At 58.5% G+C, this 230,686-nt stretch carries 198 protein-coding genes, 2 tRNA genes, 5 pseudogenes and 2 riboswitches (1 of these 207 only partly in view); of the genes and pseudogenes, 95 read left to right on the top strand and 110 right to left on the bottom strand.

Features of this window, described 5'->3' with window-relative positions; translation table 11 throughout:
• Positions 1-11: 11 nt before the first annotated feature.
• The 14 genes from PSH64_RS17750 to PSH64_RS17685 all read right to left on the bottom strand — a co-directional run bounded on the left by PSH64_RS17750 (position 12) and on the right by PSH64_RS17685 (position 12,235).
• Positions 12-1,202, bottom strand: a complete 1,191-nt coding sequence (locus PSH64_RS17750; protein WP_305478002.1) for an STY4528 family pathogenicity island replication protein — start codon at positions 1,200-1,202, stop codon at positions 12-14.
• Positions 1,199-1,747, bottom strand: a complete 549-nt coding sequence (locus PSH64_RS17745; RefSeq protein WP_305478001.1) for a DUF2857 domain-containing protein — start codon at positions 1,745-1,747, stop codon at positions 1,199-1,201. Before PSH64_RS17745 ends, PSH64_RS17750 begins: the two co-directional genes overlap by 4 nt.
• Positions 1,744-3,330, bottom strand: coding sequence for a ParB family protein (locus tag PSH64_RS17740; protein WP_305478000.1), 1,587 nt, complete (start codon positions 3,328-3,330; stop codon positions 1,744-1,746). The genes PSH64_RS17745 and PSH64_RS17740 overlap by 4 nt, the downstream gene beginning before the upstream one ends.
• Before the next feature lie 14 nt (positions 3,331-3,344).
• On the bottom strand, positions 3,345-3,554 hold the full coding sequence (locus tag PSH64_RS17735; RefSeq protein ID WP_305477999.1) for a hypothetical protein: 210 nt from the start codon (positions 3,552-3,554) through the stop codon (positions 3,345-3,347).
• 84 nt (positions 3,555-3,638) lie between these two features.
• Entirely contained in the window at positions 3,639-4,481 is an 843-nt protein-coding gene (locus tag PSH64_RS17730; protein ID WP_305477998.1) for a ParA family protein, read from the bottom strand.
• Between the two features lie 4 nt (positions 4,482-4,485).
• Positions 4,486-4,716, bottom strand: coding sequence for an AlpA family transcriptional regulator (locus tag PSH64_RS17725; RefSeq protein ID WP_305477996.1), 231 nt, complete (start codon positions 4,714-4,716; stop codon positions 4,486-4,488).
• 112 nt (positions 4,717-4,828) lie between these two features.
• Positions 4,829-5,569, bottom strand: a complete 741-nt coding sequence (locus PSH64_RS17720; protein ID WP_305477995.1) for a hypothetical protein — start codon at positions 5,567-5,569, stop codon at positions 4,829-4,831.
• Between the two features lie 342 nt (positions 5,570-5,911).
• Entirely contained in the window at positions 5,912-6,895 is a 984-nt protein-coding gene (locus tag PSH64_RS17715; RefSeq protein WP_305477994.1) for a Gfo/Idh/MocA family protein, read from the bottom strand.
• Between the two features lie 21 nt (positions 6,896-6,916).
• Positions 6,917-7,981: an inositol 2-dehydrogenase gene (gene iolG, locus PSH64_RS17710; RefSeq protein ID WP_305477993.1), complete on the bottom strand. Its 1,065-nt coding sequence runs from the start codon at positions 7,979-7,981 to the stop codon at positions 6,917-6,919.
• A 432-nt stretch (positions 7,982-8,413) separates the two neighbouring features.
• Entirely contained in the window at positions 8,414-9,001 is a 588-nt protein-coding gene (locus PSH64_RS17705) for a TetR/AcrR family transcriptional regulator (RefSeq protein ID WP_305477992.1), read from the bottom strand.
• A complete protein-coding gene (locus PSH64_RS17700) occupies positions 8,988-9,836 on the bottom strand; it encodes a 3-hydroxyacyl-CoA dehydrogenase NAD-binding domain-containing protein (RefSeq protein ID WP_305477991.1) in 849 nt (282 codons plus the stop codon). The genes PSH64_RS17705 and PSH64_RS17700 overlap by 14 nt, the downstream gene beginning before the upstream one ends.
• A 37-nt stretch (positions 9,837-9,873) precedes the next feature.
• Complete coding sequence (locus PSH64_RS17695; RefSeq protein WP_305477990.1) at positions 9,874-10,401, bottom strand: cupin domain-containing protein; 528 nt, start codon at positions 10,399-10,401, stop codon at positions 9,874-9,876.
• Positions 10,402-10,467: 66 nt separating this feature from the next.
• A complete protein-coding gene (locus tag PSH64_RS17690; RefSeq protein WP_135844750.1) occupies positions 10,468-11,583 on the bottom strand; it encodes an alcohol dehydrogenase catalytic domain-containing protein in 1,116 nt (371 codons plus the stop codon).
• A 70-nt stretch (positions 11,584-11,653) separates the two neighbouring features.
• Positions 11,654-12,235 carry an amino acid synthesis family protein gene (locus tag PSH64_RS17685; RefSeq protein WP_305477989.1) on the bottom strand — a complete coding sequence of 194 codons (582 nt, stop codon included), beginning with the start codon at positions 12,233-12,235 and terminating at the stop codon, positions 11,654-11,656.
• A gap of 126 nt (positions 12,236-12,361) precedes the next feature.
• Between PSH64_RS17685 and PSH64_RS17680 the strand changes: the two genes are divergently transcribed.
• The 3 genes from PSH64_RS17680 (at position 12,362) to PSH64_RS17670 (ending at position 15,549) form a co-directional block, all read left to right on the top strand.
• Positions 12,362-13,213, top strand: a complete 852-nt coding sequence (locus PSH64_RS17680) for a fumarylacetoacetate hydrolase family protein (protein WP_135844752.1) — start codon at positions 12,362-12,364, stop codon at positions 13,211-13,213.
• A gap of 40 nt (positions 13,214-13,253) precedes the next feature.
• Positions 13,254-13,814, top strand: coding sequence for a VOC family protein (locus PSH64_RS17675; RefSeq protein WP_305477988.1), 561 nt, complete (start codon positions 13,254-13,256; stop codon positions 13,812-13,814).
• A gap of 88 nt (positions 13,815-13,902) precedes the next feature.
• Positions 13,903-15,549: a bifunctional 3-(3-hydroxy-phenyl)propionate/3-hydroxycinnamic acid hydroxylase gene (locus PSH64_RS17670; RefSeq protein WP_305477987.1), complete on the top strand. Its 1,647-nt coding sequence runs from the start codon at positions 13,903-13,905 to the stop codon at positions 15,547-15,549.
• Between the two features lie 123 nt (positions 15,550-15,672).
• Here PSH64_RS17670 and PSH64_RS17665 read toward each other — a convergent pair whose 3' ends face one another.
• Positions 15,673-16,359 carry a GntR family transcriptional regulator gene (locus PSH64_RS17665; protein WP_305477986.1) on the bottom strand — a complete coding sequence of 229 codons (687 nt, stop codon included), beginning with the start codon at positions 16,357-16,359 and terminating at the stop codon, positions 15,673-15,675.
• Positions 16,360-16,781: 422 nt separating this feature from the next.
• Here PSH64_RS17665 and PSH64_RS17660 point away from each other — a divergent pair, with 422 nt between their 5' ends.
• The 6 genes from PSH64_RS17660 (at position 16,782) to PSH64_RS17635 (ending at position 24,752) form a co-directional block, all read left to right on the top strand.
• Positions 16,782-18,434, top strand: a complete 1,653-nt coding sequence (locus PSH64_RS17660; RefSeq protein ID WP_305477985.1) for a DUF1302 domain-containing protein — start codon at positions 16,782-16,784, stop codon at positions 18,432-18,434.
• A gap of 24 nt (positions 18,435-18,458) precedes the next feature.
• Entirely contained in the window at positions 18,459-19,811 is a 1,353-nt protein-coding gene (locus tag PSH64_RS17655; protein WP_305477984.1) for a DUF1329 domain-containing protein, read from the top strand.
• Positions 19,812-19,899: 88 nt separating this feature from the next.
• A complete protein-coding gene (locus PSH64_RS17650; protein WP_305477983.1) occupies positions 19,900-21,000 on the top strand; it encodes a YCF48-related protein in 1,101 nt (366 codons plus the stop codon).
• On the top strand, positions 20,997-23,399 hold the full coding sequence (locus PSH64_RS17645) for an RND family transporter (protein ID WP_305477982.1): 2,403 nt from the start codon (positions 20,997-20,999) through the stop codon (positions 23,397-23,399). The genes PSH64_RS17650 and PSH64_RS17645 overlap by 4 nt, the downstream gene beginning before the upstream one ends.
• On the top strand, positions 23,400-23,987 hold the full coding sequence (locus PSH64_RS17640; protein ID WP_305477981.1) for an NADPH-dependent FMN reductase: 588 nt from the start codon (positions 23,400-23,402) through the stop codon (positions 23,985-23,987).
• Positions 23,988-24,752, top strand: coding sequence for a hydroxypyruvate isomerase family protein (locus PSH64_RS17635; RefSeq protein WP_305477980.1), 765 nt, complete (start codon positions 23,988-23,990; stop codon positions 24,750-24,752). It abuts the gene before it with no gap.
• Positions 24,753-24,915: 163 nt separating this feature from the next.
• On the opposite strand, the gene PSH64_RS17630 is transcribed toward PSH64_RS17635, so the two are convergent.
• From PSH64_RS17630 to glcD, 4 genes are read right to left on the bottom strand one after another with little or no spacing between them, the layout of a single operon-like run.
• On the bottom strand, positions 24,916-25,317 hold the full coding sequence (locus PSH64_RS17630) for a heme-binding protein (protein WP_305477979.1): 402 nt from the start codon (positions 25,315-25,317) through the stop codon (positions 24,916-24,918).
• Between the two features lie 20 nt (positions 25,318-25,337).
• Complete coding sequence (glcF, locus tag PSH64_RS17625) at positions 25,338-26,555, bottom strand: glycolate oxidase subunit GlcF (RefSeq protein WP_305477978.1); 1,218 nt, start codon at positions 26,553-26,555, stop codon at positions 25,338-25,340.
• 3 nt (positions 26,556-26,558) lie between these two features.
• Positions 26,559-27,623 (bottom strand): glycolate oxidase subunit GlcE, encoded by a 1,065-nt coding sequence (gene glcE, locus PSH64_RS17620; protein ID WP_305477977.1) that lies wholly within the window; start codon positions 27,621-27,623, stop codon positions 26,559-26,561.
• Entirely contained in the window at positions 27,623-29,122 is a 1,500-nt protein-coding gene (glcD, locus tag PSH64_RS17615; RefSeq protein WP_305477976.1) for a glycolate oxidase subunit GlcD, read from the bottom strand. Before glcD ends, glcE begins: the two co-directional genes overlap by 1 nt.
• Before the next feature lie 232 nt (positions 29,123-29,354).
• Between glcD and glcC the strand changes: the two genes are divergently transcribed.
• Complete coding sequence (glcC, locus tag PSH64_RS17610; protein ID WP_305477975.1) at positions 29,355-30,122, top strand: transcriptional regulator GlcC; 768 nt, start codon at positions 29,355-29,357, stop codon at positions 30,120-30,122.
• A 301-nt stretch (positions 30,123-30,423) separates the two neighbouring features.
• Here the strand turns inward: glcC and PSH64_RS17600 are convergent.
• From PSH64_RS17600 to gcl, 5 genes and pseudogenes are all read right to left on the bottom strand, one after another.
• A pseudogene (locus PSH64_RS17600) lies at positions 30,424-30,649 on the bottom strand (pyruvate kinase); the annotation flags it as partial.
• A complete protein-coding gene (locus PSH64_RS17595; RefSeq protein ID WP_305477974.1) occupies positions 30,639-31,919 on the bottom strand; it encodes a glycerate kinase in 1,281 nt (426 codons plus the stop codon). The pseudogene PSH64_RS17600 and the gene PSH64_RS17595, both read right to left, overlap by 11 nt.
• A 200-nt stretch (positions 31,920-32,119) precedes the next feature.
• On the bottom strand, positions 32,120-33,010 hold the full coding sequence (locus PSH64_RS17590; RefSeq protein WP_305477973.1) for a 2-hydroxy-3-oxopropionate reductase: 891 nt from the start codon (positions 33,008-33,010) through the stop codon (positions 32,120-32,122).
• A gap of 65 nt (positions 33,011-33,075) precedes the next feature.
• Complete coding sequence (gene hyi, locus PSH64_RS17585; RefSeq protein WP_305477972.1) at positions 33,076-33,858, bottom strand: hydroxypyruvate isomerase; 783 nt, start codon at positions 33,856-33,858, stop codon at positions 33,076-33,078.
• A 67-nt stretch (positions 33,859-33,925) separates the two neighbouring features.
• Positions 33,926-35,701: a glyoxylate carboligase gene (gene gcl / locus PSH64_RS17580; protein ID WP_305477971.1), complete on the bottom strand. Its 1,776-nt coding sequence runs from the start codon at positions 35,699-35,701 to the stop codon at positions 33,926-33,928.
• 112 nt (positions 35,702-35,813) lie between these two features.
• Between gcl and PSH64_RS17575 the strand changes: the two genes are divergently transcribed.
• Both PSH64_RS17575 and PSH64_RS17570 read left to right on the top strand, forming a co-directional pair.
• The gene (locus tag PSH64_RS17575; RefSeq protein ID WP_305477970.1) at positions 35,814-36,713 is read left to right on the top strand and encodes a LysR family transcriptional regulator; all 900 of its coding nucleotides are present in this window, start codon (positions 35,814-35,816) and stop codon (positions 36,711-36,713) included.
• A gap of 377 nt (positions 36,714-37,090) precedes the next feature.
• Positions 37,091-38,557, top strand: coding sequence for an APC family permease (locus PSH64_RS17570; protein WP_305477969.1), 1,467 nt, complete (start codon positions 37,091-37,093; stop codon positions 38,555-38,557).
• Between the two features lie 59 nt (positions 38,558-38,616).
• Here the strand turns inward: PSH64_RS17570 and PSH64_RS17565 are convergent, their stop codons facing one another.
• A complete protein-coding gene (locus PSH64_RS17565) occupies positions 38,617-39,510 on the bottom strand; it encodes a LysR family transcriptional regulator (protein ID WP_305477968.1) in 894 nt (297 codons plus the stop codon).
• Positions 39,511-39,835: 325 nt separating this feature from the next.
• Here PSH64_RS17565 and PSH64_RS17560 point away from each other — a divergent pair, with 325 nt between their 5' ends.
• The 21 genes from PSH64_RS17560 to PSH64_RS17460 all read left to right on the top strand — a co-directional run bounded on the left by PSH64_RS17560 (position 39,836) and on the right by PSH64_RS17460 (position 61,435).
• Positions 39,836-40,807, top strand: a complete 972-nt coding sequence (locus tag PSH64_RS17560) for a thiamine pyrophosphate-dependent dehydrogenase E1 component subunit alpha (RefSeq protein ID WP_305477967.1) — start codon at positions 39,836-39,838, stop codon at positions 40,805-40,807.
• Between the two features lie 11 nt (positions 40,808-40,818).
• Positions 40,819-41,820: an alpha-ketoacid dehydrogenase subunit beta gene (locus PSH64_RS17555; protein ID WP_305477966.1), complete on the top strand. Its 1,002-nt coding sequence runs from the start codon at positions 40,819-40,821 to the stop codon at positions 41,818-41,820.
• An 11-nt stretch (positions 41,821-41,831) separates the two neighbouring features.
• The gene (locus PSH64_RS17550) at positions 41,832-42,953 is read left to right on the top strand and encodes an acetoin dehydrogenase dihydrolipoyllysine-residue acetyltransferase subunit (RefSeq protein ID WP_305477965.1); all 1,122 of its coding nucleotides are present in this window, start codon (positions 41,832-41,834) and stop codon (positions 42,951-42,953) included.
• Between the two features lie 81 nt (positions 42,954-43,034).
• The gene (locus tag PSH64_RS17545) at positions 43,035-43,790 is read left to right on the top strand and encodes an SDR family NAD(P)-dependent oxidoreductase (RefSeq protein WP_305477964.1); all 756 of its coding nucleotides are present in this window, start codon (positions 43,035-43,037) and stop codon (positions 43,788-43,790) included.
• Positions 43,791-43,806: 16 nt separating this feature from the next.
• Positions 43,807-44,220, top strand: a complete 414-nt coding sequence (locus PSH64_RS17540; protein WP_305477963.1) for a heme-binding protein — start codon at positions 43,807-43,809, stop codon at positions 44,218-44,220.
• Between the two features lie 38 nt (positions 44,221-44,258).
• Positions 44,259-45,062 (top strand): putative hydro-lyase, encoded by an 804-nt coding sequence (locus PSH64_RS17535; protein ID WP_305477962.1) that lies wholly within the window; start codon positions 44,259-44,261, stop codon positions 45,060-45,062.
• A gap of 46 nt (positions 45,063-45,108) precedes the next feature.
• Positions 45,109-45,558, top strand: coding sequence for an OsmC family protein (locus PSH64_RS17530; protein WP_305477961.1), 450 nt, complete (start codon positions 45,109-45,111; stop codon positions 45,556-45,558).
• A gap of 36 nt (positions 45,559-45,594) precedes the next feature.
• Positions 45,595-45,888 carry a putative quinol monooxygenase gene (locus tag PSH64_RS17525; RefSeq protein WP_305477960.1) on the top strand — a complete coding sequence of 98 codons (294 nt, stop codon included), beginning with the start codon at positions 45,595-45,597 and terminating at the stop codon, positions 45,886-45,888.
• 53 nt (positions 45,889-45,941) lie between these two features.
• Positions 45,942-46,727 (top strand): LamB/YcsF family protein, encoded by a 786-nt coding sequence (locus PSH64_RS17520; protein WP_305477959.1) that lies wholly within the window; start codon positions 45,942-45,944, stop codon positions 46,725-46,727.
• Positions 46,720-48,318 carry an urea amidolyase family protein gene (locus PSH64_RS17515; protein WP_305477958.1) on the top strand — a complete coding sequence of 533 codons (1,599 nt, stop codon included), beginning with the start codon at positions 46,720-46,722 and terminating at the stop codon, positions 48,316-48,318. The genes PSH64_RS17520 and PSH64_RS17515 overlap by 8 nt, the downstream gene beginning before the upstream one ends.
• Positions 48,318-50,033 carry a biotin carboxylase N-terminal domain-containing protein gene (locus PSH64_RS17510; protein WP_305477957.1) on the top strand — a complete coding sequence of 572 codons (1,716 nt, stop codon included), beginning with the start codon at positions 48,318-48,320 and terminating at the stop codon, positions 50,031-50,033. Before PSH64_RS17515 ends, PSH64_RS17510 begins: the two co-directional genes overlap by 1 nt.
• Positions 50,034-50,145: 112 nt before the next feature.
• Positions 50,146-51,309: a Gfo/Idh/MocA family protein gene (locus PSH64_RS17505; RefSeq protein WP_305477956.1), complete on the top strand. Its 1,164-nt coding sequence runs from the start codon at positions 50,146-50,148 to the stop codon at positions 51,307-51,309.
• An 88-nt stretch (positions 51,310-51,397) separates the two neighbouring features.
• A complete protein-coding gene (locus PSH64_RS17500) occupies positions 51,398-52,372 on the top strand; it encodes a Gfo/Idh/MocA family protein (RefSeq protein WP_305477955.1) in 975 nt (324 codons plus the stop codon).
• A 96-nt stretch (positions 52,373-52,468) separates the two neighbouring features.
• Entirely contained in the window at positions 52,469-53,539 is a 1,071-nt protein-coding gene (locus PSH64_RS17495) for a Gfo/Idh/MocA family protein (RefSeq protein ID WP_305477954.1), read from the top strand.
• Between the two features lie 56 nt (positions 53,540-53,595).
• Entirely contained in the window at positions 53,596-54,717 is a 1,122-nt protein-coding gene (locus PSH64_RS17490) for a Re/Si-specific NAD(P)(+) transhydrogenase subunit alpha (RefSeq protein ID WP_305477953.1), read from the top strand.
• A 15-nt stretch (positions 54,718-54,732) separates the two neighbouring features.
• Complete coding sequence (locus PSH64_RS17485) at positions 54,733-55,056, top strand: NAD(P) transhydrogenase subunit alpha (RefSeq protein WP_003187010.1); 324 nt, start codon at positions 54,733-54,735, stop codon at positions 55,054-55,056.
• Positions 55,056-56,504, top strand: a complete 1,449-nt coding sequence (locus PSH64_RS17480; protein ID WP_305477952.1) for an NAD(P)(+) transhydrogenase (Re/Si-specific) subunit beta — start codon at positions 55,056-55,058, stop codon at positions 56,502-56,504. The genes PSH64_RS17485 and PSH64_RS17480 overlap by 1 nt, the downstream gene beginning before the upstream one ends.
• Positions 56,505-56,742: 238 nt before the next feature.
• Positions 56,743-57,516 (top strand): SDR family NAD(P)-dependent oxidoreductase, encoded by a 774-nt coding sequence (locus PSH64_RS17475; protein WP_305477951.1) that lies wholly within the window; start codon positions 56,743-56,745, stop codon positions 57,514-57,516.
• 54 nt (positions 57,517-57,570) lie between these two features.
• Entirely contained in the window at positions 57,571-58,458 is an 888-nt protein-coding gene (locus tag PSH64_RS17470; protein WP_305477950.1) for an alpha/beta fold hydrolase, read from the top strand.
• 92 nt (positions 58,459-58,550) lie between these two features.
• Positions 58,551-60,146, top strand: coding sequence for a cytosine permease (locus PSH64_RS17465; protein ID WP_305477949.1), 1,596 nt, complete (start codon positions 58,551-58,553; stop codon positions 60,144-60,146).
• Between the two features lie 122 nt (positions 60,147-60,268).
• Positions 60,269-61,435 (top strand): MFS transporter, encoded by a 1,167-nt coding sequence (locus PSH64_RS17460; RefSeq protein WP_305477948.1) that lies wholly within the window; start codon positions 60,269-60,271, stop codon positions 61,433-61,435.
• Between the two features lie 40 nt (positions 61,436-61,475).
• On the opposite strand, the gene PSH64_RS17455 is transcribed toward PSH64_RS17460, so the two are convergent.
• From PSH64_RS17455 to PSH64_RS17445, 4 genes are all read right to left on the bottom strand, one after another.
• Positions 61,476-62,225, bottom strand: coding sequence for an NUDIX domain-containing protein (locus PSH64_RS17455; RefSeq protein ID WP_305477947.1), 750 nt, complete (start codon positions 62,223-62,225; stop codon positions 61,476-61,478).
• A 1,031-nt stretch (positions 62,226-63,256) separates the two neighbouring features.
• Complete coding sequence (locus PSH64_RS30500) at positions 63,257-63,661, bottom strand: hypothetical protein (protein WP_370694450.1); 405 nt, start codon at positions 63,659-63,661, stop codon at positions 63,257-63,259.
• 106 nt (positions 63,662-63,767) lie between these two features.
• Positions 63,768-64,007 (bottom strand): AMP-binding protein, encoded by a 240-nt coding sequence (locus PSH64_RS30495; RefSeq protein ID WP_370694449.1) that lies wholly within the window; start codon positions 64,005-64,007, stop codon positions 63,768-63,770.
• Positions 64,008-64,016: 9 nt separating this feature from the next.
• The gene (locus tag PSH64_RS17445; RefSeq protein WP_305477946.1) at positions 64,017-65,513 is read right to left on the bottom strand and encodes a PLP-dependent aminotransferase family protein; all 1,497 of its coding nucleotides are present in this window, start codon (positions 65,511-65,513) and stop codon (positions 64,017-64,019) included.
• A gap of 131 nt (positions 65,514-65,644) precedes the next feature.
• Here PSH64_RS17445 and PSH64_RS17440 point away from each other — a divergent pair, with 131 nt between their 5' ends.
• The 10 genes and pseudogenes from PSH64_RS17440 to PSH64_RS30485 form a co-directional block, all read left to right on the top strand.
• Complete coding sequence (locus tag PSH64_RS17440) at positions 65,645-67,090, top strand: gamma-aminobutyraldehyde dehydrogenase (protein WP_305477945.1); 1,446 nt, start codon at positions 65,645-65,647, stop codon at positions 67,088-67,090.
• A gap of 145 nt (positions 67,091-67,235) precedes the next feature.
• A complete protein-coding gene (locus tag PSH64_RS17435; RefSeq protein WP_305477944.1) occupies positions 67,236-68,300 on the top strand; it encodes a phosphotransferase in 1,065 nt (354 codons plus the stop codon).
• A gap of 4 nt (positions 68,301-68,304) precedes the next feature.
• The gene (locus PSH64_RS17430) at positions 68,305-69,654 is read left to right on the top strand and encodes an aspartate aminotransferase family protein (RefSeq protein ID WP_305477943.1); all 1,350 of its coding nucleotides are present in this window, start codon (positions 68,305-68,307) and stop codon (positions 69,652-69,654) included.
• Entirely contained in the window at positions 69,651-70,097 is a 447-nt protein-coding gene (locus tag PSH64_RS17425; RefSeq protein WP_305477942.1) for a hypothetical protein, read from the top strand. The genes PSH64_RS17430 and PSH64_RS17425 overlap by 4 nt, the downstream gene beginning before the upstream one ends.
• Positions 70,098-70,174: 77 nt before the next feature.
• Positions 70,175-71,887, top strand: coding sequence for an NAD(P)/FAD-dependent oxidoreductase (locus PSH64_RS17420; RefSeq protein WP_305477941.1), 1,713 nt, complete (start codon positions 70,175-70,177; stop codon positions 71,885-71,887).
• A gap of 68 nt (positions 71,888-71,955) precedes the next feature.
• Entirely contained in the window at positions 71,956-73,431 is a 1,476-nt protein-coding gene (locus PSH64_RS17415; protein WP_305481181.1) for an NAD-dependent succinate-semialdehyde dehydrogenase, read from the top strand.
• 266 nt (positions 73,432-73,697) lie between these two features.
• Positions 73,698-75,212 carry an APC family permease gene (locus PSH64_RS17410; RefSeq protein WP_305477940.1) on the top strand — a complete coding sequence of 505 codons (1,515 nt, stop codon included), beginning with the start codon at positions 73,698-73,700 and terminating at the stop codon, positions 75,210-75,212.
• Positions 75,213-75,366: 154 nt separating this feature from the next.
• Positions 75,367-76,443 (top strand): tartrate dehydrogenase, encoded by a 1,077-nt coding sequence (locus tag PSH64_RS17405; protein ID WP_305477939.1) that lies wholly within the window; start codon positions 75,367-75,369, stop codon positions 76,441-76,443.
• Between the two features lie 148 nt (positions 76,444-76,591).
• Positions 76,592-77,806 (top strand): annotated as a pseudogene (locus tag PSH64_RS30490) (chemotaxis protein); the annotation flags it as partial.
• Between the two features lie 381 nt (positions 77,807-78,187).
• Positions 78,188-78,712 (top strand): annotated as a pseudogene (locus PSH64_RS30485) (methyl-accepting chemotaxis protein); the annotation flags it as partial.
• Between the two features lie 854 nt (positions 78,713-79,566).
• Here the strand turns inward: PSH64_RS30485 and PSH64_RS17395 are convergent.
• Positions 79,567-79,654, bottom strand: a tRNA-Ser gene (locus PSH64_RS17395).
• Between the two features lie 124 nt (positions 79,655-79,778).
• Between PSH64_RS17395 and PSH64_RS17390 the strand changes: the two genes are divergently transcribed.
• Positions 79,779-80,450, top strand: a complete 672-nt coding sequence (locus PSH64_RS17390; RefSeq protein WP_105341265.1) for a Bax inhibitor-1/YccA family protein — start codon at positions 79,779-79,781, stop codon at positions 80,448-80,450.
• Positions 80,451-80,596: 146 nt separating this feature from the next.
• Here the strand turns inward: PSH64_RS17390 and PSH64_RS17385 are convergent, their stop codons facing one another.
• Positions 80,597-81,034, bottom strand: a complete 438-nt coding sequence (locus tag PSH64_RS17385; RefSeq protein WP_105341263.1) for an Lrp/AsnC family transcriptional regulator — start codon at positions 81,032-81,034, stop codon at positions 80,597-80,599.
• Between the two features lie 135 nt (positions 81,035-81,169).
• Between PSH64_RS17385 and PSH64_RS17380 the strand changes: the two genes are divergently transcribed.
• Positions 81,170-82,063 (top strand): DMT family transporter, encoded by an 894-nt coding sequence (locus tag PSH64_RS17380; RefSeq protein ID WP_105341261.1) that lies wholly within the window; start codon positions 81,170-81,172, stop codon positions 82,061-82,063.
• A 7-nt stretch (positions 82,064-82,070) separates the two neighbouring features.
• Here PSH64_RS17380 and PSH64_RS17375 read toward each other — a convergent pair whose 3' ends face one another.
• Together PSH64_RS17375 and PSH64_RS17370 are read right to left on the bottom strand one after the other, a co-directional pair.
• Positions 82,071-83,090, bottom strand: coding sequence for an FUSC family protein (locus tag PSH64_RS17375; protein ID WP_305481179.1), 1,020 nt, complete (start codon positions 83,088-83,090; stop codon positions 82,071-82,073).
• An 87-nt stretch (positions 83,091-83,177) separates the two neighbouring features.
• Complete coding sequence (locus PSH64_RS17370; RefSeq protein WP_305477937.1) at positions 83,178-84,803, bottom strand: NADP-dependent glyceraldehyde-3-phosphate dehydrogenase; 1,626 nt, start codon at positions 84,801-84,803, stop codon at positions 83,178-83,180.
• Positions 84,804-85,018: 215 nt separating this feature from the next.
• Here PSH64_RS17370 and PSH64_RS17365 point away from each other — a divergent pair, with 215 nt between their 5' ends.
• Positions 85,019-85,906: a Dyp-type peroxidase gene (locus tag PSH64_RS17365; protein ID WP_305477936.1), complete on the top strand. Its 888-nt coding sequence runs from the start codon at positions 85,019-85,021 to the stop codon at positions 85,904-85,906.
• Between the two features lie 136 nt (positions 85,907-86,042).
• Here the strand turns inward: PSH64_RS17365 and PSH64_RS17360 are convergent, their stop codons facing one another.
• On the bottom strand, positions 86,043-86,780 hold the full coding sequence (locus PSH64_RS17360) for a TorF family putative porin (RefSeq protein WP_105341251.1): 738 nt from the start codon (positions 86,778-86,780) through the stop codon (positions 86,043-86,045).
• A 104-nt stretch (positions 86,781-86,884) separates the two neighbouring features.
• On the bottom strand, positions 86,885-88,627 hold the full coding sequence (locus PSH64_RS17355; protein WP_105341249.1) for an amidohydrolase: 1,743 nt from the start codon (positions 88,625-88,627) through the stop codon (positions 86,885-86,887).
• 104 nt (positions 88,628-88,731) lie between these two features.
• Here PSH64_RS17355 and PSH64_RS17350 point away from each other — a divergent pair, with 104 nt between their 5' ends.
• The 6 genes from PSH64_RS17350 (at position 88,732) to PSH64_RS17325 (ending at position 97,711) form a co-directional block, all read left to right on the top strand.
• Positions 88,732-89,649, top strand: coding sequence for a LysR family transcriptional regulator (locus PSH64_RS17350; RefSeq protein ID WP_305477935.1), 918 nt, complete (start codon positions 88,732-88,734; stop codon positions 89,647-89,649).
• Between the two features lie 38 nt (positions 89,650-89,687).
• Positions 89,688-90,305 (top strand): transcriptional repressor LexA, encoded by a 618-nt coding sequence (gene lexA, locus PSH64_RS17345; protein WP_105341247.1) that lies wholly within the window; start codon positions 89,688-89,690, stop codon positions 90,303-90,305.
• Positions 90,305-90,922, top strand: a complete 618-nt coding sequence (imuA, locus tag PSH64_RS17340; RefSeq protein ID WP_305477934.1) for a translesion DNA synthesis-associated protein ImuA — start codon at positions 90,305-90,307, stop codon at positions 90,920-90,922. The genes lexA and imuA overlap by 1 nt, the downstream gene beginning before the upstream one ends.
• A gap of 7 nt (positions 90,923-90,929) precedes the next feature.
• Positions 90,930-92,345: a DNA polymerase Y family protein gene (locus PSH64_RS17335; protein ID WP_305477933.1), complete on the top strand. Its 1,416-nt coding sequence runs from the start codon at positions 90,930-90,932 to the stop codon at positions 92,343-92,345.
• On the top strand, positions 92,321-95,419 hold the full coding sequence (locus PSH64_RS17330; RefSeq protein WP_305477932.1) for an error-prone DNA polymerase: 3,099 nt from the start codon (positions 92,321-92,323) through the stop codon (positions 95,417-95,419). Before PSH64_RS17335 ends, PSH64_RS17330 begins: the two co-directional genes overlap by 25 nt.
• A 180-nt stretch (positions 95,420-95,599) precedes the next feature.
• The gene (locus PSH64_RS17325; RefSeq protein WP_105341237.1) at positions 95,600-97,711 is read left to right on the top strand and encodes a PAS domain-containing sensor histidine kinase; all 2,112 of its coding nucleotides are present in this window, start codon (positions 95,600-95,602) and stop codon (positions 97,709-97,711) included.
• Positions 97,712-97,801: 90 nt separating this feature from the next.
• On the opposite strand, the gene PSH64_RS17320 is transcribed toward PSH64_RS17325, so the two are convergent.
• Positions 97,802-98,323 (bottom strand): DUF4142 domain-containing protein, encoded by a 522-nt coding sequence (locus PSH64_RS17320; RefSeq protein WP_105341235.1) that lies wholly within the window; start codon positions 98,321-98,323, stop codon positions 97,802-97,804.
• Between the two features lie 218 nt (positions 98,324-98,541).
• On the opposite strand from PSH64_RS17320, the gene PSH64_RS17315 reads away from it, so the two are divergent.
• Complete coding sequence (locus PSH64_RS17315; protein WP_105341233.1) at positions 98,542-98,784, top strand: hypothetical protein; 243 nt, start codon at positions 98,542-98,544, stop codon at positions 98,782-98,784.
• 110 nt (positions 98,785-98,894) lie between these two features.
• Positions 98,895-99,134: a hypothetical protein gene (locus PSH64_RS17310; protein WP_305477931.1), complete on the top strand. Its 240-nt coding sequence runs from the start codon at positions 98,895-98,897 to the stop codon at positions 99,132-99,134.
• Between the two features lie 151 nt (positions 99,135-99,285).
• Here the strand turns inward: PSH64_RS17310 and PSH64_RS17305 are convergent, their stop codons facing one another.
• From PSH64_RS17305 to PSH64_RS17275, 7 genes are all read right to left on the bottom strand, one after another.
• Positions 99,286-100,377 carry an SMP-30/gluconolactonase/LRE family protein gene (locus PSH64_RS17305; protein ID WP_305477930.1) on the bottom strand — a complete coding sequence of 364 codons (1,092 nt, stop codon included), beginning with the start codon at positions 100,375-100,377 and terminating at the stop codon, positions 99,286-99,288.
• Positions 100,374-101,519 (bottom strand): SRPBCC family protein, encoded by a 1,146-nt coding sequence (locus PSH64_RS17300; RefSeq protein ID WP_305477929.1) that lies wholly within the window; start codon positions 101,517-101,519, stop codon positions 100,374-100,376. Before PSH64_RS17300 ends, PSH64_RS17305 begins: the two co-directional genes overlap by 4 nt.
• A gap of 113 nt (positions 101,520-101,632) precedes the next feature.
• Entirely contained in the window at positions 101,633-102,496 is an 864-nt protein-coding gene (locus PSH64_RS17295) for a LysR family transcriptional regulator (RefSeq protein WP_105341563.1), read from the bottom strand.
• Positions 102,497-102,682: 186 nt separating this feature from the next.
• Entirely contained in the window at positions 102,683-104,401 is a 1,719-nt protein-coding gene (locus PSH64_RS17290) for a hydrogenase maturation protein (RefSeq protein ID WP_305477928.1), read from the bottom strand.
• A 190-nt stretch (positions 104,402-104,591) separates the two neighbouring features.
• Positions 104,592-106,439, bottom strand: a complete 1,848-nt coding sequence (locus PSH64_RS17285; RefSeq protein WP_305481178.1) for an amidohydrolase — start codon at positions 106,437-106,439, stop codon at positions 104,592-104,594.
• Between the two features lie 307 nt (positions 106,440-106,746).
• Positions 106,747-107,061, bottom strand: a complete 315-nt coding sequence (locus tag PSH64_RS17280; RefSeq protein ID WP_105341217.1) for an SCP2 sterol-binding domain-containing protein — start codon at positions 107,059-107,061, stop codon at positions 106,747-106,749.
• 64 nt (positions 107,062-107,125) lie between these two features.
• A complete protein-coding gene (locus tag PSH64_RS17275) occupies positions 107,126-107,836 on the bottom strand; it encodes a histidine phosphatase family protein (protein WP_105341215.1) in 711 nt (236 codons plus the stop codon).
• Positions 107,837-108,039: 203 nt separating this feature from the next.
• On the opposite strand from PSH64_RS17275, the gene sohB reads away from it, so the two are divergent.
• Both sohB and PSH64_RS17265 read left to right on the top strand, forming a co-directional pair.
• A complete protein-coding gene (gene sohB / locus PSH64_RS17270; protein ID WP_105341213.1) occupies positions 108,040-109,062 on the top strand; it encodes a protease SohB in 1,023 nt (340 codons plus the stop codon).
• Positions 109,063-109,249: 187 nt separating this feature from the next.
• Positions 109,250-113,080 (top strand): dermonecrotic toxin domain-containing protein, encoded by a 3,831-nt coding sequence (locus PSH64_RS17265; protein WP_305477927.1) that lies wholly within the window; start codon positions 109,250-109,252, stop codon positions 113,078-113,080.
• 42 nt (positions 113,081-113,122) lie between these two features.
• On the opposite strand, the gene PSH64_RS17260 is transcribed toward PSH64_RS17265, so the two are convergent.
• On the bottom strand, positions 113,123-113,617 hold the full coding sequence (locus PSH64_RS17260) for a DUF934 domain-containing protein (protein WP_105341208.1): 495 nt from the start codon (positions 113,615-113,617) through the stop codon (positions 113,123-113,125).
• Positions 113,601-115,259, bottom strand: a complete 1,659-nt coding sequence (locus PSH64_RS17255) for a nitrite/sulfite reductase (RefSeq protein WP_305477926.1) — start codon at positions 115,257-115,259, stop codon at positions 113,601-113,603. The genes PSH64_RS17260 and PSH64_RS17255 overlap by 17 nt, the downstream gene beginning before the upstream one ends.
• Before the next feature lie 522 nt (positions 115,260-115,781).
• Between PSH64_RS17255 and PSH64_RS17250 the strand changes: the two genes are divergently transcribed.
• Positions 115,782-116,867: an ABC transporter substrate-binding protein gene (locus PSH64_RS17250; protein WP_305477925.1), complete on the top strand. Its 1,086-nt coding sequence runs from the start codon at positions 115,782-115,784 to the stop codon at positions 116,865-116,867.
• 6 nt (positions 116,868-116,873) lie between these two features.
• Here PSH64_RS17250 and PSH64_RS17245 read toward each other — a convergent pair whose 3' ends face one another.
• The gene (locus PSH64_RS17245; RefSeq protein ID WP_105341202.1) at positions 116,874-117,104 is read right to left on the bottom strand and encodes a DUF2970 domain-containing protein; all 231 of its coding nucleotides are present in this window, start codon (positions 117,102-117,104) and stop codon (positions 116,874-116,876) included.
• Between the two features lie 197 nt (positions 117,105-117,301).
• Positions 117,302-121,012, bottom strand: coding sequence for a methionine synthase (gene metH / locus PSH64_RS17240; RefSeq protein ID WP_305477924.1), 3,711 nt, complete (start codon positions 121,010-121,012; stop codon positions 117,302-117,304).
• Positions 121,013-121,167: 155 nt separating this feature from the next.
• On the opposite strand from metH, the gene PSH64_RS17235 reads away from it, so the two are divergent.
• Both PSH64_RS17235 and nfuA read left to right on the top strand, forming a co-directional pair.
• Complete coding sequence (locus PSH64_RS17235) at positions 121,168-123,453, top strand: fatty acid cis/trans isomerase (protein ID WP_305477923.1); 2,286 nt, start codon at positions 121,168-121,170, stop codon at positions 123,451-123,453.
• 198 nt (positions 123,454-123,651) lie between these two features.
• A complete protein-coding gene (gene nfuA / locus PSH64_RS17230) occupies positions 123,652-124,236 on the top strand; it encodes a Fe-S biogenesis protein NfuA (protein ID WP_305477922.1) in 585 nt (194 codons plus the stop codon).
• Between the two features lie 170 nt (positions 124,237-124,406).
• Here nfuA and cobM read toward each other — a convergent pair whose 3' ends face one another.
• The 4 genes from cobM to PSH64_RS17210 all read right to left on the bottom strand — a co-directional run bounded on the left by cobM (position 124,407) and on the right by PSH64_RS17210 (position 126,553).
• A complete protein-coding gene (gene cobM, locus PSH64_RS17225; protein ID WP_105341192.1) occupies positions 124,407-125,153 on the bottom strand; it encodes a precorrin-4 C(11)-methyltransferase in 747 nt (248 codons plus the stop codon).
• A gap of 82 nt (positions 125,154-125,235) precedes the next feature.
• Positions 125,236-125,649: a cobalamin biosynthesis protein gene (locus tag PSH64_RS17220; protein WP_105341189.1), complete on the bottom strand. Its 414-nt coding sequence runs from the start codon at positions 125,647-125,649 to the stop codon at positions 125,236-125,238.
• The gene (locus PSH64_RS17215; protein ID WP_305477921.1) at positions 125,646-126,350 is read right to left on the bottom strand and encodes a CbtA family protein; all 705 of its coding nucleotides are present in this window, start codon (positions 126,348-126,350) and stop codon (positions 125,646-125,648) included. Before PSH64_RS17215 ends, PSH64_RS17220 begins: the two co-directional genes overlap by 4 nt.
• A gap of 11 nt (positions 126,351-126,361) precedes the next feature.
• Complete coding sequence (locus PSH64_RS17210; protein ID WP_105341184.1) at positions 126,362-126,553, bottom strand: CbtB-domain containing protein; 192 nt, start codon at positions 126,551-126,553, stop codon at positions 126,362-126,364.
• Positions 126,554-126,673: 120 nt separating this feature from the next.
• Positions 126,674-126,902: riboswitch (cobalamin riboswitch) on the bottom strand.
• 187 nt (positions 126,903-127,089) lie between these two features.
• A riboswitch (cobalamin riboswitch) is annotated at positions 127,090-127,304 on the top strand.
• Positions 127,305-127,405: 101 nt separating this feature from the next.
• Here PSH64_RS17210 and cobW point away from each other — a divergent pair.
• From cobW to PSH64_RS17185, 5 genes are all read left to right on the top strand, one after another.
• Positions 127,406-128,467 (top strand): cobalamin biosynthesis protein CobW, encoded by a 1,062-nt coding sequence (gene cobW / locus PSH64_RS17205; protein ID WP_105341181.1) that lies wholly within the window; start codon positions 127,406-127,408, stop codon positions 128,465-128,467.
• 3 nt (positions 128,468-128,470) lie between these two features.
• Positions 128,471-132,394, top strand: a complete 3,924-nt coding sequence (gene cobN, locus PSH64_RS17200; RefSeq protein ID WP_305477920.1) for a cobaltochelatase subunit CobN — start codon at positions 128,471-128,473, stop codon at positions 132,392-132,394.
• 161 nt (positions 132,395-132,555) lie between these two features.
• Positions 132,556-133,563, top strand: a complete 1,008-nt coding sequence (locus PSH64_RS17195; protein ID WP_305477919.1) for an ATP-binding protein — start codon at positions 132,556-132,558, stop codon at positions 133,561-133,563.
• A gap of 119 nt (positions 133,564-133,682) precedes the next feature.
• Positions 133,683-134,228 (top strand): VWA domain-containing protein, encoded by a 546-nt coding sequence (locus PSH64_RS17190; RefSeq protein WP_305477918.1) that lies wholly within the window; start codon positions 133,683-133,685, stop codon positions 134,226-134,228.
• 76 nt (positions 134,229-134,304) lie between these two features.
• A complete protein-coding gene (locus PSH64_RS17185) occupies positions 134,305-135,951 on the top strand; it encodes a phospholipase D-like domain-containing protein (RefSeq protein ID WP_305477917.1) in 1,647 nt (548 codons plus the stop codon).
• A 187-nt stretch (positions 135,952-136,138) separates the two neighbouring features.
• On the opposite strand, the gene PSH64_RS17180 is transcribed toward PSH64_RS17185, so the two are convergent.
• On the bottom strand, positions 136,139-136,591 hold the full coding sequence (locus PSH64_RS17180) for a co-chaperone YbbN (protein WP_305477916.1): 453 nt from the start codon (positions 136,589-136,591) through the stop codon (positions 136,139-136,141).
• Positions 136,592-136,933: 342 nt separating this feature from the next.
• Between PSH64_RS17180 and PSH64_RS17175 the strand changes: the two genes are divergently transcribed.
• The 8 genes from PSH64_RS17175 (at position 136,934) to PSH64_RS17140 (ending at position 143,635) form a co-directional block, all read left to right on the top strand.
• On the top strand, positions 136,934-137,782 hold the full coding sequence (locus PSH64_RS17175; RefSeq protein ID WP_305477915.1) for a transporter substrate-binding domain-containing protein: 849 nt from the start codon (positions 136,934-136,936) through the stop codon (positions 137,780-137,782).
• 52 nt (positions 137,783-137,834) lie between these two features.
• Positions 137,835-138,497 (top strand): amino acid ABC transporter permease, encoded by a 663-nt coding sequence (locus tag PSH64_RS17170; protein ID WP_105341167.1) that lies wholly within the window; start codon positions 137,835-137,837, stop codon positions 138,495-138,497.
• A 9-nt stretch (positions 138,498-138,506) separates the two neighbouring features.
• Positions 138,507-139,169 (top strand): amino acid ABC transporter permease, encoded by a 663-nt coding sequence (locus tag PSH64_RS17165; protein ID WP_105341165.1) that lies wholly within the window; start codon positions 138,507-138,509, stop codon positions 139,167-139,169.
• Positions 139,166-139,957 carry an amino acid ABC transporter ATP-binding protein gene (locus PSH64_RS17160; protein WP_105341163.1) on the top strand — a complete coding sequence of 264 codons (792 nt, stop codon included), beginning with the start codon at positions 139,166-139,168 and terminating at the stop codon, positions 139,955-139,957. The genes PSH64_RS17165 and PSH64_RS17160 overlap by 4 nt, the downstream gene beginning before the upstream one ends.
• Positions 139,958-139,987: 30 nt before the next feature.
• Positions 139,988-140,377, top strand: a complete 390-nt coding sequence (locus PSH64_RS17155) for a RidA family protein (RefSeq protein ID WP_305477914.1) — start codon at positions 139,988-139,990, stop codon at positions 140,375-140,377.
• A gap of 162 nt (positions 140,378-140,539) precedes the next feature.
• Positions 140,540-141,304: an IclR family transcriptional regulator gene (locus PSH64_RS17150; protein WP_305477913.1), complete on the top strand. Its 765-nt coding sequence runs from the start codon at positions 140,540-140,542 to the stop codon at positions 141,302-141,304.
• 39 nt (positions 141,305-141,343) lie between these two features.
• Entirely contained in the window at positions 141,344-142,561 is a 1,218-nt protein-coding gene (locus tag PSH64_RS17145; RefSeq protein WP_305477912.1) for an amino acid deaminase, read from the top strand.
• Positions 142,562-142,702: 141 nt separating this feature from the next.
• Positions 142,703-143,635: a sugar kinase gene (locus PSH64_RS17140; RefSeq protein WP_305477911.1), complete on the top strand. Its 933-nt coding sequence runs from the start codon at positions 142,703-142,705 to the stop codon at positions 143,633-143,635.
• 143 nt (positions 143,636-143,778) lie between these two features.
• On the opposite strand, the gene PSH64_RS17135 is transcribed toward PSH64_RS17140, so the two are convergent.
• Positions 143,779-144,054, bottom strand: a complete 276-nt coding sequence (locus PSH64_RS17135) for a peptidylprolyl isomerase (RefSeq protein ID WP_007933743.1) — start codon at positions 144,052-144,054, stop codon at positions 143,779-143,781.
• Positions 144,055-144,121: 67 nt separating this feature from the next.
• Positions 144,122-146,659, bottom strand: coding sequence for a PAS domain S-box protein (locus tag PSH64_RS17130; RefSeq protein ID WP_305477910.1), 2,538 nt, complete (start codon positions 146,657-146,659; stop codon positions 144,122-144,124).
• A 118-nt stretch (positions 146,660-146,777) separates the two neighbouring features.
• Between PSH64_RS17130 and PSH64_RS17125 the strand changes: the two genes are divergently transcribed.
• Positions 146,778-147,887, top strand: coding sequence for a PilT/PilU family type 4a pilus ATPase (locus tag PSH64_RS17125; protein WP_305477909.1), 1,110 nt, complete (start codon positions 146,778-146,780; stop codon positions 147,885-147,887).
• Between the two features lie 126 nt (positions 147,888-148,013).
• Here PSH64_RS17125 and PSH64_RS17120 read toward each other — a convergent pair whose 3' ends face one another.
• The 11 genes from PSH64_RS17120 to PSH64_RS17070 all read right to left on the bottom strand — a co-directional run bounded on the left by PSH64_RS17120 (position 148,014) and on the right by PSH64_RS17070 (position 162,605).
• Positions 148,014-149,969, bottom strand: a complete 1,956-nt coding sequence (locus PSH64_RS17120; RefSeq protein ID WP_305477908.1) for an acetoacetate--CoA ligase — start codon at positions 149,967-149,969, stop codon at positions 148,014-148,016.
• A gap of 219 nt (positions 149,970-150,188) precedes the next feature.
• Positions 150,189-150,962, bottom strand: a complete 774-nt coding sequence (gene hbdH / locus PSH64_RS17115; protein ID WP_105341149.1) for a 3-hydroxybutyrate dehydrogenase — start codon at positions 150,960-150,962, stop codon at positions 150,189-150,191.
• A 7-nt stretch (positions 150,963-150,969) separates the two neighbouring features.
• Positions 150,970-152,361 (bottom strand): GntP family permease, encoded by a 1,392-nt coding sequence (locus PSH64_RS17110; protein ID WP_105341146.1) that lies wholly within the window; start codon positions 152,359-152,361, stop codon positions 150,970-150,972.
• Positions 152,362-152,675: 314 nt separating this feature from the next.
• Positions 152,676-154,082 (bottom strand): sigma-54-dependent Fis family transcriptional regulator, encoded by a 1,407-nt coding sequence (locus tag PSH64_RS17105; protein WP_105341142.1) that lies wholly within the window; start codon positions 154,080-154,082, stop codon positions 152,676-152,678.
• A gap of 148 nt (positions 154,083-154,230) precedes the next feature.
• Positions 154,231-155,811, bottom strand: a complete 1,581-nt coding sequence (locus tag PSH64_RS17100; protein WP_105341139.1) for an ABC transporter ATP-binding protein — start codon at positions 155,809-155,811, stop codon at positions 154,231-154,233.
• 14 nt (positions 155,812-155,825) lie between these two features.
• The gene (locus PSH64_RS17095; RefSeq protein WP_181150647.1) at positions 155,826-156,848 is read right to left on the bottom strand and encodes an ABC transporter permease; all 1,023 of its coding nucleotides are present in this window, start codon (positions 156,846-156,848) and stop codon (positions 155,826-155,828) included.
• The gene (locus PSH64_RS17090; RefSeq protein ID WP_305477907.1) at positions 156,848-157,909 is read right to left on the bottom strand and encodes a microcin C ABC transporter permease YejB; all 1,062 of its coding nucleotides are present in this window, start codon (positions 157,907-157,909) and stop codon (positions 156,848-156,850) included. The genes PSH64_RS17095 and PSH64_RS17090 overlap by 1 nt, the downstream gene beginning before the upstream one ends.
• On the bottom strand, positions 157,909-159,777 hold the full coding sequence (locus tag PSH64_RS17085; protein WP_305477906.1) for an extracellular solute-binding protein: 1,869 nt from the start codon (positions 159,775-159,777) through the stop codon (positions 157,909-157,911). Before PSH64_RS17085 ends, PSH64_RS17090 begins: the two co-directional genes overlap by 1 nt.
• A 136-nt stretch (positions 159,778-159,913) precedes the next feature.
• The gene (locus PSH64_RS17080) at positions 159,914-160,195 is read right to left on the bottom strand and encodes a peptidylprolyl isomerase (RefSeq protein WP_007952068.1); all 282 of its coding nucleotides are present in this window, start codon (positions 160,193-160,195) and stop codon (positions 159,914-159,916) included.
• 95 nt (positions 160,196-160,290) lie between these two features.
• Complete coding sequence (locus PSH64_RS17075; RefSeq protein WP_105341132.1) at positions 160,291-161,172, bottom strand: triacylglycerol lipase; 882 nt, start codon at positions 161,170-161,172, stop codon at positions 160,291-160,293.
• A 344-nt stretch (positions 161,173-161,516) separates the two neighbouring features.
• Positions 161,517-162,605 (bottom strand): 3-deoxy-7-phosphoheptulonate synthase, encoded by a 1,089-nt coding sequence (locus PSH64_RS17070; RefSeq protein WP_105341130.1) that lies wholly within the window; start codon positions 162,603-162,605, stop codon positions 161,517-161,519.
• 624 nt (positions 162,606-163,229) lie between these two features.
• On the opposite strand from PSH64_RS17070, the gene PSH64_RS17065 reads away from it, so the two are divergent.
• From PSH64_RS17065 to PSH64_RS17040, 6 genes are all read left to right on the top strand, one after another.
• A complete protein-coding gene (locus tag PSH64_RS17065; RefSeq protein ID WP_105341129.1) occupies positions 163,230-163,988 on the top strand; it encodes a carbon-nitrogen hydrolase family protein in 759 nt (252 codons plus the stop codon).
• The gene (locus tag PSH64_RS17060; RefSeq protein ID WP_105341128.1) at positions 163,989-164,432 is read left to right on the top strand and encodes a GNAT family N-acetyltransferase; all 444 of its coding nucleotides are present in this window, start codon (positions 163,989-163,991) and stop codon (positions 164,430-164,432) included.
• A gap of 128 nt (positions 164,433-164,560) precedes the next feature.
• A complete protein-coding gene (gene uvrY / locus PSH64_RS17055) occupies positions 164,561-165,202 on the top strand; it encodes a UvrY/SirA/GacA family response regulator transcription factor (RefSeq protein WP_082157786.1) in 642 nt (213 codons plus the stop codon).
• Between the two features lie 2 nt (positions 165,203-165,204).
• Positions 165,205-167,028 carry an excinuclease ABC subunit UvrC gene (gene uvrC / locus PSH64_RS17050; RefSeq protein WP_007933764.1) on the top strand — a complete coding sequence of 608 codons (1,824 nt, stop codon included), beginning with the start codon at positions 165,205-165,207 and terminating at the stop codon, positions 167,026-167,028.
• Between the two features lie 33 nt (positions 167,029-167,061).
• Positions 167,062-167,622: a CDP-diacylglycerol--glycerol-3-phosphate 3-phosphatidyltransferase gene (gene pgsA / locus PSH64_RS17045; protein WP_007933765.1), complete on the top strand. Its 561-nt coding sequence runs from the start codon at positions 167,062-167,064 to the stop codon at positions 167,620-167,622.
• 63 nt (positions 167,623-167,685) lie between these two features.
• A tRNA-Gly gene (locus tag PSH64_RS17040) sits at positions 167,686-167,761 on the top strand.
• A 365-nt stretch (positions 167,762-168,126) separates the two neighbouring features.
• On the opposite strand, the gene PSH64_RS17035 is transcribed toward PSH64_RS17040, so the two are convergent.
• The 7 genes from PSH64_RS17035 to PSH64_RS17005 form a co-directional block, all read right to left on the bottom strand.
• Entirely contained in the window at positions 168,127-168,723 is a 597-nt protein-coding gene (locus PSH64_RS17035; RefSeq protein WP_105341127.1) for a sarcosine oxidase subunit gamma, read from the bottom strand.
• 3 nt (positions 168,724-168,726) lie between these two features.
• Positions 168,727-171,624, bottom strand: coding sequence for a 2Fe-2S iron-sulfur cluster-binding protein (locus PSH64_RS17030; RefSeq protein WP_305477905.1), 2,898 nt, complete (start codon positions 171,622-171,624; stop codon positions 168,727-168,729).
• Positions 171,621-171,923: a sarcosine oxidase subunit delta gene (locus PSH64_RS17025; RefSeq protein WP_305477904.1), complete on the bottom strand. Its 303-nt coding sequence runs from the start codon at positions 171,921-171,923 to the stop codon at positions 171,621-171,623. The genes PSH64_RS17030 and PSH64_RS17025 overlap by 4 nt, the downstream gene beginning before the upstream one ends.
• Before the next feature lie 13 nt (positions 171,924-171,936).
• On the bottom strand, positions 171,937-173,178 hold the full coding sequence (locus tag PSH64_RS17020; protein WP_018927681.1) for an FAD-dependent oxidoreductase: 1,242 nt from the start codon (positions 173,176-173,178) through the stop codon (positions 171,937-171,939).
• Entirely contained in the window at positions 173,160-174,065 is a 906-nt protein-coding gene (folD, locus tag PSH64_RS17015; RefSeq protein ID WP_305477903.1) for a bifunctional methylenetetrahydrofolate dehydrogenase/methenyltetrahydrofolate cyclohydrolase FolD, read from the bottom strand. The genes PSH64_RS17020 and folD overlap by 19 nt, the downstream gene beginning before the upstream one ends.
• On the bottom strand, positions 174,062-174,928 hold the full coding sequence (purU, locus tag PSH64_RS17010; protein WP_305477902.1) for a formyltetrahydrofolate deformylase: 867 nt from the start codon (positions 174,926-174,928) through the stop codon (positions 174,062-174,064). The genes folD and purU overlap by 4 nt, the downstream gene beginning before the upstream one ends.
• Before the next feature lie 241 nt (positions 174,929-175,169).
• A complete protein-coding gene (locus PSH64_RS17005) occupies positions 175,170-175,769 on the bottom strand; it encodes a helix-turn-helix domain-containing protein (protein WP_018927696.1) in 600 nt (199 codons plus the stop codon).
• Between the two features lie 282 nt (positions 175,770-176,051).
• On the opposite strand from PSH64_RS17005, the gene glnT reads away from it, so the two are divergent.
• From glnT to PSH64_RS16980, 5 genes are all read left to right on the top strand, one after another.
• The gene (gene glnT / locus PSH64_RS17000) at positions 176,052-177,386 is read left to right on the top strand and encodes a type III glutamate--ammonia ligase (RefSeq protein ID WP_105341119.1); all 1,335 of its coding nucleotides are present in this window, start codon (positions 176,052-176,054) and stop codon (positions 177,384-177,386) included.
• Positions 177,387-177,458: 72 nt separating this feature from the next.
• Positions 177,459-178,364 carry a glutamine amidotransferase family protein gene (locus PSH64_RS16995; protein WP_305477901.1) on the top strand — a complete coding sequence of 302 codons (906 nt, stop codon included), beginning with the start codon at positions 177,459-177,461 and terminating at the stop codon, positions 178,362-178,364.
• A gap of 11 nt (positions 178,365-178,375) precedes the next feature.
• Positions 178,376-179,059 (top strand): protein glxC, encoded by a 684-nt coding sequence (locus tag PSH64_RS16990; RefSeq protein WP_305477900.1) that lies wholly within the window; start codon positions 178,376-178,378, stop codon positions 179,057-179,059.
• Positions 179,060-179,079: 20 nt separating this feature from the next.
• The gene (locus PSH64_RS16985) at positions 179,080-180,420 is read left to right on the top strand and encodes an FMN-binding glutamate synthase family protein (protein ID WP_018927700.1); all 1,341 of its coding nucleotides are present in this window, start codon (positions 179,080-179,082) and stop codon (positions 180,418-180,420) included.
• Positions 180,421-180,687: 267 nt separating this feature from the next.
• A complete protein-coding gene (locus PSH64_RS16980) occupies positions 180,688-182,013 on the top strand; it encodes an ammonium transporter (RefSeq protein ID WP_305477899.1) in 1,326 nt (441 codons plus the stop codon).
• Positions 182,014-182,094: 81 nt separating this feature from the next.
• On the opposite strand, the gene PSH64_RS16975 is transcribed toward PSH64_RS16980, so the two are convergent.
• Positions 182,095-183,138 (bottom strand): LLM class flavin-dependent oxidoreductase, encoded by a 1,044-nt coding sequence (locus PSH64_RS16975; protein ID WP_018927702.1) that lies wholly within the window; start codon positions 183,136-183,138, stop codon positions 182,095-182,097.
• A gap of 35 nt (positions 183,139-183,173) precedes the next feature.
• Entirely contained in the window at positions 183,174-183,659 is a 486-nt protein-coding gene (locus PSH64_RS16970; protein WP_018927703.1) for a flavin reductase family protein, read from the bottom strand.
• Between the two features lie 324 nt (positions 183,660-183,983).
• Here PSH64_RS16970 and PSH64_RS16965 point away from each other — a divergent pair, with 324 nt between their 5' ends.
• The gene (locus PSH64_RS16965) at positions 183,984-185,390 is read left to right on the top strand and encodes a cytosine permease (RefSeq protein ID WP_305477898.1); all 1,407 of its coding nucleotides are present in this window, start codon (positions 183,984-183,986) and stop codon (positions 185,388-185,390) included.
• Positions 185,391-185,439: 49 nt separating this feature from the next.
• Here PSH64_RS16965 and PSH64_RS16960 read toward each other — a convergent pair whose 3' ends face one another.
• The 6 genes from PSH64_RS16960 to ribBA all read right to left on the bottom strand — a co-directional run bounded on the left by PSH64_RS16960 (position 185,440) and on the right by ribBA (position 191,977).
• A complete protein-coding gene (locus tag PSH64_RS16960; RefSeq protein ID WP_305477897.1) occupies positions 185,440-186,411 on the bottom strand; it encodes a TerC family protein in 972 nt (323 codons plus the stop codon).
• A 221-nt stretch (positions 186,412-186,632) separates the two neighbouring features.
• The gene (locus tag PSH64_RS16955) at positions 186,633-187,787 is read right to left on the bottom strand and encodes an ABC transporter ATP-binding protein (RefSeq protein WP_305477896.1); all 1,155 of its coding nucleotides are present in this window, start codon (positions 187,785-187,787) and stop codon (positions 186,633-186,635) included.
• A 17-nt stretch (positions 187,788-187,804) separates the two neighbouring features.
• Entirely contained in the window at positions 187,805-188,614 is an 810-nt protein-coding gene (locus PSH64_RS16950) for an ABC transporter permease (RefSeq protein ID WP_305477895.1), read from the bottom strand.
• 6 nt (positions 188,615-188,620) lie between these two features.
• Positions 188,621-189,565: an ABC transporter permease gene (locus PSH64_RS16945; protein WP_032833935.1), complete on the bottom strand. Its 945-nt coding sequence runs from the start codon at positions 189,563-189,565 to the stop codon at positions 188,621-188,623.
• The gene (locus PSH64_RS16940; protein WP_018927709.1) at positions 189,562-190,587 is read right to left on the bottom strand and encodes an ABC transporter substrate-binding protein; all 1,026 of its coding nucleotides are present in this window, start codon (positions 190,585-190,587) and stop codon (positions 189,562-189,564) included. Before PSH64_RS16940 ends, PSH64_RS16945 begins: the two co-directional genes overlap by 4 nt.
• A gap of 280 nt (positions 190,588-190,867) precedes the next feature.
• Positions 190,868-191,977 carry a bifunctional 3,4-dihydroxy-2-butanone-4-phosphate synthase/GTP cyclohydrolase II gene (ribBA, locus tag PSH64_RS16935; protein WP_018927710.1) on the bottom strand — a complete coding sequence of 370 codons (1,110 nt, stop codon included), beginning with the start codon at positions 191,975-191,977 and terminating at the stop codon, positions 190,868-190,870.
• Between the two features lie 71 nt (positions 191,978-192,048).
• Between ribBA and PSH64_RS16930 the strand changes: the two genes are divergently transcribed.
• A complete protein-coding gene (locus tag PSH64_RS16930; protein ID WP_018927711.1) occupies positions 192,049-192,342 on the top strand; it encodes a DUF1330 domain-containing protein in 294 nt (97 codons plus the stop codon).
• 6 nt (positions 192,343-192,348) lie between these two features.
• Here the strand turns inward: PSH64_RS16930 and PSH64_RS16925 are convergent, their stop codons facing one another.
• The 8 genes from PSH64_RS16925 to PSH64_RS16890 all read right to left on the bottom strand — a co-directional run bounded on the left by PSH64_RS16925 (position 192,349) and on the right by PSH64_RS16890 (position 199,129).
• Positions 192,349-192,912, bottom strand: coding sequence for an NUDIX hydrolase (locus tag PSH64_RS16925; protein ID WP_018927712.1), 564 nt, complete (start codon positions 192,910-192,912; stop codon positions 192,349-192,351).
• A gap of 2 nt (positions 192,913-192,914) precedes the next feature.
• On the bottom strand, positions 192,915-193,667 hold the full coding sequence (locus PSH64_RS16920; RefSeq protein WP_018927713.1) for a GntR family transcriptional regulator: 753 nt from the start codon (positions 193,665-193,667) through the stop codon (positions 192,915-192,917).
• Between the two features lie 86 nt (positions 193,668-193,753).
• The gene (locus tag PSH64_RS16915) at positions 193,754-194,143 is read right to left on the bottom strand and encodes a carboxymuconolactone decarboxylase family protein (protein WP_008059553.1); all 390 of its coding nucleotides are present in this window, start codon (positions 194,141-194,143) and stop codon (positions 193,754-193,756) included.
• Positions 194,140-195,615, bottom strand: a complete 1,476-nt coding sequence (locus PSH64_RS16910; RefSeq protein WP_305477894.1) for an NAD-dependent succinate-semialdehyde dehydrogenase — start codon at positions 195,613-195,615, stop codon at positions 194,140-194,142. The genes PSH64_RS16915 and PSH64_RS16910 overlap by 4 nt, the downstream gene beginning before the upstream one ends.
• A gap of 70 nt (positions 195,616-195,685) precedes the next feature.
• Positions 195,686-196,171 carry a flavin reductase family protein gene (locus PSH64_RS16905; RefSeq protein WP_018927715.1) on the bottom strand — a complete coding sequence of 162 codons (486 nt, stop codon included), beginning with the start codon at positions 196,169-196,171 and terminating at the stop codon, positions 195,686-195,688.
• A gap of 12 nt (positions 196,172-196,183) precedes the next feature.
• Positions 196,184-197,665 (bottom strand): aldehyde dehydrogenase, encoded by a 1,482-nt coding sequence (locus PSH64_RS16900; protein ID WP_192351099.1) that lies wholly within the window; start codon positions 197,663-197,665, stop codon positions 196,184-196,186.
• The gene (locus PSH64_RS16895; RefSeq protein WP_305477893.1) at positions 197,662-198,495 is read right to left on the bottom strand and encodes an alpha/beta fold hydrolase; all 834 of its coding nucleotides are present in this window, start codon (positions 198,493-198,495) and stop codon (positions 197,662-197,664) included. Before PSH64_RS16895 ends, PSH64_RS16900 begins: the two co-directional genes overlap by 4 nt.
• A 43-nt stretch (positions 198,496-198,538) precedes the next feature.
• Positions 198,539-199,129, bottom strand: coding sequence for an amino acid synthesis family protein (locus tag PSH64_RS16890; protein WP_018927718.1), 591 nt, complete (start codon positions 199,127-199,129; stop codon positions 198,539-198,541).
• 366 nt (positions 199,130-199,495) lie between these two features.
• Between PSH64_RS16890 and PSH64_RS30480 the strand changes: the two genes are divergently transcribed.
• Positions 199,496-199,957, top strand: coding sequence for a hypothetical protein (locus tag PSH64_RS30480; RefSeq protein WP_370694448.1), 462 nt, complete (start codon positions 199,496-199,498; stop codon positions 199,955-199,957).
• A gap of 443 nt (positions 199,958-200,400) precedes the next feature.
• Here the strand turns inward: PSH64_RS30480 and PSH64_RS30475 are convergent.
• A pseudogene (locus tag PSH64_RS30475) lies at positions 200,401-200,571 on the bottom strand (type II toxin-antitoxin system RelE/ParE family toxin); the annotation flags it as partial.
• 18 nt (positions 200,572-200,589) lie between these two features.
• A complete protein-coding gene (locus PSH64_RS16880) occupies positions 200,590-201,795 on the bottom strand; it encodes an MFS transporter (protein WP_105341106.1) in 1,206 nt (401 codons plus the stop codon).
• Positions 201,796-201,949: 154 nt separating this feature from the next.
• Here PSH64_RS16880 and PSH64_RS16875 point away from each other — a divergent pair, with 154 nt between their 5' ends.
• Positions 201,950-202,876 (top strand): LysR family transcriptional regulator, encoded by a 927-nt coding sequence (locus PSH64_RS16875; RefSeq protein WP_105341104.1) that lies wholly within the window; start codon positions 201,950-201,952, stop codon positions 202,874-202,876.
• Between the two features lie 198 nt (positions 202,877-203,074).
• Here the strand turns inward: PSH64_RS16875 and PSH64_RS16870 are convergent, their stop codons facing one another.
• Positions 203,075-204,562, bottom strand: coding sequence for an aldehyde dehydrogenase family protein (locus PSH64_RS16870; protein WP_305477892.1), 1,488 nt, complete (start codon positions 204,560-204,562; stop codon positions 203,075-203,077).
• Between the two features lie 275 nt (positions 204,563-204,837).
• Between PSH64_RS16870 and PSH64_RS16865 the strand changes: the two genes are divergently transcribed.
• Both PSH64_RS16865 and PSH64_RS16860 read left to right on the top strand, forming a co-directional pair.
• The gene (locus PSH64_RS16865; RefSeq protein ID WP_105341101.1) at positions 204,838-206,007 is read left to right on the top strand and encodes a p-hydroxyphenylacetate 3-hydroxylase oxygenase component; all 1,170 of its coding nucleotides are present in this window, start codon (positions 204,838-204,840) and stop codon (positions 206,005-206,007) included.
• 58 nt (positions 206,008-206,065) lie between these two features.
• Entirely contained in the window at positions 206,066-207,022 is a 957-nt protein-coding gene (locus PSH64_RS16860; protein ID WP_305477891.1) for a p-hydroxyphenylacetate 3-hydroxylase reductase component, read from the top strand.
• Positions 207,023-207,128: 106 nt separating this feature from the next.
• Here PSH64_RS16860 and PSH64_RS16855 read toward each other — a convergent pair whose 3' ends face one another.
• From PSH64_RS16855 to PSH64_RS16840, 4 genes are all read right to left on the bottom strand, one after another.
• Entirely contained in the window at positions 207,129-208,235 is a 1,107-nt protein-coding gene (locus PSH64_RS16855; protein ID WP_145314534.1) for a class II histone deacetylase, read from the bottom strand.
• A 35-nt stretch (positions 208,236-208,270) separates the two neighbouring features.
• Positions 208,271-209,434, bottom strand: coding sequence for an MFS transporter (locus PSH64_RS16850; protein ID WP_305477890.1), 1,164 nt, complete (start codon positions 209,432-209,434; stop codon positions 208,271-208,273).
• Positions 209,435-209,456: 22 nt separating this feature from the next.
• Positions 209,457-210,338: a transporter gene (locus PSH64_RS16845; protein WP_181150646.1), complete on the bottom strand. Its 882-nt coding sequence runs from the start codon at positions 210,336-210,338 to the stop codon at positions 209,457-209,459.
• 128 nt (positions 210,339-210,466) lie between these two features.
• The gene (locus PSH64_RS16840; protein WP_105341097.1) at positions 210,467-211,444 is read right to left on the bottom strand and encodes a helix-turn-helix transcriptional regulator; all 978 of its coding nucleotides are present in this window, start codon (positions 211,442-211,444) and stop codon (positions 210,467-210,469) included.
• Between the two features lie 265 nt (positions 211,445-211,709).
• On the opposite strand from PSH64_RS16840, the gene PSH64_RS16835 reads away from it, so the two are divergent.
• On the top strand, positions 211,710-212,615 hold the full coding sequence (locus PSH64_RS16835; RefSeq protein ID WP_305477889.1) for a methyl-accepting chemotaxis protein: 906 nt from the start codon (positions 211,710-211,712) through the stop codon (positions 212,613-212,615).
• 40 nt (positions 212,616-212,655) lie between these two features.
• Here PSH64_RS16835 and PSH64_RS16830 read toward each other — a convergent pair whose 3' ends face one another.
• The gene (locus PSH64_RS16830) at positions 212,656-213,984 is read right to left on the bottom strand and encodes a hypothetical protein (RefSeq protein WP_305477888.1); all 1,329 of its coding nucleotides are present in this window, start codon (positions 213,982-213,984) and stop codon (positions 212,656-212,658) included.
• Positions 213,985-214,289: 305 nt separating this feature from the next.
• Between PSH64_RS16830 and PSH64_RS16825 the strand changes: the two genes are divergently transcribed.
• The 3 genes from PSH64_RS16825 (at position 214,290) to feaR (ending at position 217,427) form a co-directional block, all read left to right on the top strand.
• The gene (locus tag PSH64_RS16825; protein WP_105341093.1) at positions 214,290-215,789 is read left to right on the top strand and encodes an APC family permease; all 1,500 of its coding nucleotides are present in this window, start codon (positions 214,290-214,292) and stop codon (positions 215,787-215,789) included.
• Positions 215,770-216,354 carry a DUF3156 family protein gene (locus PSH64_RS16820; RefSeq protein WP_105341092.1) on the top strand — a complete coding sequence of 195 codons (585 nt, stop codon included), beginning with the start codon at positions 215,770-215,772 and terminating at the stop codon, positions 216,352-216,354. Before PSH64_RS16825 ends, PSH64_RS16820 begins: the two co-directional genes overlap by 20 nt.
• Before the next feature lie 110 nt (positions 216,355-216,464).
• Positions 216,465-217,427: a transcriptional regulator FeaR gene (feaR, locus tag PSH64_RS16815; protein ID WP_105341091.1), complete on the top strand. Its 963-nt coding sequence runs from the start codon at positions 216,465-216,467 to the stop codon at positions 217,425-217,427.
• Between the two features lie 65 nt (positions 217,428-217,492).
• Here feaR and PSH64_RS16810 read toward each other — a convergent pair whose 3' ends face one another.
• The 6 genes from PSH64_RS16810 to PSH64_RS16785 all read right to left on the bottom strand — a co-directional run bounded on the left by PSH64_RS16810 (position 217,493) and on the right by PSH64_RS16785 (position 222,398).
• On the bottom strand, positions 217,493-218,275 hold the full coding sequence (locus PSH64_RS16810; RefSeq protein ID WP_105341090.1) for an SDR family oxidoreductase: 783 nt from the start codon (positions 218,273-218,275) through the stop codon (positions 217,493-217,495).
• Positions 218,268-219,068: an SDR family NAD(P)-dependent oxidoreductase gene (locus tag PSH64_RS16805; protein WP_105341089.1), complete on the bottom strand. Its 801-nt coding sequence runs from the start codon at positions 219,066-219,068 to the stop codon at positions 218,268-218,270. The genes PSH64_RS16810 and PSH64_RS16805 overlap by 8 nt, the downstream gene beginning before the upstream one ends.
• Positions 219,061-219,882, bottom strand: a complete 822-nt coding sequence (locus tag PSH64_RS16800; protein WP_105341088.1) for a molybdenum cofactor biosynthesis F family protein — start codon at positions 219,880-219,882, stop codon at positions 219,061-219,063. The genes PSH64_RS16805 and PSH64_RS16800 overlap by 8 nt, the downstream gene beginning before the upstream one ends.
• Positions 219,883-219,967: 85 nt before the next feature.
• The gene (locus PSH64_RS16795; protein ID WP_105341087.1) at positions 219,968-220,627 is read right to left on the bottom strand and encodes a helix-turn-helix transcriptional regulator; all 660 of its coding nucleotides are present in this window, start codon (positions 220,625-220,627) and stop codon (positions 219,968-219,970) included.
• A 54-nt stretch (positions 220,628-220,681) separates the two neighbouring features.
• Positions 220,682-221,047, bottom strand: a complete 366-nt coding sequence (locus tag PSH64_RS16790) for a cupin domain-containing protein (protein ID WP_105341086.1) — start codon at positions 221,045-221,047, stop codon at positions 220,682-220,684.
• Between the two features lie 52 nt (positions 221,048-221,099).
• Complete coding sequence (locus tag PSH64_RS16785) at positions 221,100-222,398, bottom strand: FAD-binding oxidoreductase (RefSeq protein ID WP_305477887.1); 1,299 nt, start codon at positions 222,396-222,398, stop codon at positions 221,100-221,102.
• A gap of 233 nt (positions 222,399-222,631) precedes the next feature.
• Between PSH64_RS16785 and hpaR the strand changes: the two are divergent.
• Positions 222,632-223,054, top strand: a pseudogene (gene hpaR, locus PSH64_RS16780) (homoprotocatechuate degradation operon regulator HpaR).
• Positions 223,055-223,215: 161 nt separating this feature from the next.
• Here the strand turns inward: hpaR and PSH64_RS16775 are convergent.
• The 8 genes from PSH64_RS16775 to PSH64_RS16740 all read right to left on the bottom strand — a co-directional run.
• The gene (locus PSH64_RS16775; RefSeq protein WP_305477886.1) at positions 223,216-224,670 is read right to left on the bottom strand and encodes an NAD-dependent succinate-semialdehyde dehydrogenase; all 1,455 of its coding nucleotides are present in this window, start codon (positions 224,668-224,670) and stop codon (positions 223,216-223,218) included.
• Positions 224,671-224,687: 17 nt separating this feature from the next.
• The gene (gene hpaI, locus PSH64_RS16770) at positions 224,688-225,488 is read right to left on the bottom strand and encodes a 4-hydroxy-2-oxoheptanedioate aldolase (RefSeq protein WP_145314521.1); all 801 of its coding nucleotides are present in this window, start codon (positions 225,486-225,488) and stop codon (positions 224,688-224,690) included.
• Between the two features lie 18 nt (positions 225,489-225,506).
• Positions 225,507-226,310, bottom strand: a complete 804-nt coding sequence (gene hpaH / locus PSH64_RS16765; RefSeq protein WP_305477885.1) for a 2-oxo-hept-4-ene-1,7-dioate hydratase — start codon at positions 226,308-226,310, stop codon at positions 225,507-225,509.
• 12 nt (positions 226,311-226,322) lie between these two features.
• Positions 226,323-227,627 carry an MFS transporter gene (locus tag PSH64_RS16760; RefSeq protein ID WP_305477884.1) on the bottom strand — a complete coding sequence of 435 codons (1,305 nt, stop codon included), beginning with the start codon at positions 227,625-227,627 and terminating at the stop codon, positions 226,323-226,325.
• A 49-nt stretch (positions 227,628-227,676) separates the two neighbouring features.
• Entirely contained in the window at positions 227,677-228,069 is a 393-nt protein-coding gene (locus PSH64_RS16755) for a 5-carboxymethyl-2-hydroxymuconate isomerase (protein WP_305477883.1), read from the bottom strand.
• 49 nt (positions 228,070-228,118) lie between these two features.
• Positions 228,119-228,976: a 3,4-dihydroxyphenylacetate 2,3-dioxygenase gene (gene hpaD, locus PSH64_RS16750; RefSeq protein ID WP_105341078.1), complete on the bottom strand. Its 858-nt coding sequence runs from the start codon at positions 228,974-228,976 to the stop codon at positions 228,119-228,121.
• A gap of 108 nt (positions 228,977-229,084) precedes the next feature.
• Positions 229,085-230,545 carry a 5-carboxymethyl-2-hydroxymuconate semialdehyde dehydrogenase gene (gene hpaE, locus PSH64_RS16745; RefSeq protein ID WP_305477882.1) on the bottom strand — a complete coding sequence of 487 codons (1,461 nt, stop codon included), beginning with the start codon at positions 230,543-230,545 and terminating at the stop codon, positions 229,085-229,087.
• Positions 230,546-230,550: 5 nt separating this feature from the next.
• Positions 230,551-230,686: the 3' portion of a fumarylacetoacetate hydrolase family protein gene (locus tag PSH64_RS16740; protein WP_105341076.1), read on the bottom strand. It continues 635 nt past the right edge of the window; the window shows 136 of its 771 coding nt (coding positions 636-771); its start codon lies beyond the right edge, outside the window — the gene reads right to left on this strand; its stop codon occupies positions 230,551-230,553.

Here is a 230,686-nt window from a genome sequence, read left to right as displayed (position 1 = left end):
TGGCATCAAATCTACTGAGGTCCAGGACGTTTGCTGCGCAGTTGGCGCAGCTCATTCAGGCACGCTTGGGCGAGGGCGGAAGCGGGTTCGCCCTGTTGTCGGGACGGGCGCGAGGGGGCCGTTGGATGCAGCTCTGCAACGGGTGGACGTTCTGTCTGACTTGCCCAAGGATGAAAGTCGCCTTTCAGTGCACGCTGGATCAGGCCCATCAGATAGGCTGCTGGCTTGCGGACACTTCCTGTCGTACAGCGTGCACCCGCTTCGTTGAGTACCGCCTGACGATCCACTGGACTGAGCTTGTTCAGCGCCACGGCGACGGCCTGACGTTCACTTGGGCTTAGGTGCAACGGAGTGGGCCAGTTCAGGTTATCCACCACTGGGGTCGTGCGCGGTACAGTACAAGTACTTTCTTTTAATACAGTACAGGCGGCGTTCGGATTCCGAACGGTGCCGGAAACACTGGCATTCAAGCCCGGTTCGGAATCCGAACGAGGGTCTGCACGATTCCGAACGAGGTGATCGCCACCCAGTTCGGAATCGTGCATCGCGTCATCGGCTGCCTGATCCAATTCTTGCTGTATCCAGTGTTCGCCCCAACTGTCGAGCCGCGTGGGGAGCTGACCTAAATCAATACGGGTGTCCTGACGAATTTCTTCCACAGCATGCTGGGCGACGATGCGCACCGCCTTGGTAGCATGAGCGAGGGAATGTCCGACCAGTTCCAAATAGTCCTGATCTAGCTCCATGGCTTCGACGGGGGTTAACGGCTCATCGTGCAGGACATACAGCGAACCTTGAAGACGCCCGCTGACCTGATCGCGGCCGCGACTCACCAAGCTGAGCCAGCGAGTGAGCCTGAGCATCGTCAACACGCGCGCAATGGTTTCACGGGAGGCTAACGTGCCATAGGGCACGCTCGACAGGTAAGGCTGCAAATCCTCATAGCGTGGTGTGACCACGCCCTGACCTTGCAGCATGAGTCGAAACACCTGCCAGGCATTACGCTCCAATGGCGTCAGGCGATTATCCAACAGCAGCCGACGCGGCACGACTTCGTGTGACTGACCACTGAACAGAAAGCCAGCCTGCAACGCCTGGTTGGAGGGTTGTTCGGTTGTAGGGTATGCGGGCCAGCGTTCACTCAACTGCTGGGTGCATTGCTGCAGGACACGCTGCCAGCGATTGGAAGGGGCGGTGTTCATGTTCCGTTGCTGTACTGGTCGATCTGCTGCCAAACGATGGTCAAGCTGATCTGTTGCTCCTCCGCCAGCATCATCATGGCGTCGAGCTGATCCTCGGTCCCGTCTTGAGCACGTAGTTGGCACCAACGCTGCCAGAGCGCATGCTCCTGTGCTTCACTCAAATGCTGAGGGCGGCCCTTACGGGTTTCTATCTTGAGCAGACGTCGGCGCAGCGCGGTTTCCGAATGTGCCAAACCGAAGCACTGATACATGATGGTGCTGCTGGCGCCGAGCTTGAGCGCTCGGTTGATCAAGCGATCGTTCTGTTCGTCGCGTTCGGCTTGTTCGATCAACCGATGCAGCACCGGCGAGTCAATCTTGACCTCAACCCAGGGGACGGTGGCATGGGCCAGGCGTGACAGCGTGGTGGGCGGTAAGGATTGCAACAGATAGATGTCGTCCTCGCCCAGTCCGAGTGCCTTACAGCGTTGCAGATTACCCAGGCGTAGTTCATGCAGCACCTGGGTCAGCATGGCTTGGTTGAGCACATTGAAGGACAGGCTCATGGCAGCTCCCTCGGTGTGTTGTCTACCGGGGGAAGCGTTAAGTCGATCAGGCGGCGGGCCAGGCGGATCAGGCGATAGAGTTTGATTAACAGATTGTCGGGCAGTCGCTCCAATCCTACGTCCACGGCGGGACGATCTGCCAGAGGGAGTTGATAGATCCCCAGCAACAACTGACCGAACAGGGCCGAAGGGAGTTGCTTGCGATCCTCCCAGTTCACGTCGTCTTGAGCGCGCAAGAGGGCCAGGAGCAGTAGGTGAACGCCGGTCGCACGAGGCGCTGCAAGATCAAGTTGCTCGATGTTCAAGGTGAAGCCCAAGCCATACTTCTGGTCGATGATGCTTTCGGGATGTCCGGCATAGACCGCCATTTCCCGTGCCAGTCCGGCAATGGCTAAACGCAGTTGTTCGGGGGTATCCAGTGTTGGTGCGATGATCCAGATGTCGTTGATCGAGCAGGTTTCAACGGTTGCTGTTACTTCAGTAGCAGTGTCGCGATCAATCTGTTCGCGAATCTGTTGAACACGCGACGGAGGGCTGATAGCTGATACGACATTCGTTTCGGGCGGTGTGAGCAGTTCCTCTCGCGCTGTTTCGGTCTGGGTTCTGGCCTCGCTTGATTTATGACGAGACTCGGAGGAGGGAGATCCGGCCGCGGCTTCATTAACACTCGGCAGATGGCTGTTCTCCGAGGGCGTGGTGACGACAACGCCTGACGTCGAGATGACCCGTTGGGTATCGCTTAGCTCCAGGGCCAACATGCGGTAGGACTGTCCGAGTAAGCGGCTCATGCGTTCGAGCAGTTCATCCTGGATTTGCTGAAGATCGAAGGACTCAGGGTCGGTATCGAAGTCGCCCAGAGTACCGAGCCAAAACTCGGTAAACGCAACGGTGACTGTTGGATAACGGTTCCAGGTTCGTTCTGCCTGGCTACGCAGAGCGATCAGGCGTTCGATCTGGGGCTTGCCCAATCCGGCATACAGGGTTTGTGGAATGGCGGGTAGTAGGTGTTCAAGGGTGTCGAGCATTCGGCTGATGTGCGACTGCGAAATGGGATAGCCTCCGGCGGCAAGACGTCGTGCCAGCTCTCGTTGCGAGAGCACAGCGCCATCTGGTTCGAGCATGGTTTTGAGTTTGGCCACCGCTAGAGCACGTTCGATGAAGGTTAGTTGGCCGTGCAGATCGCTTTCGGCTAGATGGCCGAGTAGGGCGTTGAGTTCATTGGTCCAAGGTCGGAACAGGCAATGAATGCGGAAGAAGCGCTCGTCGCGAGTTTCCTGCCACAGCTCGCCGAGAATCGCCAAGCGCGTATTACCGCCGTTGCGGATGATGAAAGAGGTTTCTCCCGGGCGGCGAGTAACCGGCGGCGGTTGATCCAGCCCGCGTTCACGGATCGAGGCCTTGATATCGTCATACAGCGGATTACGGATAAAGCGCGGGTTGTGTTCGTAGGGCCGCAACTGTTCCAGGGTGACCAGCATCGGTGTGTCAATGACTGGATCGGACAGCCGCTCCAGTTCTGTACTCCGAGGGAAGTGGTCCTGGTGCAGCTTGTCGGTGATCTCCTCCTGACTGAGCTTCTTCATCGGAACCGCCTCAGTTAACGCCGGTTACGCAAATGGTCACCGACCTCGAACTTGACGATCTCGGCAGTACCCGAGCCGTCGAAGTGTCGGGACAGTTCTGCGAGGAACCACCCCATGGCCGAGCGTCCACCCTGCAGGCGAAAGACCACGGTGCAGTACTCCTCGTAAGGTGGGTGCTGTGGGCGAATGGATGGCTGAACGAGGATGGGAAGCTGATCCAACATAAAAGACTCCTTGCCAAACACTGTTGGCCTCAAGGTCGAACAAACAAAATGACTGGGCGAGAAATACGGGCTTATCGATTCGTCTCATCGAGCCTCCGCGTATCGGCTCAACGTAGAGATCGCTTCGCGCCATTCCGGAAACAACTCGATGGCCAGCGCTTGCATGGTTTCCAGCGCTGAGGGCGAGCGTCGTTCGCGCGACCGATGGGCCTCGATTCGGTGGACGGGTAGACCGAGTGAAGCGGCATTGAGATACGCCACGCGATCTGGAACTACGGTGTCTAGAACCAAGATGTTGGTCGCCCCAGCGAAGGTCTCGCACAGGCCATGGATGATCATTCGGGTGTCTACCCGGATGCTATTTACCTGGTTCAGCAGCAGTCGCAACGGTGGCGGCGTAATACCCAGGTGAAGAAATGATTCGAGGTCACTGAACAGCCTCAAAGTGCCGCGGCGTAGTTCGCGGGCGGCGAGCATTTCCGGTGTGATGGGGGAGAGGGCGATATCGCAGGCGAGGATGGCCATCTCCAGTAGCACGCTACGTGCACCTTGGGTGTCGATCAAAAGCAGGTCATAACGGGGGCGGAAATCGTCGAGCAAATTGCGCAGCCGTAATCTGCCGTCAGGGGCGTGCAGCAGTAATGTACTCAACTGGCCCTGAGCATCGTTGGAGATGATCAGGTCGAGCCCTGCAATCACGGTCCTGGAAATAATCTGTGCAGACGTTGTTAAGTTGAGTGCAATAAGCTCGTAAACGCCAGCAACAGCTTTCTGGCTCAAGGCGTAATAGCTGGAGAGGGTGGGTTGGCTATCCAGATCGAGTAGTAGGACACGTAGACCAGCATCCGCCAGCAGACCGCCGAGATTGGCGGCTACTGTGGTTTTGCCTACGCCACCTTTCGTTGAAACCACCGATAGCACATGCATGGCATCAGGCCTGTTGGCCTAAGCGCTCAACTACCCACTGCTCGATTTCCAGCGAGTCCCAGCCAACCGCACGCAACCCTATGCGTTTGGCTTGAGGGAATTTGCCTTCCTTCATCAGGTTATAGATGTGTGCACGCTTGAAGCCGGTTTTACGCTCCACCTCCTCACGCCGCATGATACGACGTTCGAGCGGCGGTTGGAGCAAGTCTGTAATAGGTGAAAGCTGATTGGACATGATGGTCACTCCTGGCGTCGATTGGCGCGTGATAGGACGTGACGTAAATTGAATAGCAGAAATGGAAGGGAGTCACTGCGCCGCAATTAGGGGGATTGCAGCGCAATACGACTCAGTGCTTGGAGAGGCTGCGCTTGGCAGCGGCGAATTTCTCGTCCAGGGTACGTTTAGAAACGCCAGGGAGCTCTTTATTGTGAGCAATTAGGGCATCGACTATCGCGGATTGTGACCTGAAAACCGAGTGAGGCTTACCGGAAGGGGAATGACCTAACAGTAGATTCAGCATCGCACCAATTATATGAAGATAAGCGGTTTCACTACGGTCGCTGACTTTTCTGTTGCTATTGAGCATAAGTCGAATATTTTCTTTCTCCAATCCGATAGCCTCAAGCTCTGTAGTCAGCGCTTGATAAGCAGTACTTATATTCTTTACTTGTAATTGGAGGGCTTCTCTGTCAGCTTGCAGTGCGAGGTAAGTCCCAACATTTATGCTGTCTAATTGATTCTGTTTTGGGTCGAAAAGGAAGGACGGTTTTTGCTCAGGATAGTACTGTGACATCCACATTCGAAGATCGGTGTGACGTACAGTTAATTGCGATATATCGACCGGAGTGCCACGAGAAACCGTTAGGCCTAGGCAGCCGTAAGGCAGTTCACCATGCTGAACCGCGTCGATAACTCTCTCTGTATTGGTATGCAGGCACGGCCATTGTGGAAATGTCGTCCGTAGAATTGCCAAATCGGTCCACTCTGACTGGAGAATTTGCGCTTCATAATCCATTAGAAGACACCAGCGTAGCGCTACCTCTACAGGCCGATAAAAAATTTTACTGTGACGATTGAAAGCAAGCATCTGCCGATGACCTCCATAGTCAAATAGACAAAGTCCCTCCGCAATGCTTTCCGAGTCAATGTGCAACCAGTCATGACAATGCTGCATGCCTGCACGGGGAGGTCCGTATCATCCCTCATATTTTTAATGTTTAAGAGCTTTTTGTCTGATTATCATCCAAATTAAATGAATTAATGTTCGATTGCCCATATATATGCGGTGATGTTGGTAGGTTTAGGAGTGAACAGTCGGTAGGGGGCGTTACCGTATATCGGGAAGTAGCAAGTGTCACCCTATCTACGAGGCGAACGGAAACGGAGAGAAAAACCAATTCTCCGTTTCTTTTGTGAAAAATGAAGGTGATCACGCGAAATGATCATCAACATTAATGTAAGAAATTTTTATCGATTGGCGTAATGCTATCGAATCACGCGCTACATCCATAATCACCGCAGCATCCAGCGCATCATCCATTGTAGATAGTGGAGTTCTCTTATTGGTGAGACACTCTTCCAGGAAAAATTTCTGAATCTGATAGAAACTATCCCAATATGTTCCGTCATCCCAGAATGGCAGCTTCGCGTCGCCGAACTTGGTGGTGTCCCAATGGACGACGGAGGACCCGTTTTTCCCGATGATCTTGAAGTAGACAGACCAGGGGTCGCGACTACGGTCATCAGCTGAAAAGCTTCCCCATAGATTCGCAATTGTCCCGTTAGGGTATTCAGCGACGATCATCAATTGATCATGGGCTTGTGGGTCATCAAAATGAACGTTGGAGCCGGTAGCAAAAATTCTCGCTGGACGCCCTAAGAAGTACAGCATGCAGTAGACGTGGTGTACCATCAATTCATTCATGGTAAGATCGGGCGATCCGATTTCTGCTGGATGGCGCTTATTATATATTGCCCAAAAATTCAGGATTTCGCCCAAGTGTCCGGCGTCGATATGAGCCCGGACCCGTCGCATTGATTCGGCGTATATATAATTATGTGACGGCATGCAAACCCTGCCTGCTTCCCGGGCTAATTGCCTCAGTTCCTGAATTTGCTCTGGTCTTTCGCAAACAGGTTTCTCTATCAGAACATGCTTCTTTGCTAACAGCGCTTGCTTTGCGAAAGGAAAATGAGATGCTGCATTGGTGCAAATTATTACAGCGTCAATGGTCTCGTCTGTGAGCAGTATCTCCGGAGACGCATAAAGGCGCCCCCCAAATCGCTCTTTGAAAAGCTCTGCTCTTTCGGCGGTTCTACCCCAGCCTCCCACATATGCGTCAGGATCAAGCTCTTTCAACGCTGTAAGATGGAGTTCGGCTACATTTCCTAGTCCAATAATCCCAATTTTCATAGCTGTTCCTAATATAGTTAGCTAGTAGCTAATATCGACCGGTTGGCCGACCGCAAAGGATTCAGTGGCGGCGTCTGCGATAAGCTGAGCAATTAGCCCATCCTCTGCATTCGGTATGGGAGAAGTGCCTGTAGAAATGCATGAAACAAAATGTTCCATTTCGGCGAGATACGCGGGGCCGAACCGCTCGAGAAAGAATGGCTTCGCCACAGCCTTGGTAAAGCCCAGGGCCGTCGCACTTTCCACTTGGTTCTCATGCACATTTGTCACTCTCAGCATACCCTTGGCACCATGTACTTCTAGTCGTTGGTCATAACCGTAACTAGCGCGCCGCGAGTTAGATATCTGGCAGATTTTTCCTGATTTGGTCATCAGCAATGCAACCGCAGTATCCACATCATGCAGCTCTTTGATACTTGGGTCGATCAACGCAGCACCGGTTGCGAAAACCTGGGTAGGATTTTCGTTTAGTAGGAATCTAGCTAAGTCAAAGTCATGAATCATCATGTCTCTGAAAATGCCACCGGAGCCTTTAAGATAATCTCTTGTAGGAGGTAATGGATCTCGGGAAATGATCGACACGGATTCCAATTCACCAATTTCGCCAGCAGCGAGACGTTTTTGAAGCGTCCCGAAGTGTGGATCGAAGCGCTGGTTGAATGCTGTCATGAAAGGGATCCCTGCTGCAGCGATCTTAGCAATGCACTGCCGAACCGTATAAGAAGACATATCGATAGGCTTTTCACAGAAAATCGGCTTCCCCGCATCCGCCACAGCGTGAATGAACTCGAAGTGCGTGGGCGAGGGCGTCGCAATGACTATTGCGTCGATATCACTTGCGCCAATTAGGGTCTGAATCGAACGTGCTTCGACATTGAACCGGTTGGCACATGCTTCAGCAGCGGCGGGAATGGCATCGGCTACTGCAATCAGCTTGGCAGACGGAATCTGCACAATGTTTGCAGCGTGCACGTTTCCAATCCGACCGCATCCTAAAATCCCTATTCTGATCATGAAAAAATCTCTTATTGTTTTTTGTTTTTGAGACGGATAGCTAACCAAGACTGGCAGCGAGAGCTCGTCCAAACAACCCCTTGCCGATCGTACTTTTAGATGGGCGCTGAAAACTAAATTTTATCAGCTGGTTTTTGGCGATTTGCGGTGAAGGAGCCGAACGATAATCGGCTAGACGTTGGTCTCATTAAATCCTGAATGACGCGGATTTACGTAGGGTGCTGACGTGAGTGAGTCAGTGCGTTTTTGTTAGTCATATATCTTGATGCGTTAAAAAACAGGATTTAAATAACCGTTGGGCAGTTGATGTGCGTATGTTGGCGCTTCTCTGCAGAGCTTAGCAGTTGTTTTTCTCATGGCGCGCCAGTATTACCTCGAATTGCGAAAATACGTACGCTGTTTCACATAACTCACCTAGAGTGGACAATAAACGAGCAATAAGCGTGTTTGAGTGAATGGCCTTCCATGTTAAGCGGTATTTAATTCAACGAGCAACAGCAGGAATTATTCGGATGGCTGCCTTGAGCATTCGCGGAGTGCTCCCGTGACAAGTTGCTCAACAAGAAGTATGCACGCCTCGTCACCTAACTGGAGATCATTTAGCCAGTCCGGTAGGCAATTGAGAAATTTTATAATCACATGCACAGCCATCGAGCCCGTATCTTTGGCAAGGAAAGTACCGTTGAATACTGCGGCAATAAATGCGCTTTCATATAGCTTGCGCTTGTGGACGATCCGTTGCTGCTGAGCGTCATCTAGATAGACGAAGCCATGTAGCGCCAGTCGAAAGAACTGCGGGCGCCGACGGTGCAAGCGCAGATGTGCAACGATAAGACTCGACAGAGAACGAACTTGAGCAGCTCCTTGCCTCGCTGGTTGAACAAGTAGATAGAGCTCTTCATAAATTTCCTCTATTAGATCGAATAACAATGCTTGCTTGCTTGGGAAGTGGTTGTACAGTGAGCCGGGAGCAAGGCCTACATGGCGAGCCAATTCCCGCATGCTAACTTGACCGAATCCTTTGTGGATAAAAAGCTCTAAAGCTTGAGCACGTATAGTGTCGTACCCCCTATGAGCTTCAGCTGTAGACATGAAAGCCTCGTCCCGATTTTTTGCCCAAGAAGCCAGCGCTGACAAACTCCCTAAGTAAAGGTGCAGCACGGTATTTCGGGTCACCAAAACCGGTTTGCAAGCTTTCCAGAATGGCCAGCACGGTATCCAATCCAATCAGGTCGGCCAATGCCAAAGGTCCGATCGGCTGATTGCACCCCAAGCGCATGCTGGCATCGATTGCTTGAGCGTCGCCATTTTCCTGAAGGACGAAGATGGCTTCGTTGATCATCGGAATGAGGATTCTGTTGACTATGAACCCAGGGCGATTTTGAGTGTGGATAGCGGTTTTGCCCAGCTGTTCGACCAATGCCTGGGCGATGGAACAGGTCGCGTCGCTGGTCTGCAAGCCACGGATTAACTCCACCAAGTCCATAACGGGCACCGGGTTGAAGAAATGAATACCCATGAAACGTTCCGGATGGCTGATGCTGGTTGCTAGTTCTGTGATCGACAGCGATGAGGTGTTGCTGGCGATCAGGCAGTCCGGACAAACATGGGCAGCGATCTGTTGCAGGATCGAGCGCTTGAGGGCAAGGTTTTCCGTTGCTGCTTCAATCACCATATCCATGTCGTTCAAATCGATGTAATGAGTCGAGGTGTGGATACGTTGCAGCGTGTCGGTGGCTTGCTCGCAGGTGAGAGTCCCTTTGCTCACTTGTTGGTCCAAATTCTTCTGCATTACGTGCAGGCCTCGCTCGAGTGCCTGTTCGCTGATATCGATGAGCAATAGGTTGTGGCCGGCTGCCGCGCACGTCTGAGCGATTCCACTGCCCATCGTGCCTGCGCCGATCACTGCAATGTGACGCAGGGTCATGTAGATATCCTAGATTCAGCGTTCGGGAAAATGTTGGTTAGTCGCGTTTCGCACCGATCATCACAAACAGTGCTCGGGCGACTTGATCGCTTTTGTTACGCCAGGCGTGACGGGTTCCACGCTGGATGACAACCTCACCGGGCCGGATCAGTTTCTGTTCGCCATTGTCCAGTTCCAACCAGAGCTCGCCCTGAAGCAGGATGCCGTAGTCGATGGTAGGCGTCGTATGCATGCCCGGATGATCCGGTTCGAAGCATTCGAACAAGCCGGGCAGGGCGCTGCCCAGTTCCTCGATCATCTGTCCGACATCCGTCGGGTTCTGCATCACCATGTCCGGCGGAAAATCATAGATTGCCAGACTGGTTTCGCCCGGCTGGGGTATCAGGGAAGGGTGCCCCAGGGTGGGGTCCTGCTGCGCGCCGGCCGTTGAGCCGGTGGACCACAGGTGCGCCATGGCATGGCCGGGAATGGACTCAAAGGCGCAAGACCGCGGGGCCGCGTCATCGCTGATGAATACGGATTGGCCTGAGGCATCCAGGCCGGTGACGACTCTTCTAATTTTCATAGCATTCCCTGAATCAGTGGCGGGCCTTAGCGTGCCCGCCGTTGTGTTGAACCTGTCTGGTTGATGTCAGGGGCAGATGACGTAGTTACTGAAGCCACCATGACGATTTTCAATGCCGGTTATTGCGCCGTTGACGTCTTCCAGGCTAAAGGCGGTGTTTTCGAAGAATGAAAGATCCAGTGTCCCGGATTCCACCATGTCCGCCATGGCTTGTCCTTGTCCTGTAGTGAACCAGGCCGAGCCACTGATCTGGATGTCGTTGTCCATGATCCAGTGCAGATCGATGGGGACCTCACCTGCGATAGCACCGATATTGACCAGATGCCCGCCGCGGTGAATGGACTTGAGGGCTTGGGTCAGGGTCTCGTGTGGTGCCCCTGGGCCCAGGGCATCGATAACCACATCGACGCCTTCACCGTGGGTGACTTCACTGACCCATTCATTGGTGGGTATCGTGCCCAACGTGTGAATTTCAATCCGGCCTGGTGCGGCGAGGTCTTTCACCCGCTGGAAGAGCTCCTGGTTACGAGCCGTGCCGAGGATCTTGCGAGCGCCCATGGCCAGCGCCAGCGCGACGGCACCCAAGCCGAGCGTGCCACTGATGCCATTGATCAGCAGGGTGGTGCCGGGCCCGACATTGGCCTTGAGCATTGCCTTGTAGGCGGTACCCAGGTAGCCCAGTCGCGCGGCCGTCTCGAAACTGAGGTTCTCGGGCAGTTTCACCAGACTGTATTGTGGAGCAGGGATGTACTCGCAAAGGCCACCGTAGGGATAGTCTTCGAACATGCGCGGGCTTTTTGACGTGAAACCGAAATAGCCATTGAAGGTGTAGGCGGTGCAAGCAATGGTGTTGCCCGCTCGACAAGCCCGGCAGGAACCACAGTGGCGGCCCGGATTGACATAGACCCGGTCACCGACCTTGAAGTCGTAGACCTGTTCGCCTATAGCCTCGATGACCCCCGTGGGGTCGAGGCCGAAAGTCGCCGGCAGTTTCGGTAATGGGTTCTGGGGGAACCATTTGACCCAGTTGGTCAGAATGTTGTGAAGGTTCGGGACGATCCCGCACGCCTTGACCTTGACCAGCACCTCGGTCGGGCGAATCTCGGGGACGGGCATTTGCTCGATGACCATGGGTTTACCGCCTTCATACAGACGTGCGGCGCGCATAGTTTTTGCAGTCATGATGTTCTCCAACACACATATTGTTTTTGTAGTGGTATGTAACCCTGCAGCACGCTTCAAATCGTCGCCCCTAACGCAGCCCGTCTTCGCCCTTCACCTCGCTGGCAGCCAGACCACCGAGTCGCGCATGAATCCGTCCGCCCGTGGCCATGGCCAGGCCAAAAGCGATTTCGCCGCGACGAGGGCCGTCCCATACGGTCATTTCAGCCACGCCGAAGTGGCTGCGAACATAGGCCGCCTGGATGTGCCCGAGCGGGATCATCACCCGGCAACCAGGGCCGCCGATGGTCTTCGCCGCCGGCACGATCGCCTTCGGATTGCCGAGCGCTTCACGCATTGCCCAGCCACCGGCTTCGTGCCAGACCGCACCGTGTTCCAACTCGCCGTCTTCACCGACGATTGCACCTTTGCCATAGGCCTGCACGTGTTGGGCACCGCCCAGCGCGAGGATCAGCCGCTGGGACAGCTCTGCACCCAGCCCTCTCAATTCCTGCATGAACGGCAGCAGGTCTTCTACATATTGACCCGCGTAAGGGTTGGCGACCACGGCGGTGGCGACCGCAATCCTCAGTGGGACCGACGAGCGAGGCCCGCCTTCGTGGAACACTTCTTCGATGTCCAGTTTTACCTTACGAACCATCACAAGCGACATGCCTAACCTCCAGAACCGTGAGCTTTACGTAGCTCGTTATTTTTTTAAACCGGCCTTTTGCATTATGCATTTAATGATGTATGGTGCAAGAAATTAGTTTTTGTGCATAAAAAACAGGAGAAGAACATGAAGCTGATTTCGTACCGTAAAGAAGGAAAGGCCCATTTCGGCGCCGTGTCGGGTGACGGGGTGGTCGAGCTGACCCGTCGTTTTGCGCAGGTTCCGGACCTCGCATCCTTTCTGGCCAATCCGCTGTTGGTGCAGGAGGCACGCAAAATCGTAGAGGCCGTCCAGCCCGACTACCCGTTTTCCAGCATTCAACTGGAGTCGGTCATACCCAATCCCGGCAAGGTGATTTGTGTGGGGATCAACTATGTGGCTCACGCCGAAGAGGCGGGCCGAAAGGTTGGGGAGTTCCCGGTGATTTTCCAGCGTTTTGCCGAAACCCTGCTTCCCCACGGCGAGCCGCTGGTCAGGCCTCAGGTGTCAGAGCAATTTGATTTTGAAGCTGAACTGGCCGTGGTGATCGGGAAGGGTGGTGCGCACATCGATCCCGCCGATGCAATGGATCACGTCGCGGGTTACACCTGCTTCAACGATGCTAGCGTTCGCGATTGGCAGTTCCATACGCACCAGTACGGCATGGGCAAGACCTTCAGAAAAACCGGCGCGTTGGGCCCATGGGTCATTCCGGCGTCGGAAATTCCCGATTACCGTAAGCTAGTGGTACGGGGTGTACTCAATGGCGAGCAATTGCAGGAAGGCAGCCTTTCAGAATTGGCATTCGACATTCCGCATTTGATTTCGTATGTGTCGAAGGCTCTTCCATGGAACCCGGGCGACATTCTGGCAACCGGTACGCCGAGCGGGATTGGCTTCAAGAGAAATCCACCGATTTTCCTGAAACCCGGTGATGTATTCGAAGTGGTCATCACCGAGATCGGGACACTATCCAACGGCGTTATTGACGAAGCCTAAGCGTTGTCCTCTACACAATCATAAAAACCGGAGGTTCCAAATGCCCGCCTTACCAACCATCAATTTCACCCACACCGGCGTGTTTTGCGCAGACCTCGATCGTATGGTCGATTTTTACTGCCGCACCTTGGGCTTCATCGTCAGTGACAAAGGTGTCGCCTCAACGGGGCATCGGCTGTTCTTCATGACGCAAAACCCGGAACTGCATCACCAGGTCGTACTCTTTGACGGCAAACCTGCTGACCTGCCATTCAACCCGATCAATCAATTGTCGTTTCTGCTCAATTCCCTGGACGACTTGAAGACTTACTACCAATTCGCCAAAAAATGCGGCATCGAAGGGATTCTCCAGGTGGATCACGGGAACGCCTGGTCGATCTACTTCAAAGACCCTGAAGGCAACCCCATCGAAATGTATGTCGATGCGCCTTTCTACACCGCTCAACCTTGCAAGGAGCCACTCGATCTCGAACTGCCGAGCGAGGTCATCCTGGCCCAGACCGAAGCCATGTGTAAGCGCCGCCCCGGTTTCCAGACGCGAGAGCAATGGATGGATTCCATTCGGGCGAAGATCGCAGAGCAGCGGGTTCGAATCGGCTGATGGTTCTTGAGGCCTGGTTGATGGGTGTGTGCAAGCCCGCTCATCAACCAGAAGTCACACGGGATAAAAACAAAAAGCGGAGTAGACGATGGACTACGATGTCATCATTGTTGGAATGGGGCCGGTGGGTGCTCTGTGCGCAAATCTGGCCGGCATGTGGGGGCTGGATGCGCTCGTCGTGGACAAGACCGAAACGGTGTACACCAACCCCCGGGCCATGGGCTTTGACCATGAAGTGATGCGTGTCTTCGGCAATATTGGCTTGGCCAATGAGATCGCCGAGCATGTCATGCCTTATCGTCCCTCGGAGTACCGAACTACCGGATCCCGGCTGATCAAGCGCATCGATGCCGCCAAGCCGCCCTTTGCGCTGGGGTGGGCGCCTAACTATGTATTCTCGCAACCACCGGTCGAGCGTGCACTGCGCGGTAAAATTGCCGATTTGAAGTCCGTCACCATGGAACTCGGTTCAGAGGTTCTATCTGTCGATTCCACAGGCTCGCAAGCGCACGTGCGCATTCAGGCCAAAGACGGGATTGAGCGTACGGTCACGGCGGAGTATGTGCTGGCGTGCGATGGTGGAACCAGCCCGATCCGTACCCGTCTGGGGCTGAAAATGGAGGATCTCGCGTTCGACGAGCCGTGGCTGGTGGTCGACGTGATCCTCAACGACGGGGCGGGCGAGCATCTGCCGAAGACCAACGTGCAGTTTTGCGAGCTGGCCAGACCGTGCACATTTGTCGTCGGCCCTGGTCGGCATCGTCGTTGGGAATTCATGATCAATCCTGATGAGCAGCCTTCGGAAATCTCGCAGCCTGAAGCGATCAAGAAGCTGATCGCTCGTTGGTTGCCGGAGGGTGACTACCAACTATGGCGGGCCTCTGCGTATAGATTCCACGCGCTGATTCTGGAGCAGTGGAAAGCCGACCGAGTGTTCTTCCTCGGGGACGCGGCCCATATGACGCCGCCGTTCCTGGCACAAGGCATGTGCCAGGGGATCCGCGATGCGCTGAATCTGGTCTGGAAGCTTGCGCTGGTAAAAGGAGGGCTGGCAGCTCCTGCGTTTCTGAACACCTATCAGACCGAGCGAATTCCCCATGTCCGCCAAACCACGATGGCGGCCAAGGAGTTTGGCGGAGTGATCTGCGAGCGCGATAGCGAGAAAACCGCGATTCGGGATGCGCGTTTGATCCAGCAAATGACGGAGAACCCTGACGGGATCATCAGGCAATCACTGATTCCCGGTTTGTCTCAAGGCTTTGTCGCGCAAGTCGCGCCGGCCGGTGAGCTGTTTCCTCAACCGATGGTCATCAACCATGCCGGCAAGCAGGCGCTGCTCGATGAGTTTACCGGCCAGTCCTTTCGCGTGGTCATTGCGCCCGGATTCGACGCCAGCGCTTTGTTGAGATGTCTGCACAGCAGTCAATCGCTAAAAGGTTTGCCCATCCATGTCGTGCGGTTGGTCAGCGCTCAACAGCCAGGAACGCGCACTGCCGATGATTATCAGGAGGTTGATGGCGTACTGGCGCAATGGCTTGAGCGTCGAGGCTGCAATGTCGTCATCGTACGGCCAGATCACTACGTGTATGGCGGGGCGGTCACGGTGGCCTGGGCGATGGAGTTGCTTGAGGGCATGGAGCTTGCGCTGTGGTGCAAGGAGCCGGAGCAGGCTGCACAGGGTCATGGCGGTACGTGCGATACGACGCTCAGGTTTGCACAGGCGCTAAGCCAGTAAAAGGAAAAGCCCTTCGCTTCGCACTGTCCACGAAAGCAGTGACGAGGCGAAGGGCTTTTTTCTGGACATTACTTGGCACCCTATATCCCACAGGTATTTGCGCTGAATTCAGTTCTGATTGATCTATTGAAGCGTGGCTTGTTGGCGTTCGATCGCTTCGACGGTTCGGCCCAGGGTCTCCTGAATGTGATTGCGCAACAGCGTCACTGCTTTTTCGGAGTCACGCGCCAAAGCAGTCTCCATCAGTTGCTGATGCTCATTGCCCTTGTGTCTTGGGGTGATTCGCTGCTTGGCTGAAAAACGTCGGTAGCGCTCGGCCCGGTCAAACAGGGAGTCGATCATCTTCAACATCAACGGTGAAGGGCAGGCGGCGAACAGCGCAAAGTGGAATGCCTTGTGCCGGGTGGACCACTCATCATCGAGCACGAGCTCGCCGTTTCCGAGTTTTTTCTCGATCAAATTCAAGCGGTGAAACGCACCCAGTACGTCGGCTTCCCACGTGTCATCGCCATACTGAATGGCATCTGCCAGCGCTTCGCATTCCAGCAGACAACGCATTCGCGTGATGTCCCGGAAGTCCGTCGTGGAAATAGGCGCAACCCTGAACCCCTTGTTATCGCTGGCTTCGACAACGCCATCCTGGGTCAGTCGATTGAGCGCTTCACGAATAGGGGAGCTGCTGAGTCCGTAGGTTTTGGACAGCTCTGCGACTTTGAGTTTTTCGCCGGGGGCCAGCTCACAGCAAACAATCGCTTTTTTCATCTTCGTCAGCGCGACATCGATCAGCGGACTGTTGGGGGAGAGGATCATGGTCGTGGTCATCCTGAAATTTTGCACTAAACGGATTTTATGCGCAAAAAACAGTTTAGTGCAAAGGATGAATTCGGCCTCTTGCCCATAAATTTTTCCTCGTCACAAGGAGAAAATTTCAGAATAGTCTTTGCAGCGCTCTAGTCCGGCCCTGAGTCTGCATCTCTTCCTCCTCCTGCTTCCCATCTAGCCACACCCATGAACCTGCGTTCCCGAATCTGCTTGACATTGAATTTGCGCAGGAATATTTTTTGTGCACAAAGTGATTTGAAGTGCAGCAAAATGTTTTTTACGCACAATGTTATCAGGCGTAAAAATAGGCAACGAAGGAGCTCACAGCGGTACGCAACACCCAGTGGTATTCGCAGCCGATGTTGCGAGTGGATGACCTTTTACAAAAACAAAAAAACAGGAACATCTCCATGAAAACAGCCAACCAGCGGCTCTGCCCGTTGCCGGTTTCCAGCCTCGCTTGCGCGGTTAGCGCAACGGTCCTGCTAAGCCTCTCGACGCCATCGCACGCCTTCCAGATCGACACCGGCAATCCCGATCTTTCGGCGAGCTGGGACAATACGATCAAGTACAGCAACGCTTGGCGCGTGAATAAACTCGATCACAAGGTCGCGGTCGGTCCGGGCACGGCCAACAGCAATCCTAACCTGGATGATGGCGACCGCAATTTCGATCGCGGGCTCATTTCCAACCGCCTGGATCTGCTGTCCGAATTCGACATCAAGTACAAAGATGTCGGTGCCCGTCTCAGCGCGGCGTCCTGGTACGACAATGTCTACAGCCACGACAACGATAACGACTCACCCGGCACCGCCAACTCCGTGAGCGTCGATCACGATGAGTTCACCAGCGACACCCGGCGCATCCACGGACAGCACACTGAAATCCTCGATGCCTTTGTCTACGGCTCAAAGGAAATCGGCACCACCTCGTTGTCCGGGCGCCTGGGGCAGTTCACGCAGATCTACGGTGAAAGCCTTTTCTTCGGGGCCAACGGTATCGCCAATGCGCAATCCACGGTTGATCTGGTGAAGCTCCAATCAGTGCCCGGGTCTCAGTTCAAAGAGATTCTGATGCCGACCAAACAGGTGTCCGGCAACTGGCAGTTGAACGATAAGGTCAGTGTCGGCGCCTACTACCAGTTCGAGTGGAACAAGACCCGTCTGCCCGCAGCGGGCAGCTACTTCAGCGGTGCGGATTTTGTCGGTGAAGGCGGGGAACGGGTGTTCTTCCCGACTGGCGAGTTGCTCCACGGCAAGGACAAGGATGCGAGGAACTCAGGGCAGTTCGGTGCACAACTCAAGTTCGCCGTCGAGGACTGGGAGTTCGGCCTGTACGCCGCCAAGTACCACGAAAAGACCCCGGTGTTTTACTTCCGTCCGGCCGCGTTGGCGCCGGGTGCGGATGACACGTTCATCAACGTGTATCCCGAAGACATCAAGGTCTTCGGTGCAAGTTTCAGCACTCTGGTCGGCGAAGCGAACATCGCCGGTGAAACCTCGATCCGGCTTGATACGCCGCTGGCGGGCGTCGGCGGAACGATCATTACCGGCATGGATTCCGACAACGATTCGAACCCCGCTTACCCGATTGGCCGGTCGTGGCATGCCCAGGTCTCGATGGTCAACGTCTATGGCGGATCGGCGCTGTGGGATGGCGCCTCTTTCGTCGGTGAACTGGCGTTCAACCGCCGGCTGAGCGTGACCAAAAATGCCGATCAACTGGACCCCAACACCACCCGCGATGCCTTCGCGCTGCGCTTCACGTTCGAACCGCAGTACTTCCAGGTGTTTCCCGGGATCGATGTCCAGGCGCCGATCACTGTTGGCTACAACCCTTCCGGACGTTCTTCGGTCACGCCCCAGGCGTTTGGCCCGGAACATGGCGGTGACCTGACATTGGGACTCAAGGCCGATTACAAGAAGCAGTGGTACGCCTCGTTGAGCTACACCAACTTCTTCGGTGAGGCTGGGCCGGTCATCAACTCTGCCAACTCATTCACCTATCAGCAAAACATGAAAGACCGGGATTTCGTGGCGTTCTCGATCCAGCGAACCTTTTAAGCAATGAACAGGCGGGCCCTGATAATGACAAAAATTAAACTGCTGCTGCTTTCCACTCTGTCGATTTCCATCTGCGCCGGCTCCGTATTTGCGGCGGTGAGTCCTGACGAGGCGGCGAAGCTCAAGACCACGCTGACGCCCCTGGGCGCCGAAAAGGCCGGTAATGCCGATGGCTCCATTCCCGCGTGGACCGGTGGGCTGACCAAGGACGTCGCGGGTGCCAAGTCCGGCGATGTGCCGGCAGATCCGTTTCCGGGTGAAAAACCGCTGCTGCAGATTACCGCCAAAAACGCTGCGCAATATGCGGACAAGTTGAGCGAAGGCACCAAAGCGCTCCTGGCCAAATACCCGGACACGTTCCATCTGGACGTCTACCCGACTCACCGGACGGCGGCGGCGCCTGACAGCGTTTATCAAAACACCTTCGCCAATGCGACTAAGTGCAAGACCACCAGCAACGGGTTGTCGGTGGAAGGTTGCTTTGGCGGTATCCCGTTTCCCATCCCGAAAACCGGGAACGAGGTCATCTGGAACTTCCTGCTGCGGGTCGAAGCCGAGTCCATCCAGATGGGCTATGCCAACGTCATCGGCAATGCTGACGGGACCCGGACCCTGGCCAGTCGGGGCGTCGAGAACTGGCAGTACCCGTATTACTACAAGGACGGCGCAGCCGATAAGTGGTCGGGTCAATATGCTCTGCTGCGCTTCTTGACCAACGAGCCACCGTTCAAGGCCGGCGAGTCGCTGGTGACGCACGACAGCATCAATGCACAAGAACCACGGGAAGCCTGGCAGTACCTGGTCGGCCAGCGCCGTGTGCGTCGCGCTCCAACCGTGGGTTACGACACACCGGACTTCGTTGCTTCGGGCGCCAATTACTTCGATGAAGTGCATGGTTTCATTGGCCATCCGGATCGTTACGACTGGAAACTGGTCGGCAAAAAAGAACTGTACATCCCGTACAACGACAACAAATTCAATGCCGAAAAACGCGACGACGCCTTTGTCGCCAACCACCTCAACTCGGACAAAGTGCGCTGGGAACTGCATCGCGTATGGGAGCTGGAGGCGACTGTCGCCCCGGGCAAACGCCATGCCGTGCCCAAGCGCAAGTTCTTCATCGATGAAGACAGCTGGACAGTTTCGCTGGTCGATGGCTACGACGCCGAGGGCAAGCTGTGGCGTGTGTCCCAAGTGCTGCCATTCGTTGTTCCCTCCATTCCGGCGGTGGTGGTGAAACCGGTGGTGATCTACAACCTGCAAGCCAAGACGTACAGCGTCGTGCAAAGCCTGAACGGCGAAACCTACAGCGTTATCCCGCGCAAGCCTGAGAACTTTTTTACCGGTAACTCGGTAGCGTCCGGGTCGGTGCGCTGAGCCTCGCAACAGCGTGTTCACACTTGTGTTCCAGGGACGCCGTGCCACTGACGCGGCGTCCACCGAACCGCATCATCGAGGCTCGAAAATGCGTATTCAAACTCCCAGGCTTTTACATCTGCATCCGTTCAAGGCGTTCGTGCTGAGCGTGTCGATCATCACGGCGCTCACCGGCACGGCTGCGGCGGCACAAACCGAAGGACTGCCGGTGCAGCCATCGATCACCAGCGCCATGGCGGCCCAATCGGTCATGCTGAGTGTTGCGAGGGCAGGGCAACGCCTTGTGGCTGTTGGCGAGCGAGGGTTCATCATTGTTTCTGAAGACAATGGCCGTACCTGGAAGCAAGTCAGTTCCCCAGTCAGCATCACGCTGGTCAAGGTTCGCTTCATTGATGACCGCGAAGGCTGGGTGGTCGGGCACGCCGGGGTTGTCTTGCACAGCCAGGATGGTGGACTGAGCTGGAGCAAGCAGCTCGATGGCGTCCAGGCAGCCGAGATCGAACTGCAGGAAGCGAAACGCTTCGACGATGCGGAAAAAATCGCTCAAGCACAGCAACTGGTGGACGATGGCCCCGACAAACCCCTGCTCGATCTGCTCTTCCTCGACGCCAAAAACGGGCTGGTGGTAGGCGCTTACGGTCTGGCGTTTGTCACCCGTGATGGCGGGCTCAGCTGGCAATCGATCCGTTCCCGTCTCGATAACCCGAACGGATTGCACCTCTACAGCATCGAGCGTGTAGGGGCGGACCTCTTCGTAGCCGGCGAACAGGGCACGTTGTTGCGCTCAGTTGACGAGGGCCAGACATTCGAGTCGCTGACATCACCCTATGAGGGCACGACCTTCGGCCTCCAGGCGACCAGCAGTGGTTCGATTCTGGCGTTCGGGCTGCGTGGCAAAGCCTTCGAGTCCAAAGATCGCGGCGATACCTGGCAGCGTCTCGACACCTTGCAACCCGTTACCTTGACCAGCGGCCTGCGGCTTGACGATGGCTCGGTACTGCTCACCGATGAGTCCGGCCGAGTGCTGCGTTTCGCGGACGGCGATACGAGAGCCTCTCTACTTAAAGTGACTCAACCCGGTTACTTCACAGGCATGGCGCAAGCCGCGAACGGTGACCTGATCATCAGCAGCGCACGCGGCATGCTGTCGTCCGTGGTTGCCGTGGAATCGTCGGAGCACGATCAATGAACAGCTTTACGCGTACTGCCGAGCCTCACGCCGTCCCTCAATCGGACACCTTCGATACTTCTTCCGGCACCCTGGTTGAACGGCTTTTGTTCAATCACCGCCGCGTCATTTTGGGCATCTGTGTCTTGCTTAGCGTGGTGTTCGGCTACCAGGCGCTGAGTTTGAAGCTCAATGCCGCCTTCGAAAAAATGATCCCGACGGATCACCCTTATGTGCAGAACTACCTGAAGAATCGCGGCCAGTTGGGGGAGGGCGGCAATACCTTGCGGATTGCGATCGAGGCCAGGCAGAGCAGCATTTTTGATGCTGCCTATCTTGAGACGGTCAAGAAAATCAACGACGAGGTCTTTTTGCTCCCTGGTGTCGACCGGTCGTACATGAAGTCCCTGTGGACCCCGGCGACCCGCTGGATCGGCGTGACGGAGGAGGGGTTCGACGGCGGCCCGGTCATCCCGGACAATTACGATGGCTCTGCCGGCAGCCTGGAGCAGGTTCGACAGAACGTCGAACGGTCGGGCGAAGTCGGCCGGCTCGTGGCCTCTAACTTCAAGTCCAGCATCGTGCTTTTGCCGCTTCAGGACATCACCTCGGACGACGGAAAACCGCTGGACTACAACGCGCTCTCAACCCAGCTGGAGACGATTCGCGCGAAGTACGAAACCGACAACATCAAAATCCACATCACCGGTTTCGCCAAGGTGGTGGGCGATCTGATTGACGGCATGCGGCAGATGCAGCTGTTCTTCGCCGCGACGCTGGTGATTTGCGGCATCGTGTTGTTCTGGTACACCCGCTGCATTCGCAGCACGCTGTTGGTGCTGCTGTGTTCGATCATCGCCGTGGTCTGGTTGCTGGGGTTGCTGCCCACTCTGGGGTTTGACCTTGATCCGTATTCGATCCTCGTCCCGTTCCTGGTGTTTGCGATCGGGTTGAGTCACGGCGCGCAGAAGATGAACGGGATCATGCAGGACATCGGGCGCGGAGCCGACAAACTGGTGGCGGCACGCTTCACTTTTCGCCGGCTGTTTTTGACCGGGCTGATGGCGCTGGTGGCCGACGCCGTGGGTTTCGCGGTGTTGATGATCATCAAGATTCCGGTGATTCAGGATCTCGCCGTCGCCGCGACAATCGGCGTTCTGACGTTGATTTTCACCAACCTGATTCTGTTGCCGATTCTGTTGTCGTACACCGGTGTCAGCAAAGCGGCGGCTCAGCGTGAAGCGGCTAACGACAAGTTCTCGCAGCTGGACGCGCTTCACGCCCGGCACCCATTCTGGGCTTTTCTGGATCGATTCACCGAGCGCAAATGGGCGAGCGGTGCCATCCTTATCGCCGTGATCCTTGGGGTGGCCGGTTTTGCCGTCAGTCTGCACGTGAAGATCGGTGACTTGAATCCCGGGGCGCCGGAACTGCGTCCGGAGTCGCGCTACAACAGCGACAACCGCTTCATGGTCAGCAACTTTTCCGCCAGCAGTGACAAGTACGTGGTGATGGTGAGAACACCCCAGTACTTCTGCGCCAACTATCAGACATTGGTGTCGGTCGATGCGCTGGAGGCGCAGCTTCAACAGTTGCCGGGGGTTGTTTCCACCACGTCGTTGGCGGCGCTGAGCAAGCAGGCCGCAGCGGGCATGAACGAAGGCAGCATGACCTGGTATGAGATACCCCGTAACCAGGGGCTACTGAACGCGATCATCACCCGCGCGCCGCGAGAACTGTTCAATCAGAACTGCGACCTGCTGACGGTGTATGTCTACCTCAAGGACCACAAGGCCGACACGCTCACCAGTGTGGTGCAGACCGTCGAGCAGTTCGCTGCGACCCATAACAGCGACCAGCTCCAGTTCCTCAATGCGGCGGGCAATGCCGGGATCGAAGCGGCCACCAATATTGTGGTGAAGCGTTCGAACGTGCAGATGCTCTTCATGGTATATGCAGCCGTTATCGCTCTGTGCTTTATCACCTTCAGATCTTGGCGAGCTGTCGTATGCACGGTATTGCCGCTGATGCTGACGTCTATTTTGTGCGAAGCCTTGATGGTAGGGCTGAACATCGGCGTCAAGGTCGCGACGCTGCCCGTGATTGCGCTGGGGGTAGGCATCGGGGTGGATTACGCGCTGTACATCCTTAGCGTGACCCTGACCAACCTGCGTAATGGCTCAAGCCTGTCCGATGCTTACTACCTAGCCCTGCTCTCGACGGGAAAAGTGGTGGTGATGACGGGGATTACCTTGGGTATTGCCGTACTGACCTGGGTATTGTCTCCCATCAAGTTCCAAGCAGATATGGGCATCCTGCTCGGCTTCATGTTCATCTGGAACATGGTGGGTGCATTGATACTGGTACCGGCGCTCGCTCATTTCCTCCTCAAGCCAAAACCGCAGATTGTGAGCATTTAAATGACGGCAACGATAAATATCCTCGGCCTGTCAGGCAGCCTGCGTCAGCATTCGGCCCATACGGCGATCCTCAATACAGTGGCTGAGCGATTGTCCGGGCAGGTTCGATTGACGCTCCATGGATTGGAAAGAATCCCGCCGTACAACGAAGATAACGACGGCGTCCATGCCCCGCAGGCCGTGAGTGACCTGCGTGCAGCTGTGGCGGCGGCCGATGGGGTATTGATCGGCTCGCCGGAATACAACCACGGAATGTCTGGCGTATTGAAAAATGCGCTGGACTGGTTGTCCCGCCCCCATGGTAAGTCGGCCCTGACTGGGCGCCCAGTGCTGGGTTTCACGGCTTCGCCTGCGTTTACCGGAGGGGTTCGGGCCCACCAACAACTCAATGAAACCCTATGGGCGATCCAGGCTGCCATAGTGGTTCATCCACAGATCGTCATAGGCGGTGTGCACAGCAAAATAGAACATGGTCGGCTGGCGGATGGAGTCGCTCGGGATTTTTTGCTGAATGGTATTGGCGCGTTGATTGAGCAGATCAAACAGGCAACGAAAGAAAAAGTCGACGTGGATAGTCCGAGGCGCTGAATGATCAAATACGCTGCAAATTTGTCGCTCCTTTTCACCGAGTTGCCCTTCGAAGATCGCTTTGATGCAGCGTGCGACGCCGGCTTTGAAGCCGTGGAGTTCAGTTTTCCGCAAGGTCTTCCAGCCGTCGCCGTTGCAAAACATCTAGATCGCACTGGTCTCCAGCAGGTTTTGGCAACCGTGCCCTTGCGACCCGGCAGCAAGGGGTTGGCTGCTCTAGTCGGCCGAACAGGCGAGTTTAAGGATGATTTTCTTCGGGGACTGGAGTATGCAATATCGGGTAATAGTCAGCTTCTGCACGTATTAAGCGGTATTGTCGATAATACGGGCTATGAGGCGTCATGCCGTAAGTTTGAAGAGAATATGAGTTGGGCAATTGAAGAAGCGGGTCGCTATAAAATCAAACTGGTTATCGAAGCCATCAATCAAGTTTCGGTGGCTGGTTATTTTATCCGCTCGTTGCGTGATGCGATTCGATGGACGGAACGATTGAATGGGCTAGGATTAATTCTGGACATTTATCACGCGTCTATGGAACAACTTGATCTAATGGATTGCACCGCGCGTTATTTTGCCCAGGCTGATCATTTTCAAATTGCTGGATTTCCAGGACGGCATGAACCTAATGTGGGGAGCCTCAACGTGCGAGCAATTTTAGATTTTCTCAGAACTCATTCATATCAGGGCTGGGTCGGATGTGAGTATAAGCCTATTGCGGGAACAGCTGACGGTATGGGATGGCTTAATTGCTATCGGGGTAATTAGGTGCAATACATCGCTTAATTAGAAATATTATTGCGACGTTTGGCGAAGGGACGCAGGGTGACGTGGTGGGCGGCTGGATAGTTCAGTCACCCTCCGAAAAGTCTGCGCCCCTTTTACCTGAATTACCCAATGTCTTTCGAGCATTAATAGCTTGACGTTCAATTCATTTAAGACATTGCGCACCGGCCCGGGCTACTTGCGCATCCTGCTCAGCCTTGACCCCCGACACACCGACCGCACCGATCACCTGGCCGTCGACGATGACCGGCACGCCGCCCTCAAGGGAGGTCAGCAACGGTGCTGACAAAAAGGCGTGGCGCCCGCCATTGACCATCTCCTCGTAGCCTTTGGACTCACGCCGACCCAGGGCCGAGGTGCGTGCCTTTTCGGTGGCGATGTAGGCGCCAATCGGGGCGCAACCGTCGAGGCGTTCAAGGGCCAAGGGATGACCGCCATCATCGACAATCACGATGGTCACGGCCCATTGATTGTGTTGGGCTTCGATACGTGCGGCAGCGAGAATTTGGCTTACTTCGGTCTGGCTCAGTACGGCTTTGCTTTTCATGGGATTTCTCCAGTGCTCGTTTAAGGCAACGCGGCTTCAATCAGTTCGATCCAGTGCTTGACAGGGGTTCGACCCGCGCCGTTGAGGTGGGACTGACAGCCGATATTGGCGGTGACAATGACGTCGGGGTGTTCGCTTTCCAGCGCATTGAGCTTGTTGTCGCGCAGTTGCTTGGACAGTTCGGGTTGGGTCAGCGAATAAGTGCCTGCCGAGCCGCAGCACAGGTGGCTATTGGGAACAGAGGTCAGGTTGAATCCCAGGTTTGTCAGAATTGCTTCGACTGCACCTCCGAGTTTTTGCGCGTGCTGCAAAGTGCAGGGGCAGTGGAACGCCAGGCGTTGGTCGCTGTGTACGCCGAGCTTATCCAACGGCTCGCCGCGCAATACTTCCACCAGATCCTTGGCGAGGGCACTGACCCTTTTTGCCTTGTCGGCATACGCTGGGTCGGTGCGGAGCAGGTGGCCATACTCCTTGATGAAGGCACCGCAGCCGCTGGCGGTTTGCACGATGGCCTCGGCACCGCTTTCAATGCTCGGCCACCACGCATCGATGTTGCGGCGGGCCCGCTCAAGGCCGGCGGCCTGAGCGTCCAGGTGATAGTCCACCGCGCCGCAACATCCGGCCTCGCGGTTTGTGGTGACGCTGATGCCCAGTCGATCCAGTACGCGTGCGGCGGCCGCGTTGGTATTGGGCGACAGGCTCGGTTGCACGCAGCCCTCGAGCATCAGTACTTGCCGGGTATGACGAGTGGTCGGTCGTGGCTTCGCCGGATACACGTTGCGAGGCAATTTGACTTGCAGCGTGTTTGGCAACAATGCGCGGAAAACCTGGCCACTGCTAACCAGTCCTTTGAACAGCCCCGGATTGGGCAGCACGCCGCGTAATCCCTCGCGCAGCAGGCGTTGGCCGAGAGGGCGCGGCACTGCCGCATCGACCACCGCCCGGCCGATGTCCAGCAAGTTGTGATAGTCCACACCGGAGGGGCAGGTGGTTTCGCAGTTGCGGCAAGATAGGCAACGATCCAGGTGTTCCTGGGTCTTGCGGGTCACCTCGTTGCCTTCAAGCACCTGCTTGATCAGGTAGATGCGCCCCCTCGGGCCATCCAGTTCATCACCCAGCAGTTGATAGGTCGGGCAGGTGGCATTGCAGAAACCGCAGTGTACGCAACTGCGCAGAATACTTTCGGCTTCTTCGGCGCGAGGCAGTTGGCGGGCGTCTTCGCTCAAGGTTGTCTGCATGATTCAAAGCTCCGCATACAAGCGACCGGGGTTGAAGATGCCCCGTGGATCGAGTTGTTGTTTCAAGTTCCGGTGGTAGCGCATCAGTGCGTCGGGCAGCGGTTGGAATGGACTGTCGATCAAGCCGTGGCTGTAGCAGGTCACGTGCCCGCCGACCTCTTTCGCGACCGAGCGAATCAAGGTCGCTTCGGCGTCGGATTTGAGCCAGCGCTGGGCGCCGCCCCAATCGATCAATTGAGCACCCGGCAGGGACAATCGGGGCGTGTTGTGCGGCAAGGACAGGCGCCAAAGGGGCTGATCCTCATCGAAGAAACTCAACTGATGTTCGTTCAGATCTCGCCAGTACGAAGAGTCCAGCCACTCGCCACCTAAACGGTCATGGGCCGCCGCCACCGAGCCTTCGCCTCCTTCCAGGCGCAGGTGCAGACGCTCGCCGTCGTGGCAGGCCGCGCTGATCGGCAGTGGCTGCTGGCCCCATTCCGCGAGGCGAAGCAAGGCACGCTCGCTGTCCATTTCAAGGCTGATGCTTAAGCACTGACGTGGTTTCGGAAGGACCTTGAGTGAAACCTCGGTGATCACGCCAAGTGCGCCGAAACTGCCGGCCATCAACCGCGAAAGGTCATAGCCCGCTACGTTCTTCATCACCTCGCCACCGAAGCGCAAATGTTTGCCGTGCCCGGTGATGACCCGTGTGCCGAGGACAAAGTCGCGTACCGATCCCGACCAGGGCCGCCGTGCCCCCGATAACCCGCAAGCGATCATCCCGCCGACCGTGGCGTCGTTGCTGAAGGAGGGCGGTTCGCAGGGCAACATCTGTTGCGTATTGTCCAATACGCTCACCAGCTCTGACAACGGCGTACCGCAGCGGGCGGTGATCACCAACTCGGTCGGGTCATAGCTGACGATGCCACGGTGGGAGCGCGTGTCGAGCACTTCACCCGCCGCGATACGTCCAAGAAACACCTTACTGTTGGAACCCTGGATGCGCAGCGGAGTGGCATTCTGCAACGCTTGATTGACCTGCTCCAGCAGCGCGCCACTGTCATCGATATCGTGTTCGCTGCGCATCAAAAGCGCTCCAGTTCGGGGAAGGGCATCTGACCCATGTGAACGTGCATGGCGCCAAACTCGGCGCAACGGTGCAGGGTGGGAATGTTCTTGCCGGGGTTGAGCAAACCGCTCGGATCAAACGCGGCTTTGACGGCATGGAACATGGTCAACTCATCGCTGTTGAACTGCGCGCACATCTGATTGATCTTCTCCCGGCCGACACCATGTTCGCCGGTAATACTGCCGCCGACTTTCACGCACAATTCGAGAATCTTGCCGCCAAGTGCTTCCGCGCGATCCAGTTCCCCCGGTTGATTGGCATCGAACAGAATCAGCGGATGCATGTTGCCGTCACCTGCGTGGAAAACGTTGGCCACTCGCAGGCCGTATTCGGCCGACAACGCGGCAATTGCGTGCAGTACGCCAGGCAATTCGCGGCGCGGGATCGTCCCATCCATGCAGTAATAATCCGGTGAGAGGCGGCCCACCGCCGGAAACGCATTCTTGCGCCCGGCCCAGAAACGTATGCGTTCGGCCTCATCCCGGGCCTGGCGCACTTCGGTGGCGCCGGCTTGTTTCAGCACCTGGCGCACGCGGTCACAGTCATCATGGACGTCGGCTTCTACACCATCGAGTTCACACAACAGAATGGCTTCGGCGTCCACCGGGTAGCCGGCGTGGATGAAGTCTTCGGCGGCGCGAATGGCCAGGTTGTCCATCATTTCCAGACCTCCCGGGATGATGCCTGCGGCAATGATGTTACCAACCGCCCGACCGGCCTTTTCGACAGAGTCGAACGCCGCCAGTAGCACTCTGGCGGTTTGCGGTTTGGGCAGTAGTTTGACCGTGACCTCAGTGATCACTCCGAGCATGCCTTCGGAACCGGTGAACAACGCGAGCAAGTCAAAGCCCGGTGAGTCGAGCGCGTCGGATCCCAGGCTCAAGTGTTCACCGTCAACGGTGAGGATATCGACCTTAAGCAGGTTGTGGACGGTCAGGCCATACTTCAGGCAATGCACGCCACCGGCGTTTTCTGCCACGTTACCGCCGATGGAACAGGCGATCTGGGAGGAAGGGTCTGGCGCGTAGTACAAGCCAAACGGCGCGGCAGCCTGGGAAATCGCTAGGTTACGCATCCCCGGCTGAACCCGAGCCGTCCGGGCGGCGGGATCGATGTGCAAAATGTTGTTGAAGCGCGCCATCACCAGCAATACGCCTTTTTCAAGCGGCAGTGCACCGCCGGACAAACCCGTGCCCGCACCACGGGCGACGACTGGCACTTTCCGTTCATGGCAGAGCCGAAGCACTTTTTGAACTTGATCGATCTGGCGCGGCAACACCACCAGCATGGGGGTGGTGCGATAAGCGGAGAGTCCATCGCATTCGTACGGTTTGAGTTCTTCGCGCTGATGCAGAATTTCCAGGTCGGGTAACTGGGTTTGTAGGGCTTGCAGCAGCGCGTTTTTGTCGACGTCTGGCAGGACGCCGTCGACGTGTTCATCGTAGAGAATGTTCATAGTCAGTGGGCGAGACTCAGTTGTTTTTATTAGAGGTCTGTTCTAATACAGCCGACTTGCATCATTGGTCTGAGGCGCTTTACTGTCTATGTGTTGTTGTAGTGGTCGAACCAGTTTTTTAATCTTGTTTTTTTTGTTTTTTTGAAAAATAACTTAAAAAACATGAGTTTGTTGTTATAGCTCGGCGGATGTGAAATTGGCGCTGAAGCTGGTCATACCAGTTGGAGAATCAATGGATAGCGCAGAAGCGGGTCGTAATTTGCAAGTCGCCGACGTGGTGTGTGAGCGCATCGAGCGCCTGATCGTCGACGGCGTGCTCAAGATCGGGCAACTGTTGCCTTCGGAGCGGCGACTGACGGAAAAACTCGGCGTTTCCCGTACCGCCCTTCGAGAGGGGCTGAAGTTGTTGCGCGCTCGCGGGATTATCAAGACCGAGCAAGGCAAGGGGTCATTCGTGGCAGACCTGTCGGGGCATGGCTTGGCGTCACCGCTCATGTACCTGTTCAGCTCGCAGCCACGAACGCTCTATGATCTATTCGAGGTCCGCAGTCTGCTCGAGGGCGAGTCCGCGCGTTTGGCGGCCTTGCGCGGGACCGAGGCTGATTTCGTCCTTATCACCCGTAGCTACGAGGCGTTGCTCAATGCCCACAGGCGTTCGCTGGAGGCGAGTGAACATGCCCGGCTCGATCATGCGTTTCACCTGGCAATTTGCGAGGCTTCGCACAATCCGGTGCTGGTGCAAACCTTGCGTTCGCTGACAGATTTGCTGCTCAACTCGGTGTTTACCTCGGTCAACAACCTTTACCACCGCGAACCGCAAAAGCGTCAGATCGACCGTCAACACGCGCGGCTCTACAACGCTGTCACCGGCCGCTTGCCTGAGCAAGCGCGAAAGGCGGCTATCGCTCACATCCAGAGCATCTGCGAGAACCTCAAGGAAATCGAAAACGAGGAACAACGCTTGGTTCGGGCGACGTTGCGACTTGAGGGGTGGGCATGATGCACGTCTGGATTACTTCGCTTTAGCCATGATGAAACACGGAGCGTGGCTTAGTGTGAAAGTGCCTCAGCATTACAGATGCTATAGACGCTTTGGGGGCTACTTGTATTTCAAAGCATCTCACAATGCTGTGCTTGCACCATTTACTCAGCGAATTAACACTGAGTAAGGTCTTTGTTTCGGTGAACAACCTCTATTACCGACCTGTCCAGAAACGACAGATTTATCGCCAACATACGTGGCTCTATCACGCAGTAATGGATCAGTTACCGGAACAGGCACAGTGGGCCGTTAAGACCACATGCTGGGCGATCACGCGCAGGCGCAGTTTACCGTTGTCCAGCAGCAGCTCCATACCGGGCTCCAGCGCCGCGATGGTTAGCGCTGGGCATGTCGGTGTGGTCCCCATGGCTGAAGTTCAGGCGAAAGATGTTCATGCCGGCCTGCACCAGTTCGCGGATATCGTCGATCCCGTCGGTGGCCGGGCCGAGGGTGGCGAGGATTTTGACCTTCTTGTCAGGCGTCATGATTAGGGCTCTCGAGAATCAGAATGGCGCGGAAGTCGTTGACGTTGGTACGGGTCGGCTCGGTGACGATCAGTGCATCGAGCGCCGCGAAGTAGCCATAACCATTGTTGTTGTCCAGCTCATCGCAGGCAGCGAGGCCGAGGGCGGCGGCACGGGCATAGCTGTCCGGAGTCATGATGGCGCCGGCATTGTCTTCGGAGCCGTCGATGCCGTCGGTGTCACCCGCCAGGGCGTAGACGCCGGGCAGGCCTTTGAGGCTGTCGGTCAGGCTCAACAGGAATTCGGCGTTGCGCCCGCCACGGCCATTGCCGCGCACGGTGACGGTGGTTTCGCCGCCGGACAGAATCACGCACGGCGCCGTCAGCGGCTGGCCGTGCTGGACGATTTGCCGCGCAATGCCCGCGTGGACCTTCGCCACTTCCCGGGATTCACCTTCCAGGTCGCCGAGAATCAACGGGCTGAAACCAGCCTGACGGGCTTTTACCGCCGCCGCTTCCAGTGACTGCTGTGGGCGGGCGATCAATTGGAAATGACTGCGGGCCAGGCTCGGATCGCCGGGTTTGACCGTCTCCGACTCGGGACTTTGCAGCCAGTTGCGCACCGAGGCCGGGACTTCGATGGCATAACGCTTGAGGATCGCCAACGCTTCAGCCGAGGTGCTCGGGTCGGCCACGGTGGGGCCGGAGGCGATGACGGTGGCGAGATCGCCTGGCACATCGGAAATCGCATAGGTGTAAACCGTGGCGGGCCAGCAGGCTTTGCCCAGACGCCCACCCTTGATCGCCGAGAGGTGCTTGCGCACGCAGTTCATCTCGCCGATGGTCGCGCCGGATTTGAGCAGCGCTTTGTTGATCGATTGCTTGTCGGCGAGGGTGATGCCGGCGGCGGGCAAGGCGAGCAGGGCAGAGCCACCGCCCGAGAGCAGGAAGATCACGCGGTCGTCTTCGCTCAGGTTGCTGACCAGTTCCAGAACCCGTTTCGCGACGGCCAGACCGGCAGCGTCCGGCACCGGGTGCGCGGCTTCGACCACTTCGATTTTTTCGCACGGGGCGCCGTGGCCGTAGCGGGTCACCACCAGGCCAGACACCTCACCCTGCCAGCAGCGTTCGACCACCTGGGCCATGGCTGCGGCGGCTTTACCGGCGCCGATGACGATCACCCGACCGCTGCGGTCGGTTGGCAAATGGGCTTCAAGGACATGCTGCGGATGGGCCGCGTCGATGGCTGTGGCAAACAGCTCGCGCAGCAATTGTTGCGGATCGACCGACATGGCGGGCTCCCGGAATTCTTGTTATTGGAGGGCGACTCGGTTCCCTGTGGGAGCAGCCTGTGGTGAGGGGGCTTGCCCCGTTGGGTTGCGAAGCAGCCCCAAAATCTCTGAGACACCAAAGACTTTGTGAGCGCTACGCACTCAAACGGGGGCAAGCCCCCTCGCCACAGGCCCGCGCCCACAGGTTTTTGCGCAGGGCGTTATTTATCGCGAATCGAGAAATTCGCCATGTGTTCCAGGCCCTTGATCAGCGCCGAGTGATCCCAGTTGCTGCCACCGATGGCTGCGCAGGTGCTGAACACCTGTTGGGTATTGGCGGTGTTCGGTAGGTTGATGTTCAGTTCGCGAGCACCGGCCAGTGCCAGGTTCAGGTCCTTCTGGTGCAGGCTGATGCGGAAACCTGGATCGAAGGTGCCTTTGATCATGCGTTCACCATGCACTTCAAGGATCTTCGACGAGGCGAAGCCACCCATCAGTGCTTCACGGACCTTGGCCGGATCAGCACCGTTTTTCGAGGCGAACAGCAGCGCTTCGGCCACGGCCTGGATGTTCAGCGCGACGATGATCTGGTTCGCCACTTTCGCGGTTTGCCCATCGCCGTTGCCACCGACCAGGGTAATGTTCTTGCCCATGGCCTGGAACAGCGGCAGGGCGCGTTCGAAGGCATCGGCCTCACCACCGACCATGATGCTCAGGGTCGCAGCCTTGGCGCCGACTTCACCGCCGGAAACCGGTGCGTCGAGGTATTGCGCGCCTTTCTCGTTGATTTTGGCAGCGAAGGTTTTGGTGGCGGTCGGCGAGATCGAGCTCATGTCGATCACGACTTTGCCCTTGCTAACACCGGCGGCAACGCCGTCGGCGCGGAACAGCACGTCCTCGACCTGCGGGGTATCCGGGACCATGACGATGATGAATTCGGCCTCCTGGGCGACTTCTTTCGGGTTGGCCAGCGCAACGGCGCCAGCAGCCAGCAGATCGGCAGGGGCGGCGTCGTGGTGCGCCGACAGGAACAGGCTGTGACCGGCTTTCTGCAGGTTCAACGCCATTGGGTGGCCCATGATGCCGGTGCCGATGAATCCGATTTTAGCCATGAGAAAATCCTCTTGTTTTTATGTCGCTCAAGCAAAGAACTGCTTTTCTGTGGGAGCAGGTCGAGTCAGATCACGTTATGGGTTTGCAGCCAGCCCAGTCCGGCTTCGGTGGTGGTCAGCGGTTTGTATTCGCAGCCGATCCAGCCCTGATAGCCGATACGGTCCAGATGTTCGAACAGGAAGCGATAATTGATTTCGCCCGTACCTGGCTCGTTGCGGCCTGGGTTATCCGCCAGTTGCACATGGTTGATCTCGTCCAGGTGCGCCGACAGGGTCCGGGCCAGGTCGCCTTCCATGATTTGCATGTGATAGATGTCGTATTGCAGGAACAGGTTGGCGCTGCCCACTTGCTCGCGAATCGCCACGGCCTGGGCGGTGTTGTTCAGGTAGAAGCCGGGGATGTCGCGGGTGTTGATGGCTTCCATCACCAGCTTGATGCCTTTGGCCTGCAGCTTCTCGGCGGCGTACTTCAGGTTGGCGACGAAGGTTTTTTCCGCCAGGACTGCGTCGCAGTTATGCGGACGAACCCCGGCCAAGCAGTTGACCTGCGTGTTGCCCAGCACCTTCGCATAGGCAATCGCCAAGTCGACCCCGATGCAGAACTCCTCGACCCGGTCCGGCAAGCACGCGATGCCGCGTTCACCCTTGGCCCAGTCGCCGGCCGGCAGGTTGAACAACACCTGAGTCAGGCCATTGGCGTCGAGCAAGGCCTTAAGTTCGGCGGGGCTGTAGTCGTAAGGAAACAGGTATTCGACACCACTAAAACCGGCCTTGGCGGCGGCTTCAAAACGGGCGAGGAAATCCTGCTCGGTAAACAGCATGGACAGATTGGCGGCGAAACGCGGCATAGTGGTCTCCGTAAAAGTGTGAGGTCCCGTGTGAGCAAGCTCTATTGCACAGGGAAACGATTAACGGTTAGTCGAGCAACAAAGTCGCCGTCGGTGCATCGTTGCCGACCAGTGCCAGATCTTCGAATTCATTGATGGCGTTGATCTCAGTGCCCATGGAAATATTGGTCACGCGCTCCAGAATAATTTCAACGATCACCGGAACCTTGAACTCTTCGATCATTTCCTCGGCGTGGCGCAGTGCCGGCGCGATCTGGCTCGGCTCGAACACACGCAGGGCCTTGCAACCCAGGCCTTCGGCGACGGCCACGTGGTCTACGCCATAACCGTTGAGCTCCGGCGCGTTGAGGTTGTCGAAGGACAACTGCACGCAGTAGTCCATGTCGAACCCGCGCTGGGCCTGGCGGATCAGCCCCAGGTATGAGTTGTTTACGACAACGTGGATGTACGGCAATTTGAATTGTGCACCCACCGCCAGCTCCTCAATCATGAACTGGAAGTCATAGTCCCCTGAAAGGGCCACCACTTTGCGGTTCGGATCGGCCTTCACCACGCCCAGCGCCGCCGGAATGGTCCAACCTAGTGGGCCGGCCTGGCCGCAGTTGATCCAGTGGCGGGGCTTGTATACGTGGAGGAACTGCGCGCCGGCAATCTGCGACAGGCCGATGGTGCTGACGTAGCAGGTGTCCTTACCGAACACCTGGTTCATCTCTTCGTACACCCGTTGCGGCTTGACCGGCACGTTATCGAAATGGGTCTTGCGGTGCAGGGTGGCCTTGCGCTGCTGGCAATCCTGCAACCAGGCGCTGCGGTTTTTCAGCTTGCCGGCGGCTTGCCACTCGCGAGCGACTTCGATGAACACGGTCAATGCGGCAGCGGCGTCGGACACGATGCCCAGGTCCGGGGTGAATACGCGGCCAATCTGCGTCGGCTCGATGTCGACGTGAATGAACTTGCGGCCCTCGGTGTAGACCTCGACCGAACCGGTGTGACGGTTGGCCCAACGGTTACCGATGCCCAGCACCACGTCCGACTTGAGCATCGTCGCGTTGCCATAGCGGTGGGAAGTTTGCAGGCCAACCATGCCGACCATCAGTGGATGATCGTCGGGGATCGTGCCCCATCCCATCAGGGTCGGAATAACTGGGATACCGGTCAGCTCGGCGAATTCCACCAGTAGTTCGCTGGCGTCGGCATTGATGATGCCGCCACCGGCGACTAGCAGTGGCCGTTCGGCTTGGTCAAGCATGGCCAGGGCCTTCTCGATCTGCACACGGTTAGCGGTTGGTTTGGCCAGTGGCAGCGGCTCATAGGCTTCGATGTCAAATTCGATTTCGGCCACCTGCACGTCAAACGGCAGGTCAATCAGCACCGGGCCCGGACGGCCGGAGCGCATTTCGTAGAAGGCTTTTTGGAACGCGTACGGCACCTGACCTGGTTCCATGACGGTCGTCGCCCATTTAGTCACTGGTTTGACGATGGCGGTGATGTCGACGGCCTGGAAGTCTTCCTTGTGCATTCGAGCGCGAGGGGCTTGCCCGGTGATGCACAGGATGGGGATTGAGTCAGCCGACGCACTGTAAAGGCCAGTGACCATGTCGGTCCCAGCAGGGCCAGAGGTGCCGATGCACACGCCGATGTTGCCGGCCTTGGCGCGGGTATAACCCTCCGCCATGTGCGAAGCGCCTTCCACGTGACGAGCGAGGACATGATCAATACCGCCGTTTTTCTGCAAGGCGGAGTACAGCGGGTTGATCGCGGCACCCGGGATGCCGAAAGCGGTGTCCACGCCTTCACGGCGCATCACCAAAACGGCTGCATCTATTGCTCTTATTTTTGCCATGATGTAGTCCTAGGGCCGAACCCATATCTTTTGTAGAGGGCTGCAGTTTGAATTAGCTTTTTAAGGCAATGAACCCCCAAATAATGCTTTCTGTCGATATAAAAGGTATCGAATGGCTCGTTACACAGAACTCCACAGTTTCATTCAGATTGCTCAAAAGGGCAGCTTCGCAGCCGCTGCACTCAGTGAGGGGGTGACGCCTGCCATGCTGGGACGAAGGCTGGATTCACTCGAGAAGCGTCTGGGTGTAAAGCTGGTGCATCGATCTACTCGCGGGCTACGCCTGACCGAACTGGGTGAACAATTGCTTGAGCGGGCGAGGTCGTTGATTCGGGAATTCGATGATCTCGAGGCAGACATCAGCAGCAGCGCGAAGCGGGTTACCGGTAACCTGCTTTTGTCTGCACCTGCTGGGTTTGGACGTATGCACGTCGCGCCGCACGCTTTGGCTTTTCACAGGCAATTCCCCAACCTGAAGCTGTCTTTTAATCTCACTGACAGTCTGGTGGATTTGGTAGGAGAGGGTTATGACATGAGCATTCGGATCGGTCCGGTGACAGATCCAAACTATGTCGCCATCAAATTGTTTTCCAATCGGCGGGTCGTGTGCGGGACGCCTGCCTACTTCGAAGAGCATGGAACGCCGACAACACTAGAGCAGTTGGCTGAGCACAATTGCCTGGCATTCACTTCACAAGGCGGCCAGCAGCGGGGATGGACCTTTCAGCAAGACGGTAAGCCTGTGGCTGTGCGCGTCGGCGGGAATCTGGCCTGCAACGATGGAGAACTACTGTTTGCGTGGATGCGCCAAGGAGTCGGAATTGGCTGGCGATCGACATGGGAAATTCGCAGAGAGCTCCTTAGCGGGGAGCTTGTGACGGTACTCGATGATTTCGCCCTTCCTGACTACGACATCCAAGCCGTATATCCGCAGCAGCGATATCTACCTGCCAAGGTTCGACATTTTATTGATTATTTAAAGGCCGTTTATCAGCAGCCTGGCTATTGGTAGCGGTTTGGACCTTGCACGGAGGTGATTTTTCACGCTCGCTAATGACAAATTTCCTCCTTGAGGCTGGATTCTACCGCGCTATTCAGTCAGGGAAATCTATTCTGATAGATTTTTATGATCAGATTCAATCTGCAATAAGAATTTGACGTTATCGGTGCCGAGAGCAACGATTGCTCATAGCGCGATGAGCACGCTCCACACGATGTCAGAGGGAACCTGGATCAACCGTTCAAAAAGATAAAAGGAAGAACGGACATTCAGAGTTGTGTGCACTAAGCCGAGTATCCATACAACAAAAAAGTGGCGTATAGCCGATCGTAATACTTGAATCTGTCTATTACGTAAGTTGCACGCATACAATTTCGAGGAGAAAGGAAATGGCAGTAAGTTTAGAGGCTGAAAGCGTGGCGAGTGTCAAAACCGCACCGATCAAGCTGTCAGGGAATATGGGTTCGCTCAGTTTGGCCATGACGGTTCTGGCATTTTCGGCGCCTTTGACGACAGTGGCAGGGTATATTCCTGTTTCCTTGATGTTCGGTGGAATTGCATCACCGCTGTTATTTATAATCGTCGGCATAATGATGTTGTTGTTCGGTACCGGTTACGTGACGTTGAACAACGCGGTCAAGCGTCCTGGTGACTTCTACGCCTTCATCAGTTATGGCTTGGGTAAGTCGGCGGGTTTGGGCTCCGGCATTGCCGCCGCCTTGTCCTATTTTATGCTTCTGGCAGGCGTGACCTCCTACTTCGGCGTTTCCTGTGCCGAGCTGCAAAAAAGCCTTATGGGAACTGCTTTGCCCTGGTACGTGTTTACCTTGGGGTGCTGGGCTGCTGTGGGCATCTTGGGCTATCTGCATGTGGAGCTGTCGGCAAAAGTGCTCTTCTGGGTCATGTTGACCGAAATTGTTATTTGTCTCGCGTTTGCTTTTGGTGTGCTTCATGCCGGTGGAAATGGAGAGCTGGCGGCTAGCGCTCCGTTCACGCCGGGTGAGTTGACGAAAGATGGTGTGAACATTCCCTTCGGAATGTTGTTTGCGGTCTCCTTCTTTATGGGGTTTGAAGCAACAGCGTTGTTCCGTGACGAATGCAAGAACCCGGATGTCACCATTCCTCGCGCCACTTACGGCTCAATCATCTTCATCGGGATTCTTTATACGCTATGCGCGTATGCGATGATCATGGCTTACGGTCACACAGCGCAGGCTGTGGCAACCGACAGTCCTGCCACCATGTTTCCCAACGCCTTTGGTCTTTTTGTCGATAACCGGCTCCAGGTAATCATCACTATTTTGGTGCTGAGTTCGGCATTTGCTGCAAGTCTCTCCACGCACAACGTCCTGTCGCGCTACCTGTTTAACTTGGGAACAGACGGTGCTATCCCACGTTTTTTCAGTAACATTCACATTCGGCACTCGTCCCCGTTTGCGGCGTCTATGGCGGTCTCGCTGATGGTGCTGGTCATTCTGATTCCATTCATCGTCATGAATGTCCGGCCAGAGTTTCTGTATGGGCAGCTTTCGGGATTAGGTACCTCTGGGATCATCATTCTGATGACCATCGTCAACCTGTCGGCACTGACTTGGTATGTGCGCCGCGGCAAGCAAGAGGGTGCAAGTTTCTTCAAAGCATTCTTGGCGCCGGCAATCTCCACTGTGTTTTTTGTCGCCCTGGTCGGTCTAGTGACGTACCACTTCGACTTGCTGGTTGGCGGCGAGCCGGGCGAGCGGCGCTGGATGTTGTACTGCCTTGTTGGAGTGCTGCTTGCCGGCATGGCGCTAGCTCAGTTCTACAAGTTCAACCGTCCAGAAGTGTTCGCGCGATTGGGTCGTGCTCATCATAGCTAGAGCGGAGAAAACGCTGAAATAAGAAACGGGGCCAAGGCCCCGTTTCTTATTGTCTGCCGTCAGATGCGCCAGTAATCGGTAGCGACTTTCTGCGCGAGCTGGGCGACGATACGGTTCAGCGGCATATCAGGGCGCTCAATGAAGCTTGCGGTAAATGACATGACCGGCATTTCGTGCGGCGTGCTAATAATTTCGAGTTTGCCACTGGCAAGTTCTTCGATAACGACGTGCTGAGGAATGGCGGCGATTCCAATACCGTCGAGTGTCATGCGCACGATGGACGAGAGCGAGGAGTTGGCGAAAATTTTTGCTCGGTGCAGATTCTCTCGTTCAAACATTTCCTTGAGTTGCCAATAAGGCCGGGTGATACGCGCAAACGTAATGATCGGAAATTCAGCCAGTGTTGCCAGGCTGGGGTTTTCGGAACCAATATCCAGCTCCGTGGATTTGATCCAGCTGATCGGGTATTGGCACAGCGGTAGGTTTTCAGCGTTGCCTATGTTTACCGGCCCCATCAACAGCGCCACGTCGAGGCTGAAGTCTGCCAGACCGGCAGTCATGTTGGTTGTGCTGTCCACCACCACTTCCAAAGTTATTTCCGGATACTCGCGGTTCAAATGTTTGAGCAGGTCAGAAAGCCAAGTGTGCACGATGGTGTCAGATGCCCCCAAGCTCACTGTGCCTCGAAGTCCTCTATGACCGGCAACTGCCTCGATCATTTCGCTTTCAAGGGCAAACATCCGTTCCGCGTAGGTGAGCAATTCCCGACCTTGAGGGGTGAGAAAGCATCCGCGTTTGTCTCGCTCCAGAAGCCGGCATTTCAGTTGACGCTCAAGCTGTGCGATACGCGCTGATACCGCTGGCTGGGAGGTATGAAGTTTCTCCGCCGCTTTGTGGAATCCTCCTTGTTGAGCGACCGCATAAAACGTCTGAAGGCTTCTGAAATCGATCATTCATTGTCTCTCTATCAACGGGTTATCCACTTGTTATCTTGCCAAGTGGCGTCTTAGGCAGGTTACCGCAGTTAACTAAGTGGCGAAGCTTTTTTCAAAGTTTCCCACGCTCGCGGAATCCCGAGTGATTCGATAAGCGGACGTTATCTGAACCAATCCAGAATCACAATTGGACGTTATCAGTCCTGCGCGCGACGATGGGATCACAAGAGTTGCTTCACACCGTGACCATGGGAAGCTCTCGACGAGAATCGAGTGTGGTCAGCAGCTCTATTTGCTACTTACAACAAATCCGAAAGCAAAGATTCGAATGAGGAGAAGTGGAATGTTCTCGCAACATTTACCCCATGAACGGTTGCTCGAGGCCTACCGGGCCATGCAGACCATCCGCGTTTTCGAAGAGCGCATCATGGTTGAGATGGGCACCGGTGATATCCCCGGGAACACTCACCTATACGCCGGTCAGGAAGCAAGTGCAGTGGGAGTGTGCATGCACTTGTCCGACGAGGACTATATTTCCTCCACCCATCGCGGTCACGGGCACTGCATTGCAAAAGGCTGTGACATCGTCGGTATGATGGCGGAAATCTTTGGCAAGGCCACAGGCACCTGTGGCGGCAAAGGTGGTTCGCAGCATATTGCTGATTTGCGCAAAGGTATGCTCGGCGCCAACGGCATTGTTGCGGGCGGTGCGCCAATTACTTGTGGCGCAGCACTGACTGCCAAGCTGACGGGTACCAATCATGTTGCGATCGCTTTCGCCGGTGACGGTGCGATGAACGAAGGTGCCATGGCCGAAAGCCTGAACCTGGCGAAAATCTGGATGCTGCCAATGGTGTTCGTCATTGAGGACAATGGTTTTGGCGAAGCGACCGCAAATGAGTTCGTGTCGGCAGGCACTTTTACCGGTCGTGCTGCTGGTTACGGTATCCCCGCCATAGAAGTAGATGGCACTGATCTGTTCAAGGTCTTCAGTGCCGCCGGTGAGGCGATTGAGCGCGCCCGTAATGGCGGCGGCCCGAGCCTGCTGCATGTTCACGTTCCTCGCTACTACGGCCATTACAGTGGCGATCCGGACAGTTACCGCACTCCCGATGAGAAGAAAGCGATGCGCCTTGAACAGGACTGTCTGATCAAGTTCCGTGCAGCGGTTGAATCGCAGTCGCTCCAGGATGCGCTGAAGGCCATCGATGAGGAGATTGAGCAAGCGGTGAATGAGGCTGTTTCTGCTGCCCGGGCCGCGCCGCTTCCTCCGCTTTCGGCACTCACCTCTGACGTCTACGTCAAGTACATGTAAGGAACATCGTAATGGCTAAAATTTCTTATCGTCAGGCGCTCAACGATGCCCTCCACTTGGAAATGGCGCGTGATCCGAAAGTGATCATGATGGGAGAGGATCTGACTGGCGGTGCCGGTGGCAACGGTGTCAAGGATGCCTGGGGCGGACCTTTTGGGGTGACGCGTGGACTGCTTGGAGCTTTCGGCCCGGAGCGCGTGCGCGACACGCCGATCAGTGAAACCGCCTTTGTCGGTGCGGCCGCGGGCGCTGCGTTGACAGGTATGCGTCCAATTGCTGAGCTGATGTTTGTGGACTTTGCAGGGGTTTGTCTGGATCAAATCGTCAACCAGATCGCGAAGTTTCGATATATGTTCGGAGGCCATGCACGTACGCCTCTGGTGATTCGGGCAACTTTTGGCGCAGGCACCCGTTCGGCGGCTCAACACACACAAGCCTTTTATCCAGTATTCACTCACTTCCCGGGCTTGAAAGTGGTCATTCCATCGAATCCTTACGATGCTAAAGGACTGTTGCTGCAGGCGATCCGCGATGATGACCCGGTCATTTTTCTGGAACACAAGATGCTCTATGACATGGTCAGTGAAGTGCCGGATGGCGCCTACACCGTACCGTTTGGCGAGGCCCGGGTCGTACGCGATGGCAGTGACGTGCTGCTGATTGCCTTCGGCAGGATGGTCCATGTGGCTGAAGAAGCTGCTCGCAAGCTCGCTTCCGAAGGTGTGTCCGCTTGCGTAATCGACCCACGTACCACCTCGCCGCTTGATGAAGATACCTTGCTGGAGTTCACCGAGCAGATCGGTCGGGTTGTCATCGTTGATGAGGCTAACCCTCGCTGCGGCATGGCGGCGGATATCTCGGCGCTGCTAGCCGACAAGTGCTTCCACGCTCTTAAAGCGCCTATCAAGATGGTAACGGCTCCTCACTCCCCGGTTCCGTATGCGCCGAACTTGGAAGACGCCTACGTGCCGAACGCCGACGCTGTGATCAAAGCGGTCAAATCCATCATTTAGAGGTTGGGTCTATGTCTATCGAAGCAATCACCATTCCCAAGTGGGGAATGACCATGACCGAAGGGTTGCTGGCTGAATGGATGGTAGCGGTCGGTGATCGGATCGAGCGCGGTCAGGAAATCATGGAAGTCGAGTCCACCAAGACTACCAACGCAGTGGAGTCTCCAGTCAGCGGCATCCTGCGCAGGATTGTTGTGCCCGAGGGTGATACCGCTCCGGTCGGTGCACTGGTGGCCGTGGTCGCAGATTCCAGCGCCTCAGACGAAGAAATTGATGCCTTCATTGCTCAATTTGCCAGTTCGGCCAAGCAAGATGCTGGCGAAGAATCCGGTGTGGCTACACCCAAGAAAATTGAAGTCGGTAACGGATCGGTCATCAACACGTTGACCATCGGTCCGGAAAGCGACAGTACTGTTGTTTTGTTGCATGGTTTTGGTGGCGATCTGTCTACTTGGATGTTCAACCAGGATGCGTTTGCCAAGGATTTCCGTGTGGTAGTGCTGGATCTTCCAGGTCATGGCGCATCTACGCCCATCAGTGAGGGGGATGTGCTGGTTGCTTTGATTGACGCGGTTGAGAAAGCCGTCGATAGCGTGGCAGGCGGGAAGCTTCACCTGGTGGCACATTCCTTCGGGGGAGCTGTTGCCGCTGCCCTGGCAGAGCGCAAGGGCGGAGCTGTAGCGTCGATTAGCCTTCTGGCGCCAATTGGTCTGAGTACGGGCATGAACAAGTCGTTCCTTGATGATTTCGTTGCCGCCGAACGCCGCCGACCTTTGAAGGATGTGTTGGAGCGACTGTTCGCCGACCCGTCGAAGATCAGCAATGACATGGTCGAGGCGACCTTACAGTTCAAACGACTGGAAGGTGTTCCCAAAGCCCTCGGTGCAATCAAAGACTTGATTGTCAACGAGCAGGGGCAGGTACAGTCGATTACGCAAATCTTGCGTACGTTCAAAGGCCCGGTGCAACTCATCTGGGGCGACGGCGATCAGGTTGTGCCAGTACCGACGCAATCGGAAGTTCCGCAAAACGTCACGCTTAATACGCTGCCGGGCGTTGGCCATATGCCTCAGATGGAGTCGACCACAGAGGTTAATCGTCTGGTTCTGGAAAACATTGCAAAAGCAAAGTAATGATCACCGCTGACCTGGCGCCTGGACGTTAACAGGCGCCTTCAGGAACTTTTAAATATAACTTTCGAATAGGCGAATAAAATGGCCAATCGTTTGAAGGGTAAGTGCGTTCTTTTGACAGGTGGTGTCGCCAATATCGGGTTGGCAATTCTGGACTCTTTTATTGCTGAAGGTGCCACAGTTGCAGTCGTTGATATTGACGAGAAGCGCGGTCTGGAAGTGCAAAAACGTTACCCGGAGTCGGTGAGGTTTTTTCGTGCGGATTTGTCCCAGGAAAGCGAAATTCGCAAAGTAGTGAAAGAAGCCGCAGGTTGGCTTGGTGGTATCAACACCTTGTGCCTGAATGCGGGAATTCAGCTCTCCGGTAATGTTGAAGATTTTGCGGTGGAAGCCTGGGATAAAGTCTTTTCTATTAATGTACGGGCAAATTTTTTATTCATAAAAGAATCGTTGGCTTATTTGCGTGAAGCAAAGAGGTCGTCGGTAGTCCTTATGTCGTCGTTAGCAGGCAAACGCGGCGGCCCAGGCCTGAGCTGTTATTCGGCGTCGAAGGCGGCAACCATCGGGCTCACCAATTCGCTGGCCATTGAGCTGGCTAAAGACGGTGTGCGGGTCAACGCGGTATGCCCAGGATGGATCGATACCCCGTTTAACCAGCCGATCATTGATTTCATGGGCGGCAAGGGAAAACAGGACTCGGTCGTTCAATCCAACATTCCGTTGGGTCGTCAGGCGACGCCGGATGAGGTGGCGCCACTGTTTGTATATCTGGCATCCGACGAATCCTCCTATGTCACGGCACAGGCAATCAACGTGTGTGGCGGCGCTTACAACTGATGTGAGGTAGATGATCATGGCTAACAGACTTACGCATGAGGCAGCGCTCCTTGGTTTGGCTGCCGGTGTACGCAAAGCGAAAGAACTCAATCAGCGATCGACGCTCTCCATCGTCGACGACGGTGGCCACCTGGTCGCATCGATCCGCGTGGACGATGCCGCGTTTGGCACCATTGAAATTGCACACAACAAAGCCTACACCGCCGCCGCATTTCGGCAGTCCACCGCGGCCTGGATGGACTCGGTACAGCCAGGCGCTGCGCTGTACGGGCTTGAACGTTCGTGTGCTCGCCCGTTCGTAGTGTTCGGCGGTGGTTTTCCAGTCTTTGACGGCAACTCCGTTATAGGCGGGGTGGGTGTTTCCGGCGGCCCTGTCGAGGCCGATGAAGCGATTGCGAATGCCATCGTCTCGACACTCCAAGAACAATAAATTTGCGTACCTTGATACTGCCGAGCAGGTGACTGTCGATGGAACCGATTAAAACGATGCAAGCGAAGTCTGCGCAAGAAGTGCGACAGATGATCCGTGACGGACTGCTACGCGCTCCAACCAGTGGTTACGCTGACGGGTACATGCAGGCAAACCTGATGATCCTGCCGGCTGAATATGCTGCGGACTTTAAAGGCTTTTGCGACAAGAACCCGAAAAGCTGCCCGTTGGTAGCCATGGGTAAACCGGGAGATCCGTCATTACCGTTGGCGGGCAACATCGACATCAGGACAGATGTGGCGCGCTACCGTGTGTACCGGCAGGGTGTCCATATCGATACGGTGGACAATCTGCTGGAGATCTGGAGAGACGACCTCGTCATCTTCGCGCTCGGTTGTTCCTTCTCGTTCGAAAACGCGATCCTGAATGCCGGCATCGAGATCAGGCACATTACGGCCAGGCGCAACGTGCCCATGTACAAAACGAACTTGCCAACGGTGCAGAACGGGCCGTTCAAAGGGAACATGGTTGTCTCCATGCGGGCTTTCAGCCCGAGCGACCTGGTTCAGGCGATCGTGCTGTCAGAACGTTTTCCGCTCGCACACGGTGCTCCAGTGCATATTGGCAACCCTGAAGAAATCGGCATCAAGGACGTCTACAACCCTGACTTCGGCGACGCGCCGGTGATTCGCGAAGGCGACATTCTGGGTTTCTGGGCGTGCGGCGTTACCCCGCAAATGGCTATTCAGCAGGCCAATGTGGACATCGCCATTACCCACGAGCCTGGTTATATGTTGGTAACCGATCTGCCTGCCGATGCCAATGAATTGTCGATGGCCTGATACGCCGGCGCCCGGATTAATCGAAGTTGAGAGTCAAGGAGGCTGAATGTCTGAGCATGTCGTAAGGGTGGAGTGGTGCGCCGCCGCGCACTCCACCAAACCGGAAACCTACAGTCGTGACCTGGTGGTGCACGTCAGTCCTGACGTGAAGATTCCGGCCTCGGCGGCTGTGGAATACCTTGGGGCTGTAGAGAAGGCCGATCCCGAGCAACTGTTGGTCAGTGCACTCGCCAGTTGCCATATGTTGTATTTCCTGGCGCTTGCCGAAGGGCAGGGGTATGCGGTCAGCACGTACACCGACAACGCGGTGGGTGTGGTCAGCAAACGCGATGAAGGCGGCTTCTGGGTATCGGAAATCACCCTCAATCCACAGGTCGGGTTCAGCTCTGAAAAACGACCTGATGCCCAAGCGCTTGAGCGACTGCATCACCGTGCACACAAGGGATGTTTCATTGCCAACTCGATCAAGACCAAGGTTTCGGTACGAGTCGGTTGAAAGTCGACAGCTACTAACAATGTAAAGAGGTGAAACATGAGTAATAAATTGATTGTAGTTGCAACAGTTACCGCTCAACCGGGTAAAGAAGTCGAGCTCAAGGCTGCATTGCAGACGTTGGTACCGGTCGCCAAGACCGAGCAGGGATTTGTGCAATATGACCTGCATGTCTCCAACGACAATGCCGGCGAATTTCTGTTCTACGAAATCTGGGACGATGAGGCGGCGTTGCAGCTGCACTCAAGCAGCGATTTCTCGAAAGCCTTCGGTGAAAAGTATGGCCAGTTGATCAAGGCGTCGACCCTGACCAAATTCACGCGTGTTTCGTAAGTTGTAGCGATTGGATGCCCGCGTTCTACGACTAACGTTGAGACAAAATCAATATGGCTAGTATCGACCTCAACAGCGACCTCGGTGAAAGCTTTGGCCCGTGGCCGATGGGTGACGACTCAGCAATGCTGGATCTGGTCTCCAGTGCCAACATCGCCTGCGGATTCCACGCCGGGGACCCCGCAGGCATCTTGTCTGTTATCGAGGAGGCAGTGCGTCGCGGTGTGATCATTGGTGCTCATGTGGGCTACCGCGATCTCGTTGGCTTCGGTCGTCGGGCAATGGAGCCATCCAGTGCCGAGCTGATTGGGGATGTGATCTACCAGATTGGCGCGCTTCAAGGTTTGGCCAAGGCCGCGGGCACTTCCATCCATTACGTAAAACCCCATGGCGCGCTGTACAACACGATCGCCAACGACGCCCGGCAGGCGTCGGATGTGATTGCAGCGATCAAGGCGGTCGATCCCGACCTTACATTGCTGGCCCTGGCAGGGGCCCCGATTGTTCAACAGGCGCGCCAGGCAGGGCTTCGCGTAGTGTGCGAGGCATTCGCCGACCGGGCTTATAACGCCGACGGTTCGCTGGTGAACCGGCGCCTTGCAGGTGCTTTAATTCATGATCCCGAGCTCATTGCAAAACGCATGTTGCGGCTCGTCAATGAGCGTGTCATCGAATCGATTGAAGGTTTGGAAATCTCCATTGAGGCTGACTCGATCTGCATCCACGGTGACAACGCGACGTCTGTAGCGACCGCCCGTGCATTGAAAGAAGCACTGATCGCCAATGACGTGCAGATCACCAGCTTTATCCCCGGAGTGAACGGAGGTGCCCGTGAGTAATTCCTTGCAGTTCCGGCTCGCCGGAAGCAACGGGCTACTGATTGAACTGCCAGACCTGGACGCCACCGTTGCGCTGTTCGAGATCATCGTAGGCGCAGCGTTCGACGGGATAGAGGAGGTCATCCCGGGTGCCCGGACTCTACTGGTTCAATTCAACTCTCTGGTTGTGAGCAATGACGAACTGGTCAGACTGATTGGCGGCCTGGAGTCGGGCCGTCGCGCACAGTCTGCAGGGCAGTTGATCGAGATCCCGGTTGTCTACGATGGCGAGGACCTGGAGTTTGTGGCTGCCCATCTCGGCTGGTCGGTTGATCAATTGATTAGCCGCCATCGCGCGGCCACGTTTACCGTTGCATTTACTGGGTTCGCGCCGGGCTTTGCTTATATGACCTGCGATGATCCGCAACTGAATGTACCGCGTCGGGAAAGTCCTCGAGTGCGCATTCCTGCCGGCTCGGTCGCGGTAGCGGGGCCGTTCTGTGGTGTTTACCCCACGGACAGTCCCGGTGGTTGGCAACTGCTTGGCACTACGCCTTCAACGATGTGGGATTTGACTCGCGAGCGTGCCGCGCTGCTGGCGCCGGGTGACCGGGTTCGCTTTCGCGAAATCAGCAAGCAAGACAGCGTTGTTGCAAAGGCTTCGGTTCAGCCTTCCTCCGTGCAACAAGTCGCAGGATCTGCCGGTTTGCGGGTCATTTCCACTGACCGGCCGGCCTTGTATCAAGACGCCGGGCGCCATGGCTGCAGTAATCAGGGCGTCTCCGGATCGGGCGCCGCCGACCAGGCTGCCTTGCACGCTGCGAATGAGTTACTGGGCAATCAGTTTGATTGGGCTGCGGTCGAAATCACCTATGGCGGATTCGCACTGATGGCTGGCGAGCCTGTGACCTGCGCGGTGACCGGGGCAGGCGTGCCCGTTCGTATTGAGTCGGCACAGGGACATATCGTTGAAGTGCCTACTGGGGTCGCGTTTGCGCTTGATGCCGGTGACATCCTGAAGCTGGGCGTACCGATGTCAGGCGTGCGTAGTTACTTGGCCATACGTGGCGGGTTTGAAGTGGAGAAAGTCTTGGGATCGGCTTCCACCGACACGTTAGCGAAATTGGGGCCCGCACCACTCAAGGCGGGCGATATCCTACTGCCGGCCAACAAGGCCTGTGCCTCGATTCACCCGTATTCGCTGGCCGGCCCTCCGCTGCCTCGCGGCAGCGACCTTATTACCATCGACGTGGTGATGGGGCCGCGCACTGACTGGTTTACCCCAGAGTCTGTTTCGGCTTTCTTCAGCCAGCACTGGACGGCAACCGCCGAATCAAGCCGCGTGGGTGTGCGCCTGCAGGGCACCCAGGCGCTGCTACGTGTTCGCCAGGATGAACTGCCTTCTGAAGGTACCTGTGTCGGGTCCATCCAGGTGCCAACCAGCGGCCAACCCGTGTTATTCCTCGCCGATCACCCGCTTACGGGTGGTTATCCGGTGATCGCCGTGGTGGCTTCGCATCATCTGAATCTGGCTGCGCAGGTCCCTATTGGCTGCAAGATCCGCTTCAACCCAATAGTGGATTTCCAGGTTAACGCTAAGGAAAAAGAATAATGAAAAAGTTGTTGATCGCTAACCGTGGTGAAATCGCCATTCGTATCATGCGTGCCGCGCGTGATTATGGCATCGAGTCGGTGGCCATCTATTCCGATGCGGACGCTGAGTCGCTGCACGTCCAGCTCGCACCAGAGGCCTATGGCCTCGGTCCGGGCAAGCCGGCCGACACCTACCTTAATATTTCGAAAATCATCGACGTCGCCAAGCGCGCCGGTGCTGATGCTGTTCACCCGGGTTATGGCTTTCTTTCCGAGCGCGCCGAGTTTGCCCAGGCCGTTATCGATGCGGGGCTGATATGGGTCGGGCCTACGCCTTCGGTGATCAAGGCACTGGGTGACAAGGTTGAAGCCCGACGCATTGCTCAGGCAGTCGGTGCACCCTTGGTCAAAGGTACGCTAGGTCCATTGGCGAATGCCGCCGAGGCTATAGCGTTCGCCAGAGAAGCGGGTTTGCCTTTGGCGATTAAAGCCGCGTTTGGCGGCGGCGGTCGCGGAATGAAAGTTGCGTACAAGCTGGAGGAGGTGGGTGACCTATTCACCTCGGCGGTGCGTGAAGCCATCGAGGCGTTCGGTCGCGGCGAATGCTACGCCGAGCAGTTCCTTGAGCGACCGCGGCATATCGAAGCGCAGGTTCTCGCAGACCAGCACGGCAATATCCTGGTCTTGGGAACGCGCGATTGTTCGCTGCAGCGCCGCAACCAGAAGCTGGTGGAAGAGGCGCCCGCTCCGTTTATCACAGCTGACCAGAGTCGTCGGATTCATGAGGCGGCCCAGGCAATCTGTGCCTACGCAGGCTACACCGGGGCCGGCACGGTCGAGTTTCTGCTGTCGCAGAACGGCACAATCTCGTTTCTGGAAGTGAACACCCGGCTGCAAGTGGAACACCCTGTCACCGAAGAAACCACTGGCGTGGACATCGTTGTTGAGCAACTGCGCATCGCTGACGGCTTGCCGTTGTCGATTACTAAGGCACCGGAACTGCGCGGCCACGCTCTTGAGTTTCGTATCAACGCTGAAGATCCGGGTAGAGGGTTTCTGCCGACGCCAGGGCGAATCAATGTGTTCCGTGCTCCGTCGGGCCCCGGCGTGCGCATCGAATCCGGGGTGGAGGCGGGCTCCGTCATTCCGGGCCTTTACGACTCGATGATGGCGAAACTGATTGTCACGGGCGCCACCCGCGAGCAAGCAATAACTCGCGCACGCCGTGCGCTGAAGGAATTCACTATCGAGGGCGTGGCGTCGGTACTGCCATTCCATCGGGCGGTATTGGAAGAAGCCTGTTTCAACGGCGATGCCGAGTTCGGCGTTTACACCAACTGGATTGAAACCGAGTTCAAGGGTGTACCCACAAATACGCGCATTGACCCCGTGAACTCCGGCTTGCACCGGTGTTTCATCGAGATAGATGGCAAGCGCCATGAATTGGGTATTCCACTGTCATTGTTCAACGGAGCCTCTGTTTCTGCTTCGTCGAATACTGCGCCTGCCTACAGCAGCGAAGGCGGTGTCACTGCGCCGATTCCAGGTACTTTGCAACAGTGGCTGGTTAAAGATGGTGAGCCCATTAAAAAGGGTGATGGGGTTGCACTGATTGAAGCGATGAAAATGGAAACATTGGTTGTTGCAGCGTGTGATGGCGTGATCACACAGAAAGTTTCGGCGGGAACGATGGTTTCAATAGGCCAGCTTCTGGCGGACATCGTTCTCCCTTAAGAGAGATAACCAGCCATGTGTGGTTTTGCTCTGCAGTTGCTGTTGAGGTTCCGGGAAGTACTTAGATAAAAATCTTGTTAACAGCCAATGCAGGCTGGAGGGAGTGTTGATCGTGAAAAAATACAATGTAGCACTTATCGGCACCGGATTTATGGGTAAAGCGCACTCAATCGCGACCGCTGTGGTTCCGATTTTGTTTGGCGCACCTGTAGAGATCGAGCGCAAAATTATCGTCGATATCGATGAAGAGCTGGCCCGTGACGCTGCAAAGCAATATGGTTTTGCGGAATACACGACCGATTGGCGCGATGTGATTAATCGCCCTGATGTCGATATCGTCGATATCTGTACGCCTAACGATACTCACGCTGAAATCGCCATTGCTGCTGCATTGGCCGGCAAGCATGTCATGTGCGAAAAACCGATGGCCATGACCGTCGCTGACGCCGAGAAAATGCAAGCGGCTGCGCAGAAGACCGGCGTGGTGACCATGGTTTCCTATAACTATCGTCATACTCCGGCCATCCAGATGGCCAAGAAACTGATTGATGAAGGCCGCATCGGCAAAATCCTAAGCTTCCGTGGTTACTACCTCCAGGATTGGGGTGCAGATCCATCAACTCCTCTGTCGTGGCGCTTCAACAAGGCCAAAGCGGGTTCGGGCACTCTTGGCGATATCGGTACCCATGTGATCGACGCAGCACGCTTGCTGGTGGGTGAATTCGCTTCTGTAAACTCCATCGTGAAGACCTTCATTACTGAGCGTCCATTGCCTGCAGGTCGTTTCTTTGGTCCGGCCGGTCAAGCTTCTTCCGAGAAGGGCCAGGTGGATGTCGATGACGCCGCCCTGACCATGATCCATTTTACTAATGGTGTCTATGGCACCATCGAAGTGACCCGAAATGCTTGGGGCCATCACAACCAGCTGGGCTTCGAGATCCATGGTACCAAGGGCTCAATCGCATTCGATTACCAGCGTTTGAATGAACTGCGCGTGGCTTTCGCGGATGATCCGGCTGACACCTTCGGCTTCCGTACTATCTACTCGGGTCCGCATCAGCCATTTGGCGACAAGCTGTGGCCGGTGGCCGGTATGGGCCAGGGCTACATCGATGTGAAATCCATCGAGTGGTACAACTTCCTCAAAGCCATTGCGGAAAAAGCGCCTGCATCGCCTAACTTCGACGATGGTTTGCAGATCGAACGCATCGCTGAAGCGATCTTGAACTCGGGCGTGAGTGGCAACTGGGAAGAGATCGAACAACCGGCTGTGTAAAGCTGCACCGAAAATGGGTGTGAGCGTTCACACCCATTTTTCAACATCTAATAACGATGCATATAAAAGTTTCCAAGGAGACTGACAAATGAGCGTTGCAGTTGGATTGGTGGGGGCGGGAGTGATGGGAAGCGAGCACGCGAGGATCCTGCGAGAGAACGCCCCGGGTGCGATACTCGCGGGTGTCTGTGATGCAGACCCTCGAAAGGCGGCTATGGCGGCTTGCGGCTCGCCGATCTATTCCGATCCGCTGGAGATGATTCGCTCCAATAATATTGATGCGGTATTGATCGCCTCGCCTGATGTTACTCATGCGGAGTTAGTCATGGCCTGTCTGGAGGTGGGCAAGCCTGTGTTGTGCGAAAAGCCTTTGGCAGCGACCGCGAAGCAGGCATTAGCTATCGTTGAACTGGAAATGTCCAAGGCCCAGCGTCTGGTGCAAGTTGGCTATATGCGCAGGTTCGACTTGGCCTATCAGTTGCTCAAGGAAAGTTTTGATAGTGGTGAAATTGGCAAACCGCGTATTGTCCACAATGTTCACCGTAACCCGGTGGCCCCAGAGTGGATGACAGGTTCCATGTCCATTACTAATGCCTTTGTCCATGAGATAGACATCACGCGCTGGCTGTTGAATACCGAACTTACGACGGTAAGGGTCACCTCGACGCAAAAGGGGGATCCACTGGTAATCGAAGTATGTACCAGCGATGACGTCATCATTACAAACGAAATCAACATGAATTGCCGGTACGGCTATCACGTTCATGCGGAGATTGTAGGTGAGGACGGTGTTGCCTCCCTGCCATCCATGCCCTCAAGAGTTGTACATAAAACAGGGCAGCAGATGTTGTCCTATCCCACCTATTGGGTTCCACGGTTTGTCGAGGCCTACAAAGCTCAGACTAAGGCGTGGATAAAGACGATTCAGACTGGCGAGTCCAACGAAGGCGCCAGTGCCTGGGACGGTTACATCACCACCGCAGTGGCTGAACAGATTATTGAAGGTGGCAAGGACTCCATAATTCACCTGTGTTTGCCCACGTGTCCTTCATTTTATTCGTAAAAGTGCTGCTGTGTGGCCTGTTATTTTATTCATGCTGCGTGCCGTTACTTGGGCTATCTCGTGGCAATCGATCATCAGAAATAACGAGAGGCGAAGATGATTAGGTATGCCGTGGTAGGGTTGGGTTGGATATCGAAAAAAGCATTTCTGCCGGCGGTGGTGTTGACCGGTAATTCTGTTGTAACGGCACTCGTAACTGGAAAAATAGAGAGCTCCAGACAGATCGCCGCGCAATATGGCATCAAAATGGTGGTCTCGTATGAAGATTTTGATGAGTTGGTTAGAGGTGATCTGATTGATGCTGTCTACATCGCCGTGCCTAACCCGTTGCACGCCTCGTTCGCGATCAGCGCTTTGAAACATGGCAAGCACGTTATGGTTGAAAAACCGATGGCCACATCACTGCCAGATGCCGAGGCCATGATTAGGGCTTCGCAACAATCCGGCAAATTACTAATGACCAGCTACCGTTTGCACCACGACATTGGCACTGTTGAAGCACTCAAGTCGATACGTTCGGGCGCTATTGGTGAGCCCCGATTTTTCTCCGCGACTTTCAGTTTTCAGTCCGATGCGGATAACCATCGCTTAAACCTGGAGCATTGGGGGGGGCCGCTTCAGGACATCGGCATCTATTGCATCAACGCGGCGCGTCACGTATTTGCGTCAGAGCCAGTTGAAGTTCAGGCCATCGGTTGTCGGGATGAAAGCGATCCTCGTTTCTTGGAAATATCCGATTCGATCGCAGTGACAATGCGCTTTCCAGGCAATCGCTTGGCGCAATTCTATTGCAGTTTTGCTGCACACCCTGTCGACATCTATCGAGTCGTAGGTACAAAGGGCGTGTTAAGCATGGAGCCAGGGTTCCGCTTCGAAACACCGATGACCATGAAAACAGAGACTTCGACAGGCTTTAAGCGAACCGAGTTTCCGCATTTCGATCATTTTGCAGGCCAGATCGCTTATTTCTCTGGGTGCATCGAGGATGGGGCCAAGCCAATAGACGACGGAGAGGAGGGACTGGCGGACCTCAGGGTTCTGTTTGCCATTGAACGTTCGGTTTCAACTGGCTTGTCTGTGTCTCTGGAGCCTCTGAATTATCGACATGGCCCTAGCACCGCTTCGGTTCGGATGATCGAGCCTGGACCCGCTGTTTTAGAGTTCTGAAAAAGTCGAAACGCCACCTATGTTGTCCTTTCTATAACAGTAACGGAGTAACGTTCTTGCACATTGGTGTTCCTTTAGAAACGCATATTGGGGAGACTAGAGTTGCTGCAACTCCTGAAACCATTAAGAAGCTAATTAGCCAGGGTCATAAGGTCACTGTACAAAGCGGCACCGGCATTAACGCCAGCGTTGTCGACAGTGCTTATGAAGCGGCAGGCGCAACCATTGGCAGCGCCACCGATGCGTTTGGTGCCGAGCTGATTCTCAAGGTGGTCGCCCCCAGCGACAGCGAACTGACGCTGATCAAGAGCGGCACCGTCGTGGTGGGCATGCTCAACCCGTTCAGCAATGAAACCATCGCCAAACTGGCCGAATGCGGCATTACCGCGTTTGCGCTGGAAGCTGCGCCACGCACCTCCCGCGCCCAGAGCCTGGATGTGCTGTCCTCCCAAGCGAACATCGCCGGCTATAAATCGGTGCTGCTGGCCGCTCACTACTACCCACGCTTCATGCCGATGCTGATGACCGCCGCGGGCACTGTGAAAGCGGCGCGCGTGCTGATTCTCGGTGCCGGTGTGGCCGGTTTGCAGGCGATTGCCACGGCAAAACGTCTGGGTGCCGTGATCGAAGCGTCCGATGTACGTCCTGCGGTGAAGGAGCAAATTGAATCCCTGGGTGCGAAATTCGTCGACGTGCCGTACGAAACCGATGAAGAGCGCGAATGCGCCGTCGGCGTCGGCGGCTATGCGCGCCCCATGCCGGCCAGCTGGATGCAGCGTCAGGCCCTGGCCGTACACGAACGCGCCAAGCAGGCTGACATCGTCATCACCACGGCACTGATCCCGGGTCGCAAGGCGCCGACGCTGCTCAGCGCCGAAACCGTGGCGCAGATGAAGCCAGGCTCGGTGGTTGTCGACCTCGCTGCAGCCCAGGGCGGCAACTGCCCGCTGACCGTGGCGGACCAGGTCGTGGTCTCGAATGGCGTGACCATTGTCGGCCCGACCAATCTGGCCGGTGCGGTGGCGGCAGACGCTTCGGCGCTGTACGCACGCAACCTGCTGGACTTCCTGAAGCTGGTCTTCAACAAGGAAGGCCAGTTCGAAGTGAACCTAGAAGACGACATCGTCGCCGCGTGCCTGATGTGCCGCGACGGCCAAGTCATCCGCAAAAACGCCTAAGCAGGGATTCAGACGATGGAAGAGCTTATCTCCCCCGGTATCTACAACCTGATCATCTTCGTGCTGGCGATTTATGTCGGTTATCACGTGGTCTGGAACGTTACACCTGCACTGCACACACCATTGATGGCGGTGACCAACGCCATTTCGGCGATTGTGATCGTCGGCGCGATGCTGGCGGCAGCTTTGACCGTGACGCCACTGGGCAAGACCATGGGCACCCTGGCGGTGGCTCTGGCGGCGGTGAACGTGTTCGGTGGTTTCCTTGTCACCCGTCGCATGCTTGAGATGTTCAAGAAAAAAGCCCCGAAAGCCGTAAAAGAAGAGGCGCCCAAGTAATGAGCATGAACCTGGTACCGACGCTCTATCTGATCGCGTCGATCTGCTTCATCCAGGCCCTCAAAGGCCTGTCGCACCCGACCACGTCGCGGCGCGGCAACGTGTACGGCATGCTCGGCATGGCCCTGGCGATCCTCACCACCATCGGTCTCATCTATAAGTTGGCGGCGCTCTCCATTGAGCAAGGCGGTGCTACCGCCGGCATCGGCTACGTCATCGTCGGTCTGCTGGCCGGCGGTACCGCCGGTTCGATCATGGCCAAGCGCGTTGAAATGACCAAAATGCCGGAGCTGGTCGCCTTCATGCACAGCATGATCGGTCTGGCGGCGGTGTTCATCGCCATTGCAGCCGTCGTCGAGCCGCAATCGTTGGGTATCGTTAAACATCTGGGCGATTCGATTCCGGCGGGTAACCGTCTGGAGCTGTTCCTCGGCGCGGCCATCGGTGCAATCACCTTCTCCGGTTCGGTGATCGCATTCGGCAAGCTGTCGGGCAAGTACAAGTTCCGCCTGTTCCAGGGCGCACCAGTACAGTTCAGCGGTCAACACAAGCTGAACCTGCTGTTGGGCTTGGCGACGCTGGCATTGGGCATCACCTTCATGCTGACCGGCAATCTCAGCGCGTTTGTTCTGATGCTGGCCCTGGCCTTCGTGATGGGTGTACTGATCATCATCCCGATCGGCGGCGCCGACATGCCCGTCGTGGTGTCGATGCTCAACAGTTACTCCGGCTGGGCTGCAGCGGGTATCGGCTTCTCGCTGAACAACTCGATGCTGATCATTGCCGGCTCGCTGGTGGGCTCAAGCGGTGCGATCCTCTCGTACATCATGTGCAAGGCGATGAACCGTTCGTTCTTCAACGTACTGCTCGGCGGCTTCGGCAACACCGCGGATGCTGGCCCGGCGGGCTCCAAGGAAGCCCGTCCGGTGAAATCCGGTTCGGCTGATGACGCCACCTTCCTGCTGACCAACGCCGACACCGTGATCATCGTTCCAGGCTATGGCCTGGCGGTAGCACGGGCGCAGCACGCCTTGAAAGAGCTGACCGAGAAACTGAGCCACCGTGGCGTGACCGTGAAGTATGCGATTCACCCGGTTGCCGGCCGGATGCCTGGCCACATGAACGTATTGCTGGCCGAGGCCGAAGTGCCTTACGACCAGGTGTTCGAGATGGAAGACATCAACTCCGAGTTCGGCCAGGCCGACGTGGTGCTGGTGCTCGGCGCCAACGACGTGGTGAACCCGGCAGCCAAGAACGACCCGAAATCCCCGATTGCCGGCATGCCGATTCTCGAAGCGTTCAAGGCCAAGACCATCATCGTCAACAAGCGCTCGATGGCCAGCGGCTATGCCGGTCTGGACAACGAGTTGTTCTATCTGGACAAGACCATGATGGTTTTCGGCGATGCGAAGAAAGTCATCGAAGACATGGTCAAGGCGGTCGAGTAAGTTGAGCATCACGAAGCACCACACGTGCCGATTGATAAGAAAAGGCTATCGTCACCAATCATAAATCGGGATTTGACCCTATCAGAAGGGTAGGGGAATATCTAAATCATATACGGGCTAGACACGGTCTATTGAGTACTCATAAGTACTTATCTTTTTGCAGAATGCTTTCAATGGTTGCTGGACTTGAACTGTAGTTCGCTGTGCTGGCGATATTATTAATGGCGAGGTTGATGACATGAATAATTATAATGGTCGTGTAGTGATTGTAACTGGTGGTGGCTCGGGGATGGGCCGTGCCATGGTGCACGAATTTACAGCTCGCGGCGCCAACGTGGCGGTGCTGGATATCAACCCGAAACGCGCAGTGGAAACCATTTCCGAACTGGCTCAACCTGAGCTCGCCTTTGCCCACGAAGTTGATGTGAGTGACCCCAAAAGCGTCCAGTCAGCGGTTGATGCTGTTATCCAGCGCTGGGGCCATATTGATCTGCTGTGCAACAACGCGGGCATTCTGGATGGTCATGCGACTGCGCATGAAGTCAGCGTGGAAGAATGGAACAAAGTAATTGCCGTCAATTTGACTGGCCCGTTCCTGATGGCGCGGGCCGTTATCCCCCAAATGCTTAAGCAAGGCAAAGGAGCCATTATCAACACCTCGTCGACATCTGGCTTCAGTGCGGCTGGCGGCGGTACTGCGTATACCGCCTCCAAGCACGGCGTTATTGGTCTGACTCGTCAACTGACATTCGAGTACGGGGCGCGTGGCATTCGCGTTAACACGATCTGTCCGGGTGCTACTGCGACTCCCCTGGCCTTGGCGGACCCGGTTACCGCAGGCTCGCCAGATATGGAGGCAGCCATCAAGAAATTCCCGGCCCAACGTTGGTGCCAGCCAAGCGAAATAGCCAAACTTGCTGCCTTCCTCGGCGGTGATGAAGCCGACTTCGTCCATGGCAGCGAATACGTGATGGATGGTGGCTGGCTGGCCGCGGCGCGCGATCCCTTCTGATACACGGCTGTGTAGCCATTAACTTCAATCTTTCTGTGCAAAGGTAACGGAAAAATGTTTAGTGCTCGTGAGTGGCCGGACAGTGGTGTTGAAGGATTCAAGCGGGGTTTTGAAACAGTGGACGGCACCCGTATTCATTATGTGAGCGGTGGTGTCGAGAACGGTAAAGTGATGGTGCTGGTGTGTGGTTTTCCGCAAAGCTGGTATGCCTGGCGCAAGGTGCTGCCTCTGCTGGGCAAGCACTACCGCGTAATTGCGCCGGATCTTCCAGGTCAGGGTGATTCGGATCGACCGTCCAGTTGTGATACCGGCAACGTGTCCCGCCTGCTGAGAAAATTTCTGACTCAGGTGGGTGTCGAAAAGCACTCGTTGGTAGTTCACGACATTGGTGCCTGGGTGGGTTACCCGTATTGTGCTCAATTCGGTGACAGTGTCACTGGACTGGCCATTCTGGACACGGGCATTCCCGGAATCAGCTTGCCAGACAATCTTCCGTGGGCATCCGACGCTGCTTGGCGGACATGGCATGTTGCGTTCCACAATATTCCGGACCTCCCGGAAGAGTTGCTGGAAGGCCGTGAACACATCTACTTGAGGTGGTATCTGCAACGTAAAGCGGCAAATCCTCAGATCTTCACCGAGGAAGATTTTGCCGAGTATCTACGTGCGTTCCGACTGAATGGATGGAAGGGCGGTCTCGCGTATTATCGCGCTACCACGCAGTCGGCTGAACAAAATCGTGAGTTTGCCAAAGCTTTACTGAAGATGCCTGTGCTTGCCGTTCGCGCAGACCAAGGGTCGATGCCTGATCTGGTCAGCGAGCTGAAGAAAGTTGCGGCCAATGTATCGGGCACCATGGTTAAAAGCGGTCATTACATTCCAGAGGAACAACCCAACGGTCTAGTTGATGAGCTGCTGAAGTTTTTTTCCAATGTGAAGTGATAGCGGTGGTATGACCAGCAACGCCCGGGCCTGTTCTCGGGCGTTGTTGTCTTGATGCCCGGTTTACAGCGCATAGAACAAAGAGAGCCGTCATGTCGGAATTGAATCCGCTTAATGTTACGTATACAGATGACCCTCGTGTGTTGATTGAGCAATCAGCAGAGGATTATTCGAGGCATGTGGTGCCGTTGTCGGCGAGAACAAATCGCTGGAGCCTGGCAATGGCCTCCTGGTCCGTGCTCAGCGCGATGTTCTACTTGTACATTAGTGTGGCAGTCGCTCAGTCCGTGGGTAGCAAGAACGCGATTGTGGGGATCGTGCTCTCGGCACTGTTCTATGGCGGCATTAACTATGTGATATCGCAACGCTCGATCAAAAATGGACTGACCGTCGCATTGCTGTCGCGCGGGATTTTCGGTGGCGCAGGTGCAATCATTTCTTCGTTGTTGTTTGCGGTGACGGCGACGTATTACGCGGTGTTTGAGGGGTCGATCATCGCGGTCGCGTTCCAGCAGTATTTCGCACCCGAGAGCGACATGCGCTGGTGGTACCTGCTAGTGGTGCTGTATGCATTACCTTTGGTGATGGGAAGTGTCCAGGTTTGGCTCGACAAGCTCAACGGTGCACTGCTGCCGCTGTATATCGTTGGCCTGGTGCTGGTTATTTTCATGGCTGGCAACAAATATGGGTTCACCACCTCGTTCCTGTCCATTCCAGCCTCTAGCGATTCGGTGGTCCCCGGATGGATGTGGGCGTTCATTGTGTACATGGGCATTTGCGTCAACATGATGGTCACGGCCGAGTTTTCGCGGTTCGGAAAACCGGCTGATGCAAAGTTTCATGGCCTGATTACCTTTGGCCCGGTGTTCTACCTTGCGCTATTCGTAGTGAATGGATTAGCGGGCGTATTCATCATGGATACTGTTTTCCCTGGCCTGAAAGCCAGTGAGCGCGGTATCGCTGAAGCCATTTTGAATGCCTCCGGCTTTTTGGGCCTGATCTTCATTCTGATTAGTCAGACGCGCATCAATACGGCTAATTACTATGTGGCCTCGTTGAACTTCGCTGGGTTTGCTGCTCGTGGCTTGCGACTTTACTGGCCTCGCTGGGTCTGGGTGCTGTTTGTGGGCTGCTGCGTTTATCTGCTGATGCTCACCAACGTGTTCAGCTATTTGCTTAAAGCGTTGGCATGGCAGGGCGTCGCGGTTACTTCTTGGGTTGCAATTCTTATGACTCACTACGCACTCAACCGTGACGCGAAACATGGTCTAGAGTTTCGTCCGGGTAGGGTCAAGGCTTTCATGCCTGGCGCATGGGCGATGATCATTTCAACGGTCGTGGGCATCACAATCGTTGAGGGCGGGACCAAAGGGAGTTGGTATGTGGAAACCGCGCCCATTCTGATTTCGGGTCTGGCTGCGTTCAGCTACTGGATGATTATCAAATTTGTCGACGGTGGATTGATTTCCCGATCCTCCGATCCGCGAGACGATGTTTTCGATGTGTGGCGGGCACACATCGAGTGTCACGTGTGTAATCGATCGTACAGCGCTATTGAGATGGACCGCGATCCCTCGGCCGGACAACAGGCTATATGCGCAGGTTGCGCCGAGGGTAACTATGTCTTCCTCCAATCGGCGCGCCAAGAGGGCAGCGGTGTGCGTGCTTCTCCTGCGCAGGCGAACTAAAGGCGGGGGAGCAGTGGAGGCGCAGAGGATGCTTAGAAGACTTTGACCGAACAATGCGTGCTTTGCACTCAACATGAATGAACATGTTGAGTGCTTTTTTTGCTTAACATGAGGTAATTAGTTTGGGTTTTTTTCGAAACAAGCGCTTCCTCGTTGAGTTCGCCTTGATCGTAGGTGTTTTCTCGTTCTGCACTGGCGAGTTTGCAATGATGGGCCTTATTTCAACGTTGTCGTCCGCTTTTCAGAAGCCAGAAACGAGTGTAGCCCATCTGATCAGCGCATACGCGATTGGGGTCGTCGTAGGTGCCCCTTTCATGGTTTTTGTAGGGGTTTATCTAAAAAAGCGAAAACTTATTCTAGTTCTATTGGGGTTATATGTCTGTGCAAATGCGTTGAGTTTAATGGCCCCAAACTATGAGACGCTTTTATTGTCTAGGCTATTGGCCGGCTTCCCTCATGCAGCCTATTTTGGTGTCGCCGCAATGATTGCGGCTTCTATGGCACCATTCAATAAGCGAGGCAAGGCAGTGAGCAGGATACTATTGGGAGTTACGGCAGCGATATTGATTGGTGCACCGGGCGCGACTTACCTAGGTCAAGTTTTCGGCTGGCGCTCAGTTTTTGCCGGCATCACTATTTTCGGTTTGACGAGTTTGATTCTTCTTTATCGAAATGCGCCTGAAGTTGAGGATGAGCGGCGACTAAATGTCAAGGATGAATTGATACCTTTCACTCGCCCGCAGATATGGCTTGCCCTTGCAATTGGTGCGTTTGGTTTCTGCGGGATGTTTGGTGCCTACAGTTACCTTGCTCCAATTATATTAAATGTTACTAAGCTGGAAGCTAGTTGGATCGCGCCCATGCTCGTGTTGTTTGGTGTCGGTACGATGATTGGGAATTTTGCAGGTGGCTGGCTTTATGATCGCATCAAATTTGTCGCTGTAAAATATATTATGTTATTTAGTTTTGTTGCCTTGTTCGCGTTTCCAATTCTGTCCCAGACGTTAATGGGGATTTCACTTGCCACGGTGTCACTTGGATGCATGGTCGCATTGGCGCCTGCGCTACAGATGCGACTGATGGATATCAGTAAGCATGGGCAGTCACTTGTTGCAGCTTCCAACCATGCCGCGTTAAACCTTGCCAACGCGCTCGGCCCTTGGTTGGGTGGACTCGCGATTAATGCTGGTTTGGGGTGGACATCGACAGGTTATGTAGGCGCCAGCATGGCGTTTGTAGGGTGTTTAATTTACTGGCTGGCTGAGCGCTTGGAAAGCAAGGCAGAATAAAATTGGGTTTACGGATGCTCTGCTTCTTCTGAGCAATGTCCTAGATGATCGATGTGGATGTAGAGATAAATATTTCATCTCTTTTATGAGGCTCAATATTTCCGGAGAAATCTGTCGCTATCAATCCTGTGCTGCGAGCAACGATGTTGACCATTTGCCGATCTGTGAGGCTGTTAGTAGGCTCGGAAACATATGAAGTCAACGGTACCCATTTAGCGTCCTCGATTTCCACGGCATCCAAAATGTTGATCGCTTGTGTCAGCGCTTTCATTTTACAGATGAAGTGCAGATTAGATTTTCCGAGCTGATGAGTATGCATTGTAGTGAATCCAACTATAGATAAGAATACCGATTCTACTCCGGTTTCTTCCAGTACCTCACGCTGGATAGAATGCTGAATGTGCTCGCCTGATTCTACATAGCCTCCCGGCAATTTGAATCCAGTGGTTCCTCGCTCTTTTACCAGGAGTATTTCGTTCGCTTCATTCAAAACAATAGCGCCTGCACCAATCGTGTGGGTTGGAATGAAAGGTATAAAAGTACTTTGTGAAGGTTGACGCACCAACGTCAACTCTTGACGAAGGCAGCTGTGAAAGGTGAAGCCGGCGCTGACAAATAGCGGGATCATCTCGGACTGAAAAATAGGAAGTGAGATCCAGCAAAGGGACTTTTTGTGAGCGTCGAGATACATTAACAGATCCGCAATTTCGGCTTTTAGCTCCTCCGCGGAGGGTGGTAATGAAGAAGGATCAATGGTCACGCCATTGAAATTATCCAGATCAAATTTCATTATTGGCTTTCAGGAGCATACTAACGGAACCTCAAAAATGTCTGTCAAGCTATGCGAGTGTTCGTCGCTGTGCTTGGCGGTGATGGGTAAAACAAAAAATTGATATTTTCTAATTTATGACCATTTTATTCGCTTGTAAAGGTAGTTTTATACTTTTTGTCCAACGCTTAACTGATGTGCAAGGCTTAACCTAAGCTTGTTGGGGGGGGTAATTGATAATGACGAAAGCAGGTCCGTAGCGCCGTAGTGTTGATGTTTTATAGTTCGCTTTTCGAAAGGAAGCTGCTCTAATGAGCGTTATAGTTCTTACGTAGCGTTGGTTGCGTCCTTTTAGCTGATTTGGCTTGTTGGCAATCCCGTCCAGTCAGAATCCTGCTGATGGCGGCGCAGTTTGTAGGTTAGAGCTAATCTAATTGATATAAGGATTTTTTATCGAAATGTTAATTGTGATAGAGAGCTCAGAGTTGGTGTGTTTTTTGCATTATATTTCGCAACCACTAACGCAAAAATAGAGGCTATTATGCATTCACTCAATTCAATGGCGGGTATCAGGAAGTATCGTATCCATGACGAACTCCCGATTACTTTGAGCGGCGAGGATGCGTCGTTAAAGGTCGTTTTAGCGAAGGGGGAGGAGAGCGAAAAGTTAAAAGATAAAAGGACTCTACTGTCGTTTTTTGTAAGAGTTCGCGCTATTTTGTTACGTATCGTATCTTATGTTTTTAGATGATTGCGACTGTACGACATCAAGATGCTCAAAACTAATGCTTGTGTTCAACGATCAGCTTCAAGCCGCTGAGCGACATAAAAAATTGATATTCTCCAGCATGGAGGACTCACGATGATCTTGAAAAGCTACTGTAGTAATCGCTCTGCTAAATAAATCGAATTGTTAAGAGCGTGAGCAATGGAAGAATGCCGATAGGCTGCGAAATGGCGTTCCTGCTGCATTCGCTGGATTCTAACGATAATTCGTTAAGGTAGCCCCTTGGCGCATCTGGAACTTTCGCGCGCCACTCCACTTTTAAGTCCTAGCGCTGCTGCTTGGCAATCTCTTGGTTGCGCAGGATGAACCGTTGCAGCTTGCCGCTCGGTGTCTTCGGCAGCTCATTGACGAACTCGATTTCGCGTGGATAGACATGAGTCGCGAGACACCTGCGGACGTGTAGCCGAAATGTTTCGGCCAGTTTCGGGCCATGTAGATATTGCTTGTTCAGTACTACGAAAGCCTTGATCACCTCTGTCCGCTGCGGGTTGGGCTTGCCGATCACGGCGGCCTCAATCACGGCTGGATGCTCCACCAGCGCGCTTTCAACGTCAAACGGTCCTACCCGATAGCCGGAGGTGGTGATCACGTCGTCGTTACGACCTACGAAGCTAATGCTCCCATCGTCGTTGAGTTCCGCGGTATGCCCGCTCAGGTAATAATGACGCATGAAGGCCTTCGTCGGCATGCCGAATGCCGAAGTAACCACCGAACCAGTACAAGGGCGAGAGTTCGCGATCGATTGCCAACGCACCAGGTTGGCCAGCCGGCAATTCCTAGTGTTGCTCATCAAACACTACAATTCGGTGGCCAGAAATAGCGTAGCCAGCAGAGCCCTTACGTACAGGGTGGCTCCGACCATGATGGTTGCAAAGTGCCATGCCCAGCTCGGTCTGTCCATAGTGGTGGTGGATGCCCACGCCTAAGTGCTCGGCGAACCAGCGGATGACTTGGGGATTGAGTGGCTCTCCGGCGCTGCTGATCACGCGCAACCGACCCCGGATTCTATTCAGCATGTCTAGTTTTTACTTTTTTGCCACTAGATAGGCCTCGGCCATCTTTTTGACGGCGGGTTCGATATCATTCGTCCTGACTCCTCCATAACCTAGGACATAACCTTTCATTGAATGCGGCAGTTGGTGATAGAGGCTTATATCGCGCAGATATACGCCTCTCGTTCTGGCTTCTGCTGTCATTCTGGCAAGGTCAATGTTGGAGGTGAACTGTATGGTCAGGTGCAGTCCGGTGTTACCGGTTGAAACCGTTATGGTGTCACCAAAGTGTTCATTCAACGCACGTTTCAGTTCGCGCTGACGCTCCGCGTAAATGCCCCGCATTCTTCTGATATGGGTCGCGAAATAGCCCTCGCCGATGAAGTCGGCCATGGCGGCCTGAAGTCCAAGCTGGCCTGGGCGGTACAACTGAGTCAGGCCACTGGCGAAGGCGTCGGCGAGTGCTTCGGGCACCACTAGATAACTCATTCGCAACCCTGGGTACATCACCTTGCTAAAGGTGCCCAGATAGATGACCCGCTCATGTTCATCCAGTCCCTGCAGAGAGGGTAGGGGGCTGGAGTCATAACGGAACTCGCTGTCGTAGTCGTCCTCAATAATCCAGAAGTTATGTTTCCTGGCCAATTCAATCAACAGTCGGCGCCGGTGCAAGCCCATCGAGCCCCCCATCGGATATTGGTGCGACGGTGTCGTGAAGAGTAATTTTGGCAGGTCTTCAGGCTTGGTTTTCTGAAAAGGAAAGAGCTGAGCAGCGACACCATCCTCATCGATCGGAACGGGCACTACTCTCAGGCTTGCCGCCTTCCAAATAAGTGCCGTGCTCCAGTTGCAGGGCTCCTCGATCAGTGCGACGTCGCCCGTGTCGGCCAGCATATGTGCGCACAAGTCCAGGGACTGATTCGTTCCCATCGTGATCAGGATCTGGTGCGGGCTGCATTTTACCGAGCGCGATATCTGCAAGTACTCCGCCAGGGCCTGACGCAGAGGCAGATAACCCCCGTCGCTACTGTAGCCGGTCAGCGCCGAGAACGGTTTCTTGGCGTATCGATTCTGCATGCGTTGCCAGATATGGAAGGGGAAGTTGGTGGTGTCGGCAACACCCGGGACGAATGCCCCTTCATGCTCTATAGCCCCGTGAGTCCCACCCACCAATTCGACTGCCCGGCGTGACAGTCCTGGTCTGTCATCAGACGCCGAAAGCTCCGTTGCCACCTGTGCTCGGCTGACGGCGGGGTGAATATTGGCCACGAAACTGCCGCTGCCATGAGTGCTGATGATGTATCCCTCGGCGCCCAGTTTGTCGTAGGCCAGGGTGACGGTCATGCGTGAGACCTTCAATTCTTTGGCCAGCGCGCGGGTGGCAGGCAGGCGATGACCCGGGGCCAGCCTCGCTTCAAGGATTGCTTGCTGCACCACTTTGTAGATTTGCCGTTGCAGCGATATTCCGCTGTCTTCCTTCAGCGTGGCGAGAATCAGGTCAGACAGTAGATTGGGGTCAAAAGTGGACATAACAACTCGTTCCGATTGGACATAGGTGCTCAGTCCATATTGTCATAGTTTGTCTGTAACGAGGAGCGCAGCCGGGTCGTGACGTGCTGGTTGCCCTGCCACAGTTTTTACAGACGAGCGTGAGAGTAACTATGAGCACTACACAAGAGTTCGTGATTGATCTGTTGATTGACGGCCAGCTGGTTCGCGGCGAAGGCCACGCAGAAACGCTGGTGAACCCGGCCACCGGTCGAGTGCTGGGAGAAGTGCCGGAAGCCAGCCTCGAACAGATTGATCAAGCGGTGGCGGCCGCTCGCAAGGCGTTCCCGGCCTGGTCGCAGTTGCCCCCAGGAAAACGCTCGGCGCTGCTGCTGAAAATTGCCGATCGAATCGAACAGGAAGGTGCCGCTTTTGCCCAAATAGAATCGTTGAACGTGGGCAAGCCCTACGAGCGCATGCTTGAGGATGAGATACCGGGCGTAGTCGATAACATTCGCTTTTTTGCCGGCGCGGCGCGTTGCCTGACCGGGCTGGCGGCAGGTGAATACGCAGCCAACCACACGAGCATCATTCGTCGTGATCCGGTTGGCGTGGTGGGGGCCATCGCTCCTTGGAACTTCCCATTGGCAATGGCCACCTGGAAAATTTTTGCGCCGATTGCCGTGGGTAATACCGTGGTGATGAAACCTTCGGAAAACACCCCGCTCACCGCATTGAAACTGGGCAGTATTCTTGCCGAGATGCTGCCACCTGGTGTGGTCAATATTGTCACCGGGCGTGGGCAAACGGTCGGCCAAGCGCTTGGTGAACATCCGGATATCAACATGATGTCCATCACAGGAGATGTCACCACCGGCCAGAAAGTCCTGAAAGCGGCGACAGGTAATCTCAAACGCACCCACCTCGAACTGGGCGGCAAGGCGCCGGTGATCGTGATGGCTGATGCGGATCTGGAGGCGGTGGTTTCCACCGTGCGCTCGGCTGGCTTCTACAACGCCGGCCAGGACTGCTGCGCTGCATGCCGTATCTATGTGCATGAAAGTGTTCACGATGCACTCGTTGCGGCCCTCAAAGTGGCCGTGTCTTCGATCAAACTGGGGCCTACCGACCAGGCTGGTACAGAACTCGGTCCGCTGATCAGCGCCCGACAGCGTGAACGCGTTGGGGGCTTTGTCGACCGTGCGAAGGACCAACCGCATATTAAGGTCATCACTGGCGGCAAGTATGTGGCGGGTAATGGTTTCTATTACGAGCCGACGCTCGTCGTCGGGGCCTTGCAGACCGATGAAATTGTCCAGCGTGAAGTGTTTGGCCCCGTGGTTTCCGTGACCTCCTTCCAGGACGTTGATCAGGTCATCGGTTGGGCGAACGACAGCCGCTATGGCTTGGCTTCGTCAGTCTGGACCCGTGATGCCAAGACTGCTGCCAAGGTCAGTGCGCGTCTGCAATACGGCACCACCTGGGTCAATCAACACTTCACCCTCCTGAGCGAAATGCCTCACGGCGGCATGAAGATGTCCGGTTATGGCAAGGATCAGTCGATCTACTGCCTGGAAGACTACACGGTCGTTCGTCACGTCATGATGAACTTCGAATGATATGACGCCCCCGCTCCGGCGGGGGTACTCCCGATATTCGAGATTCGGGACTCTTGTGAGCGCACTGCAGAGCGACCTGTTTATCAGGTCGCGGCTGGGCCGTGCTTCGAAAACGGGTCCTGAATAGCATTAGGCAGCATATCCAATGACTATTAACGGTCTTTCGCTATCACTGAGCAATATGACGACCGCTGTCGAAGAGACGCCTTTGGCGGAAGTCGAAGCGCTTGTTCTGGGCCGGTATGGCATGAGTGTCCGATGCACGCGAATCAGTTGTGAACGCGACGAGCTGTTCCATGTTTTTTCAGTCGACGGCTTGCAGTACATCCTGCGGATGTCGAACCCTGCAGATGATCACGCGACCATTGATATGCAGATTCAGGCGCTGGCCTGGCTGGCCGAACGCGCACCGTATATTCCAGTTCCCCTATTGATTGCGTCGCTCAACGGTGAAACGTCCTTTGCGGCGAAAGTGGGTGACAACCCGAGACGAATTATCTGGATGACTTCGTTTCTGGAAGGCTTGGCGTTGCCGAAAAGTGTCAGCTCGCAAGCCCAGTTGCGAAACATCGGCATCAGTCTGGCCGAGCTTGGGTTAGCGCTGCGTGGTTTCAATCACCCGGGTGCTGATCGAGTCCTGGCGTGGGACATTCAGCAAGCGGCAGCTTGCCGGGAGATGCTGCCATCAACGCAGCATGCCGATGGCAATAAACCCTGGAACCTGGTTCGGGCAGGCTTCGATTATTTCGACGAAGTCGTCTACCACCGACTTATCAAATTGCGCAGCCAGGTGGTTCATGCCGACTTCAATCCACACAACATCCTGATGGATGAGGGGCGTCATGATGAAGTCTCGGGCATCCTCGATTTTGGCGACATGGTGGCGACCCAGCTGATCAACGACATCGCCATTGCCGCCAGTTACCACACCGACGGCGACCACCCGTTGAGCAAGGTTGCCGAGATGCTTGGGGCCTATCACCGCGTGCTGCCGCTCCTGGTCGAGGAAGTGGACTTGCTTTATGACCTGATTATCACGCGTCTGTGTACCGCGATTGCGATCACCGAATTTCGGGCACGTCTATATCCCGCAAACCGTCATTACATCCTCAAGAACACAGGCGTTGCCTGGGATGGGCTCCAGCGATTGGCGCAAGTCAGTCGAGCGGATGCCCAATCCATTCTTCGCAAAGCATGCAACCTGGAGTGAAATAATGAATCGTCCATTGATGATCAACTCGTTCGATCCTGCTCAGGCTCATGGCCTGGACCCAGTGATCGAACAACTGCTCAAACGCCGCGCAAAAGTGCTGGGCCCGTCCTACAAGTTGTTTTATGAAAAGCCTGTGCACTTCGTCCGCGCTGAAGGCGTGTGGATGTACGACTCGCACAACACGCCGTACCTGGATGTGTACAACAACGTGCCTTCGGTAGGCCATTGCCATCCTCATGTCGTGGAGGCGGTTTCCAAACAGATGGCACTGCTCAATACCCACACCCGCTATCTGTACGACACTGTACTGACCTACGCCGAAAAGCTGATCGCTACCTTCCCTGGGGAATTGGCGAACGTCATGTTTACTTGCACCGGTAGTGAGTCATCGGACCTTGCGGTACGAATCGCGCGTTGCCATACCGGTAATACTGGCATCATCGTGACTGAAAACGCCTACCACGGCATTACTGCCGCGATTGCCGAGATGTCCCCCTCTTTGGGTGAAGGCGTGGCGTTGGGCAGCATGGTGCGCCTGGTCCCGGCACCGGACGCCTATCGTGCGGGCGACAAGGACGTCGGCGACGCGTTCGCCGAGTCGGTTGAAGCGGCAATCGCGGACATGCTGCGTCACGGCATCCGTCCGGCGGCGCTGGTGACAGACACCATATTCTCCAGTGATGGCGTCTTCTCCGACCCGCGTGGTTTTCTGGTCAAGGCCGTCGAAGCGGTCCGCCGGGCTGGCGGGCTGTTCATCGCTGACGAGGTCCAGCCTGGTTTCGCGCGTACCGGCGATACGTTTTGGGGCTTCCAGCGTCACGGTGTCGTGCCAGACCTGGTGATCATGGGCAAGCCAATGGGCAACGGTCTTCCCATCGGTGGTGTGGTGGCGAAACCGGAACTGCTGACCCGTTTTGCAACGACCGCGCGTTACTTCAATACCTTTGGCGGTAATCCGGTTTCCACCGCCGCGGCGATGGCGGTACTGGAGGTGATCGAAGCGGAAAGCCTGCAAAAGAATTCTCTGGTGGTCGGTGAGGTATTGCGTGCCGGTCTGCGTGATCTGGCCAAGGAATATCCGGTGATCGGTGATGTCCGGGGAGCGGGGCTGTTCATTGGGGCGGAATTCGTTAAGGACCCGCTCACCAAAGAGCCGTACGAGGAACTGGCCATGCAAGTGGTCAACAAGTTGCGCGACCACAACGTGTTGATCAGCGCTTCCAGTCCGTTGGGCAACGTTCTGAAGATACGCCCGCCGTTGCCATTTACCGCCGACAACGCCGCCTACTTCCTCGACATTCTGGCCGACGTCATGGCCGATCTGAGCAAAACCACCGGTGTGAGGGGATGATGATGAAAACCTACACCATGCTGATCTACTTCACCGGCAAGGCCGAAGCCATTGGCCACGCCACCGGTGTCGTAAGGTCCCGTGCCCAGGGGCTAATTCTTGCACTCGATCCAGTGGCGGATGTGCAGGGCGAGGGGGCGTTGCAGGTTCCGACTGGTGTCGCACACTTCGATACGGTGGTGACCGTGCGGGGCGAGCAAAGTTGGGAAACCGGCCGCGTCGACTTCCCCGGGATCGACAGTTATCTCGATGTTGAAACGGTCATGCCAGGCCAGTTTAAAGTGCAGGCAAGCGGCTACAGCACCGGTTCGATCGCTTGGCGCGTGATTCGTGGTGGTGGCCGATTCGAAGGCGCGACCGGCATTGTGACGGGCAATTTTGTCGGTCACCCGGATGACACCTTCACCGATCACCAGTTGTTCAAGTTGGTGCTGCCGGCCTGAGTCGCTGGCCGTGCAGGCGGCCTGTTCACCGTGCAGGTGGACAGGCATTTGATTTCACATTCAGATGGAATGACGCCGTGAATAAGCATAACGATCTTGATGCCCTGATCATCGGTGCCGGCCATAACGGGCTGGTGTGCGCAAACTATCTGGCCAGGGCAGGCCTCAAAGTATTGGTGTTGGAGGCCCGGCCGATTGTGGGGGGCGCCTGTACCAGTGAAGAACTGATACCGGGCGCTATTTTCTCTTCTTGCTCGTACATTCAGATGATGTTTCGACAGGAAGTGGTCGACGATCTGGAACTGAAAAAATACGGACTGGAGTCGGTGGCTCCGGGCTTGCAGGAAATGGCGCTATGGGACGACGGTGATCGCGTGATGTTCTGGCAGGAGATCGACAAGACCCTGCGTTCGATCGAAGATCACAACAAAGCCGATGGCGCCAACTTCATGCGTTTCGCCACGCGGCTCAAGCGTTTCGGTGAGCTGACGCATGAAATCCAGCTCAGCGACCCGCCGACTCAACAACGCTTGAAAGCGATCTTTGACGACGCTGGTGAAAGCGCGCTGTACGACGAGTTCATGACGGCTTCGGCCGAGGACCTGCTGAAGGACTACATAGAGTCCGATCGTCTTCGCGGCTTCATGATGTTCATGGGCCTGGTCTCCACGTGGGGAAGTCCAACCACGCCAGGCACGGCCTATGTCTATGGATATCACGCGTTGGGAGAGTTCGAAGGTCAGTTCGGTCGTTATGGTCTGCCGAAAGGCGGGATGGGCATGATCAGTGAATCGCTGGTCAGTGCCTTGCAAGCATTCGGCGGAAGGGTTGAAACGAGTACGCCCATCCAGAAGGTGTTGATTGAAGAGGGTAAGGCAGTGGGGGTTCTGCTGGCCTCGGGCGAGCAGATTCGCGCGCCGCTGGTCATTTCCGGTGCAGACCCGACTCGCTCTCTGGTGGGGTTGTTACCTGAAGGGGCGCTACCAGAGGCGGCGGCAGCCGATGCCAAGGAGATTGATCAGCGCGGCTCCATGGCGCGTATTCACCTGCTGGTGGACGCGCTGCCGGATTATGTCGGCTTTCCGGCCGGCAAGCTGGGGCCCCAGCATCAGGGTTTGAACATTCTCGGCCCATCCCCGGCCCTTTATGAAATGGCCTGGCAAGCACAGCAGCGTGGCGAGTTTCCGGATGACATGGTGGTTGAGGCGCTGATTCCCTCTGTGACCCACCCGGGACTGGTGAGCCAGCCAGGTACTCATACGCTCTCGTTGGGGGTGCAGCAATTGCCATTTGACCTGGCCCATGGAGATTGGGACACACGCAAGGAAGAGTGGGCTGACAAGGTGCTGGAGATCTATTTCCGCTATGCACCGAACATGCGCAATCACATTCTCGCTCGCCACGTGATCACCCCACTGGATCTGCATCGCGACTATCACATCACCCGTGGAAACATCTTCCATCAGTCCATGATCGGCCTGGATAACCTCTTCGACAATCGCCCCATCAAAGCGGCGGCGCATTACCGGACGCCGGTTCCCGGTTATTACCTTTGTGGCTCCGGCAGCCATCCCGGCGGCGGTGTCAGTGGTATGCCCGGGCACAACGCGGCGCAACGCATCCTTGCCGACCTGGCCGGGCAAACCGATACGGCAGCGGGGCGCAAGGTGCTCAAGGCGGATAACGGGCTGATCGGCAATTTGTTGAAAACGGATGTCGGGCAACGCCTCGGCTATCAGGTCGCCAGGTCGCGCATTTTTCGAAGCCTCACCGAACGCCTGAGCAAGTGACAGCGATTGTGTACGACGTGCCTTTCTCTTGATGGGAAGGCGGCATAACCGAATAGGTGGATCACTACATGAAACTTCCAATCTTTACACCGGGCTCGAACGATGGCGGTCGTCGCAAGATGTTCGTCAATGGTCAATGGATCAGCGCCTTTGCCTGGTTTCCGGTGCGCTCTCCAGCGACCGGGGAAATCATCGCCGAGCTTCCGAGCGCCGGTATTGAAGAGGCAATATTGGCTGCCGATGCCGCCAGTGCCGCATTCCAGACCTGGCGTCAGACAACCGCTCATCATCGGTGCGCACTGCTGCGTGCCTGGTACAACGCTGTCATCGAACACACCGAGGGCATAGCCCGTACCATCACCATGGAAATGGGCAAGCCGATCCAGGAAGCCCGTGGAGAAGTCGTTTACGCCGCTTCGTTTATCGACTGGTTTGCCGAAGAAGGGCGGCGTGTCGGCGGCGAAAGCATGCCGAGCCAACATGGCAACAAACGGCTGGCGACCCTGCAACAGCCGGTTGGGCCTGTGTATGCCATTACACCGTGGAATTTTCCTGCGGCGATGATCACCCGCAAGCTGGCGCCGGCGCTGGCAGTGGGGTGTACGGCCATTGTCAAACCTCCTGTGCAAGCACCGCTCACAGCACTGTATTTCGCCAAACTGTGGGAAGAAGTCGGGGGCCCTCCTGGAACCTTGCAGGTGATTACCACCACGGATCCGCGAACGGTGTCTCAGGTGATGTTCGATGACCCGCGTATTCGCAAACTCACCTTTACCGGTAGCACTGAAGTGGGCAAGCGTCTGTACGAACAATCGGCCAAGACACTGAAAAGGATGTCTCTGGAATTGGGGGGGCATGCACCGTTCATCATTTTTGAAGATGCCGATCTGGACGCGGCCGTGGATGAGGTCGTGGCTTGCAAATTCCGCAATGCTGGACAGACCTGTGTGTGCACCAATCGCATCTATGTCCATCGCTCGATCGTCAATCAGTTCGCCGAAAAACTCGCCGTTGCGGTCAATCGGCTCCAGGTGGGTGACCCATTGCTAGAGTCCACCCGGATAGGCCCGTTGGTGGATGAACATGCACGCGATAAAGCACTCAGCCATATCGCCGATGCGGTGGCCCAAGGTGCTCGAATCATCGCCGGAGGTGTCCGGATGGAAGGCTTCTATGTTCAACCGACCGTGCTCCAGGACGTGACTGCAACGATGTTGATCATGCAGGAGGAAACCTTTGGTCCGGTGGCGCCGCTGATTACGTTCGACAGTGAAGCTGAAGTGGTGGCGGCAGCCAACGCATCGCCATACGGCTTGGCGGCCTATCTGTGGACAAGGAACTTGACCCGAGCGCAACTGGTGGCTGAAGCGTTGGAATACGGAATGATCGGCGTCAACGATGGAGCACCATCGACCGCACAAGCGCCGTTCGGTGGCAATAAGGACAGCGGATTGGGCAGGGAAGGTGGTCACTGGGGACTTCAAGAGTATCTCGACGTGAAGTTCATATCGACCAAACTTGAACGTTGCACTTTGGAGTCATAAACATGCGTCTTACATGATGAACGCCTGTTCTAAAGCATTTGATTTGGGCGCGAACAGTCTGGAGAGATCTTTTGGTTGTCGCGGTACAGGGATATGACGGATCTACGAACAAAGTCTGCACCGATTCAACAATAATACGGACACTTGTCACTACGAAAAACCAGAAAGTGCCGAGGTGTATATAGGCACAGCTGCCGAGTATTGCTTTTTTAACGACTGCCTCGCTTTACCGAAATAAAAAACTCACTACCTACAGGGTTTTAGCGATGTCATACGAATATAGTAATAAACCAGCTACGCTGGGCTTAACGGGATCAACACCGGGCAAGACCATGAACCCAAGTTCTGATAGCCGAGACCTCGAACGAAACAGTATCGGTATCATGGGCATCGTGTTCTTTGTGATTGCCGCTGCGGCGCCACTGACCGTGGTTGTCGCGTTGTTCCCTGTCATCATTGGTTCCGGAAACGGCATCGGCATCGCCGGTGCATTTGTGGCGGTCGCCCTGGTGCTATTGCTGTTCGCTGTGGGTTACGTGGCGATGAGTAAACACATCACCAACGCCGGGGCGTTCTACGCCTACATCACCAAAGGCATCGGCCGCCCCATGGGACTGGGCTCTGCTTCTTTGGCAATTTTTTCCTATAACGCGATTCAACTTGGTCTGTACGGAGGTATCGGCTATTACCTCAATGAGTTGCTCGGCAAGCAACTCAACCTCCATCTGCCGTGGTGGGTGTACTCCTTCACCGCCATGGCGATGTGCCTGTGGCTGGGGTTACGGCGTTTGCATGCAGGCGCCGTGGTATTGGCGGTCCTGCTCACGCTGGAGACGGTAATTATTCTGATACTGGACCTGGGCATTTTATTTGGCGATCACTCGGTGCCAGTGAGCCAGTTTTCGTTTGAACCATTCAGTCCGTCGGCGACATTCTCAGGCGCAATCGGTGTCGCTCTGATGTTCGCCCATGCATCGTTCATCGGCTTCGAGGGCACTGCCATTTATGGTGAGGAAGCACGCGACCCCAAACGCACGGTGCCCATAGCGACCTATATCGCGGTGATTTTCATGGGCGTATTTTATGCGCTGACAGCCTGGTTGATCATCAATGCAATCGGTACAACCGAAGCAGTGGCGGTGGCCAAGGACCAATCGGGCAATCTGATTTTCTGGGTCAGCGATAAGATCCTCGGTGGCTGGGCGACGGAGTTGTTTCAAGTGCTGGTGATTACCAGTCTGTTTGCTGCCATCGTAACGTTCCACAGCAACGTTGCCCGTTACCTCTACTCATTGGGGCGCCAGGGGTTGCTCAGCCAGAAACTGGGCTCGACTCACCCCGTGCAAAAGTCACCCCATGTGGCGTGCTACGTGCAAACCGCAATGGTTGCGGTGGTGGTTGCGATATTCGCGGTGCTGGGGCTGAATCCCTACGACACGCTCTTCACCTGGTTCACCGGAGTCGGTGCGGCAGGGATCATCACCATCCAGTGCATCGCCAGCATTGCGATCTTTGTGTTCTTCCGTCGTTCCACGGTGGACAAACGGTTGTGGCATACCTTTCTCGCCCCCCTGTTAAGCGTCGCAGGTCTCCTACCGTTTCTTTATTTTGCCCTGACCAGCTTCGATGTCTTGCTGGGCGTACAAGGCGCACTTGAGGTGTTCTTCATGGCGCTGTTGTTTGGTTCGTTTGCGCTGGGTTTTCTGGGCGCATTCTACTTGAGTGTCCGGTCACCCGAGAAATATGCACGGTTGGAATCTTCGTTAGGCGATCAAGTCTGACAACTCGGTGACCTGTCTTTGCCGCTGCTGCGATGGGTGCAGTAGCGGCTGAATTAATGATTATGAACGTAAAGTTCTTCACTACGCTTTGTCATTGCTTAAGTCGATTTAATTCATAGCTATTGCAGATTTGATAATCTAAAGAGGAAGTGTGATGAGCAAGACGTTTCGAATTGCCGCGATTGCCGGCGACGGAATCGGTGTCGAAGTGATGCCTGAGGGTATTAAAGTTGTGCGGAAGGCTGCTGCCAAGTACGGTATTGAACTTGAGTTTCAAAACTTTGAATGGGCCAGCTGCGATTATTATCTCGCCTGCGGCAAGATGATGCCCGACGACTGGTTTGAGCAACTTAAAGGTTTTGATGCTATTTATTTTGGTGCTGTTGGTTGGCCGGATAAAGTGCCGGATCATATTTCCCTTTGGGGGTCCTTGTTGAAATTTCGCAGGGAGTTCGATCAATACGCGAACATACGCCCGGTGAAGCTGTTTCCTGGTGTGGCATGTCCCTTAGCCAATCGCAAGCCTGGAGACATCGACTTCATCGTTGTCCGGGAAAATACCGAAGGTGAATATTCTTCAGTGGGGGGCCGGGTCTTTGAAGGTACTGAACATGAATTCGTGCTGCAGGAATCGGTATTCACCCGGCGAGGTGTCGACCGCATCCTCAAATACGCCTTCGATCTCGCCCAGACACGATCACGCAAATATGTGACCGCAGCTACCAAATCAAATGGCATGGCAATCAGCATGCCGTACTGGGATGAACGCGTTGCGGCGATGGCGGACAACTACCCCGACATCAAATGGGACAAGCAACATATCGACATCCTGTGTGCCCGCTTTGTCTTGCATCCAGATCGCTTTGATGTGGTGGTGGCGTCCAACCTGTTTGGCGACATCCTCTCTGACCTCGGCCCGGCCTGCACGGGCACCATTGGTATTGCACCTTCGGCCAACCTCAATCCGGAGCGCAAATTTCCTTCGCTGTTCGAACCCGTCCACGGCTCGGCGCCGGACATCTTCGGCAAGAACATTGCCAACCCTATTGCCATGATTTGGTCGGGTGCGTTGATGCTTGATTTCCTGGGTGACGGTCCAGAGTTCCGTGCTGCTCACGATGCAATCATGCAGGCCATTGAGACGGTTATTGCTCAAGGACCGAAGACGCGTGATTTGGGCGGACAAGGATCTACCCAAGAGGTAGGCCAAGCGATCGCCGACGCTCTTTAACTTCGCCAGTTTAGCTAGTGACGGTGCTTTCTTCGTTGGGCCGTCACTGGCGTTTTGTTTAGGCGTTATCTCGCAGCGTATGGGAGTAAACCAGTAGGGCCATGCACTCGAATGACTGAAGAGTTGCAATAACTCAAGGAGCGTTGACATGTCCATCCTCAGCTTTTCCATAAAGCTTCGCATAACGCTGCTCGCGGGCATTTGCATGCTGTGCGTAGCAACCATCTTGATAGGTTTCTCAATCTATCGGATCGACGCTATTTCGATATTGAGCAATGAGTCCAGTTCACTCACCATCAAAGAAGGTGCATTGAAGTACATGACCAAACTGGGTGAGCAGCAAGCCCAAGTTGTGAGTCAAAGATTCGACACCAGCAGGGTTTTTGGCGACACGGTCATGCGCCAAGTTATCTTTCAGCGTGAACAAGCGACGCGTCTAGGCACGGACACCAAAACACTGCGTGGTGACCTATTCAAACTCATGCAGTTGCAAGTGGCTGCTAATCGCGGCGTATTAGGCTTAGGGGTAGGATTCGAGCCCAATGCATTGGATGGCGATGACGCTCGTTTTACTAACCAAAAAACCGATGGGGGGAATGAAAAAGGTCGTTTCGCTTCCTACGCATCCACGCTTGTTCCGAGCTATACCATGAGCGAAAAGGAGATGGCCGATGATGGGACTCCAGGTACTTTTTGGTACACCTGTGCGTTCAAGACCAAGCAAGACTGCGTAAGTAACCCGTATGCGTTCACTAATGCCCAAGGCATCACGACGCTGATGTCGACTGTTTCAGTCCCTTTGATGAGCGGTGATTCTGTGCTCGGCGTTCTCTGTGTGGACTTAAGTTTGGCAAGCCTGCAAGAGCTGGTAGAAAAGTCCAGCCGTGCGCTTTACGGCGGCAATGCACAGGTAAGTTTCATCAGCGCTGACGGGGTTGTTGCCGCTCGAAGTGGTGAGCCCCAAGCGGCGGGAAAGCCTTTGGTAAGCGTAGATCCTGAACTTGGAAAACAAATCTCGGCGAGTACGAAAGGTGATACTCCTGAGGTACTTGAGCGTGACGGGAACGTCGTCGTCATTATGCCGTTTTCCCCCATTCCAGGTGCGCAGCATTGGAGTATTGTCATTCAGGTTCCAGAAGTGGTCCTGCTCGCCTCGGCTCGACAGCTCAAAGAGGCGCTGAACAAAGCAAACAAGGATGCGGCTGGCATTCAACTCATGGTGGGTATTTTGGCGGCATTATCCGGATTGGTGCTGATATGGATGCTGGCTCGTAGCATCACGCAGCCGATCCTACGTGTTGCCGCGATGTTCCAGGACATCGCAAGTGGTGAGGGTGATCTGACACGGCGGGTGGACTATGAAAGACATGATGAAATCGGGAATTTAACGAGTTGGTTCAACCGGTTTCTTGACAAGCTGCAGCCCATTATCGCTCAAGTGAAATCATCAGTTGATGACACCCGTCGTACTGCTGACCAGGCAGCAGACATTGCTATGCAAACCAATAGCGGCATGCAGCAACAATTGCTTGAAGTTGACCAGGTCGCAACTGCATCTCAGGAAATGAGCGTGACTTCGCAGGAGGTGGCACGCAATGCTGCGTTAGCAGCTCAAGCGGTTCGTAATGTTGATCTCGCGACCCAGGAGGGTGTGCAGACAATCGACAGAACCACTGATTGCATCACACAACTTGCTACGGAAATGCATCAGGCGATGCAACAAGTAGAGGCGCTGGCCAACAATAGCGAGCAAATTGGGTCAGTCCTCGAAGTAATTCGCTCTGTTGCCGAGCAAACGAATCTTCTTGCCTTGAACGCTGCGATTGAAGCGGCTAGGGCAGGTGAGTCTGGTAGGGGATTTGCGGTAGTCGCGGACGAGGTGCGTCATTTAGCCAAGCGAACCCAAGAGTCGGTAGGGCAGATTCAACACGTCATCGAACATCTTCAATCAGGCACTCGAAGCGTGGTTCAGTCGATGCAAAACAGCCGCAGCCAGGCCGATAGCAGTGTTGCACAGGTGAAACGTGCTGTGGGAGCGCTTCAAAAAATCAATCAGGGTATCGAGATTATCAGTGAGATGAATATTCAGATTGCCAGTGCAGCGGAAGAGCAGAGCGTCGTTTCAGAGGAGGTGAATCGTAACTTATCCAGTATTCGGGACGTCACGGATGTTCTGGCACGCCAATCGAAAGATTCTGCGAGCATCAGTCAATCCTTGAATTTGCTAGCGAATCATCAGCAGCAACTTATGGGCGGTTTCCGCACCTGAAGTTGAGTCGTTCCTGTATTGATACCTGAATTCACAACATCTCCTGCGCTAGTGTTCCACCGAAGGCCCAAGGCAGCCTCCGCCACCGGAAACAAGATAGGGTTAACTGTCCGGAATTTGGAGTAAACCAATTGGCCTCCTGGCCCCACGACCTTATACGTGAAGACAGGGTTTGAAAAAAATACTAAGACAAACTGGTGGGGTGACTGAATAACTCATGATGCCGTCACCTCATCTGAGTTTCATGAGGATGCTATGGATACTGAGCACATTCAAGCTCATTTCCGCACTCATGTCGGCCAGCTCTTGCGTCAGGAAGTGCGTCGCATCTATCCATTTTTTGAGCGTTCCGAAGGGATGCTACGTAATTGATGCCTGAAACTTGGTGGTTGTTCGTCCATTGGCTAAGGGTAATCCTATAGCCTTGCTGAAAGTTAGTTTTGTTGCTGTTGAAATACCCCAAAAACTAGTCCAGAGTTAAGTCTTTTCCTGCTTCATTAAGAAAAGAAACCCCTTATATTTCAATGAGTCGGACGCCAGATACGAGTCTCGTTTCCCGCTCCATAACATAAGCGAAAACGCCGCTCATTTGAGCGGCGTTTTCGTTTGTACGTAGTTTGTTGGGCTTCGCTGGGGGAGGTCAAAATCGGTATTTCTGTCTCGGCGCTTCCTTCAAGAGTTGCGCCTTAATCGGTGCTTCAGAAGTGCAGGGACAAAAGACCATTCGAAAAACTAGCCGTTGGTCGAAAAAGCAATACTCCATCCAGGGTGTGGGCTGAAGTGTGGGCTGTGGCTTTTTACTAAATCACAGAAACGAAAAAGCCCCGAATAATCAGGGCTTTAGCGTAAAAATATGGCGGAGGCGATGGGATTCGAACTCATGGACCTGTTACAGTCGACGGTTTTCAAGACCGTTGCCTTAAACCACTCGGCCACACCTCCGTTTGCGTTGCGGGCGCCATAATACCTGAATGAAACACACTGTCAAACTCTCTGCATGGCTTGTTACAGAGCGTCTGTTATGATCTTTGCGACTGAACGTTTCAAACCCAACAGGAGTGTCGCCATGCGCGAACAGGATTACGCAGTTAATAACAGCGTGCAGGCTGAGCAGCTAGAGGTTAGCCGCGTCCTGCGCAACACTTACGGCTTGCTCGCACTCACCCTCGCATTCAGCGGCGTGATGGCGTTTGTTGCACAGCAGATGCGTGTCGGCTACCCGAACGTCTTCGTGGTGCTGATCGGTTTCTACGGCCTTTTCTTCCTCACCAACAAGCTCCGTGACTCGGCGTGGGGCCTGGTTTCTGCGTTCGCGTTGACCGGTTTCATGGGGTTCCTGCTCGGCCCGATCCTCAACCGTTACCTGCACATGCAGGGCGGCGCGGAAGTGGTCAGTTCGGCTTTCGCGATGACCGCGCTGGTGTTCGGCGGCCTGTCGGCTTATGTGCTGATCACCCGCAAGGACATGAGCTTCCTCGGCGGTTTCATCACGGCCGGTTTCTTCGTGCTGCTGGGCGCGACGCTGGCGAGCTTTTTCTTCCAGATCAGCGGTCTGCAACTGGCGATCAGCGCAGGTTTCGTGTTGTTCTCCTCGGTCTGCATCTTGTTCCAGACCAGCGCCATCATTCACGGCGGCGAGCGCAACTACATCATGGCGACCATCAGCCTGTATGTATCGATCTACAACCTGTTTATCAGCTTGCTGCAACTGTTCGGCATCATGAGCCGCGATGATTGATCGCCAGCCTTGAGTAAAAAACCCGCTTCGGCGGGTTTTTTTTGCCTGAGAATCGGGGCGCTCAAGGTTATTCGGTAATGACAATGCTGCCCTCGGTGTCGAGAGCACCGGAAATGACTACGCCGACGTTACAAACAAAACAGCACTCACGCCATCGGTGGTAACCGGCGCTTGACCGGAGTCTTCTTGACGATGGCGGTGCTGGTTTCGGCGTGGGCGTTGAGGCGGTCGAGAAGGGTGTCCAGTTGTTCCATCGAGCGCACGTGCAGGCGGGCGATGAAGCAGTCGTCGCCGGTGACTTTGTCGCACTCGGTGAATTCGGGAATCGCCTGAATCTGCCGCTCCACTTCCTGCAACTGGCCCGGCAGCGGGCGGACGCGGACGATGGCCTGGAGTTGATAACCGAAACATCTGGGGTCGATCTCGACGGTGTAACCCTTGAGCACGCCACGTTCTTCAAGACGACGTAAACGCTCGGCAACGCTGGGCGAGGACAGGCCGCTGATCTGTGCCAGAGCCTTGAGCGAACGGCGTGAGTCTTCCATCAATGCGCTGATCAACACTTGGTCTATGTCGTCGGTCATGGCGAATCCCCTGTTAGGCAATCGGTTGGATAGGCCTTGATAAAAAAGGCAGAAGTCGAGTTTAGCCTGCTTTTTGCGCTGGAGAAGCCCCCCGATGGATTGGCATACTTTGGGCTCAAACACAGGAGGTTGATGATGGACAGAACACTACGTCGCGGCTCATTCGAAATGACTGCCGCCATGCTGATTTCCGGAACCATAGGCTGGTTCGTGCTGGTGTCCGGGCAACCGGTGCTGGACGTGGTGTTCTGGCGCTGCGTGTTCGGTTCCGCCACCTTGTTGCTGATCTGCGCGGCGTTCGGCTTTCTGCGTCCCGGCATTCTGACGTCCACCACGTTCTTGCTGGCCGTACTGAGCGGTGTGGCGATTGTGGGTAACTGGGTGCTGTTATTCGCCTCCTATTCTCGCGCCTCGATTGCGATCGGCACGGCGGTTTATAACGTCCAGCCATTCATGCTGGTGGGACTGGCGGCACTGTTTCTGGGGGAGAAGATCACCCTGCAAAAGCTGTTCTGGCTGGGCATTTCGTTTCTCGGGATGCTGGCGATTGTCAGCGCCCATGGCGAACAAGGCGAGGGCGGCAGTGATTACCTGATGGGGATTGCTCTGGCGTTGGGGGCTGCCTTTCTTTACGCGATTGCCGCGTTGATCATCAAGCGTCTGACCGGCACGCCACCGCATCTGATCGCGTTGGTCCAGGTCTGCACCGGCGTGCTATTGCTCGCACCCTTTGCGCATTTTTCGGCGCTGCCGCAAGCGCCCAGTGCCTGGGCCAGCCTGGTGACCCTGGGCATCGTGCATACCGGTTTGATGTATGTGCTGCTCTACGGCGCGATTCAAAAACTGCCGACGGCCCTGACCGGCGCGCTTTCATTCATCTACCCGATTGCGGCGATTTTCGTCGACTGGTTTGCCTTCGGTCATCGTCTGGAGCCGCTGCAATGGATCGGTGTTGTCGCGATTCTGTTGGCCGCCGCCGGGATGCAACAGGGTTGGGGCCTGAAGCTGCGGCGGGTGGCTACACAATAACGGCCTCTCAGATGTTCCAGCGCGGTGCGGTCCTCGCCAGGCGCTGGCGCATCTCGCCGATGTTCGCGGTCAATTGTCGGGTCAGCAATCGATAGCCATCCAGTGGGCTGTAGACCGGCGCATCGAGCGTTGAGTCCAATGGCGGTTCGGCTGGCCGGTCGAGCCGTTGTGAAACGCCCGATTTCAATGCTCGAGCCATACCGATCAGTTGCACCCGGATCTGTCGGTGCTCGGTTTTCAATGCCGATTGCAGATGGGCCATTGCCGTAGAGTCATCGGCATTCGGCCGGCTATTGCCGAGGATCTCCAGGATGCTGACGCACATCCGCAGATTGCGCTGAATCGCATCGAGTTCGGTCATGGAAACCCGCACTTCCTTGGACACCGAGGGCATCAGTGAGCGCAGTTGCACCATGACTGCGTTCAAGCGATTCATGAGCTTCAGGTGCTCGTCAGCGGTGACGGATTCGCCGTTGATGATACGGCCGTAGATTGCCGCGCAGTCGCGCAACGCATCGGCCAGGTTGTAGCGCCAGGAGTACACCGCATACAGCGGCAGGGCGAAGGAGAAAGCCAGTGCCAGGGCGATGCCGATCAGAATATCCACCCCGCGCCACAGGCCATCGGTGACTGGGTTGTCACCGTGCCCCGCAACGATAAACACGGTGATCGCCGATAGCAGCGCCGTATAACCACCCTTGCCGATGGCGTGGTACGAGAAAAATCCGCACACCACCGACATTGCGAAATAGGTCAGCCACGGCATCCCGAGCCAGGCCTGTTGCGCCACCAGCAACAAGCCGACACCGGCCCCGATCAAGGTGCCGATGGCTCGCTCGGCGGCTTTTTTGCCGATATTACCGTGGTGCTGCAAGCCGCCGATCACCACCAGCATGGTCACCGACGCCCATTCGCCGTGGGGCAGATGGATGCCGGTGGTCAGCAGAATCGACGCCAGCAACCCCAACGAAACCCGCACCGCATGGATCAGTTTGGCGTGGCGGTAGCGCCGGTACGGGTCCAGCAATGGACGCAGTATTCGGCGCAACAGCGGTGGCAGTCGAAGGCCTTTGATGATGCTCAGGTTTGGTGTCCTCAGAAAATGTTGGTGTCCTCAGAAAATATAGTCGGTGGTCAGGAAGCTCGAGTTCCGGCCGCTAATGATCTCGCTGAGAAGCTCTTTACTGCTTTCCTGGAACTTGGTCGCCACCAGGGTCCGAATCGAAAACACCCGCAGCGCATCATGCACCGACAACGTGCCCTCGGCGGAGTTCTTGCGGCCGTTGAATGGATAGGTGTCCGGGCCGCGCTGGCACTGTGCGTTGAGGTTGATCCGACCGACCTGGTTGGCAAAGGTATCCACCAGCCTGCCGACCGCCACCGGGTTGGTGCCGAAGATGCTCAGTTGCTGGCCGAAGTCGGACTCCAGGACGTAATCGATCACCGTGTCCAGATGACGGTAAGGCACGATCGGCACGACCGGGCCGAACTGTTCTTCCTGGTAGACGCGCATTTGCGGTGTCACCGGGAACAACACGGCGGGGTAGAAAAACGATGCCCGGGACTCACCACCATTGGGGTTGACCACGGCGGCGCCTTTGCTGACGGCATCTGCCACCAGGGTGTGCAGGTAATCGACCTTGCCCGACTCCGGCAATGGCGTCAGGGCCACGCCGCTGTCCCACGGCATGCCGGGTTTGAGGCTGGCGAGTTTGGCGTTGAATTTGTCGATGAATGCCTCGACCACGTCTTCGTGGACGAAAAGGATTTTCAGCGCGGTGCAGCGCTGGCCGTTGAACGACAGGGAGCCGGTGACGGCTTCGCTGACTGCGTTGTCCAGATCGACTTCCGGCAGAACGATGCCGGGATTCTTCGCATCCAGGCCCAGGGCCGCGCGCAAGCGGTGAGGCCTTGGGTGGAGTTTTTTCAGGTCGCTGGCGGCCTTGTTGGTGCCGATAAACGCAAAGATATCGATCTTACCGCTGGCCATCAGCGCGCTGACGGTCTCTCGACCGCTGCCATAGATCACGTTGATCACCCCGGCCGGGAAACTGTCGCGAAAGGCTTCCAGCAGCGGGCGAATCAACAGCACCCCAAGTTTGGCCGGCTTGAACACCACGGTGTTGCCCATGATCAGCGCCGGAATCAGCGTGGTGAAGGTCTCGTTCAGCGGATAGTTGTAAGGCCCCATGCACAACGCCACGCCCAGCGGAACGCGGCGGATCTGGCCGAGGGTATCCTGTTCCAGTTCGAAGCGACTGGAGCGGCGGTCGAGTTCCTTGAGGGCATTAATGGTGTCGACGATGTAGTCGCAAGTGCGGTCGAACTCTTTCTCCGAATCCTTGAGGTTCTTGCCGATCTCCCACATCAGCAGCTTGACCACGGCCTCGCGCTGTTCGCGCATACGACCGAGGAAGGTCTCGACATGCTGGATACGCTCGGCCACGCGCATGGTCGGCCACAGACCCTGGCCCCGGTCATAGGCGCGGACAGCGGCGTCGAGTGCGGTCAGTGCGGTGTCGGCATCGAGCAGCGGCGTGCTGCCGAGGATCACTTGTTCGTCGCCATTGGCGCTGCTCAGGTACACCGGGCTGCGGACTTGGGCGAGGGGCCCGGACCAGGTCTCCAGTTCGCCGTCGACCAGATATTCACGCTGTTCGGTCTGGCCGTTGAGGCGGTACTTTTCCGGGATGCTGTCGGCGGTGGGAAACAGGTTGCCTAGGATCGGTGCTGTGGTCATGTCGCTACCCCGTCTGGATTGGGTGATGCACTGATGAAACGTTTTAGCAGACCTCGGCCTGGCTTGTCATGACTCATCTTAGGGTTTTTTGGGCTCGGCGTTGTGGATCGCGAATCTGTCGGCTCATCCGCTCATGAAAGCCGAACTTTTGCCCTTGAGAACACACAAGTAATGATCCCCCGGTTAAACTTCACGCTCTTTCTAAAGGAGTTCATATGAGTTACTACCAGCCGGGCATCCTCGCCACCCCAGTTCCGCCTCAAGCTCGTCATATGTTCTTCGCCCTCGAATCCGCCGAGGCACTGCCGACAGCGCTGGATAACCTGACGCGCCTGGTGGACGGAAAATCGGCGGTGGTCGGTTTCGGCGAGTCCCTGGTCAAGGCGCTGCACGCGCAGATCGACGGCTTGCGCGCCTTTCCTGCGCTGGTTGGTGTCGGCGTCGACAACCCGTCGACCCAACACGCGCTCTGGTGCTGGCTGCACGGTATTGACCGTGGCGAATTGCTCAATCGCAGCCACGCCATCGAAGCCGCGCTGGCACCGGCCCTGCGTCTGGTGCAGATGAACGAAACCTTCCGCCACATGACCGGCAATGACCTGACTGGTTACGAAGACGGCACCGAAAACCCTCACGATGAAGCCGCTGTAGCCGCCGCGCTGCTGGGCGAGGGTGCTGAGGGGCTGGTCGGTGGCAGCTTCGCGGCGATCCAGCAATGGCAGCATGACCTGAAAGGCTTTCACGCGATGCCGTCCCACGAGAAGGACAACATCATGGGCCGGCGCCTGAGCGACAACGAAGAACTCGACGACGCGCCGATCTCCGCCCACGTCAAACGCACCGCCCAGGAAAGCTTCACCCCCGAAGCCTTCGTGGTCCGTCGCTCGATGCCGTGGATTGAAGGCGATCGCGCTGGCCTGATGTTCCTGGCTTTCGGTTTTTCCCTCGATGCGTTCGAAGCGCAACTGCGGCGCATGAGCGGTCTGGAAGACGGCATCACCGACGGTTTGTACCGTATCAGTCGGCCGATCACTGGCGGCTACTACTGGTGCCCGCCGCTCAAGGACGGTCGCCTCGATCTGCGCGCATTGCGTGTCGGCTAAATAGCGAAACCAGAAAAAGATCGCAGGCTTCGCCAGCACCTACAAGACTCAGGCGAAGCCCGCGATCTTTTGATCTTGCTCCAGGTCACCTTGACGTCGCCAAAAGATCCCGGCCTGCGTAGAGCGTGTGCGGCAGTCAGAACGATTTGCTGACACTCGCCACCAGGGTCGCGCTGCACACATCGTCGAACCCCCAGTTGCTGATGCATTGGCTTTTCGACAAATCGGTATCGATGTAACTCAACCCCAGCAGCACCCCGGCCACTTCGCGGGTCAGCTTCGCCTCCCACTCGTGGTAAGCCTCCTCGCCATGCCCCGAGGCCGAATACAGGCGCGGGTCTTTGAAGTCCATTTCGCCGTAGCGCAGTTTCAGCCCCAGCCCATAGGGCAATTCGGTTTCGTAGCCAACGTAGCGGTACAACGTGCTCTGTTTGCTGTCGATGCCCGATGCATCGGCGGAGTAATAGGCCGCGAGTTTCACGCCATAGACGTCGAGAATCCCGTAGACCTCGCTTTGATTGAACTGGCTCTCTTTTGGATACGCGTATTTGAGATAGCCGACATCCAGGCTGATGGCGTCGGTCGCCTGCCACAGCCAGCCACCGTAGTAGTCGACTTCCTGACGGGTTTTCAGGCCACCGCCGAAATCGACGTTCGAACTCCAGGCGCCCAGGTACAGGCCGCTGCTGTGGGCCAGGGTCACACCGGCTTGCGCGGCGGGGTCGTTCTGGGTTTGCGAAATACCGCGAGTGCGATAGTCGCTGGCCAGGGTCAGGTCGACCAGCACGGCGAAGTCGTCATTCAAGGGCAGGGCCCGGCTGCTCAAGGGCAACAGGCTGAAGGATGCGAGGGCGAATAGGGTGAGCGCTTTCATGGTGCAGTGCCTTGGTTGTGATTGTTATGGGCAGATTTGAGACAAAGCTGCTCCAGACCCCAGCGATGAACGCGGAGTTGGGCAGCGTGTACAGGCGATTTTTCTCAGAGTGTCGGGGCGTAGACTTCGCGACCGGCGAACCAGGTTTGCAGCACTTGGGTGTCGTGCAGGGCTTTCTCATCGACGCTGAACACGTCGCGGTCCAGCACGATGAAATCGGCTTGCTTGCCGGGGCTCAACGAGCCGATTTGCTTCTCTAGACCGATAGTGCGGGCGGCGTTGAGGGTGTAGGCGTAGAACATCGTTTCCCGGTCGATGCGTTCGTCGGCGTTCAACACACCCAACGGGCCGTTTCGGGTGATTGCCTGGGCCATGGCGTTCCATGGATTGGGCGAAGACACCGGCCAGTCGCTGGCTCCGGCGATCGTCGCGCCCTGTTTGAGCAGCGAGTGCGCCGGGTACTGATAGCGGAAGGCGAGGGCGCTGACGTAAGGCTTGATCATGTCCAGGGTGTAATCGTCGGCGGAGGCCCAGAGCAACTGCATGGAGGCGATGACGTTGAGCGGTTTGAACCGCGCAAACTCTTTCGGGTTGACCATTTGCAAATGGGTGATCGAGTGAGTCACGCCGCTCTGGCGATCCTTACGCGCCTGAGCGATGCCGTTCAGGGATTCGCGTACCGCGCGGTCGCCGATGGCGTGGATATGCACCCGCCAGCCGCGTTGATCGATGGCACTGACCAGTTCGCCGAAGTGCTTGGGATCGATCAGCAACTCGCCCTGTTTTTGCGAGTTGGTGTAAGGATCGATCATCGCCGCGCTCTGGGCCGGGTATTCGATCACGCCGTCGGCAAAAATCTTGATACCGGGCAGAGTCAGGTTGGGGATGCCCTGGAATTGCTGGCGGACCTTGTCCAGCGTGTCGAGATCGGCCGGTACGCTTTTCGGATTGGCCACCAGCAGGGCCGCGACGTGGGCGGTCATGCCACCGCTTTGCGACAGCGCTTTGTACACCGGCAGTACGCCGACGGTTTTCTCTGTGGGTTTAAGGGCAAACACCGGCTCGCCGGGGGCGGCGTTGGCAGCGGGGTCCATCCAGGCCGTAATGCCCAGGCTGTTGTTGTAGCGCACGGCGGTTTGCGCGGCGCGCAGCATGTCGGCGGCACTGGGCGCGGGCATTTTTAACGCAACTCGATCCCAACCGGCGTCCACCAGAAAACCGTTGGGGCGACCGTCGGCAAGCTTGCCTATGGTGTCGAGTTCGGCGGCCGGCAGGTTTTGCAGCAGGGCGGCGTCGATGCCCGCGCGTTCGAGCATGACGTTGTTGGCCCAGGCGGTGTGGTGGTCGCTGCCGGTGAATACCACGGGCACCTTGGCCCATTCGCCGCTGTTGAATTTCTTGCCGAGGGCCTCGGCCTGGGCCCAATACGCCGAACTCATGCCGGCCACGCTCAGCACATCGCCGTGTTTCGCCTTGCCGTCATCACGCCATCCGCGCAGGCGTTTTTCCAGCTCATCGAGGCCGACCACCTCATCTTCCATATTGGCCGAGGCCATTTCCAGACCGCCGAAAATCGCGTGGGAATGGCTGTCGATCAGGCCGGGCATCAATGTTTTGCCGCCGAGGTCGATCACTTTCGTTTGCGATTCAATCAAGGCTTTTATCTGTGCATCGCTGCCAACTTGCAGCACTTTGCCGTCCTGCACCGCCAAGGCCTGCACTTTGGGCTGGTTGCGGTCGGCGGTGAATATCTTGCCGTTGAGCAGCACCAGATCGGTCGCTGCCATGGCTTCCATCGAGGCAAAAGCCACAGCGGCCATCAATAGATTCGGGATGAATCTTTTCATTGAAAGTTTCCTTGTTATTGCGTCTGATGGCCCAGATTAGTGGCTGCTCACGCTTAGCAGAACGCCTCACTCACGAAAAACGTTTTTGCCGGAATGGAAAAAGAATGGACAAGCTGGGTGCGTTGAAAATGTTCGTGGTCACGGCGCAACTGGGCAGTTTCAGCCGCGCCGCCGAGCAACTGGGCAAGACCCCGTCTGCCCTGACCAAAGCGGTCAATCACCTGGAGGCCGAACTCGGCGCCCGGCTGTTCGAGCGCAGCACCCGGCGGATTCTGCTGACGGAAGTGGGGCGGCTCTACCTGGAAACCGCGCGTCAGGTGTTGCAGCGGCTGGACGAGGCCGGTGAGGAAATCGAGCAGTTGCAGCATGGCCTGCGCGGCAATCTGAAAATCACCGCGCCATTGGCCTATGGGCAAGCCTTTCTCGATCAGGTGTGTGGCGGTTTTCTGGAACAGTATCCGCAGATCAATCTGCAAGTGGACCTGTGCGATGAGTTCGTCAATCTGCTGGAAAGCGGCTACGACCTGGCCCTGCGCGAAGGCCATGACGACCTGCCGGGGCTGATCGCCCGCGTCGTTGGCAGCAATCGTCTGGCGTTGTGTGGCAGCTCGGCCTATCTGGCGCGCAAGGCGTTGCCGGTCACCCCGCAAACCCTCGATGAACACGAGTGGTTGCTGTATCGCCATCCCTTGCTCAGCCGCGAATTCTGGTGGGCCGAGCGCGATGGGCAGCGCTTGAGCCTGCCGCAACCCCAGGCGCCACGGCTGCGCAGCGACAATTACGACTTGCTGCTGGCCAATGCGCTGGCCGGACGCGGGTTGTTGCACACGCCGCTATGGAGCGCTGCGCCGTATCTGGCCGACGGTCGACTGGTGCGGGTGATGGCGGACTACGACATCGATCCCGACAGCTTTGGCCCGCACATTCTGGCGGTGTACCCGAGCCATCGGCGAGCGACCGCCAAAGTCGTGGCTTTTATCGATTACATCGCCGGGTTTCTGGCCTCTCGCGGGCTGAGCTGACTGCCGGTCCTTGCCAGGAAAAAGCCGAAAGAGTACAAATGTACTCCATGACGACTTTAACTCCCCGCCGTACCGCCATCCTGACCTTCATCCGCGATCGCATCGCCGAACACGGTCAGCCCCCGAGCCTCGCTGAGATCAGCGAGGCCTTTGGCTTCGCCTCCCGTAGCGTGGCGCGCAAGCACGTGCTGGCGCTGACCGAAGCCGGTTTCATCGAGGTCAATCCGCATCAGGCACGCGGCATCCGCTTATTGAACCAGCCGCCACGGCCCGAGCTGCTGGACGTTCCGGTACTCGGTCGAGTGGCGGCCGGCGCACCGATCGGTGCCGATGCCGAGGTCCACAGCCGCTTGCTGCTCGATCCGTCGATCTTCTCGCGGGTGCCGGATTACCTGCTGCGGGTCCAGGGTGATTCGATGATCGAGGACGGCATTCTCGATGGCGATCTGGTGGGCGTGCGGCGCAATCCCGAGGCGGTCAACGGCCAGATCGTGGTGGCGCGGCTTGACGGCGAAGTCACCATCAAGCGTTTCGAGCGGGTCGGCGATTCTGTTCGCCTGTTACCGCGCAATCCGGCTTACCAGCCGATCATTGTTCGAGCCGATCAGGACCTGGCCATCGAAGGGGTGTTCTGCGGCTTGGTGAGGCAAGGGTGATGGGCGCCGTCGTTGCGCTGGATACGCTGTTCAATGGCGGCCAGGTCTGGAAGGGCCGGCCTGCGCCACCGACCGTCAGCCCGCAACCCACGGGGCATGCGGCGCTGGATGCGGCCTTGCCGAGCGGTGGCTGGCCGGAAGCGGCGTTGAGCGAAATTCTCCTGGCGGGGCAGGGCGTGGGTGAGTTGCAACTGGTGTGGCCAACGCTGGCGCGGTTGTCGGCGGCGGGCGAGCGCATCGTGCTGGTGGCGCCGCCCTACGTGCCGTATCCCCAGGCCTGGCAGAACGCCGGGGTCGATCTGCGGCAACTGTCGATCATCCAGGCCAGCGAACGCGATGCGCTGTGGGCGGCGGAGCAATGCCTGCGTTCGGGCAGTTGCGGGGCGGTGTTGTGCTGGCCGCACAAGGCCGATGACCGGGCGTTGCGCCGTTTGCAGGTGGCGGCGGAAACCGGGCAGACCCTGGCGTTCGCCTATCGCTCGCTCAGTGAAGCCATCAACCCGTCACCAGCGGCCCTGCGCATCGCCATCGACGCCAAACCTGCGCAGTTGCGGGTGCTCAAGTGCCGGGGCGGGCTGGCCCGTTCGGCGCCGATTGCCTTTACCATCGGGCATTGAGGTTGCCATGCGCTGGGTGTGCATTCTCTTCCCGCAATTGGCGCTGGACGCGGTACTGCGTCAGCGTCCCGACCCCGATGAGCCGCTGGCACTGCTGACCGGCCCGGCCCAGCGGCGGGTGCTGCAGGCGGTCAACGGTTCGGCGCGGGCGCTGGGCTTGCGGCCCGGTCAGTCGATGACCGCCGCCCAGGCCCTGAGCAAGGGGTTCGTCACCGCTGAATACGATGCCGCCGAAATCGAACACTGGCAGCAGTTCCTGGCCGCCTGGGCCTATCGGTTCAGCTCCCAGGTCAGCGTGCATTACCCGCGCGCCGTGGTGTTTGAAATCGAATCCAGCCTGGGCTTGTTCGGGCCCTGGCCGCAGTTTGAGGCAAGGCTGCGCACCGAGCTCGCTGAGCTGGGGTTTCGTCACCGGATTGTCGCCGCGCCCAACCCGGTGGCGGCGCGGGTGCTGGCCAACGTTTATGACGGCCTGGTGGTGCCGGACAATGACGCCTTGCAGCATTATCTCGGGCAGTTGCCCGTCGACCGGATCGCCCTGGAGCCCAGCGTTGCCACGGCGTTATCGCGCATGGGGCTGCGCACCTTGAGTCAGGTGCAGGCGTTGCCCCGGCATAGCCTGGCCCGGCGTTTCGAGGCCCAGGTGCTCAAGCATCTGGACAGCCTGTTCGGTGAGCGACGGCTGGCGCTGGCGTTTTACCTGCCGCCGGACCGTTTCGATGTGCGCATCGAGCTCAACTTCGATGTGCAATCCCATCAGGCGTTGTTGTTTCCTTTAAGACGATTGACCGGCGATCTGTCGGCGTTTCTCTGCGGCCGGGACAGCGGTGTGCAACGTTTCGACCTGCATCTGGAACATGCCGGCTTGCCGGACACCGTGATCAAGGTCGGCCTGCTCAGCGCCGAGCGCGATCCGGCGATGCTGTTCGAACTGGCCCGGGGGCGGCTGGAACAGGTTCAGGTCGAAGCCCCGGTGCGCGGTTTTCGTCTACGCGCCGAAGATCTGCCGGCCTTCGTGCCCCAGCGTCAGGAGCTGTTCGACGACCGTCCGCAGCAGTCCTTGCCCTGGGAGCAACTGCGTGAACGCTTGCGCGCACGGCTGGGGGATGACGCGGTGCAGGGCTTGCGCTTCCAGGCTGATCACCGGCCGGAATGCGCGTGGCAGGCCAGTGTCACCAGCCAGGCCTGTGGGGCACTGCCTGCGGTACAACGTCCGGGCTGGTTGCTGACTGAACCGCAGGCGGTACACGAAAGCTCGACGCGCATCCTCATGGGGCCGGAGCGCATCGAGTCCGGCTGGTGGGACGGCGACGACGTGCGCCGCGATTACTACCTGATCGAAACCCGTTCCGGTCAGCAGGGCTGGGCCTATCGGGCGGTGGGCGAAGACGGTCCGTTGTGGCTGCAAGGCTGGTTCGCATGAGCGTCGACTATGCCGAGCTGCACTGCCTGTCGAACTTCAGTTTCCAGCGCGGTGCCTCCAGTGCGCTTGAGCTTTTTCAACGGGCGAAAAAGCAGGGCTATCAGGCGCTGGCGATCACCGACGAATGCACGCTGGCGGGGATCGTCCGTGCCTGGCAGGCGGCCAAGACCGTGGAGTTGCCGCTGATCATCGGCAGCGAAATACGTATCGAAAATGGCCCGAAACTGGTGCTGCTGGTGGAAAACCTCGAGGGTTATCAAGCCCTGTGCCGACTGATCACCCGGGCCAGACGCCGCACGCAGAAAGGCCAGTATCAGGTGCTGCGGGAGGATTTCAGCGAGCCGTTGCCGGGGCTGTTGGCGTTGTGGGCGCCGGACGCCGTCGATGATTTTGCGCAGGGCCATTGGCTGAAGCAGAGCTTCGCCGAGCGCCTGTGGCTGAGCGTGCAGTTACATCGCGGGCAGGATGACCCCCGGCGACTGGCGGCACTGCTGACCCTGGCGCGGGAACTGCGAATCCCGGCAGTGGCCAGCGGCGATGTGCACATGCACGCCCGTGGCCGGCGCGCCTTGCAGGACACCATGACCGCGATTCGTCATCACCTGCCGGTGGCCGAGGCCGGGTTGCGCCTGCATCCCAACGGCGAACGGCATTTGCGCAGCCTCGACGACTTGCGCGATCTCTACCCGCAGGCATTGCTCGACGAGACCCTGAACATCGCCCGGCGCTGTACCTTCGACCTCAGTCAGTTGCGCTATCAATATCCCCGGGAGCTGGTGCCCGACGGTCATACGGCCACGTCCTGGTTGCGGGCATTGGCTGAAAAAGGCATTCGGTGGCGCTGGGAAAAAAGCCCCAAGGCCGAGGTGTTGACGCAGATCGACAAGGAACTGGAGCTGATTGCCGAGCTGGGGTACGAAAGCTACTTCCTGACGGTTCACGACATTGTGAATTTCGCCCGCCAGCAACACATCCTTTGTCAGGGCCGCGGTTCTGCCGCCAACTCGGCGGTGTGCTTCGTGCTGGGGATCACCGAGATCGACCCGGATCGCAGCACGCTGCTGTTCGAGCGGTTTCTCTCCAAAGAGCGCAACGAACCGCCGGACATCGACGTGGATTTCGAGCACGAGCGACGCGAAGAAGTCCTGCAGTATGTCTTCCAGCGTTATGGCCGGAGCCGTGCGGCGCTGACCGCGGTGGTCAGCACTTACCACGGTGCCGGCGCAGTCCGTGACGTGGCCAAGGCACTGGGTTTACCACCGGATCAAGTCAACGCCCTGGCCGATTGTTGCGGGCGCTGGAGTGATCAGGCGCCGCCCGTCGAGCGCCTGCGTGAAGGCGGTTTCGATCCCGACAGCCCGGTGTTGCGCCGGGTGCTGAGCCTGACCCGGCAACTGATCGGTTTTCCCCGGCACCTGTCCCAGCACCCCGGTGGTTTCGTGATTTCCGAGCAGCCTCTGGACAGCCTGGTGCCGGTGGAAAACGCCGCCATGGCCGAGCGCACCATCATCCAGTGGGACAAGGACGATCTGGATGCGGTCGGGCTGCTCAAGGTCGATATTCTGGCGCTGGGCATGCTCAGCGCGATTCGCCGTTGTTTCGATCTGCTGCGTCGGCACCGGGGCCGCGACCTGAGCCTGGCGACGGTGCCGGCCGAAGACCCGCAAACCTACGAGATGATCGGCCATGCGGACACCATCGGGGTGTTCCAGATCGAGTCCCGGGCACAGATGTCGATGTTGCCCAGGCTCAAGCCCAAGAACTTCTACGATCTGGTGATCGAGGTGGCGATCGTTCGTCCGGGACCGATTCAGGGCGGGATGGTGCATCCCTACCTGCGACGGCGTAAGGGCGAAGAAGAGGTGAAATACCCGTCGAAAGAACTTGAAGCGGTGCTCAAGCGTACGCTAGGCGTGCCGCTGTTCCAGGAACAGGTGATGCAGATCGCGATTGTCGCCGCTGACTACAGTCCCGGCGAGGCCGATCAATTACGTCGCTCCATGGCCGCGTGGAAACGCCACGGCGGACTGGAACCGCACAAGGAACGCCTGGCGGACGGCATGAAGAAAAACGGCTACACGGCGGAGTTCGCCGCGCAGATCTTCGAGCAGATCAAAGGCTTCGGCGATTACGGTTTTCCCGAATCCCACGCCGCCAGTTTCGCCTTGCTGACCTACGCCAGTTGCTGGTTGAAATGCCACGAGCCGGCGGCTTTCGCCTGTGCGCTGATCAACAGCTGGCCGATGGGGTTCTACAGCCCGGACCAGATTCTCCAGGACGCCCGCCGCCATCATTTGCAGATTCGCCCCGTGGACGTGCGGGCCAGTGATTGGGATTGCAGCCTGGAACCGATCACCGGCGCACAGCCGGCCATTCGCATGGGGCTGCGGATGATCAAGGGCTTTCGCGAAGACGATGCCCGGCGCATCGAGAGGGCAAGGGCGAAGGGGGCGTTTGCCGACATCGCCGACCTTGGCGAACGGGCACGACTCGATGCTCGCGCCCAGGAACAACTGGCCGATGCCGGTGCACTGCGTGGACTGGCCGGTGACCGGCATCGGGCGCGCTGGGAAGTGGCGGGGGTACAGAAGCAACTCGGTCTGTTTGCCGGTTTGCCAAGCCAGGAAGAGCCGGTGGTGGATCTGCCCAAACCCACCGTGGGCGAGGACCTGCAAGCCGATTACGCCAGTGTCGGCACCACCCTCGGCCCGCATCCGCTGGCGTTGCTGCGGGGGGAACTCAAGGCCCGGCGCTGTCGCAGCTCCAGGGAATTGCTGATGGTCGAGCATGGACGCCCGGTCAGCGTTGCCGGGTTGGTCACCGGTCGGCAGCGCCCGGGGACCGCCAGTGGTGTGACCTTCGTGACCCTTGAAGACGAATTTGGCAACGTCAACGTGGTGGTCTGGCGCGACCTGGCCGAACGGCAACGGCAGGTATTGGTCGGCTCGCAATTGCTCAAGGTCGACGGGCGCTGGGAAAAGGTGGGCGAGGTGCGGCATCTGATTGCCGGACGCTTGAGCGACCTGAGTTCGTTGCTCGACGGTATCCATGTGCGCAGCCGGGATTTCCGTTGAGCCTTGGTGGTGGATAGGTCACCTGGGCAGGAGCAGCTTGTCACAGGGGCCAGTCGAGAATCAGCTATACCTCTATGAAACCATTGGCGTCGGCGGTGCTCGAAACAAACGGGCACGCACCGTCTCCTGATGCCGTTGCACTGCCTGAAGACATGTCATTCACAGGACATAGGCCAGTCGATGCAGTTTCTAGACAATAGCCACGGATGTACCGGCTGGAGCGGCGAAATGGCCGAACGCATTCGCGCCTTCGACTGGAGCCAGACCGAACTCGGGCGCATCGAGACCTGGCCCGGGAGTCTGTGCAGCGCGGTGCGGTTATTGCTCGCTTCACCGCTGCCGATGGTGATGCTGTGGGGCCGACCCGGTTACATGATCTATAACGATGCCTATTCGAGATTTGCCGGTGGGCGTCATCCTTACCTGCTGGGTTCCCCGGTGGAGCTGGGCTGGCCGGAGGTCGCCGAATTCAATCGGCATGTGGTGGACACCTGCCTTGCGGGTGGCACTTTGTCCTATCACAACAAAGCACTGGTGCTGCTGCGCGATGGCATGCCCGAAGACGTCTGGATGGACCTTTACTACAGCCCGGTCGCCAATGATGAAGGGGCCCCGGCCGGGGTCATGGCGATGGTGGTTGAAACCACTGACCATGTGATTTCCGAACGCCGACGCCAGGAAGCCGAAAACGCCTATCGCGCCGACAATGAAAGGGTTCGCCTGGCCCTCAATGCCGGGGCTTTGCTCGGCTCGTTCGTCTGGGACATCAAGGCTGATGTGTTGTCTGCCGACGAACGATTCGCCCGCACGTTTTCCTACCCGCCCGATCAGGACCTGGCCAACCTGTCACCGATCATCGCTCAAATGCAGATTCATCCCGACGACCGCAGTTGGGTTCAGGAGCGGATCAACCAATCGGTGGAAACCGGCATGCCCTATAACGCCGAATATCGGGTTCTGCGTCCCGATGGCAGTTACTTGTGGGTGCTCGCCAGCGGCTGTTGCGAGTTCAACAGGCAAGGTGAACCGTTCCGCTTTCCCGGGGTGTTGATCGACATCCATGAACGCAAGATTGCCGAAGAGTCCTTGCTCAAGTTCACCCGCAACCTGGAGCAGCGAGTCGCTGATGAAGTCGAAGCGCGGCTAGCCGCAGAAGAGCAATTGCGTCAATCACAGAAGCTTGAAGCCATTGGTGGTCTCACCGGTGGCGTGGCCCATGACTTCAATAACCTGTTGCAGGTGATCGCCGGCAACCTGCACTTGCTGGCGCGTCACGAGCCGGATAACGCCAACGTGCAACGCCGGGTCAGCGCGTCGATTGCCGCAGTCGAGCGCGGGGCCAAACTGTCTTCGCAGCTGCTCGCCTTTGCCCGTCGTCAGCCCTTGTCGCCGGAAGTGTGCGATCCACGGCAGATTTTCGAAGGCCTGGGAGAATTGCTGCAGCGGGCGCTGGGGGAAATCTTTCAGATCGACGTGACGACGCCTGACGATCCATGGCATCTGTACGTGGATCGCAATCAACTGGAAAACGCCATTCTCAACCTTGCGATCAACGCCCGAGATGCGATGAACGGCGAGGGGACCATTGCCCTGAGCGCCGAGAACGCCGTCCTCGACCGCAAGTTTTGCGCAGGAAAGGGTATCGTCGCCGGCGACTATGTTTGCGTAACGGTGGCTGACTCGGGTGTCGGTATGTCGCCGCAAGTGCTCGCACAGGCCTTCGAGCCGTTTTTCACCACCAAGGCTGATGGCCAAGGCACCGGCCTGGGTTTGAGCATGGTGTTCGGTTTCGTCAAACAGAGCGGCGGGCATATCGAGATTTCCAGCGTCATCGGGCAAGGCACTCGGGTGCAGCTGTATTTCCCTCGCAGCTTGCGCCCGTTGCCCGGTGAAACAACGCGCCATGATCCGCAGCACCGGGGCGGACATGAAACCATTCTGGTGGTCGAGGACAACGAAGCGGTGCGCGGCTCGGCGGTGGACTTATTGCGCGAAGAGGGCTATCAGGTCCTGACTGCGGCCAACGGTGACCTGGCGATGCAGATGTTGCTGGACGGCGCGACAGTGGACCTGATTTTCACCGACGTGGTCATGCCCGGCTTGATCAAAAGCTCGGACCTGGCTGCCTGGGCCAAGGTGCAGAATCCTCCGGTGGCCGTGCTGTTCACCTCCGGCCATACCCGCGACATCATTTCGCGCAATCACCAACTCAGTTCCGATACTTATCTGCTGAGCAAGCCTTATGGTCCTGAAGCCCTATTGCGCATGATCCGCAGCGTGCTGGGTGGCTGATTCTATTGTGGCGAGGGACACAATCCATGGGGGAGCGAGCCTGCTCGCTCCCCCAGAGTTCCGCGCCCTGACCGGTATCAAGGCGTGGGCTTATTTATCGGGATGAGCCGCCTGGAGTTTTTTCGCCATCTCCAGGTGCTTTTCCAGCGCCGGCAACATTTTTTGCGCGAACGCCTTGAGCTCGGTGGCGCCCTTGACTCTATCGTCTGTCACCGTATTGGCTTCTTTCTTGAACCGCTCAATGGTTTCTTCGTGGGCCTTCACTTGATTGTTGGCATAAGCCGCGTCGAAGGATTCATCGCGCAGATCAAGAATTTTCTCCTTGGCCTGTTTGACCAGCGTCGTCGAGTCCGGCACTTCAATGTCATGTTTTTTCGCCAATGCCGCCAGTTCTTCGTTGGCCTTGGAATGATCGGTGATCATCATCTTGGCGAACGCCTTGATGTCGGCCGATGAGCTTTTTTCCAGGGCCAGTTTGCTGGTCTCGACTTCCGCAATGCCACCTGCGGCTGCGTCATCGACAAAGTCGTTGGAGGTGGCGGCAAAAGCCGTGCCCATACCGGTGCTCAAGGCTACGGCCAAGGCGAGGTGGCGCAGGGTGAATCCGTCCATTGATCATTCTCCACTCAGGTTTTTACGGGCGATCCAGATGATCGTTATTCAATGGAGGCGGGCGCTTGGGCAAAGGTTTTATCGCGTTTGCGACAGGACGACGAACGGGCACCGCTGGTCTGATAGACGGTCGACAGAACCGGGTAAGCGAGGCCATTCTGATAATTGGCGAACGCCATCGATCACGTTTGCCACCGATTAACAAACGGAGGTGTTCCATGCCGGTGACCCATGACCTTTATCAGGACTTGCGCTGCACGAAGGAAGAGATCCAGCAAAAACGCACCAAGGATCCGTTACTGGATTCACTGCTCAACAAGTACTCCCAGACGGACGCAGAGGTGTTGAAGGCCGAGTCCGCACAATCGGATGCGCCCAGCGATGAAGCACTGAAGAAGCTCAAGGAGAAGCGTGTGCAGGTCAAGAAGAAGATCGTTGAGCGACTTAAGACGCCGTCCTGAGACGCTATGCAGCATCACCGATGACCGGTGACTGAAAAATTGGAACGGGGATCAATACCGGCACCTCGAATGATCAGAGTCTGACGTAACGGCTCCATGCGAGGTGCCCCATGCCCCACCCAGCCTTTCCCCATAAAGAAAAGTACCCCAGCGAAGAACAGGGTGGCTACGACCCGATCCCGACCCATCCCGAACCCTTGAGCCCGGGGCGCACCACCGTCAACCCCGAGGATGAACCGGGCATTGATGAATTGCCGGACGATGAGGACGTAACGCCCCTGAAGCAGGATGACGTCACTGATATCGACCCGAAGCGAGTGCGCGAAGAGACCGATAACAGTGCGCGATGACGACAAGGATCCGGAGTGATTGCAAATCGCCCGGGCAACCACAATCCAATGTGGGAGCGGGCTTGCTCGCGAAGGCGATGGCACAGTCAACATTGATGTTGCCTGACACACCGCTTTCGCGAGCAAGCCCGCTCCCACAATGTGATCACCGTTATAGCTGCAATGCCGTACTCAACGGCAATCGCGCCATGTGCCGCGCTTTCAGCGAACCCAGATACAGCCAATCCCCATACTCGCGCACGGTAGTGATGGGTGAGTAGTTGCCGCTGCTGGCGTCCTGCAGATTGGCAATCACTTTACCGTCAAGATCCAGGCCGAGGGCAAAGGCGCGTTTCTCCACCGGTTTGGGCAGCACGGTCAGGGCACGTGCGATCATCTTGCGTACCAGGGGGTAGGGGGCCGTGGTGTCGAGCAGTGCATTGCGCGGCGCATACAGCGCCACCCAGAAGCGGTCGCGGCCATTGAATGCCAGGTTGTCCGGCAGCCCCGGCAAATTGTCGATGAACAGGTCGTGGGTGCCGGCTTTCGGCCCGGTCAGCCAATAGCGGCTGATGCGATAGGCGCCGGTTTCATTGACCAGTACAAACGCGTCGTCAGGCCCCAGGGTCACGCCGTTGGCGAATTCCAGTTTGTCCAGCAGGACCGCCGTCTTGCCGGTCTGGAAGTCATAACGCAGCAAACGGCCATCGCCGCCGTGCTCGATGATCGCCTCGCCATCCTTGCCATAACCCCAACGGCTGGAAGCATCGCTGAAATAGGCGTAATGCCCGGACTTGTCGATGGCCACGTCATCGGTAAAGCCGAAGGGCACGTTGTTGGCCGTGGTGGTCAATGCAATCAACCGGCCCTGAGCGTCGAGCGACAGCAAACCCTTGATGCCGTCGGCGACTACCAGCAAACCATTGGGATGCCGCGCCAGGCCCAACGGCCTGCCGCCGGTATCGGCCAGCACCTGGGTGGTTTTGCCGTCGAGGCTGGTGCGAATCAACCGCCCGTCATGCAAACCGGTGATGAGGACGTTTTCCTCCAGCAGCAACGCCTCCGGGCCGTCGATGTCAGCGGGGCCGACACGTTCCACGCCTTTGAGTCGTTGATTATCGGCGTAGATACCCTCGACGAGGGAGGGCGCCAGTGGCGGTGTCCAGGCCACCGGTTGAACCTTGGTCGGCAATAACAACAGCAAGGCGCCAATCACAATGATCAGCAGCAACAATACATGCCGAAACTTGAGGACTCTTTTCATGCGCCGATTCCTGCCGGGGCCAGATGTTTTTGCGCCATTTCTTGTAACGCCAGCATCGACTCCGCCGATTCATGTTCGATGCGCCGCTTGAACAACAGTCGATTGGCGATGCGCATGGCCGGGCTGCTGAAGCCATACTCCAGGGTCCGGACAAACCGCGTGCCATCGCCCGCAGCCTCGCACTCGTAAGTCACCACCAACGACAGACCATGATCGCCCCGGGCCCGAGCGCTCCAGCGGCGACCGGGCAGGTATTCGTCGACCTCCCAGCTCAAATGCCCCTCACGCCCGCCGGCCCGAATATCTTCCTCGAACCGCGCTCCGGCATACAAAGGACCGCTCTGACCGTCGACCTTGAGGGAGGACAGATGCCACTGCGGCCAATGGGTCGCGGTGCTGGCGTAGGCGAGCACAGCCACTGGGTTTCCAGCGATGTCGATCACATGCTGCATACGGGTCATGGACGTGCTCGTCAGGTGCGGGGGCGCTTGCTCCGGTTCCCAGTAGAGGGTGCCGAACAGGTAGTCCATCAGGGGCAACACGATATTGAAATTGCGCTCCTGCATCAGCTCACGACGGTGATGTAGCTCATGCAGACGGCGCATCTGGCGGATCCACGGCAAACGCGTCACCGGGTTGCCGGGCGGTAGATGTTCGCAGGCATGGAACACCTCGTAGGTCAGGTAACCGAGCACCATGCAGCCGCCAAACAGCCCCGCGACGTTGCTATTGAGCTGAGCCAGCAACCACCAGGCAGGCCCCGTGATGACGAGGGTGTGCAACACGATCAGCCAGGCCGGAAACAGAATCACCCGCCAGTCGCGGGCGCTGTCGTAGGTCATGTGGCCGGGGGTGAAAAAGCTGTGATGGTCACCGGTGTGACGGTCATAGAACATCCGCGCCAGGCGCTTTTTATGATGCCCCAGATGCCGATGCACGACGTACACGCCGAAGTTGAAAAACAACAGGGTCAGCGGCACCGCCATCCATTCCAGCGGTTGCACCTGATGCACCGTGCGCCAGAATCCGCCGATGGCCAGCAACCCGAACAGCAACACAAAGGCGCCGTGCAACCAAGGGTTGTAGAGCGGATGAATGTCGGCACGGTAGCGCGCGCGGAACGCTTCGGTGGTCTGCCTCACTGAGGTCACCTGTGGTTATCGTTATAACCAGCAGATTAGTCGATCCCGCCGCACAGGCGGGCTGAACTTGAGGACACAAATGCCATGCTCCGGTGCAGGGCGTCTGTTTAGCGTCAGGTCAACGGGTTCCAGCGCTGGGACCAGTCGTCATCGGTCTTGATCACTTCACGCAGCAGGTCGAACGCCTGTTGCAGGGTCGCCGAGTCGCGGTCTCGGGAGTAAACCAGGTAGGTCGGATAGCTGAACTCCGGGGCTTTGGGCACTTGCTCCAGCAAGCCGCTTTCCAGGTAGCTATTGACCACGCGGGTACGGAAATAGCCGCTGCCGCCGTTTTCCAGGATGTACTGCAAGGCCAGCGGGCCGAGATTGAAACTCAAGGCCGCCTTGGCTTTTTCCGGCAGCGCGGCATCGTGCTGACGACGGAAGTCCGGGCCCCAGTCGATGTACACGTAAGGATCGGGCCGTCCGGCCAGGCGTACCAGGATCAGCTTTTCTTCCAGCACTTGCTCGACTTGCAGGCGCGGCCAGTACTCCGGCTGATAGACCAGCGCCGCATCCAGCACCCCCAGTTCCAGTTGGCGCAGCAGGTTTTCGCCGTCGCGGATTTCCATGCGCAGGGCATGGCTGGGGATTTTCTCGCGCAGCTCGCCGGCCCAACTGAGCATCAACGGGTTGCACAGGCTGACTTCGCCGCCAATGTGCAACACATCGCGGTAACCCTCGGGCAGCGGCAAGTCCCGGCGCGCCGCTTCCCAGGTCTGCACCAGTTGATTGGCGTAAACCACAAAGGCCTCACCGTTCGGCGTCAGGCGCGCACCGGCGCGGTTGCGCACGAACAGCGTGCTGCCCAACTGACTTTCGAGCTTCTGCACCCGGGCGGTGATCGCGGTCTGGGTAACGTGCAGCTTTTCAGCCGCCGCGGCCAGGCTGCCGTGACGGACGATTTCCAGAAAGGTGCGGGCGAGGTCGATGTCCATGGGCAGGCCGATGTGGGAGATGCGGGCATTGTAAGAGCAGCCATGGCCTTCCGATACCGCGTTATCGTTCTTCGCGAGCAAGCCCGCTCCCACATTCGATCTACGGTGTGACAAATATCCTTGTCCGACACCAATCCAATGTGGGAGCGGGCTTGCTCGCGAAGAGGCCCTGTCAGACACCGCAAATCAATCGGCTAATTCAACATCCCGAACAACCGCCCAATCGGCCACCAACCGCTGCGGCGTGCCACACGCTTTGCGCTTGAACACAAAATTTCTGCACTTCTCGGCGAATTGTTTGCGGTTCTGCACCATGTCCTGATGCATTTCTTCCAGCTCGGCATTGCGGCAGTGCTGCATCAGTTGAGGATCGAGCTGGCTTTTGCGCTCACGTATCGCTTGGTACGCCGGATCACTCAACGCACCATTGGCCCGCTGCAACAACCAAAGACCAAACTCATCCGGGCAGCGCGGACCGATTTCCTGGACCATGCCCAATTGCAAGGCCTGGAGGGCGCTGATCGGCAGGCAGTCTTCAGTGAGTTTTTCCGCCATTGCCGGGCCGACGGCGCGGGGCAGGCTGTAGGTCCAGTATTCGGAGCCGTACAGGCCCATGGTCTTGTAATGGGGGTTGAGCACGATGTCGGAGCGGGCGAAGACGATGTCGGCAGCCAGCGCCAGCATCACGCCGCCGGCCCCGGCATTGCCGGTCAGGCCACTGACCACCAGTTGCCGGGCGCTGAGCAATTCCTGGCAGACGTCGTCAATCGCCTGAATATTGGCCCAGGCTTCGAGTCCCGGAACCGCTGCGGCTTGAATCACATTGAGGTGCACGCCGTTGGAGAAACTGCCGCGTCCACCCTTGATCAACAGCACTTGGGTGTCCCGGGACTTGGCCCAGCGCAGAGCCTCCACCAGTCGCTGGCACTGTTCGGTGCTCATGGCGCCATTGTAAAACTCGAAGGTCAGCTCGCCGACATGCCCCGACTCGCGATAGCGGATCGGTTGATAGCCTTCGGTATTAAAAGGCTGAGAGACGATCGACCAATCCAGCGTTGGCACCTGTGTCAGCTGTTCGGCGAGCACATGCCGAGCCGGACGTTTGAAGGTTTCTTCGCCGGGCTGGGGTTTGCGTCGCAGCGAACCGATCCACAGGCTGTGATCACCGGTCGCCACCAGTACCGCATCGTCGTGCACCGCGAGAATCTGCCCCGGCGTGCCGCTGCGCGAATCCAGATGAGCGTCATACAGATAGTACTGACCGCCGGCCAGACTGGCCAATACACCGGGTTGGCCGTCGGCGGCATCGATGTAGCGTTTGATGAAGTGTGAGCTGTCGTGCCAGCTGAAGGAACGGTCGGCTTGCTTCATGTTCGGCTGCAAGCGGCCAATCACATGGCGTTGGCTGTAGTCCAAAGGCACTGGCTCGAAACCGTCGATAAACTTTTCTACGACTTCGCGGATGCAGGCGATCGCCGCGTCGCTGACGCGCCCGTTGTACAACTCGGATTTGCGCAGACCCTGGGGCAGGTTGAATTCACAGGTGGCCCAGACCGGTCCGGCATCCATTTCCTCCACCGCTTGCAACGCAGTCACACCCCAGCGGCTGAGCTCTCGGGTGATCGCCCAGTCCAGCGCACTGGCGCCACGGTCGCCGACAATGCCCGGATGAATGATCACCACAGGGCGCTTGAGGTTGCTCCACAGTTGCTGCGGTACCCGGTCCTTGAGAAACGGGCAGATCACCAGGTCGGCGCCGGCGTGTTCGATCTGCTCGCACACCGCGTCTTCATCGGTGAACAGCACCACGCTGGGCGAGTGACCGGCCTGACGCAAATCCAGCCAGGCCCGCTGGGTCAGGCCGTTGAATGCCGATGCCAGCAGAATGATTTTCAATGACCGCATGATTGACTCTTCCTTGAGAATGATCGGCCGCAGGCTCCCAATGAGCCGTCCTTGGCCTTCGATGGAAGCGCGATAGTAAAGAGTGTGCGGTGGCGAACAAGTGATCGAGATCAAGCTTGTGTCAGTGGGTGTTTCGGAGCTGCAGGGACAAGGCGGATTTCAGGTGGGATGGTGTTTGGAGATATTTCGTTCAGAACGCGAAACACGAACACCCAAACGCCCCCCAGAACCCTTGGAAGTCACTGACCGGCGCCGACGATAACCGCGCCCGTTCGTGGCTGTGGGCATGCACCGCGCAAGCGCCCACACACTGGTGCGCTTGCGCGGTCATTGGCGCCAGGGGTTTCCAGTGCCCCGGTACATTCACCACGGGCGACCACTCAGGCACCACCGGGATTGGCGGTGGCCCCAGTTTTTCGAACTCGACGCTACCGTGGACGATCTTGCCGTCGACAATGGTCAGTACCGATTCGATCCACTTTATGGCTTCGTCTTCGATGTGAAAGTAATCCGCCGACAACGCAATCAGGTCCGCCAGTTGCCCGACCTTGATCTGGCCTTTCTTGCCTTGTTCGGAGGAAAACCAGGCGCTGCCGTGGGTAAAGAGTTCCAGTGCGGTATCGCGGCTCAAGCCCTGTGGGTACAGCTCCAGCCCGCCGACGGTGCGGCCGCTGACCAGCCAGTACAGCGAGGTCCAGGGGTTGTAGCTGGAGACGCGCGTGGCATCGGTGCCGGCGCCCACCGGCACGCCTTCGGCGAGCATGCGCGCGATCGGCGGTGTCGCTTCGGCGGCCTTCGCGCCGTAACGCTCGACGAAGTATTCGCCCTGGAACGCCATGCGGTCCTGAATCGCGATGCCACCGCCCAGGGCCTTGACCCGTTCGATGTTCCGGGGGGTGATGGTTTCGGCGTGATCGAAGAACCATGGCAAACCGTTGAATGGAATATCCCGGTTGACCTTCTCGAACACGTCGAGCATGCGGCTGATGGATTCGTTGTAGGTGGCGTGCAAACGGAAGGGCCAGCGCTGCTCCACCAGATGCCGCACCACCGGTTCCAGCTCCTGCTCCATGGTTTGCGGCAGGTCGGGGCGTGGTTCGAGGAAGTCTTCGAAATCCGCTGCCGAGAACACCAGCATTTCCCCGGCACCGTTGTGCCGCAGGAAGTCATCGCCCTGGCCGTAATGAGTGGTGCTGGTCCAGTTCTTGAAGTCGGTCAGTTCTTCCTTGGGCTTTTGGGTGAACAGGTTGTAGGCAATGCGTACCGTGAGCTGTTGTTCTTTGGCCAATTGCTGAATGACTTGATAGTCGTCCGGGTAGTTCTGATAACCGCCGCCGGCATCGATGGCGCTGGTGACGCCCAGTCGATTGAGTTCGCGCATGAACTGGCGGGTTGAATTGACCTGATATTCCAGTGGCAGCTTCGGCCCCTTGGCCAGGGTCGAGTAGAGGATCATCGCGTTGGGGCGGGCGATCAGCATGCCGGTGGGGTCGCCATTGGCATCGCGCTGGATCTCGCCGCCTGGTGGGTTCGGCGTGTCGCGGGTATAGCCGACCACTTTCAACGCGGCACGGTTGAGCAGGGCGCGATCATAGAGGTGCAGGACGAACACCGGAGTGTCCGGCGCGGCCTTGTTCAGTTCTTCAAGGGTCGGCATGCGTTTTTCGGCAAACTGGAACTCGTTCCAGCCACCGACCACCCGCACCCATTGCGGCGTCGGTGTGCGATCGGCCTGATCCTTGAGCATGCGCAAGGCATCGGCCAGGGATGGCACGCCTTCCCAGCGCAGTTCGAGGTTGTAATTGAGGCCGCCACGGATCAAGTGCAGGTGAGAGTCGTTGAGGCCGGGAATTACCGTGCGTCCATGCAGGTCAATGATTTGCGTGCCGGGGCCTTGCAGGGCCATGGCCTGGGCATCGCTGCCGACCACTACGAAATGCCCGTCCTTGATCGCGACGGCACTGGCCTGGGGTTTCTTGCGGTCGACGGTGTGCAGGCGTCCGTTGTATAGGATCAGGTCGGCTGGAGTTTCAGGCATGGTTTTGCTCCCTGCGGTTAGCGGGCTGATCCAGGCACCGATGGCGCCTGCCGACAGGCCTTGTAATACACGGCGGCGACTGAAGTCGTTGGGCTCCTCGGGTGGGCTCATGGCAGTGCTCTCCACACAGTTCTTTCATAAAAGAAGCGAGGGCAAACAGCCGATGTCTGACACATGCGGCCAGAAGGAATATAGACGGCATCCGCGCAGATAGCCGTTTTCCGAGGGCGAAAAACGACGAATCCCGCCACGAGGGGCGGGATTCGCTTGCTGCCAGACGTGCTCCCGAAGCTCGGGAGCGAGGTGCTTAGCCCGGGAACAGTTCCGACAGTTTCATGGCCAGCATCATGTCGCCTTCAGCGCGCAGTTTGCCGCCCATGAACGCTTGCATGCCGTCGGTCGAACCGTCGACGATGCCTTCCAGGGTTTCGCTGTCCATCACCAGAGTCACCTGGGCGTCCGGGTTTTCGCCTTCCAGCAATTCGCAGGTGCTGTTTTTGACGACTAGCGAGAAGTTCTTGGTGTCGTCGATGCGGAAACCGAAGACCAGGTCCAGACCGGCAGCGGCGGCAGGGTTGAACTTGGCTTTCATTGCTTGTACGACATCAGCTACGGAGGTCATGGTTCGATCCTTTCTTGGATAATAAGAGCTGGGTGATTACAGCCAGGGTCACAATAGTCCGGACTCAGCGAAACGTGATGAGTTCCGGGGCCTTCAGCAGTTGCAGGTGCGCATGACTGTTGAAGGAAGCCAGGGCCACCTCGCGACCACGAAACTTGAGCAGGTTGAGCGAGGTGTTGACGATTTGCCAGTTCAGTTCAAAAGCCTGCCTGGCAGGCATTTGCGTAATGAGGTGGAGCAGGGCGGTGATGGTGCCGCCGGAGGTGAATACGGCGATTTTCTGGGTGTTGTCGGCTTGTTCGAGTAATCGATGCAGACCGGCCTGTACGCGCTCGACGAAGCCCAGCCAGCTTTCCAGCCCCGGGGTGTCGTAGGTACCGGCGAGCCAGCGCTCGATGATCAGGGCGAAGATGCGCTGGAACTCGGCACGGTTTTGCGCGGCGTTGCGCAGGATGTCCAGCGCATCGGGCTCGTCTTCCAGCATGGCCGGCAGCAGGGCGCGGATCACCGCGTCGGCGTCGAATTCGTTGAAGGCGCAATCGATTTCCAGCGTCGGCACCGGCAAACCAACGGCGGCGTATTGTTCCAGCGCGCTGTTGGCCGTGTGTTGCTGACGGCGCAAGTCGCCCGACAGGCAGCGATCGAAGCTGACACCAAGTTCGGCCAGGTGCCGGCCGAGGACTTCCGCCTGACGAATACCGGTCGGCGACAGAACGTCATAATCGTCTGCACCAAAGGAGGCCTGGCCATGTCGAATCAAATAGATGCTGCCCACGTCCGCGTCATCCCGGTACGTTGAAGGTTTGGCGAGGTTATGGGGATGACGGTGAGCTGTCAATGAAAAAACATACGCTTGTTTGAAATGCCCGTTACAGGCCTGTTGCCAGAGGTTTCTCGACTGGTCCTCGGGCCGGCGCATGGGTATGCTGGAGGTGTCCCGCGCGTGTTTATGCCGCGCATCGTAGTGAAGGAGTCCCTGTGGAGCTTTTGTCCGAGTACGCCATTTTCCTGGCCAAGACTGTGACCCTGGTGATCGCCATTCTGGTGGTCCTGGCCAGTTTTGCGGCGTTGCGCAGCAAAGGTCGGCGCAAGTCGCCCGGCCAGCTGCAAGTCAGCAAACTCAATGATTTCTACAAAGGGCTGCGTGAACGCCTGGAGCAAACCTTGCTCGACAAGGACCAGCTCAAGGCCTTGCGCAAGTCCCAGGCGAAAACCGAGAAAAAGCAAAAGAAGAAACCCGAGGCCAAACCGCGGGTATTCGTGCTGGATTTCGACGGTGACATCAAGGCGTCAGCCACAGAAAGCCTGCGCCACGAAATCACCGCATTGCTGACCCTCGCCACACCCAAGGATGAAGTGGTGCTGCGCCTGGAAAGCGGCGGTGGCATGGTCCACAGCTATGGCCTGGCGTCTTCGCAACTGGCGCGGATCCGTGACGCCGGCGTGCCATTGACCGTATGTATCGACAAGGTGGCGGCCAGTGGTGGCTACATGATGGCGTGCATCGGCGAGAAGATTATCAGCGCACCGTTCGCGATTCTCGGCTCGATCGGCGTGGTGGCGCAGTTGCCCAACGTCAATCGCCTGCTGAAGAAACACGACATCGACTTCGAAGTGCTGACGGCGGGCGAGTACAAGCGCACCCTGACGGTGTTTGGCGAAAACACCGAGAAGGGCCGGGAGAAATTCCAGGAAGAACTGGACATTACCCACCAGTTGTTCAAGAACTTCGTTTCCCGCTATCGCCCGCAACTGGCTATCGACGAAGTCGCCACCGGGGAAATCTGGCTCGGTGTTTCGGCACTCGACAAGCAACTGGTGGACGAGCTCAAGACCAGCGACGAATACCTCGCTGAACGTGCCAAACAGTCCGAGCTCTATCACTTGCATTACGCCGAACGCAAAAGCCTGCAGGAACGCATTGGCATGGCGGCCAGCGGTTCGGTCGATCGCGTATTGCTGAGCTGGTGGAGCCGGTTGACCCAGCAACGCTTCTGGTAACCGTACAGGGCATCATCGTCAGTAAAAAACCGTGGATTGCCCACGGTTTTTTTTGCCCTGCAGAAGGTGTCCACGCTCCTTCCGAACATAACGAATTTTCCTAATGCCATTGTCGATCGGTCGCGCTTTCGTGAGGAGTCAGGTGGGGTAGGGTGACAGGCCTGAATTGACTGCAATGGATTGCACCATGAATGAGCTCCTTCACCACGTTGCCGCCCCACATCCGGCCCCATCGCTGCGAATGCGCGACGAACTGAAAGCTGCACTGGACATCGCTCTCCCCCAAACCCCCGGCCAGTTGGGCGAACGTCTGATCAAGGAAAAATGGGGGCAGGACATCGACCCGCAAACGACCTTGATGGTCACCCTCGATTACCACTACAAGGGCCACCCTGAAGCGAACGGTTTCCAGCAGGGCCAGGTGGCGAACTCGCGGTCGCTGCTGCAAGCGCTGCTTTCAAATTACCAGGCGGTTGGGGACGGGCGCTTTGCTGAAACCGCCTTTGGTCTGTACACACCGCCGGACGTCGGACCGGCGGTGCGGATTGTCGAGCATGTCGATGAGTTCGCCGATTACGGCAGCGGCAATCACGACACCTATGAAGGCATCTATCGACAAACGGCGCCGCAGACTTACGGCCCCGCCTCACAACTGAAGCTGAGGCCGGCCGATTTCAAGAAATGGGTCTGGGAGCTGGACTTCAAGCGCGTGTACGAGGCCTATCTTGATCAGGCCTGGCCCTCTGATGAGGTGCTCACTGCGTCCAGTCCGTACGCCTTGAGGACCTCGGTCAAAGCCGCGTTTGTGATGACGGCCTGGTTGCAGTTCAAGGAGCGTTGCCTGTCGCAAAAAGGACTTCAGCTCGCGATGGAGGCGGCCGGATTGCCATCCGGTCAGGCATGGGAAACGCTGACCATCGAGCAACTGCAAGCGGCGACGCGCACCCCTTTGTCCGTCAGGGCCGGCCGTTTGAAGCTATACCGTTACACCGCAACAGATATCTGGGCGTTCCGTGACACTGCCAATACCCGAGTGCTGCTGTACATCCCTGGCAATTCTTCCCCGCTGCACGAATTCACCGATGCCACTCAACTGCACCAATGGGTTGTCGCGCAGGGCAAGCTCAGCGAGACAAAACAGGCATTGGCCGCCCATTTTGCCGAAGATGATCGCCAGGACGGTACGTTTCATGCGGGTGTGCTGACGGCATTGGACGGCATGGCGCAGTACCCCGCGATGCATCGGCTGACCAACAACGCCGGTTTTTTCAATAACGACGGCTACTGGGACCCCGCCGATTACATTGGCTACGACAATCCGCCATCGGCGACCGATCCGTTTGCGCAACTGGTGCTGACGATGAAGCAGGCTGCCTGCGCGAGTATCGAAAGCATTCGTACTGATGCACAGGTCAATCGTGACAATTTAAGTGCGGTTGTCGAACCGGTGGTGCAATGGATCAACCGGTTCGGGCCATTGGCGTTATTCGTCCCGGGAGGCGAAGGCGTATTGGCGCTGGCCGGGCTTATTGACGCCGGTTACGGTCTTGATCAGGCGGTAAACGGTAAAACACCACGTGAACGGTCGGAGGGCGTGTCGCGCACCGTGTTCGGTTTGCTTAATGCGCTGCCGATCGGCGCACAGGCGGCGCTGAAGGATGAAACGGCCGTTGAGTCAGTGCACCCGTCTTCGGAAATCGCCGTTGCCCCGACGCCCGAGCCATCGGTTTCCATGCAGTCCTCCCGCGTGGCGCTGATCCGCGGAATCGGCCCGTCTGTGGCGTCTTTGAGCGATGAAGTCCTGGCGCAGATCGGCAAGGTCAGTGTGATTGACGATGACATGCTGCGACTGATGCAGGCGGGGCGTCCACCGACACCTTTACTGGCGGATACGATCAGTCGCTTCAAGATCGATCAGGATCTGGGGGCGGCCGGCACGCCTGAGCAATTCAACAGTAGCTACGCTGCACTTCAGCAGTCGGAACATGAATGGGTGCGACTGTTCCAGCAGCAATACCCGACGCTGCCCAAAGGTGCCATCGAACAAATGCTCGACCGCTATGGCGTGGACATCCGGCAAGCCCCCGATGTGACCGAGTTCAGGCAAGTGTTCACGCGTCTGGACAGCAAGGCGCGGCAATACCAGCAGCATGTGCGGCTCAATCGTGCTTATGAAGGTCTTTATCTGCGTTCGGTGGCGAGCCCGGACTCGGACATCCTGGCCTTGCATTCGCTGCAAAACCTGCCGGGCTGGCCGCGGAACCTGCGGATCGATGTTCTTGATCGGTCCGTCGCGGGGCGAGTGCTGGACCGCATTGGCGCGCAGGAGGCCGCGGATGTCCGGCGCCTGGTCAGAATCGGACACCACTATCTGCATCAGGGCTCGCCGACAGACTTTTATACGGCGCTTCTCGGTGTGTTGACGGACGACGACCGTTCAGCGCTGCACCTGACGTCGCCTGGTTCAGTCGACGAGCTACGACTGGCCATCAGCGACCAGGCGTTGCCCCGGTCACAAGTGATCCTCGGGCTGCAAAGAATGGACGGTGGGTTGCCGTTCGATGCCCACGGACTCAGCGGCGGCGGATTTCCGGGAACGCCCCAGGCCGAGGCCTTGACCCACGAGATGATGAGGATGCAGCTCAAGGAGGTTTATCCGGACTTCACCAACGCTCAGGCCGATGCGGTGCTTCAGCGGGAAGGTGCAGGGGCACAGGCACACATTGAATGGCTGAAGCAGCAACTGCAGCAACTCGACACCGACCTGACCGGCTACATAGATCAGGCGGCAGGTGACATCCATGAGATGGATATCGACTTTCTGGTCGCTGGCGAACCCGATGCGGCGGGGATGAACGCTGCGCAAATAGAAGCCTTTAACGTCCAGCTGCTTGCAACTGAAATGCAGTCCGAGCGAACGACCCGCACCGAGCTGGCGCAAGAGCTGATGGCCATTTGGCAACAGCGCAGGCCGCAGCAAGCTATTCTCTTGCCGGGAGAACAAATACGTGGCGTCAGGCTGGACCTCGACTTTGAAAACCACCACCGCTTGCCCGCGTTGAATGTTCGGCTCAATAACGTGATCGAGTTATCGATGCGTAGCTTTCACCTGACCGCGATAGAGAGTCTGGACGGGTTTCTCGAGAATTTTCCGAATCTTGAAACGCTGAACCTGGAAAATACCAACCTGAGTCAGTTCAACCCCGGAGGCGTCGCAGAATATGCATTGCCTCGTGCGATCAGCCGGATGCGACAGCTGGTTTCGCTGAACCTCAGGTCGACGAATCTGACGTTCAGTGAGCGCGCCGCTGCTCAACTGACGGATCTGACGCACTTGCAAGCGCTTGATTTGAGCGACAACCCGTTGAATGTTCCGCCTTTGGTGCAAGGAATGAACGACTTGCGCCAGCTCATCCTGAGAAACACCCGGATCAGCACCTGCCCGATAGGCATCCTGGATCAGCCTTATCTGATGACCCTGGACCTGCGTAATAACCACATCGCCCGCGTGCCACCGTCCGTGATGAACCAGGGAATCGCCATGGACCGTTTGCTGTTGCAGGGCAATCCGATGACGGATGAGGATACGTTGTTACGCCTCGTGGATCACCGACGGCGGACCGGGATCAACCTGTGGTTGAGCGAGCCTGGCGCAGGCTACGGCAACGTCAATGAATGGCTGCATGAAGTCGATGACGGGCAACGGGAAGCCCGGCGCTTGATCTGGCAGAGGCTGGCGGCGAGCCCGCAGGGTACTCGTTTGTTGAGATTCATCGACGGCATGAGCCTGACGGCGGATTTCCGCGTCGACTATCTGTCGCTGCAGGCGAGGGTGTGGCGGATGCTCGGTGAAGCCGACGCTTCAGTGGCATTGCAAACGCAGTTGGTTCAGGAGATTGAGGCGGCTCAGATCGATCCGGAAAACCCGTTTACGTTGTTCAAGGCACTTGAAGACCGGGCCCGGCTTTATCGGGACTGGGTGGCCATGGGACAGCCGTTTCCGATAGACGCACAGTAAAGGGAGAACCTTGAACCCCGGAAGGGGCTCAAGGTGAGACGATCAACGGCGACGGAACAGTGGCAGAGGTTCGTCGGTGGCGGCCTGATAGGTCACCGAGAAGTCCTTGAGACCCTCAAGGGCTTCGTACGGGTCTTTATCGGCGCGAATGGCAAACGCATCGAAACCGCAGCGATGCATGTAGAACAACTGGTCACGCAGCACATCACCGATTGCTCGCAGTTCGCCTTTGAAACCATAACGGTCTCGCAGCAGGCGAGCGTTGGAGTAGTTGCGCCCGTCGGTGAAAGCCGGGAAGTTCAAGGCGATAACCTGGAACTGTGCCACGTCGTCACCGATTTCTTCGGCTTCTTCATCGGCGTCCAGCCATACACCCAGGCCGCCGTCGCGGGCCTTGAGGGCGTGAGCGTGCTCGCGCCACAGGGCCAGCGGCACAATCAGGTCGTCGCAGTTGGAAATACCGTCGAGGGTCGCGTCCTTGGGCAGCAAGTGCCAGGTTTCGTCGACCACCTCGTTGTTTTTAATTATTCGCTGCATAGACGCGCTCCTTGAAGAGGTCGATGCCAATACGCTGATAGGTGTCGATGAAGCGCTCGTCTTCGGTACGTTGTTCGACGTACACGTCGATCAGCTTCTCGATCACATCAGGCATGGCTTCCTGGGCGAAGGACGGGCCGAGGATCTTGCCCAGGCTCGCATCGCGACTGGCACTGCCACCCAGGGACACCTGGTAGAACTCTTCGCCTTTCTTGTCCACCCCGAGAATGCCGATGTGGCCGACGTGGTGGTGACCGCAGGCGTTCATGCAACCGGAGATGTTCAGGTCCAGCTCGCCGATGTCGAACAGGTAGTCCAGGTCGTCGAAACGGCGCTGGATGGATTCGGCGATCGGGATCGACTTGGCGTTGGCCAGGGAGCAGAAATCGCCACCAGGGCAGCAGATGATGTCGGTCAGCAAACCGATGTTCGGCGTGGCGAAGCCTTGCTCGCGCAACTCGCCCCACATCGCGAACAGTTGGGACTGCTCAACGTCGGCCAGAATGATGTTCTGCTCGTGGGAGGTGCGCAGTTGACCGAAGCTGTAACGGTCGGCGAGGTCGGCAACGGCATCGAGCTGTTTGTCGGTAATGTCGCCCGGCGCAACACCGGTCGGTTTCAGGGACAGCGTCACGGCGACGTAACCTGGCTTTTTGTGGGCCAGGGTGTTGCGGACACGCCAGCGGGCGAAGCCCGGGTGTTGCTTGTCGAGGTCGGCCAGTTCGGCCGCCTGGTTTTCCAGGGCCTTGTAGTCCGGATCGACAAAGTGTTTGGCCACGCGATGCACTTCGGCCTCGGTCAACGTGGTCTGGCCACCGCGAAGGTGTTCCATTTCCGCGTCGACTTTTTGTGCGAACACTTCAGGTGTCAGGGCCTTGACCAGAATCTTGATCCGCGCCTTGTACTTGTTGTCACGACGGCCGTAGCGGTTGTAGACCCGCAGAATGGCGTCGAGGTAGCTCAACAGGTCCTGCCACGGCAGGAATTCGTTGATGAACGCGCCCACCACTGGAGTACGGCCCAGGCCGCCACCGACCAGCACACGGAAGCCCAGTTCGCCTGCGGCGTTGTGCACTGGCTCGAGGCCGATGTCATGGACTTCGATGGCCGCACGGTCGGACGTCGAACCGTTGATGGCAATTTTGAATTTACGCGGCAGGTAGGCGAATTCCGGGTGGAACGTGGTCCACTGACGGACGATTTCGCACCATGGCCGCGGGTCGATCAATTCGTCGGCGGCGACACCGGCGAACTGGTCGGTGGTGACGTTGCGCAGGCAGTTGCCGCTGGTCTGGATCGCGTGCATCTGCACGGTCGCCAGTTCCGCCAGGATGTCCGGGATGTCTTCCACGGCCGGCCAGTTGAACTGCACGTTCTGCCGGGTACTGATGTGGGCGTAGCCCTTGTCATAGTCGCGGGCAATCTTGGCCATCATTCGCGTCTGGCGCGAAGTGAGTTGGCCATAAGGCACCGCCACCCGCAGCATCGGGGCAAAACGCTGGATATAAAGGCCATTTTGCAGGCGCAGGGGGCGGAATTCTTCTTCGCTCAGCTCGCCTGCCAGATAGCGTCGGGTCTGATCACGGAACTGCTTGACGCGGTCCTCGATGATCCGCTGATCGTACTCGTCGTATACGTACATATAAGTCCTGTTCTCAGGCTTGGGCTGGTCGGATACAGCTGCGTGATCGCAAGCCTTCGTCCGATACTGCCTCGGCAATTCTGCGCGCACGGCCGCGCACTCCCAACGGAGCCGACGCAAGATACCAGTTTGCAGTTATGCGCAAAAGTGATGTTTGAGTATATGCAAAGAACCAAAACGACTAATGAAATTCATGGTTATAAAACCCACATTTGTGGTGCGGGCAATCATCGTCTTAACTGTGCTCGTGTCTTTATGCAATCACCGATAAAACCGACAAGAGGCGATGCAATGAGCAACCCAACCAAAGCAAGGAAAAGCGATAGCACGGTCGATGCCTGGGCGATTTTGTTCCTGATCATCCTGGTCGTGGGTACGGCGGTATTCTGGGTCAGCCATCAATAAACGACCCCGTCCGGGCCCGGCGCCGACAATTGTCGGACTAAAAGCCGGAATAAGCGCCGTTTCAAGGGACTTCGCTGGCTATAATGCGCCGCGGATTTTCGGGGGCTCGGGCGATCAATGTTGAAGTTCTTCTGCGGTGTAGTGCTGGCGCTTGGCGCGGTCCTGGGACCGTGTGCCCAGGCGGCGTCCGTATTGTTTCTCAATCCCGGGACCTCTCAAGAGACATTCTGGGTCAGTTACTCGCAGTTCATGCAGGCCGCGGCCAAGGACCTGGGCATGGATTTGCATATCCAATATGCCGAGCGAAACGCCGAGACCACACTCGAGCAGGCCCGCGAAGCGCTGCAAGGGCCGAGTCGGCCGGACTATCTGGTGTTCTCCAACGAACTGTATGTCGCCCCCGAAATCCTGCGCCTGGCTCAAGGCAGCGGCGTGAAGCTGTTTTTGGTCAACAACGGCCTGACCGCCGACCAGATGCGCCTGCTCGGCGCCCAGCCTGGCAAGTATCCCGACTGGCTGGGTAGCCTGGTGCCCAACAATGAGGAGGGCGGCTACCTGATGCTCAAGGAACTGATTCGCCTGCATGGCCCGGTCGCGCCTGGTGAGGTCATCGATCTGTTGGCCTTTTCCGGCCTGAAAATCACGCCCGCCGCGCAACAGCGTGAGCAGGGCATGATGCGGGCATTGGCCGAACACCCTGAAGTGCGGTTGCGCCAGTTGGTGTATGGCGGCTGGACCCGCGAACGCGCTTATGAGCAGGCCAGGTTATTGTTCAAGCGTTACCCGCAAACATCGCTGGTCTGGTCGGCCAACGATGAAATGGCTTTCGGCGCCATGCAGGCGTGCGCCGAAACGGGAGGTCAACCCGGCAAGGATGTGCTGTTCAGCGCCATCAACAATTCACCGGCCGCGTTGCAGGCGTTGTTGGAGGGGCGGCTCAGCGTGTTGTTGGGCGGGCACTTCACTCTGGGCGGTTGGGCTCTTGTGCAGTTGCATGACTACGACCAGGGGGTGGATGTCAGCCAGTACGGCGGGCGCGACCGGCAGATTCCGTTGTTGCAATTGATTGACCACGCGCAAGCCCGGCGACTGTTGGCCAAGAGTGCTACTCAGGATTACAGCGTGGATTTTAAAAAGCTCTCGGCCAAAGGGCGACCGACGTCGTATCGCTACCCGTTCAACTTGCAAACCCTGATGCACTGAGCCGGTTCAGATCCCGGCCAGGTGCAACACCAGTTTGACGATGCCAAATAGCGTCAACGCGAACACCGCCGTGAACAGAATCCCCAGAATCACGAAATGACTGGGCTTGCCGTGGGTGAAATCCCGAGCCCGGTTTTTCCCGCTCTGCACCCCAAAAGCCGCCGCCATGACGCTGTGCAGCATCTGCCAGAAGGTCGGTGGTTTGTTGTGATTATTGTTGTCGACTGGATCGTCCATAAATCCCCCGTCACGAATGTGTATAAGGCAAGCATAGACAATCTACGGTATGCACAAATCAAATGTGGGAGCGGCCTTGCTCGCGAAGAGGTCATAACAGTCGATATCAACGTTGACTGTCAGTCCGCTTTCGCGAGCAAGCCCGCTCCCACAGAGAGTCTTTGTTGGCCACGGAAATTGTGGCCAACAGGGCAGGGTTAGTTGTCGTAACCCAGGTTAGGCGCCAGCCAGCGCTCGGTCACGCTCAACTCCTGGCCTTTGCGCGAGGTGTAGCTCTGCACCTGATCCTTGTCGATCTTGCCCACGGCGAAATACTGCGCCTGCGGGTGAGCGAAGTACCAGCCGCTGACTGCCGCCGCCGGGAACATGGCGTAGTGCTCGGTGAGGAACACACCGCTGCGGCCGGCCTTGAGTTCTTCCGCTTCCGGGTCCAGCAACTTGAACAGCGTGGCTTTCTCGGTGTGATCCGGGCACGCCGGGTAACCGGGAGCCGGGCGGATGCCGGTGTATTGCTCTTTGATCAGCGCCTCGTTGTCCAGCGTCTCATCCTTGGCGTAACCCCAGTATTCTTTACGCACCTGCTGGTGCAGCCACTCGGCGCACGCCTCGGCCAGACGGTCGGCCAAGGCCTTGACCATGATCGAGTTGTAGTCGTCGCCCGCATCCTGATAAGCCTTGGCCACTTCTTCGGCGCCGATCCCGGCGGTGGTGATGAAACCACCCACGTAGTCGGTCACGCCGCTGTCCTTCGGCGCGACGAAGTCGGCGAGGGAGAAGTTCGGCTTGCCGTCGGTCTTGATGATCTGCTGGCGCAAGTGATGCAGCTTGGCCAATGGCTTGCCGTCATCGCCGTAGACTTCGATGTCATCGTCGCGCACCTGGTTGGCCGGCCAGAAACCGAACACCGCACGGGCGCTGATCAGCTTCTCGTCGATCAACTTGGCAAGCATTTCCTGGGCGTCGGCGTACAACGCGGTGGCGGCTTCACCGACCACTTCATCCTGCAGGATGCGCGGGAACTTGCCGGCCAGGTCCCAGGAGATGAAGAACGGTGTCCAGTCGATGTATTCGGCCAAAACCTTCAGGTCGATGTTGTCCAGCACCTTGGCGCCGGTGAACGTCGGCTTGACCGGTTCGTAGCTGCCCCAGTCGAACTGCGGCTTCTTGGCGATGGCCGCCGGGTAGCTCAGGCGCTCGGTGCGGGCGCTGCGGTTGGCGGTGCGCTCGCGAACGTCGATGTATTCCAGACGGGTCTTCTCGACGAAGCCGGCCTTCAGTTCCTTGGACAACAACTGCGTCGCCACGCCCACGGCGCGGGAGGCGTCGGTGACGTAGATCACCGCATCGTTGCTGTACTTGGGCTCGATCTTCACCGCCGTGTGCGCCTTGGAGGTGGTCGCGCCACCGATCATCAGCGGCAGATAGAAGTCCTGACGCTGCATCTCGCGGGCCACGTGAACCATTTCGTCCAGTGAAGGCGTGATCAGGCCGGACAGGCCGATGATGTCGCACTTCTCGTCTTTGGCGACTTGCAGGATCTTCTCCGCCGGCACCATCACGCCGAGGTCGACGATGTCATAGCCGTTACAGCCCAGCACTACGCCGACGATGTTCTTGCCGATGTCGTGCACGTCGCCCTTGACCGTGGCCATGAGGATCTTGCCCTTGGCTTCCGGCTTGTCGCCTTTTTCCAGTTCGATGAACGGAATCAAGTGAGCCACGGCCTGCTTCATCACGCGGGCGGACTTCACCACTTGCGGCAAGAACATTTTGCCGGCGCCGAACAGGTCGCCGACGATATTCATGCCGGCCATCAACGGGCCTTCGATGACTTCGATCGGGCGGGCGAACGACAGGCGCGATTCTTCGGTGTCTTCCACGATGTGGGTGGTAATGCCCTTGACCAGCGCATGCTCCAGACGCTTGTTGACGTCCCAGCCGCGCCACTCTTCGGTCTCGGCTTCCTTGACGCTGCCATCGCCCTTGTACTTGTCGGCTATGGCGAGGAGGGCGTCGGTGCCGTCCGGGGTGCGGTTGAGGATCACGTCTTCGACGGCGTCACGCAGTTCCACCGGGATCTGGTCGTAGATCTCCAGTTGGCCGGCGTTGACGATACCCATGGTCAGGCCGTTGCGGATCGCATACAGCAGGAACACCGAGTGGATTGCCTCGCGCACCGGGTTGTTGCCACGGAACGAGAACGACACGTTGGACACACCGCCGGAGGTCAGGGCGTAGGGCAGTTCGTCGCGGATGTAGGCGCAGGCGTTGATGAAGTCCACAGCGTAGTTGTTGTGTTCTTCGATGCCGGTGGCGACGGCGAAGATGTTCGGGTCGAAGATGATGTCTTCCGGCGGGAAGCCGACTTCGTTGACCAGAATGTCGTAGGAGCGTTTGCAGATTTCCTTCTTGCGCGCTTCGGTGTCGGCCTGGCCGGCTTCATCGAAGGCCATCACCACCACCGCGGCGCCGTAGCGTTTGCACAGTTTGGCGTGATGAATGAACTGCTCGACACCTTCCTTCATGCTGATGGAGTTGACGATGCCCTTGCCCTGAATGCACTTGAGGCCGGCTTCGATCACTTCCCACTTGGAGGAGTCGATCATGATCGGCACGCGGGAGATGTCCGGTTCACCGGCAATCAGATTGAGGAAGGTCACCATGGCCTTCTTCGAATCGAGCATCCCTTCGTCCATGTTGATGTCGATCACCTGAGCGCCGGCTTCGACCTGTTGCAGCGCGACTTCCAGGGCCTCGGTGTAGTTGTCTTCACGGATCAGGCGGGCGAATTTGGCGGAACCGGTAATGTTGGTCCGCTCACCGACGTTGACGAACAGCGAGCTGCGATCGATGGTGAACGGTTCCAGGCCCGACAGGCGGCAGGCCTTGGGAATGTCCGGGATTTCACGCGGGGCGTAACCGGCTACCGCTTTGGCGATGGCTTCGATGTGGCCCGGCGTGGTGCCGCAGCAGCCGCCGACGATGTTCAGAAAGCCGCTTTGGGCGAATTCTTCGATAACCTTGGCAGTTTCCGCCGGCAGTTCGTCGTACTCGCCGAATTCGTTCGGCAGGCCGGCGTTCGGGTGCGCCGACACGTGGGTGCTGGCCTTGTTCGACAGCTCTTCCAGGTACGGGCGCAGTTCGCGGGCGCCGAGGGCGCAGTTCAGGCCGACGGAAATCGGCTTGGCATGGGCCACGGAGTTCCAGAACGCTTCGGTGGTCTGGCCGGAGAGGGTGCGACCGGAAGCGTCGGTGATGGTGCCGGAAATCATGATCGGCAGTTCGACACCCAATTCTTCGTAAACCCCTTGCACGGCGAAGATCGCGGCTTTGGCGTTCAGGGTGTCGAAAATGGTTTCGATCAGGATCAGGTCGGCACCGCCTTCGATCAGGCCTTTGGTGGCCTCGGTGTAGTTTTCCACCAGTTCATCGAAGGTCACGTTGCGGTAGCCGGGGTTGTTCACGTCAGGCGACAGCGAGCAGGTACGGCTGGTCGGGCCGAGCACGCCGGCGACGAAGCGCGGCTTGTCCGGGTTCTCGAGGGTTTTCGCATCGGCAATCTTGCGGGCCAGGCGTGCGCCTTCTACGTTCAGTTCGTAGGCCAGTTCTTCCATGCCGTAATCGGCCATGGAAATCCGGGTGGCGTTGAAGGTGTTGGTTTCCAGAATGTCGGCGCCGGCATCCAGGTAGGCTTTCTCGATGCCACCAATCACGTCTGGGCGGGTCAGCACCAACAGGTCGTTATTGCCTTTGACATCGCTCGGCCAGTCGGCAAAGCGTTTGCCACGGTAATCCTGTTCCTCGAGCTTGTAGCTCTGGATCATTGTCCCCATGCCGCCGTCGAGAATCAGGATGCGCTCTTTGAGGGCGTGCTTGAGAGCTTGAAGGCGAACGCTGCGATCGGACATTTGGACTACTCGGTAAGGCCATGACGAAGGGCCGGGATAATAACAAACCTGTGTGCTTTTGGAGCATATGCCGGTTTTGCATGAATATCGTTCATGTTGGTGCGCAGGCCAGACCGGTAGAATCGCGGCGTTTTCTCATGATCAGGACCAGGGATATGTCGTATCGCGTCGTCACCAGCCTATTGATACTGTTTTTAAGTGGGGGCGCCGCTGCGCAAGGTCCGGACATCTCCTACGTTCGCGACATTCAACCGATCTTCACCGAAAAGTGCGTGGCCTGCCATGCCTGCTACGACTCCGCCTGTCAGCTCAACCTGGGCAGCGGCGAAGGGGCGGCCCGAGGCGCAACGAAGGCGCCAGTCTATGACGGCGAACGCAGCAAGGCAGCCGCGCCGACCCGGTTGTTTTATGACGCCTTCGGCAAGCGTGCCTGGCAGCAAAAGGGCTTCTATTCGGTGCTCGACGCCCAAGGCAGTCAGGCGGCGCTGATGGCGCGGATGCTTGAACTAGGCCATAGAACGCCGTTACAACCCAACGCCAAATTGCCGGAAGAGATCGTCCTGGGCCTGAACCGGGAAAACCAGTGCGCCATGCCGGCGGAGTTCAGCGATTACGCCAGCTCTCATCCGAAAGAGGGCATGCCGCTGGCGGTCACCGGCCTGACCGATCAGCAATACCAGACGCTGCAACGCTGGCTGGCCTCCGGCGCGCCGATCGACCAGCAGGGCCTGGTGCCCAGCGCCAGGGAAGCCTTGCAAGTGGTGCAGTGGGAAAACCTGCTCAATGCGCCGGGTGCCCGGGAGAGCCTGGTCGGGCGCTGGCTGTTCGAGCACTGGTTCTTGGCCCATATCTATTTCAAGGACGGCGAGCCGGGGCATTTCTTTCAGTGGGTACGTTCGCGCACGCCGACGGGCCAGCCCATCGATTTGATCAATACGCGCCGTCCGAATGACGATCCAGGCACTCAGGTCTATTACCGTCTGTGGCCGGTGCAAGGCGTGATCGTGCACAAGACCCACATCACCTACCCGCTGAGCGCGGCGAAGATGGCGCGGATCAAGAGCCTGTTTTACAACGGTAACTGGCAGGTCAACGCGTTACCGGGCTACGGGCCGGAGCGGCGGGCCAATCCGTTTGCCACGTTCGAAGCGATCCCGGCCCAGGCGCGTTACCAGTTCATGCTCGATAACGCCGAATACTTCGTGCGTACCTTTATTCGCGGCCCGGTCTGCCGGGGCCAGATCGCCACCGACGTGATTCGCGACAATTTCTGGGCACTGTTCCAGGCCCCGGAGCATGACCTTTACATCACCGACCCGAAATATCGCGGCCAGGCCACGCCGTTGCTGGCGATGCCGGGGCAGAACGATGACGTCGGCAGTGTCCTGAGCCTGTGGCACGACTACCGCAACAAACGCAACGAATACGAAGCCCTGCGCCGGGACAGCTATGCTGACTTGCCGGCGCCGAGCTGGTCGACCCTATGGGCCGGCAATGACAATGCGCTGCTGAGTATTTTCCGGCATTTCGACAGCGCCTCGGTGAACAAAGGCCTGATCGGTGATGTTCCGCAAACCATTTGGCTGTTCGATTACCCGTTGCTGGAACGCACGTATTACCAGTTGGCGGTCAACTTCGATGTGTTCGGCAACGTGTCCCATCAGGCCCAGACCCGGCTGTACTTCGACCTGATCCGCAACGGCGCCGAGCAGAACTTCCTGCGCCTGATGCCGGCCAGCTCACGGGACGGCTACCTTGACGATTGGTACCAGAACAGCGGCAAGTTCAAGATGTGGCTGGACTACGAATACATCGACAATGACAAACCGACAGCCCTGACGCTGGATGAAAACGACCCGAAACGCGATTTCGCCTTGCAGTTGCTGTCCCGTTACGGCGAACTCAACGCCAGGCCCGATCCGATCAACCGCTGCGACGGCGCTTACTGCTCGCGGCCGAACATCGATCCGGCGCTGCAGAACGCCGAGCAGGCCCTGAGCCGCCTGACTTCGCGCCCGGCCGCCGGTTTGAAGGTCATCGATCAATTGCCGGAAGCCACGATGTTGCGCATCGAGACCCCAAGCGGCACGCGCGAGGTCTACAGCCTGCTGCGCAACCGGGCCCACAGCAACGTGGCGTTCCTGCTCGGGGAGTCGCTGCGCTATCAGCCGGGGCTGGACACGTTGACCATTTATCCGGGTGTGCTCAGCAGTTACCCGAACTTCATGTTCAACATCCCGGCCGGGCAAGTGCCTGCGTTCGTCAACGAAATGGAAAGCGCCAAGGACGCTGCCAGCTTCGAGAAAATCGTCGAACGCTGGGGCATTCGCCGCAGTCATCCGCAGTTCTGGCAGTATTTCCATGACCTGAGCCGCTACATTCACGACACCGACCCGGTGGAAGAGGGCGTGCTGGACATGAATCGCTACGAGAATCTCTAAAATGCCTGCAATCCAGTGTGGGAGCGGGCTTGCTCGCGAAAGCGGTGTATCAGGCAATATCAATATTGACTGTGCCGCCGCCTTCGCGAGCAAGCCCGCTCCCACATTGGATCTGTTGCGCTTTCCCGACAAAAATACTAGGACTTTGTGCGGCGCGTCGATTGGCGTAAACTGCGTCCAAGCCTGCGAGGAGTTTCCATGACCGCTATTACCATTACCGACGCCGCCCACGATTATTTGGCTGATCTGCTGTCCAAGCAGAACACCCCGGGTATCGGCATCCGCGTCTTCATCACCCAGCCTGGCACCCAGTACGCCGAAACCTGCATTGCCTACTGCAAGCCGGGCGAAGAAAAACCTGAAGACACGTCGCTGGGGCTCAAGAGCTTCACCGCTTACATCGACTCGTTCAGCGAAGCGTTTCTGGACGATGCGGTTGTCGACTACGCCACCGACCGCATGGGCGGCCAGCTGACCATCAAGGCGCCAAACGCCAAAGTCCCGATGGTCAACGCCGACAGCCCGGTCAACGAGCGCATCAACTATTACCTGCAAACCGAAATCAACCCGGGGCTGGCCAGCCACGGCGGTCAGGTCAGCCTGATCGATGTGGTCGAAGACGGTATTGCCGTGCTGAAGTTCGGCGGCGGTTGCCAGGGCTGCGGCCAGGCAGACGTCACCCTGAAGGAAGGCATCGAACGCACCTTGCTCGAGCGCATTCCCGAGCTCAAGGGTGTTCGTGACGTGACCGACCACACGCAGAAAGAAAACGCCTACTACTAAGGTGTTCGCTGCAGAAACGAAAAAACGGCACCCGTGAGTGCCGTTTTTTATGGGTGAAATTCACTGACGCCTTCGCGAGCAAGCCCGCTCCCACATTGGATCTGCGGCTGAAACAGATTTTGTGTCCAGCGACAATCCCCTGTGGGAGCGGGCTTGCTCGCGAAGGGGCCCTATGGGCGATACAAATGCGCATGCCCCGCGCGATACAGCGACGACTCGCTGAAGTGATCGCTGCCCAGCACCCGACCCACCAAAATCAGCGCCGTGCGGCGAAAGCCCTTGGCTTGAACCTTCTGCGCAATGTCCGCAAGCGTCCCCACCACCCAATCCTGATCCGGCCAGGTCGCCCGGTGAATCACCGCGATCGGGCAATCGGCGCCGTAATGCGGCAGCAATTCGGCAAGGATCTTCTCCAAATGATTGACCCCCAAGTGGATCGCCATGGTCGCCCCGTGTTGCGCCAGGCTGCCCAGCTCTTCACCGGCGGGCATCGCGGTCTTGTCGGCGTAGCGGGTCAGAATCACGCTCTGTGACACGTCCGGCAGGGTCAGTTCAGCACCCAACAGGGCCGCGCAGGCGGCAGTGGCGGTGACACCGGGGATGATTTCGAAAGGAATGTCGAGCTCACGCAGGTAGCGAATCTGCTCGCCAATCGCGCCATACAGGCTTGGATCGCCGGAGTGCACCCGGGCCACGTCCTGGCCATTGGCATGGGCGGTCTTGATCAGCTCGACGATCTGTTCCAGGTGCAGTTCGGCGCTGTTGACCACCTGTTCGGCCCGGTGGCCTTCCAGCACGGCGGCGGGGACCAGGGAGCCGGCATAGATGATGACCGGGCAGCTACGAATCAGCCGCTGGCCTTTGACGGTGATCAGTTCCGGGTCGCCGGGGCCGGCGCCAATGAAATAGACGGTCATCGTCGTTTCCTGTCAGAAAAAGGGCCTGGGCACACTTCAGATGAAGAATGCTCATGATCGAAGGTGGGGATTATCGGGGATTTTACGCGGCGCTGGCCAATGCCAGGGTGGCCTGGGCGTATTTTTGTCGTGGAATCAGCAACTTTGCCGGTGCCTGGGCCAATTGTTCGGCCAGTGCCAGCGCGGCACTTTCCGCTATGCCGTAACAGCCGGTGCGCTCGAACGCGATGTCCGAGTGGTGGCTGAGTTGCGGTTCATAACCGGCCAATTGTTCGCTGCTGAAATACATCAACGGCAATGCCAGCTGTTCGGCCAGTTCGATCAGGGCAGGCTCTTCGCGCTTCAGGTCGATGCTGGCCAGGGCCTTGATCTCACGAAGCTCGATTTGATGGGCCTGTAACGCCTGATCGAGCAGCGCCCGCAGCGTGCTGACGGGGCAGCCGCGCTGGCAGCCCAGGCCGACCACCAGGGTCGGCGCTGTGCCGTTTTCAGTCATGCGCTGTAATGTCCATCGCTTTTGCGGCGGAACAACCAGGCGCTGATCAGGCCCAGGGCCAGCCAGAACGCCACGTTGGTCAGCTGCGAAGCGATCTTGAATTGCGTTTCCAGAGCTTCCGGAGCCAGCATCGAATGGACTTGCGGTTGTGGTGCGCCAATCACATGCGGCACGGCCAGGATCGCCACGCCGAGCGCTTTCATCAGCCAGTGACGGCTGAACACGATCAACGCGATGCCGACGGCCGTGGACGCGGCAGTGCCTATCCACCAGATTTGCCGTTGCGCCAGATCAGCCGCGGCAGTGCCCGGCAGCTCAGGCGGCAGGCCGAGAGTCGGAGCCAGTACGAACGTCGCATAACCGGCCAGGCCCCAGAGCAGGCCCTGAGAGGTTCTGGTCGGTGCGCGCAGAGTGTAGAGACCCGCAAGCATCAGGGCGAAACCGACAGCCACCACCAGGTTGCCGCCGGTAGTGGACAGCACGCGCTGCCAGCCGTCTTCCGGCTCCCAGGCTTCGGCATCGTGGGTATGAGCCGCAGCACCTGCGGCGTGTTCGTGAACTTCAACAACGGCCGGCTCGGATTTTTCGTAGGTCTCGGCCTGCAGAATCAGCGGGGCGACCCAGAAGCTTTGCAGCAGGGTCAATAGCAGCGCGGCCAGCAGCCCGGTGAAACCTGCGGTTTGCGCAATACGCTTGATCATGTCAACAGGTCTCAATGGCACGGAAACGCGGAGCTGTGACGGGTGTCGTGCGCGGCGTTGTGTACCGCTGCGATGTGCGAGAAACCGGCGAAATACACAAGGCTGGCGCCAAGGATCGACGCACACACGGCGGCGGTCAGGCGTTGAGTCAGGGTTGTGGTGGTGCTGGCTGTGGCGTGGCCGGTAGTGCTGATGATCGACATGGCGCTTCCCTCTGGTCTGTCAGCGGGTGAATAGAGCGCATGAGAACCTCCGCACGCCGGGGCACGCAGAAATTTCGAACAGCGCCCGCCCACCGCGGGTTTGTTATTCAGTGAAGGTAAAACTCACTTGCTGTTGCGGGCCGGTCTCCGGGCTCGCGAGGGGCAGGGCTTGTGCCGAAACCTGCAAGCATCACCTTCCCATGCCGGATGACCGGCACAGTGGATCTGACGCTTCACTCGCTTACCGTTGCGGGGGCAGCACCGGACTGACATGGCTTTAGAGTAAAGCACATGATTCACCGGTTTCCCGTTTCACCCTGTGAAAGGCACCCGTAACAAGGCGTGTAGGAGAGCATGGGCGAGGGTTGGGCGTCAATTGGCAAGGGTTCTCACTTGGATACCGAGTCGCTCCTTTCGCGAGCAAGCCCGCTCCCACAGGGGAACGCATTTCAAATGTGGGAGCGGGCTTGCTCACGAAGGCGTCGTCTCAGGCGCCAGAGAACTCAGGTGGACATTGACCCGCCCCCACACGATGCGTAGCCTTGCGCTTTCGAGGTTCTTCGGCGTTTGCCGAAGCTAAGAAGGGAACGCGGTCGATGCCGCGGCTGCCCCCGCAACTGTGAACGGTGATGTTCGCTGCCACGCCACTGCAAACCCTGATCCATCAGGCTCGCGGGAAGGCGCAGCAAACGCCAGTCCAACGATTGGCACACCGTCAGCCAGGAGACCTGCCTCGACACAGATTCTCACTTTCAACCGGGCGGGGTGATCCGGTGGCGAACTCTTCAGGCACGCGCCCCCGCGTTGCCGGTCGTCGTCCCGTATGCCCGCCACCTTGCCAAAGGGCATCCGATGAAAACACTGGCCAAACTCCCCGTCACCATCGTTACCGGCTTCCTCGGCTCGGGCAAAACCACCTTGCTGCGGCACATGCTCGACAACGCCCAGGGCCGTCGCATCGCGGTGATCGTCAACGAGTTCGGCGAGCTGGGCATCGATGGCGAGATCCTCAAGCAGTGCTCCATCGGCTGCACCGAAGAAGAGGCCAGCGGTCGTGTCTATGAACTGGCCAACGGCTGCCTGTGCTGCACCGTTCAGGAAGAGTTCTTCCCGGTGATGCGCGAACTCGTCGCGCGTCGCGGCGACCTCGACCACATTCTCATCGAAACCTCGGGCCTGGCCCTGCCAAAGCCTTTGGTTCAAGCCTTCCAGTGGCCGGAAATCCGCAGTGCCTGCACCGTTGACGCGGTGATCACCGTGGTCGACAGCCCGGCCGTGGCCGCCGGCACTTTCGCCGCGTTCCCGGATCAAGTGGACGCCCAGCGCAAACTCGACCCGAACCTGGACCACGAATCGCCGCTGCACGAGCTGTTCGCCGACCAACTGGCCAGCGCCGACCTGGTAATCCTCAACAAGGCTGACCTGATCAGCGCCACGGACCTGGCCCGCGTGCGCCTGGAAGTCGCCGAAGAGCTGCCGCCGGCGGTAAAAGTCATCGAGGCCAGCAGCGGTCGCCTGCCACTGGACGTGCTGATTGGCCTCGGCGCCGGTTCCGAAGAACACATCGACAGCCGCCACAGTCATCACGATCATCACCATGAAGGTGAAGACGATCATGACCACGATGCATTCGATTCCATCTCCATTGAGCTGCCACAAGCCGACGAAAGCCTGCTGATGGATGCGCTGACTCAATTGGTGGTTCAGCACGGCATCCTGCGGGTCAAAGGTTTTGCGGCGGTGCCGAACAAACCGATGCGCCTGTTGATTCAGGGCGTGGGCACGCGGTTCGACAAACACTTCGACCGCCAGTGGGGCGCCGAAGAGGCGCGCAACACCCGTCTGGTGTTGATCGGTCAGGATCTGGACGCCGCTGCGCTCGAAGCGCAATTGCGCGCTGCGCTCAGCGTTTAAACCATGCACCTGCTCAGGACCCAGCCCGGCGGATTCGTGTCGGATGACAACATTGCCGACCTTGGACAAACCCCCGCCGAGCTGGTGATCCTGTGCAGCGGCGATTCCAGCCTGGCGTTGCTCGCCGAAGCGGCGCAGCAGTTGCCCGACGATTACCCGAGCCTGCGCCTGGCCAACCCGATGCAGGTGCAGAATCACGCCTCGGTCGATCTGTATGTCGACGAGGTGCTGCGTCACGCCAAGGTGATTCTGATCTCGCTGCACGGCGGCATCGCCTATTGGCGTTATGGCATCGAGCGTCTGGTGGAATTGTCCCAGCGCGGTGTACAGCTGATTCTGGTACCGGGCGATGATCGCCCGGACCCGGAACTCAGCGACTTGAGTACGGTGCTTCCCGAAGACCGCGACCGGCTCTGGCAGTTTTTGCGCCAGGGCGGCATGGGCAATGCCCTGGATTTTTTCCGCTGTCTGGCCAATCGCTGGCTGGGTCGCGATTACGCCTGGGCCGAGCCACAAACCCTGCCGCGCACCGCGATCTACCACCCGCAAAAAAGCCCCGCGCACCTTCAGGATTGGCAAGCCGATTGGCAAACCGGTCAACCGGTGGCGGCGGTGTTGTTTTACCGCTCGCACTTGCAGGCGGCGAACACCGGTTTCATCGATGTTTTCTGCCAGCGTTTGCAGGCGGCGGGGCTCAACCCGTTGCCGATTGCTGTGGCCAGTCTGAAAGAATCCGGCTGCCTGATGGTGGTCGAGGACTTGCTGGATGAAGTCGAGGCGGGGGTGATTCTCAACACCACCGGTTTCGCCCAGTCCAGCCCCGAAGCGCCGCACCTGCGGCCGTTTCGTCGCAACATCCCGGTGATCCAGGCCATCTGTGCCCAGGACAACGAACCCGGTTGGCTGGCAAGCGAGCAGGGCCTCGGTCCTCGCGATCTGGCGATGCATATCGCTCTGCCGGAACTGGACGGGCGAATCATCAGCCGACCGATCAGTTTCAAGGACCTGGCCTGGCGCAGCGAGCGCAGTCAGTCCGATGTGGTTTGTTATCGACCGCAACCCGAGCGCATGGATTTTGTCGCTGAGCTGGCGCGGCGCTGGATTGATCTGGCGCGAGTGCCCAACGGCGAAAAACGCATCGCCCTGATCCTCGCCAACTACCCGACCCGTGATGGGCGCATCGGCAATGGCGTCGGTCTCGACACCCCGGCCGCCGCGCTGAATATCCTCCGTGCCCTGTACGCCGAAGGTTATCCGCTACCGGCCGAGTTGCCGGACAGTGGCACCGCGCTGATCCAGCAACTGCTCGGTGGCGTCAGCAATGACCTGGACACTCTCGATCAACGCCCGTGTCACCAAAGCCTGGCGCTGGACGATTACTTTTTGATGTTCAACGCGCTGCCCGAAGCCAATCGCGAGGCGGTGCTGCAACGTTGGGGCTCGCCTGAAAACGATCCGATGTTCCGTGGCGGGCGAATGATGATTGCCGGGTTGCGCTTCGGCCTGACCTTCGTCGGCATTCAACCGGCCCGGGGTTATCAGGTTGACCCGAGCGCGGTCTATCACGACCCGGACCTGGTGCCGCCCCACGGTTATCTGGCGTTCTACTTCTGGTTGCGCAACACCTACGGCGCCCACGGCGTGATCCACGTCGGCAAGCACGGCAACCTCGAATGGCTGCCGGGCAAGGGTGTCGGGCTGTCGGAAAACTGCTGGCCGGATGCATTGCTCGGACCGCTGCCGAACATCTATCCGTTCATCGTCAACGACCCGGGCGAGGGCGCCCAGGCCAAGCGCCGTACGCAAGCGGTGATCATCGATCACCTGATGCCACCGCTGACCCGCGCCGAAACCTATGGCCCATTGCGCAACCTGGAGTTGTTGGCCGATGAATATTACGAAGCGCAGTTGCTCGATCCGCGCCGCGCCCGGGAACTGCAGCGCGACATTCTGCAACTGGTGCGCGATACGCACATCGACCGAGAACTGCAACTGGACGAGAAGCTCGACAGCGATGCCGACGCGGCGATCTGGTTGCCGCGTCTGGATACGTACCTGTGCGACTTGAAGGAGTCGCAGATCCGCGATGGCCTGCATGTGTTTGGCGAGTCGCCAGTCGGGCGATTGCGCATCGACACCCTGTTGGCCTTGCTGCGCATTCCCCGTGGTGACGGGCGTGGGGCGCAATCGAGTGTGCTGCGGGCGCTGGCCAAGGCGTTCGAATTGGGCTTCGATCCACTGGATTGCGTGTTGGCTGATCCTTGGAACGGTCCTCGGCCGGATGCCTTGCAGGCGGTCAGTGATGAGCTGTGGCGCACGGCGGGGGATACCCGTGAGCGTCTGGAACTGTTCGCCGCGCAGTTGATCGAGCAAGCCTTGAATACCGATGTCGAGCAACTGAACCATCCTCAAGCCGAGCCTGAACCCTGTGGGAGCGAACCCTTGTGGCGAGGGGGCTTGCCCCCGTTGGGTCGCGAAGCGGCCCCAAAAAATGGGACTGCTGCGCAGTCCAACGGGGGCGAGCCCCCTCGCCACAAAGGCCCGCTCCCACAAAAGGCTGGCTGGTCCGACGTGAGCGCGATCATCGACAGTTTGCGCGAGGTCGTCGCTCCGCGCCTGGACGCCTGCGGCCCGGCGGAAATGCGCGGCCTGCTGGACGCCCTCAGCGGTCGATTCGTCCCGGCCGGGCCGAGCGGCGCACCCAGTCGCGGACGGCTGGACGTGTTGCCCACCGGGCGCAATTTCTATTCCGTGGACGTGCGCAACCTGCCGACCACCACGGCGTGGCGCATCGGCTTTCAATCCGCCAACCTGATTCTTGAGCGGCACTTGCAGGATCACGGCGATCACTTGCGTCAGCTTGGCCTGTCGGTGTGGGGCACCGCGACCATGCGCACCGGTGGCGACGACATTGCCCAGGCGATGGCGCTGATGGGCGTGCGGCCGGTGTGGGCGACGGGCAGTCAGCGGGTCGACGACTTCGAGATTCTGCCGTTGAGCCTGCTGGACCGGCCGCGGGTGGACGTGACCTTGCGCGTCTCCGGATTCTTCCGCGATGCCTTTGCCAACCTGATCCGGCTGTTCGACGCCGCCGTGCAAGCGGTCGCCGCGCTGGATGAGCCGGACGATCTCAACCCGCTGGCCGCCAAGGTTCGCTCCGAGCGAGAAGCGCTGCTGGAGTCCGGTCTCGATGAAGACGCGGCCCGGCGGCAGGCCGGCTGGCGGATCTTCGGGGCCAAGCCGGGTACTTACGGTGCCGGCGTGCAGGGCGCCATCGACGGTCGTTTGTGGCAGAGCCGCGAAGACCTGGCCGAGGTTTACCTGAACTGGGGCGGCTACGCTTACGGCGGCTCCGATGAAGGCAGCGCCGCCCGTGAACAATTCGCCCAGCGTCTGAGCCAGGTGCAGGCAGTGCTGCAAAACCAGGACAACCGCGAGCATGACTTGCTCGATTCCAACGACTATTACCAGTTCCAGGGCGGCATGCTGGCGGCCGTCGAGAGCCTCAGCGGCGCAGCCGCAGCGAGTTACCACGGCGACCACAGTCAGCCGGATTTGCCGAAGATCCGCACCTTGAAGGAAGAGCTGAACCGGGTGATCCGTTCCCGGGCGGCCAATCCGAAATGGATCGACGGGGTCAAGCGTCACGGCTATAAAGGCGCGTTCGAACTGGCGGCGACGGTCGATAACCTGTTTGCGTTCGACGCCACCACGCAGTTGATCGACGATCACCAGTATGCGTTGCTGGCGGATGCCTATCTGCTCGATCCGGCGACCCGGGAGTTTGTCCGCGAACACAATCCCCACGCTTTGCGCGACATGACCGAACGCCTGCTCGAAGCACAGCAGCGGGGAATGTGGCAGGAGCCGGGTGAGTATCGCGAGGCGCTGGAGAATTTGTTGCTGGACATCGAAGAAGACAGCTAGTGCGCTTAAACCTGTGGGAGCGGGCTTGCTCGCGAAAGCCGTGTGTCAGGCGACATAAATCTTGACTGACACTCCCTCTTCGCGAGCAAGCCCGCTCCCACAGGGATGAAGGTGCCTGTGATATTTGCTGAAGAATCACCGACCATGACTGAGATTTGAACATGACCGACATCCCCCATTTCCCACTCTCCGCCGTGGTCGGCGCCGATGACTTGAAGCTCGCGCTGTACCTGACCGCCATCGACCCGAAAATCGGTGGCGTGCTGATCGAAGGCCCGCGCGGCATGGCCAAGTCGACCCTGGCCCGAGGCCTGGCGGACCTGCTGGCCAGTGGTCAATTCGTCACCTTGCCCCTGGGCGCCACCGAAGAACGGCTGGTCGGCACCCTCGATCTCGACGCGGCCTTGAGCGAAGGGCGCGCACAGTTTTCTCCGGGTGTATTGGCCAAGGCCGACGGCGGCGTGCTCTACGTCGATGAAGTGAACTTGCTGCCCGATCACCTCGTGGATCTGCTGCTCGACGTGGCCGCCAGCGGCACCAACCTGATCGAGCGCGACGGGATTTCCCATCGGCATTCGGCGAAGTTTGTGCTGATCGGCACCATGAACCCGGAAGAGGGCGAACTGCGTCCGCAACTGCTCGACCGCTTTGGCCTGAACGTCGCCCTCAGTGGCCATACCGCACCCGCCGAGCGCGGCCAGATCATCCGTCGTCGACTGGATTTCGACAGCGATCCGCAAGGCTTCTGCGCCGAGTGGGAAAGTCAGCAACACGCCCTGCGCGAGCGTTGCCAGAAGGCGCGTGCGGCCCTGGCGAGTATCCCGCTCGACGATGCCGCACTGGCGCAGATCACCGAGCGCTGCTTTGCTGCCGGCGTCGACGGCTTGCGGGCCGACCTGGTCTGGCTGCGTGCGGCGCGGGCACATGCGGCCTGGCGCGGTGCGAACGCCATTGGCGAAGAAGATATCGACGCGGTCGCCGAATTTGCCTTGCGTCATCGTCGTCGCGAGCATTCGACCTCTGCGCCGCAACACTCCCAAGCGCCACAGCAATCCCCCGCGCCAACCCCCAACCCGAACGAAGGTCAGGGCCAGTGGGGCGAAATGCCTGCCCAGGCGCTGCCGGTCGGCGCTCGACGTGAAGTGCCGAGCTGGCCAAAAAAGCCCTAGGCATTCGCCCTCGATCAGACGCGGGGGCGAATGCCAGACCCCGCGCAGGACGGCTGGATCACGGCAAACAGGGCAAGCGCCACGCCGCCCGTAGCGGTTCGGTCAACTGGCCCGGTACCTTGCTCAATGGTCAGCCGCGTCAACGCGATGACCTATTGTTCCATCTGCGTACCCGCACCCCCCACGAGCTGTGGCTGGTGATCGTCGATGCCTCGGCCTCGACCCGGCGCCATCAGGCGTTGAGCGATGCCAAGGGCTTGCTGGCGCAACTGTTCGACGATGCCTATCGCCAGCGTGCACGCCTGGCGTTGTTGACCGCCAGCGGTCACCTGCCGAAGTGGCAGGTGCAAGGCTTGAAAGCCTCTGCGGGCTTGCGCGACTGGCTCGAGGGGCTCGGAGCCGGTGGCGGAACGCCGATGCTGGCGGCGTTGAGTGAAGCGGGGCGCTGGTTGGCGGTACGGCAAAAGCGTTTCCCTGCAGAACAGCAGCGGCTGTTGCTGGTGACGGATGGACGGTTGAAGGAATGGTCGGCGTTGCCGGCGCTGGATTGTCCGGGGTTGTTGATCGACATCGAGCGCGGGCCGATTCGGCTCGGGCGGGCAAAGGTGTTGGCAGCGCAGTTACAGGTTGATTATCGACATATCGATGAGCTGATTTCAGGTTGAGTTGTGTGCTGGCAGTGCTGGCCCCATCGCATCGCTGCCCTATGCTCTGTAAGCAAACCCATCACAGGAGTGACCCATGCGTGTTCTAGCCCGCAACGATCAGGACGATTTCCGCGTCAAAGCCTACGCCGGCACCAACGGTGTGCTGCTGGCCATCGACCTGGCCGAACCCCGCCGCAAAGGCCTGCTGGGGTTCTCCATCGAAAAACAGCAAGGCAGCAAACCCTGGCTGTTTCTGTTCAACAGCCTGACCTTTCCCGGCAAGGAGCATACGTTCCCCCAGTTTCACGCCACCCCCAGCGATGCCGCGCCGTTGCAGAAATTTCGCTGGGCCGATTACGCGGTCAATCCGGGTGTGACGATCCATTATCGGGTTCACCTGGCCTACGGCACCGCCGATGCGCCGCAACTGGGTGAATTTCTGGAAGTGACGGTCACCACGGACAATGGCCTGCCCACGGGCCAGAACGTGATTTTCAATCGGGCAGTGGCTGCCAGTCAGGCGTTTCAGCGCAAGTTCGCCGACCTCGATGCGCTGCTCAGCGTCAACAAGAAAATGCCCATCGAAGAATGGCCGGACGCGCCGCGGCAATGGCTGGAAAACGGTCTGCTCAGCCGCTTGCTGGGGTTCATTGAACGTGCCAGGGACGGCGAGTGGGCGCTGGACATCGCGATCTATGAATATCAGTTGCAAGTGATCGTCGATGCGGTGAACGCCGCCTTCGAGCGCGGCGTAAAGGTTCGGGTCCTGTACCACGGCGAGCCCGGCGAAGACACCACGGCGCTGAACGAAGCCAGCCTGGAAAAAATCCCGGCGGCGAACAAGCGCGGGCGGGTCACCCACAACATCTTTCACAACAAGTTCATGGTCCTGAGCCGGCTCGATGCGGCGGGGCAGCATCAGCCCGAAGCGGTACTCTGCGGCAGCACCAACTTCACCGCCAATGGCGTTTACCGTCAGGCCAACGTCGTGCATGTGCTGGACGACGCCCGGATCGGCGCCAGTTACCTGCAAACCTTCGAGCAGGTCTGGGCCACACCGGCGGACGTCGGCGCCACGCGGGACTGGCTCACGAAACACAATCCGATGCAGCCTGACCAGCCACTGTTCGCCGGCTTTTCACCGCGCTCGGGCGAGGGCGACTTGCATGAGTTCGTCGAGATCATCAACGCCGCCAAAAAAGACCTGCTGTTTGTTACCGCATTCACCTTGCCGGACGTAATACTCAACGCGCTGCTCGGCCAGCCTCACGACGACATCTTGCGTTACGGCCTGCAAAATACGGTCAGCAGCATCACCGGTTTCCACGCCGACCGCACCGCCGAATTTGCCGCCACCGCGCTGCTCAACACCGGCCTGGAGGGTTGGCTCAAGGAAAACATGAAAGGCCAGAAGGGCAACCTGCTGGTGCACACCAAAGCCATCGTCGTCGACTTCACCAGCGATTCACCGACCATCATCAGCGGCAGCCACAATCTCAGTGACGCGGCCAGCAACGGCAATGACGAGAACTACCTGATCATCCGTGGCGACACCGACCTGGCCGATCGTTACGGGCTGGAACTGCTGCGCTTCTACGAACACTACCGGTTCCGCTACTTCGCAAAGAAACTGCAACTCAAGCAGGTGCGGCCGTTGGCTCCGGATGACAGCTGGACTGATGACTATTACCTCCAGGGCGATCTGCGCATGCTGTCGCGGGTGCGCTTCGCCGGCCGATGAGCCGCTGGCGAGGAACGGAACCTGTGGGGGCGGGCTGCTCGCGAAAGCGGTGTGTCAGGCGCCATCGATATTGATTGTGCCGCCATCTTCGCGAGCAAGCCCGCTCCCACATTTAGACCGTGTCTATCCGGACAACTCGGTCAGCTGTGGGAGCGGGCTTGCTCGCGAAGGCGATCGCCCAGACGACTTAAACATTACTCATGAAACGCACATTCAACAGCTCCCGTGCCCGAGGCGCAGTGCATAAAGTGCTGAAGGTTTTCTGCAACCACGGCAAGTCGTGGCGGGGTTTGCGGGCAATCTGTTGTTTGGGCCTTAGCTTGCCGATGTGCTTTTTGAAATTTTCTTCCAGGGATTCTCGAGTGCCAATCCCTTTGAGCTTCTTCAGCAACTTTCCTTCCTTGTAAAACAGCACAGTGGGTATGCCGGTGACATCCGGATGCCTGGGCGATTCGCCGGTGTTGAGCATGTAGATTTGTGCGTGATGCCGATATGGCTCTGCAACCTGACGAAAAATCGGCTCGGCCGTTTTGCAGGCAGGACAGTGTTGGCTGCCGAAATACAGGATCACCGGGCGCCAGGTCTTGAGCGCCTTGCGGTAGGCCGCAGCCATGGTCGGGTGGATGGTCATCGAGCTCATTGAAATCTCCTTTTCAAAGACAATCGAAGGCCTGTTGACGTTAAAGGAGGTGGGCAGGTGGGTCTACTGTCAGAAATTACAGGTGGGGCTCTGCTTCATTTTGAATCGCTACGGCTTCAGATGTGGTGCAAGTACTCGAGCGTTGTGTCCCTCGGTAGCGTTCTCTCATTTGTGCGTTTCGTAACGCCTTCCTCGCGCTAACGCGCATCCAACTGATTCAAAACACTTTTCAATTCCCCCGAGATTCCGCCCATAACCTGTGGCACACTTTCTGCTGTCTATTCCGTTGTTACATACCAAGTTCCGGTATAGCGGAATAAACATCACCCTGGAGTGCTTGCCATGCATCGCCGACCTTCCTTGTTTAAAGCGTGTGTTTTCCTGTTCGCGGCTTCGGCCGCTGCCGTGGGTGTCGCTCAAGCGGCAGACAGCAAGCTCGACAGCGTGCTGGCCCGTGGGAAATTGATCGTGGGCACGGGCAGTACCAATGCCCCGTGGCACTTCCAGGGAGCGGACGGCAAGTTGCAGGGATTTGATATCGATATCGCGCGGATGGTGGCCAAAGGGTTGTTCAACGACCCGAGCAAGGTCGAATTCGTGGTGCAGTCGTCCGATGCGCGGATTCCGAATCTGCTGACCGACAAGGTCGACATGAGTTGCCAGTTCATCACTGTGACTGCCAGCCGCGCCCAACAGGTGGCGTTCACCCTGCCGTACTACCGCGAAGGTGTCGGCTTGTTGCTGCCGGCCAACAGCAAGTACAAGGAAATCGACGATCTGAAAGCTGCCGGCGACGGCGTGACCGTGGCGGTGCTGCAGAACGTGTACGCCGAAGAGCTGGTGCATCAGGCGCTGCCCAAGGCCAAGGTCGATCAGTACGACAGCGTGGATCTGATGTATCAGGCAGTGAACTCCGGCCGGGCCGACGCGGCGGCCACCGATCAGTCGTCGGTGAAATACCTGATGGTGCAGAACCCTGGCCGTTATCGCAGCCCGACCTACGCCTGGAGCCCGCAGACCTACGCCTGTGCGGTCAAACGCGGCGATCAGGACTGGCTGAACTTCGTCAACACCGTGCTGCATGAAGGCATGACCGGCGTTGAGTTCCCGACTTACGCGGCGTCGTTCAAGCAGTGGTTCGGTGTGGACCTGCCTACACCTGCAATCGGTTTCCCAGTCGAATTCAAATGATCCCGTGAGAGCGGGGCGGTGATAAATCGCCCCGCTCAAGGTACTGCTGACCATGAACTATCAGTTGAATTTTGCCGCCGTGTGGCGCGACTTCGACACCTTGCTGGCGGGGCTCGGCCTGGGCCTTGAGCTGGCGCTGGTGTCGATCGCCATCGGCTGCGTGATCGGCCTGCTGATGGCATTTGCTTTGCTGTCGAAGCATCGCGCATTGCGGGTGCTGGCGTCGGTGTATGTGACGGTGATCCGTAATACGCCGATTCTGGTGTTGATTCTGTTGATCTACTTCGCCTTGCCGAGCCTGGGCATTCGCCTGGACAAGATCCCCTCGTTCATCATCACCCTGTCGCTGTATGCCGGGGCGTACCTGACCGAAGTGTTTCGTGGCGGGCTGTTGAGCATTCCCAAGGGGCTACGTGAAGCCGGGTTGGCCATCGGCTTGGGCGAGTGGCAGGTCAAGGCGTACATCACCGTGCCGGTGATGCTGCGCAATGTGCTGCCGGCGCTGTCGAACAACTTCATTTCGCTGTTCAAGGACACCTCGCTGGCGGCGGCGATTGCCGTGCCGGAGCTGACCTATTACGCGCGCAAGATCAATGTCGAGAGCTACCGGGTGATTGAAACCTGGCTGGTGACCACAGCGCTCTATGTTGCGGCCTGTTACCTCATTGCCATGATGCTGCGTTACCTCGAGCAGCGTCTGGCGATTCGCCGATAGGAGGCCCCCATGTACGAATCCCCCAGTTGGTTGCATGAGTTATGGGTGGCCCGGGACGTCCTGTGGCAGGGTTTTCTGACCAGTGTGCAGTGTTCGGCCCTGGCGATTTTGCTGGGCACGCTGGTCGGCATCGTCGCCGGTCTGGTGCTCACCTACGGCACGTTCTGGATGCGCGCGCCGTTCCGGTTTTACGTCGACGTCATTCGCGGCACGCCGGTGTTCGTGCTGGTGCTGGCCTGTTTCTATATGGCGCCGGCATTGGGCTGGCAGATCAGTGCATTTCAGGCCGGTACGTTGGGGCTGACGCTGTTCTGCGGTTCCCATGTCGCCGAGATCGTGCGCGGTGCGTTGCAAGCGCTGCCCAGCGGTCAGATGGAAGCGAGCAAGGCCATCGGCCTGACGTTTTACCAGGCGCTGGGTTATGTGTTGTTGCCCCAGGCGTTGCGGCAGATCTTGCCGACCTGGGTCAACTCATCCACTGAAATCGTCAAGGCGTCGACCTTGTTGTCGGTGATCGGCGTTGCCGAGCTGCTGCTCAGCACTCAACAGATCATCGCCCGGACCTTCATGACCCTGGAGTTTTACCTGTTCGCCGGATTGCTGTTTTTCGTCATCAACTACGCCATCGAATTACTCGGCCGGCACATTGAAAAGCGGGTGGCCTTGCCATGACACAAGCTCAAGTTTCGACCCAGAACCAGGCGCTGCTGGAGATTCGCGGCCTGCACAAACAATACGGCCCGCTCGAAGTGCTCAAGGGTGTCGACCTGACCATGCAGCGCGGCAACGTGGTCACGCTGATCGGCTCCAGCGGCTCGGGCAAGACCACGCTGCTGCGCTGCGTGAACATGCTCGAAGAGTTCCAGGGCGGGCAGATTCTGCTCGACGGTGAATCCATCGGCTATGACGAGATCAACGGCAAGCGCGTGCGCCACCCGGAAAAAGTCATCGCCCGCCATCGCGCCATGACCGGCATGGCCTTCCAGCAATTCAATCTGTTCCCGCACCTCACTGCGTTGCAGAACGTCACCCTCGGTTTGCTCAAGGTAAAAAAGTTGCACAAGGACGAGGCGGTAGCGCTGGCGGAAAAATGGCTGGAGCGGGTTGGCCTGCTGGAGCGCCGCGATCATTACCCCGGTCAGTTGTCCGGCGGTCAGCAACAGCGCGTGGCGATTGCCCGGGCGATTGCGATGAACCCGAGTTTGATGCTGTTCGACGAAGTCACCTCGGCCCTCGACCCGGAGCTGGTGGGCGAAGTGTTGAGCGTGATCAAGGGCCTGGCCGAGGATGGCATGACCATGTTGCTGGTGACCCACGAAATGCGCTTTGCCTTTGAGGTCTCGGACAAGATCGTGTTCATGAATCAGGGGCGGATCGAAGAGCAGGGGCCGCCCAAGGAACTGTTCGAGCGCCCGCAGTCGCCGCGACTGGCGGAATTTCTCAAGAGCACCCGCTTTTAAGCCTTCATTTTTTAATCAGGAGAAACATCCATGAGCATTACTCGTTACGGCACCGGCAGCACCGCCGGTGGCGGCCAGCCCCGTCCTTTTGCCCGCGCCGTCGAAGCCGATGGCTGGCTGCACGTGTCCGGCCAAGTGCCGGCGGTGGATGGTGAAATCATCGTGGGTGGGATTGTCGAGCAGACTCACCAGACCATGAAAAACCTGATCGCGATTCTGGAAGAGGCCGGTTACGGGCTCGAAGACGTGGTGCGCACGGGCGTGTGGCTGGAAGATCCACGGGATTTCTGGAGTTTCAACAAGGTGTTTTCCGAGTACTTCAAAAGCGAACACGCCCCGGCCCGGGCTTGCGTGCAGGCGAGCATGATGGTCGATTGCAAGGTCGAGATTGACTGCATTGCCTACAAGAAGAAGGCCTGAACCGCCATCGCGGGCAAGCCACGCTCCCACAGGGATTGATGGTGTGCCTGCAATCTGTGGCAGCACATGGAGTCTGTGGGAGCGGGCTTGCCCGCGAAGGCGGCCTAACGGTCGCCACCGCACTCTGGGTAAACTCCCGGCACTTTGAATGGGACCACTGAAATGACCGAAGACACCATCAAACGCCGGGCTCGCGGTCTGGACCGGGCGTTCGACATCCTCGACTTCCTCAAGGAAATCGGCCAGCCCCTGCGCCCGAACGAAATCGCCAGCGGCATTGGCAGCCCGAAATCCACGGTCTACGAACTGGTCGCGTCCTTGTTGGAGCGGCGCATCCTCGAGTCCGTGGGCAAGGACGGTCACGTTTACCTGGGCCGTCAACTGTACTTCCTCGGGCAGGCGCATTTGCGCCATTTCGACCTGACCCGCGAGGCCGATCATGCCTTGCAGGAGATCGTCAGCCAGACCCGCGAAACCGCGCAGATGTGCCTGCTCAACGGGCGCAAATACACCGTGGCGTTGATGAAAGAGGGGGAGCGGCATTTTCGCATTTCTTCGGACATCGGCGAGAACGCGCCGATTCCGTGGACCGCTTCCGGGCGTCTGCTGCTGGCGCACCTGAGCGATCAGGAGATCGTCGATTTGATCGACCCCGACGACTTCATTCTGCCCGACGGCGAACGCCTGCCACTGGAGCAGTTTCTTGAGGAAATCCGTCAGGCCGCCATCGACGGATTCTTTTCCTTCGACAGCGTCGCCGACACCTTTACCCATTGCTTCGCCGCCCCGGTCAAAGACCCGAACGGCGTCGCCATCGCAACCCTGTGCATCGTCGCCCCACGGGCCGATGCGAAGAACAATTACAACGACTATCGCCGGGTGCTGATCGACAGCGCCAACAGCCTCGCCCGGCGTATCAACGAATAACAGCGGCTGCCTGCGGCCGCGTGTGTGAGGAGATCGACCATGTCTACTGCCATCAATACCGCCGCCGTGGAAAAGGGCGATGCGCAAACCGGCGCCAACCTGGTGCGAGACGTCAGCCTGCCGGCGCTGGTGCTGCACCGCGACGCGCTGGAACACAACATTCGCTGGATGCAGGACTTTGTCAGCCACAGCGGCGCGGAACTGGCACCCCACGGTAAAACCAGCATGACCCCGGCGCTGTTTCGTCGGCAACTGGACGCCGGTGCCTGGGGCATCACCCTGGCCAGTGCCACGCAAACTCGCGCGGCTTACGCCCATGGTGTGCGGCGGGTGCTGATGGCCAACCAGTTGGTCGGCACGCCGAACATGGCGCTGATCGCCGATCTGCTGGCAGACCCGACCTTCGAGTTCTATTGCATGGTCGATCACCCGGATAACGTCGCCGACCTCGGCGCGTATTTCGCCTCGCGGGGCGTGCGCCTGAACGTGATGATCGAGTACGGCGTGATCGGCGGTCGTTGCGGTTGCCGCACCGAAGCCGAAGTGCTGGCGCTGGCCAAGGCGATCGCGGCTCAACCGGCGTTGGCGCTGACCGGCATCGAGGGCTACGAAGGAGTGATTCACGGTGATCATGCGGTGAGCGGCATCCGCGAGTTCGCCGCCTCCCTGGTGCGTCTGGCGGTGCAGTTACAGGACAGTGGTGCGTTCGCGATTGCCAAGCCGATCATCACCGCGTCGGGTTCGGCCTGGTACGACCTGATCGCCGAGTCGTTTGAGGCGCAGAATGCCGGCGGCCGATTCCTCAGCGTGCTGCGCCCCGGCAGTTACGTGGCCCATGACCATGGCATCTACAAAGAAGCGCAATGCTGCGTGCTCGACCGTCGCAGCGACCTGCACGAAGGTTTGCGCCCGGCGCTGGAGGTCTGGGCGCATGTGCAGTCGTTGCCGGAACCGGGCTTCGCGGTAATCGCCCTGGGCAAGCGCGACGTGGCTTACGACGCCGGCTTGCCGGTGCCGTTGCTGCGTTACAAGGCCGGTGTGATACCGGCGATCGGCGATGATGTGAGTGCCTGCAAGGTGACGGCGGTGATGGACCAGCATGCCTTCATGACGGTGGCGCCGGGGGTTGAATTGCGGGTGGGGGATATCATTTCGTTCGGGACTTCGCACCCGTGTTTGACGTTCGACAAGTGGCGCGTCGGGTGTCTGGTGGATGAGCAACTGAATGTCATCGAAACCATGGAAACCTGTTTTTAAGGTTTAGAACCGAGGCGCGTCCTTCGCGAGCAAGCCCGCTCCCACATTGGATCTTCAGTGTTCACAAGACCCCTGTGGGAGCGGGCTTGCTCGCGAAGACGTCCGCCCAGACACCACCGAAACACCAGAGACCCCACAACGATGAGCAGCATCAACACCCTGGGCCCCCACATCCCGCGCATCGCCCTGATCGGCGAGTGCATGATCGAACTGCAGCAGCGCGCCGACGGCTCGCTGCAACAAAGCTTCGGCGGCGATACCTTGAACACTGCGGTCTACCTGGCCCGTGAGTTGGGCGATGGCGGCTCGGTGGATTACGTCACCGCCCTGGGCGATGACAGTTTCAGCGACGCGATGTGCCAGAGCTGGGCCAGCGAACACATCGGCCTGGGCATGGTCCAGCGTTTGCCCGGTCGCTTGCCCGGCCTGTACTGCATCCAGACCGACGCGGCTGGCGAGCGACGTTTTCTCTACTGGCGCAACGAAGCGGCTGTGCGCGATTGCTTCACCACTCCGGCGGCCGCGCCAATCCTGGCGGCACTGCCGGATTACGACGTGTTGTATTTCAGCGGCATTACCCTGGCGGTGCTCGGTGAGCAGGGCCGGGAAAAACTCCTGGAGACCTTGATCGAAGCCCGGCACCGGGATGCGCGGATCGTGTTCGACAACAATTATCGACCACGTCTGTGGGCCTCGGTCGAGGACGCGCGGGCGGCTTATCGCCGTGTGCTGCCTTATGTCGACCTGGCGTTGCTGACGGTTGATGACGAGCAGGCGTTGTTCCACTTTTCTGATTGCGCGGCAGTGTTTGCCGCCTACGAACAGATGGGCACCCCCGAAGTGGTGCTCAAGCGCGGTGCCGAGGCGTGTCTGATTCGTTGTGGCGGTGAGTCGTTCGAAGTGCCGGCGCAGGTGGTTGAGCGGGTGGTGGACACCACGGCGGCGGGGGATTCGTTCAGTGCGGCGTATCTGGCTTGCCGCCTCAAGGGCGGTAGCCCGGTCGAGGCTGCCGAGGCCGGGCATCGGTTGGCGAGTCGGGTGATTCAAGTTCCCGGGGCGTTGATTCCAAGGTAAGCGGAGGATGGCCGCTTGCTGCGCAATCGGTTCGCGAGCAAGCCCGCTCCCACATTTGATCGGTGGTGTTCACCCATTATGTGTTCACTGAAGATCTAATGTGGGAGCGGGCTTGCTCGCGAAGGGGCCCTGAAGCCAACCGATCAATCCCGGTAAAACACCTGCACCAGGTGATACCCGAACTTGCTCTTGATCGGCCCATGTACCACCCGCAGCGGTTTTTTAAAGATCACCGCATCGATCGCCCCGACCATTTGCCCGGGCCGCACTTCGCCAAGATCGCCACCGCGTTTGCCGGACGGGCAGGTGGAGTATTTCTTGGCCAGCACATCGAAGGCTTCGCCCTTGGCGATGCGTTGTTTGAGCTGCTCGGCTTCTTCCGAGGTTTTCACCAGTATATGGCGGGCTTGGGCTTTCATTGGGGCGTACCTTGCAACGGTGGTGGCTATGTTGGTGCCAGCGTGGGGCGCGCGATTATGCCTCAACTCAGCCGGCTTGGCCGATCATCGTGCGAATCTTGTTGGCCAGCAGGTCCATGGAAAAGGGTTTGGCCACCATGTCCATGCCTTCCTCCAGGAAACCCTGGCGTTCGGCGGCTTTCTCGGCATAACCGGTAATAAACAGCACTTTGAGTTCCGGGCGGTGCTGACGTGCGATTTCCGCCAGTTGCCGACCGTTCATGCCCGGCAGCCCGACATCGGTTACCAGCAGATCGACCCGCAGGTCGGACTCCAGCAAGGGCAGGGCGCTCTGCGCATCTTCGGCTTCATGGGCGTGGTAACCCAACTCTTTGAGCAGGTCGAGTACCAGCATGCGCACCGCCGGATCGTCTTCCACCAACACCACGGTTTCACCGGCAACCGCTGGCGGTGCTTCGCCGGTGACCGGCAGCTGAGCGTGTTCCGGCAGGGCGACGTGCAACCGTGGCAAATACAGGCGAACGCTGGTGCCCTGGCCCGGCAGGCTATGCAGGCTGACGTGCCCGCCCGACTGCTGGGCGAAACCATAGATCATCGACAACCCAAGGCCGGTGCCCTGGCCGATGGGTTTGGTGGTGAAGAACGGATCGAAGGCCTTGGCCAGTACCGATGGGGTCATGCCGGCGCCGTTGTCGCTGACGGCAATCATCAGGTAGTCCCCGGCCCTGACCGGCTCCAGCGGGGTGACGTCGCTGCCGTCGAGGTGAACATTGGCGGTCTCGATCAACAACTCGCCGCCATCGGGCATCGCATCCCGGGCGTTGATCACGAGGTTGAGCAAGGCGTTTTCCAGTTGGCTGACATCGGTACTGACCGGCCAGACCTCATCGGCCAGCTTCAGTTTGAGTTCGATGTGATCGCCCTTGGTCCGGCTGAGCAAGTCTTCCAGGGAATGCACCAGCTGGTTGGCGTCCAGTGGCTTGCGATCCAGTGACTGACGCCGGGAGAATGCCAGCAACCGGTGGGTCAGGGCGGCGGCGCGATGGGCTGAGGACACCGCCGCTTCGGTGAAACGACCGATCTCGGCTGCGCGCCCGTCGGCGATGTAGCGCTGCATCAAATCGAGGCTGCCGATGATCCCGGTGAGCATGTTGTTGAAGTCATGGGCGATGCCGCCGGTGAGCTGACCGACTGCTTCCATTTTCTGCGCATGCCGCAAGGCATCTTCGGCGCGCTCGCGCTCGAACATCTCGTTCTGCAGTCGCTGGTTGGCTTCGGCCAGTTGCCGGGTGCGGGCGCTCACGCGTTCTTCAAGGGTTTCGTTGAGGTTGCGCAGGGCTTCTTCGGTCTGTTTGCGCTCGGTCTCGTCGATCACGAAGATGTAGAAACCATTCACCGCGCCGTCCGCACCGTGGCGTGGCAGGTAGTTCATCAGGGCCTGGCGGGTGCTGCCGTCGCGGTGGTCGGCGCTGATGCTGAAACAACAGGTCTTGCCTTTCAGCGCCTCGGCGATGTGTTCGGCGCGCAGGGCATAGGCTTCATCACCCAGCACTTCGCGAATGGTGCGGCCGTAAAGCTCCTGGGGCGTCAGGCCATACCATTCAAGGTAGGCGGCATTGTTCAGGCGAAAGCGCTCTTCGCGGTCCACGTAACTGATCAGGATCGGCATGGCGTTGATGATCAGTTGCAGCTCGGTCTGGCTTTGGCGCAGGGCCTGTTCGATGTTTTTGCGTTCGGTCAGGTCCAGCGCGGCGCCGAGGAAACGGATCGGCCGGCCATGGTGATCCTTGTAGCAACGACCCCGGGCAAACACCCAGCGCAATTGGCCGTCGGCTTGCAGCAAGCGATATTCCTCGGCGTACTCGCTGCCATGGGTAATGCAGTGCTTGATGCTGCGGGCAATCATGGCCCGGTCTTCCGGGTGCACGCCGTGGAGGTATTCGCTGATCGGCAACTGGCTGGCCATGGCTGGATCTATGCCATGCAATTGCGCGAAGTGCGCATCGGCGATAAAGCGGTCTTCGCCAATGTCCCAGTCCCAGGTGCCGACGGCATCGGTGGCGGCGAGTGCCAGTTGCAGACGCTGCTCGGTTTCTTGCTGGGCCTTGAGGCTGGCGGCGGAGCGTTGTTCGAGCTCCAGAGCGATGCGGCGGCGTTCGTTGGTTTCGATGGCCGTGACCAGAATCCCGGCGACCTCGGCGCTTTCATTGCGAATGGGGCTGTAGGTCAAATCCAGCCAGAAGTCAGAATCCCGACCGTCGCGCTGCAAGGTGAAGCGCTGTTCGCTGTAGGTCCGTACCTGTCCCTGTAGGACGGCGCTGTAAATCGGGTCGGTAAAATCTTTCAGTTCTGGCCAGATCAGGTGCGTCGGTTGTCCGAAAGCGTGAGGGTGTTTGCTGCCGGCGAGGAAGGCGAAGCCGTCGTTGTAGATCTGCGTGAGTTGCGTCCCCCACAGCAACAGCATGGGCATCGGCGAGTGGATCACGATGTCCACGGCGGTGCGCAGGCTCTGTGGCCAGTTTTCGGCGGCGCCCAGCGGACTGTTTGTCCAGTCCAGTCGAGCAATCAAGGCCTGGGCATCGCTGGCGGTTGGTGGTGCGTTCATCTACATGTCCTGCGCATAGTCTGTGTGGCGGCGTCTACTATCCTTGCAAGGCGGTAGACGCTGGATGACCCGCATGGGGTCATTTTTTTCATTGAATGCTTCGCGGGTGCTTTTTGCCATGGAAATCGATGCACTGTTGCAGATTCTGGCCAGCCGCAATGGCTCCGATCTTTACCTGTCCACGGGCGCGCCACCCAGCGCGAAATTTGACGGTGTGCTCAAAGCCCTGGCCGAGCAACCATTCAAACCGGGAGAAGTGGCGGCCATTGCCGCGTCCATCATGGACGCCGAACAACGCCTGGAGTTCGATCGGGACCTGGAAATGAACCTGGCGCTTTCCCTGGCCGGGGTCGGGCGCTTTCGACTCAATATCTTCAAGCAGCGCAACGATGTGTCCATCGTGGCGCGCAACATCAAACTCGACATCCCGCGCTTCGAAGACCTCAAGCTGCCGCCGGTGCTGCTCGAAACGGTGATGCTCAAACAGGGGTTGATACTGTTCGTCGGGTCGACCGGCTCCGGCAAGTCGACCTCGCTGGCGGCATTGATCGACTACCGCAACCGCCATAGTAGCGGCCATATCATCACCATCGAAGACCCCGTCGAGTTTATCCATCGGCACAAAAAGTCGATCGTCAATCAGCGCGAGGTCGGTGTCGATACCCGCAGTTTTCATGCCGCGTTGAAAAACACCCTGCGCCAGGCACCGGACGTGGTGTTGATCGGTGAAATCCGCGACCGCGAAACCATGGAGCATGCGCTGGCGTTTGCCGATACCGGTCATTTGGTGATTTCCACGTTACATGCGCACAACGCCAATCAGGCGCTGGACCGGATTATCAACTTCTTTCCCGAGGAACGCAGGGCGCAATTGCTCAATGACCTGGGCAATAACCTCAAGGCGTTTGTTTCCCAGCGTTTGGTGCGTACCCGCGATGGGCAGCGCCGGGCGGCGGTGGAGGTGATGCTGGGAACGCCGACCATTGGTGACTTGATTCGCCGCAATGAGTTTGGCGAACTCAAGAGCATCATGGAGAAGTCTTCAGAGGCGGGAATGCAGACGTTTGATGGTGCGCTGTTCGAATTGCTTGCCGAGGGCGCCATTGATGAGGCAGAGGCGTTGAAACATGCCGATTCGGTGAACAACTTGCGCTTGCGCCTGAAACTGCACGCCGAGGCTACGCCCGGTCCCCATTCACTGCCGGGGGAATGGGGATTAGTGGACTGAAGGGACCGACGCTGATCAAAAATGTGGGAGCGGGCTTGCTCGCGAAGGCGATTTCACATTCAACATTGATGTTGTCTGATAGGCCGCTTTCGCGAGCAAGCCCGCTCCCACAATAGATCTACGGCGTCAGTCGTTCAGTTCGGGGCGGTTTCGAAATTGCTCCAGCGCTTCGGGGTTGGCCAGTGCATCGGTGTTCTTCACTTTCTGGTCATGCACCACATTCCTCACCGCCAGCTCGACCACCTTGCCGCTGATGGTCCGTGGGATATCCGTCACCGCAACAATCTTTGCCGGCACATGTCGCGGCGTGGTGTTGGCACGAATGACCTGGCGAATCTGTTGTTGCAGGGTTTCGTCCAGTTCGACACCGTCGCGCAATTTCACGAACAGCACCACCCGTACGTCATCCTGCCATTGCTGACCGATGGCCACGCTGTCCAGCACCTGCGGGACTTTCTCCACCTGACGGTAGATTTCCGCCGTGCCGATGCGTACGCCGCCGGGGTTGAGCACCGCGTCGGAGCGGCCGTGGATCAGCATGCCGCCATGGGGCAGTTGTTCGGCGTAATCGCCCTGGGCCCAGACGCCGGGGAACAGGCTGAAATACGAAGCGCGCAGCTTTTCCTGTTGCGGGTCGTTCCACAAGCCGATGGGCATGGCCGGAAAATGCCGGGTGCACACCAGTTCGCCTTTTTCACCGATCACGGGCTTGCCATCGTCGTTCCACACTTCGACCGCCATGCCCAGGCTCTTGCATTGCATCTCACCACGGCGCACCGGCAGGACCGGGTTGCCAATCACAAAGCACGAAACGATATCAGTACCACCGGACATCGAAGACAGGCACAGGTCGGACTTGAACGCGCGGTAGACGTAATCGAAGCTTTGTGGCGACAGCGCCGAGCCGGTGGACAGGATGGTTTTCAGGCTGCCGAGGTCATGACTGTCGCACGGCTTCAAGCCATTGCTTTCCAGCGCGGTGAGGAATTTCGGGCTGGTGCCGAAGACATTGAGGCGTTCGTCGTCGATCAGGTCGATCAAGCGCTCCGGCCCTGGATGAAACGGCGAGCCGTCATACAGCACCACGGCGCTGCCGACGGCCAACGCCGAGACCAGCCAATTCCACATCATCCAGCCGCAGGTGGTGTAGTAGAACAAACGGTCACCGGCACCGAGGTCGGTGTGCAGGCCATGTTCCTTGACGTGTTGCAGCAGCACGCCGCCGGTGCCGTGCACAATGCACTTCGGCACGCCGGTGGTGCCGCTGGAGTAGAGGATGTACAGCGGATGGGCGAAGGGCACGGGAACGAATTGCGGCTCGCCGCCCGGCTCGTAAAAATCGTCCCACAGCGTCACGTTGGCCTGGCAGCGGAAATCCTCGATACGCGCCTGAGGACGTGCGTAAGGCACAACGATCAATTGCTGCAAGGATGGCAGTTGTCCGAGGATTTCATTGACCTTGGTGGTCTGGTCGATCTCTTTGCCGGCGTAGCGGTAACCGGCGCAAGTGATCAGCACTTTCGGCTCGATCTGGCCGAAGCGATCGATCACTCCATGAGTGCCGAAATCGGGTGAAGAACAGGACCAGATCGCACCCAGGCTGGTGGTGGCGAGCATGGCCACCAGGGTTTGCCAGGTGTTCGGCATGCACGCCGCCACGCGATCGCCCAGGCCGACACCGGCGGCTTTCAGGCCGTTTTGAAAACCGGCGACCTGGCTTGCCAGTTCGGCCCAGGTCAGCTGTTCCCGCTGGCCGTTTTCGCCGATGGCGACCACTGCCACGGCATCGTCACGACGGCGCAGCAGGTGTTCGGCGAAGTTCAGGGTGGCGCCGGGAAACCACTGGGCGCTGGGCATTTGCGCACCTTCGATCAGCACCGCGTCCGGCTGATCGTGAAAACGGATGTCGAAGAAATCGACGATGGCCTGCCAGAAGGCTTCCCGCTGATCGATGCTCCATTGGTGCAAGGCAGGGTAGTCGGCGATTTCAAGGGTGTGTCGCTGATTGACGAAACGCCGGAAGGCCTCCATGCGGCTCTTGCCGATGCGCTCGGTGCCGGGTTGCCAGAGGATGTCGGACATGGCTTGGCCTCTTCTTATTTATGCATAACACACAGGCTTTTTGTGGCAAGAGCGCTTTTGTGGCGAGGGGGCTTGCCCCCGTTCGGCTGCGAAGCAGTCGCCCGCTCGACTCACTGTGCATCAGCGAGGGTGCGGCGTCTATCTGGGGGGCAAGCCCCCTCGCCACAGACAAGCCTCCCTCTCCAAAAAAGCCCTCTCGCCACAGGGTATGGCGGCAAGCTACTGCGCCAGCCACCCACCATCTATATTCCACGCAGCGCCACGCACCTGGCTACCCGCTTCGCTGCATAAAAACAGTACCAACTCACCCAGCTGCGGCGGCGTCACGAATTCCAGGGACGGCTGTTTCTCGGCCAGCAAGTCGTGTTGCGCCTGCTGCGGGTCGATCCCGGTCGCGGCGCGATCATCGATCTGCTTCTGCACCAGCGGCGTCAGCACCCAGCCCGGGCAAATGGCGTTGCAGGTGACGTTGGTAGTGGCGGTTTCCAGGCCGACCACTTTGGTCAGGCCGATCACGCCATGCTTGGCCGCGACGTACGCCGCCTTGCCCACCGAACCGACCTGGCCGTGTACCGACGCGATGTTGATGATCCGGCCCCAGCCCTTGGTACGCATGCCTGGCAGGCTCAAGCGGGTGCTGTGAAACACCGATGACAGGTTGATCGCAATGATCGAGTCCCAGCGTTCCACCGGAAAATCTTCCACCGACGCCACGTGCTGGATGCCGGCGTTGTTGACCAGGATATCCACGCCGCCGAACTCACGCTCGGCGTACTCGATCATGTCGGCGATCTGCACCGGGTCGCTGACGTCGGCGGGGTGATGGCCGACCTTGCCGCCGAATTGTTCGACCTCCGCAATCACTGAGGACGCATCGCCGAAACCGTTGAGGATCAGGTTGGCGCCGGCCTTGGCCAGGCTCAGGGCGATCCCCAGACCGATGCCGCTGGTGGAACCGGTGACCAGTGCGGTCTTGCCCGAAAGAGTCGTCATGAATACCTCACACAATGCCAGTGGCGTAGAAAGTACCGATCACCACAAAAACAGCGAGTGTCTTGATCAGCGTAATACAGAAAATGTCTTTGTAGGCCTCGCGGTGGGTCAAACCGGTGACCGCCAGCAAGGTAATCACCGCGCCGTTGTGCGGTAGGGTGTCCATGCCGCCACTGGCCATCGCGGCGACCCGGTGCAGCACTTCCAGCGGAATATTGGCGGCGTGAGCGGCACTGATGAAACTCTCGGACATGGCCGCCAAGGCGATGCTCATGCCGCCCGACGCCGAGCCAGTGATACCGGCCAGCAGGGTCACGGTAATCGCTTCGTTGACCAACGGGTTGGGAATGCTCTTGAGCCAGTCGGCCAGCACCAGAAAGCCTGGCAACGAGGCGATCACCGCCCCAAAACCGTATTCCGATGCCGTGTTCATCGCCGCCAGCAGCGCGCCGCTGACCGCACTTCTACTGCCTTCGGCCAACTTGCCACGAATCGCCTTAAAGCCGAACACCAGCACCATGATGATGCCCACCAGCAAGGCAGCCTGGACCGCCCAGATCGCCGTCAGCTTGGCGATGTCGGTGGTCACCGGAGCGGCCATGCCCGGCAGCGAAAGGCTGTGGGTCTTGCCGTACCACACAGGAATCCAGCGGGTGAACAGCAGGTTCATCAGGCCCACCAGCAACAGCGGCGACAGCGCGATCCACGGGTTGGGCAGTTGGATGTCCGGTGCGGTTTCCGGCTCGTTGCGCAGCTCTGAACCGTAACCCTCACCCGTGCGCTGGGCCTTGTTGCGCTGGCGCTGCAGAAACAGCATGCCGGCACAGAACACGAAAATCGTGCCGATCACACCCAGCCACGGCGCCGCCCAGGCAGTAGTGTTGAAGAAGGTGCTGGGGATGATGTTCTGGATCTGCGGCGTGCCGGGCAGGGCGTCCATGGTGAACGAGAATGCGCCGAGGGCGATGGTCGCCGGGATCAGGCGCTTGGGGATATTGCTCTGGCGGAACATCTCGGCGGCAAACGGGTACACCGCAAACACCACCACAAACAGCGACACGCCGCCGTACGTGAGCAGGGCGCAGACCAGCACGATCACCAGCATTGCCTGACGGGTGCCGAGCAAGCGAATCGCCGCCGCAACGATGGAGCGGGAAAAGCCCGACAGCTCGATCAGCTTGCCGAACACCGCACCGAGCAGGAACACCGGGAAATACAGTTTGACGAAGCCGACCATTTTTTCCATGAACACCCCGGTGAAGACTGGGGCGACGGCGGAAGGGTCGGTGAACAGGACGGCGCCGAGGGCGGCGATCGGGGCAAAGAGGATAACGCTGTAGCCACGGTAAGCAGCCACCATCAGCAGCGCGAGGGCTGCCAAGGCAATGATCACACTCATGGTGTGTCTCTCCAGAATTGTTATTTTTGTAGGGTGAAGCTTTGTCAGGAGGCTATAGCGAGTTTCGTGCCAATCGGTTAACACATTGAAATATAAAGAAATTATTTGTTTTGTGCGTTGAGTTTGAAGTCATTATCTCTATTTTGAGACTTCTGTTTGCCGGTCTGGCTCTTTCGCGAGCAAGCCCGCTCCCACATTCGACCGCATTCCTATGAGGGACCTGGTCAAACTGTGGGAGCGGGCTTGCTCGCGAAGAGCGCGCAGCGCTCAAGAGGCCATGTCTAACAATAGAGATTTATGTCTCTTTATTGAGACTAAGTCATCCCCAACGCCACCATCTTCTTGTACAACGTCGACCGCCCCAGCCCCAACCGCGCCGCCGCTTCGATCACCTTCCCACCGCATTGCGCGAGGGTCGATTCAATCAACTGCCGATCAAACCGTTCGCGAGCCTCACTGAAGGTTTCATGGCCAATCGGCTCAAGGGACACAGGCGCCGCACGCTCCACCGGGCTAAAGCTGCCAATCGCCGCGCGGATATCCGCCGCGTTCAGCATCAAGTCATCACTGAGCAACGCCGCCCGTTCCAGCACGTTGCGCAGTTCACGAATGTTCCCCGGCCAGGCGTGTTGCCCCAACAATTCCAGGGCTTCGGGGTTCAATTCGTGCTGGCTGCGCAGCTCCTCAAGGATCGCTTCACTGAGGGCCGGCAGATCGTCGAGGCGATCACGCAGGGGTGGGACCTGAATCGGCAGCACGTTCAGGCGGTAATACAAGTCGGCGCGAAACTCGCCGCGTTTGATCGCCGCCACCAGATCGGTGGAAGTGGCGGCGATCACGCGCACATCACTCTGAATCACTTCGTTGGAGCCCACCGGTTCGAACTCCTTCTCCTGCAACACCCGTAGCAACTTGCTTTGCAGCGGCAGCGGCATGTCGCCGATTTCGTCGAGAAACAGCGTGCCGCCCTGGGCAATTTGCAACTTGCCGGCGCGACCCTTGCGATCGGCGCCGGTGAATGCGCCGGGCGCGGTGCCGAAGAATTCGGCTTCCAGCAGCGACTCGGGAATCGCTGCGCTGTTGATGCTGACGAAGGCCTTATGCGCCCGGGGCGATGCGCCGTGGATCGCCTGGGCCAGCAGTTCCTTGCCGGTGCCGGTTTCACCGAGCAACAACACCGGCGACTCGGCGCTGGCGCTGCGTCGGGCGCGGCGTTTGACTTCGAGGCTGGCGGCGCTGGTGCCGATGAAGTGCGCGAAGTTGTACTTGGTCTGTCGCGCCCGCAGCAGCGAGCGGGTGGACGCCAGTTCTTCCTGCATGCTCAGGTAGCGCTTGAGCATTGGCGACAGGCTGCGCAATTCGTCGAACAGGGCAAAACCGATGGCGCCGATCACCGCGCCGGCATCGTCGTGAATCGGCAGGCGCATCACCACCAGCGGTTCTTTGGGGGTGTCTTGCATGTCCAGCAGGATCGGCCGTCCGGTGCGCACCACCTCACGCAACAGGCTGCCGGGGATCACGCTTTCACAGGCCCTGCCGATCGCACCTGCGGCCGACTCCAGGCCGAATCGCCGGGCATAGCGCTCGTTCATCCAGACAATGTTCGCATCGCGGTCGACAATCACCGTGCCTTCGCTCGATTGCTCGATGATCTCGAACAGCGAGCGGATCGCCAGGGTGCGAACGCGCTGGTAGTCCTTGAGGCTTTCGGTGGTGTTCATGGGCTTTATGTCCAAGATGTGTGGTGTTTGTGCGGGCCTCTTCGCGAGCAAGCCCGCTCCCACATTTGAATTGTGGTGTTAATGCATTCCAGTGTGGGAGCGGGCTCGTCCGCGATGGCCGCGACGCGGTTCATCGGCGTAAACGAGATTATGCCAACCCCGGATGCGCCGCCGCCAACAGCTCTTTGGTGTACGGGTGCTGCGGTGATTCGAACACCGTGTGGCTGGCGCCGCTTTCCACCACTTTGCCGTCCTTGATCACGATCATGTCGTGGGCCAGGGCACGCACCACCGCCAGGTCGTGGCTGATGAACAGGTAGGTCAGGCCATATTTCTCCTGAAGCTGGCGGAGCAGGGCGACCACTTGTTTTTGCACCGTGCGATCGAGCGCCGAGGTCGGTTCGTCGAGCAGGATCAACGCCGGCTTCAGCACTAGCGCGCGGGCAATGGCAATGCGTTGGCGCTGCCCGCCGGAGAACTCGTGCGGGTAGCGATGACGGCTTTGCGGGTCGAGGCCGACTTCTTCCAACACCCGGATTACCTGGGACTCGCATTCGTCAGGGGTGGACTGGCTATGGACCTCAAGGCCTTCACTGATGATCTGCGCCACGGACATTCGCGGGCTGAGGCTGCCGAACGGGTCCTGGAACACCACCTGCATCTTCTTGCGCCATGGCCGCAGCTGTTTTTGCGTCAGGCCATCCAGTGCCTGCCCCTGAAAGCGAATGCTGCCTTCGGAATCAAGCAGGCGCAGGATTGCCTGACCGAGCGTTGACTTGCCCGAACCGGACTCACCGACGATGCCCAGGGTCTTGCCGCGCTGAACGTTCAGGCTGATGCCGTCCACTGCGCGCAGGTAAGTCTTACGCTGGAACAGCCCGCCACCGAGGGTGAACTGCACTTGCAGATTCTCCACTTCCAGCACGTTTTCACGCTCGTCCCGGGGCAGGGCTTCACCTTCCGGCTCGGCGTTCAGCAGCATGCAGCTGTAAGGGTGTTTCGGCTCGGTGAACAGCGTTTCGCAAGGTGCCTGCTCGACGATTTCCCCGGCGTGCATCACGCACACGCGCTGGGCCATGCTGCGCACCAGATTGAGGTCGTGGCTGATCAGCAGCAGCGACATGCCAAGCTGCTGTTGCAGGGATTTGAGCAGCCGCAGGATCTTGCGCTGCACCGTCACATCCAGCGCGGTGGTCGGCTCGTCGGCGATCAGCAATTCCGGTTCGCAGGCCAGGGCCATGGCGATCATCACCCGTTGCCGCTGGCCACCGGACAGTTGGTGCGGGTAGGCCTTGAGCCGCTCTTCGGGTTTCTGGATGCCCACCAGTTGCAGTAGTTCGAGAATCCGCGCTTGCGCCGCTTTGCCGCCCAATCCTCTGTGCAGCAGCAGGGTTTCGCCGATCTGCTTTTCGATGCTGTGCAGCGGATTGAGGGAGGTCATCGGCTCCTGGAAGATTATCGCGATCCGGTTGCCACGCAGTTCGCGCAAAACCTTGGCATCGGCGCCGATCAATTCCTGGCCGCGATAGCGAATGCTGCCGGTGGTTTGTGTACCGCTTTCGGGCAGCAGTTGCAGGATCGAGTGGGCAGTCACCGACTTGCCGCAACCCGATTCGCCGACCAGTGCCAGGCATTCGCCGGGGCGAATGTCCAGAGATAGGTTGCGCACCACGGTCTGGCCACTGAAGGCCACGTTGAGGTCACGGATTTCGATCAGGTTGTCAGTCATTTCACCAGTCCGCTTCAAGAACGAGGGTCAAAGGCATCACGCAACGCCTCGCCAATGAACACCAGCAAAGAAAGAATCAGCGCCAGGGTGAAAAACGCCGTCAGCCCCAGCCACGGCGCTTGCAGGTTCTGCTTGCCTTGGCCAATCAATTCGCCCAGTGACGCACTGCCGGCCGGCATGCCGAAACCGAGGAAATCCAGCGCCGTGAGGGTGGAAATCGCCCCGGTCAGGATGAACGGCAGATAACTCAGGGTGGCGTTCATCGCATTGGGCAGAATGTGCCGCACGATCACTTTACGGTCGGTCAGGCCCAGCGCCCGGGCGGCTTTGACGTATTCCAGGTTGCGTCCGCGCAGGAACTCGGCGCGCACCACGTCCACCAGGGCCAGCCAGGAAAACAGCGCCATGATCCCCAGCAGCCACCAGAAATTCGGCTCGACGAAGCCCGACAGAATGATCAGCAGGTACAGCACCGGCAACCCCGACCAGACTTCCTGCAGGCGCTGACCGAGCAGGTCGACCCAGCCGCCGTAATAGCCCTGCAGTGCACCGGCGGCGATACCGATCAAGGCGCTTATAAACGTCAGCATCAGCGCAAACAGGATCGACACCCGCGCCCCGAAAATCACTCGCGCCAGCACGTCCCGGGCCTGATCGTCGGTGCCCAGCCAGTTGACCTTCGATGGCGGGCTCGGCGCTGGTTGGTTGAGATCGTAATTGGGCGTGTCGTCGCTGAACGGGATCGGCGCAAACAGCATCCAGCCGTTGCCCTTGTGAATCAGCTTCTGCACGTAATCGCTGCGGAAATCGGCCTGAAACGGCAACTGGCCGCCGAACTCTTGCTCGGTGTGGCGTTTGAACGCCGGGAAGTACAGCGAACCCTGATAACTGAGCACCAGCGGTTGGTCATTGGCGATCAGTTCGCCGCCCAGGGTCAGCAGGAACAGGCCGATAAACAACCACAACGACCACCAGCCCCGGCGGTTTTTCTTGAAGCGTTCGAAACGGCGACGGCCCAGCGGCGAGAGTTTGAACATCAGGCGTTCCTCGCGGCGAAGTCGATACGCGGGTCGACCAGGGTGTAGCACAGGTCACCGATGATTTTTATCAGCAGGCCGAACAAGGTGAAGATGAACAGCGAACCGAATACCACCGGATAGTCCCGCGATACCGCCGCTTCGTAACTCATGCGACCCAGGCCATCGAGGGAGAAAATCACTTCGATCAGCAGCGAGCCGGCGAAGAAAACACTGATAAAGGCCTGGGGAATTCCCGAGACCACCAGCAACATGGCGTTGCGAAACACATGGCCGTAAAGCACCTGGCGTTCGCTCAAGCCCTTGGCCCGGGCGGTGACCACGTACTGACGCGTAATTTCATTGAGGAACGAGTTTTTGGTGAGGATGGTCAGGGTTGCGAAACCGCCGACCACCAGCGCCGTGACCGGCAGCACCAGGTGCCAGAAGTAATCGGCGATTTTACCCACTGTCGATAGCGACTCGAAGTTGTCCGAGACCAGGCCGCGCACCGGAAACCAGTTCAATGAGGTGCCGCCGGCGAAGACCACGATCAGGAACATCGCGAACAGGAACGCCGGCATGGCGTAACCGATGATGATCGCGGTGCTGCTCCAGATATCGAAATGGCTGCCATGGTGTACGGCTTTACGGATGCCCAAAGGGATCGACACCAGATAAGTGATCAGCGTTGCCCAGAGCCCGAGGGAAATGGTCACCGGCATTTTTTCCAGGATCAGGTCAGTGACCGTGGCGCCGCGGAAAAAGCTCTTGCCAAAGTCGAGGTGGGCGTAGCTCTTGAGCATCAGCCACAGGCGTTCCGGGGCCGGCTTGTCGAAGCCATATTGCTTTTCGATTTCTTTAATCAACTGTGGGTCGAGCCCACGGCTGGCCCGTGAGCTGCCGTGCATGGTCTCGCTGGACCCGCCGCCGACACTGGCGCCACCGATGCCTTGCAGGTGTGCGATGGCCTGTTCCACCGGGCCACCGGGCGCGGCCTGGACGATGATGAAATTGACCAGAAGAATGATCACCAGCGTCGGGATGATCAGCAGCAGGCGCCGCAGTACGTAAGCCCACATCAGTGTGGCCCTCCGGGTTTGCCGCGCTTGATGAGTTCGGCGGTCATCTGTTCGTTGGTCAGAGGGGTTGGGCTGACTTCCCACCAACTCTCGATGGCTTCGTCATTGCTTGCTTGTACAGAAGGAATACCGAAGCGGTTCCACCACACGGTCGAGCTGCCTGGCGGGTAATAGTTGGGAATCCAATAGAAGTTCCATTGCAGAACGCGGTCCAGGGCATGGGCGTAGCGCAGCATGTCGGCCTGGGTAGTGGCGCGGACCAGACCGTTGATCAGCGTATCGACCGCCGGGTTCTTCAGCACCATGTAGTTGTTGGAGCCAGGATCATTGGCCGCCGCCGAGCCGAAGTAGTTGTACAACTCATTGCCTGGCGAGGTAGTGACCGGGTAACCGGTGACAATCATGTCGTAGTCCCGGGACATCAGGCGGTTCACGTACTGGGAGGCGTCGATACGACGGATGTTCAGGTCGATGCCGATTTGTTTCAGGGTGCGCTTGTAAGGCAGCAACAATCGGTCCATGCCGTTCTGGCTGACCAGGAAGGTGAAGCTCAGCGGTTGGCCTTCGGCGTTGATCAGTCGATCGCCATCGGGTTTCCAGCCGGCCTGTTCGAGCAGGTCCAGGGCTTGCAACTGTTTGTCGCGTATCAGACCGCTACCGTCGGTTTTCGGTGCCTCGAAGACCTGGGTGAAGACTTCGTCGGGGATCTGCCCGCGCAGCGGTTCGAGAATCGCCCGTTCACCTGCGTCGGGCAGTTGTCGGGCGGCGAGGTCGGTGTTGGAAAAAAAGCTCTGCTGGCGAATGTACAGGTCGCGCATCATCTGCCGATTGCTCCACTCGAAATCCCAGAGCATGGCCAGGGCCTGGCGCACCCGGCGATCCTGGAACATCGGGTTTTGCAGGTTGAACACAAAGCCCTGGGACGGTTGCGGTGCCTGTCTTGCCAGGTGGGCCTTTTGCAAGCGACCGTCCCTCAGGGCGGGGCTCTCATAGCCGATGGAGTAGGCGGTGGCGGAAAATTCGCGGTTGTAGTCATAGGCACCGCCACGCAGGACCTGGCGGGCGACGTCGGTGTCGCCGAAGTACTCGATGCTGAAGTGATCGAAGTTGTACAGGCCGCGGCTGACCGGTAAATCCTTGCCCCACCAGTCGGCGTTACGCTCGAAGGTGATGCTGCGCCCGGAGTCGACCTTGCTCACGCGATACGGCCCGCTGCCCAGCGGCGGTTCGTAACCGCCACCATTGGCGAAGTCGCGGGTCTTCCACCAGTGTTCGGGAAGCACCGGCAAGGTGGCGATGTCGAGGGGCAGGGTGCGGTTTTCGTTGCTCTTGAAATCGAAGCGAATGGTTAGCGGTGACTCCACTTCCAGGCCTTTGACGTCGGCGAATTGCGTGCGATAGCGCAGGCTGCCCTGGGTCATCAGCAGGTCGAAGGTGTAGCGCACGTCTTCGGCGGTGATCGGCTTGCCGTCGGCGAAACGGGCCTTCGGGTTCAGGTAGAAGCGCAGGGACAGTCCGTCGTCGGAACGTTCCATCTGCTGCGCCACCAGCCCGTACACGGTATAGGGCTCATCCAGCGAGCGCACGGCCAGGGGCGAGTAGATCAGCCCGTCGATCTGCGTGACGCCAATACCCTTGTCGATGTACGGCAGGATATGGTCGAAATGACCGATTTCCAGCGCCGAGCGACGCATCGTGCCGCCCTTGGGCGCTTGCAGGTTGGTGTAGGCGAAATGGCTGAAGCCGGCGGGATACTTCGCCGGTTCACCGTACACGGTCAACGCATGTTGCGGTGCAGCGTTCACACCGGCGGCGCCCAACAACAGGGCCACGGCAGTGAACAACAAAGTGGGGAAAACCAGTCGCATTGTCAGCCTTAGAGCCGGGTGATCGATAAGCACAATTTGTACGCTAGCGGCGCGTCCCTCGCCAGCCGTATCACGTAACGAAAACACAACGGCCCACCAAAAAGGCGGGCCGTTGTGCAGAAAACTCAGGGGTTGATCAGTCCTGACGGCTGGTCACTTCCAGCAGGTGGTAGCCGAACTGGGTCTTGACCGGGCCTTGCACCACGTTGATCGGTGCGCTGAAGACCACGGTGTCGAATTCCTTGACCATCTGGCCAGGACCGAACGAACCCAGGTCACCGCCCTGGCGGCTCGATGGGCAGGTGGAGTTGGCTTTGGCGACTTCGGCGAAATCGGCGCCGCCTTCGATCTGGGCCTTGAGTTCGTTGCACTTGGCTTCGCTGGATACCAGGATGTGACGGGCAGTGGCTTTGGCCATGGGAAAATACTCCATTCAATGTTCAGTAAAATGCGGAGCCTACCGGATTCAGTGGGCTATTTCTTCTCAAAGTTCCGTCCAGCTTAAGGCGTTGCCTAAAGGCCGGCATTTCTCAAGCGTTCGGCATGCTGTACATACAGGGTGATCGGGTCGATACCCTTGCGGACCTGACCCGTGGTCTGGCTGAGGCTGTCCAGATGATCCAGCGGGTAGTCCGAGCGGATCACTTTGCCCAGATGGGAGCTGAATCGGCCGACCATGCCGTCATTCTGTTCGGCTTCGGTGGTGAAGTAGTGGGAGAAAGCCCGAAGAAATCCATGCAGCGGATTGAGTGCATAGAGTCCCTCGTCGAGGATGTTTCCCTGCAGGGTGCCGCTCCAGGAATAGTAGCGCACGCCATTCACCCGTTCGCGACCCTTGCCGCCCCATGTGTTCGGCAACCCTTGGGGGTATTTGTCGTTGAATGCGCCGACACCTTCGGTGGTCAGCGCATTGAGCGCGGCGATGGCGTTCTGCGGCAGGTGCCGATGGCCACTGAGCAATGAAAGGAAGTCGGCGAACAGAGTGGCAACCGCCCCGGCGACCTGTTCCGGCAGGCGCCCGGGCGTCAGCGCCTTGCGCAGGAAATCGGCCAGTTCCGAGCCATGGTTCGGCCCGCTGACCGATGTCACTGAAGCGACCACCTCTGGCGCCAGCGCCCCTGCATAGCGTGCAGCCAGTGCGCCCTGGCTGTGACCGATCAGGTTGACTTTGCTTGCACCGGTGCCTTGCAGTACCCGTTCGATCTGCGTCAACAATTGTTCGCCGCGGGCTTCATTGCTGTGGGTAGCCGACAGGTGCGGGATGAAAACCCTCGCGCCGGCGTATCTCAGGGCCTGTTTGACGTCATGGAACAGCTCCAGTTTGCCAATGCGATCGAAGCCGAAGAGCCCGTGTACCAGCAGGATCGGATAGTGAGTGGTTGCATTCCGTAGCATGTGCATTTCCTTTTTCGCAGTAGGTCGGGGGTGTGCTTGAGGGGGCACTCTAAAGCACGTCAGCCGCTCGGCGATGTATGAAAAAACCGCTGTAACCTGATGAAAAAGGAATAGAAATGGTACGAAAGTTCGAATGAACATGAGGTCTTGGTCGGAATATCCAGACATCTTTTTAACGATGATGGAGTTCTTTCTCTCTATGACCTACCTCTGGCACGTCATTTTTCCGTGCCAACCGACGCGATTGCCCGGCAATGGCAATCGCGGATCCGCGCCGTATTCATAAGCCGATTCAACGCAGCCGCCTTCCAGTTTTCGATTGATAACTGGAAGGCGGGCACTGATCACTTTGGTTGTTGGGTACGGCGCTGCGCACCAAGACGCTCGGCTGCTTGCAGCAACAGTTGCTCGGTCCCGGTCCAGCCAAGGCAGCCGTCCGTTACCGACACTCCGTAACGCAGCGAGGGGCTCAGTGGTTGGCAGCCTTCGAACAGATGGCTTTCGATCATCATGCCGATCAGTGAGTGATCGCCGTGCAGGCGCTGTTCAAGTACGTCGTTGAACACGGCGGGCTGACGCAACGGGTCTTTACCGCTGTTGGCGTGGCTGCAGTCGACCATGATCCGCGCCGGGATCTTGAGTCTGGTCAAATCGCTGTGCACCTTGGCGATACTGTCGCGGTCGTAGTTCGGGCCACGATGGCCGCCACGCAATACCAGGTGGGTATCGGGGTTGCCCGGTGTCTGAATGATCGCAGGATGCCCCTGGCTGTCGATACCGAAATGGCGATGGGGATGGGCGGCCGAGCGCATGGCGTCGCTGGCGACAGCCACACCGCCATCGGTGCCGTTCTTGAACCCTACCGGCATGCTCAGGCCGCTGGCCATTTCCCGATGGATCTGCGATTCGGTGGTACGGGCGCCAATCGCGACCCAGCTCAGCAGATCGTCAAAGTAACCGGCGGCCATCGGCTGCAACAGCTCGGTGGCAATGGGCAGGCCCAACTGGAGTATTTCGCGCATCAATTCGCGAGACAGGGTCAAGCCGCCTGCCATGTCATCGCTACCATCCAGATGCGGGTCGTAGGCCAGGCCTTTCCAGCCGACCGTGGTGCGGGGTTTTTCGACGTAGGCGCGCATCACCAGCAGCATCTCATCGCTGACTTGCGCCGACAGGCGGGCCAGGTGGGTGGCGTATTCGAGGGCTGAACGGGGATCGTGAATCGAGCAGGGACCGACGATTACCAACAAGCGGGAGTCTTCACCGTTGAGGATCGCGCGGACCGATTGACGGTGGGCGGCGACTTGCTGGGTCAGGGCGTTGCTGAGAGGCAGTTGCTGTTTGAGTTGCAATGAGCTGGGGAGACGCAAGGTCAGCGCTTCATTGGCAGGGCTCAAGGTGGACAGCGGCAGAGCAGAGACGGACGAGTTCATATTCGGGCTTCCTGGGCTGGCGGCGGGTTCGTCCCGCGCGCTCGGCCCTACTGGGGTGTTCGACAATTGGCCGGATTGGCTGTGTGTGTTGGCTTGCCACCTGTGGGTGACCGATCGGAGGCGGCAGGCTGTCCCGAGCGGAGGCTGGTAAATCGCCAGGCGGTAAAACTGTCGTAACGGTAATAAGTGGCGTAATTCATGTCGTAAATCCTCGAGTTGTCAGGTGTGACGCTAAAAATGTTCAGGGCTGAAAAAACAAAACCCCCGGTCGGGAGGCCGACCGGGGGTTGAGAATTCTCTGGTGGCGACCCGTTTAAAGTGGGCGCCGTATGGGTATCAGGCGCGCCAATGGCTAAACCAATACCCAAAATAAAAGCTGACCGAAGGACAAACCTCATTCACCCGTGCAGCCGCAACCGAGCGCAGGGCGCTGGCGGTACGAAGCTGTGAGGGGGTGTTGAACATGATCTGTCTCCGATGGATGCGCCGAGCTTACTAGAGGCCGGTACGCGGATTCAATCGGAAAATGCTATCGAGCATCACAAGGGGGTCTATTACTTGAGTACGTCGGGAGGTGTGACACACTTTGCGTTGCGCCAAACCACAACGTCACAAGGACGAAGCATGACGACACTGACTATCGCCGCCGCTCAATCGATCTCCATCGCCGGTGATCTGGCTGCCAATATTGCCCGGCACCTGCGCTTCATGCAGATTGCCTCGGAGCATGGGGTGCAGTTGCTGGTGTTTCCGGAACTGTCGCTGACAGGGTACGAACGCGGCCTGGCAGCGGAACTGGCCATCGCGCCAGATGCCAGGGTGTTGCAACCATTACGCGATTTTGCACGGAAAGTCGGCGTCACCAGTGTCGTCGGGATGCCGATTCGTCTGTCGGACGATTCGCCGGTATTGATCGGGGCTCTGGTGTTGGGTGCCGATGGTTCGCTCGGTATTTACAGTAAGCAGCACCTGCACCCGGGCGAGGAAGTGGCGTTTGCCCCGGGAACGGGCGGGTCGGCGCTGAAAATTGGCACCGACACCGTCGCGCTGGCGGTGTGCGCCGATTTTTCCCATGCCAGTCACGCAGCCGCCGCGGCACGGCAGGGCTCTGATCTGTATGCCGCGGGCGTGCTGATCACAGAAAATGGCTACGCTCCAGATACCGCACTGTTGCAAGGTTATGCCCAAACCCACTCGATGGCGGTGCTGATGGCCAACCATGGCGGCGCGACGGGTGGCTGGGAGTCGGCAGGGCGCAGTGCGATCTGGGCGGCCAACGGCTCGTTGATCGCGGCCGCGCCGGGTACGGGGAACCTTATGATCGTTGCTCGTCGCAATGCTGACGGCTGGAAGGGGCAAATCGTGGCTGTCTCGGAGGCTTGAATGGGTTTCGAATTGCGTCCGGCGGCGTCTCGGGATCTGGATTTCGCTCGTAACCTGACTTGTCGAAATATGCTTCGCTACTACATTCAACATGAGTTGTTGTGGCTGGACGAGGCTTTCGATGTCGCCTGGGAGGGGCGCGAAAACTGGCTGGTCGTGCGTGATGACACCCTGATGGGGTATGTCAGTCTGAGCCGTGACGCCAGAGCCTTGTATATCCGTGAATTGCACGTGCTTGAAGCGTACCAGGGGCAGGGCGCCGGTTCCTGGGTGATCGATCAGGTATTCGCCATGGCCTGCAAGGAACGGCGCCCGGCATTGCGTCTGACCGTATTTGAAAATAATCCGGCAAAAATACTTTACGAGAGAAAGGGCCTGAAGGTGGTCGGCAAGGACCAGTGTTTCCTGAGAATGCAGCGTGATATCAATGGACTGCATCGCTGAAACACACTGGCGGCAAGCCTCGCAAGAAGAATTGACACTTTTTATATGCTGCTTGCCGCTAGGTCTGCCAGTTGCTTTTTGCTAAGGTGTCCAGCAACCCAAATAAGACCAAATCGCGAGGTGTCTGCTTGATTAGGGGGCTAGTAGTCGATGACCATGATCTCGTTCGTACAGGCATTACACGAATGCTGGCTGACATCGATGGCCTGCAAGTAGTCGGCCAGGCCGAGTCGGGAGAGGAATCCCTGCTCAAGGCGCGTGAGTTGAAACCCGATGTGGTGCTGATGGACGTCAAGATGCCCGGGATCGGCGGTCTTGAAGCCACGCGTAAACTATTGCGCAGTCATCCCGACATCAAAGTCGTCGCGGTTACCGTGTGCGAAGAAGATCCGTTTCCTACCCGGCTGTTACAGGCAGGTGCCGCGGGTTATCTGACCAAGGGCGCCGGACTGCCGGAAATGGTCCAGGCCATTCGCCTGGTGTTTGCCGGGCAACGTTACATCAGCCCGCAGATTGCCCAGCAACTGGCGATCAAGTCGTTCCAGCCAACCAATGATTCGCCGTTCGACGCCTTGTCGGAGCGGGAAATCCAGATTGCATTGATGATTGTTGGCTGTCAGAAGGTACAGATCATCTCCGACAAGCTGTGCCTGTCGCCAAAAACAGTGAATACCTACCGTTACCGTATTTTCGAAAAGCTTTCGATCAGCAGCGATGTCGAGTTGACGCTGTTGGCGGTTCGTCACGGCATGGTTGATGCCAGCCTCTGAAAATGACTGAAACCTTCGATCCAAGCGCTTTTCTGTCGACGGTCAGTGGGCGGCCGGGTGTCTATCGCATGTTCGACAGCGATGCCCGTCTGCTTTATGTCGGCAAAGCCAAGAATCTCAAGAAGCGTTTGGCGAGTTATTTCCGCAAAACCGGTCTTGCCCCCAAAACCGCCGCGCTGGTAGGGCGTATCGCCCAGGTCGAAACCACCATCACGGCCAACGAAACCGAAGCCTTGCTGCTCGAGCAGACGCTGATCAAGGAATGGCGCCCGCCGTACAACATCCTGCTGCGCGACGATAAATCCTACCCTTATGTCTTTCTCTCGGATGGCCAGTTCCCGCGCTTGAGCATCCATCGCGGAGCGAAAAAGGCCAAGGGCAAGTATTTCGGCCCTTACCCCAGCGCAGGAGCGATCCGCGAAAGCCTGAGCCTGCTGCAAAAGGCTTTTTTTGTTCGTCAGTGCGAAGACAGCTATTACAAGAACCGCACGCGACCTTGCCTGCAATACCAGATCAAACGCTGCAAGGCGCCGTGTGTCGGCCTGGTGGAGCCCGAGGTATATGCCGAAGATGTACGTCACTCGGTGATGTTTCTTGAGGGGCGTAGCAACGCACTGGCGGACGAATTGTCCGCGGCCATGGAGGAGGCGGCGGTCAACCTCGAATTCGAGCGCGCCGCCGAGTTGCGCGACCAGATTTCGTTGCTGCGCCGGGTCCAGGACCAGCAGAGCATGGAAGGCGGGACGGGCGATGTCGATGTGATCGCGGCGTTCGTCAATCCGGGTGGCGCCTGCGTGCACTTGATCAGCGTGCGCGGAGGTCGGGTGTTGGGGAGCAAGAACTTCTTCCCGCAGGTGGGTATTGAAGAAGATGTTTCCGAAGTCATGGCTGCGTTTCTCGGCCAGTACTTCATCAGCAGTCCCGAGCGCGACTTGCCGAGCGAGCTGATCGTCAACGTGGTTCACGAAGACTTTCCGACCCTGATTGCAGCCATTGAAGAGCTGCGCGGTCGTGAACTGACCATCAGTCATCGTGTACGGGGCACCCGAGCGCGCTGGCAGCAATTGGCGGTCACCAATGCCGAGCAGGCGCTGGGCGCACGTCTGGCGAACCGGCAACACGTCGCGGCACGTTTCGATGCCCTGGCCGAAGTGCTGAGCCTGGACGAGCCGCCGCAACGTCTGGAGTGCTACGACATCAGTCATTCCAGCGGCGAGGCTACCGTGGCGTCGTGCGTGGTATTCGGCCCGGAAGGCCCGATCAAGTCCGACTACCGCCGCTACAACATCGAAGGCGTCACGCCAGGCGATGACTATGCCGCGATGCATCAGGCCTTGACCCGACGCTTCAGCAAGCTGAAGGACGGGGAGGGCAAACTGCCGGACATCCTCCTGGTCGACGGCGGTAAAGGTCAGCTGTCCATGGCCCGTGACGTGCTCAATGAACTGGCCGTGCCCGACCTGATTCTGCTCGGCGTTGCCAAAGGGGCGACGCGCAAGGCCGGGTTCGAAACCCTGTACCTCAACGACGCGGCCCATGAATTCACCTTGCGCGGCGATTCCCCCGCGCTGCATCTGATCCAGCAGATCCGCGACGAAGCTCACCGTTTTGCCATTACCGGGCACCGTGCACGTCGCGGTAAAACCCGCCGCACCTCCACGCTTGAAGGGGTTGCGGGCGTTGGGCCGACACGTCGACGGGATTTATTGAAACATTTTGGTGGATTGCAGGAGCTGTCTCGTGCCAGCATCGAAGAGATCGCCAAAGCACCCGGGATCAGTAAAAAGCTCGCAGAGTTGATTTATGCAAATCTGCACAGCGAGTAGAATGCCCAACTCACCTCGTAGCCAGTTGTGCCGATGAATATCCCTAATCTGATTACCGTTCTACGCGTCCTGCTCATCCCGATCTTCATTTTGCTGTTTTACTTGCCTTACCACTGGAGCTATCTGGCGTCGGCTTCGGTTTTTGCCTTTGCCGCTGCGACCGACTGGCTGGACGGGTATCTGGCCCGACGTCTGGAACAAAGCACACCGTTCGGGGCTTTCCTCGATCCTGTTGCAGACAAATTGATGGTCGCCGTTGCGCTGGTGCTGCTGGTGCAAGAACACGGCAACCTGTGGCTCACGCTGCCGGCCGCCGTCATCATCGGTCGCGAGATCGTCGTCTCGGCACTGCGCGAGTGGATGGCCGAACTTGGCGCCCGTGCCCATGTGGCGGTGTCGAACCTGGGCAAATGGAAAACCGCCGCGCAAATGCTGGCGCTGGTGATCCTGCTGGCCAATCCGTCGGACTTCAGCTTCTGGGTCCTGATGGGCTACGCTTTGTTGATGGTGTCCGCTGGCCTGACCTTGTGGTCCATGGTCCAGTACTTGCGGGCCGCTTGGCCGCATCTGAAGACGGATGTGGAAAAGAAATAAAACTTTTTTGAATCAAGGGGTTGACGGGGCATCTGGATTCTATAGAATGCGCCTCACCAAGACGCGGGAATAGCTCAGTTGGTAGAGCACGACCTTGCCAAGGTCGGGGTCGCGAGTTCGAGTCTCGTTTCCCGCTCCAAGATTCACAAAAAACGCCACTCAATGAGTGGCGTTTTTTTGTGCATGAATTTACGTTCAGCGTTGAAAAGTGAGGCTTCCGCCTCTTTTTTCGCTCCCGCGAGTTCTGCTGAAAACCATCATCAGCCACGCTTTTTTTTACGTTAAAACGTACATCGAAATCCTGGCTGAAGCGTCAGTACTACGTTGCTCATTGATCGTGCGTTCACAGAAGCGAATTCGCTACACTGAAAAGCTAAATTATTGGGGCGTTGTTAATCGCCGGTGCCGCGTGTACAAGCGGCATTGTCATCACTGTCGGCATCTGCCCATGCATGCTTAGAACGGAATTTCGTCTCAGCATGCATGACCAGTAGGGCGGCAGAGTCAGCGCGTTGTCACAGCCGTAGCCAGACCTGAATACTCCTGCATTGCATCCTCCAACGCCCCCCGAAAATACTCCTGCGACGCCCGGTCACAGAGGATGTGCAAGCTCGCCTGCTGCACGGTGTCGGAATTGATGACGATCACGTTGATGCGTGCCGCCGACGTCTGGGCCACCGCTCCCGGGCCGAACGCCTGCGGGCTCAGATCAACCCCGCAGAGCTTGGCCAATACGTCGCTCAGATGATCCCCCGTCAGCTGAAAACAGGCATGGCTATCCTGACGAGGCAGCAGATAGTTGGCTTGATGATCAAGTTCCCAGCGGGCCTCTTCATCCGCCATTCGTTGGCCCTGATCCTCGGGGCTGCCCAGTAGCAGGTATTCGGTCTGCGACAGCCGCGCTACCTGACTGCCATCGGCTTGAATCACCGCACGGTTGGGCGCATCCGGCAGGACGAAGCCGCGGTTGCGCAGGTACTCGGCACTGTGTGCGCCGCGAAAGCCGACCCGAGGCAGGTCGGTCAGGTCCACCAGGCAGTACTCCGGCGAAGGCGCCAGGGCTTGCTGACTGACGCTAGGTTGTTCTCTCAGACTGGTCATGACTCAAAGTTCCTGGCGTTGATTATCGGGATCGAAGAAAGGCAATTTCACCACTTCGGCCTGGACCACGATGCCGCCTTCGACGCGGATCGGAATCCGTTGCCCAGGCGTGCTCTGGTCGATGCCGGCGTAGGCCAGGCCGATGATCTTGCCCAGAGAGGCGGAATATTCGCAGGAGGTGACGTTGCCGCTGATGTCCGGGCCGTTGAGCACCAGATGGCCTTCCAGTGGTTGTGGGCTGCCCTTGGGCAAGGTGAAACCGACCAGTTTGCGTTTCAGCGGCTGGGCTTCGAGGATGTCCACCGAGCGGCGACCGACGAAGAATGGTTTGGTGCGACTGACCGCCCAGCCCATGTCGATTTCCGCGGGGTGGGTCATGCCGTCAGTGTCCTGACTGATGATCACATGGCCTTTTTCCAGACGTAGCAGGCGTTGGGTTTCCACGCCGAACGTGCGGATGTCATGCACCTTGCCGGCCTCCATCAGCGCGTCCCAGAGCTTGAGTCCGTGGCGCGCCGGGACGTGGATTTCATAGCCCAGTTCGCCGACAAAACCGACCCGCAGCAACCGAGCCTTGATGCCTGCCACCGTGCCCTGGCGCACTCCCAGATAAGGGAACGCTTCGGCACTCAGGTCCAGGTCGCTGCAGACCTGTTCCAGTACCTTGCGCGAGTCGGGGCCGGCGACGTTGACCGCGCAGATAGCCGCGGTGACGTTGGCGACGTCCACGTCCAGGCGCCATTGCGCGTTCCACTTAAGCATTTGCTGATAGATCCGGTCGACACCGCTGGTGGTGGCAGTGACATAGAAATGGTTTTCGGCAAACCGCGCACAGACGCCGTCGTCGATTACCACGCCGTGCTCATTGGTCATCAGCGCATAACGGGAGCGGCCGATCGGCTGCTTGAGGAACGCAAAGGTGTACATCCGATTGAGCAGTTCGGCCGCGTCCGGGCCGCGCACATCCAGGCCACCGAGGGTCGAGACATCGATGATGCCGACCTTGTTGCGCACGTGCAGGGCTTCGGCCTGCATGCACGCCTCGCGATCCTTCGCGTTGCCGTAGTAGGCCGGGCGTTGCCAGATGCCCGCAGGCATCATCTTCGCGCCAGCTTGCAGGTGACGAGCGTGCATCGGCGTTTGTCGGTATGGGTCGAACGCGCGACCGGCGACATGCGCCAGCTTTTCCGCAACAAACGGCGGTCGCGCCGTGGTCACGCCGGTTTCACTGATATTGCGTTGGGTGGCCCAGGCCACCAACCGCGCCGTCGGCAACGCCGAGTGGCGACCCTGAGACGGTCCCATGCCGACGGTGGAGTAGCGCTTGACCAATTGTACGTCGCGATAGCCGATCCGGGTGGCGTTGACGATGTCGGCCACTTGCAGATCCTCGTCGAAGTCGACGAAGTCCTTGCCTTTGGGGTGCGGGAAGATTGGCCAATTAAAGTTGACCCGCGCCTCGCCGTTCAATGGCTCGCGTTGCGTGCCCACTGTCAGGCCCAGCGCGAAGGCGGCTTCGGCACCGGCATTCACGCCATCGGCAATCACGTTATCAAGCTGGTGACGACCGTTGACCGAGCCGGCGACATTCAGATTCTTTGGCAGGCCGCTGAGCGTGAACTCGGCACGCTGATCGTCGTAGGCCAGTTTGCCGCCGGCCTGGCACAGCAGTTGATAGACTGGCATGTAGCCGGCGGACATGCACAGTAAATCGCACTCCAGGCGTTGCCCGCTCTCGGCGACCTGGCCTTGTGCGGTGATTTTGCGCACGTCGACGCCGTTGATATGGCGCATGCCTTTCTCATGCAGGGCTTCATAGACGGTGCTGTTGCCCTGGCGGTAGATCTTGCGTTGCGCCAGTGCGCGCAGCAGGGATTCGTCCGAAGGACCATGACGCAGGTCCACCACAGCGACGACCTCCACGCCTTGGTCGTGCAGATCCAGCGCGGCGAAGTAACCGTCATCGTTGCCCGTCAGCACCACGGCGCGGTTACCCGGTTTGACCGCGTACAGCTTCATCAGCCGTTGCGCCGCGCTGGTCAGCATCACACCCGGCAGGTCGTTGTTGCGAAAGATCACCGGCTGATCGAAGGAGCCACTGCACACCAGGCACTGACGGGCGCGGACCTTGTACATGCGTTTGCCCTGAATCACCGGCAGGTAGTTGTCGGTGAACCAGGCGTTGCAAGTGGCTTCGGTCAGGATCTGGATATTGGCGTGTTGCTCTACCGCCGCGAGCAATTTTCGGCGCAGGGTTTCAGCCCTGTCGCCTTCTATATCGAAGCGGGCATAGGTTAGCGAACCGCCGAGAACCGGTTGTTGCTCGATGAGCAACACCTTGGCCCCTGCGTTGGCTGCCATTAGCGCCGCATGGAGCCCGGCGGGACCCGCGCCGATTACCGCGACGTCGGTAAACAAGTAGGCCTTGTCGTAGTACTCGGGCTGGAATTTCAGGTCGAGCACGCCGAGGCCGGCCTTCTTGCGAATGATCGGCTCCCAGACTTTCCACATGCCTTTGGGTTTGTAGAACGAACGGTAGTAGAAGCCCACGGGCATGAATTTGGAGAACTTGCCCAGGTAGGCGTCGCGGTCATTGTCCAGTGAGCCGTTGACGTTCTGCGCCGTCACCTGCAACCCGGCGGACAAGGTGTGGGCATCGGCCAGCACGTTGGGTTCTTCCGGCAACTGCACCAAGCTGTTGGCGTCCTGGCCAGCCATGGTCAGCGGGCCACGCGGGCGATGGTATTTGAACGAACGGGAGATCAGGAAGCGCCCGTTGGCCAGCAAGGCGCTGGCGATACTGTCGCCCTGCAAGCCTTGGTAGCGCTGGCCGTCGAAGCTGAAATCGAGCGGCTGATCACGGTCGATCAGCAAGCCCATGGGGGCGGGTAGGCGATTCATCCTGCGATCTCCTTGGCAGCGGCGCTGAAGTCGACGCGGGCGGTAAACAATTCTTTAGGGTCGAAGGTGCGCAGGATCTCATCGGTGACGGTGTGACGCTCCGCGAGAAACCAGTAGCTGGACGGTGTATGCATCCACCATTCGCGCACCACGCCGGCGAGGTTGTCGGTGTTGAACACGTAGTCGGCCCATTCGGCATCGCTGCAATTAACTGGGTCGGGCATTGGCTTGAACTCACCGCCATAGGTGAACTCGCTGATGTTGCGCGGCCCGTTGAGCGGGCAATTCATGATTTTCATCGTCTGCTCTCCGTCAGTGGCTGGCCGCCGTGGCGCCCATTTCGTTGACTTGCTGGAAGGTCGAAAAGCGTTCGAGACCAAAGGGCTTGATCAACTCCGGCACCTTGCCGCCGCTGGCGACCAACTCGGCCATGGTCTTGCCGCAGATCGGCGTAGCTTTGAAGCCCCAGGTGCCCCAGCCAGCGTCGAGGTAGTAGTTCTTCACCGGCGACAGGCCCATGATCGGGCTGTAATCCGGGGTCATGTCAGTAATGCCGGCCCATTGGCGCATCAGCTTGGCGTTGGCCAGGAACGGGAACATCTCGATGGCGTGGGCCAGCAAGCTTTCCTTGAGGTCCAGGGTCGACCGGGTGTTGAACAATGGATAGGGATCGGAGCCGCCGCCGAACACCACTTCGCCACGACTGGTTTGCTGCACGTAGCAGTGCAGGGCGGAGGAACTCACCAGCGGGTCGAGAAACGGCTTGAACGGCTGCGTGACCATCGCTTGCAGCGGGAAGGTCTGGATCGGCGAACGGATCCCGGCCTTGGCCATCAGCAACGAGCTGTGCCCGGCAATCGCCTGCACCGCGCAACCACATTTGATCGTGCCGCGGTTGGTTTTGACGGCGGTGATCGCGCCGTTCTCGATGATCAGGTCCTGGACTTCGGTGAGTTGATGGATTTCCACCCCGCGCTTGGCCGCTTGTTTGGCGTAACCCCAGGCCACGGCGTCGTGGCGCGCGGTGGCGCCGTCGATGTGCCAGAGCCCGGCGAGCACCGGCAGGTGGCCGGGATCGAGGTTGAGACTGGGCACCAGTTCGCGGATCTGCTGGCGGTCGATCATCTCGCTGCGGCCGCCGAAGTGCTTGTTGACCTCGGCGCGCTGACGGAACGAACGCACCGTGGCATCGGTGTGGGCCAGGGTCAGTTGGCCGCGCTCGGAGTACATGATGTTGAAATCGAACTCGTTGGACAGCCCCTGGAACATTCGCACCGACTCGGCATAAAAGCGTACGCCCTCGCTGGTCAGGTAGTTGGAGCGGATCACTGCAGTGTTGCGGGCCGTGTTGCCGCCGCCCAGATAGGACTTTTCCAGCACCGCGATGTTGGTGATGCCGTGGTACTTGGCCAGGTAATAAGCGGTGGCAAGGCCATGGCCGCCGGCACCGATGATCACCACGTCATAGCTCGGTTTGAGTTCCTTCGGTGGCGGCAAATCCACTTCCACCGGGTACTCCGAACTCAGCCCGTATTTCAATAGATTGAATGGCATAGGGCCTCCGATTGGCTGCGTAGGGCCTGGTGTTGCGCAAGGGCTGCGGTCACGGTGTTTTTCATCAGGAAGGCGATGGTCATCGGGCCGACGCCACCGGGTACCGGGGTGATCGCCGCGACGTGGGGCAGGGCGCTGTCGAAGTCGACATCGCCCACCAGATGGCTACGGCCATCGTCGTCGATGCGGTTGATACCGACGTCGATCACCACCGCGCCGGGCTTGAGCCAGCCGGCATTGATCAGCCGCGGCCGACCCACGGCGGCAATGACGATGTCGGCCTGACGGCATAGGGTCTGTGCATCGCGACTGCGCGAATGCAGCACAGTCACCGAGCAGTCAGCCTTGAGCAGCAGCGCGGCCATGGGTTTGCCGACGATGTTCGAGCGGCCGATCACCACCGCGTGCTTGCCGCGCAGGTCGCCGCAGGTTTGCTCAAGCAAATGCAGGCAGCCGCTGGGGGTGCAAGGCGCAAGCACGGTGCGACCCTGGCTGAGACCTCCGACGTTCTGACTGTGAAAGCCGTCCACGTCCTTGTCTGGGTCGATGGCCTCCAGCGCACGTAGTTCGTCGATATGCGCCGGTAGTGGCAATTGCAGGAGAATGCCGTTGATCGAACGGTCGGCATTCAGGCAGGCAATCAAATTGAGTAGCTGTTCGGTGCTGGTGTCCGTAGACAACCGGTGCTCCACGGAGCGGATACCGACCTCTTCGGCGCGCAGGATTTTGTTGCGCACGTAGACCTGGCTGGCCGGGTCGCTACCCACCAGAATCACGGCCAGTGCCGGGTGAATGTCTTGCTCGCGCAGGCGTTCCACGTCCTCGCGGATCTGCGCCAGCACGCGGGCTGCGGCGGCTTTGCCGTCAATCAGTCGGGGCGTGTTCACCGGAAGATCACCGTTCTGTCCTGGTTGAGGAAAACCCGGTGTTCCAGGTGGTACTTGACCGCCTTGGACAGGGCCACGGTTTCGGTGTCACGCCCGGTAGCCACCAAATCGTCGGGCAGATAGACGTGATCGACGCGCTGCACTTCCTGCTCGATGATCGGCCCCTCGTCGAGGTCGCTGGTGACGTAATGCGCCGTGGCGCCGATCAGTTTCACACCACGCTGGTAGGCCTGGTGATAGGGCTTCGCGCCTTTGAACCCGGGCAGGAACGAATGGTGGATGTTGATCGCCCGGCCCGAGAGTTGCTTGCACAAATCGTCGGAGAGGATTTGCATGTAGCGCGCCAGCACCACCAGTTCGGTGCGAGTGTCGTCGACGATCTTCATCAACTCGGCTTCTTGTTGCACCTTAGTGTCTTTGGTGACTGGCAGGTAGATGAAGCGAATGCCCTCGCGTTCGGCCATGGGCCGCAGGTCGAGGTGGTTGGAGACGATGGCGGTGATGGTCATGTCCATCTCGCCCTTGTGGTAGCGGTAGAGCAGGTCGGTCAGGCAGTGGTCGAACTTGCTGACCATCAGCAGTACGCGCATCGGTTCACGGGTATCGTGCAATTCCCAGGTCATGTCGAACGCTTGGGCGACGTCGGCGAAACCGTCCTTGATCTGCTGAATATCGCCCTGGTGGCCGTCGTTGAAACGGAACACCGCGCGCATGAAAAAACGGCCGCTGAAGTCGTCGTCGAATTGCGCCATCTCCCCGATGTAGCAACCGTTGTCCGCCAGGTAGGTGGTGACGGCAGCGACAATGCCAGCCACCGCGGGACAGGTGATCTTGATAATGAAATGGTTTTTTTCGTGTTGCATGACACGTCCTCGGGATGATGGCGGCAGCTCATCGCATAGCGAAAAAAATCATCAGCGGACAGCAGGCTCATTCATGAGCGCATTTTCTTGTGGGGAATAATATATTCCTGTTGGTGGCTTTATAGGGGAATGGCCGCGTGGCGTCCAGATCTTTTGTGAAAGTTTTTTAACTGGCAGGAAAAAGCGTGAGGTCGGCATGAGCCGACCCCAAGGCATCTGAAAAGCGAGGGAGAGGGGGGCGTTACTCTTTGTCGTTGCCGTAATTCATGATCGACAGCATACGGATCGGCACCTGCACCAGTTGCTCGGGGCCATGGGGAATTTCCCCTTCGAAGGTCAGGCTGTCGCCGGCTTCCATGCGGTACAGCTGATTGCCGTGGCGATAAATCAGTTCGCCTTCCAGCAAGTGCAGGAATTCGGTGCCCGGGTGGGAGAAGGTCGGAAACTCTTCACTCGCGTCATCCATGCTCACCATGTACGCCTCGAAACTCTTCTTCGGCCCACGGGTGTGATTGAGCAGATGGTAGGTGTGACCTTTCTCGGTCCCTCGCCGAACCACTTCCATCCCCTGATCAGCCTTGACCAACAACGCGCTGCCATCTTGCTGGTCGTATTCGCTGAACAATTTCGACAACGGCAGGCCCAGCACGTCGCACAGACGGCTCAGGGTATCGAGGCTGGTGGACACCTGGGCGTTTTCGATCTTGCTCAGCATGCCCTGGCTGATATCGGCGATCTTGGCCACATCGGACAGTTTCAGATCCTGCGCCTGGCGTTGGCGCTTGATCTGCAAACCCAGGTATTGCTCAAGCTTGAGGCGCGGGGCGGTTTCGGTCGGCATAGTCATCAGATCCTGCACACTTTCCGTTCGGTAATATTAGTTTCGCACTGAGAAAGTGCAAATCGCGGCGCTCAGCTCGCATCCATTGGGCGGTATTCCCACTGGGAAAAGAATTTTCCCATATATACAGCACAAAAGCGCTTTTCTCGGCGAATCAACGCTTCACTCGCGAATCTGGCAAGGGCCTTGCATTCCTGTTGGGAAACTAACTTTCTTTTTAGGAATAAAAAGTCAGTCAAGGCCCATCCACAATGTTTTGCCTTTCGCGAGGAGTGACGAGCAATGTTGCCAGCAGAAACCCAGCGCATCATCGACAAGCACGGGATCAAGTATGTGCTTGCGCAGTTTGTGGATATACACGGGGCGGCCAAAACCAAGTCGGTGCCCATCTGTGGGCTCAAGGCTGTTGCCGAGGAAGGAGCGGGGTTTGCCGGGTTCGCGATCAGCGGCATGGGCATGGAACCTCACGGCCCGGACTTTATGGCCCGTGGCGATCTGTCGACGCTGACGGCAGTGCCCTGGCAACCGGGTTACGGGCGGGTGGTGTGCATCGGCCACGTCGACGGCAAGCCCCATCCCTATGACAGCCGTTATGTGCTGCAGCAACAAGTGCAACGCCTGGAAGAAAAGGGTTGGACCCTCAACACTGGTCTGGAGCCCGAGTTCAACCTGATGCGCCGCGACGAGCAGGGCAAGCTGCAACTGGTCGACCTCAGCGACAACCTGGACAAGCCTTGCTACGACTACAAAGGCCTGTCGCGCTCCCGGGTGTTTCTTGAACGCCTGACGGAAGCTTTGCAGGCGGTGGATTTCGAGGTCTATCAAATCGACCATGAGGACGCCAACGGCCAGTTCGAAATCAACTACACCTACAGCGACGCCATGACCTCGGCGGACCGCTTCACCTTCTTCCGCATGGCCGCCGGCGAGATTGCCAATGACCTGGACATGATCTGCTCGTTCATGCCCAAACCAGACCCGAAACGTGCCGGCAACGGCATGCACTTTCACCTGTCGATCAGCAGCGCCGAGAACAAGAACCTGTTCCATGACGCCAGCGACCCGAGCGGCATGGGCCTGTCGAAAATGGCTTATCACTTCGCCGCCGGTCTGCTGGCCCACGGCCCGGCGCTATGTGCCTTCGCCGCGCCGACGGTCAACTCCTACAAGCGTCTGGTGGTGGGCAACTCGTTGTCCGGCGCGACCTGGGCGCCGGCCTTTATAGCCTTCGGTGCCAACAACCGTTCAGCCATGGTGCGGGTGCCTTACGGCCGTCTCGAATTCCGCCTCCCGGACGCCGGTTGCAATCCCTATCTGGTCAGCGCTGCGATCATTGCGGCCGGCTTGGATGGTATCGACCGTCAGCTGGAAATCGACCAGGTCTGTAATGAAAACCTCTACAGCTTGAGCCTGGAGCAGATCGCTGCACGGGGTATCAAGACTCTGCCGCAATCGCTCAAGGAAGCTTGCGACGCGCTGGAAGCCGACCCGTTGTTCGCCGAGGTGCTGGGACCGCAGATCGTCGACGAGTTCATCAAGCTCAAACGCATGGAATGGGTGGAGTACAGCCGCCACGTCTCTGACTGGGAAATCCAGCGCTACACCGAATTTTTCTGACTATGTGTTTTGACAACCATTCGGGCACCCGGCATGGCGTCGGGTGTTCACTGCCTCCGAAGGAGACTTGATATGTGTGGAATCGTAGGTCTTTACCTGAAAAATCCGCAGCTGGAATCCCGGCTCGGCCAGCTCTTCGAACCGATGTTGCAAGCCATGACCGATCGTGGCCCGGACAGTGCCGGTTTCGCCATTTACGGCGATGAAGTGGCCGATGACTGGGTCAAGCTGACCCTGCAGGCCACCACCGAAGGCTTTGACTGGAAAACCCTGATGGGTGAGCTGGAAGGGCGTCTCGGCTGCTCGCTGGACTGGTTCCAGAACGCCAACGCTGCCGTGCTCAAGGTCAATGCCGAAGAGGCGCCGGTACGTCTGGCCCTCGCCGAATTGGCACCTGGCGTACGCATCATGAGCGCCGGCCAGAGCATCGAAATTCTCAAGGGCATGGGCTTGCCCCTGGAGATTTCCCAACGCTTTGGCCTGGCCGGCATGAAGGGCAGCCACATCATCGGCCACACCCGGATGGCCACCGAAAGCGCGGTGACCATGGAAGGCAGCCACCCGTTCTCCACCGGCGCCGACCTGTGCCTGGTGCACAACGGCTCGCTGTCCAACCACTTCCGCCTGCGTCAGGAACTTAAGCGCGAAGGCATTCACTTCGAGACCGACAACGACACCGAAGTCGCCGCCGGCTACCTGACCTGGCGCCTGCAACAGGGCGACTCGCTGAAGGAGGCGCTGGATCATTCGCTGGAGGATCTGGACGGCTTCTTCACCTTCGCCATCGGTACCCGTAACGGTTTTGCGGTGATCCGCGATCCGATCGCCTGCAAGCCGGCGATCCTCGCCGAGACGGAGGACTACGTCGCTATGGCTTCCGAATACCAGGCGCTGTCGAGCCTGCCGGGGATCGAACACGCGAGGGTCTGGGAACCGGCACCGGCCACTATGTACATCTGGGAACGCGAGTCAGCTTAAGGGGCGCACACATGAAAACCATCGATCTTTCCATTGCCACCGTGCGCGATCTCAACCAGGCGCTGCATGACCAGGTCAACAACGTTGAAGACCGCGAATGGGTGGTGACTCATTCGAACGGCAAGCACAACCTCGCGGTCGGGGTGAACCAGGCCGTGTCCATCGATATCCAGGGCCACGCCGGTTACTACTGCGCCGGCATGAATCAAAAGGCTTCGATCACCGTCCACGGCAATGTCGGTGTCGGTTGCGCCGAGAACATGATGTCCGGCTACGTCCGGGTCAAAGGCAGCGCCTCTCAAGCGGCCGGTGCCACGGCCCATGGCGGGCTGTTGGTGATTGAAGGCGATGCTGGTGCGCGTTGCGGGATTTCCATGAAGGGCATCGACATCGTGGTCGGCGGCAGCATTGGCCATATGAGTTGTTTCATGGGCCAGGCCGGGCGCCTGGTGGTGTGCGGCGATGCCGGCGATGCACTGGGTGATTCGCTTTACGAAACCCACATCTATGTGCGCGGCAGCGTCGCGTCCCTGGGTTCGGACTGCGTCGAAAAAGAGATGCGCGCCGAACACTTGGAGGAGCTGCAAGTCCTGCTGAACCGTGCCGGTTTCGAGCATAAGGCGACTGACTTCAAGCGCTATGGCTCGGCCCGTCAGTTGTACAACTTCAAAGTCGATAACGCATCCGCGTACTGATCCGCGCGAGGAGAATAGACATGAGCGACCCTACTACCCAAAAAGCAGGCACTCCAGTGTTGCGTGAGTCCGCGACCTTCGACCGCCTGACCATTCAGGAAATACAGCGTGCCGCTGAAACCGGCATCTATGACATTCGCGGCGGTGGCACCAAGCGCAAGCTGCCGCACTTCGATGACTTGTTGCTGCTGGGCGCCAGCGTTTCACGCTACCCGCTGGAAGGTTATCGGGAGAAGTGCGGCACCGATGTGATCCTCGGCAACCGCTTCGCCAAGAAGCCGATCCACCTGAAGATTCCGGTAACCATTGCCGGCATGAGTTTCGGTGCGTTGTCGGCCAATGCCAAGGAGGCGCTGGGCCGTGGCGCGACCATCGCCGGCACCAGCACCACTACCGGTGACGGTGGCATGACCCCGGAAGAACGCGGTCAATCCCAGCATTTGGTTTATCAGTATTTGCCATCGCGCTACGGCATGAACCCGGACGACCTGCGCAAAGCCGACGCCATCGAAATCGTCCTGGGCCAGGGCGCCAAACCCGGTGGCGGCGGCATGCTGCTGGGCATGAAAGTCACCGAGCGGGTGGCCGGCATGCGCACGTTGCCGATCGGTGTCGATCAGCGCAGCGCCTGCCGTCACCCGGACTGGACCGGCCCGGATGACCTGGCGATCAAAATTGCCGAGATCCGTGAAATCACGGATTGGGAAAAACCGATCTACGTGAAAATCGGCGCGAGCCGGCCGTACTACGACGTCAAATTGGCGGTGAAGGCAGGCGCGGATGTGATTGTCCTTGACGGCATGCAGGGCGGCACCGCGGCGACTCAGGAAGTGTTTATCGAACACGTGGGGATTCCGATTCTGCCGGCCATCCCGCAAGCGGTACAGGCTTTGCAGGAGATGGGCATGCATCGCAAGGTGCAGTTGATCGTGTCGGGTGGTATTCGCAACGGCGCCGATGTGGCCAAGGCGATGGCGCTGGGCGCGGATGCGGTGGCCATCGGCACGGCGGCGCTGATTGCCTTGGGCGATAACCATCCACGCCTGGACGAGGAACTGAAGAAAATCGGCTCGGCCGCCGGTTTCTACGACGACTGGCAGAACGGCCGCGACCCGGCGGGGATCACTACCCAGGATCCGGAGCTGTCCAAACGCCTGGATCCAGTGGAAGGCGGTCGGCGTTTGGCCAACTACCTGCGGGTATTGGTACTGGAGGCGCAGACCATGGCCCGGGCGTGCGGCAAGTCGCACCTGCATAACCTCGATCCCGAGGATCTGGTGGCATTGACGGTGGAGTCGGCTGCCATGGCCCGGGTGCCATTGGCGGGGACCAACTGGGTTCCGGGCTCGGGTGGTTATTGAAACCGGTGAGATAACCTGTGGCGAGGGGGCAAGCCCCAATGAAAGTAGGAACGTGGCTAGCCTGCGAAGAACGATGACGCGTAATACGTGAAAAAACGCGGTGCATTCTTCGCGGGCAAGCCAGGCTCCTACAGGTTCTGCGCCTCGCCACAAACGTCGGTTGGCCTGCAGGCTCGCCCAACGATCAAGAGGTCTCCCAAGAGACCCGTACGCACTTACTTTGCTCACTGCCCGACACTTCCCATTTCTTTTGCAGGAGCTTTGAACATGGTCAATCGTCTTCTCGGCAAGTCCCTTTTCGGCCTACTGGCTGCCGGCGCGCTCGTGCCGCTGGCACAGGCAGCCGATGCTCCCACGTTGAACACCGGCAGCACGGCCTGGATGGTCACCGCCGCCGTGCTGGTGTTGTTCATGTGTCTGCCAGGCCTTGCGTTGTTTTACGGCGGCCTGGTGCGGGCAAAAAACATGCTGTCGTTGTTTACCCAGTGCTTCGGCATCGCCGGCCTGGTGGGGGTGCTGTGGGTGATTTATGGCTACAGCATGGTGGTCGACAGCACCGGCATGGTCGAGGGACAGGTGACGTTCAACAGTTTTGTCGGTGGATTGAGCCGGGCCTTTCTGGCGGGCATGACACCGGAAAGCCTTGTCGGTGAAATTCCGGAAGGGGTGTTCGTGACCTTCCAGATGACCTTCGCCATCATCACCCCGGCGCTGATCGCCGGGGCATTCGCCGAACGCATGAAGTTCTCGGCGGCGCTGCTGTTCATGGCGCTGTGGTTCACCCTCGTGTACGCCCCGGTAGCGCACATGGTCTGGGGTGGTTCGGGGGCCTTGATGCATAACTGGGGCGTCCTCGACTTTGCCGGTGGCACCGCGGTACATATCAATGCGGGTGTTGCAGCGCTGGCGGCGTGCCTGATCCTGGGCAAACGCAAGGGTTACCAAAACGAGCCAATGCCGGCGCATAACTTGAGCCTGACCATGGCCGGTGCGGCCATGCTCTGGTTCGGCTGGTTCGGCTTCAACATCGGCTCTGGCGGCGGTCTGAATGGCACCTCCGGCATCGTCATGCTCAACACCCAGCTGGGCGCTTGCGCCGGGATTCTCGGCTGGATGTTCACCGAGTGGTTCAAGGTCGGCAAACCGAGTGCTTTGGGCCTGGCCAGTGGGGCTTTGGCCGGTCTGGTGGGCATCACGCCGGCGTGCGCCTATGTCGGCGTTGGAGGTGCGTTGGCTATTGGTCTGCTGTGCGGGGTGTTCTGCTACTTGAGCGTCACCGTGCTGAAACGTCGCTTCGGTTATGACGACAGTCTCGACGTGTTCGGCTTGCACGGTATCGGCGGGATGATTGGCGCGATCCTGACCGGAGTATTCTGCATACCATCTCTGGGCGGGCTGGTGGAGGGCGTGACCCTGGGAGGACAAGTCTGGGCGCAGATAAAAGGCGTTGCGCTGACCACGGTCTATTGCTTCGTGGTGAGCTGGGTCATTCTCAAACTCGTCAATGTCCTTGTCGGCTTACGGGCTGATGAATCGGTGGAGGAGATGGGGCTGGATCTGGCCGAGCACAACGAGCGTGCCTACAACCATTGAGGTCTGGCGCGGACAGCAAAACGCCGGCATGAGCCGGCGTTTGGCTTACCTGGGTTTTATCGCAAAGCCTGATAGGTGGACTCAGCGAAACGCTGGTACCACCTGCTTGATGAACAGCTCCAGGGATTTTTTCTTCTCTGCGTGGGGCAGACTGTTGTCGCACCAGAAGCTGAACTCATCGACGCCCAGTTCCTGGTAATACTTGATGCGCGGGATGATTTCTTCCGCGGTGCCGATCATCGCTGTTTTGTGCAGGCTTTCCAGTTTGAACTCCGGGCGCTCGGCGAACTTCTCTTCCGGGCTCGGTTCCAGGAAACCGTTGACCGGTGTTGTCTTGTTACCGAACCAAGCATCGAAGGTGCGGTAGAACTTGGAAATCGCCTTGGCCCCGACTTTCCAGCCCTCAGGGTCATCGGCGGCATGCACGTGGGTGTGGCGCAACACCATCAATTGCGGGCGCGGTACGTCCGGGTTGTTGTCCAGGGCGGTCTGAAACTTGTTCTTCAGGTCGAGAACTTCTTCGTCGCCCTTCATCAATGGCGTGACCATCACGTTGCAGCCGTTGGCCACGGCGAAGTTGTGCGAGTCGGGGTCGCGAGCCGCTATCCACATTGGCGGGTTGGGCTTCTGGATCGGCTTGGGCACGCTGGTGGAAGTGGGGAATTTCCAGATCTCGCCGTCGTGGGCGTAGTCGCCTTGCCACAGGGCGCGCACCACCGGGACCATTTCCCGCAGCGCCTGACCGCCGGACGAGGCAGGCATGCCGCCGGCCATGCGGTCGAATTCGACCTGGTAGGCGCCACGGGCTAGGCCGACTTCCATGCGACCGTTACTGATCACGTCCAGCAGCGCACATTCGCCCGCTACCCGCAGAGGGTGCCAGAACGGCGCGATGATGGTGCCGGCGCCCAGGTGAATGGTGGTGGTCTTGGCGGCCAGATACGCCAGCAGCGGCATCGGGCTTGGCGAGATGGTGTATTCCATGGCGTGGTGTTCGCCGATCCACACAGTGCTGAAGCCACCGGCCTCGGCCATCAGGGTCAGTTCGGTCAGTTCTTCGAACAACTGACGGTGGCTGACGCTTTCGTCCCAACGTTCCATGTGTACGAACAGGGAAAATTTCATGACGCTACCTCTAATCTTTGTAATTGGCTGTCGGTTCAGGCGAGGACGGGCAGGGCGCCCATCTTGCCGTGGCAGTACACCAGTGGGCCGGCGGTGTGCTGCGGCACTATCAGGTTCTTCACGGCGCCGACCATGATCGCGTGGTCGCCGCCTTCATATTCGCGCCACAACTCGCATTCGATGACGGCCGTGGCGTTGGCCAGGATCGGATTGCCCAGTTCGCTCAACGTCCATTCGATCCCTTGCGCCTTGTCCTTGCCTTTGCGGGCGAAAGCATAGGCTTCGCTTTGCTGGCCGCCGGAAAGGACGTGGATGGCAAAGCGTTTGTTCTTGATCAATACGGGATAGGAATCGGAACTGTAGTTGGGGCAGAACAGCACCAGGGCCGGGTCCATCGACAGCGAGCTGAATGCGCTGGCGGTGAGGCCGACGATTTGTCCATCGTCATCCAGCGTGGTGATGACCGTCACCCCGGACGGGAACGAGCCCATGACTTGTTTGTAGATGGCGGCATCGATCATTGGAGGGTCCTCGGGTGCTGTGAGGTGGTTTTTATGAATTTATAGGTCTGATGGTATACCGTAATACATAGTTTGCAAGGGCTTTTTATTTTTGCCGATAAACGCATTTCGAGGGCTTATAACCCAATGTTTTCGGGGTTTGTGGCGCGAATTTGAGTACTGAAGGCCCCAGAAGGTGCAGATCAGATTACCGGTAAAGTATCGGATCAGCCTTGTGAAAAGGTTGGAATACCATAATATGGTTCGCATCTGGAGGGCTGCCAAGCCGCACCCCCGGTTTGGCTTCGTACAACTATAAGATCAGACAAACTCGAGTTCATGCACATGTCCCAGATGTCCCGGCAAGACCCGTTGATCGAGAATCACACTGTCGATTACGTCCCTCTCGCGGAACGCCATGGGAAGGCCCGCGACCTGTTCACTTTATGGTTCAGCACCAACATCGCACCGTTGCCGATCGTGACGGGGGCGATGGTGGTTCAGGTGTTTCACCTCGACCTGTTCTGGGGGCTGCTGGCGATTGCCCTCGGGCATATGCTCGGCGGACTGGTGATCGCCCTTGCATCAGCCCAGGGCCCGCGTATGGGCATTCCGCAAATGGTCCAGAGCCGTGGCCAGTTCGGCCGTTATGGCGCGTTGTTGATTGTGTTTTTCGCCGCGCTGATCTACATCGGCTTCTTTATTTCCAACATCGTGTTGGCCGGCAAGTCAATCGTCGGCATCGCGCCTGCGGTTCCGGTGCCGGCGAGCATCCTGATCGGTGCCCTTGGCGCCACTGCGATTGGAGTGATCGGATACAACTTCATCCACACTCTCAACCGCATCGGTACTTGGGTGATGGGTAGCGCATTGCTTGCGGGGTTCATTTACATCTTCGCCCATGAATTGCCATCGGATTTCCTGACTCGCGGCAGCTTCAACCTCTCTGGCTGGCTGGCCACGGTATCGCTGGGGATCATCTGGCAGATCAGTTTCTCGCCTTATGTGTCGGACTATTCCCGTTACCTGCCGGCGGATATCGGCATCGCCAAACCGTTCTGGGCCACTTACATGGGCGCGACCCTGGGCACCATTCTGTCGTTTAGCTTCGGCGCGGTGGCGGTGCTGGCGACCCCGGAAGGTACCGAAGCGATGGCCGCGGTGAAGCAATCCACCGGCTGGCTCGGACCGATCCTGATGGTGCTGTTTTTGCTCAACATCATCAGCCACAACGCCTTGAATCTGTATGGTGCGGTGCTGTCGATCATCACCTCGATCCAGACTTTCGCCAGCCAATGGACGCCGAGCATCAGACTGCGGATAGTGCTATCGAGCGGGGTGCTGGTGGGTTGCTGCGTTGTCGCGCTGGGCGCTTCGGCGGATTTCATCTCGCAGTTCATCGGGTTGATCCTGGCGCTGTTGCTGGTACTGGTGCCGTGGGCTTCGATCAACCTGATCGACTTCTATGTGATCAAGCGTGGTCATTACGACATCGCGTCGATCTTCCGCGCTGATGGCGGGATCTATGGACGCTTCAATCTGCATGCGATCGTTGCGTACTTCATCGGGATTATCGTGCAGCTGCCGTTTGCCAATACGTCGTTGTATGTCGGGCCGTATGCCAATCTGGTCGAGGGTGCGGATCTTTCGTGGCTGGTGGGATTGGTGGTGACGTGTCCGCTTTATTATTGCCTGGCGACGCGTGGGCAAACCCGGCAGAGCAGGGCGGCGCGGCTGGGCTACGCCGACTGACAATGTCGGGCATCAAGCCTGTAGAAGCTGCCGCAGCCTGCGTCAGCTTCTACAGGGATCGCATTCGATCTTCCTTGCGACTCATGATCAGGCTCAACAGCACCGAAGTCAGAATGATCCCGCCGACAATGGCCAGCGACCATTCAACTGGCATGTGAAGCCACGGCATCAGCGTCATCTTGCTGCCGATGAACACCAATACGGTCGCCAAACCGTATTTGAGCAAGTGAAAGCGGTCAGCCATGTCGGCCAGCAGGAAATACAACGCCCGCAAACCCATGATCGCGAAGATGTTCGATGTGAACACAATGAACGGATCGGTGGTGACGGCGAAGATCGCCGGGATGCTGTCGATCGCAAACACCAGGTCGCTGGCTTCGATCAGCACCAGTACCAGAAACATCGGCGTCGCCCAGTGCCGACCATCTTGCACCACAAAAAAGTGCTCGCCATGAAGTCCGTTGGTGACGCGCAGATGGCCGCGTATCCAGCGCAATAATGGGTTTTTATCGAGGTCAGGCCGGTGACCGGCGAATACCAGCATTTTGATCCCGGTGATGATCAGGAATACACCGAACACATACAGCAACCACGCGAACTGCGACACCAGCCACACGCCGGCGAAAATCATCGCCCCGCGCATCACGATTGCCCCGAGCACACCGTACAGCAGCACTCGGCGCTGCAGCTCCGGCGGCACGGCGAAGTAGCCGAAAATCATTACGAAGATGAACATGTTGTCGATCGACAGCGACTGCTCGATCAGATAACCCGTGAGGAATTCCAGCATTTTGCGCTGGGCGATCTCGGGTCCGAACTCGCCATTCAAGTACCACCGGAGCAATCCCGCGAAGGCCAGCGCCAGCGCGCACCAGGCAATGACCCAGCACGATGCTTCACGTACTGACACCCGATGTGCCTTGTGCCCGCCGAAGACAAACAGATCCAGAGCCAGCATGGCCAGGACGAAGGCGATGAAGGCGACCCACATCCAGGGTTCGCCGATGCTCATAGGCTGCATGTCGTTCTCCCTGTCTGGACGTGTTCTGGAGCCGACAGGGTCATGCTAGCGGGGGAATTGCGAGGAAGAAAAATCGATTATTCCTTATCGATAATTCGTTATTTACGAAGTGTCGCCGATGATCACCAATCCTCGGCATAAAAAAGGGTCACCGCAGCCCGACGCTGTGGTGACCCGAGGGTGATACGCGAAAATCGGGCCCACCTTGGTGGGCCTTTGCATCAGTGAGCGCCAGCGGCTTTGTTCAGATCGCTTTCAGCCCATTCGGTATAAACGCAAGCGTCTGCCGTCGCCCAGCGCACGCGCACCGGGTCGCCAGCCTTGAGTGGCATGCCGGCCGCAGAAAGGGCCTTGACGGTCATCGACGTGCCGCCCGAGGTCACTACGCTGCAGGTCTGGCTTTCGCCAAGGAACAGCACTTCCACCACCTTGGCCGAGACTTCATTCCAGCCCGCCGCCAATGACTCTTGACTCGCTTGTTCGACGCTCAGGGCCAGGGCTTTTTCCGGACGCACCATCAGCAATACATCCTGATCGGTTTGCAAACCGGCTGTCAGGCGAATCGACAACGACTGGCCTTCAAACGAAGCCACCGCATTGCCCTGAGCCTTGAGCTTGAGGAAATTCGAGTTGCCGAGGAACGAAGCGACAAACGCATTCGGCGGGTTCTGGTACAGGTCATAACCGCTGCCCAGGCCCACGATCTTGCCATGGCTGAAGATCGCGATGCGCTGAGACAAACGCATGGCTTCCTCCTGATCGTGGGTCACGTAGATGATGGTGATACCGAGCCGCCGATGCAGTTGACGCAGTTCGTCCTGCAAGTCTTCGCGCAGCTTTTTATCCAGGGCGCCGAGGGGTTCGTCCATCAGCAAGATGCGTGGCTCATAGACCAGCGCGCGAGCGATCGCTACCCGTTGTTGCTGACCACCGGAGAGTTGTGAAGGGCGGCGATGGGCAAACTGCTCAAGCTGTACCAGTTTGAGCATGGCATCGACCCGGCGCTCGCGTTCGGCGGGGGCCAGTTTGCGGATCGACAACGGGAACGCGATGTTGTCGCGCACCGACAGGTGTGGGAACAGCGAATAACGCTGGAACACCATGCCGATGTCGCGCTTGTGCGGCGGCACGTTTACCAGCGATTGACCGTTGACCAGGATCTCGCCGCTGCTCGGGGTTTCGAAGCCGGCGAGCATCGACAAGGTGGTGCTTTTGCCGGAGCCGCTGGAGCCGAGGAAGGTGAGGAATTCACCGTCCTTGATGTCCAGCGAGATGTTGTCCACGGCGGCGAAATCGCCGTAGTACTTGTTCAGGTTGCGCAGGCTGACCAGTGGTTTGTCGTGCTGCTGCGCGGAATCTTTGATGACGGCACTCATGTTGTTCTCCTGGGCGCTCAGGCGCTGATTTGATTGCGCCGGCGAACGGCGGCGGCGATGATCATGACCAATACCGAGAGGCCGATCAGCAGCGTCGAGGCGACGGCGATCACGGGCGTCAGGTCCTGGCGCAGGGTGGTCCACATTTTTACCGGAAGGGTTTGCAGGGTCGGGCTGGCCATCATCACGCTCAGCACCACTTCATCCCAGGACACCAGGAACGCGAACAGCGCACCGGCGACCATGCCCGGACGAATCGCCGGAAAGGTCACCTTGAACACCGCTTGCAGGCGCGAGGCACCGCAGATCACCGCGGCATCCTCGATCGACTGATCGAACAGCTTCAGCGAGTTGATGATCGAGATGATGGTGAACGGCAGCGCAACGATCACGTGGCTGACCACGAAAGCGAACATGGTCCCGGTGTAACCAAGCTTGAGGAACAGCGCGTACACCGCCACCGCGATGATCACCAGCGGCACGATCATCGGCAGGGTGAACAAGCCATAGAGCATTTCCCGGCCAGGGAAGCGTCCGCGTACCAGGGCAAACGCGGTCGGCAAGCCCAGGGCTACGGCGCAGATCGTGGTCAGCACCGCCACCTTGAGACTGGCCATGGCCGCGTTCATCCAGTCGGCGTTGGAGAAGAACTGGCTGTACCATTTCAGTGTCCAGCCCGGTGGCGGGAACACCAGCCACTGGGAGGAGCCGAAGGACAGCAGCACGATGAACACGATCGGCAACAGCAGGAACAACGCGATCAGCCCGGTGGTGAAGTACAGGCCGAAACGCATCCGGCGGCTCATGGCATTGGGGGTCAGGAGCATGACGGCTTACCTCGCGTTGCTGGCGCCAACCGGGGATTCCGGCTGGAGCTTCAGGTAGAAGTAGAACAACACCAGCGTGATCACAATCAGCAAGGCTGCGCCGGCGCTGGCCAGTCCCCAATTAAGGAACGACTGCACCTGCTGGATGATGAATTCGGGCAGCATCATGTTCTGCGCGCCGCCCAGCAGGGCTGGGGTCACGTAGTAACCAAGAGACATCACGAACACCATCAGGCCACCGGAGAACAGCCCCGGCCGGCACAGCGGCAGGAACACCCGGAAGAAGTTGGTCCAGGGGCTGGCACCGCAAATCGAACCGGCTTGCAGAATCATCGGGTCGATGGCCTGCATGGTCGCCTGCAACGGCAGCACGATGAACGGGATCATGATGTAGCTCATGCCGATCACCACGCCGGTCAGGTTGTGCACCATTTCCAGGGGTTGATCGATGATGCCCATCGCCATCAGCGCTTTGTTGATCACCCCGGAGGCCTGCAACAGCACCAGCCAGGAATAGGTCCGCGCCAGCAGACTGGTCCACATCGACAGCAGCACGATGTTGAGCATCCAGCGGCCCCAGCCACGGGGCACCAGCGTGATTGCCCAGGCCAGCGGAAAACCCAGCAGTAAGCTGAACAGCGTTACCAGTCCGGCCACCGAGAAGGTGTTGATCAAGACCCGGGCGTAAGCCGAGTTCGCGAACAGTTGTTCATAGTTGCCCAGGCCCGGTACCGGCTCCAGCACCCCCCGCAGCAGCAGGCCGATCAACGGCGCGAGAAAGAACAGACCGAGGAACAGCAGGGCGGGGATCAGATTGCTCGACCCGCGCCAGCGCTGTGCCAGGGAAGGAGATTGGTTCATCGCAGCCGCCTTGCCGGGAACCGCCCCGGCAGCGCCAGCGGCGCTCCCGGTCGGTGTAGGTTGACGGGACGCTGTTGCCGTCATTTTCATTTGACCAGCCATTCGTTCCACCGTGTCGCGATGGCCGGACCGTTCTTGGCCCAGTACGCGAAATCAAGAGTGATCTGATCCTTGGCGTAGGCCGTCGGCAGGTTAGGGGCCAGCACTGAATCCAGGCGTGCCACGCTGTCGACGTTGACCGGCGCATAGGCGGTCAGGTTGGAGAAGTCAGCTTGTCCTTTGGCGCTGCTGGCATTGGCCAGGAACTTCATGGCCGCGGCCTTGTTTTTCGAGCCTTTTGGAATGACCAGAATGTCGGCCATGACCAGGTTCTGTTTCCAGCTCACACCCACCGGTGCACCATCTTCCTGGAGGGCATGAATCCGGCCGTTCCAGAATTGGCCCATGCTCGCCTCACCCGACGCCAGCAGCTGTTGCGATTGCGCGCCGCCGCCCCACCAGACGATGTCTTTCTTGATGGTGTCGAGCTTCTTGAAGGCCCGATCCAGGTCCAGCGGATAGAGTTTGTCGGCAGCTACACCATCGGCCAGAAGCGCCAATTCGAGCACGCCAGGGCTTGGCCATTTGTAGAGGGCGCGTTTGCCGGGGTAGGTCTTGGTATCGAACAGCGCGGACCAGTCCTGAGGTTTGTTGGCGCCGAGCTTGCCTTCGTTGTAACCGAGCACAAACGAGAAGAAGAACGAACCGACGCCATGATCGGAGACGAAGCGCGGGTCGATTTTGTCGCGCTGGATCACGGAGAAATCGAGGGGTTCGAGCAAACCTTCGGAGGCTGCGCGCAAGGCGAAGTCAGCTTCGACGTCGACCACGTCCCATTGCACGTTACCGCTTTCGACCATGGCTTTGAGTTTGCCATAGTCGGTAGGGCCATCCTGGACCACGGTGATGCCGGTGGCCTTGCTGAACGGATCGGCCCAGGCCTGCTTCTGCGCATCCTGGGTGGTACCGCCCCAGCTGACGAAGTTGACGCTTTCGGCCGCCATTGCCACATGGCTGACCGTAGCCAGTAAGCCCGCGAACAGTATTGCGGTTGCACTTTTCTTCAACACCATTTTCACGCCCTCATTGTTGTGTTTTTAAGCGGGCTTTTGTCGCCCGCCTATCGGGAGCAGTAGGTCCATCTGGCCTTAAAGGCGACCGTGCCAAGAGCTGTTGTTTGTGCTTTTCCCTGCCGGGGCTTTTGGCTGAAGCGTTCGGTCTATGGAATATCATATTATGGTATTCCAAGCTTTGTGCAAGCATTTTGCCTTACCGGTTATCAGCCAAAAGCGGTTTTTTTGCCGTCAGGCCACCCAATAGTGAACTGCGCGGGTAAAGGGGCCAGCCCCGGACTCATTCGGTGAAAGGGATGCTCTCTACCACTTCCAGGTCGTAACCGGTCAAGCCTGCGTATTTCAGTGGTGGGCCGAGATGACGCAACTTGCCCACCCCGAGATCCTGGAGAATCTGCGCTCCGGTCCCTACTTCAGAATAGATGCGCGATTGCGAGCGGCTGAACTGTCGCGGCGGCTGGGTGAGTTGAGGCACGCGTTCCAACAGCGCTTGCGACGACTCATGATTGGCCAGCACGACCACTACGCCGCGACCTTCTTCAGCCACTCGCTGCAGGGCCGCCCATAGTGTCCAGTTGGACGGGCCGTTGTATTCGGCGCCAACCAGATCACGCAGCGGATCAATCACATGCACCCGCACCAGCGTCGGCTCGTCCCGGCGGATGTCGCCCATTACCATCGCCATGTGTACGCCGCCTTCGATGCGGTCTTCGAAGGTGATCAGCCGGAAAGTCCCATGCACCGTCGGCAATTCGCGCTCGCCGATGCGCACCACTGTGTGTTCGGTGCTCAGGCGGTAATGGATCAGGTCGGCGATGGTGCCAATCTTGATCCCGTGTTTGCGGGCGAACACTTCTAGGTCCGGGCGACGGGCCATGGTTCCATCGTCGTTCATCACTTCGACAATCACCGACGCCGGGGTGAAACCGGCCAGGCGGGCGAGGTCACAACCGGCTTCTGTGTGGCCGGCGCGGGTCAGTACGCCACCTTCTTTGGCGCGTAACGGAAAGATATGACCCGGTTGCACAAGGTCGGCGGGCCCGGCATCGGCGGCAACCGCCGCGGCGACGGTACGTGCACGGTCGGCGGCGGAGATGCCAGTGGTCACACCGACGGCGGCTTCAATAGACACGGTGAACGCGGTGCTGAACACGCTGCCATTGCTCGGCACCATCTGCTCCAGCCCCAGGCGCTGACAGTGTTCATCGGTCAAGGTCAGGCAGATCAGGCCCCGTGCTTCGCGGGCCATGAAGCTGATAGCCTCGGCGGTACAGCGATCGGCGGCGAGGAGCAGATCGCCTTCGTTTTCCCGGTCCTCGTCATCGACCAGCAGCACCATCTTGCCTTGCCGGTAGTCTTCGATGATTTCTTCGATGCTGTTGAAGGCCATGCTGGAACTCTCAGTGTTGGGTGGGTATATTTATTGGTATACCATAATACAAAATAAACCAAGAGGTCACTATGAAGGCGTACTGGATTGCTCACGTGGATGTCACCGACCCCGATCAATACAGCCAATACACCCAGCGGGCACCGGCGGCCTTCGCGTTATATGGCGGGCGGATGCTTGCCAGGGGCGGGCGCAGCGAAGCGATGGAAGGTCGCCGCACGCCGCAACGCAGCGTGGTCATCGAATTCGATTCTTACGAGCAGGCGCTCGCCTGTTACCACAGCGAGCAATATCAAGAGGCGAAACGGCACCGCGAGGGCGTGGCTCGGGCCGAAGTGATCATTGTCGAAGGCGTGGCGCCCTAGGGGATATCAGCGGATGAAGTGAATTTTGCCGCTGTCGTCGTTGCCGATGTAGATGCCGTAGACCCCGGCCTGGCGTTCCTCGATATAGCGTTCGAGGATCTGCCGGATCGCCGGATAATAGATGCTGTCCCAGGGAATGTCCTCGGGCGCGAAGAATTTGTAGTCCAGGGTTTCCGGCCCATACTGACCGGTGATCTCCAGCGCGATGGCGCGGAAGATGATGTACACCTCGCTGATCTTCGGCACGCTGAAGATCGAGTAGGGCGAGAGGATTTCCGCGCGCACACCGCTTTCTTCCCAGACTTCACGCAGCGCTGCCTGCTCGGTGGTCTCGCCAGCTTCCATGAAGCCGGCCGGCAGCGTCCAGGTACCAGGGCGCGGCGGGATCGCGCGCTGGCAGAGCAGGTACTTGCCGTCCTGTTCGATGATACAACCGGCGATGATTTTCGGATTGATGTAATGGATGTAGCCGCAACCGCGGCACATCAGGCGCTCGTGCGTATCGCCCGGCGGTAGCTGCTGACCCAGGTCACTGCCGCCACACTTCGGACAAAAGCTCGGGCTGAACATGATTAGCGACCTATGCGCGGTTCTTTAAGGGCGATGGGCAGCGTGATCTCTGGGATCGCGCCGGTTTCTTCCTGTTTGCGTTTCAGGTAATCGAGAGCCACAGCAGCGGCGGCGCGCACGTGGTCGACGCAAGCCTGGTGAGCGGCTAGCGGATCGCCGCTCTTGATCGCCTCGACCATGCGTTCCATTTCCTGGTTGCTGCTGCCGCGACGGTTTTCCTGGGACACCGAGGTCGCCCGCAGGTAGCTGATGCGGGCCTGCAACTGGCGCAGCTGGGTGGCGGCGACATGGTTGCCGGAACCTTCGAGCAGCACGTCGTAGAAACCCTGCACCGAATCGATGACCTGTTGCAGTTCGCCTTCCTTGAGGGCCTTGCGGTTTTCTTCCAGGGCTTTTTCCAGGGCCTTGATGTCCTTGGCTTTGGCGCGCAGGGTGAACAGCTGAACGATCAGGCCTTCGAGCACGCAACGCAGCTCATAGATATCGACGGCATCGGCCAGGGTGATGATCGCGACCCGTGGGCCCTTGGCGTCGGCGAACTCCACCAGGCCTTCGGATTCCAGGTGACGCAAGGCTTCACGTACGGAAGTGCGGCTGACGCCCAGGCGATCGCACAGATCGCGTTCGACCAGACGGTCTCCCGGCAGGAGCTGGAAGTTCATGATGGCGCTTCGCAGTTTATCCAGCACGATTTCGCGCAGGGTAACGGGGTTGCGATTGACCTTGAAGCTGTCGTCGAGTGGCAGGCGTTTCATGGGGTCCGCTCTGAGTGTGGCTGTCCATGCAAAAAGAGCACGTCGATCGAGGATCATCGTGCTCAGGTCATCACAGCAGCCAAGGGTTAACTGGAGGCCTCGGCATCGGCTTCGGCGAAGGCTTCACGGGCGAGCCGGAAACTGTCTACGGCAGCGGGGACACCGCAATAAATACCGACCTGAAGCAGAATTTCGCGTATTTGTTCACGACTCAGCCCGTTACGCAAGGCACCGCGTACATGCAGCTTGAGTTCGTGCGGCCGGTTGAGGGCCGAAATCATCGCCAAGTTTATCATGCTGCGCTCTTTAAGCGACAAACCCTCACGGCCCCAGACGTGGCCCCAGCAATACTCGGTGACCATTTCCTGCAGTGGCCGGGTGAAGTCGTCGGCGTTCTCGATGGAGCGGTTCACGTAGGCTTCGCCCAGCACCTGGGTGCGGATTTTCAGGCCTTTTTCATACTTTTCGTTGCTCATCGTTGTGTGCTCCCAAAGTCGTCGAGCCCGCCCATCAGGGTGTATTTGAGTTCCAGATAATCCTCGATGCCGTACTTGGAACCTTCGCGGCCCAGCCCCGAGGACTTAATGCCACCGAACGGCGCGACTTCGGTGGAAATCAGTCCTTCGTTGATCCCGACCATGCCGTACTCCAGTGCTTCGCTCATGCGCCAGGCGCGACCGAGGTCGCGGGTGTAGCAGTAGGCGGCGAGGCCGAACTCGGTGTCGTTGGCCAGGTGCACGGCCTCGGCTTCGGTGTCGAAGCGGAACACCGCGGCCAGCGGGCCGAAGGTTTCTTCCTGAGCGACTTTCATCTCACCGGTTACGCCGGCCAGCACCGTTGGCTGGAAGAAACCGTGGCCCAGCGCATGGCGGTCGCCACCGCAAAGCAGCTGTGCGCCTTGAGCGAGGGCGTCTTGGACATGGTCTTCGACCTTGGCCACGGCGCGTTCGTTGATCAACGGCCCCTGGTTGATGCCTTCTTCGAAACCGCTGCCCACGTTCAGTTGCGCCACACGTTCGGCCAGTCGCGTGGCAAAAGCATCATGAATGCCGCTCTGCACCAGGAAGCGATTGGCGCAGACGCAGGTCTGCCCGGCATTGCGGAACTTGGCGATCAGCGCGCCTTCCACGGCTCGCTCCAGGTCGGCATCGTCGAACACGATGAAGGGCGCGTTGCCCCCCAGTTCCAGCGAGACTTTCTTCAGCGTCGGCGCGCACTGAGCCATCAGCAGTTTGCCAATCGCAGTGGAGCCGGTGAATGACAGTTTGCGCACCAATGGGCTGGCAGTCAGTTCGCCACCGATGGCCACTGCGTCACCGGTGATCACGTTGAAAATGCCCGCTGGAATCCCGGCCTGTTCCGCCAACGCGGCCATGGCCAGCGCCGAGAAGGGCGTCTCCGGTGCCGGTTTGACGATGCATGGGCAACCGGCTGCCAGCGCCGGGCCGGCCTTGCGGGTGATCATCGCCGCCGGAAAATTCCATGGGGTAATGGCAGCGACGACACCGATCGGTTCCTTGCTGATCACGATGCGCGCATCGGCTTTGTGACTGGGAATGGTGTCGCCGTAGATGCGCTTGGCTTCTTCAGCGAACCACTCGATGAAACTCGCAGCGTAGAGGATTTCATCCTTGGCCTCGGCCAGGGGCTTGCCTTGTTCCAGGGTGAGGATTTCTGCCAGGGCATCGGCGTGCTCGAGCATCAGTGCGTGCCAGCGTTTGAGCGTCTGGCTGCGTTCTTTGGCGGTCAGTGCGCGCCAGGCCGGCCAAGCGTTGTTGGCGGCGTCGATCGCCTGACGAGCTTGGGCGGCACCGAGGTTCGGCACTCGGCCGATCAGCTCGCCGGTGGCCGGGTTGAAAATGTCCTGACAGGCGCCATCGGGCGCATCCAGCCATTGGCCGTCGATGTAGGCCTGCTGGCGGAACAGTTGCAAGGCTGCTGGGCTCATGCCGGCTCCCATAATAGAAGTAAAAAAGGGCTGCACCGGGGGGTGGTTAGACGCAGCCCAAATGTAGACGTCAGGCCAGGGTGGGCAGCGGGCCCAGCTTGCCTTTGTGATAGACCATCGGCGTCACCGGTTGCTCGGGCAGAATCAGGTTCTTCACCGCGCCGACGATGATCGCGTGATCGCCGCCGTCGTATTCACGCCACAGTTCGCACTCGATAATCGCGGTGGCTTTGCCCAGCAGCGGGTTGCCCAGCTCGCTGAGGTGCCAGTCGATGCCTTTGGCCTTGTCCTTGCCTTTACCGGCAAACGCATAGGCTTCGGCAGTCTGGTCGGCCGATAGCAGATGAATCGCGAACTGCTTGCTGTCACGCAGAATCGGGTACGTGTCCGAGGCATAGTTGGGGCAGAACAGCACCAATGCCGGATCAATCGACAGCGCACTGAAAGCGCTGGCGGTGATGCCGACGATGCCACCGTCCGGGTCCAGGGTGGTGACCACCGTGACCCCGGATGGGAACGAGCTCATGACGTCTTTGTAAATGCCGGGTTCGATCATGTCGGCGGTCTCCTAGCGCATCACGAAGGGATCAGGCATTGGCGCCTGAGACAGGTTGATCCACACCGTTTTCAGCTCGGTGTAGGCCAGCACCGAATCGATGCCGCTTTCGCGTCCATAGCCGCTGTTCTTGAAGCCGCCGATTGGCGCCATGGCCGATACCGCACGGTAAGTGTTGACCCAGATGATCCCGGAGCGCACGTCCCGGGCCAGGCGATGGGCGCGGCCCAGGTCGCGGGTCCAGATGCCGGCGGCGAGGCCGAACTGCGAGTCGTTGGCAATCGCCAGCGCTTCGGCTTCGTCCTTGAAGCGGATGACCGAGGCCACCGGGCCGAAGACTTCTTCCTGCATGATCTTCATCGAGTTGCGGTCGCACTCGAACAGGGTCGGCTCATAGAACCAGCCATCGCCCAGATTCTCTGGACGCTTGCCGCCCAGGCGCAGGCGCGCACCTTCGGCGATGGCATCGGCCACCAGGCCTTCGACCACCGCCAATTGCTGCGCGGTGGCCATGGGGCCCATTTCGCTGCTGTCTTCCTGCGGGTTGCCAATGCGGATGCGCTTGGCGCGTTCGACCAGACGCGAGACGAATTCGTCGTAGATTTCGTCCTGCACCAGCAGTCGCGAGCCGGAAACGCAGCTCTGGCCGGACGCCGCATAGATCCCGGCAATCGCACCGTTGATGGCGCTGTCGAGGTCGGCGTCGGCAAAGATGATGTTCGGCGATTTGCCGCCCAGCTCCAGCGACAGCTTGGCGAAGTTCTCCGCGCTGCTGCGCACCACATGCCGTGCGGTCGCGGCGCCACCGGTGAAGGCGATCTTGCGCACCAGCGGATGGCGGGTGAGGGCGGCGCCGGTGCTTGGGCCGTAACCGGTGACGACGTTGACTACCCCCGGCGGAATCCCGGCTTCCAGCGCCAGGCGAGCCAGCTCCAGAATGGTCGCCGAGGCGTGCTCGGACGGTTTGATCACGATGGTGTTGCCTGCCGCAAGAGCTGGCGCCAGTTTGATCGCGGTCAGGTACAGCGGGCTGTTCCAGGGAATGATCGCCGCGACTACGCCCATGGCTTCATGCACGGTATAGGCAAACAGATCGGGCTTATCGAGGGGCAGGGTGCCGCCTTCGAGTTTGTCGGCCAGACCCGCGGTGTAGTGGAAAAACTCCGGCAGGTAGCTGACCTGACCGCGGGTTTCGCGAATCAGCTTGCCATTGTCGCGGCTTTCCAGCTGCGCCAGTTGTTCTTTGTTCTCAGCGATCAGATCACCGAGGCGTCGCAGCAGTTTGCCGCGAGCGGTGGCGGTCAAGCCGCGCCAGGCCGGGCTGTCGAAAGCCGTCTGCGCGGCCTGCACGGCGCGTTCGACATCGGCTTCGTCGGCATCGGGTAATTCAGCCCAGGCTTGCGCCAGGGCAGGGTTCAGGCTTTCAAAAGTCTTGCCGGAGAGGGCATCGACCCATTCACCGCCGATGCACATCTGGAAGCGTGCGAGTGTCATGCAACGATCCCCTTTATTTGGTTTTGTCGGGCGTTTGCCGTGTCGAGAAACTCCAGCAACAGCTGGTTGACCAGGCGCGGCGATTCTACGGGCATCATATGCCGCTGCTCGGCGAGCACGGCAACGGTCGCGCCGGGAATTCGCTCGGCCAGTTGTTTGGCCATTTCCGGTGTCGAGCCGGGATCCAGTTCGCCGGTGGCGACCAGTGTCGGCACCTGAATGCTGCCTAGATCTTCCGCGCGGTACATGTCCTGGGTGGCGAACAACTCATACGTGGTCAGGTAGCCCTGCGGATCGTTGCCCGCCAAGGTCTGGCGCAGCGCGGCAATCTGTGCCGGGTTGGCTGCCTGGTATTCACGGCTGAACCAGCGCGACAACGCGGCTTCGGCGTTGGCGTCCGGGCCATGCTCGGCCGCTTGAGCGGTGCGCGCGATGACGCCGGCACGCTGCTCGGGGCTGCGGTTGAACACGCTATTGAGCACCACCAAACCTTGCAAGCGTTGCGGGTAATGCAAGGCAAACGCCCGTGCCACCAGCCCGCCCATGGAAAAACCGATCACTGTTGCCTGAGGCAATTGCAGATGGTCGAGCAACTCCAGTAACTGGTCGGCATAGCCCAGCAGGGGCGTGCCGATTTCCGGGCGCGGGCTGGCGCCGTGACCCAGCATGTCGTAGGCAATCACACGGTATTTAGTGGACAGGCCAACAACCTGGCCGCCCCACATTTCTTTGTTCAGGCCCACGCCGTGGATCAAAACCACGGGCTGGCCTTGGCCGGTCGCCAGGTAACTGGTGCCAGCCGGGGTGCGTTCAGCGGTGAGCCGAATCATGGAGCGCTCCTGCATGCCTTTTTTGTTGTGGTGACTGATCGGATTACTGGGCGTTCTCGGCCGCCAGTTCTTCCAGGTCGATGTAACGGTTGCCGATGCGTGGGTGCAGGCGGCCGCCATCGGCGCAACCCAGTACCACGACGATTTCATCGGCGCGCGGCGCGTCTTCGATCTGCATTTCCAGGGTGATGTAGTGCGAACGCAGGCCTTCGTCGTCCTTGTGCATCATCGGAATCTGGATCGAAGTGCCCGGGCCGCCGCGCTTGTTGGTGAAGCTCAGGTAGCTCTTGGCCTTGACCGCTTCGCGGTAATGGTTGCCGAAGCGCAGGGTGTGGATCACGGCAGAGGCGTGCTCGATTTCGCCATCGGCGCCGACGACAGCGGCCTTGCCGTAAGCTTCGATCTTCTCGGCGCCGCCGATGATGCCCACCAGGCGTTCAACCATCAGCGCGCCGAGGTCGGAGCAATTGGCACGGATCTCCGGCTTCAGGTCTTCGACGAAGCCGCGACCCAGCCAAGGGTTTTTCATCACCACGGCCAGCCCGACCATGGTCACGGGCTTGTCGGCAGCCTTGCCGCCTTCGATAAAGGTTTCTTCGACATAGCTGACGATCTTGCGAATTTCGAAACTCATGAGCTGCTCCGTTGTAAGGGTAAGAGTGTCTGTGCGTATGATGGTATACCATAATACTGGTTGCGCAAGTCCCCTCTATGGGTTTCTGGTCGGAAGGCGATAAAAGGGAGGGCAGGTATTGCCCGTTGCTCGGAGTACATCGCTGCAGCATGACTGGTGCTATCGATCTTGTAGCGGTCGATGGTCGGTGAGGTGTACGACTACGGGAACTATTGGAGTGAAAACATGGATGTTCATTGCACCGGGATTTGTTGCTGCTTGGAGTCACGTCTTGGAAGGCCGTGATCGCGCTGTCGCTGTTGACCTCTTGATCTGGAAATCGGTCAACCTGCACGTAAGATTCTGGACTGTGAGGACGAGCTGCTATTGAATTCGATGCTCGACGATTTAGGTGACGTTCAAATCCGAAGGCAAGTGCAGTTGTGGCTCAGCTACCGAAGCTTTGTACCGGCGACCGTCGCATCGACGATGCTGGTCAGTAGCGAGAAAGCCCCCCTTGGGCGCAACCGATCGCCTGCCGTACCTGCACCGATACGGACAGAAAAACCTCACAAATCTCACGTGTCTGACATCCAGCGTGAACGAGCTGAAATGTCGGCCACGTTTGAGGTTTCGAGTAACTTGCCGCTGCTGGTTTTCGCCAGGCTGGCAGGTAAATCTCGCGATCAGATCAATCGCGATATCAAGGCTCGACGCTTACTGCTTCTGAGCCAGGGGAATCGCGGTCAGCGCATTCCCTATTGGCAGCTTGATCCATGGCGGCACAAGTTCGATGACACCAAGTTCAAAGCTGGCCTCGTAGCCGCCAAAATCGTCAGTTGGCTATAGGTAGGCTCCAATAGCGTGGCGTGGATTCACTCCTTTTTTGCTCTTGATACACCCTGAAAACAAGTCCAGAATCAAGTCCATTCCTGCAGCAGGAATAAAAGAAAACCCTTAGATTTCAATGGGTCGGACGCTAGATGCGAGTCTCGTTTCCCGCTCCAAGCATTAAAAAATGGATCTCTGAAAAGAGGTCCATTTTTTTCGTCCAAAGAAAAGTTTTTCTTGGACTTTTACCGCGTCCCCCCTGAAAACTCTCAGATCAAGCCCCAATGGGCACATTTTCCAGTACATCAATCCGGTGCTCGGCAGATCGGTTTTCTCGTGACGTATGTGATGGCTCTCACCAATAACGCGGTCCGACACGCCAAACCCGGAGCCAAGGACTACACCCTCCCTGACTACAATCGCTGTTCATGGCCAGTTAAGCCGTTGGGCCAGGTCGGTGATCAATCATTAGGCAAGGCAATTGCACTTCCGTGGCGTCATGAAGGAGTCGGACGACCTCGATCACCTCGTCGTTTGCCACACGATAGAACACGATATGGCGTAGGCTTTTGATCGTCCCATGGGGTGGCCTGCTGGCGTGAATAGATGAGGTGATAGCTGCGAAGGCTCGGCTTCCTCATTGCTGCCCCTCAATCAGGATCCTTACCCGCTGTAGCGCCCAAATTGGAAGCTCCCAAGAAGTAAAACAATCCACCCACAACGATGAAGAGCGCGAGCATGTAGAAGATGTAGTGGGGAGGTTGGGTCGCCAATACGACTCCGCAAAGCACCGGTCCCAGTGCCGCCCCGAGGCTGGACAGGTTTTGCACTCCGTAATACATACCGCGCAGGTTGTCCGGAGCGATTTTGTCGATGAACATGTACTCGGCTGGGAATACGATGATCTCGCCGACCGTGAAAATGGCCATGGAAATGACCCAGAGTAGGATAGAGGTCGACAGGGCAAAACCCGCCAACCCCATCATGAACATACTCAGTCCGGCGGCCAGCCACAGACTCAGATGCCTGTGAGAGATCTTCCTCCCTATGGAGTATTGCAAGCTGATCACCATCAGCGCATTGGTCGCCACAATGGTACTGATGATCTGGTAGGTAGATTCTGGCGTAGTCGTGACCACCAGATACTGCGAGAGATAAGCGGTGAATTGGCCAAAGACCACAGCGCTGAGCAGCCCGCCAAGGGTGAAACACACCAACCGGTAATCCTGGAGCAGCAGTTTTCCCACGGCCAGAAAGGGTACAGGTTTTCGCGCGTCATCGATGGCGTTCAGGTCTCTATCGCCCCAAACGAAATAGATGAAGAAGAATCCTGCCCCAAGCCCGGCAGACAGCAGGAATGGCAGGCTGATATCCAGCTTGGCCATGCCAGCGCCAAGAAACGGGCCGACGGCATACCCGATATTGGTCAGCGTGTATTTGATCGAGAAAACTTCGCTGCGATCAGTGACGGGAAGCAGGCTGCCAAATCCTGATTTGACCGCGATATCAATGACCGCATAAGCCAGGTTGATCAATACCAGGCAGCTGTAGAACAGCCAAAGATCGCGAGCCAGAAACGTCCCGAGAAACCCCAGCGTGAACACACCACTGAAGCCCAGGATCAGCCGGTAACTGGACATCTTGTCGACAAGAAAGCCACCGTAAAGACTCAATAACGACCCGATGATCAGTGTGCTGCCAATGACCAGGCCGATATCGGCGACGCTCAAGCTGAACCTGCCGGATAGGTAAATAACCAGATAAGGCAAGGTGATGGCTCGCGCCAGGGTCAATATCAGGGAAGCCGAAAGCAGCAAATTTACTGTCGTTGGATAGTTTTTTAGCGTGGTCAGCATCCTTGCCTCATCGTTCAGCCGGTAATTTTTATGGATTCGCTAGTCGCATAGTGTTGATTGGTGCGTTCGAATCAAGCTTACTGGAGAAAATTATTCTGATCTTTGATGGTTTTTATTGAATTGGCGGAACTGAATTCATGAATACGGAACGTCTATGTTTTCCTCCGAACGATTAAAGGGCATTGATGTATTTGTCAGCGTTGCGGACTGCGGCAGTTTCAAAGCCGCCGCCGAGCGGATGAGTCTGACAGCTTCTGCAATTAGCAAAGGTATTGCTCGATTGGAGAGCAGGCTGGGGACTCGGTTGTTCCACCGAACCACTCGAAGTTTGTCACTGACGGATGCGGGGATTGCGTTCTATCGCACGTGCACAGGCGTGCTGGCGGACCTCGAAGAGGCTGAGCTGTCTCTACATGCCGAAAACACCGAACCTTGTGGCAGGGTTCACATTGGCCTTCCGGGTGCCTTCGGCCGTTTGCAGGCACTTCCAGTCATTCTGCGGTTTGCCCAGGAGCACGCTCTGCTATTACCGCACATTTCGTTTTCCGACCGTTTCATCGACCCTATCGAAGATGGTGTCGATATCGTCGTACGTATCGGTGGCTCGGACGTTTGGCCCGACACACTGGGGCATCGTTACGTGGGCCGTGAGTGGCATATCTTCTGTGCGTCGCCCGCGTATTTGAGCAAGCATGGCACGCCTGTGACCGTTCACGATCTGGAGCATCATCAGTGCATCGCTTACGGCTGGGCGGATGGAGCGATTAGCCCTTGGAGTTTTGCAGGAACCCAGGCCGGCGAAATTGAACGCAGGGCGATAGCCGCAAGGTTCGTCGTGGGAGATGGCGAAGGTCTGGTGATTACGGTATCAGCGGGATGCGGGATCGCGCAGTTGCCTTCGTGGTTGATCAAACGCCAGCTTGAAGAGGGTACATTGGTTGAGGTACTTCCCCACTTGGCAACCGATGGTCTGGCGATCAATCTGGTTTGGGCCAAAAGTCGGCAAGCGCTTCCCAAGGTCAGTGCGTTGCTGGAGGCACTTGCCGCCGGTTTGGTGCCGTCTGGTGGCAAAATCGAATGACCACTTTTGGCGATAGCGGTCTGTCAGGAAGTGCCGCTTCCACCCAAAGCCCGCTGAGCATTGGCTACCTAACCCTTGAGGATTGATAATTCGCTGCAATTTCGCCTAGCGTACTTCTACTGATTAGAAGTCCATCTTTCGAGAGCTTTCGCATCTAAGCTGTACGCCGGCATGGACGTTGTCCATGCCGGCGGTTGGTTAATAGCGAATCATCACAGATTTGAGTTCAGTGTAATCGTCGATAAACGCGGATCCGAACTCACGACCGATTCCCGATGATTTGACGCCACCAAAGGGTACTGCTGGGTCGAGCATCGTGTGCATGTTCACCCACACTGTGCCGGCGTTGATGGCGGGCACCATGCGCAAAGCCTTGCTCAGATCGTTGGTCCACAGGCTGGCGCTCAGGCCATAGGGGGTGTTGTTCATCAGTTCCAGCAGTTCTTCTTCGGTGTCATAGGGGAAGAACGTTGCGATAGGGCCAAAGGTTTCTTCGTTGAGCAAAGTGTCGTTCACCGTGTTGGCGAGGATTACCGTCGGTTCGACATAACAGCCGGGACGGTCGAGCAGGTTGCCACCGTGAATGATCGTGTTGTTTTCGACGCGGGCCTTGTCGAAAAACTCACCAAGCTTGAGTTGGTGTTGGCGGTTGGTGACCGGGCCGAATTCGGTGCGCTCATCCAGTGGCGAACCGATGTTCAGCTGGCTCAAACGTTGAGCCAGCTTTTCCATGATCGGCTCGATTTGCGAGCGATGGGCGAAGAACCGTTCGGCCGCGGCGCAGATTTGTCCTGAATGCAGGAAGCCGGCCTCAATGATGCCATTGACCGCTTTGTCCAGATCGATATCGCGCAGGAACCCCGCCGAGTTTTTACCGCCCAGTTCCAGGGTTGCGCGGGTCAACCCGGTGCCCATGGCGCTACGGCCGACAGCGATGCCGGTGGGCACTGATCCGGTGAACGAAACCTTGTCGGTGTCGGGGTGCTCGATCAGCCCTTTGCCCACCAGACCGCCACCGGTCAATACGTTCAGTGCGCCCGCAGGGAGGCCGGCTTCAATGGCCAGTTCGGCGATCCGCAGGATGGTCAGCGGGGTGAATTCGCTGGGTTTGATGATGATGCTGCACCCGGTTACCAGCGCCGAGGCGAGTTTCCAGATGGCGATCATGGTCGAAAAATTCCACGGCACAATGCCCACCACCACGCCGACCGGTTCGCGCAGGGTGAAAGCGGTATAGCGTTCGCCGGCGAAGGAGGGCAGTGACGGGGTGATGGTCTGGCCGCTGATCTTGGTTGCCCAGCCGGCGTAATAACGCAGGAAGTGAGCGGCCTGGTCGACTTCGAAGGCCCGGGAAATCTGGATGATCTTGCCCGACTGGCAGGTTTCGATTTGCGCCAGTTCTTCGCGGTTTTGCTCCAGCAGGTCGGCCAGTTTCAGTAGCACGTTGCCCCGCGTCGCCGGTGCGACCTGGGACCAATGCTTGAAGCAGCGATTGGCCGACTCCACCGCCGCATCGATATCGACAGGATCAGCATCGGCGACGTGGGCGATGACCTGGCCGGTGGCGGGATTGATCACCTCCAGCGTCTGATTGGAATGGCTCTGAACGTAGCCACCGTCAATAAACAGCGCATGGCTTCGACGGAGGAAGGCTTCAACTTGAGGCAGCAGTGGAATATCGCTCATGGGGGTTTTCCTAGTCGCGAACAAGAGAAAAGCCCGAGGTTAATCCGTGGGGCCAGGCGTGGCTTGACTGTGCCTGCCGGGCCTCATGTCTGTGGCTGCCAGAGCAGCTGGAGGCCTGAGCACTAGACACGGTCATTGCCTTTGAAAAGTACAATATTGGCTCTGGAAGGTGCATTTTTTACCTTGATGGCTCGTTCCATAATGGCCCTGTATCCGGCGCCGCTCCTTCGATTTGGAGGGGGGGGCCGGGCATCCAATAATAAGCAGGGCCGTCCATGAAAAAGCCAAACCCGCTCCTCGAAGACCTCAAGTCCATTCTGCCGACCATCGCTGCCAATGCCTTTCAGGCCGAGCAGGATCGCAAGGTTCCCGACGAGAACATTGCGCTGCTCAAAGGCATCGGCATGCATAGAGCCTTTCAGCCGAAGAAGTTCGGCGGCATGGAAATATCGCTGCCTCAATTTGCCGACTGTATTGCCTTGCTCGCTGGCTCTTGTGCCAGCACGGCATGGGCGATGAGCTTGCTCTGCACTCATAGCCATCAACTTGCGATGTTCTCGGCCAAATTGCAGCAGGAAGTCTGGGGTACTGATTCGGACGCCACTGCCAGCAGCAGCATCGCGCCGTTCGGCCGCACCGAAGAGACCGAAGGTGGCGTGCTGTTCAGCGGTGAAATGGGCTGGAGCAGCGGCTGCGATCACGCCGAGTGGGCGATTGTCGGTTTCCGCCGCAAGAATGCTGAGGGCACCCAGGACTACTGTTTTGCGGTACTGCCTCGCAGCGACTACCAGATCCGTGACGACTGGTTCGCCGCCGGCATGAAAGGCAGCGGCACCAAGACCTTGATCATCGATAACGTGCTGGTGCCGGAACACCGGATTCAGAAAGCCAAAGACATGATGGAAGGCAAGTCCGCAGGCTTCGGTCTGTACCCGGACAGCAAGATCTTTTACTCGCCGTATCGTCCTTACTTCGCCAGCGGTTTTTCTACCGTGAGCCTAGGGGTTGCCGAGCGGATGCTGGAGGTATTCCGCGAAAAAACCAAAACCCGCGTGCGAGCCTATACCGGTGCAGCGGTCGGTGCCGCGACCCCGGCCTTGATGCGCCTGGCCGAGTCGACTCATCAGGTGGCTGCAGCCCGAGCCTTTCTCGAGAAAACCTGGGAGGAACATGCCGAACACAGTGAACAGCAGCGTTACCCAAGCCGCGAAACCCTGGCGTTCTGGCGCACCAATCAAGCCTACGCCACCAAGATGTGCATCCAGGCGGTGGACCGTCTGTTCGAGGCTGCTGGTGGCAACGCCTGGTTCGAGCACAACGAGATGCAGCGCCTGTTCCGCGACTCGCACATGACCGGGGCCCATGCCTACACCGACTACGACGTCTGCGCTCAGATCCTTGGCCGCGAACTGATGGGCCTGGAACCCGATCCGAGCATGATCTGAGCCGGACCGTCCATAACAACAATCAGGACTGCTCCTGAAAGCAGTCCGGGAGTCTTGCATGTCTGATAACAGCGTTTGTGCAGCCACTGAAACGACCTTCGACCCACGTGCCTTCCGCCGGGCACTGGGCAATTTCGCTACCGGGGTGACCGTGGTGACAGCCGCCACCGCATCCGGGCGCAAAGTCGGAGTGACCGCCAATAGCTTCAACTCGGTATCCCTCGATCCGCCTTTGGTGCTGTGGAGCATCGACAAGCGTTCCAACAGCCACGAGGTGTTCGAAGAGGCCAGCCATTTTGCGGTTAACGTGTTGGCGGCTGACCAGATTGACCTCTCCAATAATTTCGCCCGGCCCAAGGAAGATCGCTTCGCCGAGATCGAGTTCGAACCGGGCGAGGGCGGGGCACCGGTGTTCGCCAATTGCTCGGCGCGTTTTCACTGCGAGAAGTACCAGCAGGTGGATGGCGGCGATCACTGGATTATGATCGGTAAGGTGGTAGCGTTCGATGATTTCGGCCGCTCGCCATTGCTCTATCACCAGGGCGCCTACTCCATGGTCTTGCCCCATACCCGCATGACTAAACGCGATGAAAGCCAGCCGCCGAGCAGCCATTTTCAGGGGCGCCTCAGCCACAATCTGTATTACCTGATGACCCAGGCGGTGCGGGCCTACCAGTCCAGCTACCAGCCACGGCAACTGTCCACCGGCCTGCGCACCAGCGAGGCGCGCATGCTGATGGTGCTGGAAAGTGACGCAAGGCTGAGCCCCAACGAACTGTTGCGTGAGGTGGCGATGCCTGTTCGGGAAATCGATGAGGCCGTCGCCAACCTCAAACGCAAGGGGTTGGTGAACGACGATGACAACGGTGTACGTCTGACGGCTGCCGGTATCGAGCAGACCGAAGACCTTTGGGCGATCGCTCAGGCGCAACAAGAGAAAGTCTTTGCCGAATTCAGCGAGACGCAGATAGAAACGTTCAAAACCGTGTTGAAACGACTGATCAGCAACTGCTGACCGTTTGATCTTGGGGTAAAAAAATCCGATGCCGGTAATGGCATCGGATTTTTTTGCGTCACGCTCGGGCCGTTGAACTGCGCTGCAACATTGTCAGCGCCAAGGCTCAGCGTGCTACGGCCAACTCATCGATCCAGTGCCGTTGAAATGCCGCAAACGCTTCCTTCGGTTGCTGCAGCTGCACAAACTCCAACATAGGGTCGGTGACTTCAGTCCTGATGCCAGCCAATTCCTCAATGGTCGCTAACCCGCAAAACGGCACATACGCTTCGGAGTACCCGCCTTCATGCACCAGAACGAGACGGCCTTGACACAAACGTTCGGCGGCTTCGCGCACGCAGCGAGTCATCTGCCGGTACGAGTCGCTGTGTAACAGCATCCGGGCGAGGGGATCGACGGCGTTGGCGTCGTAACCGCAGGCAACGATGATCAACTCGGGCTCGAAGCGCTCCAGCGCCGGAATCACGATACGCTCCATCGCATAGAGATAAGCCTCATGACCGCAGCCAGGGGGCAACGGAATATTGATATTCGCCCCCAATCCCGCGCCGCGGCCGCGATCGGCTTCACCGCTGTAACCGGCGGGGAAACAGCTGTCTTGATGCAGCGAAATGGTCAGCACATCACCGCGTTCCTCAAAGATTGATTGCGTACCGTTGCCGTGGTGCACATCCCAGTCGATCACCGCGACTTTGCCCAGGCCACGGTGTGCTTTTGCGGCTTCAATGGCGATGGCGATATTGGCCAGGAAGCAGAAACCCATGGCGCTGTCGGCCAGGCAGTGGTGGCCCGGTGGGCGTGACAGAGAGTAGGCATTGTCGACCTCGCCGGACAGTACGGCATCGACCGCTGCCATGGCCAGTCCGGCGGACAGCCTGGCTATTTCATAACTGCCGGGCCCAATGGGAGCGTTCGGCCCCAATTCGCCGCCGCCGGCATCACTCATGGCCTTGAAGCGTTGCAGGTAGTCAGGCGTATGAACCCGTAGCAGATCCTCGTCCGCTGCCGCATTGGCGCTTCGTACCTGTAAGTGTCGGGTCAGGCCGGAAACGTCCAGCAGGCTCTTCAGACGGCGCTTGGTTTCCGGCGATTCGGCGTGGCCGGCAGCGGCAGGCGGTTGCACCCAACCTCCCACCGGCAAGGTCAAGGCGTGCAGTCCGGCGCTGTGCCAGAGGCTGAGTTCGTCGAAGAAAAACGCACTTTTTCGGCTCATCGTTCTTTCCATTTTCTTTAGGGTAAAAGGACCACTCACGCGCTAGGGCGGCAGCTCAGAATCAACACCAGGGACAGCAAAGTGATGCAGGCCCCTCCGATAAGTAGCGATTGGAAACCGCCGCTGGCTTCGATCAGCCGGCCAGCCACTGTCGGGCCGATGGCGAGGCCACCACCGATCACAAGGTTGGAGGCATTCATCAGTTTTCCAGAACGGTCGAGGTCGGCCAGGCAGGCCAGAATCAACGGCAGAATGAAGGTCCAGGTGAACTTGAAAAGCAGCGCAGCCAAAGCAAAGCGCAGCATTTCAGGTTGGCCCAGCAACAGCAGCACCGAGCCTGCCATCAGCCCGTAACCCAGTAGCAACAACAGCAGGCGTGGCAGACGATTGCCGATCAGCGAGGCACAACCCGCACCGACAATGCCTGTCACCGTAGCGACGGCAAGAATCTCGCCGCTGGACTCGGCAGAGAGGCCGGCTTGGGTGCTGATGGAACCGATAAAGGTCCAGACGCCGCTCAGGCTGATGTAAAAACTCAGGATGGCAAGAATGCCCAGTGCCGCCTTCCACTTCGAGGCGAGGGCTACTCGCTCGGCGGTTTTCTCGGTCGGCGGGCTGCCTTGGGGAAAGTAACGGGCCAGTGGCAAAAAGACCGTCATCAGCCCTGCAAGGATCAAGTAGCAGGCTGACAGCCCGTAGTGTTCGAACAGGCGTGGCAGGATGCTCAAGCCAATCGCCCCGACCACCAGTTGCCCCATCACCCATAAGCCATAGACGCGACCGGGGTTGGACGTCGAGGCGGCACTGGACAGACAGATGATCATCAGTGAACCGCCGGCCAGGGCGCTGCAAAAGCGCAATGCCAGGAGTAGCGAATAATCGTGGGCAAGTATCGAGAGCAGGTTGGCTGCAATGAACAGTATCCCGGCCAGCAATGCGGCGCGGCGCCAGTCGATACGTTTGAGCCACCAGAGAGCGGGCAGGGTGGCCAGGCTCATGGCACCGAGTTCGGTGGAGAACAGATCGCCTATCTGTGACGGGCTCAGTTGCCATTGAGTTGCCAGTTGCGCCGCCACTGCCGGTGCGGTCATGAGGATGGTCGGGGTGATGGCGGCGAACAGCACAATGGCTGCCAGCAATGCCAGTTGGGATGATGCGAGCGAGCGGTGATTGGTCAGCGGTTTGGTCTGGGTGTTCATGTTCAAGCTCCGATGAATGAATTCAGAACACATGGACCAGACGCAGCAACGCGTCGGTACCGTGATAGCCGTTGTCGGTGGCGACGTTCTGCGAGAGGCTGAACATCAACTGATTCTGTTTATCGAGCCAGTGACCGACTTCGAAACCCACCTGGGTGTAGCGCTTGTGGGTGTCATCGATGCGTTGTTCATTGATCCGCAACTCGCCGCCATCGGCGTGGATCAGTCGCAACGCGCCATAGGTGCTCGAAGTGAAGTCATAAGAGGCAAAAGCTTGCAGGCGATACAGAGGGTCCTGTTTGAGGTCATTGCTGAAGTAGTCGTCGTTCTTGCCATAGAGCTGGGCTTCGAAGTTGGCTTCCAGCACCCATTTTTCACCGATGCCCTGGGTGTAGTTGTAAACGAAGGTTGCCCCCCAGCGATTGGCGCCGGGTGACACATCGGGATTTGTGCTGTGGTACTCGCCCACCGGCAGGGTAAGCAGGGTCAGCAACCCGCTGTAGGTGCGCGAGGTGGGGTCGTTGATGAAGAACAGGGTGCCGCCGACCTGAGGATCACCGAAACCGCTTTCTCCGGTGTGCTGACTGGCACCTGGCAGGCGGGCGCTGATGTCGGCGAAGGGCACGATGAATTGTGGGGTGCAGAGGGTGCCGCAGGTGTCGGTGAAAAATACCTGGCGATAAGCCACAGCGTTGACCTTCAGGTCGGCCTTACCCGTGCTGTCGGCGGGGCCGTGGAAATCATTGGCGCGGCTTGCCGGCAAATACAGTACGCCCAGGGTGGTGCCCGAAGGGGCGCCGAAAAAATCCCGGGCGTTGAGGTCGGCAGCGCCAGCATGCAGGCTCGACAGACCACTGATAAGAGCCAGTGCAGTGTTGCGGGTGAAGGTACTGGTCATGGGCATTGCGTCTCTTCTTTGAGTTGTTGTGCGGCGAACGGATCGCCCCTACGTGGCATAGGGAAAAAAGGGCAAAAGTGTCCCGTGGCTGTCAAAAAGGCAGCTAAAAAGTCAGCGCGAGTCAGCGGGGTAGATCAGTCAGGCGGGGCGTGCAGCAGATGGGCAATTCGGGCTTTGTCCTTAACCCCGAGTTTGCTGTAGATGGCGCGGATGTGGTGGCGCACGGTATTGGGTGACATGCCCAGATCGCGGGCGACTTCCTTGTAGGTCTTGCCTTCGCCGAAGCCCTGAGCCACATCGTTTTCTCGTGGACTCAATTGCATCAGCACAGTGCGGCTGCGGGCTGCCAGCAGGAACAGATCACCGACCGTCGAGGCCTCGATCTGCAGATGCTTGCCTTCATACCCATTAGCGTCCATTGCCACCGGCAGGCAAGGGCCAGTCCAGTCCGTCCACTCGCTCAGCAGCAAGTCGACGAAACCACGTTCCGCGCAGTGCAGTGTGCCGCGCTGGTCGCATACGGCGAGCGCCAGATTGCGCGGGCGGGTGAGGGTTTCGCGCATGGCCACAAGGGTGCGGATCTGGTTGGCCGATACCGCGGCAACCAGATGAAGCATGAGGTTGTTCAGCAACCGACAATCCTGATCGGAAAAGCGCGGTGCTTCGGGAGCGCGATACACCGTGAGGTGATCGCTGAGGTGGGTTTGTGGGTCGACGTACACAATGCACAGCAATTCGCCAATACCATAGGATTCGCCGAGCCAGTTGAGTCCGGGACCGTTGGAAGGGTCGCGCATGTCGACGATGACCGCTTGCCCGGGGATGTCATGGACCCTGCCGACGGTCACGTCGATATGGCGAATCGATTGCCAGTCCGGCAGGTAGCTGCGGGGCAATTTGTAGAGATAGGAGTTGTGTTCTTCAGGCAACCCCTCAATCAGCGCCGCACGCCCCCACCAGGCACTGTCGAAGGGTAACAACTGGTTGATGCAGCCCAGCGCGGCATGGTGGAAGTGCTCGATGTCTTTGTCCTGTGCCAGGCGCTGAAGCTCCAGTGTCATCGCACTGAACGCCTCCAGGAGGCTGGCGTGACCATGATCATGACGGCTCATTCGTATGTACCTCTGTGCGACATTTTTATTGTTTTCGTCACGAAGTCATTAAGGACCGGAACGTCATTTGGACGTGGGCAGGGCCTGAGGACGAGTATCGGCGGGTTGAGAGAGTATCGCTATCCTACAGATGCACGATGCCTGCTACAGGAAGGCCTTTTGTGTGTGGCAGACAGGAGCAAACGCCTCAGCAGCCACGTACAAGCAATCACCTCCCGTTTGCTATCAGATCCAGTGTCTCGATCGATGAACAAAGGACAGGCTGATGTTCTTCAAGAAACATAAACAGCAGCAGGCGCTCACTGAGACCTTGCAACTGGAACGGTTCACACAAGAAAAAAACCAAATCGTGCAACGTCTGCGGGTCGCCGAGGAGCTGTCCAAGGGCCAGGCCTGCCAATTGGAGCGCAGCGAGCAAGCGCTTGAAACGCTTCGCCAACAGCTGAAACAGGCTCTGAGCCGCGAGCAGGCGCTTGAAGTCGAGTTAAGCCAGCATGTGCAGCTGTCCCGCCAGCATCGGCAGGAGGAGCAGATCTGGGAACTGTTGCAGTCGACGCTGACCGAGGGCTGCTGGGACATCACCGTGGTCAACGGCAATGTTCAAGACCCTGCCAGCTGCATGCGTTTCTCCAATCAGTTTCGCCTCCTGATGGGTTATGCCTCCCATGAGTTGCCCGACGGCTGGGATGCTCAGGTCGGCATCACCCACCCGGATGATCTGCCGAAAATCATGGCGATCTTCGACCGGGAAATTCTCGGACCCCACGGCAGTGGCGAATACGTCTTTGAATACCGGATGCGCCATAAGACCCGCGACTACATCTGGTGCCGCGAGCGTGGTCGTGCGGTACGTGATGAGCACGCAAAGCTTTGTCGCGTGATCGGCGCGGTACGCGACATCAGCGATGAGCGTTCGGCCAAGGCGACCCATCATCAAATGCTCGAGCAGAATCAGGCGACCTATGGCCAGATCGCAACGGTGGTGGGGGTTATCAAAGGCATTGCCGACCAGACCAACCTGCTGGCCCTGAATGCCGCCATTGAAGCGGCGAGGGCGGGAGAGGTCGGGCGCGGTTTTTCAGTGGTGGCCGATGAAGTGCGCAAACTCGCGGAAAATACCCGCCAGGCCACACATCAGATTCAGACGATGTTGCATCAGCACAAACAGTAAGCCTGCTCAGGAGCTGCCCCCCGGCAGCTCCTGAAGAACATCAGAAGGGGATGGCCACGGTCAGCTGACTGTAGACGTTGGTGCCATTGCCACCTACCTGATTACCGCCGTTGCTTTCATCCTTTTCCGGCTTATACAGGCCCACCAGCGGGGTGACGATCAGGTGCTCGTTCACCGCCCATTCGGCATACAGGTCAAGTTCACGACCATCGAGGTTCAGCGCATTGTTCTTGTGAAGGGTCTTGTAGTCGAAAAACAGCACTCCAACGGTCACTGGCTCCAGCGGTTTGACTTTGAGCGCCACATGCTGGATCGCGGTGTTGCTGTTGAACGGGCCCGAATAATTACCGGCCACTTCGCCCTGGAACCAGGTACCGTAGCCACGGTTGACACCGTTGAACATCGAATCCCAATCTTTGGAATAGCGGCTGTAACGGTACGTCAGGTCCGGCGACCATGGCAGGTCGGCAAAGGTGTAGCCGGCTTCGGTGTACCAGGCTTTTTCCAGGCCGGCGTCCTTGTCCTGCCAGGCATATTCGAAGGAAAGGTGAGCGTTCTCTATTCCGCCATTGCCAGCGCCCCGCAGGCTATAGATGTTCATGCCTTCACGTTGCTTCTGGAAGTCGCTGGCATAACGATCATCGACGTCGATGCCGTGAATATAGGTCAGCCCGAGGGTACCTGGCGCGGCGGTGTATTCCAGGGTGCTGGCGGCCATCTCGGTCTTGGCCTGAGCGCGGTTATCCGACTTGATCCACATCAGGCTGCCATGAACGCCTTCCTTGCCGCCCAAGCGCAGAACGGCGGTTTCGTCGAAGGCGTGGCGTGCCGCGAGATAATAGGCACCACCTCGGTTGAACTCACCGTCCGCCACACCTTTACCCAGGTTCAGGCCGTCGTCGTTGATGATAAAACCGTCACCGAGAGTAATGACCTGGCGCCCAAACGACACATCCACACCATCCTTGCCAAGTACCGGGAACAGGTCGCCGGAACGCCAACCGGCGAAGGCTTCATCAAACTTTGTGGTTCGTTCGGTGCCGTCGGTGATGCCCGCCGCATCGCCATCGCCCCAGGTGCCGGAACTGACCAGATTGGCCGTGCCATAGGCGCTGCCCAGGTCGCCGAGCGTTTGCTCGACACTCAAGCCATACTTGATAAATCCTTCGCGCCAGCTAGACCCGCCTGTGATGCCGTCATAGTTCTTGCGACTGTTGAACATCCCATAGACGGCGAGGAAGTTGCCGGTGACCTTGGTGTCGTTATCGGCATACAGCTCGTAGGCCTGGGCCGACGAGTCGGCGATCAAGAGCGCGATACCCAGACCAACGGTCTTGGACAGCGATCGTGCTTTCAGTGTTTGCTCCATTGTTGTTTTCCCCAGCTTTTGTTGGACAGCTCGATAGGTCGAGTGCGCATTAGGGCGACTGGAGGCGGGGGAAGTCTTTCACCTGCGTGCCAGATAATTGATCCTGTCAGCCAAGCGCCGGACCTTGGCAGGGAGCAACAAAACCGGCGGCAGGCATGGGCAAGACGATCAGGGCGGGAGGGGCGCAAAGTGGTTCTGCACAGGGCGCCGTTTCGATCAGGGACTGGCTGGGGAAGGCGTTATCGCCGGCTCCTTGAACGGCTCGATTCATACAATAGAAAAATCCGCTTTCGAGGATCTGCACTATGTCGATCAATGACAGGCTCACAGAGCATTTGAACCGGGGTACGGTCGGTTTTCCCACCGCACTTGCCAGCACCATCGGCCTGATCATGGCCAGTCCGGTGATACTCACCGCGACCATGGGGTTTGGCATTGGCGGCAGCGCTTTTGCGGTGGCCATGTTGATCGCCGTGGTAATGATGCTGGCCCAGGCGACGACCTTCGCTGAAGCTGCGTCGATTCTGCCGACCACCGGTTCGGTCTACGATTACATCAACTGCGGCATGGGCCGTTTCTTTGCAATCACCGGTACATTGTCGGCCTACCTGATTGTCCATGTGTTTGCCGGAACTGCGGAAACCATACTTTCGGGCGTCATGGCACTGGTGAACTTCGAGCATCTCAACACGCTGGCCGAATCGGTCGGTGGTTCGTGGTTGCTTGGGGTGGGGTTCGTCGTTGTGTTCGGGATCCTCAATATCTTCGGCGTCAGCGCGTTCGGTCGGGCCGAAATCATCCTGACCTTCGGCATGTGGACGACCCTGATGGTGTTCGGCGTGTTGGGGCTGATCGCGGCACCGGCTGTGCAACTGGATGGCTGGTTCGGTGAGTCGCTGGTGGGCACAGACTTGATCACCATTTTGTCGCTTGTGGGCATGGCCATGTTCATGTTCGTTGGTTGCGAGTTCGTCACACCCTTGGCGCCGGATCTGCGCCAATCGGCCAGGGTCATGCCCAAGGCGATGATTCTGGGTTTGCTCAGCGTGGCGACGTGCATGTTCATCTACGGTGCAGCGATGAAACGTCAGGTGGAAAACGTGTTATTGGATGCGGCCAGCGGTGTGCATCTGCTTGACACGCCCATGGCGATTCCAAAGTTCGCCGAGCAGGTAATGGGTGATATCGGTCCGATATGGCTGGGTATTGGCTTCCTGTTTGCCGGCGCGGCGACCATCAATACGTTGATGGCGGGAGTGCCGCGGATTCTTTACGGTATGGCGGTCGATGGGGCGTTGCCCAAGGTCTTCACTTACCTGCACCCACGCTTCAAGACGCCCCTACTGTGCATTGTGGTGGTGATGCTGATTCCTTGCCTGCATGCGCTGTATCTGGGCGGCAACGCCGACAACATCATGCCCCTGGTGCTGGCTGCCGTATGCGCCTGGAGTTTTGCTTATCTGCTGGTGACGCTGTCAGTGGTGATCCTGCGGATTCGTCGCCCCGATCTGCCACGGGCTTATCGCTCGCCGTTCTTTCCACTGCCGCAGATTGTCTCCAGCATCGGTATTCTGCTGGGCATGTGGTTTATCACGCCGCCCGGTATGAATCCGGCGGACATCTATATCCCTTTTGGCGTGATGCTCGGTTGCACGGCGGTGTATGCGCTGTTTTGGACGTTAGTCGTGCAGAAGGTCAATCCATTCAAGCCGGCGTTGGTGGAAGACGTGCTGGCCAAGGAGTTTTCCTATGAGCCTGGCAAGCATCACAACGATTATCTCGACCATGCTGCAAAAACTGTCTGAGCTGTTCAGTGCCAGTCGCGCCCCGGCCGGTTATCGGCCGGGTGTGACGCTTGAGCACCTGCGGCGCAACCTCGGCCTGGCCAGTTTCGAGCAGACAGAGCTGACAGTGGCCCGGGCTTCGCTGGACGATGGCAGCCTGCAATTGGAGATCGTCGAGCGCACCGAGTCGCAGCTGTTGATGCACCTGGTTATGACCGAATTCGTGCTGCGGGTGCCTGCTACAAGAGAGGGCATGGCGAGCTTTGAACTGCACCATACCGGGTCGGTTCGACGGACCGGAATCCGCTGTCGGCAACGTGCTGGAGACGCGGCACTGTTGGTCGGTTTGGAAGCCGGATTACTGGCGGACAGTATGCTGCAGCAAGCGCTGATGCCGCTGGATTTCAAACGCTTGCGCATCGATCTACAAGCGCGTCAATGGTGCGTGCGGCTGGAGCATATGGGCGGTAGCGAAGTGGTCAACCGGATGCCGGCCTTTCGTCGCTACATCGCCTTGAGCCGTGAGCAGCGCGACTGGCTGCTCGAGTCCTTGAGTGGTTTGCAGCGAGTGCTGCGCACGCTTTGAGTTTGGCATCATAAATGCTTTCACATACGGCTATCAGTACTTGTTGCGCACATATAGATAACATGTTAACTATTGCGCTACAAAAACAAAAAGCCATTGTGGAGATACCCATGAGCATCCAACAGGTTGTGCAAGACGGGCTGGAAAACTGGACCCGGGATCTGCGAGCTGTTTGCGGTCACTTCGACACAGAACTGGCCTTCAACCGCGCGCTGTTCATCGGTGAGGTTTCCAAGTTCTCCCGAGGCGGTCTGCCGCTGGCCAACCTGCGCACCAATGCGGGCCTCATCAAGCGCCCCAAGACCAACCCCGACCACGATAATGACCAGCATTGTTTCCTGGTCAGCCAGCGCAGCGGCTACGCCCAGATCACCCAGAATGGCCGGAGCATCCAGCTGGCCCCCGGGGATATGCTATTGATGGATTCGACAGGGTCCATCGAAATCACCCCCTTTGGCCTGATCGAGCATGCCTCCCTGTCCTTGTCTCGCAATGAAGTGTGCAAGCAACTCGGCAGCCAGCTCGGGACCTTCGGCAAGATTTCCTCGAGCAAGGCCTGCGGGCGGATGCTGCACGTGTTGATGGATCAGCTATGCAAGGACAACCTGGAGGGCGAGTGTGCCGTGGGCGAGGGCGAGGCCTTGCAGTGTGCTTTTGCTTCGCTACTCGGCTCGGCATTCGAGCAGGATCATGATTCACGGGTCGACAGCGCCTCGTTGCAGGGCAATAACCTGCGAAGTTATGTGCAGAAAGTCATCGATGAATCCCTGACCCAGCCCGGCCTGAGCCCGGTGGGCCTGGCCAATCGACTGAACATTTCAGTGCGGCATTTGTACCGGTTGTTCGAGGAACAGGACGATAGCGTTTGTCGCTATATTCAACGGGCTCGGCTCAAACGCAGCGCCGATGACCTGACCAACCCTTTCCTGAGGACTGAATCGATTACCTCGATTGCCTACAAGTGGGGCTTCACCGATTCGGCGCATTTCAGCCGCTCGTTCAAGAAGCAGTTCGAGCTATCACCCAAGGATTTTCGTTCCAGCCATTTGCAGCAGGCGGTGGGGGCGGCGTGAGTCTTTGACTGGATGTAAAAAGGGGGCTTTCCAAAGCCCCCTTTTTAGTATTGAAAAAAGCTGTATCAAACCTCTGGCAAGGTCGATCCCCCATCGACCACCAGCGTCTGCCCGGTAATGTAGCTCGCCAGATCCGACGCCAAAAACAGCATGGCTCCGGCGATATCGGCCGCAGTGCCCAATCGTCCCAAAGGCACACGGCTGGCGATATCGTCGTTGACCTGGTCGCCCCCCAGATTACCCATGGCAGGCGTCGCGATCATGCCGGGCTCAGCGCCATTGACCCGCACGTTGTATCCGGCCAGCTCCAGTGCGGCATTGCGAATGAAACCGTTAACCCCGGCCTTGGATGCCGCATAGTGGCTCAGTCCTGGATAGGCCACCCGCGGGCCGGTGACCGATGAAGTCACCAGCACGCAGCCCTGACCCTGACGACGGAACATCGGCAAGGCCGCCTGAGTCAGCCAGAATAGTGCCGAGAGATTGACGGCCAAGGTGCGGTCGAGAATGGACGGAGTGATCTCGGCGAAGGGAGTCAGTGGAAAATACCCAGCGTTGTGCACCAGGATATCCAGCCGACCCAAACGCTGCTCCAGGCCCTGAACCAGTTCGAACACCGCTGTGGACTCGGCCAGGTCGACGAACACGGCTTCGACCTGACACGCCCGCCCAGACAACTCGATGGCCAGCGCCTGAGCCTGGGGCAGTTGCAAGTCGGCGATCACCACGCGTGCACCGCGCAAGGCGAAGGCTTCGACAATCGCACGGCCAATACCCTGGGCACCGCCGGTCACCAGTACGGTTTTACCGCTGAAGTCCAGATCTTTGAAAGTGCAGCCTTCAGACATGAGGTTGCTCCATATGTGTATAGGCCAGGGTCGGCACATCGACGATGCTCGAACCGCCGTCGGCCACAAGGGTCGCGCCGGTGATGATCGAGGCCTCGCTGGACGCCAGGAAGCGACAGACCCTGGCGATTTCCTCGGCACTGGCCGGCCGGCGCAACGGCACGTCAGCGCAGACCCGGCCATAGGCTTGCTGCAGCGTCTCACCATAAAAATCCATCAGCGGCTGCATCTCCTGATCGGCCATGGGCGTGCGGACCCAGCCCGGACAGACCGCATTCACTCGCACGCCGCGTGGGCCGTAATCCCTGGCCAGCGAGCGGTTGAGGCCGAGCAGGGCGTGCTTGGCTGTGGTGTAGCCGCAGACTTCGGGGCCCGCCGCCAGTGAGGCAATGGAACCGATCAGCACGATGTTGCCGGCACTTTCCAGCAAGAGCGGCAGACAGGCCCGGGCACTGTAGAAGGCGCTGTCGAGATTACTGCGCAACGCGGCTTCCCAGGTTTGTGGGGTGGTTTGGGTTGCGCTGCCCAGACCATGACCGCCGGCACAGGCCAGCAGCACATCGAGCCGGCCGTAATGCTGACGAATCTGCGCCATGAAACCTTCCCAGGTGTCCGGACAGGCGGCATCGCCGACCAGGACCAGGCCACCGGTTTCCCGGGCAACCTGCTCCAGAGGTTCGCGGCGGCGGCCGACCAGAACCAGATTGGCGCCTTCGGTTGCGTACAGCCGAGCGCAGGCGGCACCGATGCCAGTCCCGGCTCCGGTGATTGCAACGATACGTGGCTCAGGCATCGGGATACTCTGTCCGGTTGAGAACCTGGCAGTAAGAGGCGACCGGAAAGTTCGACAGCTCATCGAAGGATGACCCGGCATAACCGAAAATCTTGCCGTCGCTGCGGTGCTGTTGCATGTCGATAAGCAGTACACCAAGGGTCGGGATGATCTTCTCGCGCCAGACGAAAAGGTACAACTGATCGGCGATCTTGTAGTAGTGGCAGCGGTCGGTGTCGCACAGGCCTTGCTCTACACCCTTGAGGCACTGCCAGGAATAGAATTGATCGTTGAGGTAGATGTGCTCGTAGACTTCGCTCGGGCTGTAGCGATACAGGTTGCGCAGGCCGATCAGTTCGCTGGTCGGTGCGTGAGGGCATTGGCCTTCCTGCCACGGACGATCGAGGCTGCCATGCAGGAAATCCACCTCGACCGAGGTCAGGTTCTTGCCGGCTAGGGCACGGCTGTAGAGACCTTCACGGGTTTGCTCCTGGGTCGGCATGCGGCCGATCACGGCGGTGAACGAAGCGCTGCCGGTGTCGAGCACCAGGCTCACCGACCAGGCTTGAGCGCCTTCTCGCTTGATGAAATCCACCAGATACAGACCGGGGCGCACCGAAGTTGCCCGATACGCTGCGGTGCCGTTGGAGTGACCGTCTGCAGCGGTCCAGGACACCGTTTCGGTGTCGAAACGATGTTCGATCTGCCAGCCATTGGCGAAGTTCAGCATGAAGGTCTTGCCATTCAGGTCGGCCAGGTTCGGCAGGATAAAAGCTTCTGGGGCGAAGCCGTCGGCCAGGGCGCCAACGGTGATCCAGTCAGAGGGTTTGGTCATTGCAATGCTCCGGTTAAGTGAAGTAGCGACCTGGATCATGCCGCTCGGATTCTGGCTCGCCTATCAACCGGATGGTTGAACCGGTTTAGAGAAACAGCGTCCCCACCAACTCGGTACGACTGGCCACGCCAGTTTTGCGAAACAGGTTGATCAGGTGAGTCTTGATGGTCGGCAGACCGACGTCCAGTTCCCGGGCCAATTGCTTGTTGCTGGCGCCTTGGCGCAACAGCAACGCGATCTGCCGCTCCTTGGGCGTCAGGCCGATCAGCGGATCTTCGCAGAGCTGCATGTTCGCCACGGCCAGTTGCAGCAGAGACTGCAAGGCATTGAGCTGGACCAACTGGTCGGTGGTGAAGGCGCCTTGTTCGGCGGTGCGTAACAATGAGATGGCGGCCTGAGGCTGGCCGGCGCTATGGGCAAGGATTTCCACCACATCGACGACGCCATAGCGTTGCAGGAAATCCCGATAGCGCCGGCTGTCCCGCGTCGGCTGTCGGGCCATGGCCAGGCCTAGCGGCACTACGACCAGCCCGCTGGACAGGCAATTGCGTGGTTGCAGCGGGTCGAATTGACGGTAGTTGTCGAGATAGTCGCGATGCATCTCGCCGCTCATGCAATGCAGCTGGAAATCACGGGCTTGCAGGTGCCGGTCGACACAGTAGAACGCCGCCTGACTGGCAGGAACGAGTTGAGTGAAAGCCTGCAGGCAATGGCCAGCGACTTCCTGAGTAGGGATGGCGTTCATGGTAAGTAACCTTCGCCAAAAAGGCTGCCGGTGGGAGTCGGCAGCCGGGATCGATCAGGCAACAGCGAAATAATGCTTCACAAAGCTTTCACTGACAACTTCCCAGAGCACAGGCGTGCCCTTGGTCACGAACCAGCTGTCACCGGCCTTGTAGCGAGAACTCTGGCCGGTGGATTCGTCAGTCAGGACCACTTCACCGGTGACTACGGTGGCTTGTTCGGCGAACTGATAGACCATCCGGAACTTGCCCTGGGTGGTGCCGAAGTAAGCACTGCTGACCGGGTCGGTCGGCGCTCCGAAGGTCATTTTGCCGAAGGCCCGGACTTCGCCTTCGAGGATTTCCGAGCCAAGGTCGGCGACGGTGCCCCAGGCATCCAGTTCGGATAGCTGGATGTCTTGCTTGAGGGTAGTAAGGGTCATGGCAGTTGCTCCTGATGAGTAAAAAAGTTGAAAGGGAAGAACGCCTCGGCCGTCAGCGGCGCCCGTTCCAGTAACCCGAAAGCTGGTGCCAGGATTTGCCGGCGGTCAGCAACAAGGGGCGGAACGCATCTTTGCCAAGGATGGTCGGGCGGTGGATCGAGCTGACCAGGTCATAGCGCGCCGAACCTTCACTCATGCCCTCAGCCAGCACCTTGCAGATGATATGGCTGGGTGTGACGCCGAAGCCCGAATAGCCTTGAACGAAGAAGGCGTTACTGCGACCGGGCAGGGTGCCGATCTGCGGGAACAGGTTCGGGCTGCAGGCCATCGGACCACCCCAGGCCAGGTCGATTTTCACGTCCTTGAGATAGGGGAAAATCTTCAGCATCAGGCGGCGATTCCAGGCCTTCAGGTCCAGGGGAATATGTTCGACCAAAGGGGTGGCGGCACCGAACAGCAGGCGGTTTTCGTTGGTGACACGGTAGTAGTCGATCACCGGGCGAATGTCGCTGTAGGCGCCGCGAATCGGGCTGATGCGGTTGATCAGCTCGTCCGACAGTGGCTCGGTCATCATCTGGAAGGCGTACGTGTTGATGGTCGAGCGGTGCAGTTCGGGTTCCAGTTTGTTGAGGAAGCTGTCGCAGGCCCACAGCAGTTTGCTGGCCTTGACCGAGCCGAGCCCCGTGCGCACGGTAATGCGCTCGCCATAGCTGACTTCCAGGGCCGGGCTGTTCTCGAAAATTCGCACGCCGTGACTGACCACTGCCTTGGCTTCACCGAGCAGCAGGTTCAGCGAATGGACGTGACCGCCGCCCATGTGCAACAGAGCACTGCTGTAGGCGTCGGAGCCAATGATTTGCTTGACGTCCGAACCGCCGAGAAAGCGGATCTCGTGTTTGGTGTTGATCGATTTGAAGTCTTTTTCCCAAGCGCGCAGGGTCTTTTCCTGGCGAGCGTTGAAACCCATGTAGCCGTAGCCGTGACAGAAGTCGGCATCGATGTCGTACTTGGCGATGCGATCTTTGATGATGTCCGCACCCAGGTCGCTGATCTCAAAGACCTGACGCAGACCGTCCTCACCCACGTCCTTCTTGATCTTCTCCAGGTCGTGACCGATGCCGGCCATGATCTGTCCACCATTACGCCCGGTGCCGCCAAAACCCAGGTAACGCGCCTCCAGCACGACGATATTGGTGATGCCTTTTTCGGCGAGCTCCAGTGCGGTATTGATGCCGGAGAAACCACCGCCAATGATCACAACGTCAGCTTCCACATCCTGTTCCAGCGTCGGGAAGCTGAGGTTGTATTTTTTGGTGGCCGTGTAATAGGTGGGCGTTTCGATATTGATCATGGCGCAGCCTGAAAAAGTGAAGAAAAACTCAACGCAGGGCCTTAAGGAAGCTCTGTACCGGATGACTTCTATTAAGAGCTCTGGCGGGGCGGATGTCTTGATTCTCTGTGCCGGGATTTTTGATTCAGCGCGCCAGAGCCTTCGGGAGCCAAACAAGTTATAGCGTTTTGTGAGTTGGACAGTGGTAGAGTTTCGTTAAACTATTAACTAAATCAACCGTGATTCTGACTTCCATGCATAAACCCCGGCAATCCCTGACCTTGACCCTATTGCAGGCCCGTGAAGCGGCCATGAGCTTTTTTCGTCCCTCGCTCAACCAGCACGGTTTGACTGAACAACAGTGGCGGGTTATCCGCATCCTCAGTCAGCACGACGAACTGGAAATCTACCAACTGGCGGAACTGGCTTGCATCCTCAAACCAAGCATGACCGGTGTGCTGGTGCGAATGGAGGCGGCCGGGATGGTCCATCGGCGCAAGGCCGAGCAAGATCAGCGGCGGGTGCTGGTGACTCTGGCCGAAAAGGGCGAGGCGTGCTTTGCGTCCATGAGCCAGTGCATGGAAGAGAACTACCAGCGGTAGCAGGCTCAGTTGGGAGAGGAGAAGTTGCAGACGTTGCTCGGGCTGCTCAATGAGCTGAAGACCATCAGGCGCTAGAGACAAAACACGGTGTCAGAAATAGCCGGGATCTAATGTGGGAGCTTGCTCGCGATGACGTCGGTACATTCAACATCACTGTCGACGGATCCACCGCTATCGCGAACAAGCCCACACACGAGATCCGCTGTGTTTTACATACCTGACGCAGGCCAACCGACTTATTTGATACTCAGGCACATGTACTTCTGCTCGATGTAATCATCGATCCCGTATTTCGAACCTTCACGGCCCAATCCTGACTGCTTGATCCCGCCAAACGGCGCCACTTCGGTGGAGATCAGCCCTTCGTTGACTCCGACCATGCCGTACTCCAGCGCTTCGCTGACGCGCCAGGCGCGGCCCAGGTCGCGAGTGTAGACATAGGACGCCAGACCGAACTCGGTGTCGTTGGCCATGGCGATTGCCTCGGATTCGGTGTCGAAACGGAACAGCGGTGCCAGCGGGCCGAAGGTCTCATCCCGGGCCACCAGCATGGCCGGGGTGACGTCGCCGAGCACCGTGGGTTCGAAGAAGTTGCCGCCCAGCGCATGGGGTTTGCCGCCGGCCAGCAGCGTGGCGCCCTTGGCCAGCGCGTCGCTGATATGTTCCTCGACCTTGGCCACGGCCTTGGCGTTGATCAGCGGCCCTTGTTGCGCGCCTTCGGTCTCGGCCCGGGCGACCTTGAGGGCGTTGACCGCCAGTACCAGGCGGCGGGCAAACTCGTCATAGACACTGTTCTGCACCAGCAAGCGGTTGGTGCAGACACAGGTCTGGCCGCTGTTGCGGAATTTCGAGCCGATAGCACCTTCCACCGCGGCATCCAGGTCGGCGTCTTCGAAGACGATAAAGGGCGCGTTGCCGCCCAGTTCCAGGCTGACTTTCTTGATGGTTTGCGCACATTGGGCCATCAGCAATTTGCCGATACCGGTGGAGCCTGTGAACGAGAGTTTCTGCACCGCCGGGTTCCCCGTCAGCTCGGCACCGATTTCCCGTGAGCGGGTGCCGGTGACCACATTCAGCACCCCGGCCGGAATACCGGCGCGTTCGCCGAGTTCAGCCAGGGCCAGGGCCGACAGTGGGGTTTCCGACGCTGGTTTGAGCACCACGGTACAGCCAGCGGCCAGCGCCGGACCGACCTTGCGGGTGATCATTGCATTGGGGAAATTCCATGGCGTGATGGCCGCCACCACCCCGATGGCCTGTTTGATCACCACCAGCCGCCGGCCTTGTTTGTCGTGAGGAATTACATCGCCGTAGACCCGTTTGGCCTCTTCGGCGAACCACTCGATAAAGCTCGCGCCATAAGCCACTTCGCCGCGACTCTCGGCCAGTGGCTTGCCTTGTTCCCAACTGAGCAGGCGGGCCAGGTCTTCCTGATTGGCCATGATCAGCTCGAACCATGTGCGCAATACGTTGCTGCGCTCCTTGGCGGTCTTACCACGCCAGGCGGGCAGGGCCGCCTGGGCCGCAGCGATGGCGCGGGTGGTTTCGGCCTGGCCGAGGGAGCTGACTTGGGCGATGGTTTCGCCATCCGCCGGGTTGGTCACCGCGAAACGTGTGCCGTCATCGGCTTCGATCCATTGGCCATTGACATAAGCCTGTTCGCGCAGCAGTTGCAAATCATCAAGTTTCATCGGACTTCTCGAAAAAATCAGTACACGCCGCCGGAGCTGGTGGGCACCGGGGCATCTTTGAATTTGCCAGCGAGGGATTGCAGGCCGCGCATCAGCACCGTGGTGTCGACACCGACTGCAACAAACGCTGCGCCCAGCTCGATATAGCGCCGGGCAAGTGTCTCGTCAGCACTGAGAATGCCTGCGGCCTTGCCAGCTTTCTGAATTCGCACAATGGCGTCCTCGATGGCCGCCTGCACCTCAGGATGGCCCGGATTGCCGCGATGGCCCATGGATGCGCTCAAATCTGCCGGCCCGATAAAGACCCCGTCGACACCTTCTGTAGATGCGATGGCATCCAGGTTGGCCAGGCCTTCGCGGTTCTCGATCTGCACCAGCAGGCACATCTGCGCATCGGCCTGATCGAGGTAGCCGGGAATGCTGTTCCAGCGCGAAGCACGGGCCAGCGCACTGCCAACACCGCGTATACCCTGGGGCGGGTAGTGAATCGCGCGCACCAGTTCTCGTGCCTGCTCAGCACTTTCGACCATCGGGACCAGCAGGGTCTGGGCGCCGATATCCAGCACCTGTTTGATCAGCGTGGTATCGCCGATCACCGGGCGGATGATCGCCTGGCTTGGGTAGGGCGCGACGGCTTGCAACTGGCTGAGCATGCCGCGCAGGTCATTGGGCGCATGTTCGCCGTCGATCAGTAGCCAATCGAAACCGGCATTCGCCGCCAGCTCGGCACAATAGGCATCGGCCAGACCGAGCCAGAGACCTATCTGTGCTTCGCCGCTTTTCAGGCGTTGCTTGAAGCGGTTGATGGGCATTTCCATAGAACGGTTCTCCAGGGATCAGACGAAGCGGCAGGAGATGGAACCCAGCATGTCGTAATCGACATGGAAGGTATCGCCGGGGTTGGCCGTCACAGGACGGGTGAAGGAGCCTCCGAGAATGATCTGCCCCGCTTCCAGGGTGACGTCGTATGCGGCCAGCTTGTTCGCAAGCCAGGCCACGCCCTTCGCAGGGTGGTTAAGCACCGCTGCGGAAACCCCAGACTCCTCGATCACGCCGTTGCGGTACAACACCGCCGGCACCTTGCGCAGGTCGATCTCGGTTGGCCGCACCGCACGACCTCCCATGACCACACCAGCGTTGGCAGCGTTGTCGGAAATGGTGTCGAAGACCTTGCGCGTCGCTTTGGTCTGCGGGTCGATTTGCTGAATGCGGGCGTCGATGATCTCAAGTGCCGGGATCACCCACTCTGTGGCGTCGAGCACGTCGAAGATCGTGCAGTTCGGACCTTTGAGCGGCTTGCCAAGAATGAACGCCAGCTCCACTTCTACGCGCGGCACGATAAAGCGTTCGAAAGGAATGTCCGTGCCTTCCTCGAAGAGCATGTCATCGAGCAGGGCACCAAAATCCGGCTCGGTGATGTTCGAGGATACTTGCATGGCCCGAGAGGTCAGACCGATCTTGTGCCCGACCAGCTTGCGCCCGTCCTTGATTTTTTGTGCAACCCAGGCGCGCTGGATGGCGTAGGCGTCCTCGATCGTGATAGCCGGGTATTCGAGGGAAAATTGCCGGATCTGCTCCCTGGAGCGTTCGGCCCGGTCCAGTTGTGCGGCGGCTTGCAGGATTTGCTGTTGATCGAGCATGACAAAGATCTCTTACTGTGGGTTGACGATGGCCGCGTGGGTACGAAGGACCAGAAAGCCGCCAAGGGCGATAAACAGTGCAAGGACATACAGGGCCAGGCTGGCACTCTGAGTTGTGTCGCGCATCCAGCCGATCAGGTAAGGGGCGAGAAACGATGCGATGCTGCCAAATGAACTGATCATCGCGATGCCAGCGGCCTGGGTGCCGTTGGAGAGAAAGGCTGGCGGCAGTTGCCAGAACATCGGCAACGCGGCGCTGGCGCCCATGCCTGCAATGGTCAAGCCGCCCATCACCAACAACGGGTTACCCGGTGCCAGTCCCGCCAAGGCAATACCGGCGGCGGCCATCAGCAGCGGCACACACAAGTGCCAACGGCGTTCACGGTTACGGTCCGATGAGCGTCCACAACCGATCATGAAGAAGCAGCCGGCCAGATAGGGCACGGCACTGAGCAGGCCGATCTGGCTGTCGCGGCCGATGCCGGCGCCGTGAATCAGGGTCGGCATCCAGAACGCCAGGGTATTGACCGCTAGCATCACCGCGAAATAAATCGCCACCAGCAGCCAGACCTGCGGGTCGCGCACAATGCCGCCGAAGGAGGTGATGGATTTACGTTGTTCTTCGCTGTTCAATTGCGCGCGCAGTTGTTGTTTCTGCGCGGGGTTGAGCCACTTCACGACTTCGAAGTTATCCGGAAGGCACTTGAGAACCACCAGACCCAGCAGGACCACTGGCGCACCTTCGATCAGGAACATCCACTGCCAGCCGCGCAGCCCACCGAAGTCATGGAGGTTTTCGAGAATCGCACCGGACAGCGGTCCGCCGATCACCCCGGCCATCGGCACGGCGATGGCGAACAGCGCGGTGACTTGAGCCCGGCGCCGGGCCGGGTACCAGCGGTTGAGAAACACCAGGATCCCGGGAAAGAAACCGGCTTCGGCCACCCCCAGCAGAAAGCGCAGGACATAGAAACCGCTGGAGCTTTCGACCCACAACATGCTGGTGGAAAGCATGCCCCAGACCACCATCAGACTGGCGATCCAGCGCCGTGGCCCGACCTGGTCCAGGGCCATGTTGCTTGGTACGCCGAACAGCGCGTAGGCAATGAAGAACAGTCCGGCTCCGAAACCGTAGACCGTATCGCTGAAGTGCAGATCGGTACTCATCTGCATCTTGGCGAAGCCGATGTTGATCCGGTCCAGATGGGCGAACAGGTAACAGATCAACAGCAATGGCATCAGGCGCCAGGTAACGGTGCTGTGGGTTCGATCGTGCTTGGCAAGGGTGATGCTGTCAGCGGTATTGGCTGTGCTCATGATGTTGTACTTTTTGTTTGAGTGGCCGTTGGCGGAAGGAGGGCGTGAATCAGCCCGCCTGGTTCTTCAAGAAGGCATGTACGTTGTTCTGCTTGAAATTGAGTTCGGGGTGCAGTTCGATCATTTCGAACGACAGCGCCAGCAAGCGTTGCGACTGCAGCTCGGCGAAGTGCTCGGTGATCACCTTGAACAGCGTTTCGGCGACTGTCTGCCGGGTCGGCAGATCCCGTCCGTGACCGACCTTGAGAGTCATATGGACGAAGGCGTAATCGTGCTTGCCGTCGGCCATGCGCCAGGTGTCCAGGCGTACACCACGACTGCGGATGCCGCCCAGGGGAAATACGCCGCTGTCTTCCAGGATGGCGTGAACCTTTTCGAACAGCGCGGGCAAGTCCGCCTGCTGCTCGATGTTGTCGGTGTATTCGGCGATGAAATGCGGCATGTGCGTCTCCCTGGCCGCGAGCAACCTGCAGGCTGCCCGCGAGCGAGTGTCAGAGGGGGAAAATGGCGTTGATCTGGCCGGTGCCGGAACTGCCGAACGGCGAAGTGATGATCTCGGCAGGTTTGTTGTATTCAGGCCCGCCCAGCAGTCCGAGGAGCATCGCGGTGTCGTGCATCTTGCCTTCGCCGAAGCAATGCTCGGCGTAGTCCGGGAGCATCGCGCAAAACTCCTTGAAGCGGCCTTGCTTCCACATCTCGACCACGTGCAGGTCCATCTGCTTGTCGAATTCGCGGGTCCAGTTATGGATGTTGGCTTCGGCTTCGCGGTCGTCGGAGAAACGGTGGGACAGCGAACCCGAGGCCAGTACCAGCACCTTGCGGTCGCTCTTTTCGATGGCTCGACGCACTGCTGCGCCAAAGGCAAAGCTGTCTTCCAGAAGGTGCCAGGCACACCAGGCTGCTATGGAAATCACGTTGAACTTCTGCTCGTCGGGGACGCCCATGTGCATGTAGCGCATCGGCACCAGCGTGCCGTATTCCAGTTCCAGGCTCGGGATGTTGTGAGCCATAGTGCGCACGCCGGCCAGATTGGCTTCGGCCGCGATCAGCTCGCCCAGTTCCGGGCAGCCTGGGTACTCGTATTCCATGTTCTTGATGAAGTGCGGCAGTTCGTTGCTGGTGTAGATGCCCTTGAAATGCTCGCCGGAGTTGACGTGATAGCCGCTGTTGACCAGCCAGTGCACGTCAAACACCACGGCGGTATCGGCACCCAGCTCGCGGGCTCGACGTCCGATTTCCTTGTGCCCGGCAATCGCCGCTTCGCGACACCCGTGATGCTTGCCGGGCAGTTCCGACAGGTACATTGAAGGTACGTGGCAGATCTTCGCGGCCAGGACGACTTCGCCCATGATAATTCTCCTGAAATTGTTGTTGTTTGACTCAGTCAGGTGGAGGTCGACTTCTGCGATGGGCCGATGCGCGACCCATCACAGCCTTCGACAACCCTTACCGGCGGTCTAGATGCCCCAACGCGGAATGTGATGACTGCCCATAGAGATACAAACGTTCTTGATTTCGGCGAACACTTCGAAGCTGTACTGGCCGCCTTCACGACCGGTGCCGGAGCCTTTCACACCGCCGAACGGCTGACGCAAATCGCGCACGTTCTGGCTGTTGATGAAGACCATGCCGGCTTCGATACCATAGGCCAGACGATGCGCTTTGCCGATGTCCTGGGTCCAGATGTAAGACGCCAGGCCGTACTCGGTATCGTTGGCCAGTTGCAGGGCTTCGGCTTCGTCCTTGAACGGGATCAGGCATACCACCGGGCCGAAGATTTCTTCCTGGGCGATGCGCATTTTGTTATTCACATCAGCGAACACCGTCGGCTGAATGAACTGCCCGCGACTCAAGTGTTCCGGCAGGTTGGCCGGACGCTCCAGACCACCGGCGAGGAGGGTGGCGCCTTCTTCGATCCCGATCTTGATGTAGCCGGTGACCTTGTCGTAATGGGCCTGGGTGATCATCGAGCCGACCTGGGTTTTCGGGTCCTGCGGGTCACCGACGATCAGACGTTTGGCGCGAGCGGCAAACTCGGCGACAAACTGCGGGTAGACGCTTTCCTGGATGAAAATCCGGCTGCCGGCGGTGCAGCGTTCACCGTTAAGCGAGAAGATGGTGAACAACGCAGCATCGAGGGCGCGCTCAAGATCCGCGTCTTCGAAGATCAGCACCGGCGACTTGCCGCCCAGTTCCATGGAGTACTTTTTCAGGCCGGCGGTCTGCATGATTTTCTTGCCGGTGGCGGTACCGCCAGTGAAGGAAATCGCACGTACATCCGGGTGGCGAACCAGCGCGTCACCGGCGGTGGCGCCGTAGCCCTGGATGACGTTGAGCACGCCCTTGGGAATACCGGCTTCGACGGCCAGACGACCGAGTTCATTGGCCGTCAGCGGTGACAGCTCGGACATCTTCAATACTGCGGTGTTACCCAATGCCAGGCACGGAGCGGTCTTCCAGGTCGCCGTCATGAACGGCACGTTCCACGGTGATACCAGAGCGCAGACACCCACCGGCTGGTACAGGGTGTAGTTGAGCATCTGGTCGTCCACCGGGTAACTGTGACCGTCCATGCGAGTGCAGACTTCGGCGAAAAAATCGAAGTTGTGCGAAGCGCGTGGAATCAAAACGTTCTTGGTCTGATGGATCGGCAGGCCAGTGTCGAGGGTTTCCAGTTCGGCCAGATGCGGTACGTTCTGCTCGATCAGTTCGCCGAGCTTGCGCATCAGCTTTGCGCGCTCCTTGGCCGGGGTCGCTGCCCATTTCGGGAAGGCTTCCTTGGCGGCGGCCACTGCCTGAGACACTTCCTCGGCGCCGCCGCTGGCGACTTCACCAATGGGGTCGCCGGTAGCCGGGTTGTAATTGACGAAGGTGTCTTTGCTTTCGACCTCGCGGCCGTTGATCCAGTGTTTGATCATGTTGCTCAAGCCTCGTTACGGGCGGAGAAGAATTCCGCTTCGCTGACAATTCGATTGACCAGGCGACCCACGCCTTCCACTTCCACAATCACTTCATCACCTGGCACCACATCGGCCAGACCTTCCGGCGTGCCCGTTGCG

This window comes from Pseudomonas sp. FP1742, assembly GCF_030687145.1.
Taxonomy (GTDB): Bacteria; Pseudomonadota; Gammaproteobacteria; order Pseudomonadales; family Pseudomonadaceae; genus Aquipseudomonas; species Aquipseudomonas frederiksbergensis_D.
This window is presented reverse-complemented; position numbering and strand designations above follow the sequence as displayed.

What these genes read in the sequence shown, in the direction of transcription:
- PSH64_RS16940 (WP_018927709.1), bottom strand. Translation starts at nt 190,587, where the DNA reads ATGGTGTTGAAGAAAAGTGCAACCGCAATACTGTTCGCGGGCTTACTG.
- PSH64_RS16790 (WP_105341086.1), bottom strand. Translation starts at nt 221,047, where the DNA reads ATGACCCTTACTACCCTCAAGCAAGACATCCAGCTATCCGAACTGGAT.
- PSH64_RS17385 (WP_105341263.1), bottom strand. Translation starts at nt 81,034, where the DNA reads ATGACCGACGACATAGACCAAGTGTTGATCAGCGCATTGATGGAAGAC.
- PSH64_RS16890 (WP_018927718.1), bottom strand. Translation starts at nt 199,129, where the DNA reads ATGAGTTTCGAAATTCGCAAGATCGTCAGCTATGTCGAAGAAACCTTT.
- PSH64_RS17365 (WP_305477936.1), top strand. Translation starts at nt 85,019, where the DNA reads ATGAGTTACTACCAGCCGGGCATCCTCGCCACCCCAGTTCCGCCTCAA.
- PSH64_RS17070 (WP_105341130.1), bottom strand. Translation starts at nt 162,605, where the DNA reads ATGAACTCGTCCGTCTCTGCTCTGCCGCTGTCCACCTTGAGCCCTGCC.
- PSH64_RS16805 (WP_105341089.1), bottom strand. Translation starts at nt 219,068, where the DNA reads ATGCCTGAGCCACGTATCGTTGCAATCACCGGAGCCGGGACTGGCATC.
- PSH64_RS17135 (WP_007933743.1), bottom strand. Translation starts at nt 144,054, where the DNA reads ATGAAAGCCCAAGCCCGCCATATACTGGTGAAAACCTCGGAAGAAGCC.
- PSH64_RS17215 (WP_305477921.1), bottom strand. Translation starts at nt 126,350, where the DNA reads ATGATCAAGCGTATTGCGCAAACCGCAGGTTTCACCGGGCTGCTGGCC.
- PSH64_RS17645 (WP_305477982.1), top strand. Translation starts at nt 20,997, where the DNA reads ATGAACAGCTTTACGCGTACTGCCGAGCCTCACGCCGTCCCTCAATCG.
- PSH64_RS17555 (WP_305477966.1), top strand. Translation starts at nt 40,819, where the DNA reads ATGGCTAAAATTTCTTATCGTCAGGCGCTCAACGATGCCCTCCACTTG.
- PSH64_RS17245 (WP_105341202.1), bottom strand. Translation starts at nt 117,104, where the DNA reads ATGGACGATCCAGTCGACAACAATAATCACAACAAACCACCGACCTTC.
- PSH64_RS17695 (WP_305477990.1), bottom strand. Translation starts at nt 10,401, where the DNA reads ATGAAAATTAGAAGAGTCGTCACCGGCCTGGATGCCTCAGGCCAATCC.
- PSH64_RS30500 (WP_370694450.1), bottom strand. Translation starts at nt 63,661, where the DNA reads ATGCGTCATTATTACCTGAGCGGGCATACCGCGGAACTCAACGACGAT.
- PSH64_RS17665 (WP_305477986.1), bottom strand. Translation starts at nt 16,359, where the DNA reads ATGATCCTCTCCCCCAACAGTCCGCTGATCGATGTCGCGCTGACGAAG.
- glcC (WP_305477975.1), top strand. Translation starts at nt 29,355, where the DNA reads ATGGATAGCGCAGAAGCGGGTCGTAATTTGCAAGTCGCCGACGTGGTG.
- PSH64_RS17520 (WP_305477959.1), top strand. Translation starts at nt 45,942, where the DNA reads ATGGCTAGTATCGACCTCAACAGCGACCTCGGTGAAAGCTTTGGCCCG.
- PSH64_RS17565 (WP_305477968.1), bottom strand. Translation starts at nt 39,510, where the DNA reads ATGATCGATTTCAGAAGCCTTCAGACGTTTTATGCGGTCGCTCAACAA.
- glcE (WP_305477977.1), bottom strand. Translation starts at nt 27,623, where the DNA reads ATGCGCAGCGAACACGATATCGATGACAGTGGCGCGCTGCTGGAGCAG.
- PSH64_RS17560 (WP_305477967.1), top strand. Translation starts at nt 39,836, where the DNA reads ATGTTCTCGCAACATTTACCCCATGAACGGTTGCTCGAGGCCTACCGG.
- PSH64_RS16900 (WP_192351099.1), bottom strand. Translation starts at nt 197,665, where the DNA reads ATGACACTCGCACGCTTCCAGATGTGCATCGGCGGTGAATGGGTCGAT.
- PSH64_RS17690 (WP_135844750.1), bottom strand. Translation starts at nt 11,583, where the DNA reads ATGACTGCAAAAACTATGCGCGCCGCACGTCTGTATGAAGGCGGTAAA.
- PSH64_RS17405 (WP_305477939.1), top strand. Translation starts at nt 75,367, where the DNA reads ATGAGCAAGACGTTTCGAATTGCCGCGATTGCCGGCGACGGAATCGGT.
- PSH64_RS17415 (WP_305481181.1), top strand. Translation starts at nt 71,956, where the DNA reads ATGAAACTTCCAATCTTTACACCGGGCTCGAACGATGGCGGTCGTCGC.
- PSH64_RS17145 (WP_305477912.1), top strand. Translation starts at nt 141,344, where the DNA reads ATGTCTACTGCCATCAATACCGCCGCCGTGGAAAAGGGCGATGCGCAA.
- PSH64_RS17680 (WP_135844752.1), top strand. Translation starts at nt 12,362, where the DNA reads ATGAAGCTGATTTCGTACCGTAAAGAAGGAAAGGCCCATTTCGGCGCC.
- PSH64_RS17290 (WP_305477928.1), bottom strand. Translation starts at nt 104,401, where the DNA reads ATGCGGTCATTGAAAATCATTCTGCTGGCATCGGCATTCAACGGCCTG.
- metH (WP_305477924.1), bottom strand. Translation starts at nt 121,012, where the DNA reads ATGTCCGATCGCAGCGTTCGCCTTCAAGCTCTCAAGCACGCCCTCAAA.
- cobM (WP_105341192.1), bottom strand. Translation starts at nt 125,153, where the DNA reads ATGACCGTCTATTTCATTGGCGCCGGCCCCGGCGACCCGGAACTGATC.
- PSH64_RS17235 (WP_305477923.1), top strand. Translation starts at nt 121,168, where the DNA reads ATGTCGTATCGCGTCGTCACCAGCCTATTGATACTGTTTTTAAGTGGG.
- PSH64_RS16850 (WP_305477890.1), bottom strand. Translation starts at nt 209,434, where the DNA reads ATGAACACCCAGACCAAACCGCTGACCAATCACCGCTCGCTCGCATCA.
- PSH64_RS16855 (WP_145314534.1), bottom strand. Translation starts at nt 208,235, where the DNA reads ATGAGCCGAAAAAGTGCGTTTTTCTTCGACGAACTCAGCCTCTGGCAC.
- PSH64_RS17465 (WP_305477949.1), top strand. Translation starts at nt 58,551, where the DNA reads ATGTCGGAATTGAATCCGCTTAATGTTACGTATACAGATGACCCTCGT.
- PSH64_RS17650 (WP_305477983.1), top strand. Translation starts at nt 19,900, where the DNA reads ATGCGTATTCAAACTCCCAGGCTTTTACATCTGCATCCGTTCAAGGCG.
- hpaD (WP_105341078.1), bottom strand. Translation starts at nt 228,976, where the DNA reads ATGGGCGAAGTCGTCCTGGCCGCGAAGATCTGCCACGTACCTTCAATG.
- PSH64_RS16755 (WP_305477883.1), bottom strand. Translation starts at nt 228,069, where the DNA reads ATGCCGCATTTCATCGCCGAATACACCGACAACATCGAGCAGCAGGCG.
- PSH64_RS17065 (WP_105341129.1), top strand. Translation starts at nt 163,230, where the DNA reads ATGACGACACTGACTATCGCCGCCGCTCAATCGATCTCCATCGCCGGT.
- PSH64_RS17655 (WP_305477984.1), top strand. Translation starts at nt 18,459, where the DNA reads ATGACAAAAATTAAACTGCTGCTGCTTTCCACTCTGTCGATTTCCATC.
- PSH64_RS30495 (WP_370694449.1), bottom strand. Translation starts at nt 64,007, where the DNA reads ATGCTGAATAGAATCCGGGGTCGGTTGCGCGTGATCAGCAGCGCCGGA.
- PSH64_RS17350 (WP_305477935.1), top strand. Translation starts at nt 88,732, where the DNA reads ATGGACAAGCTGGGTGCGTTGAAAATGTTCGTGGTCACGGCGCAACTG.
- PSH64_RS17125 (WP_305477909.1), top strand. Translation starts at nt 146,778, where the DNA reads ATGGAAATCGATGCACTGTTGCAGATTCTGGCCAGCCGCAATGGCTCC.
- PSH64_RS17670 (WP_305477987.1), top strand. Translation starts at nt 13,903, where the DNA reads ATGGACTACGATGTCATCATTGTTGGAATGGGGCCGGTGGGTGCTCTG.
- PSH64_RS17315 (WP_105341233.1), top strand. Translation starts at nt 98,542, where the DNA reads ATGCCGGTGACCCATGACCTTTATCAGGACTTGCGCTGCACGAAGGAA.
- PSH64_RS16800 (WP_105341088.1), bottom strand. Translation starts at nt 219,882, where the DNA reads ATGACCAAACCCTCTGACTGGATCACCGTTGGCGCCCTGGCCGACGGC.
- PSH64_RS16925 (WP_018927712.1), bottom strand. Translation starts at nt 192,912, where the DNA reads ATGTTCAGCCCGAGCTTTTGTCCGAAGTGTGGCGGCAGTGACCTGGGT.
- PSH64_RS17095 (WP_181150647.1), bottom strand. Translation starts at nt 156,848, where the DNA reads ATGTTCAAACTCTCGCCGCTGGGCCGTCGCCGTTTCGAACGCTTCAAG.
- PSH64_RS17110 (WP_105341146.1), bottom strand. Translation starts at nt 152,361, where the DNA reads ATGAGTGTGATCATTGCCTTGGCAGCCCTCGCGCTGCTGATGGTGGCT.
- PSH64_RS17220 (WP_105341189.1), bottom strand. Translation starts at nt 125,649, where the DNA reads ATGACTGAAAACGGCACAGCGCCGACCCTGGTGGTCGGCCTGGGCTGC.
- lexA (WP_105341247.1), top strand. Translation starts at nt 89,688, where the DNA reads ATGTACTCCATGACGACTTTAACTCCCCGCCGTACCGCCATCCTGACC.
- PSH64_RS16905 (WP_018927715.1), bottom strand. Translation starts at nt 196,171, where the DNA reads ATGATCGAACCCGGCATTTACAAAGACGTCATGAGCTCGTTCCCATCC.
- PSH64_RS17430 (WP_305477943.1), top strand. Translation starts at nt 68,305, where the DNA reads ATGAATCGTCCATTGATGATCAACTCGTTCGATCCTGCTCAGGCTCAT.
- cobN (WP_305477920.1), top strand. Translation starts at nt 128,471, where the DNA reads ATGCACCTGCTCAGGACCCAGCCCGGCGGATTCGTGTCGGATGACAAC.
- PSH64_RS17540 (WP_305477963.1), top strand. Translation starts at nt 43,807, where the DNA reads ATGGCTAACAGACTTACGCATGAGGCAGCGCTCCTTGGTTTGGCTGCC.
- PSH64_RS17550 (WP_305477965.1), top strand. Translation starts at nt 41,832, where the DNA reads ATGTCTATCGAAGCAATCACCATTCCCAAGTGGGGAATGACCATGACC.
- cobW (WP_105341181.1), top strand. Translation starts at nt 127,406, where the DNA reads ATGAAAACACTGGCCAAACTCCCCGTCACCATCGTTACCGGCTTCCTC.
- imuA (WP_305477934.1), top strand. Translation starts at nt 90,305, where the DNA reads ATGGGCGCCGTCGTTGCGCTGGATACGCTGTTCAATGGCGGCCAGGTC.
- PSH64_RS17735 (WP_305477999.1), bottom strand. Translation starts at nt 3,554, where the DNA reads ATGTTGGATCAGCTTCCCATCCTCGTTCAGCCATCCATTCGCCCACAG.
- gcl (WP_305477971.1), bottom strand. Translation starts at nt 35,701, where the DNA reads ATGGCAAAAATAAGAGCAATAGATGCAGCCGTTTTGGTGATGCGCCGT.
- PSH64_RS17660 (WP_305477985.1), top strand. Translation starts at nt 16,782, where the DNA reads ATGAAAACAGCCAACCAGCGGCTCTGCCCGTTGCCGGTTTCCAGCCTC.
- PSH64_RS17130 (WP_305477910.1), bottom strand. Translation starts at nt 146,659, where the DNA reads ATGAACGCACCACCAACCGCCAGCGATGCCCAGGCCTTGATTGCTCGA.
- PSH64_RS17380 (WP_105341261.1), top strand. Translation starts at nt 81,170, where the DNA reads ATGGACAGAACACTACGTCGCGGCTCATTCGAAATGACTGCCGCCATG.
- PSH64_RS17485 (WP_003187010.1), top strand. Translation starts at nt 54,733, where the DNA reads ATGGAAGAGCTTATCTCCCCCGGTATCTACAACCTGATCATCTTCGTG.
- PSH64_RS16960 (WP_305477897.1), bottom strand. Translation starts at nt 186,411, where the DNA reads ATGCAGCCTATGAGCATCGGCGAACCCTGGATGTGGGTCGCCTTCATC.
- PSH64_RS17370 (WP_305477937.1), bottom strand. Translation starts at nt 84,803, where the DNA reads ATGACCACAGCACCGATCCTAGGCAACCTGTTTCCCACCGCCGACAGC.
- PSH64_RS16870 (WP_305477892.1), bottom strand. Translation starts at nt 204,562, where the DNA reads ATGAGCGATATTCCACTGCTGCCTCAAGTTGAAGCCTTCCTCCGTCGA.
- hbdH (WP_105341149.1), bottom strand. Translation starts at nt 150,962, where the DNA reads ATGACGACTCTTTCGGGCAAGACCGCACTGGTCACCGGTTCCACCAGC.
- PSH64_RS17210 (WP_105341184.1), bottom strand. Translation starts at nt 126,553, where the DNA reads ATGTCGATCATCAGCACTACCGGCCACGCCACAGCCAGCACCACCACA.
- ribBA (WP_018927710.1), bottom strand. Translation starts at nt 191,977, where the DNA reads ATGGCCTTCAACAGCATCGAAGAAATCATCGAAGACTACCGGCAAGGC.
- PSH64_RS17160 (WP_105341163.1), top strand. Translation starts at nt 139,166, where the DNA reads ATGACACAAGCTCAAGTTTCGACCCAGAACCAGGCGCTGCTGGAGATT.
- PSH64_RS17035 (WP_105341127.1), bottom strand. Translation starts at nt 168,723, where the DNA reads ATGACCAGTCTGAGAGAACAACCTAGCGTCAGTCAGCAAGCCCTGGCG.
- PSH64_RS17090 (WP_305477907.1), bottom strand. Translation starts at nt 157,909, where the DNA reads ATGTGGGCTTACGTACTGCGGCGCCTGCTGCTGATCATCCCGACGCTG.
- PSH64_RS17675 (WP_305477988.1), top strand. Translation starts at nt 13,254, where the DNA reads ATGCCCGCCTTACCAACCATCAATTTCACCCACACCGGCGTGTTTTGC.
- PSH64_RS17470 (WP_305477950.1), top strand. Translation starts at nt 57,571, where the DNA reads ATGTTTAGTGCTCGTGAGTGGCCGGACAGTGGTGTTGAAGGATTCAAG.
- PSH64_RS16810 (WP_105341090.1), bottom strand. Translation starts at nt 218,275, where the DNA reads ATGTCTGAAGGCTGCACTTTCAAAGATCTGGACTTCAGCGGTAAAACC.
- PSH64_RS17750 (WP_305478002.1), bottom strand. Translation starts at nt 1,202, where the DNA reads ATGAACACCGCCCCTTCCAATCGCTGGCAGCGTGTCCTGCAGCAATGC.
- PSH64_RS17195 (WP_305477919.1), top strand. Translation starts at nt 132,556, where the DNA reads ATGACCGACATCCCCCATTTCCCACTCTCCGCCGTGGTCGGCGCCGAT.
- PSH64_RS17305 (WP_305477930.1), bottom strand. Translation starts at nt 100,377, where the DNA reads ATGAAAAGAGTCCTCAAGTTTCGGCATGTATTGTTGCTGCTGATCATT.
- PSH64_RS16995 (WP_305477901.1), top strand. Translation starts at nt 177,459, where the DNA reads ATGTGTGGAATCGTAGGTCTTTACCTGAAAAATCCGCAGCTGGAATCC.
- PSH64_RS17390 (WP_105341265.1), top strand. Translation starts at nt 79,779, where the DNA reads ATGCGCGAACAGGATTACGCAGTTAATAACAGCGTGCAGGCTGAGCAG.
- PSH64_RS17080 (WP_007952068.1), bottom strand. Translation starts at nt 160,195, where the DNA reads ATGGCCAAAGCCACTGCCCGTCACATCCTGGTATCCAGCGAAGCCAAG.
- PSH64_RS17530 (WP_305477961.1), top strand. Translation starts at nt 45,109, where the DNA reads ATGTCTGAGCATGTCGTAAGGGTGGAGTGGTGCGCCGCCGCGCACTCC.
- PSH64_RS16825 (WP_105341093.1), top strand. Translation starts at nt 214,290, where the DNA reads ATGTCGATCAATGACAGGCTCACAGAGCATTTGAACCGGGGTACGGTC.
- PSH64_RS16760 (WP_305477884.1), bottom strand. Translation starts at nt 227,627, where the DNA reads ATGAGCACAGCCAATACCGCTGACAGCATCACCCTTGCCAAGCACGAT.
- PSH64_RS17445 (WP_305477946.1), bottom strand. Translation starts at nt 65,513, where the DNA reads ATGTCCACTTTTGACCCCAATCTACTGTCTGACCTGATTCTCGCCACG.
- PSH64_RS17630 (WP_305477979.1), bottom strand. Translation starts at nt 25,317, where the DNA reads ATGAAAAGCAAAGCCGTACTGAGCCAGACCGAAGTAAGCCAAATTCTC.
- PSH64_RS17510 (WP_305477957.1), top strand. Translation starts at nt 48,318, where the DNA reads ATGAAAAAGTTGTTGATCGCTAACCGTGGTGAAATCGCCATTCGTATC.
- PSH64_RS16910 (WP_305477894.1), bottom strand. Translation starts at nt 195,615, where the DNA reads ATGAGCCCAGCAGCCTTGCAACTGTTCCGCCAGCAGGCCTACATCGAC.
- PSH64_RS16895 (WP_305477893.1), bottom strand. Translation starts at nt 198,495, where the DNA reads ATGATTCGGCTCACCGCTGAACGCACCCCGGCTGGCACCAGTTACCTG.
- PSH64_RS17590 (WP_305477973.1), bottom strand. Translation starts at nt 33,010, where the DNA reads ATGGCTAAAATCGGATTCATCGGCACCGGCATCATGGGCCACCCAATG.
- PSH64_RS16880 (WP_105341106.1), bottom strand. Translation starts at nt 201,795, where the DNA reads ATGCTGACCACGCTAAAAAACTATCCAACGACAGTAAATTTGCTGCTT.
- PSH64_RS16965 (WP_305477898.1), top strand. Translation starts at nt 183,984, where the DNA reads ATGTCCCAGATGTCCCGGCAAGACCCGTTGATCGAGAATCACACTGTC.
- PSH64_RS17455 (WP_305477947.1), bottom strand. Translation starts at nt 62,225, where the DNA reads ATGAAATTTGATCTGGATAATTTCAATGGCGTGACCATTGATCCTTCT.
- PSH64_RS16970 (WP_018927703.1), bottom strand. Translation starts at nt 183,659, where the DNA reads ATGATCGATGCCGCCATCTACAAACAAGTCATGGGCTCGTTCCCGTCC.
- PSH64_RS16980 (WP_305477899.1), top strand. Translation starts at nt 180,688, where the DNA reads ATGGTCAATCGTCTTCTCGGCAAGTCCCTTTTCGGCCTACTGGCTGCC.
- PSH64_RS17180 (WP_305477916.1), bottom strand. Translation starts at nt 136,591, where the DNA reads ATGAGCTCGATGACCATCCACCCGACCATGGCTGCGGCCTACCGCAAG.
- PSH64_RS17085 (WP_305477906.1), bottom strand. Translation starts at nt 159,777, where the DNA reads ATGCGACTGGTTTTCCCCACTTTGTTGTTCACTGCCGTGGCCCTGTTG.
- PSH64_RS17165 (WP_105341165.1), top strand. Translation starts at nt 138,507, where the DNA reads ATGTACGAATCCCCCAGTTGGTTGCATGAGTTATGGGTGGCCCGGGAC.
- PSH64_RS17310 (WP_305477931.1), top strand. Translation starts at nt 98,895, where the DNA reads ATGCCCCACCCAGCCTTTCCCCATAAAGAAAAGTACCCCAGCGAAGAA.
- PSH64_RS17250 (WP_305477925.1), top strand. Translation starts at nt 115,782, where the DNA reads ATGTTGAAGTTCTTCTGCGGTGTAGTGCTGGCGCTTGGCGCGGTCCTG.
- PSH64_RS17740 (WP_305478000.1), bottom strand. Translation starts at nt 3,330, where the DNA reads ATGAAGAAGCTCAGTCAGGAGGAGATCACCGACAAGCTGCACCAGGAC.
- PSH64_RS16845 (WP_181150646.1), bottom strand. Translation starts at nt 210,338, where the DNA reads ATGCCCATGACCAGTACCTTCACCCGCAACACTGCACTGGCTCTTATC.
- PSH64_RS17255 (WP_305477926.1), bottom strand. Translation starts at nt 115,259, where the DNA reads ATGTACGTATACGACGAGTACGATCAGCGGATCATCGAGGACCGCGTC.
- PSH64_RS16990 (WP_305477900.1), top strand. Translation starts at nt 178,376, where the DNA reads ATGAAAACCATCGATCTTTCCATTGCCACCGTGCGCGATCTCAACCAG.
- PSH64_RS17280 (WP_105341217.1), bottom strand. Translation starts at nt 107,061, where the DNA reads ATGACCTCCGTAGCTGATGTCGTACAAGCAATGAAAGCCAAGTTCAAC.
- PSH64_RS17700 (WP_305477991.1), bottom strand. Translation starts at nt 9,836, where the DNA reads ATGACCCTGCGTCACATTGCAGTGATCGGCGCAGGCACGATGGGCAGT.
- PSH64_RS17285 (WP_305481178.1), bottom strand. Translation starts at nt 106,439, where the DNA reads ATGCCTGAAACTCCAGCCGACCTGATCCTATACAACGGACGCCTGCAC.
- PSH64_RS16950 (WP_305477895.1), bottom strand. Translation starts at nt 188,614, where the DNA reads ATGCTCCTGACCCCCAATGCCATGAGCCGCCGGATGCGTTTCGGCCTG.
- PSH64_RS17170 (WP_105341167.1), top strand. Translation starts at nt 137,835, where the DNA reads ATGAACTATCAGTTGAATTTTGCCGCCGTGTGGCGCGACTTCGACACC.
- PSH64_RS17595 (WP_305477974.1), bottom strand. Translation starts at nt 31,919, where the DNA reads ATGTCGGTCGATCCGCAACAATTGCTGCGCGAGCTGTTTGCCACAGCC.
- PSH64_RS17640 (WP_305477981.1), top strand. Translation starts at nt 23,400, where the DNA reads ATGACGGCAACGATAAATATCCTCGGCCTGTCAGGCAGCCTGCGTCAG.
- PSH64_RS17335 (WP_305477933.1), top strand. Translation starts at nt 90,930, where the DNA reads ATGCGCTGGGTGTGCATTCTCTTCCCGCAATTGGCGCTGGACGCGGTA.
- pgsA (WP_007933765.1), top strand. Translation starts at nt 167,062, where the DNA reads ATGAATATCCCTAATCTGATTACCGTTCTACGCGTCCTGCTCATCCCG.
- PSH64_RS16865 (WP_105341101.1), top strand. Translation starts at nt 204,838, where the DNA reads ATGAAAAAGCCAAACCCGCTCCTCGAAGACCTCAAGTCCATTCTGCCG.
- PSH64_RS17355 (WP_105341249.1), bottom strand. Translation starts at nt 88,627, where the DNA reads ATGAAAAGATTCATCCCGAATCTATTGATGGCCGCTGTGGCTTTTGCC.
- PSH64_RS16835 (WP_305477889.1), top strand. Translation starts at nt 211,710, where the DNA reads ATGTTCTTCAAGAAACATAAACAGCAGCAGGCGCTCACTGAGACCTTG.
- nfuA (WP_305477922.1), top strand. Translation starts at nt 123,652, where the DNA reads ATGACCGCTATTACCATTACCGACGCCGCCCACGATTATTTGGCTGAT.
- hpaE (WP_305477882.1), bottom strand. Translation starts at nt 230,545, where the DNA reads ATGATCAAACACTGGATCAACGGCCGCGAGGTCGAAAGCAAAGACACC.
- PSH64_RS16830 (WP_305477888.1), bottom strand. Translation starts at nt 213,984, where the DNA reads ATGGAGCAAACACTGAAAGCACGATCGCTGTCCAAGACCGTTGGTCTG.
- PSH64_RS17715 (WP_305477994.1), bottom strand. Translation starts at nt 6,895, where the DNA reads ATGAAAATTGGGATTATTGGACTAGGAAATGTAGCCGAACTCCATCTT.
- PSH64_RS17535 (WP_305477962.1), top strand. Translation starts at nt 44,259, where the DNA reads ATGGAACCGATTAAAACGATGCAAGCGAAGTCTGCGCAAGAAGTGCGA.
- PSH64_RS17425 (WP_305477942.1), top strand. Translation starts at nt 69,651, where the DNA reads ATGATGATGAAAACCTACACCATGCTGATCTACTTCACCGGCAAGGCC.
- PSH64_RS17020 (WP_018927681.1), bottom strand. Translation starts at nt 173,178, where the DNA reads ATGCCATTCAATCTATTGAAATACGGGCTGAGTTCGGAGTACCCGGTG.
- PSH64_RS16795 (WP_105341087.1), bottom strand. Translation starts at nt 220,627, where the DNA reads ATGAACGCCATCCCTACTCAGGAAGTCGCTGGCCATTGCCTGCAGGCT.
- PSH64_RS16975 (WP_018927702.1), bottom strand. Translation starts at nt 183,138, where the DNA reads ATGAAATTTTCCCTGTTCGTACACATGGAACGTTGGGACGAAAGCGTC.
- PSH64_RS17720 (WP_305477995.1), bottom strand. Translation starts at nt 5,569, where the DNA reads ATGCTTGCTTTCAATCGTCACAGTAAAATTTTTTATCGGCCTGTAGAG.
- PSH64_RS17325 (WP_105341237.1), top strand. Translation starts at nt 95,600, where the DNA reads ATGCAGTTTCTAGACAATAGCCACGGATGTACCGGCTGGAGCGGCGAA.
- PSH64_RS17725 (WP_305477996.1), bottom strand. Translation starts at nt 4,716, where the DNA reads ATGTCCAATCAGCTTTCACCTATTACAGACTTGCTCCAACCGCCGCTC.
- hpaH (WP_305477885.1), bottom strand. Translation starts at nt 226,310, where the DNA reads ATGCTCGATCAACAGCAAATCCTGCAAGCCGCCGCACAACTGGACCGG.
- purU (WP_305477902.1), bottom strand. Translation starts at nt 174,928, where the DNA reads ATGCAACACGAAAAAAACCATTTCATTATCAAGATCACCTGTCCCGCG.
- PSH64_RS17570 (WP_305477969.1), top strand. Translation starts at nt 37,091, where the DNA reads ATGGCAGTAAGTTTAGAGGCTGAAAGCGTGGCGAGTGTCAAAACCGCA.
- hyi (WP_305477972.1), bottom strand. Translation starts at nt 33,858, where the DNA reads ATGCCGCGTTTCGCCGCCAATCTGTCCATGCTGTTTACCGAGCAGGAT.
- PSH64_RS17185 (WP_305477917.1), top strand. Translation starts at nt 134,305, where the DNA reads ATGCGTGTTCTAGCCCGCAACGATCAGGACGATTTCCGCGTCAAAGCC.
- PSH64_RS16920 (WP_018927713.1), bottom strand. Translation starts at nt 193,667, where the DNA reads ATGAAACGCCTGCCACTCGACGACAGCTTCAAGGTCAATCGCAACCCC.
- glnT (WP_105341119.1), top strand. Translation starts at nt 176,052, where the DNA reads ATGTTGCCAGCAGAAACCCAGCGCATCATCGACAAGCACGGGATCAAG.
- feaR (WP_105341091.1), top strand. Translation starts at nt 216,465, where the DNA reads ATGAGCATCCAACAGGTTGTGCAAGACGGGCTGGAAAACTGGACCCGG.
- PSH64_RS17120 (WP_305477908.1), bottom strand. Translation starts at nt 149,969, where the DNA reads ATGTCCGACATCCTCTGGCAACCCGGCACCGAGCGCATCGGCAAGAGC.
- PSH64_RS17105 (WP_105341142.1), bottom strand. Translation starts at nt 154,082, where the DNA reads ATGAACACCACCGAAAGCCTCAAGGACTACCAGCGCGTTCGCACCCTG.
- PSH64_RS17475 (WP_305477951.1), top strand. Translation starts at nt 56,743, where the DNA reads ATGAATAATTATAATGGTCGTGTAGTGATTGTAACTGGTGGTGGCTCG.
- PSH64_RS17175 (WP_305477915.1), top strand. Translation starts at nt 136,934, where the DNA reads ATGCATCGCCGACCTTCCTTGTTTAAAGCGTGTGTTTTCCTGTTCGCG.
- PSH64_RS17495 (WP_305477954.1), top strand. Translation starts at nt 52,469, where the DNA reads ATGATTAGGTATGCCGTGGTAGGGTTGGGTTGGATATCGAAAAAAGCA.
- PSH64_RS17410 (WP_305477940.1), top strand. Translation starts at nt 73,698, where the DNA reads ATGTCATACGAATATAGTAATAAACCAGCTACGCTGGGCTTAACGGGA.
- PSH64_RS17140 (WP_305477911.1), top strand. Translation starts at nt 142,703, where the DNA reads ATGAGCAGCATCAACACCCTGGGCCCCCACATCCCGCGCATCGCCCTG.
- PSH64_RS17545 (WP_305477964.1), top strand. Translation starts at nt 43,035, where the DNA reads ATGGCCAATCGTTTGAAGGGTAAGTGCGTTCTTTTGACAGGTGGTGTC.
- PSH64_RS17030 (WP_305477905.1), bottom strand. Translation starts at nt 171,624, where the DNA reads ATGAATCGCCTACCCGCCCCCATGGGCTTGCTGATCGACCGTGATCAG.
- PSH64_RS17745 (WP_305478001.1), bottom strand. Translation starts at nt 1,747, where the DNA reads ATGAGCCTGTCCTTCAATGTGCTCAACCAAGCCATGCTGACCCAGGTG.
- PSH64_RS16945 (WP_032833935.1), bottom strand. Translation starts at nt 189,565, where the DNA reads ATGAAAATGACGGCAACAGCGTCCCGTCAACCTACACCGACCGGGAGC.
- PSH64_RS17480 (WP_305477952.1), top strand. Translation starts at nt 55,056, where the DNA reads ATGAGCATGAACCTGGTACCGACGCTCTATCTGATCGCGTCGATCTGC.
- PSH64_RS17320 (WP_105341235.1), bottom strand. Translation starts at nt 98,323, where the DNA reads ATGGACGGATTCACCCTGCGCCACCTCGCCTTGGCCGTAGCCTTGAGC.
- PSH64_RS17575 (WP_305477970.1), top strand. Translation starts at nt 35,814, where the DNA reads ATGGCTCGTTACACAGAACTCCACAGTTTCATTCAGATTGCTCAAAAG.
- PSH64_RS16955 (WP_305477896.1), bottom strand. Translation starts at nt 187,787, where the DNA reads ATGAGTGCCGTCATCAAAGATTCCGCGCAGCAGCACGACAAACCACTG.
- glcF (WP_305477978.1), bottom strand. Translation starts at nt 26,555, where the DNA reads ATGCAGACAACCTTGAGCGAAGACGCCCGCCAACTGCCTCGCGCCGAA.
- PSH64_RS17730 (WP_305477998.1), bottom strand. Translation starts at nt 4,481, where the DNA reads ATGCATGTGCTATCGGTGGTTTCAACGAAAGGTGGCGTAGGCAAAACC.
- PSH64_RS17635 (WP_305477980.1), top strand. Translation starts at nt 23,988, where the DNA reads ATGATCAAATACGCTGCAAATTTGTCGCTCCTTTTCACCGAGTTGCCC.
- PSH64_RS16930 (WP_018927711.1), top strand. Translation starts at nt 192,049, where the DNA reads ATGAAGGCGTACTGGATTGCTCACGTGGATGTCACCGACCCCGATCAA.
- PSH64_RS17005 (WP_018927696.1), bottom strand. Translation starts at nt 175,769, where the DNA reads ATGCCGACCGAAACCGCCCCGCGCCTCAAGCTTGAGCAATACCTGGGT.
- PSH64_RS17075 (WP_105341132.1), bottom strand. Translation starts at nt 161,172, where the DNA reads ATGCTACGGAATGCAACCACTCACTATCCGATCCTGCTGGTACACGGG.
- PSH64_RS16860 (WP_305477891.1), top strand. Translation starts at nt 206,066, where the DNA reads ATGTCTGATAACAGCGTTTGTGCAGCCACTGAAACGACCTTCGACCCA.
- PSH64_RS17295 (WP_105341563.1), bottom strand. Translation starts at nt 102,496, where the DNA reads ATGGACATCGACCTCGCCCGCACCTTTCTGGAAATCGTCCGTCACGGC.
- PSH64_RS17260 (WP_105341208.1), bottom strand. Translation starts at nt 113,617, where the DNA reads ATGCAGCGAATAATTAAAAACAACGAGGTGGTCGACGAAACCTGGCAC.
- PSH64_RS17265 (WP_305477927.1), top strand. Translation starts at nt 109,250, where the DNA reads ATGAATGAGCTCCTTCACCACGTTGCCGCCCCACATCCGGCCCCATCG.
- PSH64_RS17685 (WP_305477989.1), bottom strand. Translation starts at nt 12,235, where the DNA reads ATGTCGCTTGTGATGGTTCGTAAGGTAAAACTGGACATCGAAGAAGTG.
- PSH64_RS17435 (WP_305477944.1), top strand. Translation starts at nt 67,236, where the DNA reads ATGACTATTAACGGTCTTTCGCTATCACTGAGCAATATGACGACCGCT.
- PSH64_RS17025 (WP_305477904.1), bottom strand. Translation starts at nt 171,923, where the DNA reads ATGAAAATCATGAATTGCCCGCTCAACGGGCCGCGCAACATCAGCGAG.
- PSH64_RS16775 (WP_305477886.1), bottom strand. Translation starts at nt 224,670, where the DNA reads ATGAAACTTGATGATTTGCAACTGCTGCGCGAACAGGCTTATGTCAAT.
- PSH64_RS17500 (WP_305477955.1), top strand. Translation starts at nt 51,398, where the DNA reads ATGAGCGTTGCAGTTGGATTGGTGGGGGCGGGAGTGATGGGAAGCGAG.
- PSH64_RS17150 (WP_305477913.1), top strand. Translation starts at nt 140,540, where the DNA reads ATGACCGAAGACACCATCAAACGCCGGGCTCGCGGTCTGGACCGGGCG.
- PSH64_RS17060 (WP_105341128.1), top strand. Translation starts at nt 163,989, where the DNA reads ATGGGTTTCGAATTGCGTCCGGCGGCGTCTCGGGATCTGGATTTCGCT.
- PSH64_RS16915 (WP_008059553.1), bottom strand. Translation starts at nt 194,143, where the DNA reads ATGAGCAACGAAAAGTATGAAAAAGGCCTGAAAATCCGCACCCAGGTG.
- glcD (WP_305477976.1), bottom strand. Translation starts at nt 29,122, where the DNA reads ATGAACATTCTCTACGATGAACACGTCGACGGCGTCCTGCCAGACGTC.
- PSH64_RS16875 (WP_105341104.1), top strand. Translation starts at nt 201,950, where the DNA reads ATGTTTTCCTCCGAACGATTAAAGGGCATTGATGTATTTGTCAGCGTT.
- hpaI (WP_145314521.1), bottom strand. Translation starts at nt 225,488, where the DNA reads ATGGAAATGCCCATCAACCGCTTCAAGCAACGCCTGAAAAGCGGCGAA.
- PSH64_RS17525 (WP_305477960.1), top strand. Translation starts at nt 45,595, where the DNA reads ATGAGTAATAAATTGATTGTAGTTGCAACAGTTACCGCTCAACCGGGT.
- PSH64_RS16820 (WP_105341092.1), top strand. Translation starts at nt 215,770, where the DNA reads ATGCTGCAAAAACTGTCTGAGCTGTTCAGTGCCAGTCGCGCCCCGGCC.
- PSH64_RS16985 (WP_018927700.1), top strand. Translation starts at nt 179,080, where the DNA reads ATGAGCGACCCTACTACCCAAAAAGCAGGCACTCCAGTGTTGCGTGAG.
- uvrC (WP_007933764.1), top strand. Translation starts at nt 165,205, where the DNA reads ATGACTGAAACCTTCGATCCAAGCGCTTTTCTGTCGACGGTCAGTGGG.
- PSH64_RS16785 (WP_305477887.1), bottom strand. Translation starts at nt 222,398, where the DNA reads ATGATCAATATCGAAACGCCCACCTATTACACGGCCACCAAAAAATAC.
- PSH64_RS16840 (WP_105341097.1), bottom strand. Translation starts at nt 211,444, where the DNA reads ATGAGCCGTCATGATCATGGTCACGCCAGCCTCCTGGAGGCGTTCAGT.
- PSH64_RS17440 (WP_305477945.1), top strand. Translation starts at nt 65,645, where the DNA reads ATGAGCACTACACAAGAGTTCGTGATTGATCTGTTGATTGACGGCCAG.
- PSH64_RS17360 (WP_105341251.1), bottom strand. Translation starts at nt 86,780, where the DNA reads ATGAAAGCGCTCACCCTATTCGCCCTCGCATCCTTCAGCCTGTTGCCC.
- PSH64_RS17155 (WP_305477914.1), top strand. Translation starts at nt 139,988, where the DNA reads ATGAGCATTACTCGTTACGGCACCGGCAGCACCGCCGGTGGCGGCCAG.
- PSH64_RS17100 (WP_105341139.1), bottom strand. Translation starts at nt 155,811, where the DNA reads ATGACTGACAACCTGATCGAAATCCGTGACCTCAACGTGGCCTTCAGT.
- PSH64_RS17705 (WP_305477992.1), bottom strand. Translation starts at nt 9,001, where the DNA reads ATGTCTACAGCTGAAGCTCATAGGGGGTACGACACTATACGTGCTCAA.